Origin of the sequence: Bradyrhizobium sp. OAE829 (assembly GCF_040546575.1) — a bacterium.
Classification (GTDB): Bacteria; Pseudomonadota; Alphaproteobacteria; order Rhizobiales; family Xanthobacteraceae; genus Bradyrhizobium.
This window is the reverse complement of sequence record NZ_JBEPOE010000001.1, coordinates 7,030,305-7,260,990: the sequence shown is the minus strand read 5'-3', so window position 1 is coordinate 7,260,990 and position 230,686 is coordinate 7,030,305. Positions and strand designations below refer to the sequence as shown.

Here is a 230,686-nt window from a genome sequence, read left to right as displayed (position 1 = left end):
GCGGTCACTGGATCTGGCTGCGGGTGCGCTGCGAACTCAGCCAGGCCGCCGCCGACTCCGGCCTGCATCTGATCGGCATCGCGGTCGACATCACCGAACAGAAGAGCCTCGCCGAGAAAACCGTCGAGGCGGATTTGCGGCTGCGCGACGCGATCGAGACCATTCCGGAAGCCTTCGTGCTGTGGGATGCGGAAGACCGCCTGGTGCTCTGCAACTCGCATTTCCAGCGCCTCCACAAACTGCCTGACTCGGCGGTGACATCAGGCACCTCCTATGAAACCGTGATCGAAGTCGGCAGCATGCCGGAGGTCCGCACCCGACTGCAGGAGACCGGCGCGCAAGCGCCGGGAGCGCGCACCTTCGAAGCCCAGCTCGACGACGGCAGCTGGCTGCACATCAGCGAACGCCGCACCAAGGACGGCGGCTACGTCTCTGTCGGCACCGACATTACCCGCATCAAGGAACACGAGCAGAAGCTGGTCGAAAACGACGCCCGGATGCGCGCCAACGTGCTCGACCTAAAGCGCTCGCAATCCGAACTCGCCGACCTCGCCGAAAAATACTCGCAGGAACGAACCCGCGCCCAGGAAGCCAACCAGGCGAAATCAAAGTTCCTCGCCAATATGAGCCACGAACTGCGCACACCTCTGAACGCCATCATCGGTTTCTCCGAGATCATGGGCAGCGGCATGTTCGGCGTGCTCGGCTCCGACAAATACCAGGAGTACTGCCACGACATCCTGACATCGGGAAAATATCTGCTCGAAGTCATCAACGACATCCTCGACATGTCGAAGATCGAGGCCGGCCGCATGAAGCTCGACATGGAGCCGCTCGACCTGTCGAACATTCTGGCGGAGTCGCTGCGCGTGGTGTCCGGGCGCGCCGAGGACAAGCATCTGACGCTGGACGCCGATATCGAAAGCACCATCTCGGTCATGGCCGACCGCCGCGCGGTCAAGCAGATCTTCGTCAACCTGCTGTCGAACGCCGTCAAGTTCACCCCCGACGACGGCCGGGTCACCGTGCGCGGCCAGGTGCTGAACGACTCCATCGTGCTGATGATCGCCGATACCGGGATCGGCATCGCCCCGGACTCGCTGCGCCGGCTGGGCAAGCCGTTCGAGCAGGTCGAGAGCCAACTGACAAAAACCTATCAGGGTTCGGGCCTCGGGCTCGCGATTGCGAGATCGCTGACCAGTCTGCACGGCGGAACGATGCGGCTGCGTTCCAAGCTCGGCGCCGGAACGGTGGTGCGGATCAGGCTGCCGCGCGAGCCGCAACAGCCGAGCGCAAAGCTGTCGGTCGCGGCGTAGCCGGCCTCAAGCCGATTCCAGCGTCGGCGCGACTTCGCGGGCGATCTGCACCAGGGCTGCGATCAGCGGCGTCATCGGATCGCGCTGCGGGACCACCATGCCGATGCTGTAATCGACCACGGGATCGACGATCGGAATGCTGCGGACGGTGTCCGCGAGCCCCAACGTCTCCGCCAACTTCGCCGGCATCACGCTGGCCCAGCGTCCGGTCTTGACGTGGGTATAGAGCACCAGCAGCGAGTTCGACGTCAGCGTCGGCATCGCCTCGGCGCCGACCGACGTCAGCGCGCGGTCGATGATGCGACGGTTCTGCATGTCCGGCGTCAGCAGGCACAGCGGCACCTGGCCGACTTCCTTCCAGGTGACCTGCTTGCGATCGCCGAACATCGCATCCGGCGCCGTCAGCAGGCGGTAGCTCTCGTTGTAGAGCGGAATGGTGCGAACCTTGCCGATCGGCTCGTTCTCGATATAGGTCAGCCCGGCGTCGACCTCGAGATTTTCCAGCAGCCCCAGCACCTCGGCCGAGGTGCATGACCGGATCTGGAAACGCACATCGGGATGGCGCGCGCGGAACGGCGTGGTGAGTTGCGCCACCATGCCGAGCACGGTGGGAATTGCCGCCAGCCTGATCTCGCCGGAGAGCTTGTCCTTGAGACTGTTGATCTCCTGCCGCATGGCCCGGGTGTCGCCGACGATCCGCCGCGCCCAGTCGAGCGTGCGTTCGCCCTCGGGCGTAAAACCCTGAAAGCGCGAGCCACGCTGCACCAGCATGACGCCGAGGATTTCCTCGAGCTGCTTGAGGCTCGTCGACATGGTCGGCTGGGTGACGCCGCACGCCTCGGCGGCGCGTCCGAAATGCCGCTCCTTTGCGAGCGCCAGCAATAGTTCAAGCTTATCGAGCAAGAAGAGCCTCGGTGAATCTGGTCGGTTAACCCCATGGTCCCGCGGTGACAAATACCACGGCCACCGCTGGACCCATACGTCAAAGCCGAGCTCCGATCACGCGGTTTCGGCGCTCATTGGATACTGATATCGCCCGATTTTCAGGGCTTATCGGGCGAGCGGCATGGAACGGGTTCCCTATAATTTGGAACAATTCCAATTCCGATAAGGGCGCGGGGCCGGCCGTCATTTCGCCTGCCCGCGCCCCTTCGGCCGGAGTGCGACCCACGGCCTCAGGTCCGGTACCGGACATTGCCTTGCGCCGCCGGCTGGCCAGAACTATTTATGGTGATCGAATTTCGGCCGACCGACTTGGCCCCGCCCATAGTGCGCGTGACTGACGAGCCTCAGCCCATTCTCGACCAACATCGTCGGGCCCCTCAGCGGGTCTTTAACCGGTGGATGCGATCATCACCCTCGCCCATCAACCGTGAGTCATGCCCGGCAGCGGCCGGCATGCGCCAGGGAGCCAAGTACGCACTTCATGACCGACAAGCCAGACAATGCCGACGCCCAAACCGCCGACGCGCATGACGACATCATGTACCCGTCCGCGCTGCCGTTCATCGTGCTGCACCTCAGCGCCTTTGCCGCGTTCTGGACCGGCATCACCTGGCAGGCGGTCGCGATCTGCCTGACGCTGTACTGGCTGCGCATGTTCGCGATCACGGCGGGATATCACCGCTACTTCTCGCACCGGTCCTATGCGACCAGCCGGCTGTTTCAATTCGTGCTGGCGTTCCTGGCCCAGAGCACCACCCAGAAGAGCGTGTTGTGGTGGGCCGCCAAGCATCGCCACCACCATCTGCATTCCGATACGCAACATGACGTGCATTCGCCGCGCCACAAGGGCTTCTTCTACAGCCATGTGGGGTGGATTTTTTACCGGCAACACGACCTGACCGATCTGGTCAAGGTGGCGGATTTCGCGGCCTTTCCGGAATTGAGGTTCCTGCACCGGTTCGAGCAGCTGCCGAGCGTGATCCTCGCGATCATCTGTTTCCTGATCGGCGGATGGTCCGGCCTCGTGGTCGGTTTTGTCTGGAGCACGGTGCTGCTCTATCACGCGACCTTCTGCATCAACTCGCTGGCGCATGTTCACGGCCGCAAGCGCTACGTCACCGGCGACGATTCCCGCAACAACTGGCTGCTGGCGTTCTTCACCATGGGCGAAGGCTGGCACAACAACCACCACGCCTACCAAAGCAGCGCCCGCCAGGGTTTTCGCTGGTGGGAAATCGACGTCACCTTTTACATGCTGAAGGCGCTGTCTTTCGTTCGCGTCGTCCGGGACCTGAAGACGCCGCCCGCCGAGGTGCTGCGCAACGAGCAGCGGCTCGGTTCGCGCGTCATCAATCGCGCCGCCGACGAACTCGTCGCCTGGTTCAATCCCGAGCGGATTGCGCTCGCCGTTTCATCGGCGCTGCACTCGTCCGAGTTGGTGGCGTTGCAGGAGACGCTGAGCCAGGCCCGGTCGCAAACGGCCGAGATATTGGCGTCCTTCCATCCGAGGATTCCGACGCGCGACGAATTGCTGGCGCAGGCGCAGGCCATGTTTGCGCGCACCCGCTCGCTCGACGAGATCGTCGATCGCGCGCACCAGCTCCTGCTGGGCGCGGTCGGCTCGCAGCTGATTGCGGTGCGGGCTTAGGAAAAAGCGGCGGAATGGATTGGGCTCCATTCCGCCTGCGAGCCGTTCAAACCGTCAAAATCCAATGGGGCCGAGCGCCCTGACTGAATCCATCGTCAGATAGCCGGGAAACGGCTTCCACCAATCCGGCGCACCGGTGCCGGTGCCGCCAGTGGTGGTGGTGGTCGTCGGCAGCTTATCAAACGCCGATTTCAAGCCGCCTCCACTGATCACACCCAATTCGTCGATGCTCAGTTCATGATTGACCTTGGTCATGGCAAGTCTCCATCCGTTGGCGCAAGCGATCATCGCGCGTTGTGATCGCAACGTATGCCGGCTAAGCAAACTCCTCCGTGACTGTCGTCACGTGAGCGCCGCCGCGCGGGCCTAGGACAGGCTCCGGGGCCATCCGCCGACCAGCAAAGCGGCGGAATAGTTTCCGCCTTCCATCTCCGCCCGTCGGGCTATGGCGAGGCAAGTCGCTGTTACGCTCGGCACAAAAGTTCCGACATCCATGGTGCGCGGTCAAAAACATTCTGGCTTGCGTGAGCACTATTGATTGGCACTTTCGCGTAATAGCGCGCATCCTGCCTTATCACCGCCCTGCCCGTGGCACCCTTCGGTGACTGAGAGTTCGGTAACACTCCCGCCTACAGTTCGAGGTCAGTTCATGGATCGATTGATCCGCGAACGAGATCTCGCTCGCAAAGCGCTGTCCGGAATGACCGACCCAGTGAAACGTCAGCGGCATTGACGCTCTGACGGGCAAGTGAACGTCCGCCGCTACCGCGCGATTTGAAACCAGCTTGATGCTCGCAACATCGACTGGCGGGACTGCAAGCGATCAACCCTGTTGGAGGATGTCATGGACACAAGTTTTGGAACAACGTTCCTTGCATGCGGGGGGATATTCGTCCTCTCGTTCGTTGCCATCTGGGCATTCTGGTATGTCGAACGGCTGCGCGGATCGAGCGCGCCTCACGTCTAAAGCCACGGGTCGATCGCTGCGGCGACAATGTTCGAAGTCATTGGCTGTCTCCATGGTTGGTCACAACGGACCATCCGTTGTCGGACCGGCAGCCTCATGTCGGCCGACGATCGCGGCTGTGCGCGCCGTCACGGATAAGCGCTGGTTGCACCAGGTCGCTTCGCTTTCGCCGCCGCTCCGATATGAATTTCAAACAGCCTAACCACGTCATTGCGAGCGAAGCGAAGCAATCCATTCTTTCTTCGTGCGGCGGTATGGATTGCTTCGCTTCGCTCGCAAATGACGGGGAAATAGCTTCGCGTTCTCGCGACACACTGCGCCCGAGGTTTGCAGGTAATCTTCGCCTCCAAAAATTCAGAGGGCGCAGGGAATGCCGGATGCGCGCTGCACCCGCGGTCTCATGTGCGATTGTGCATAAGAATGCTGCACATGAGCATACAGGGCAGCGGAGAACATCCGACATTCCCTGCGCAATGGCTTTACGACTTATAGCGCGCTCTCCCCGGTGAGACGGCCTCTATTGCCACCGTCACCCCTCGGAAGCGTTAGCTTCTTCAGAGCTTGACGCCGTTACGGGCGCCAGGACCACACGCTTTCGCCGTACGCCTTTGCCGCGACCGTCAATCGCAACATCAGCGTCCACCGCATCCCCGCCCCTCGTCGTGACGACGGCCGACGCCCCTCTGAGTGGGACGGGATGGCTATTGATGTGCAGGTGATTTGGGGTGGAAGGGAAGAGAAATATTTTTGATTTACGGAAATTTAGAACTTGACATTATTTCTGTAAATCGGAACTGATTTGCCCGTCGGGTCAGAATGTCGCGCGTGCTATCTTCTAGCGGCTTTCTTCCTATCGTCGCCGACGGTGCTTTTGTTTCGGAGGGTCTGTTCCGGTAATTGCCCGATACCACGCGGCGTCTGACTGCGCGAGCGCTTTGGCGGCGGAAAAATCCGATTGTCTACGGTAGAACTCACTTAGGCCAAGGTAACAATCGGTGCGCGCCGGTCCGCGCGGCATCGCCTCGCAGTTCGCCTGCGCAACGCCAGGAACGCCCGCCAGCAAGATTGCTATGATACGTGCAGTCCAGTTTGCCATGCCGCCTCCAAGCGCTTAGCCGCGTGTGAAGGTTCTGTGTCCGCGTTATCCTTACAGCCCGTACAGGGCGGATTTAAGCCGAAGGCGCAACCGCCGACCAGCAAAAGCGCCGGATTACGCTTGCGCTATTCCGCCCTACAACCTGCGACCCGCTGCCCTACCCGCCACCCACCAACGCCATAAACACCCGTCTCACCTCCGCCTCGGTCTCCCGCACCCTCGCCTGCAGCGTCGAGAAGTCCGGGGTGTCGCCGGCGCGCGCCATCACGCGCTGCAGGTTTTCGCCTGCGGTTTCCGGGTTGAACTTGCCGTTCACGCAGAGCCGCAAAATCTGCGTCAGGTCGTGATAGAGCCGCGTCGCGGAGCGCAGCACTTCGGCTTCGGCTTGCGGCAGCACGCCTGATCGAGCGGCGTTGTCGAGCACCTGCAGCGTCGAGACGCTGAGGATTTCGGGCTTCTGAGCCGCGTAAGCGAGCTGCAGATATTGCGCGATGAAGTCGATATCGACGAGGCCGCCGGCGGCGAGTTTCAAATCCCAGATGTCGTCCTCGCCCTTTTCCAGCGCGATGGCGCGGCGCATGTCGGCGACGTCGGTCGCCGTGCTGGCGGGATCGCGCGGCCGGATCAAGACGCCGCGGATAATGTCCTCGATCTTCTTTCGGAACGCAGGGGATGCCGAGATCACCCTCGCGCGTGTCAGCGCCATGTGCTCCCAGGTCCAGGCTTCGCGTTCCTGATAGTCGGCAAAGGAATCGATCCGCGACGCCACCGGGCCGGCGCGGCCCGAGGGGCGCAGCCGCATGTCGACGTCATAGAGCACGCCGTAATTGGTCCGCGTCGTGAAGGCCGAGATCAGGCGCTGGGTCAGCCGCGCAAAATACTGCGCGCCATGCAGCGACCGTTCGCCGTCGGAATCCGGATGCTCCTCGTCGAAATCATAAAGCAGGATCAGATCGAGATCGGAGGACGCCGTCATCTCGCGGCTGCCGAGGCGGCCCATCGCGAGGATCGCGGTCTCCTGCCCTTTGATGCGGCCATATTGGGTCGCGAACTGGTCGGTGACAAGGCCATGCACGGTGTGCACGATGCCTTCGGCGACGTCGGCAAAGGCGACGCTGGCCTGCTGCGCCGACACGGTACCTGAAAGAATGCGCGTGCCGATCAGGAACAGGCTTTCCTGGCCGAACAACCTGAGACGGTCGAGGAAGTCCTCGTAGGAATCCGCGTCCTTCAATGTCGTCGCGAGGCGCGCCGACAATTCCTTCTGGTCCGGCATCGCGCCGAAGAAGCGCGGGTCGATCAGCCCGTCCATGATCTGCGGCTGGCGCGCCAGCATGTCGCCGAGCCGGGGCGCGGCGCCGAGGATCAGCGCCACCAGTGCGACGAGATCGCGGTTCTGGCTCAATAGCGAAATCAACCGCCCGCCGCGCTGCAGGGCGCCTAGGAAACGGTCGAACGCCGTCACGGCGTCATCGGGGTCTTCGGCGTGCGCGAGGCCGTCGACCAGGCCGGGGATGAATTCGATGAACGCGCTCTTGGTGGCCTCGTTACGCAGCCCGCGATAATCGCCCGCCATCCATTGCTGCAGGTTGCCTGCGACCATGACCGGCTTCTTGAAACCGAGCGAGCCGAGATGGTCGAGCAGCCGCTTGTCTTCCGGACCCGCGCCGTAATTGACGTCGGGCAGTTTTACGGTGCCGGTCGGGTCGCCCTCGAACAGCTTGCTGTAGTGCCCCTGCACGATGTTGAGGTGACCGAGCAGATCCTTCGCGAAGGCGGCGCGGCTTTCATAGCCGAAGAAGTTTGCAAAACGCGCCACGGCATCAGGATCGTCCGGCAGCGCATGGGTCTGCTCGTCGGATATCATCTGCAAGCGGTGTTCGACGCGGCGCAGATACTCGTAAGCGATGGTGAGTTCTTCCAGCGCCTGAAACGTTATCCAGTTGCTGGTCGCCAGCACCTGCAACGCCTGCAGCGTCGGCCGCACCCGCAAATGCGGATGCCGGCCACCCGCGATCAATTGCTGGGTCTGGGCGAAAAATTCGATTTCGCGGATGCCGCCGCGGCCGACCTTGACGTTATGACCTTCGACCGAGATCTCGCTCTGGCCGCGATAGGTCTGCATCTGCCGCTTCATGTCGTGGACGTCGGCAAGCGCGGCGAAGTCGAGATGCTTGCGCCAGACAAACGGCGCCAGTTCGGCAATCAGCGCCTCGCCGGCCCTGGGATCGCCGGCGCAGGGCCGCGCCTTGATCATCGCGGCGCGTTCCCAGGTGCGCCCTTCCCGCTCGTAATAATGCAGCGCCGCGTCGGTCGACATCGCGACCTGCGTCGAGGCGGGATCGGGCCGGAGGCGAAGATCGACGCGGAACACATAGCCGTCGCCGCTGCGCTGCTGCAGAATCCGTGCGAGCGCCTGCGTGACGCGCACGAAGAACGGCGCCGGCTCGATGTCGGCGACGAGCGAGGTCGCGGCGGGATCGAAAAACACGATCAGGTCGATGTCGCTGGAATAGTTCAATTCGCCTGCGCCCATCTTGCCCATCGCGAGCACGATCAGGCCGCAGCCTTCCTCGGGCTTGTCAGGGTTGGCCGCACTCATCCGGCCCCGCACGACCTCCTGTCGGAGCAGGAACCGCAGCGCCGCCTGCACTGAAGCGACCGCGAGATCGGTCAGCGCCGCCGTCACCCGCATCACCGGCCAGACCCCGCCGATATCGCACAGCGCGGTCATCAGCGCGGCTTCCGCCTTCATGCGGCGAAGCAAGAGCATCACGTCGGCTTCGCTGGCCGCATTGAATACGTCGTCGGTGGTTCTCTCGATCAGCGAGGAAAGGTGCGACTCCGGGTCGCACGCCAAGAGGCGGATCAGCCGCGCGGCGTCGGCGCGGATCAGATCGAACAGATAGGGCGAGAATTCCGCAATCCCGAGCAGGATGCGCCTGGCGAACGGCTGCGCCAGCACGGCCTCGAGCGCAGCCGACTGCGCCGGCTCCAGTTCGGTGAGCCAGGCTGAAAATATCTGTTCGGCATTGCTGGAAGCGGAGACATGCGGCCCGTCCACAAAGCGCGCGGCGAGGCCCTGTCCTTCCGCGTTGCCCGGCGCGGATGAGTTCATGCCACCTTCTGTGGCACATCCTGCGTTTGAGCCGCAAGCCTGTCACCGGAGGCTGCGCGCGCCGGAATGGCCAGCGTCGCGATCAGGCCCGGATGCGCATCGCCGAGCCGAAGCTCGCCGCCATGCAGGGTGGCGACCGCCGAGGCTAGGCTGAGGCCGAGCCCGGAACCAGGCAGCGTCCGGCTGGCTTCCAGCCGCACGAACCGTTCCACCGCGTGCTTGCGGTCGCCCTCGGGAATGCCGGGCCCATGATCGGTGACGCTGAGCAGCACGGAATCGCCCTCGCGCCGCGACTCGATCAGGATCTCCCTGGATCGTGCCGCCACGGCGGCGTCCAGCGGCTGCACGGCAGGGTCCGGCTTGCCGTATTTGATTGCGTTCTCGACCAGATTGGCCAGCGCCTGGCTGATCAGCTCGCGGTTGCCGTGCAGCGGCGCCGGCGCGGCCTTGACGCGCAGGGTCAGCCCGTCGTCTTCGGCCAGCGGCTCATAGAGTTCGTGGATGCCCTTGGCGACGTCGGCGGCGTCGAAATCGTCCATGTTGCCGCGCGCCTGCCCGGACTCGGCGCGCGCGATCATCAGCAGCGCGTTGAAGGTGCGGATCAGGCCGTCGGATTCCTCGATGGTACGCTCCAGTGCGGCGCGGTATTCGGCCTCGCTGCCCGAACTTGCCAGCGCCTCCTCGGCGCGGTTGCGCAGCCGCGTCAGCGGCGTCTTCAGATCATGGGCGATGTTGTCGGAGACTTCCTTCAGCCCCGTCATCAGGGCCTCGATCCGCTCCAGCATGGCGTTGAGGTTTTCCGCGAGGCGGTCGAGCTCGTCGCCGCTGCGGCCCACCGGCAGCCGGCCGGTGAGATCGCCGGCCATGATGCGCTGGGTGGTGCCGGTCATGGCGTCGATCCGGTGCAGCACCCGGCGCGCCACGAAGATGCCGCCGCCGAGGCCGAGCACGATGACGACCAGCAGCGACCATTGCGCGGCGTTGGCGACGATGCCGAACATCCGCCTTCGTTCCTCGAGGTCGCGGCCGACCAGCAGCCGAAAACCGTTGTTGAGTTGGGTGACGCGCACCAGCGCGCGATGGTGGGCGGTGTCCTGCTCGTCGAGCCGGCGGTACGCCGTCTCGGACCAGCCTGAGGAAGCCATCACGCCCGGGGACAGCGATTCGACATTGCCGCCGAACGCCGTTCCCGCCGGCGTGGTGACGAGATAGAGGTTGGCGCCGGGCCGCAGCGTGCGGCGGCCGAGCGTAAGGGCAAGGCCCTGCAGGCCGCGGCGTTCGTAGATGGTCTCGATCTCGGCGATCTCGGCATTGACGGTCGCGGTGATCTGCTCGTTGATCATCCGCCGCGTATTCCAGGCGAAGTAGCCCAGGAGCGAGGCGGCAAACAGCGCAAACAGAAACAGATAGACCAGCGTCAGGCGAAACGCCGTGGTGCGGATCAGTTTACCGAATGCCGTCACGGATCATGTACCCGGCGCCACGGATCGTGTGCAGCAAGGGCCGCTCAAAACCCTTGTCGATCTTGGAGCGCAGCCGCGAGATGTGCACGTCGATGACGTTGGTCTGCGGATCGAAGTGATAATCCCAGACGTTTTCCAGGAGCATGGTGCGCGTCACCACCTGTCCTGCATGCTTCATCAGATATTCGAGCAGGCGAAACTCGCGCGGCTGCAGCGTCAGCTCATCCTTGCCGCGGGCGACACGGTGCGACAGCCGGTCGAGTTCGAGATCGCCGACCTTGTAGGTGGTTTCCTCGGCCGGACCGCCATGGCGGCGCGACAGCACTTCGACACGTGCGAGCAGCTCGGCGAATGAATAGGGCTTTGGCAGGTAATCGTCACCGCCGGCGCGCAGGCCCTTGATGCGGTCATCGACCTGGCCGAGCGCGGAGAGAATCAGGACCGGCGTGCGGTTGCCCTTTTCGCGCAAGCTCCCGATCAGCGATAGGCCGTCGCGCTTCGGCAGCATGCGGTCGACCACCAGCACGTCGTAGTCGCCGCTGTCGGCGAGCGACAACCCTTCCTCGCCGTCGCTGGCGAGATCGGCGATGTAACCGACTTCACGGAACGCCTTCACCAGATAGTCGGCGGACTCGCGGTCGTCTTCGATGATCAACAGGCGCATTTGGGAGGCGGTTGCGGTCTGAGAAGCGGTTGTGCTCACGTTGTGGGCCTTTTCTCACCATGGCGCGTGGCGCATGCCGATGCAAGGCAACGGGGAACCCGCGCAACTTTTTGTGTTTGAAGAGCTTCGGTTGCCCGAAGCTCTGGATTCTTGTTTTGACGCGTTTTCTTCACGCAAACCGGTATCCACCCCGCATCAAGTGCGGGGCAGGCATTTGCTCGAAAACGCTCTGGCCAAAAAAAGCGGGCGGCGAGGCTGGGGGACCCCGCCGCCCTTTTCCCTTCCGACAGAGGGGGGCGTATTCCATCGAAAGGTAGCTGGAGGGAGCGAGTTTTGCACCCGCTCCCCGGAAGGAGCCGTCGGCGGGGGCGACTGTTGCCGGCGAAACCCTCCATCTCGTATTTAACCCTTCGCTACCGGCACTGCCACGAACCGCGACGAACCGCCGCTCTTCACGCGCATGAGAACGCTGCTCTTGTTGTCGGTGCGCGCCGCGTTGATCGCATCACGCACTTCGCCAGCGGTAGCGACGCTCTTGCCGGCCACTTCCAGGATCACATCGCCTTCCTTGAAGCCACGCTCGGCCGCCGCGCTCTTCGGGTCGACCTCGGTGACCACGACGCCTTCCTTGCCGGCGCCGGCCACGCTGTTGGCGGGGGCAACCGTCATGCCGAGCTTCGGCACGTCGGTTCCCTTGTTCGGCTTGGCCTTGTCGCCGTCGTCGATGCTGGCCTTGGCCTCAACGGTGTTCGGCAACTGGCCGAGCGTGAGGTTGACGACCTTGTCCGCACCCTTGTGCAGCACGTTGAGCTTAACCGCGGCTCCCGGCGCCAATCCGCCGATGGTGCGGGCGAGTTCGCGCGCATCCTTGACCGTCTCGCCGTTGACAGCGGTGATGACGTCGCCGGATTCGATGCCGGCCTTGGCCGCCGGACCATTGGCCTGCGGTTCCGCCACCAGCGCGCCTTCCGCCTTTTTCAGGCCGAGGCTGTCAGCGATATCCGAAGTCACCGGCTGGATCTGGACGCCGATCCAGCCGCGGGCGACCGATCCCTTGTCCTTGAGCTGGGCGACCACGCTTTTTACCGTGGAAGCGGGAATCGAGAACGCGATGCCGACGCTGCCGCCGGACGGCGAATAGATCGCGGTGTTGACGCCCATCACCTCGCCGGCGGTATCGAATGCCGGTCCACCCGAGTTGCCCTTGTTCACGGGCGCGTCGATCTGGATGAAATCGTCATACGGACCGTTGCCGATGTCGCGGCCGGAAGCCGAGACGATGCCGGCGGTCACGGTGCCGCCGAGGCCGAACGGATTACCGACCGCGAGCACCCAGTCGCCGATCCGCGGCTTGGAGTCGGACAGTTTTGCGAACGGGAAGTCGGTGCGGCCGGCGACCTTGATCAGCGCAAGGTCGGTGCGCGGATCGGTGCCGATCACCTTGGCGGAGTAGCTCTTGCCGTCGTCCATCGTGACTTCGACCTTGTCGGCGCCGTCGACGACGTGATTGTTGGTCACGGCATAACCGTCAGGCGAGATGAAGAAGCCGGAGCCCTGGCCGGTCACCGGGCCACGGCCGCCACGCGGGTTACCGCGCAGACCGGGCGGCAATCCATCCGGTCCACCGAAGCGGCGGAAGAAGCGCTCCATCGGCGAGCCCGGCTGGAACGGCGAGTCGTCGTCCCGGTTGGCGCTGTCGTCCTTGTCCTTGCTGGCGACCTTCTCGGCGATGTTGATCTTGACCGAAATCACCGACGGCTTCACGCGCTCGACGATGTCGGCAAAGCCGATCGGCCGCTCAACCTTGCGGACCTCGTTGTTGACCTGCGCGTGCGCCGCGCTGGTGAACACATCGACCGGGCCCGACGAAGGGCTGAAACCATAAACCGCGGCGCCGAGGCCGGCGACGACGGACGCCATCAGCGCGAACTTGCGCGCCGAGAACAGGGAGCGGCGCGGGGCGCCATAGGACGGAAGCGAGGAAAGATCGACGGGACGTTCAATCATGTTGGGAAATCTCCAGATCCAGAATTCGACGGTGCGGGGGGCTGGGCACCTGACAGGACGGAAGATGGGGTCTGGCGCCTTACCGCGCGCTGGCGAGGGAATTAAACTTTTGTAATGGAGGCGGTTATGGCTGCGGCAGTTTAGCGCAGGCAATCCAACGGCTTAGCGCCGGCCGAAAGAGGCGTTTCGAGGGGCGCTGCGGCCTTTTTCGTTTGCTGCAAATGGCGCCGCTAACCGCCGCCCTTGGATTTAATGGATTTACCGGATTTTCCGGACTTATTCCCGGTTTTGCTGCTCGCGCCATTGGCCAGGATATCCGCCATTTTCTCGATTTCGCCGGCGTCGTCCCATTGCCGGTCGGGGGCGAACACGCACCGCGTCAGGAAATACCCGACATGCAGGCAATGCACGGCACGCGCCAGCACCTCGACATCGACGTCGCTGCGAAGCCTGCCGTCGGCGCGCAGATTCTCCAGGCTTTCGAGCATGGGTTCCCAGATATGCCGCTGCCACAGCTCGGCCATCGCGCCCCTGATGTCGTCGTTCTGAATCATCTCCGCGGTGACGGTGCGGGCGATTCCCGGATTCTTGACCACCATCGCCATCTCCTCGCTGGCGGCCGCGATGAACCAGTCCTTCAGGCTCGGGGCCCTCGCCTTGATCTGCTTTTCGCGCGTCTCCCACTGCCGCGTCAGGCCCCGCTGCAGCATGATCGGAAACAGCACGCGCCGGACCAGATCGTTCTTTGAGGGGAAGTAGCGAAACATCGTCTTCTCGGTGACCCCCGCGCGCCGCGCGATTTCGGCTGTGGTCGCGCCATCGACGCCGCGCTCGCCGATCAGGGCGACCGCGGCATCGATGATGGCCTTCTCCTTGGCCGTGGCCGGTGTGAGGAATTTTTCGGTCTCGCGCTCGAGATCGGCCAGCGACAGGCGGGATTTCCGGGAAGGCTTTTGATCCATGACTTTGAAACTTCTCACTTTTCCCAAGAGTATAGTGATCACTATCTTTTTATATAGTGCTCACTTTACTCCGATGTATAGTACGCACTATACTCTTCGCCGTCGTTACGCAAGCGCGCCGAGGCGCCGCCGCCCGCGATACTTGCCAGCAAACGGAGATCACGATGACCGCATCACGGCAAACGTTGCTTCGCACCAACGCCCTCTTCCTGCTTGCCGCTTCGGCCGGCGGATTTTGCAGCGACGTGCTCGGTATCTTCTTTGGAGTGGGGCCGGTCGCCAAAATCGTCGCGGCCACGCCCTATTCCGGCCTCGGCTTCATCGAAGCGCACGGGCTGGCGTTCCTGATGGGCATCCAGATGTGGCGCGCCGAACCATCGCGCGCCTGGCACCTCACCGCCGTGGCCATCCACGTCCTGCTCGGCACCTCCAATCTGGTGTTCTGGCAACTCTTCGTCGCCGCCGACATGCTGGTCGTCGGCTATGTGACGACGGCGCTGCACGGGCTGTTCGTCGTGCTGCAACTGCTTGCTGCCGGCACCGCGCCAGCCCCGATCACCGGTCCCGCCCGGGCCTGAGCGAGACCATTTCGCATCTGTTTGAAAAACGATGGAGCTAGACTGTGACCCGCGAACAGAAGACCGTTGCGATTGGAGCCGCGAGCGGTGTTTTGACCATGGTGCTGGCGGTTGCCGGCATCTACCGGATATGGCCGGATACCGCAGCCCTCACCGATATTGCCAGCCGATTAGCCTTCACGCTGAAGGCCAATGCGTTTGCGGCGATCCCGCTGCTGGTCGGCATCATCACCGTCGGCAACAACCGGTTTCTCAGCGAAGCCATCGATCCGACGCTGCACAAGGAAGACGCCGCGACCGAGATCAACGGCCGCGTGCTCGACAACACGCTTCAGCAATACGTGTTGTTCCTGGCGGGCACGCTCGCCCTCAGCGTCACCCTGACGGCAGAGCAGACCAAGGTCATTGCCGCCGCCGCCATCGTGTTCTTCGTCATGCGATTTGCGTTCTGGGTCGGATACCGGATCCATCCGCTGTATCGCGCCTTCGGCATGTCGTCGTCGATCTACCTCAACGTCGGCATTCTCGGCACGGCGCTCTGGAAGACCCTGTGGGGATAGGCCAAAGGCCTTTGCGCAGCCCTCAGGCCTTCAACTTCAGCCGGCCCATGAAATCGCGTTTGCCGAGCGGAACGCCGTTGGTGCGCAGGATGTCGTAAGCCGTGGTGGCGTGGAAATAGAAGTTCGGCAGCGAGAACGACATCAGGAATCCTTCCGCCGTGAACGGCAATTTGCGGTCGCCCAGCGCGAAGATGACGTCGCGGCCAGCGAGCGCGTTGACCGCCTCCGGCGTCAGTGCCGACAAGGCGTCGCGGGCCTGCGTCACATGCGCCTGCAATCCGGCGAAGTTGAACGGGGTCTTGAACGACGGCGGATTGAAGAGGCCCTGCTGCACGCCCTCAATGGCGCCGCGGGAATGCTGGACGACGGAAATGATCTGGAAGCGGAACGGCAGCATGTCCGCCGCCAGCCGCGTCTCGACGATCGCTTCCGGATCGATGTTGTTCTCTTCAAAATGGCTCAGCGCGCGGTCGAGGAAGCCGCTGACGGCGCCGAGGGTTTGCAGATAGTTCGCCACGCTGGCGTCGTAGAGCGAAAGAGCCATTGCGAATTCCCCCTTTGGCGATGTTGTTCTTGACGGCCGCAATGTAGCGGCGGAACCGGCCGGCTTGCAATCGGTACAGGCTTCAGGCCGGCTTTTCCGGCGAAGTTTCCTTGGCGATCAGCCGCTCCAGGCGGGCTTCTTCCTCGGCCGTCAGCTTGAGCAAGCCTTGATCTTCCCTGCCCGGGAATTTCGAACGGCGCCGGCTGTAGATCCACAGCGCCAGTCCGCCACCCCCGAGCGCCAGCGGCGGCAACAGCCACAGCACCAGCGTATGCGGGTTGAAGCGCGGCCGCAGCAGCACGAATTCGCCGTAGCGTGCCACCAGGAAATCGATCACCTGCGTATTGCTGTCGCCGGCCGCAATCCGCTCGCGTACGAGCAGCCGCAAGTCGCGCGCCAGCGGCGCCTCGGAATCGTCGATCGACTGGTTCTGACACACCATGCAGCGCAGTTCGCGCGACAGGTCGCGCGCGCGGGCTTCCTTGCCCGGGTCCGCCATGATCTCGTCGGGCTGCACCGCGTAGGCCGCCGGGCATCCGATCAAGAGAAACGCAGCAAATGCGCAGGCCAGGAGCGCTTTCAATGGATCACTCCGCGGCCTGCAACGCACGCGAAGCCTTCGCGGGCTTCGGCGCGCCGACGCGCAAGCGCCGGTCCGACAGCGACAGCAGGCCGCCAAACGCCATCAGCACGGGGCCCCACCAGATCAAGAGCACCAGCGGCTTGTGATAGATGCGCACGGCGACCGCGCCTTCGTTGGTGCTCTCGCCGAGCGAGATGTAGAGCTGGCTGGCGCCGCGCGTCAGCAGCGCGGCCTCGGTGGTCGACGATCCCCGCGTGGTGAAATTGCGCTTCGACGGCGTCATCACGCTGAGCTTCTCGCCGTCGAGACGAACCGTGAACTGCGCGATCATCTCGCGGTAATTCGGTCCCTGCCGCTGCGTGACGCCGTCGAGCTTCAGTTCGTAACCGGCAACCCTGGCAACCTCGTTCGGCTTCAAGGTGCCGATATATTCGCTGTTCCAGGTGGTCTCGCAGACGATCCCGATCAGAGCCACGCCGACGCCGGCATGCGCGAACGCGGTGCCCCAGGTCGCCCGCGGCAAGCCGCGCGCGCGTTGCATCGCGGTCGCCAAGGGGGCGCGGAACAAGGCCGTGCGCTCGGCGAGATCGCACATCGCGCCGGCGATGACGAAGATCGCAAGCCCGATCGCGAGCGGCGCGAAAGTGCTGCCGCCATAGGTCCAGGCATACGCCACGGCAATCGCGACCAGCGCGGCGATGCCCGCCGCCGTCAGCCGCTGCGCCGCGCCGAGCAGGTCGCCGCGCTTCCACGCCAGCAGCGGCCCGAACGACATCGCCATCATCAGCGGCACGAACAGCGGCCCGAAGGTCAGATTGAAGAACGGCGCGCCGACCGAAATCTTGTCGCCGGTCAGAACTTCCAGCGCCAGCGGATACAGCGTTCCGACGAACACCGTCGCGCAGGCCGTGGTCAGGAACAGATTGTTGAGCACCAGCGCGCCTTCGCGCGAGATCGGCGCGAACAACCCGCCCTGCTTCAGCGTCGATGCGCGCCAAGCATACAGCGTCAAGCTGCCGCCGATGAAAAAACAGAGGATCAGCAGGATGAACACGCCGCGCGTCGGATCGGTCGCGAACGCATGCACCGACGTCAGCACGCCCGAGCGCACCAGGAAGGTGCCGAGCAGCGACAGCGAGAAAGTCAGGATCGAAAGAAGGATGGTCCAGACCTTCAGCGCGTTGCGCTTCTCCATCACGACAGCGGAATGCAGCAACGCGGTGCCGGCGAGCCACGGCATCAGCGAGGCATTCTCGACCGGGTCCCAGAACCACCAGCCGCCCCAGCCGAGTTCGTAATAGGCCCAGTACGAGCCCATCGCGATGCCGAGCGTCAGGAATATCCACGCCACCAGCGTCCAGGGCCGCACCCAGCGCGCCCAGGCCGCATCGATCCGGCCCTCCATCAGGGCCGCGACCGCAAACGAGAACGAAATCGAGAAGCCGACATAGCCGAGATAGAGCATCGGCGGATGCACCGCGAGGCCGATGTCCTGCAGCACCGGATTGAGGTCGCGGCCCTCGATCGGCGGCGTGGCGATGCGCAGGAACGGGTTCGAGGTCATCAGGATGAAAAGATAGAACGCCGCCGCGATCCAGCCCTGCACCGCCAGCACATGGGCGCGCAGCGACAGCGGCAGGTTGTTGCCGAAGGCCGCGACGAGGCCGCCGAACAACGCAAGGATCGCCACCCACAGCAGCATCGAACCTTCGTGATTACCCCAGACGCCGGTGATCTTGTAGAGCAGCGGTTTGGTCGAGTGCGAATTCTCGAACACATTGGCGACGGAGAAATCGGAGCTGACATGGAGCATCACCAGCGCCGTGAACGACACCGCCACGAACAGCAGTTGCGCCAGCGCCGTGGAGCGCGCGACGTTCATCAAGGCGACATCGCCCCAGCGCGCGCCGGCGACCGGCACCGTCGACTGGATCAGCGACAACGCCAGCGCCAGCACCAGCGCGTAATGCCCGGATTCGGCGATCACTTCGGCGCCCCCTGTGTCGGCGCCGCCGAAGCGCTGGGCTTGGCGCCGTAATCGTCTTTCCAATGCCCCTGCTTCTTCAGCGCGTCGGCGACGTCCTTGGGCATGTAGGTCTCGTCATGCTTGGCGAGCACAGTGTCGGCCCTGAACACGCCCGATGCGTCGATCGCGCCCTCGGCGACGACGCCCTGCCCTTCACGGAACAGGTCGGGCAGGATTCCCTTATAGGCAACCGGCAGCACGGCACTGCCGTCGGCGACGCTGAAATTCACCGCCAGATTGTCGCCGCGCACCAGCGATCCCGGCTGCACCAGGCCGCCGAGGCGAAAACGCTTGCCGGCCGGAATCTGCTTCTCGGCCGCCATCGAAGGGGTGGAAAAGAACACGATGGAATCGCGCATGGCGTTCAACACCAGCGCCGCCGCCACCGCGAGCACCGCCAGTGAACCGCCAATCATGGTCAAACGCCGCTGCTTGCGCGTCATGATATTCCTCTGTTTCCCAGCTTGATGAGTTCCATCATCCATCAAGCCCGAGATTCTTCAGGCCCTCATTGAGCTGGCGCAAGCGTTCGGCATCGTTGGCAACCGCCTGGCGTGCATCGCCCAGCGCGCTCACCGCCTTGTCGCGCTCGCCCATCACCATATAGGCCCGCACCAGCCGCAGCCATCCCTCAACATCGTCGCCGTTCTCTTTCAGCCTTGTGGCGAGGCGGTCGACCATGCCGCGGATCATGGTGCCGCGGTCGGCTTCGTTCATATCCTTGGCCGCAGCCATCGCATCATTCGACAGCGCGGGTGCTGCCGGACCGCCGACCCGCACCAATGCAGCCTGAACCAGCGGCCGCCACGGCGCATCGGCCGGCGCCTTGGCCAGCATCGCGCGCCAGATCGCGGCGGCGTCGGTGCGACGGCCGTCCTGCTCGGCGGCAAGGCCGAGGAAATAGCCGGCCTTGGGCTCGTCGGCGTTCAGCGCCGCCGCGCGTTCGAACTCGGCCTTGGCCTGCGACGTCACGACGCCGCCTGCCGAACCCGTCAGCGCTTCTCCGAGATCGGACCGGCGCTCGGCGCTGTCGCCATTGTAAGTGATCGAATTGCGCAGCGCGCGGATCGCGTCGTCGTAGCGGCCGAGCCGCACCAATGCGGGGGCCAGCACACTCCAGCCGCGGCCGTCAGTCGGATTTTTGTCCAGATGCGCCTCGACCTGCGCGATCAGATTGTCGATCGGCTGGTTGACGTCGGGGGCGCGGCTGCGGCTGGCGAGCGAGAAATCGCCGAGCTGCGGCGATCCCAACGAAAGGTAGAAAGCAACCGCCGCAACCGGCAGCCCCACCAGCGCCAGAACGGTCGAGGACCGGCGTAGCGCGAGGTTCGCCTGTGCCGGCAGGTCATCCCTGCCATCCGCGGCCGCCAGCAGGCGGCGGCTGATCTCGACGCGTGCGGCTTCCGCTTCCGAGGGCCCAATCAGGCCGGCGGCGACGTCGCGATCGATTTCGGCAAGCTGGTCCCGGTAGACGGCGGCCTCGCTGCCACCAGCCGGCGCCGCCGAACCGCGGCTCAACGGCCAGAGCACGGCAAAGATCGCCGCGACCGTCATCAGCGCGAACACAAACCACAGCGTCATCAAGCGGTTCCCGGGCGGAAACGGCGCCTGCGAAGCAGGCACCGATGCGCCGCTTTACACCACCGGCGGCAAGCCCGGCAATTGACAATTGCGGCAGAAAAACCTGGGAAACCGGACCGATCGCAGGCTCGATCGCGTGAGCGCCGCCGGACCAGCCGGCGCGACGCGCAAACCCACGCGAAACTTCGCGCAGTTCCTGCAAAACCCGGAGGGGACGAGTGAGCAACGCCACCCGGCCCGAGCGCCGGATTCGGCGGACTAATTCAATCAAAAATTGATGACTTATACTTATGCGCGCAAGATGCGCACGTGCCCACCTTTTGATCCTGGCGAACGGAAATCTGGCAAGTGCGATCAACACGTTCCGCCGCCGCTGCAGGGTGCGGCAGCAAGCTATAGCATTTGCACCAAGACGTAGGCGATGCTACATAATGGGGTGAATACGTTAATTCCCAGCCCCTTAGAGGCAAAACCGATGCGATCCTGGAAAGCTCTTCGACGCGACGCCCTTCCCTTTGGCCTTGTTGGAATTCTGGATGGCCCGAAGGTTCGCCGCGGCGCCGCGTTGCTTGCGCTGCCGTTCTTGTTCCCATCGCTTCCGGCGTCGGCACAGGATGGGGTGGACAGAACCGCGATCGCGGCCGCGCTGCTGCCGCGCGATCTGAGCCCCTGGGGCATGTTCATGCAGGCCGACATCGTCGTCAAAGCCGTGATGATCGGTCTGGTTTTTGCGACCCTGGTGACCTGGACGGTATGGCTGTCGAAGACGATCGAGCTGATCAAGGCGCGCCGCAATGCGAAGAACGCTTTGCGCGAACTCGCGAGCGCCAGGAACGTGGAAGACGCCGTGCGGCAGGTGCCCGAGGGGGCCGTTGCGCAATTGCTCGAGGGCGCGATGGCGGAACTGAAACTGAGCACCGATCGAATGGACAAGGAAGGGATCAAGACCCGGGTTGCGTCCCGGCTTCAGCAGATCGAGGCGGCGGCAAGCCGGCGCATCGGGTTCGGCACCGGCGTGCTGGCAACCATCGGATCGACCGGCCCCTTTGTCGGACTGTTCGGGACGGTCTGGGGAATCATGAACAGCTTCATCGGGATCTCGAAGTCGCAAACCACCAATCTCGCGGTGGTCGCGCCGGGGATCGCCGAGGCGCTGCTGGCGACGGCGCTCGGGCTGGTGGCGGCTATACCCGCTGTGATGATCTACAATCTGTTCGCCCGCCAGATCAGCTCGTATCGGGCGCTGCTCGGGGACGGGTCGTCGGAGATCACCCGCCTCGTCGGCCGTGACCTCGACGGCGGCGCCATCCTCGTCCGGCGACATCTCGCAGCGGCGGAGTAGCGGCGATGGCTGTCAGCGTTAACCAGAGCAATGGCGATCTTGCGGAAGTCCATGAGATCAACGTGACACCGTTCATCGATGTCATTCTCGTGCTGCTCATCATCTTCATGGTCGCCGCGCCGCTCGCAACCGTCGACATCGCGGTCGACCTTCCGGCCTCGAATGCGCAGCCGCAGCCGCGGCCCGACAAGCCGGTCTACCTGACGGTCAAACCGGATCTCTCTTTGTCCGTCGGGAACGAGACCGTGGGGCGCGCCGCACTGCCCGGCGTGCTCGATGCGAGCACCAACGGCCATAAGGACAGCCGAATTTTCCTGCGCGCCGACAAGCTCGTCCCGTATGGCGAGGTGATGCAGGTGATGAACATGCTGCGCGCCGCCGGCTATCTGAAAGTCGCCCTGGTCGGACTGGAACAAGCCTCGTCGCCATGATGCAGCTTGCGGCCGAAGATCGTTCCGACCTGCAACGCTGGATGTTGAGCGGCGTTGCGGTGCTGTGCGTCTACGCCGGCGTGACGGCCACTCTAGCGACCTGGCGCTATCCGGACGACACCGTGGCGGCCGAACCATCCGGTGCGATCGTGGTCGACCTCGCACCGTTGCCGGCAGCGCCCTCGACGACACCATCCGATGTCGCGCCGGGGCCCGAACAAGTGATGTCGGAAGCGCAGCCCGTGGCGAAGCCTGAGGTGACTCCGCCAGATGAAACACCTGAGCTGCCCCCCGCACCCAATCCGGATGCGGCCGTGGCGCTGCAGGCCAAACCGCAGCCTGACGTGACGCCGCAGCAGCAGGCGGCGGCCGCCACCACGTCGGCACCTGCAGCGGTCCCGGAGCGCGTCGCGCCGGTTGCGGTGGCGCCGACACAGGGTGCGCCGAGTGCGAAAGATTCGGAAGCCGTGGTGACATGGCGAACCAAAGTCCTCGCCTTGATCGAAAAGAACAAGCGCTATCCGGAAGCCGCGCGGCCGCGGCAAGGGACGGCACGCGTGTCGTTTGCGCTCGATCGCAAGGGAATGGTGGCCAACGCGCGCGTGATTGAAAGTTCGGGCTCCAGTGCGCTCGACGAGGAAGCGGTCGCGCTGCTCAAACGTGCTGAGCCTTTTCCGGCGCCGCCCGCAAATTTTCCGGGCGATTCTGTTGTCGTGAGGCTGCCGATCCGCTTCACCGTGAAATAGCGCAGACAAGAACGGGCCGCAGAATCGCAGACACCCGACGTCCGCAACGGCGGCGTCAGGAAGCTGGCAACGGTTAAGCCGAGTGGGCCGCCTGCCTTGCTCTAAAATTCAGGCGACCCCGCCGACTACATCAATTGTCCTGCCCCACGGCAGAGGCCATAGCCAGCCAAGTTAAATATGAGCAGACGGATTTGAAAGTCTTATGACAGAGGCCGCTAACCAGGCAGCCTCTTTCCATCGCCATTTCCCGCGCGGCCTTGCGCCACAACACCGGATCAATCCGCAATGATCGCCCCGCCGGCGCCGAACTTGTAGTTCACGCCGACCCTGACGCCATCGCTGGTCACCCTCGTGTTCGAGTCGAATGCGACCGCTGTGTTTGCGGCGGTGGCCGGCGTGGAACGCACCGAACCGAAATCCATGTGAAGATATTCGAGCTTGCCGGTCCAGTTGCCCGTCAGGCGAGTCTCCAGGCCGCCGCCGACGGCCCAGCCGAAACGATAGGTGTCGGTATTCAAAGCTGTCGTCGTCGCAGCACCCGCATTATCAAAACCTGTGACAGACGCCGACGTCGTTATCTTGCCGAACGGCACGCCCGCCGTGACATAGGCAAGCAGACCGGGCGAAACGAGCGCGCCGACGCGCCCGCGAACGGAGGCGACCCATCCCAGTTGGTAATCCAGGCTTGCCGTCACGGGCGCGTCGAGCGGAGCCAGCGCCGCGTTGCAGACATTGCCGGGACATGTCGTGGCGTTGCGTCCGCGCTGATTGCGGTATTCGAAATCGCCTTCGATGCCTGCGACCAGCCGGCCCGATATCCAGTTGTATCCAGCCTGCCCGCCAATACTCGCGGTGCCGCGCGTGGAGAACAGGCGGCCTCCGTCAAACGGCAGGCCGGTCGCATCCTCGCTGAACACCGCGCTGGTAACAGCCCTGCCGCCGACATACCCGACATTGGCGCCGGCATAGATGCCTGCCCAATTCCAGGCCGCGTCGAGCATCCGCGGCGATTTGTAGTACATGTCGCCGCCCGGCCCCCGCGCCATCCCGAAAGACGAACCCGGCGCTCCGCTCGGACGGTCGACACCGTATTTGACGTTGAGAAAGAGTTTGAAGCCCCGACCGGGCTGCAGGATCTCGTCCTTGTGGAATTGAACGGCATTGCGGATGTTGGCGTTGAGCAGATTGTCGCCAACGATGCCGGTCGCGACCTCGACCGCGCCCCACGGCGAATCCTTCCAGAACTGCCGGTTCTCCACCTGCACCTTGAGCAGATCGTATCCGCCGGTCGTCGTATCGAACTGCGAAACGTCGTTCTGCGCGAAGGCGTGCAGCAGGCCGACACGGGCAAACCAGCTGTCGTTCCGCCAATAGGCGCCGCCGCCGAGCCGCATCGGCGGGATGCGCGGAACATTGCTGCCGTCGGTGAACGTCGCGCGCACGACATCGAATTGCCCGTCAACGCCGAACGTGCCGCTCGCGAGCGGTGCGACGTCCCATTGCCAGGCCAGCTCGCCGCCACGAAACGTCGCGTCGCGCTGATCGTAATTGACTTGGATGTAATCGGTGCCGGCTCCGCAGGTGGCAAACGTTTCCTGGCAAAGGATGCCGGTGGCGCGCGAGAAGATGAACTTGTCGTACGACGTGTAATAGGCATTGGCGGCGAACCTGAAATCGCCGGCCGTGCGCTTCAAGCCGATTTCCGCCGTCTGCGCGGTCTCGATTCCCAGGTTCGGGTTGCCGATCTTGAAGGTCTTCTCCGAACCGTCGGGACCTTGCGCGAACAATTCAAGCGCGCGCGGCGCGCGTTCGATCCGCTGCAGCGTCAGGCTCGCGACCAGGTAGGACGGAAGATCCTTGATGATTCCGAAGCTGACACTCTTCGGCATGAAGTCGAGCCTGGCCGCGGCCCTGCCCGGTTCATTGGGCGGCGGCAGAAAATTCGGCGGGAAGGTGAACGCCGTGCCGGCGATATCGACGCCCTCGATGCGTCCCGCCAATTGCGTGCGCAGCGTGTCCGTGTGTCGTACTTCATTGAGGAAATACGCCGCCGCGGTTCTGGTCTGGGCGGGAAGCAGGATCGCCTGGCCGGCCGTATCCAGTTGCTGGTAAGCGCCCTGCGCACCGACAATGCTGGTCAGCGCTCCGATCGGCGTGGCGAACGAAGCAGATTCAAGCTCGATCTTGCCCTCGGTCTGCGTGTTCTTGAAGGTGGCCGTGATCCCCTCGTAACCGGGACCGGCGAGCACGGTCTCGTCATGCCTGTACTCCGAATATCCGGTCCAGTACCTGACGGCGGCAAGCGCGGCCGCGTCCGGTCGATACTCGCCCTTGCTGGTAATCTTGGTTTGCTCGAGATCATTGTGCTGGCGTGCATCCGCGGTCGCGATACCCGGAACAAAATAGTCGCTGGTGAAGCGCGAGACGGCGATGCCGGCATAGCCGCCGTCGAACAAATAAGAGCCGCCGACCGCCGCCCCCGCGCTTTGCGAGGCCGAGTTCGGTTGCCTGCCATTGCCGACCGGCGCGGGGTTTGGCGGAACGAGATAGGGATAACTGGGGATGCTGTAATCGCTGGAGGATCGCCCGTAGATGTCGGCGTGAACGGCGGCGTTGCGACCGCCGGCATCCAGCAACAGCCCGCTTTCCCATCCTTTGTTGACGCTCGTCACGGCCGATCTCAGTTCCGCGGCCAGCCCACCCACAGGGGCGGCGGTCGGAATCCGGTTGTTGTTGACGTCGACGACGCCGCCGACGGCCTGCGAGCCGAACCGCAGCGCACCCGGCCCGCGAACGACATCGACCTTCTGGATCGCGAGAGGATCGATCGGTACCGCGTGGTCCTGCGCAATATCAGATACGTCGACCGCACCGACGCCGTTCTCCTGAATGCGGACCTTGGCGTCCGACAAGCCGCGCAGAATGGGGCGGGAAGATTCCGTGGCCAGGCCTGCGGAAGTCGCGCCGGGCATGGTGGAGAACAGGCTGCCGAACCCGCCATTGCTGCTGCCGGTCTGGATTTGATTGCTGCCGATCGTCGACAATGGCGCAAACGGCGGATTGAAGGGCGAGGCAGCCGCGGCCGCCGGGGCGGGACCAGGCAGCGGTGCCGCGACGGCCCGTGAAGGCCGGCCGGGCTCGGCGCGCCCTGCCCGCCGCGCCGGCTTGGGCTGGCGGCCCTCCACGGTCACCTGCGGCATGTCGATTTCCGCCGGGGCGGCGGGCTTGTCTTGCGGTCCGGCAGCGGTTGCCGGTTGCGGCGGTGCCGTCTGAGATTGAGCGGGAGCCGCCGGGGCTTGTCCCGTTGCCGTGGCTGCCGGCGCGGGCGGCTCGGCAGGCGCCTGGGGGGCGGCCGGAGACGCCGATGGCGCAGGAGACGGCGATGGCGCAGGCTCCGCCGTCTGCGAGAGGGCCGCAGCCTGGCTCAAACATACCATTGCAAATGCAGACGTGCCCAGAAGGGCCATTCGTGTCGCGCGCATCTCGTCCCCAACCATCATCGCGCTACAGGAACCGGTCCGGATAAGCTGCGACCTTAAAACGTAGGTAAGGCTACATGTTAATGTTGCCCCGTTAACTGTCAAGACGCCGCGGCCGGTCGTCGCAAGCGCGCGCCGGCCTGTTGCGGATTCGCGACATGTCGCCAACTTGCAATGTGCTCGGCAGCACGCCATGGTCTGCCTCCTCTCGATGGATTCGCCTGGAAAGGAGCCGTGTTGCGCAAGCCCTCGACAGACCGGGCCAAATCGATGCAGCCGCTCCCCACGGAGCAAACGCAGGCGCGCCGCTTTGGAAAGGCGCGCTCGGCGCGCTCGACCGCGGTTCTGGAAGATTATGTCGAACTGATCTCCGATCTGTTAGGCACGACCGGCGAGGCGCGCCCGACCGACATCGCGCGCCGGCTGGGCGTGTCGCACCCGACGGCGATCGACACGATCGCGCGGTTGAAGCGGGAGGATCTCGTGACCGCGCGGCCCTATCGCGGGGTGTTCCTGACCGAGAAGGGTGAGACCCTCGCCAAGCGCGTCCGCGCGCGCCACCGGCTTGTGGTGGATGTCCTGCTGGCGCTGGGCGTTCCGCAGGAAGCTGCCGAGGGCGATGCCGAGGGCATCGAGCATCACGTGTCGGATGTGACGCTGAAGGCGTTCGCCGAATTCCTGCGCGCCAACAAGGATCGCCGCAAGGTGTGAGGGTGCGACGGCCCCGGCCGTCCTATCCGTTGCGGCTGGACTTGCGCTCGGCGGATTTACGCTCGCCGGTGACGGCGTTTTCGGCCGCCCTGCTCATCAGCGACGCATAATCATGGCCGAACAGGACTTCGCAGAAGCGGATCGCCGCCTTGGCCTGCATTTGCCGGTAGGTGCGCGCCTTGGTGTCGCCGCCGCGCAGCGCCTGCACCAGCGCCTCGGTCGAGTGCTCGACATAATGCTGCAGGTCGGAATAGGTCCGCAACGTGACCTCGTTGATCGCAAGCTCGCTGGCATAGGTGCGGCAAACCGCGACGAAATCGATCAGGGCCGCGGTTTCCTCGACATCCGTGGCGTCGATCTTGGGAGCCGACGAAATGTCCTTGTCGGCACGCTGGCGCAGGATGCGCCGGACCCGGCCGGGCACGCTGTCGATTTCCGACTGCAGCGAATTGGAAATGTCGGCGCGGATCGAGGTCAGCTGCTTGCCCCACGTGGAATCGTTGCGCAGGTCGAGTTCGGTGCGCAGGCCGCGCACGCCGTCATGCAGCGTCTTCAGCTGTTCGCTGACATTGTCGAACTGGCCGCGCCTGATGTCGGTGCGCAGGCAGGCCGCGAGAAAGGACAGATCGTGCAGCGCGAGCGTGACGGCGATGCCGTACGGCGTCGCGGCGACACGAATTTCATCGTCGGAAGCCGCCATCTTGATCGCGAGGCGGATGATCTGCCACGGCGCCGCCAGCCGCTGCATGATCAGCGACAGCGCGAACGGCAGCAGTTGCGGCGTCTGCAGCGAGGGAACATTGAGCGCCGAGGTCACCGACGCGATCTGGGATTCCGACAACCCCCGCAACTGGCTGGGAAGCCGGCTGCCCAGCGTGTCCATCGCCTCACGGGCGCGCAAAACCGACCCGATCGACAAGAAGTCCTCGACGACGTTGGGCGGGCCGATACGCGCGAGCGAACGCTGCCTGTCGTCGCCCTGCACCGGCGCCGCGACCTTGGCGATCGCATCCGCGGCGGCAAGCTGGAATTTGCGCGTCTCGGCTTCCAGTCCCGCCGTCGAACCGCTCTGCCTGATCTCGGCCAGCGCGGCTTCGAAGGCCCGCGCCTGCTCCGGCGCGCCGTCCCGGGCCAACCATTGCCAGACCGGCAGCAGCGAGGTGCGGCGGATCTGGCCCTGCCGCATCGGAAAATTGCTTTCGACCAGAAACGGCTCGATGGGGCGAAACAGCAGCCGCGCCGGATCGTCGGTCCGCGGCCGCACTTCTTCGTCTTCCTCGGTGCCGCGCACCACCTTGCGCAGTTGCTCGAGCACGAGGGTGGCGACCGCGACTTCCTCACCGCGCTCGATCGCGCGCTCGAACGAGCGCATCAGCAGCGCCTGCGCCTGAGGCGGGAGCTGGGCGAGATAGTCCCTCAGCCGCTCGGTCGATGTCTGGCTCATGCGCCCGGTGTGGAATGCGTGTGTCGTCCGGACGGCAAAGCGCGTCCAACCGCCATCATAAAAGTGTGCGCGTTAAGAAGTCGTTTAGGAATGATGAAATCCAGGGCGGCATGGCCGCTCCCCCGACCGGATTCAATCGCTTTTCGCGCTCAAACCCCAGGGAGTACCAGTTCGGCCCGCAACCCGCCGATCGGGGCATCGCCGAGCGCAAGGCTGCCGCCATAGAGGGCGGCGAGATCGACCACGATCGAGAGCCCGAGGCCAGAGCCCGGCTTGGATTCGTCCAGCCGCTGTCCGCGCCGCGAGACCTGCGCGCGCTCGTCGGCCGACAGTCCGCGGCCGTCATCATCGACGATGATCCGCAGCCGCGGCCCGGCGCTGGGCTCCGCCGCCGGCTCGACCAGCACCTCGATCAGGACCTGGGTGGCGGCCCATTTGCAGGCGTTGTCGACCAGGTTGCCCGCCATCTCCTCGAGGTCCTGGCGTTCGCCGCGAAACTTCGCGTTGGAATCGGCCTTCAGCTCGATCGCGATGGCGCGATCGCGATGGATCTTTTCCATGGTCCGCCGCAACGCCTCGATCGCGGGCGCGACCTCGGTGACGGTGCCGACCACTGTGACGCGCGCAGCGATGCGCGCGCGCTCCAGGTGATGCGCCACCTGATCGCGCATCACGTCGGCCTGCTCCAGCACCTTGTTGGCAAAGGCATCGACGGGGTGCGCGGCGGCCTCGTTGACGATCACGGAGAGCGGCGTCTTGATGGCGTGGGCGAGATTGCCGACATGGGTGCGGGCGCGCTCGACGATTTCCCGGTTGGCGTCGATCAGCGCATTGGTCTCGCGCGCCAGCGGCGCGATCTCGACCGGAAACTCGCCCTCCAGCCGTTCGGCACGGCCGGAGCGGATATCGGCGATCGATTCGGAAATGCGCTTGAGCGGCGCAAGCCCGAAGCGGACCTGGAAGATCGTGGTCAGCAGCAGCACGATGCCGAGCGCGGCGAAGGTGCCGCCGAGGTAATAGTCGAAGCTGCGCGTCTCGTCGAAGATCTCGCCGGCATCGCCGGCGACGCTGATCAGGAATTTGCCGTCCGCGCCGAGATCGACCGGCCGCTCCACCATCCGCAGAGTCTGTCCCTCGGGGCCGTCGACATAACCGAGACGGATGCCGGCCGCGGTCAGTTCGGCGCCGTGCTCCTCGAGCTTCGGCAGCTTCTTGTCCCACAGCGAACGCGACACCCGCGCTTCGGGCTTGTCACCGTCGGTGCGCACGACCTGCCAGTACCAGCCCGACAGCGGCAGCTCGAACAACGGCTCGCCGAGCGACTGGAACGGGTGGTCGGGCGGCTCGTCCGGGGTTGCGACCTCGGCGATCAGGGTGCGCAGATAGAGATTGAGGCGGCGGTCGAAAGCGCGTTCGGTGGCATCGCGATAGACCGACGACAGCACGAACCCGGTGATGACAAGGATCACCACCACCCACGCGGTCGCCGACAGGAACAACCGTGTGGCGAGCGAGGAGCCGCGCATCAGGACGCGATCCGGAAAAGTGGCGGCCGGTTTTCAGACAAAAACATGCTCAAACAAAGAAGTAAGCGTGTTGCTTCGTCAACGCCTTTAATCAGGGACCGGCAGAGCCCTTTCCGTTCCGATTGCATCGGAACGGGGCTCTAGATTCTTGTTTTGACGCGTTTTCTACCGCAGTCTACGCAATCTGCGTAAACTTGATTGCTATGCGAACCGGGCGCCAATTCGCTGGAAAACGCTCTGGTCACGCGCCCGGGGCCGGCGGCGTCAGGAGATAGCCGAGCCCGCGCACGGTCTGGATGATATCGACGTCGAGCTTCTTGCGGATACGGCCAACGAACACTTCGATGGTGTTGGAATCGCGGTCGAAATCCTGGTCGTAGAGATGCTCGACCAGTTCGGTGCGCGACACCACGCGCCCGGTATGATGCATGAGATAGGCCAGCAACCGGTACTCGTGCGACGTCATCTTGATCGGATTGCCGGATACGCTGACCCGGCCGGTGCGGGTGTCCAGCGAGACCGGACCGCAGGTCAGTTCCGACTGGGCGTGACCCGTCGAACGGCGGAGCAGCGCGCGGATCCGCGCCAGGACTTCCTCGAGGTGAAAGGGCTTTGCGACATAGTCGTCGGCGCCGGCGTCGAAGCCCTGCACCTTGTCGCTCCAGCGGTCGCGGGCGGTGAGGATCAACACCGGCATTGCCCGTCCGTTGCGGCGCCAGGACTCCAGCACCGAGATGCCGTCCATCTTCGGCAGGCCGATGTCGAGAACGACGGCGTCATAGGGTTCACTGTCACCGAGGTAGTGCCCCTCCTCGCCGTCGAACGCGCGATCGACCACATAACCGGCATCCGTCAGCGCCGTCGTCAGCTGACGGTTGAGATCGGGGTCATCCTCGACGACAAGCAGGCGCACGCTGGCCTCCAATGGTGTGCTTCACAAAACCTGCCACAAGATGAGGCTCACCGGCGTGAACGGCCAATGAACGGGGCACTTGGCGCCAGGTTACTTTTTTGTCATGGGGGCCCGCTACGGCGCGGCGGTCCGTCGCAGGCGCACGCGTTTTCTTCACGCGCACCGGTGTCCACTTCACTTGAAAACGCTCTAGCATGCCGAATCGGCCGCCCAAAGCGCCCAAAAGCGCGGCTAACGGCCGTCTGCCCCGCGGACCACGATCAAATCGACAGGGCCGCCCGGCCGGCCATCGTCGAACACCCCAACCGTCAGCCGCCCGGTTTTCCAGGCGGCGGTATCGAGATTGGTGCGGCCCTCGAATAACAGTGGGCCTTCGGGATCATTGTCGTGGCCGTGCACGACGTGGAGCTCGCCGAACCCGCTCGAATCGTCCTTCGGGTAGCGCTTCCACAACAGGGTTTTTTCGCTCTGCTCCTCCAGCGGCGTCCCTGCCTCGACGCCCGCGTGCACATAGAGGCGTTGCGCATCGACATACAGCAGCCGCAATTGATCGAGCCATGCGATATGGGCCTGCGGTACCGCGGCGGGATCGCCGCCATAGGACGCCAGCGCCTTGTCGCCGCCCCGCTCCAGCCAAAACGCCTGCTTCGCGGGATCGCGCAGCCCTTCGACCATCATCGCGTCGTGATTGCCCTTCAGCGCAACAAAACGCCAGCCGCCGCCAATGCCTGCCAGCAGCCGCTCGATCACCTGCCTCGTCTGCGGGCCCTTGTTGACGTAGTCGCCGATGGTGACGATGACGCCGGTTTTGCCGGACGCATGCGCGTCGATCTCCAGGAGCGCGCGGCTCAGCAGATCATCACGGCCGTGAATATCCGGAATGACGTAGGTGAAGCTCATGCGCGTGCGCATTTCCGGCCAGGGGACACCGCGGTGCTATTGCAACCGCACGCCACCGGCAACCGGCGTGCATTGTCCGGCCGGGCTGCCGGCGACTGTCATTTGCAGCGTCCCTTACGTCCGGAAGAACACGAACCAGACCACGCCCAGGATCAGGATAGCCAGTCCAGTCGAGACGGTCAGGAGCGCCAGCACCGACGGGCCGGGTTCGGCCTGACGCGCCTCGGTCGGGGTTTCGATAATCTGGCCATGTCGACGCGTTGCCATGGGGGACCTCATTTGCGTAAGTGCCTGTAATGCCAGCTATTGCTTCGACACCACCTGTCAAAAGCAACGCATGATGACAAACGATGTTCCGGGGCATCTCAGAGGACATTTTGCGGCTCAGACCGTTCAAAAGGTCGCAGCCGAACGGCGGAACATATCGCTCGGTCTCGGTTAACGCCGTTGGCAGATTCCCTTCCCCGCCGTGTTTGAAACCGGGTCTGCCGATGGTACTCTTGACGGTCGTCTGTTGCGTCCTCGGAGTTTTCCCATGGCCCCCCGCGCCAACTGGAAAGGCTTTTTGCGCCTTTCGCTCGTGACCTGCCCGGTCGCCCTTTATCCGGCGACCTCGGACACCGAAAAGGTCTCGTTCAACCAGATCAACCGCAAGACCGGCCATCGCATCAAATATGCAAAGGTCGATGCCGACACCGGCGAGGAAGTCGCCAACGAAGACATCATGAAGGGCTACAAGATCGACACCGACACCTACATCGAGGTGTCGAAGGACGAGCTTGACGATCTCGCGCTGGAATCGACCCGCACCATCGAGATTGATGAGTTCGTACCGCGAGCGGATATCGACAGCCGTTATGTGATCCGTCCCTATTACCTCGTGCCGGACGGCAAGGTCGGCCACGACGCGTTTGCGGTGATCCGCGAAACCATCCGCAGCATGGACAAGGTCGCGATCGGCCGCGTGGTGCTGACCAACCGTGAACACATCATCGCACTGGAGCCGCTCGACAACGGCCTGATGGGAACCCTGCTGCGCTACCCCTATGAGGTCCGCAGCGAGAAGGAATATTTCGACGACATCCAGGACGTGAAGATCACCAAGGATATGCTGGATCTGGCCAAGCATATCGTCGAGCAAAAATCCGGATCGTTCGAACCCGAGCAGTTCGAGGATCGCTACGAGCGGGCGCTGATCGACCTGATCAACCAGAAGCGCAACGGCCTGAAGACATCGCCGAAGGCGGCACCGAAGACCGGTGGCAACGTCATCAATCTGATGGACGCGCTGAAACGCAGCCTCGCCAACGAGAAACAGGCCGCCCCCGCCGCGGCCAAGGAAAGCGGCAAGGAAAACGGCAAAGCCAAAGGCAAGAAGCCGCGCAAGGCAGCCGCCGGTCAGCGCGAAATGCTGCTGCCGATCAGCGGCAGCGGCAAGCGTGCTGCCAAGGAAACGGTCAAGGAAGCGCCGAAGAAGGCCGAGAAGCCGGTTCGTACGTCCGCCCGCACCAAAAAGGCCAGTTGATCGCGGAGGGATTCGGCCGGTAGCACGCGATGCCGTGGTCGACGCCGTTCGATGAGCCGATCCCGCTGCGGGCCGGCCGCACGCTTACGACGCTGCAGCACGCCGCCGACTACGTCATGAAACTGCCAAAAGCCGAACAGCAGGAAGCGCGCTGGCAAACCGCGGTCGAGCATTTGATCAGGGCCGCGGAGACCGGCGGCGGGTGGCTGGTGTTCGCGCGGATCGCGATCATGCAGGCGCTATATACGGATGAAAACAACCGGTAACACGGTCTATGGCGTTAGTCCCCGCCGCCGTCACCATCTCCTCCGGCAAAATCAAATCCGTCGATGCCGTCGCCAGCTGGTCGATTACGGAACATCAGATCCGTGAGCAGGGCTACAACCAGTATGGCGGCGAATACGCGCCATGGATGTTGCAGGCTGTAGGCGATGACCTGCCGGCCGAAACTGGCGATCGGTGGACCCCAGGTCCCGAACAGCAGCTCTTGCATGGCGGGCGCTGCCGGTTCGTCCTATTTGAGCGATGTGCTGACGGTGCCAAACTTGGTGCTGAGCGCACCGCCGACGCCATTGACGGCACCGACGATCACGATGCTGATTCCCATCGCAATGAGGCAATACTCGATCGCGGTCGCGCCGGACTGATCCTGGAAAAAACTCTTCAACAATCGACGCATGAAAAACTCCTGTCGACGCCGCCGGAATTCTTCCCGCGCCACGCTCCAAATGGAACCCTAGATTGGAATGATTGACGGCGTTTTGACGAACAGGATGAACGACTGATTAAGCCGGAGCCCCGACTGCACCGGTATTCCTACGGTACCGAAAATTTACCCTGAATTGTGCCGCGCCCGCCATGGTTCGGCAGATCGGCGGATTCCGGAGCGAGCGCACATGTCCACGCAGAAGCGTGAAACAGGAAAAAACTACATCGGCCTCCTGAACGATGAGTTGGAAGAACAGCGCACCGCCGAGGTGCGATCCGGCAACGATCGCCGTCTGACGGCGTATGTCCTCGGCCTGATGGCGGCGATGTTCAACCATCGCCGCAACGAGGCGAGATAGTAGCCCTCCTCTCGCCCGTAGGACGCGGCAGGCCTCGAGGCCGCCGCAGCGAACAGCACCCGGCACCTTCTGATCGAGTGGGATCTGCTTGACTTCGAACTCATCGGTTTGACGCCGGTATTGGTCTGCAGCAACCGCTCCGGCGGCAAACGCATATCAGCACTTCCCGGAGCAGGCGCCGCCTGCGCTTTACGGTGAGGAAAATTCCTGTTCCAACTGTGAGAAATCGGCCGAACGAACCGGCCTGCACACAAGGGGGAAACCGTCATGAAGCTCGGCGCCGCGATTGCAGAAATCATGAAGCGCGAGGGGATCGATATCCTCTGCGGCTATCCCGTCAATCATCTGATCGAATATGCCGCCAGTGCCGATATCCGCCCCGTGATGGTCCGCCAGGAACGCATCGGCGTCCACATGGCGGATGCGATCTCCCGCGTCACCTCGGGCCATTCGATCGGTGCCTTCTGCATGCAGCACGGCCCCGGCGCCGAAAACGCCATGGGCGGTGTGGCGCAATGTTACGGCGAATCCGTCCCCGTGCTGGTGCTGCCGATGGGCTATGCGCGGCGGCTCGCCAACATCGACCCGAACTTCAATTCGAGCCAGGCGATGAAGGCGTTCTCAAAATCCTCCGAGCCGATCATTCTTGCGGCTGAAGTCTGCAATATTTTCCGGCGGGCGTTCACAAAACTGAAGAACGGCCGCGGCGGGCCTGTCATCGTCGAAATCCCGGCCGACATGTGGAACGAAGACGTGCCGGAGCCGCTGAACTACACGCCGGTGCTGCGCACGCGCTACGGCGCCGATCCCGTCCACATCAAGGAAGCGGCCGCGCTATTGGTCGGCGCCAAGCGGCCTGTGATCTACGCCGGCCAGGGCGTGCACTACGCCAGGGCCTGGCCGCAACTGAAGCGCCTGGCCGAGCGTCTCGCCATCCCCGTCACCACGAGCCTTGGCGGAAAATCGTCGTTTCCCGAGACGCATCCGCTGTCGCTGGGCTCTGGCGGCCTTGCCGTGCCCCGCGCGGTGCCAAAATTCCTCGGCGAGGCCGACGTGATCTTCGGCATCGGTTGCTCCTTTACCGAGACCTCGTTCGGCATCGCGATGCCGAAGGGCAAGACCATCATTCATTCGACGCTGGACCCCAACCATCTCAACAAGGATGTCGAGGCCAGGATCGGCCTGGTCGGCGATGCCGGCCTGGTGCTCGATGCGTTGCTGGAAGAGATCGGCAGAAGCGTCACCAGCGATCGTGACGCATCCTCTGTCGCCGCAGAGATCGCCGCCTCGCACAAGGAATGGCTGGCGAAGTGGATGCCGAAACTCACCCACAACGACGCCCCACTCAATCCCTATCGCGTATTGTGGGACCTGCAGCACACGGTCGACATCAAGAACACCGTCATCACCCATGATGCCGGCAGTCCGCGCGACCAGCTCTCGCCGTTCTGGAAATCGGTCGAGCCGCTGTCCTATATCGGCTGGGGCAAGACCACCCAGCTCGGCTACGGGCTTGGGCTCGCCATGGGCGCCAAGCTCGCAAAGCCCGACAAGCTCTGCATCAATGTCTGGGGCGATGCCGCGATCGGCTTCACCGGCATGGATTTCGAGACCGCCGTGCGCGAGCGGATTCCGATCATGTCGATCCTCTTGAACAATTTTTCCATGGCGATCGAGCTGAAGGTGATGCCGATCTCGACCGAGAAATACCGCTCGACCGACATTTCCGGCGACTACGCCGCGATGGCGCGCGCCTTCGGCGGCTATGGCGAACGGGTGACCAAGCCGGAAGACATCATTCCCGCGATCCAGCGCGGCATCGCCAAGACCAAGGAAGGCATTCCGGTGCTGCTGGAATTCATCACCAGCAAGGAGACCGAGGTCTCCCGGCCCGGAACCTGATCACCGACCCGGCGATAACCGCTTAAGCCTGCTTCACATTTTGACGCCCCGGCCTTAAGAAAAGGCCGGGATGGCGGTGGCTTGCCGCGCCCGGAATGAAATTATCTGCCACATTGGTGCGAGCACTGATGGCTTGGCCCCATCGGCCTGCAAGACTTGCTGTGAAATGACTTGCTGTGAAAAGGCTTGCTCTGAAATGGCTTGCTCTGAAATGACTTGCCGTGAAATGGATTTGAGTGAATGACCGCGCTCCCCCCGGACGCCGTGGCCGATCTCTACAGACTGGTTGCCGAGCTCGAGCAGAGACTCGAATCCAGCTTCGCCGCCCACGACGCTGATATCGCCCGTCAGGCAGCGACGGACGCGGAGAACGGCCGGCTGATCCATGAACTGAGCATCGCCCGGGAGCGCCAGAACGCCAGCGCCGATATCCTGCGAACCATTGCCAGCGTATCGGGCGATGCCGAACACGCACTGTACCAGATCGCCGAAACCAGCGCCCGCCTGTTCGATGCGTCCAGCGCCACCATCCATATTGCCGAGGGCGACGGCTGGGCCAAGACCATCCGTTTCGGTGAAAGCTCGAAGCGCGTCGGCGCCGGCGTTCCGGAAACGCAGCTCAAGATCGGCGGCCGCAATATGCCCGGAACCATCGTGGGCGAGAACCGCCAGGTTCACGTGCCCGATGTCGACAATGTCGATTCCGAAATCGCCGATTGGCCGGGATTGCCATATGTTCGCGAGGCCGGTACGCGCTCGATGTCCGGGTCACCGCTGCGGTGCGAAGGCAAAGCGATCGGCGCGCTGATCGTTTACCGCGATCAGCTTGCGCCGTTCACCGAGGATGAACTCGCGCTTCAGCAGAGCTTTGCGGATCAGGCCGCCATCGCAATCGAGAATTCGCGGCTGTTCAACGAACGACGCCAACGCGCCAACGATCTGAGCGAATCCCTCCGTCAGCAGACCGCGACCGCCGACGTGCTCAGGGTGATCGCATCCTCGCCGGCCGATGTCGAACCGGCGCTCAAGGCAATTGTCGAAAGCGCCTGCGCGCTTTGTGACGCCTATGATGCCAACGTCCTGCTCAAGATTGGCGACCATCTGCATTTCAGCGCCCATCACGGGCCGATACCGACAGGTCAACACAGTCGACCGATCAACAGGGAGTGGGTCACGGGTCGCTCGGTTGTCGACAAGGTGCCTGTGCAGGTGTCTGACTTTTGGGCCCCCGAGGCTGCCGATTTTCCCGAGGGACAACGGCAATCGCGCGAACAGGGACACCGCTGCACCCTCAGCATACCTCTCCTGCGGGAGGGAGAAGCCATTGGTGCGATCGTACTCCGTCGCCTGGAACCGGTAGCCTTCACAGCCAGACAGACAGCGCTGCTGCAGACCTTTGCTGACCAGGCTGTGATCGCCATCGAAAACACGCGGCTGTTTCGCGAGACAAGGGACGCGCTGGAGCGGCAGACCGCCACGGCCGAAATCCTCAAGGTCATTGCCGCCTCTCCCTCCGACGCGCAACCGGTGTTCGAAGCCATCGCTGCCAGCGCCAAGCGACTGCTCGGCGGGTTCTCCGCCACGGTGCTGCGCTTTCTCGGCGACGAACTGCATCTGGTGGCGTACACGCCGACCAGCCCCGCCGCCGATGAAGGCCTGAAGGCCTCGTTTCCAAGATCAATCTCGGAATTCCCGACCTTCGCGCTGGTGCGCAATGGCGAGACCGTTCAGTTTCCCGACAGCGAAGCCGAGCACGTCCCGAAGTTGAACCGGGATCTGGCGCGGCTGCGCGGCTTTCGCAGTGTATTGTTCACGCCCCTGATGAACCAGGGCGTGCCGGTCGGCATGATCAGCGTCACCCGCGCGGAGCCGGGCGCCTTTGCCGCCGACCACGTGCAATTGCTGCAGACATTCGCCGACCAGGCCGTGATCGCGATCGAGAACGCGCGCCTGTTCAACGAAACCAGGCAGGCCCTCGAGCGACAGACCGCGACGGCTGATGTCCTCAAGGTGATCGCCGGCTCGCCGTCGGATGTTCAGCCGGTGTTCGAGGCCATCGTGACCAGCGCGAACCGGCTGATCGGTGGATTTTCCACCGCGATCTTTCGCTACGTCGACGACCAGATCCATTTGTCAGCGTTCACTCCGACGGACCCCGCGGGCGATGCGGTGCTGCAATCCTCGTTCCCGGTGCCGCTTGACCGGTTCCCGCCCTACCAGCTGGTCCGCAACGGTGCGCCGGCGGAACTCGTCGATACCGAACTCGAGCCGGCGGCACGCGACATCGCGCGTGCACGGGGATATCGCAGCATGCTGTTCGCGCCGCTCATGAACGAGGGCAAGGCCGTCGGCATCATCACGGTCACGCGCCGGGCACCCGGCCCGTTCGACGAGCCGCACGTCCGGCTGCTGCAGATGTTCGCCGCGCAGTCGGTGATCGCGATGGAAAATGTGCGGCTGTTCAACGAGACGCGGGAGGCGCTGGAACGGCAAACCGCGACGGCCGATATTTTGAAGGTCATCGCCAGTTCGCCGTCGGACGTGCAGCCGGTGTTCGACGCGATCGTAAAGAGCGCTGCGCGGCTCTTCGAGCCATGCTCGGCCACCATCACAACGCTGAAGGATGGCAAATTGCATTGGAACGCGATCGCGGAGATCGCGTCGAGTTTCGATCACGAAGCTGCCAGGGCCAGGTATCCGATCGCTTTCGACCCGGATCGCTCACCCTCGGCGCGTGCGATGCTGGAGCGCCGAATCATAGAGATTCCCGATGCCAGCGCGCCGGACACACCAGAGTTCACTCGAAAAATCGCAGCCGCGGGTGGCTTCCGGAACATCATTTTCGTGCCACTGATCCATGAGAGCAAAGGCATCGGCACCATCATTCTGACGCACCCTCAGGTCGGGTTCAAGCTTTCGGACAAACAACTCGCACTTGTCCAGACCTTCGCCGACCAGGCCGTGATCGCGATCCAGAATGCGCGGCTGTTCAACGAGACCCGGGAGGCGCTGGAACAGCAAAAAGCGTCGGCGGACATCCTCCGGGTCGTCAGCAGCTCGGTCGCCGACGCCCAGCCCGTATTCGACGAGATCCTGCGCAGCATCGAGCATCTGTTTGGCGGCGATGACCGCTTCATCTACCTTGCGGGCGACGATGGATTACTCCACATCGGCGCGGCGCATGGCACCAACGCCGAGCGCGTGCGCGCGCTGTACCCGGTGCCCCTGGAGGGAACCGCGAGCGAGGTGGCCTTCCGCGAGCGCCGCCTGATCCATTACGCCGACGTGTTCAACGATCCCGACGTGCCTTCGCCACTGCGCGAGATCGCCCGCCGTATCGGCAAAAACTATTCGATGGCGCTTGCGCCCATGCTGTGGGAGGACCGTGCCATCGGCTCGATCTTCGTCGGCCGCACGTCGATGAAGCCGTTCAGCGAAAAGGAGTGCAGCCTGCTGCGCAGCTTCGCCGACCAGGCCGTCATCGCGATCCAGAACGCGCGGCTGTTCAACGAGACCAAGGAGGCGCTGGAGCAACAGAAAGCTTCTGCCGACATCTTGCGCGTGATCAGCAGCTCCGTGGCCGACACCCAGCCGGCGTTCGACAAGATCCTCGATAGTTGTAAGCATCTGTTCGGCAGCGACGAGACTGCCGTGCTGCTGGTCGATGACGAAGGCGTTGTCACGCTCGGCGCCTATGTCGGCAAGCAGCATGACGCGGTGGCCGCCACCTTCCCGGCACCGGTGGACAAGTCGCCGGCAGGTCATGCCATTCGCGAACGACGTGTCGTGCATTACACCGACGCAGCCAACGATACGCGGCTCACGCGCGCGGTACGGCACGTGGCGCAAGTGGCCGGATACGAGGCGATGGCCTACGCTCCGATGATGTGGGACGAGCGCGGCATCGGCGCGATCGGCGTCTCGCGGCTCAAAGGTGCGTTCCGCGACAAGGAATTGGCGCTGTTGCAGACCTTCGCCGACCAGGCGGCGATCGCGATACAGAATGCGCGGCTGTTCAACGAGGTCCAGCAGCGCACCGACGACTTGAGTGAATCCCTGCAGCAGCAGACAGCGGTTGGCGACGTTCTCAAGACCATCAGTCGGTCGACTTTCGACCTGCAACCGGTGCTCGATACGCTGGTGAACACGGCTGCCCTGCTTTGCGACGCCGAGATGGCCTTTATCATGCGGCGCGAAGGCGATGAGTATCGGGCCGGCGCCGCCGTCGGCTACAGCCGCGAATACATTGAATTCCTCGAGACCCACCCTCTCAAGGCCGACAGAGGTTCGATCACCGGGCGCGCCGTACTCGAACGGCGCACGATTCAAATTCTCGATGTCGCTACTGATCCCGAATACACCTTGCGCGAAGCTACCACGATCGGCCGTCAGCACACCAGTTTATGCGTCCCGTTGCTGCGAGAGAATGAGCCGATCGGAACCATCGTGCTGGCGCGACAACGGGTGGCAGAGTTCACGCAGAAGCAGATCGACCTCGTCACCACTTTTGCCGACCAGGCCGTCATTGCGATCGAGAACGTCCGCCTGTTCGATGAAGTTCGCCAGCGCACGGAAGATTTGAGCGAAACCCTGCAGCAGCAGACTGCGACCGCCGAAGTGCTCAAGGTGATCAGCCGCTCGGCATTCGATCTGCAGAAGGTTCTCGACACGCTTTCGGAATCGGCAGCTAGCCTGTGCGAGGCGGATTTTGTCGTCATCCATCGCAGGGTCGGCGAGGGATTTCGAGGCGCGGCGAGCTTTGGCTTGCGCGAAGAGCATCACCTCGCTGTCATGGACATCGACCACAAGCCTGGGCGCGGCTCGCTTGGCGCGCGCGTCCTGCTCGAAAATGCACCGGTACTCATCGACGACGCCGAAAACGACCCGGAGTATGACTTCGCTTTGCAGCAACGGGTTGGCATCCGAAGCATGATGGGTGTCCCGCTGCTGCGCGAGGGCGTCGCGATCGGCCTGCTGTTGTTGTTCCGCAAGAAGGTGCAGCCTTTCACCGAGCGACATGTCGATCTTGCCATGACCTTCGCCGACCAGGCGGTGATCGCGATCGAGAACGTCCGCTTGTTCGACGAGGTTCAGGCACGCACGCGCGATCTTACCGAAGCGCTGACCTACCAGACCGGAAGCGCGAATATCCTGAAGGTCATCGCCTCCTCGCCGACCGACATCAACCCAGTACTCCAGGCGATCGTCGAAAGCGCCTGCGAGGTTTGCGATGCGTATGACGCCATAGTGCGCCTCAAACAAGGCGACAACCTTCGCTTCAGTGCGCACCATGGCCCGCTATCGGTCACCTTGAACGAGCGGCCCATCAGCCGGAACTGGACGGCCGGCCGCGCTGTCATTGAGGGAAAGCCGGTTCAGGTAAAAGACCTCCTGTCTCCCGAGGGCGACGAATTTCCCGAAGCCAAGAAGTTGGGACAGAAAAATGGCCAGCGCACCGTTCTGAGCGTGCCGCTGCTCCGCGACGGCAAAAGCCTCGGAGTGATCACGCTCCGCCGCCTCGAAGTAAACCCCTTCGAAGAGAAGCAGATTGCCTTGCTGCAGACCTTCGCGGACCAGGCCGTGATCGCGATCGGCAATGTCCGTCTGTTCGAGGAAGTGCAGCAGCGCACCCGCGAGCTTTCCGAATCTTTGGAGCAGCAGACCGCGACGTCGGAAGTGCTGAGCGTGATCAGCCGGTCCGCCGGTGATCTGGAGCCGGTGTTCAAGAGCATGCTCGAAAACGCCACGCGCATTTGCGGCGCGCAGTTCGGCCTCATGAACCTGTACGACGGCGACAGTTTTCATACCGTCGGCTTCCACAACGTGCCTCCGGCATTCGAGGCCGCCAGGCAACGGAGTTTTCGGGCGCATCCCGACGGCGACCTCGGACAAATGGTCCTGACAAAAAAGGTTGCACACATTCATGACCTTCGCACGCGGCCGCTTTACATCCAGGGCGATCCGGCGACCGTACAGCTTGCCGAGCTGGCGGGCGCGCGCACGATCCTCATCGTTCCGATGATCAAGGACGACGAGTTCGTCGGCACCATTGGAATTTACCGTCTCGAAGTTTCGCCGTTCAACGACAAGCAGATTGCGCTGTTGAGCAGCTTTGCGAGCCAGGCCGTTATTGCGATCGAGAACACGCGGCTGCTCAAGGAGCTTCGGGAGCGTACCCACGATCTCACGCGGTCGCTCGACGATCTTCGCACCGCGCAGGACCGGCTGGTGCAGACCGAGAAACTCGCTTCGCTCGGCCAGCTCACCGCAGGCATCGCGCATGAGATCAAGAACCCGCTCAACTTCGTCAATAATTTCGCCGCCCTTTCGGCGGAACTGACCGATGAACTGAATGACGTGCTCAAGCTTGCCGAGATCAGCGAGAAGATCCGCGAAGAGGTTGACGAACTGACCGGCCTGCTCAAGGACAATTTGCAAAGGGTGGTCCAGCACGGCCAGCGCGCCGATTCCATCGTCAAGAACATGCTGTTGCATTCGCGCGAGGGAGGCGGTGATCACCGGCCCGCCGACATCAACGCGCTGATCGACGAGAGCCTCAACCTCGCCTATCACGGCGCCCGCGCCGAACGAGCCGACTTTAACGTCACCCTGCAGCGCGACTTCGACGCCAATGCCGGCATGGTCGAGGTGTTTCCGCAGGAAATCACCCGCGTGTTCCTGAACCTGATCTCGAACGGCTTTTATGCCGTGAACCGGCGCAGGATCGAGGCCGGCCAGCCCGGCTTTGATCCCGTGCTGATCGCCGCCACCCGCGATCTCGGCGACGCCGTCGAGATTCGCATCCGCGACAACGGTACCGGCATCCCGTCCGAGGTGAAGGACAAGATGTTCAACCCGTTCTTCACCACAAAACCCGCGGGCGAAGGCACCGGACTCGGTCTGTCGATGAGCCACGACATCATCGTGAAACAGCATGGTGGCACCATCGACGTCGATACCGAGCACGGTCAGTTCACCGAGTTTCGCATTGTCCTGCCGAGGACCAGCAATCCTCTTAACAAGACCCGGGGTTCCACATGAGTGTTCTGGTGCTTGTGGTCGATGACGAGCCCGACGTCGAGGCGCTGTTTCGCCAGCAATTCCGCAAGGATCTGCGCGCGCAACGCTTTGTGATGGATTTCGCCGGCTCGGCGGCCGATGCGCTCGCCCGCATCGGCTCCACCATCGAGCATTCGCTGATCCTGATCCTGTCGGATATCAACATGCCCGGGATGACCGGGATCGAGATGCTGCCCAGGGTCAAGGAGATCCGGCCCGACGTTCCCGTCATCATGATCACCGCCTATGGCGATGCGGAGACCAGGCGCAAGGCGATCGCCGGCGGCGCGATAGGTCTGCTCACCAAGCCGATCGACTTCGCCCTGCTCCGGGACGAAATCGATACGCGGCTGGCACAGGCTAGTTAGAGCGTTTTCCAGCGAAGTGGATACCGGTTCGCGTCCAGAAAACGCGTCAATCAAGAATCCAGAGCCCCGTTCCGATTCAATCGGAACGGAAAAAGGCTAGAGCGCCCTACTCCGCCATCTCGACGGGCGGCGGCGTCCCCGGACCGGCCAGCGGCCGTTCCTCCATCAGGATCATGCAGAGCGTGGCGCCGGCCATCAGCGCGGCCGCGGCGCCGAATACGTAGCGGAACGCCGTGATCATGTCGGCGACGGGGATCGAATTCAGGGGACCGTGGTGTTCGCCGACCAGCGAAATGTCCGACCCCAGCACCATCAGCAGGATCGCGGTGAAGGCTGCGACCGTGAACGACGACATCAGCGCGCGGAAGAAGTTCATCGCGCCCGTGACGGTGCCGATCTGCGGGCGCGCCACCGAATTCTGCAGCGAGACCACGCTGACCGGAAACGTCGTACCGAGCCCGAGCGCGAACACCGACAGCAGCACCAGCAATCCCCACAGCGGCAGCGTGGTGAGCGCCAGCGCGCACCCCGAAACCGCGGCGATCGACGTTCCGATAATCGCGACGCGCTTGTAGTGTTTGGCGCGCGCCATGGTGCGTCCGGCGATCGCGGCGCCACAGGTCGAGATCGCGGCGAGCGGAATAAGAGCAAGCCCCGCCTCGCTGGCGGTGAGGTGATAGACCACCTCGTAATAGAGCGGCAGATTGACCGTCAGTCCGGTGATGGCGCCGAGCGCACAGCCGCCGGCGGCCATCGCATAGGGCACCACCGTTCCGCCCATCAGCGGCAGCGGCAGGAACGGCTCGTCGGCCTTGCGCGCGTGCCAGACGAAGCTGAACGCCAGCGCAGCCGACGCGCCGATCATCGCGATGATGGTCGGCGACAGCCACAGATAACGGTTGCCGCCCCAGGTCAGCACCAGCATGAACACCACGGCTGCCGCCATCAGCAAGACGCCGCCGAGCCAGTCGACCTTGCGCCGGCGGTGGAACACCGGGATCTTGCCCATCTTCGGCAGCAGCAGCGCCAGCGCGCCGAGCGCGAGCGGCACGTTGATCCAGAAGATCATCGACCAGTGCAGATGTTCGGCGAACACCCCTCCGACGACCGGCCCGCCGATCCCGGCGGCGACCCACACGCCGCTGAAATAGGCCTGGTACTGGCCGCGTTCGCGTGGGCTCACCACGTCGGAGATCACGGTCTGCACGACAGGCATGATGCCGCCGCCGCCGAGGCCCTGCAGGCCGCGCGCGAGGATCAGGATCGGCATGTTCGGCGCCAATGCGCACAGGATCGAGCCCGCGATGAACAGGCTGAGCGCGACAATGATCATGACGCGGCGGCCGTAGATGTCGCTCAGCGTGCCGAACACCGGCGCCACCGCAGTCGATGCCAGGAGGTAGGCCGTGATCACCCAGGAGAGATTGGAAACGTCACCGAACTGGCGGCCAATGGTCGGCAACGCGGTTGCGACGATGGTCTGGTCGAGCGCGGCCAGAAACATCGTCAGCATCAGGCTGATCAGGATGGTGCGGACCTCGTCCTGAGTCAGCGGCGCGCGCGGCGCAATCGGCGGCGCATCGCTGACATCGATGACCTCGGTCGTGATGTGCGAGATTTCAGCCGAAATTTCGTCGGTTAACGTATCGTGGTCGGCAGGTTGACCACGCTGCCGTTCGAACTTGTTCATTTGAGACGTAATATTTTTCTTCGCAGCTCAAAGCCGCCGAGATGGAATCGCTATATCGGCTGCACTTTAGAGCGCAAACTGCTCCGGCGGCAGGCACCCGCGCGCATGGGAGCATCCCGCGAGCGCAGCTTCGCAATCACGTGATCGATGGCTTGCGCAAAACGTTACGATTTCGGCCGCTTTTTGAACCCGCCCGCCTCATGCAGCGCCAGCTTCGCAAAGGGCCCTGGGGCATGGGGTTGTTTTCGCGATTTGCTCTGGGCCGCGCTGCGAATTCACGCCGGCCGCTTCTTCAACCGCGCCCGCTTCGGCAACAGCGCCGGCCATTGCACGATGTGATCTTCGAGATCCTCGTCGGCGATCTCGTTCTCCGTTCCCTGCACCCGCCCGCGCACGGAAACGCCGGCTTCATGCACGGTATTGGGATCACCCGATAACAGCGGGTGCCACCAGTAGAGGTCACGGCCCTCGGCGACCAGCTTGTAGCCGCAGCTTGGCGGCAGCCAGTTCAGGGTGCGGACGTTTTCGGGGGTCAGCCGGACGCAGTCGGGAACCTTGGCGGAGCGGTTCGGGTAGTCCTTGCAGGCGCAGGAGCCCGAATCGAGCAGCTTGCAGGAGACGTGGGTGAAATAGATTTTGCCGGTATCCTCGTCTTCGAGCTTTTCCAGGCAGCAGCGCGCACAGCCGTCGCACAGGCTTTCCCATTCGGCGCTGGACATCTCTTCCAACGTCTTGGTTTTCCAGAAGAATCCCTCCTGGCCGGAAGCTCGCTTGGGCGGTGCGGTCATGAATTCAGGGTTTTCCGGATCCGATCGGTCTTGCGCCCTTCTAGGAGGTGCGGTGGCAGCCTTGCAAGCGAGACCGCTCCGGCCGGTACAAAAAAGCCGGGGGCAGCGTTAGTCCTGACCATCAAAATGGTGAGCCAGACCATTGGTTTATGGCCCCCGCTCGGATAGAACAACCGCGAGTCCCCAACGTGCTTGAAGGCCGCCTGGCGAGCCGTAAAAGCGCCTTGGGTTTGCCGCAACATCGAAGCAAGACGTCTCGATAGCGCCAAGCGTGCGCAGAGCGCCTACGAACCGAGCAAGGGCCCCGGTGCGCCAGTTCATTCCAGCGCGATGGAAGACAAAGATCCAGCACGTCATGCTGGACATCGACGCGCGCATCGACTCGACGCTGTTCTCATCCGGCAAGGGCGCGCGCGAACTCTATGAGCGCTTTTCGACCTTCATGGACCGCTTCTATGTCGGCGGCTGGAAGCGCTGGGTGTTCATCGAGCCGGCTTCGGAAGCCGCCACCATCGGTCTCGGCGGCCTGATCCTGATGCTGGCGCTCGCGGTGCCCGCGTTTCGCGAAACCGCCGACGACGACTGGCTGAAAAAATCCGACCTCGCGGTGTCGTTCCTCGACCGCTACGGCAATCCGATCGGCAACCGCGGCATCAAGCACAACGACTCGATCCCGCTGGAGGACTTTCCGGACAATCTGATCAAGGCGACCCTCGCCACCGAGGACCGCCGCTTCTACGACCATTTCGGCATCGACATCGCCGGCACCGCGCGCGCCCTCGTCACCAACGCGCAGGCCGGCGGCGTGCGCCAGGGCGGTTCGTCGATCTCCCAGCAGCTGGCGAAGAACCTGTTCCTGAACAACGAGCGCACCATCGAACGCAAGGTGAAGGAAGCCTTCCTTGCGATATGGCTGGAGACGCGGCTCACGAAGAACGAGATCCTGAAACTGTATCTCGACCGCGCCTATATGGGCGGCGGCACCTTCGGCGTCGACGGTGCGGCGCATTTCTATTTCAACAAGTCGGCGCGCGACGTCACGCTTGCCGAATCCGCGATGCTGGCCGGCCTGTTCAAGGCGCCGACCAAATACGCACCGCACATCAACCTGCCGGCCGCGCGCGCCCGCGCCAACGTAGTGCTGGACAACCTCGTCGATGCCGGCTTCATGACCGAAGGCCAGGTGTTCGGTGCGCGGCGTAATCCGGCCGTCGCCGTCGACCGCCGCGACGAGAATTCGCCGAACTACTATCTCGACTGGGCGTTCGACGAGATGCGCAGGCTGGTCGATACGTTCCCGAAATCCTACACCGAGCGCGTCTTCGTGGTCCGCACCGCGATCGACATGACCGTGCAGCGCGCCGCGGAAGCAACCGTCGAGAACCAGCTCCGGCAGTTCGGCCGCGATTACCATGCGACCCAGGCAGCCCTTGCCGTCGCCGACCTCGATGGCGGCGTGCGCGCCATGGTCGGCGGACGCGACTATGGCGCGAGCCAGTTCAACCGCGCGACCGACGCGATGCGCCAACCCGGTTCGTCGTTCAAACCCTATGTCTACGCCACCGCGCTGATGAACGGCTACAAGCCGTCCTCGATCGTGGTCGACGGCCCGGTCTGCATCGGCAACTGGTGTCCGCAGAACTACAGCCACTCCTATTCGGGACCGATGACGCTGACGCAGGCGATCACGCGTTCGATCAACGTCATTCCGGTGAAGCTCTCGATTGCGCTCGGCGGCAAGTCGCCGAACCCGGCCAAGGCCGGCCGCGTCAAGATTACCGAAGTGGCGCGCAGGTTCGGCATCAAGGCGCCGCTGCCCGATACGCCGTCGATGCCGATCGGCTCCGATGAAGTCAACGTGCTCGAACACGCGGTTGCCTATGCGACCTTCCCGAACAAGGGCAAGGCGCCGATCCCGCATGCGGTGCTGGAAGTGCGCACCGGCGCCGGCGATCTGGTCTGGCGCTTCGATCGCGACGGCAAGAAGCAGATCCAGGCCATTCCCGTCAACGTCGCCGCCGAAATGTCGGAAATGATGAGCCACGTCGTGAGCGAAGGCACCGCACGGCGCGCGATCATCGACGGCATTCCGACCGCCGGCAAGACCGGCACCACCAACGCGTATCGCGACGCCTGGTTCGTCGGCTTCACCGGAAACTTTACCTGCGCGGTCTGGTACGGCAATGACGACTATTCCCCGACCAACCGCATGACCGGCGGTTCGCTGCCGGCACAGACCTGGCGTGAGGTCATGGTGGTCGCTCACCAGGGCGTCGAGATCAAGGAAGTGCCGGGCATCGGCATGGGCACGAAAGTGCCGCAGGCCGCCCAGCCCGCCAACGTCGCCGCCAATGGCGCGCCGAAGATCCTCGACACCAAGCCGGGCCCGCCGCCGGTGCTCACCAAGCGCGGCGCCGACATTCTGGTGCGCGTCGAGAAGCTGCTCGACGAGGCCGGCAAGACCGCGGGCAAGACATCGGCCAGCGAACCGGCCAAGCCGGGCAAGTCGACATCGTCGAGCGCGCTGGCCTTCCCCGACAATTACGTCGCAGCCGCCGGCGACCAGGCTCCGCCGGCGCAGCGGAAGAACTAGTGCGGTGATTTTGCGGAGCACTGGCCTGTGCGGCTGATCTTCATCACGTTGCTCGCGTTGGCGCTCGCCACCGTCGTCGGTCTGGGCTCGACCTATATGACGGCGACGCGCGGCACTGATCTCGGCACGCTCACGATCGGTTCGTGGACGGCGCGGCCCAAGAGCGGCACCGCCGAAGTCGATCCCTATTCCCGCGCCTCGATCGCACGCAGCGGCGAATTGCCGATCGGCACCGGCGACGGCATCGCCTTCTCGGCCACCACAGACGACAAGAAGAAGCCGCTCGACGGACGCTGCGACGTGGTGGTCAGCGGCGTGACGCCGGCGGCGCGGTTCTGGACGCTGACGCTGTTCGACCGCAAGGGACATCTGGTGGCGAATTCATTGCAGCGCTACGGCTTCACCAGCCAGGAAATCATCCGCGGCTCCGACGGCGCGTTCGAGATCCGCATCGCCTCGCGCTCGCGCGCCGGAAACTGGCTGCCGACCGGTGGGATCGAGCGTTACGCGCTGATGCTGCGGTTGTACGATACGCCGGTCGGGGTCGCGACGCGGACGCAGCGCGACGCGCCGATGCCCTCCATCACCACGGTGGGCTGCCCATGATCCGGTTGTTGTTCACGATCATCGCAGGCGTGCTGCTCGGCGGCGTGGTGCATCTCGTCAGCGTGCTGGCGCTGCCGCGCATCGCAACCCAGGACGCCTATTCGCGGCTGACACCGATGACCAGGACCAACGCCGTGACGCCGCTCGCGCTCGCCGATCCCAACAACGCGCCGATGCCGTTCATGGACCCGGCGTTCGCGGTCGCGATCTGCCGCTACGATTTGTCGACTGGCCCGCTCAAGCTCACGGTGCCGGTCAGCCAGGCCTATACGTCGGTGTCGTTCTACACCCGCAACGAGGTTGCCTACTACGCCATCAACGACCGCTCCGCCGGCCGCAAGGTGATCGAACTCGACCTGATGACCGAGGAGCAACATGGCCAGTTGCCGGAGGATGAGGAAGTCACCGCCGCCGACCGGCTGATCATCGACTCCCCGACCATCACCGGATTGATCGTGCTGAAGGCGTTGGCGCCGGAGCCCGGCCTGATGCCGCAGGCCCAGGCTTCGCTGGCGGCCTCGCGCTGCACGCTGCAAACCGAAATTGCGCCGCCCAAGCAGCCGGAACCGCCGCCACCCGCACCGGCGCCCGCGCCCGCGCCCGCGCCGAAGGGCAAGCGATAGAAGCCGCGCACCACGCGGGACGGCAAGCTCAAGTGTGAGGCATTAAAGCGGGATGGGGTTAGGTTGAATCGATTTGGGATTCCCAAATCTGTGGGTTTCTGATTCACCATGATGGCTGGACGGAGGCCAGCATGGATGGGCAAGCCTTATTCTCTGGATCTTCGCAAGCGTGTCGTGTCCGCGATCGAGGGCGGGATGTCCCGCAATCAGGCAGCCAAGCAGTTTGGGGTCGCGATCAGCACAGCGATCGGTTGGATGCAGCGGGTCGAGGATACTGGCAGCGTTGCTCCGGGCCAGATGGGTGGTCATAAGCCGAAGGCAGTTTCGGGAGACCATGCGGTTTGGCTGTCGCAACGGATCAAAGACGGCGATTTCACCATACGAGGGCTCGTTGCCGAGCTTGCCGGACGCGGCCTGAAGGTCGACTACCACTCGGTGTGGGACTTCGTGCATGCCGAGAAGCTCAGCTTCAAAAAAAAGCGTGGCGGCTGACGAACGCGATCGACCCGACGTGGCGCGGCGGCGCCTCCAATGGACAAAGTATCAAGGTCGCGTCGAAGCTGAGCGACTGGTCTTCATCGACGAGACCTGGACGCGGACCGATATGGCTCCCTTGCGGGGATGGGCGCCGCGCGGGCGCAGGCTTCACGCCAAGGTTCCCCACGGCCGCTGGAAGACCATGACCTTCCTGGCGGCCCTGCGCCATGACCGGATCGATGCGCCATGGTTTATCGAGGGGCCGATCGATGGCGTGAGCTTTCGCACCTATGTCGAGAAGGTTCTTCTGCCCATCCTTCGACCCGGCGATATCGTCGTTTTGGATAACCTCGGCAGCCACAAGAGCAAAGCAGTTCGCCAGCTCATCCGTTCGGTCGGCGCCAAACTCTTCTTCCTGCCAAAATACTCGCCTGACCTGAACCCGATCGAGCAGGTCTTTGCCAAGCTCAAGCATCTGGTCCGCAAAGCTGCCGCGCGAACCGTCGACGCGGTCTGCGCCGCAATCGGCTACGCACTCGATGCCTTCACCTCAGAGGAATGTGCCAACTACCTCAAAAATTCAGGCTATCGAACTTAATGCCATCACGCTTTAGCCCTTCACCACGACCGCGCGCCCGATCACGGGGTTGCCGGCGACCGGCGGATTGGCGGTTTGGGCGGCGAGTTCGCCGATCAGGCGGTCGGCATCGGCGGCGATGCCATCAGGGGCATGGATTACCAGCCGCTCCAGCGCCCAGCGATAGGACGAGATCCGCCGCTCCAGGCACTGTTGCACCCACTGCACGATGAGCGTGTTCTCTTCCATGCGGGCGACCGCGTCGGCCCGTTCGCCCGGCGACAGCTCCGACACCATTTTCAGGCTGGCACTGCGCTTGCGGTCGAGTTCGATCACGCGGATGGCGGAGGCAAAGAACGGCTCGAACCGCGTGATGTCGTTGCGCACGTCCTCGATCAATTGCTGATAGCGCGAGGTATGCGCGCGGTGCGGCTCGTCGATCAGGGCACGTCCATAGGTGGTGCGATCGAACACGACCTTCTGCCGCCAGGGCGAGGGCAGCGGCTGGTAATCGCCGAACACGCTCTTCCAGGCTGGCCGCGAAAGCGGCGGCTCGATCAGGGGATAGGCGAGATCGCGAAGCTGGCGTTCGTTTTCGGTGAGCTGGAAATGCGACGGCTTGAGCCCGACGCTGCCGGTGGCCTCGGCGCCCAGCCAACGATGCATATCGTCGTTGCGGAAATCGGCGCGGGTGCGGCCGAAATCGCCGCCGCTGCAGCCGCCGAGGGCCGAGCCAATCAGGATGAGTATAAGAGCCGGGAGTGACCGAAGCCCGGCATTCCGGATCGGATGGCGCAGCTCCGGCATTTCAAATGTCCGTTTGTCAGGGGCGCCGACGGCGACGGCGGCCGGGAGCTGTACCTTCTTCCGGTCCGCGCCCGCCGCTCTCGTCGGTTGGACGTTCGATCCGGACAACCGGAAGGATCAGTACGGTCCCCATGCCCTCGCCCGAAGCGCCATCCGGGGCGGGCCGCCGCGAAGCTGCATCCGCCGGAAATTCAATGATGGTGCCCATGTTCCGTTCTCTCTCATTGCCGCGCGGACATGATTTGGCCGGCGACATGCGATCATTCAGAACAGAACGTGGTTAACGGCATCTTAATCACCGCTTGGGGGCCCGCCGACGGGCCGGCCGCTGTGGTTAATGCAACACCCGCAAAAGTCCGGCATTTTTTCAGGGGTTATTTTCCTTAACCAACTCTTAAAGCGCCCCGCGTAGGCTCAGCCAAGGGATTTCCAAGTCGCGTTTACCTCACATGACCGCAGCACCATTATTTCCGGGCTTCGACGGGCTGATGTCGCTCTCGCGCCGCGAGGGCGTCGACATCCGCCCCACCTTGCTGCGCGTGCTGACCGACCTTTATGTCCAGGCCAGCGCGCATTCCGCCGACGAGGAACGGCAGTTCGTCGAACTCACTTCACGGCTGATCGACCAGGTCGACGACGCTACCCGCGCGGCCGTGCGGGCCCGGCTTGCCATCTATCCGGCAACCCCGCTTGAGATCATGAACAAGCTCGGATTGCGGCGCGCCCATCCCGGCCAGACGGTGCCGCTCGCGCCTTCGATTGCGCCCACCCCGCCCGAAGCGGCCCCCCGGGTGCCGACCGAGGCGGAACTGCGGATGGCCTCAAGCCTGGCGATGCGGCCCAACGATGCCGCCGAAATCAGCGACATGTTCTTTGCGGCCAACGCCAGCGAACGCGCGCAGATCCTGCACAATCTCAACGAGACGCCGCTGAAGGCCTCGGCGCGGATTCCGGCGGCCCGCGCCAAGCGTGCGATCGAGACGCTGGAAATGGCCGCGTTTGCCGTGGACGCCGACAGTTTCGCGCTGGAGATCGGCGAGGCGCTGATCCTGCCGGCGCGGATCGCCACCCAGGTGGTGAATGACCCCGGCGGCGAGCCGCTGGCCTGTGCGGCCCGTGCGCTCGACATGCCGAGCGCGGCATTCCAGCGGATATTGATGTTCCTCAATCCCGAATCCGGCATCTCCGTGCACCATGTCTACCGGCTGTCGCGGCTCTACGACCGGCTCACCGAACGATCCGCGCTGGTGATGCTGGCGGCATGGCGCGGTTCGACCATGGCGGTCACGCGTGCCAAATATCGCGCCGCGCTCTACGACGACGAGCGCAACCGCGCCCGCTCCGCCCCATCCCAGACACGGCCGGCCACACAGCCCGGAAGCGCGCCAATCGTGCGCACCGGCACCGACGGTTCGAAGCGCTAGACGACGGCCTAACGATCTCGTGCCCGGGCACAAAATCTCGAAAACAACCCCATGCAAAGATAGAATAGGCCGGCCTCAGGCCTTCGCCAGCTCGAGAAAATGCCGCCCTGCCCGGTCCTCGGTCTCGACGATCCAGGTGTCGGGATCGAACTTGATTTCCTTGGCGAGACGTTCTTCCACCGACTGCTCAGGCACCGGCTGCGGCGACGCCGGCACGAACAGGCGCTCGGTCGGCCGGCTCTCGTCATAGACGGTCTGCGGCGCCGGCCCGTACAGCATGGCGTTGCCGTCGAGGTGAGCCACCTTGACGAAGACGGCACCGGCTTCTTCAGCGCCGCGCCGGCGCACGGCACCGAAGACGCCTTCGGTTTGGCAACGGCGCAGATAGGCCGCCACCCAGATCGATGATTTTAATCGCATGGGCCGAACGATAGGCCAGCGTCCACGCTGGCACCAGAGGCCTTGGCCAGGCGCCGTTCCCTTGCTCCGGCAAGTCGCGGTTCCCGGCCAGTCATTGGTCCACGCAATCTCGGCCTATGTCACAAGTCCGCGCGCACAAAATTGTGAGCAATCGAACAAGGCCTTGATTCGGTCGGTCGACCGAATTATAATTGGGCGAGGGAGATTTCTATCGTGGCGCGCGCAACGGCCAAGAAAATTGAGAAAAAGGCAGAGACCAGCACCACGCTGCTCGAAGCCGCCAAGAAAGTGTTGCGCCAGAACGGTTACGCGGGCTTGTCGACCCGCGACGTCGCGGCGGCTGCCGGCGTTCCGTTGAGCCAGATCCATTATCATTTCGGATCCAAGCAAGGGATGGTGCTGGCGCTGTTCGAGCACTTGAACGCGCAGCTGTTGGATCGCCAGAACGCCATGTTCGGCGACGCCAGTCTCAAACTGTCGGAGCAATGGGACCGGGCCTGCGATTATCTCGATGACGACATAGCGTCCGGTTATGTGCGCGTGCTGCAGGAACTGATCGCTGCGAGCTGGTCCGACCCGGCGGTCGCGCAGGTCGTTCGCACCGCGATCATGGGATGGGTCGATCTCATCGTCGGCGCGGCACGCAAGGCTGAACGTGAACTCGGCGGCCTCGGCCCGCTGACGCCCGAGGAGGTTGGAGCTTTTGCTGCCAATGCGTTCATCGGCGCAGAAAGCCTCTACCTGCTTGGTTTCGAGAAGAAGGGCTCGCCGATACGCCAGTCCTTGCGGCGGGTCGGTGATCTCGTTCGCAGCGTCGAAGGTGCAGCCAATCGATGAGGTAACGCGATGCGTGCGAAGTTGCCCGACGAAACCGGTTTTATCGATCGCGACGGCGTCAGGATCGCTTACGAGATCTACGGCAACGGCCCGGAAACCATGCTGTTCGTGCCGCCCTGGTGTATCGTCCATTCGCGGATCTACAAGGCGCAATTGCCGTATTTCAGCGAACGCTTCCGCTGCATCACCTATGACGGCCGCGGCAATGGCAAGTCCGACCGTCCTGAGGATGTGAAGAGCTACTCACTGGACAATTACGTGGCGGATCTGCTTGCCGTCATGGACGCTACCGGCGCGGGCAAGGCAATCCTCGTTGGCCTGTCGTTTGGCGGCATGCTCGCCAGCGTGCTGGCCGCACATCACCCTGATCGCGTGAAGGCCGCAATCCTGGTCGGGACGGTAGCGAGCATCGGACCCGCCAACTATCCCCATCTTGCAAACCAGCATTTCGATGCCAAACAGGAACGGTTCGACGGCTGGAATAAATTCAACCGCGCGCACTGGCTGGCGGATTACCCCGACTTCGCCGAGCACTTTATCCGCAACATCCATTCCGAACCGCACTCGACCAAGCAGATCGAGGACGGCATCGGCTGGGCCAGCGACACCACCGGCCCGGTGCTGGTCAACACCGTCGATGCACGGATGATCCCGCCGCGCTTCGATGTCAGCGAAGCGATGTACCGCAAAATCCGCTGTCCGGTGCTGCTCATTCACGGCGACAACGACCAGATCCAGCGCCATGCGCGCGCGAAATCGCTGGCCGAGGTCATGAATGCGGAGCTGGTGACCATTCCGGGCGGCGGTCACAACCCGCTCGGCCGCATTCCCGCAAAGACCAACACCCTGATTGTCGATTTCCTCGCGCGCAGGCTCGCCATCGCCTCCTCTGCGAGCGGATCGAACCGCACGACAAGGAAGGCCAAGCGCGCACTCTATCTCTCCTCGCCGATCGGCCTCGGGCACGGGCGGCGCGATATCGCGATCGCCCGCGAGTTACGCAAGCTGCACCCGGATCTGGAGGTCGATTGGCTGGCACAAGATCCAGTGACCCGCCTGCTGGAGGCGAACGGCGAGCGCGTCCATCCGCTGAGTGCGCGGCTGGCCAGCGAGTCCAGGCATATCGAGATGGAGTCGGGCGAGCACGACCTGCATTGTTTCCAGGCCATCCGCAACATGGATGAGGTGCTGATCGCGAACTTCATGACCTTCCAGGATGCCGTCGACGAGGGAGACTACGATCTCGTCATCGCCGACGAGGCCTGGGACATCGACCATTACTGGCACGAGCACCCCGAGCTGAAGAAAGCCGCACTTGCCTGGTTCACCGACTTCGTCGGCTATGTGCCGATGCCGTCGGGCGGCGAGCATGAGGCGTTCCTGACCACCGACTACAACGCCGAAATGATCGAACACATCGAGCGGCATCCCGGCGTGCGTGACCGCGCCATTTTCGTCGGAAGCCTGGAGGACATCGTTCCGTTATCGTTCGGCAAGGACCAGCCGGCGATCCGCGACTGGGTGCCAAGGCATTTCGACTTCGCCGGCTATATCATCGGCGAACATCCGCATCTTTTCGGCAGCCGCACGGAGCTGCGCGAGCGCCTCGGCTACCGGCCGGACGAGCGCGTCTGCATCGTCACGGTCGGGGGATCCGCCGTCGGCACCCATTTGATCAAACGCATCCTGCAGAGCTATCCGATGGCACGGGCCAGGCTGCCCGAGTTGCGCATGATCGTGGTGGCGGGCCCGCGGATCGATCCGGCCTCACTCGGCGTACCTGATGGCGTCGAGATGCGCGCGTTCGTCCCCGACCTCGACCGTCATCTCGCCGCATGCGATCTCGCCCTCGTGCAGGGCGGCCTTACCACCTGCATGGAGTTGACCGCGGCTGGGACGCCGTTCCTCTATTTCCCGCTCCAGAACCACTTCGAGCAGAATTTCCACGTCGCCCATCGTCTGGATCGCCATGGCGCCGGCACGCGCATGGCATTCGCGACGTCGACGCCGGACATGATCGCTGAAGCGATGGTTGGTGCGATGCGCGCGCCGGCCAAATTCAAATCCGTCGAAGCCGACGGTGCGGTCCGTGCCGCCCGCATGCTGGCGGATCTGTTCTAACCGAAATCAATTGTCAGTGGAGGTAGCTATGTCGAGCGTTAATCAAGCGACCCGGATTGATGAAGGCAAACTCAACGCATTCGTCGGCCAGATGCTGGGCGACCTCGGGGGCGCGTCCAGCGTCGCCATGGTCCGGATGGGCGATGCGCTTGGATTGTACAAGGCGCTGCACACCAATGGGCCGATGACCTCGGCCGAACTCGCCAGCACCGCGAAGGTCGATCCGCGATATCTGCGCGAGTGGCTGTCCAATCAGGCGAGTTCCAACTATTTGTCCTACGACGCTGCCTCGGCGAAATTCGCGCTGCCGCCCGAGCAGGCGATGGTGTTCGCTATTCCCGACAGCCCGGTCTACCTGATGGGCGGCTTCGATCTGATGGCGGCGATGCTCGAGAACCAGCCGAAAGTTCAGGCAGCGTTCAAGTCCGGCGGCGGTGTCGCCTGGGGCGATCAGGCCGGCTGCATGTTCTGTGCGGTGGCCCGTTTCTTCCGGCCCGGCTATCACAACAACATCGTGTCGACGTGGCTTCCTGCTCTCGGAGGTGACGTGATGAAGAAGCTGGAGGCCGGCGCCAATGTCGCGGACGTCGGCTGCGGCCACGGCTGGTCGACGGTCCTGATGGCCAAGGCTTTCCCGAAATCCCGGTTCGTCGGCTTCGACTTCCATCCCGGTTCGATTGCGGATGCAAAGGCGCATGCCGAAACCCACGGCGCTTCCGCCAACACACGCTTCGAGGTCGGCCTCGCCAAGGATTATCCCGGCAAGGACTTTGATCTCGTGACCTGTTTCGACTGCTTGCACGACATGGGCGACCCGGCGGGAGCCGCCGCCCACATCCGCCAATCCCTGAAGGACGACGGAACATGGATGATCTGCGAGCCGATAGCGGGCGATCGTCTCGAGCAGAACCTCAACCCGGTCGGACGCTTGTACTATGCCGCATCGACCATGATCTGCGTGCCGACCTCGCTCTCGCAGGAAGTCGGCACGGCGCTTGGCGCGCAGGCCGGCGAAGCACGGCTCCGCGAGGTCATCCTGAAGGGTGGCTTCAAGAGCGTGCGTCGTGCCACCGAGACGCCGTTCAACATGATCCTCGAGGCAAGGCCTTAGTATCCAGCATAGCGGCTGCAAGCCGGGCAAAGTTCACCGGCCGCGAGAATACTTGCGGCCGGCATACGGCGGGTTGACCGTCGCGCGGACCAACCATATTCTCAATGCTGCGGTGCAAGCCGCGCCCGGGTCCGCGGGAAGGGTCGAACCCACTTGCAGCCTCCAAGCAGCACCTAGAGCCTTTGTGCAGCAGCCGGTATTGCGGACCATCGGCGCTCCATGCACGGAGGTTTCCAATGGAACGATCGCCCGATCGACTGAATCTCGACCACCTCAAGAAGCAAGCCAAGGATCTGATCCGTCTCTACCGGCAACGTGATGGCGACGCTTTTGCCCGCTTTCGCCGCGCCCTTCCGGCAGCCGCGGGGCAGAGCGACGACCAGATCGCATCCTTGAATCTCCGGCTCCATGACGCTCAATCGTGTGTCGCGCGTGACTACGGCTTCGCTTCCTGGCAGGACCTGAGGCGTTATCTGGAAGCGCAATCGGCCAACGGCAGCGAGCGCGAGGAACGTGTCCTGCGCTGGCTCCAACTGGCTTATGCCGGCGACATCAATGGCACGGCAAATCGCGCCAATCCGCGCGTCGCGATCAGGATGCTGGCCGAAAACCCCGACCTCGTCTCGGGCAACCCCTATTTGGCATGTGCAATCGGCGCCGAAGATGCGTTGCGACTGGCCACGCAGCAGGATGCGGCATGGGTCAATCGCCCGGGTGGACCACTGAAACTGCCACCGCTCGTCGCCGTCACGCATTCCAGCCTGTTGTCCGTTCCGGAATTCCGCGCGCGTCTGCATCGCTGTGCCCGTCTGCTGCTGGCGGCAGGCGCCGACCCCAACCAGCGTATCGGCAACCGTTGGCCGCCGGCATCGGTCACTGAACCTGACGACGGCAATCCGTTATCGGCGCTTTACGGCGCGGCCGGAACGAACCATGACGCCGAGCTCACGCACCTGCTGCTCGACGCTGGCGCTGATCCCAATGACGGCGAGTCCCTCTATCACTCGCTGGAGACGTTTGCCTGTACCCGCCTGCTGCTGGAGCGTGGCGCCCGTGTTGCAGGCAGTAACGCGATCTACCATGCACTCGACTTCGACAATGTCGCCGCACTTGAACTGCTGCTCCAGCACGGCGGCGATCCGAATGAACCCGCCCGCAATTCGCCCCTGAACGAATGGGGCTCGCCACTGCTGTGGGCGATCCGGCGGCGGCGATCCCGCCGGTGTATCGAGACGCTCCTGGACGCAGGTGCAAACCCGTTGGCAGCGACGCCTGATGGCGTCAGCGCCTACAGGCTCGCCTTGCAGTTTGGCCTTCGCGAGGTCGCCGATCTCTTGCGCGCGAGCGCTGCACACGAACCCATTCCGGATGAGGAAGCGTTCATTGCGGCCTGCGCCTGCGGCGATGAGGCCGAGGCCCGGCGCATCCGCGCCGGGCGACCCGACCTCCCCGAAACGCTTCCGGCCTCGCAGTTGCGGCTGATGCCCGATCTCGCCGCCGAGGGCAACGATGTGGGGGTAAGGCTGATGGTCAGGCTCGGCTGGCCGATCGCGGTGCGCGGCGGCGACTGGAATGCGTCGGCGCTCAATCTTGCGGTGTTTCGCGGCGATGCCGGATTGACCCGGTTCCTGCTCGAACATGGGGCCAGCTGGACCGAGCAACATGGCTTTGGCGACAATGCCTGCGGCTCGCTTTCCTGGGCCTCTTGCAACGAGCCGGTCGAAGGCGGCGACTGGTCAGGCTGCGCGCGCGCCCTGCTCGACCATGGCATGCCGCGCGCGAAGCCGGATCAGAATGACCCGGAATGGATTTTGATCGACGGGCGGAGAAAACGATTCTCCGACGAGGTCACCGAGATCCTGCTGGACGGGTCGTAAGGCCCGTCCCTACTCGATTGGACGGCCGGTCATCGCGGTGAGCTCTTTCACCAGGCGGTCGGACATCTGTCCGGTCACCGGCAGCTTGCGGTCGCGCTCGAATTTCGAGATCGCCGCCTGCGTGTCCGAACCGACGGCGCCGGTCGGCTTCAACTGGCCGTAGCCGTATTCGGTCAGTGCGCGCTGCACCGACGCGACGCGGCGCGCGCCCGCGGATTGCGCGGAAGCTGGAATCGATGCCGGCGGCCTGATGACATGGGGCGCGGCGGCCGGCGCGGACCCGTTCGGTTTGGCCGCCGGAGTAGCCGTGCTGGAAGCTGCGGCGGCGGGAGCCGAACCGGTCGACCTGACCACCAGATTGGTCATTGGGTCAGAGGCGGCCTTGGGATCAGAGGTCTTGGTGTCAGTCGTTTTGGGATCGGCGTTCTTGCTCTCGACGGGTTTGGGTTCCGGAGACTCGGCGGAACGCACCGCGAGTTCAACCGGGCGAGGACGGGGCAGCGGATTCGCAACCGCGGGCACCGGCAATTTCACGACCGAACCGAACATCGGCGACGGGTGACGACCGGCCTGCAGAAACAAAGCGTTGGTGAGGATGGCGCCGATGGCGGCAACGGCCAGCGCGCCGGCCAGCATGTCCTTCGGACTGTGCAAGAGCATACGCATCACAAATCCGCGCTCTTCTTCCGCTTCGACTGCAACCGCTTTCGCGCCGCGGCGGCGGCGCAGCATCTCGTCGTCCTCGATCGTTCGCTTAGGCACTTTTCTTCACCTGATGGGCTTGGTCTTGTAATCCTGATCGCAGCGCTGGCTTCAGCGTCGCGACATTGCTCGAAGGTGCTTGGCTCGAAGGTACCGGGCTCGAAGGCGAATTCAATTCCACCGCCGACGGCGCGAAGGCAAGCGGCAAGACCACGGTTACCGTGGTTCCCTCATCGACCTTGCTCTGCACGCTGACCTCGCCATGGTGCAATCCGACCAGGCCCTTCACGATCGACAGCCCGAGGCCGGTGCCTTCGTGCTTGCGCTGATAGGTCTTGCCGGCCTGGAAGAACGGATCGCCGATCCGCTTGAGATCGTCGGGCGCGATGCCGACCCCGGTATCGGTAACGCGAAGCATCAGGCGCGAGCCCTCGACCGCAGCCGAGACCGTGACATTGCCACCGCGCTCGGTGAATTTGACGGCGTTGGCGACCAGATTCAGCACGATCTGTTTGAAGGCGCGTGGATCGCCCGTCATCATGGGCAGATCTTCCGGCGCACGGGTGACGAGATCGACGCCGTTTTCGCGCGCTTTCAGGGCCAGCAGGTTGCAGCAATGCAGCAAAGCGGCGCGCGGCGCGAATGGCTCCGGCGAAATCTCGAAATTGCCGGACTCCATCTTCGACATGTCGAGAATGCCGTTGACGACCGACAGCAGGTGCTGCCCGGAATCGTTGATCAGCTGCGCGTATTCCTTGCGCCGCGCCGCGTCGATCATCAGCAGATCTTCCTGAACGATCATCTCGGAGAACCCGATGATGGCGTTGAGCGGCGTACGCAGTTCATGGCTCATGGTGGCGAGGAAGCGCGTCTTGGACGCATCCGCCCGTTCGGCGGCGGTACGCGCCAACTCCAGCGCCTGCTCCTGCACCTTGCGGTCGGTGACGTCGCGCATCACGGCGACGACTTCGGCCTCGGGCGAGGCATTCTCGAGCGGCCGGCAGCGCATCTCGACCCAGATGAAATCGGAGTTGCTCTGGCCGCGGGCGACATCGCGCCGCAGCCGGAACTCGACGCTGCGCGCCTCGCCGCCACGCGCGGCGTCCGACAATGCGGTCAGATAGGCAGGACGATCGGCCACATGGACGCGGTCGAACAGGCCGTGACCTGCAAGCCGCATGACTGAAGCGCCCAGCATGGTTTCCGCGGCGGGCGAAATGAACTGCACGGCGCCGTTGCGGCTGTGGCGTGAAATCACGTCGCTCATGTTAAGCGCCAGCAAGCGGTAGCGGTCTTCCTCGACACTGAGCAGCGCGACGCTGGTACGCGCCAGCGATTCCGAGCCAAAGGCGAGACCGACGGCATATAGCGTCGCCGCTGCGATTCCGACCGCCATCAGGAGGCTATGCAACGCCGCGTTTGGCTCCACTACCGGCAACAGGTCGAAATGCCCGAGGGCGATCAATAGCGCTGCGCAGGACAACGCCAGCGCCGAGGCAAACGCAACGACGCGGCGCGAGGCCGAGAGCGCGGCCTCAAGCGGCACCACGACCAGCCCGACCGCGGCAAAGGACTCAATGCCTCCGGTCGTCGCGGCGACCATCATGACGAGACCGGCCAGCGCCAGCGACGACAGAAAATGCGCGCCGTCGTAACGGCCGGTACGCGACAGGAACCATGACAGCAGGATGGGTGCGATCAGCCAGGCAAAAGCCGCAACCTCGATCGCCGTGGGCGCACCGCGCATCGCCAGGTAGACCGGGAATGCCGCAAAGGCGGCGAGGCTGCCGAGCAGCCGCGGCGCCATAAAGGCGCGATGGCGCGCGCGCGTCAGCGCATATCGTGCGGACGGATGCAGCAGCGCATCGAGACAATCGCGGATGATACTCAAAACACTCACGGCTTTTGCGCTTCGGCTTGTTCGTCTGGCAAATTGGCTTTGCAGACGCGCCGGAACGCCCCCTTATCTTTGGCCCACCGTGTCAGAGCGAACTTAAGCGAACGCTAAGGCACGGCGACCGGGCGGCAAACACCCTGCATTCGCGGAGCTTTAACCGGTTACGGAACGCTCATTCGACGCGGATGGTGAACGACAGGTTTCCGGCGCGATCGATCTATGGTTTCGAAATGGTGGACGTCCCGGCACGCCCACTTTTTTGTGTTCGCGCTTATCAATCGAAAATTTACATCGAATCAAATCATTGGAAATTTCAGCGAATTTTCGGCGAATTTACTTCAATGCAAACACTTGCGATTTATCGACGGCTGATAGTCAGGAGCAAAGCTGCGGACATAACCGCAACAGGACCAAAAGAAACGACCGGGGTCGCGAGATGTTCTTTCTACTTCGCATGGTGTTCTGGCTCGGACTGGTGCTCGTGCTGCTGCCCAGAGAAAAGACGCCTGAATCGGACAAACTGCCGCAGATCGGCGCCTCCGAAGCCGTATCGGCTGCGACCGCGGCCGTCTCCGACATGGGGCAGTTCTGCAAGCGCCAGCCGGCGGCCTGTGAAGTCGGCGGCCAGGCCGCGACCGTGATCGGCCAGCGTGCGCAGGACGGCGCGCGCAAGCTGTATCAGATCATCACCGACAAGCCCGATAAGTCCGACAAGCCCGACAAAAAAGCCCCCGACCACACCGGCTCGATCGACGGCCCGGGCGGCGACGAAGCCACGTTGGCGGCCACGGCGCGGGGCGACACGCTCACGCAAGACGATCTTGCAACCGAGTGGCGCGGCACGTCTGTGCATTGACGGAATAATGGCTGGAAAATAGGCCCGGAACCGGTTCCATTTTCGTCGCTTTCGCTCCACCCGCATCCTATATAGACGGTGGAGCATGGAACACGGGCCACGATGACGATCGACGAGATCAGGGAAAATTTCGAGCTGCTGGACGAGTGGGACGACCGCTACCGGTACGTCATCGAACTCGGCCGCACGCTGGCACCGATGCCGGAAGCCGAGCATTCAGCGGCCAACAAGGTCAACGGCTGCGCCAGCCAGGTCTGGCTCGCCAAGCAGCTCGACCGCAGCGGCAACAGCGAACCGCGCCTGAATTACCTCGGCGACAGCGACGCCCACATCGTGCGCGGCCTGATCGCGATCCTGCTGACGCTCTATTCCGGGCATACGCCGCAGCAGATCCTGTCGATGGATGCGATTGCCCTGTTCGACGAACTCGGATTTCGCGAGCATCTGACGCCGCAGCGCTCCAACGGCCTGCGCTCGATGGTCGAACGCATCCGCTCCGATGCGCGCGAGGCACTTGCCACCGCTTCGTAGCTTCGCTCGCAATGACGGGGGCTATTTCCGCTTCCGCGCCTGCTGGCCGAGGCCCATCTTCTTGGCGAGCTGCGAACGGGCCACCGCATAATTCGGCGCAACCATCGGATAGTCGGGCGGAAGGCCCCATTTGTCGCGATATTGCTCCGGCGTCATGTTGTATTGCGTGCGCAGATGGCGCTTCAGCGACTTGAAGCGCTTGCCGTCCTCGAGACAGATCAGATATTCCGGGGTCATCGATTTCTTGACGGACACGGCAGGCTTTGCCGGTTCGAGCGGCGTCTCGATCCGGCCGGTCGATACCCGGAGCAGCGCGGCGTGAACCTGGCTGATCAGGCTCGGGATTTCAGAAGCCTGCGTCGGATTGTTGCTGAGATAGGCCGATACGATATTGGCGGTCAGTTCGACGGGCGTCTTGCCGGCGGAATCGGTCATGGCTCAACCTTCCTGGGAATCGCAAACGCGATCCTGGGATCGCGAACGCGCGAGCGCGTAGGGTGCTGAAAGTATCCGGCCGCGCCTATACGCAAAGGGAATTTATTACGACTTGGCGAATATGAACGAATTACCGGGAATCTGACAAGAACTACGGCGTTTTATTTTCACGCCGGATGGCTGGCCAAGTATTGCGCCCTTCAGGGCCGCTGATCGAGGTGCGTGCGCAGCTCGTCGATGGACGCAAAGCGCATCATGCCCTCGGGCATCTGGGCCTCGATCGATCCGTCCGAATAGAGCGAATAGGCCATGCCGTCGACGACGCCCGATTTCAGCACCGTTACGGCCGGCTGTTGGTCATTACGTGGCGGGGCGCCGTTTGGTTCGTCGAATGCCGGTGGTGTCCGGCCCGCGCGACGCGGCGGCGGGGTCTCGCCAGGCCGCGATCGCTCCGGCTTCGGCCAGGCATCGTCGAACGATGGCGGTTGCGCTTCGGCGGGGACCGGCGGCGGCGGCGCGGCCGGCGGATTAGGGCGAAGGTCCGGCGACAAAAGATCCGGCGGCAGCGGCTCGCTGGTCCTTGCCTGCGCGCGCTCGCGCTCCTTTCGCGACGTCGAGGAAAACAACAGATTGCGCTTTGGCTTGGGCGCAGCCTCGGCCGGCTCGGATTCCGGCGGCAGATCGCCACGCGGGCGCTCGCGTGTGGCGGCCTCACCCTGCCATGGCGGCGGAGACGGCGACGCGGCGGCCGGTGCGGCGGGTTCGCCGCCGGCACTCTCGGCAGTCTCCAGCTTGAATGGAACAAGGCCGTCGCCTGAACCGGCCTCCGGTGAAATACCCGGTGGAAGCACCGGCCGTACCTTGGCCTCGCCGCGCGCCTGGAATGCGCCGGCGCCGAGCTGCCGCGCGATGTTCCTCAGTTCCCGCACCGCCACCCAGAGCCCGAGCATGATCGCGCCCGTGCAAAACGCGGTCACGCCGGAGAGGATCAGCGTGTTGCCGGTGCTGAATTCGCTGATCGTGATTCCGTAGCCAATCGCCAGCAGGCCCGCCAAAACAAGGCCGGTACCCGCGACCAACATCCCAACCATCATCGAATTAACCCCCCGGCTGCGCCCGAAATGCTCGCAGACCGCCTATGCCACGATACCGTCATAATGTGCGCACCGCCAACCAGCAATTCTGCACAGAGTTCCTCAAAAAACGGTTCCTCAAAAATCCCCTGGATCCCTTGGCAGCGGAAGCCTTCCCTCGGCAAAATTCAGGCGCCGATCGGGCATTCAGCTGCCATTCAGACGCCTCCCGTATATCTACCGCCTACTAATTACCGCCGATTTGTTGCATTGCATCAGGGAATTAGACCACAATTCCCGATTACTTGAAAATGGAACTGCGCTATATGGATGCCGGGGAAAGAGGCTCAAAAGCGCAAACGCTGGGCCAAAGGGGACACCGGGTTAGCCAATAGCCATGTCAGCCATCACGACATCTGCCGTCGATACGCCCGAGCGGCGCTCGATGGAGCGGACTTGGGACGACCTTGCCATGGTCGTGCTGGCCGCTGTCACCCTGGTCGCAGGTTTGACCTTCCGTGATTACGGACTGGGCTGGGACGATTACACCCACGCCGAATATGCCGAGCTGCTGCTCCGTATGTACGGTTCCGGTTTCAAGGATGTCGGCGCGCTGTCGTTCGCCAATCTCTACATGTATGGCGGCGGCTTCGACATGGCGGCGGCACTGCTGCACAAGGTCATCCCGCTCGAACTGTTCGAAACGCGCCGCCTGCTCGGCGCCGTCGTCGGTGTCATCGGACTTGCCGTGACGTGGCGGCTCGCGCGTCGCGTCGGCGGTCCGCTGGCCGGGCTCGCGACGCTGTTGCTGCTGGCGCTGTGCCCGACCTTCTACGGCCACATGTTCATGAACCCGAAGGACGCGCCATTCGCGGTCTCGATGGTGATCCTGATCCTGGGTCTGGTCCGCCTCGCCGAGGAATATCCACAGCCCTCGCCGCGAACCATCCTGATCGTCGGATTTGGTGCCGGCCTTGCCATCGGCTGCCGCATTCTCGGCGGGCTGGCGCTGGTCTACGCCATGGTCGGTTTCGTGCCGTTGCTGATCGAGGAATACCGTACGCAAGGCGCCCGCGAGGCCGCGCATCGCTTCGGTCATGTGGTTTACGTGCTGCTGCCGGGCCTCGTGTTCGGCTACCTGCTGATGGGCCTGGTATGGCCATGGGCGATCATGGAGCCGGACCATCCGTTCAAGGCGCTGACCTATTTCTCGCATTTCTTCGAAAAGCCCTGGAAGGAAATGTTCGACGGCGCGCTGGTGTCGGTGCCGGACATGCCGTGGTCGTATCTGCCGACGCTGTTCGCGCTGCAGCTCCCCGAAGTGCTGCTGGCGCTGTTGTTCACCGGCATCATCGGCACCTTCATGTCGCTGTCGCGCACCGACGTGCCGGCCCGCCGCAAGACCATCATGTTGATGCTCACGATGGCGGCGACGCTGCCGCTGGTGATCGCGATGGTGAAGCGGCCCGCGCTCTACAACGGCATCCGGCATTTCGTGTTCGTGATCCCGCCGATGGCGGTGCTGGCCGGTGTCGCCTTCGGCCGGGGCATGACCTGGCTGAAGGAAAACCGCCGCAGCTGGCAACCCGCAGCCCTTGCGGCGTTCGCGTTCGGTCTGTTGCTGCCGCTCAGCGAAATGATCCGCCTGCATCCTTACGAATACACCCACTTCAACCACATCGCCGGCACGGTCCGCTCCGCCGACAATTTCTTCATGCTGGACTATTGGGGCCTGGCGCTGAAGCAGGCTTCCGACGGCCTGCGCGAGGAACTGGTCGAGCGGCAGGAAGTCGCTCCGAGCGGGCGCAAGTGGAAGGTCGCGGTGTGCGGTCCGCAACGTCCGGCGCAAGTCGCGCTCGGTCCGGATTTCACGATCGGCTGGGACAGCAACGCCGCCGACTTCGCGATGACGCTGGGCGAATTTTATTGCAAGGGCCTCACCGCGCCGGTGATGGTGGAGATCAAGCGCGACGACGTCGTGTTCGCGCGCGTGTACGATATTCGCGGCCGCGCCATTTCCTCCCTGCTGGCCATTCCGGCGCCGTAGCCCCTATCAAGAGCACAAAGACATAACAGCCAGCTCCTGGCCGCGCCTTGCTGTGGTGCGGGCGCAGGGCTAGGCTTGCCTGCGAAAACCAGCATTGCACGGGAGAAACCGGTCATGTCGCCAGCCGAAGCTCGCCTCAAGGAAGTACCGTCCGGCATGACCGATGCCGAGTGGAACCAGCGCGTCGATCTCGCCGCCGCCTATCGGCTGGTCGCGCTCTATGGCTGGGACGATCTCGTCGACACCCACATTTCCGCGCGGGTACCCGGACCGGAGCATCACTTCCTGATCAATCCTTACGGCCTGATGTTCGACGAGATCACAGCTTCCAGCCTGGTGAAGGTCGACCTCAACGGCAACCAGCTCACCCAGAGCGATTACAGCATCAACCCGGCCGGCTTCACCATCCATTCGGCGATCCACGAGGTCCGCGAGGACGCCGGCTGCGTGCTTCATCTGCACACGCCCGACGGCACGGCAGTGGCGAGCTGCATGGAAGGCCTGCTGCCGATGAACCAGACCGCGCAACTGGTCACCCATGACCTCGCCTATCACGACTACGAAGGCATCGCGCTGGACCATGACGAGCGCCCGCGGCTGCAGAAGGACCTCGGCAACAGGAACCACATGCTGCTGCGCAATCACGGCACGCTCACCGTCGGCCGCTCGGTCGCCTCCGCCTTCGAGCGCATGTACCATCTGGAGCGGGCCTGCACGATGCAGGTGCGCACCCGTATGCTCGGGCCGACCGCCTACCCGGTCGAGCAGGCCGTCGTCGACAAGAATGCAGCACTGTTCAGCAATCCTGACCGTGCGGAAATGCGCTCGACCAACCTGGTGTGGCCGCCGCTGCTGCGCAAGCTCGATCGCATCGACCCGAGCTACCGGACCTGACGCCCGCACGCGGGTGAACAGTGCGAAAGGCTTGGCGAAGTGACTATTCTGGTGACCGGCAGTTCCGGCCATCTCGGCGAGGCTCTGGTCCGTACGCTGCAGGCTGAGCGGCGTGAAGTCCTCGGCATCGACGTTCTTCCCGGCGCGTTCACGCAGCGTGTGGGCTCGATCACCGACCGCGGCTTTGTGCGACGATGCATGAAGGGCGTCACGGCCGTGCTGCACGCAGCGACGCTGCACAAGCCGCATGTGGCGACCCACAGCCGTCAGGACTTTGTCGACGTCAACGTCACGGGCACGCTCAATCTGCTCGAGGAAGCCACTGCAGCCGATGTCACGGCGTTCGTCTACACCAGCACCACCAGCGTGTTCGGTGACGCGCTGGTGCCGCCACCTGGCGAGCCCGCCGCCTGGGTGACGGAAGACGTCACCCCGGTGCCGAAAAACATCTACGGCGTCACCAAGGCGGCCGCCGAGGACCTGTGCCAGCTGTTTGCGCGCAACCATTCGCTCGGCGCCATCGTCCTGCGCACCTCACGTTTCTTTCCCGAGGAAGACGACAACCGCGCCGTCCGCGAGGGCTATGCCGACGCCAACGTCAAGGCCAACGAGTTTCTCCATCGCCGCGTCGATCTCGAGGACGTGGTCAGCGCGCATCTGCTCGCCATCCGCCACGCACCATCAGCAGGTTTCGCGAAATACATCGTCAGCGCCACGACGCCGTTCTCGCGCGATGACGCCGCGGAATTGCGCAGCGATTTGCCGCGCGTGCTGCGCCGTTACGTGCCCGCCTTTGAGGCGGCATATGCACGGCGCGGCTGGACGATGGCTTCCGGCATCGACCGGGTTTACGTCAACGCCAGGGCGCGGGCTGAACTCGGCTGGCAACCGCGCCATGATTTCCGCACCCTGCTGGCGCGGCTGCAAACCGATGACGACATCCGCAGCCCGCTCGCGCGTGAGGTCGGCCGCAAGGGCTATCACGACCGCGTCTTCCGCGACGGGCCCTATCCGCGGGAGTAAAGGCCCGCGCCTGCCCAGACTATCGGAATTGAAAATCTTGAGAATTGCGTGTAAGTTGTTTCCCAACGACCTCTGCACTACCGAATCAAAACGCCGCCCAATTCCGGGCGGCGTTTTTATTTGGGGCTGAACGTAGGGTGGGCAAAGCGAAGCGTGCCCACCACTTAAGCCAGTCGTATGGATAGATGGTGGGCACGGCGCGATGCGCCTTTGCCCACCCTACAGGCTACAAAGCTATTTCGGCGTTTCCGCGAACGCTGCCAAAATCCGGGCCCAGGAGCGGATGCCCTTGTGAAAACTCTTGAGGTCGTACTTCTCGTTCGGCGAATGGATGTTGTCGTCGTCGAGGCCGAAGCCGACCAGCACGGTATCGAGGCCGAGCGTGCGCTTGAAGTCCGCGACGATCGGGATCGAGGCGCCGGAACCGATCAGCAGCGCTTCCTTGCCCCATTCGTCAGTCAGCGCGCGCTTGGCGGCGGCCAGCGGCTTCATGTTCCAGTCGAGCGCGATCGCGGGTGCGTTGGAGTGATCGATGAATTCGGCCTTGCAATCGCCGGGCAGCCGCGCCGTCACATAATCGCGGAAGGCCTTGCGGATCTTGTCCGGGTTCTGCCCCTCCACCAGGCGGAACGAAATTTTTGCGGAGGCTTCGGCCGCGATCACCGTCTTGGAGCCCTCGCCGGTGTAGCCGCCGACGATGCCGTTGATGTCGCAGGTCGGGCGCGAGGAGACCTGTTCGATCAGGAGGCGGTCCTTTTCGCCGGCCGGAATCGAAAGCCCGATCGGCTTCAGGAATGATTCCGCCGTCAGGTTGAGATTTTTCCATTGCGCCAGGATATCCGGCGGCAGGTCCTTCACGCCGTCGTAGAAGCCGGGAATGGTGATGCGGCCGTTGTCGTCGAACAGGCCGCCGAGAATTTTGGTCAGCACCCGGATCGGGTTCTGCGCACCGCCGCCGAAGATGCCGGAATGCAGATCGCGGTTGGCGGCCTTGATCTTGACCTCGTCATAAACGAGTCCGCGCAATGACGTCGTGATCGCAGGCGTGTTCTGGTCCCACATGCCGGTGTCGCAGACCAGCGCGAAGTCCGCTTTCAGGTCAGCCTTGTTCTGCTCGAGGAACGGCACGAAGTTTTTCGAGCCGACCTCTTCCTCGCCCTCGATGACGATGGTGACGTCCACCGGCAGCGATCCGGTCACCGATTTCCAGGCGCGGCAGGCTTCGACGAAGGTCATCAGCTGTCCCTTGTCGTCCTCCGCACCACGCGCAACGATGATCTTGCGGCCGTCGGCATGGTCGGTCACGACAGGCTCGAACGGCGGACGATGCCACAGGTTCAAGGGGTCGACCGGCTGTACATCGTAATGCCCGTAGAACAGCACGTGCGGCCGCCCGCCCTTGCTGCCATTCATCTTGGCGACGATCGCAGGATGCCCCGCCGTCGGCCGCACCTCCGCCGCAAAACCGAGCGTCGCGATGTCCTTGGCCAGGTGATCGGCGGCCGCCTTGCAATCGCCGGCAAAGGCGGGATCGGCCGAGATCGACTTGATCCGCAGCAGCGCAAACAGCCGTTCGAGGCTGTTGTCGAAATCGGCATCGATGCGGTCGAGGACCGGCTGAAGCTGTGCGTTGGCCATCACTGATATCCCTTGGCTGTGGGCATTGTTGTTGCGTCGATTTGTAGCCCGCTTGTGGCCTGGGGCAAAGTGGCGGCAGCGTCCGCAGTGGGCGGGTGCAGCATGTGCCAGACCAGCCCCGCCACCAGCAGCGCGGTCGAGGTCAGATTGTTCCCGTAAGCGCTGCAGGTCGTTCGGAAAGATCGGCAGCGACAGGCACAACAGCAAGCCTGCGACGGCCAGAAGCGCCCAGGTGCCGGCCTTCACCGCGGGGCGCGGGTCATAAGCGGCGCGATGGATCAGCACCGTGATCGGGAAGAACAGCCACATGAAATAGTACTGACGGGCGAGTGGTGAGGCGACCGTCATCAGGCAGAACAGGATACCGAGTTCCTCGGCGTCGGACCGTTCCGTCCGGCGCGACGCCGGCGGCATCACCGCGATGTAACCGATCCCGATCGCCAACGAGACCGCCAGCACGATCCAGTTCGCCGTCTTGAAGTCGAGGTTGGCGACATTCATGGTGCGCACCGGCTTGGCCGGATCTTCCTGATTGTAGTTCACCGGCCGCGTCAGGCGGTGCGTCACCGCGATGATGGACTGATTGACCCACGACCAGTTCTGCTCGTCGCGCTGGCCGAACCCCTTTTCCGAAGTGGACCCCACCATGCCCTGATACCAGGTCTTCAATTCGGCAACGTTGTGCTGGAAGCCGCGAAACGGCGCCGGCAGCACGAACAGAAACACCATCAGGAAGACCAGCATGCTCGCGGCAGCCGCCCACTGCCTGCGCCAGACCAGATAGGGGAACACCGCCACCGGAAATACCTTGATCGCGGTGGCGAGCGCGAACATGCTTCCCGCCATCCATCCGCGCTGATCGCGCAGCAGCCAGAATCCGTACATCATCAGTGCCAGCAACACGAGGTTGGGCTGTCCGAGGTCGAACATGTCGAACACGAAGGTGACCGTAACGATCCCCGGCAGCGCTTCCAGCCAGGGACCGGGCTTTTGACCCGAGCCCGCCATCGCGTGCGAATACTGCGCCGTCATCCACCACGCGACGATGTTGAGGAACGACAGGCACAGATAAAATGGGATCTTGCCGAAATAGCTCGGAAGCGCCAGCAGCACCGCCGACAGCGGCGGATAGATGAAGTCGAGGGTCCCTCGCGTCACCCGCAGGTAAAGATCGCCACCGTGAAGCACTTGCTGGCCGGCCCAATACCAGAGCGCGTAATCCTTCGTTTTGCCGTTCCCCCAGATTTCGGGAACCAGAACGTCCGCGGTCAACGCGATGCAGACAACGATAAAGAGGACATCCAGCGGACGTCGCAAAGATGGCCATCTAAGCACGGGGATTACTCACTTTCACGGTGGGTGACGGTGCACGGCTGGGTTCAGTAGCAACCAGGTTCACGTGCGGACCAGTCGATGCGAGGCTTACTTGCACAATCTGGGACGTCAGTTCGGGATAATCATGGCTCTGGCTTACCCCTGATCTCGAAAATCCTGGTAAGCAGCCCCTTGTTCAGTGTGGCATGGGCAATGGCCGCAAAATCGGGCTTTTGGGCGACGATCTCAGCGACCTCTGAACCCCTCAGTATCGCAAAGGCGGGCGGCTTCAGGTTGGCGATATCCATGAGCCCTACCATGCGAATAGGAACGCCAACATACGCCAGCGTGTTCAAATCGGCACTGGTGGTGACATAGAGCGTAGCCTGCATCGCCTCCCTGACCGCGGCTATCGTCTGCGCCGAAGACTTCGACTGACTAAACGCGATCGGAGCGGCCGGGATAACAATCCAGCCGAGAACGATCAAGGCAGTTGATATCCCGGTTACAATCGTGTTGCTGACGGCAATGAGCCAGGGTCGCGACGCCCACCACCGGTCGAACAGGATCCCTCCCACTACGGCGAGCGCCAAATTAGCAGGCATCGCATAGCGCGTCGCGACACCCCCGGGCCAGATCAGCAGCAGCATGGACGCGACCGTCGCATAAAGCACGGCAGCAAGCATGAGATCGCGCTCTCGACCGAAGGCGTTCCGCGCGAGGGCGACGATTGCCGGAAACAGCAACACCGAACCCGGCAACCATTCCACCAGGAAAAGGCTGAGGACAAAATCCAGGTGATCCCTCACCCATTGCATCAGCGTCATTTCCTCGGACAAACGCGAATGGAGGATCCAGCCTTTTACGTCGCCCGGAATCATGACCATCCAGTACCAGGCCGCAACGATCAGCCCGGCCATTGCGTTGGCGAAGACAAAACCCGGAAGATCGCTCCAACGCCGCTTCACCAGCAGATACGTACCGACGCCCAGCGTAAAATAGGCGATGGGCTGGGGACCCTTGGCGAGGCCCGCCGCCGCCAGCAGCAGACCGATTGCGAGCCACCTGAGAATTGACGTGTTGCCGCTGCAAACGCCCTTCCACCACAGGAAGAACCCTCCGAACAGCAGCACCGACAAGGTCACGTCAGGCTCGGCGGTGACAAACTTCTGACTGACCATTGGACACGCAAACCAGCAGAGCGCGCCAAACACCGCCGGCGCCTTGCGGGTGTGCGGCAACACCAGATGGAAGACCATCAACCCGCCGGCGAGCAGAAACAGCAAATGCGGTATGCGGGCCGACCAAAGCGAAACGCCGCCCGAGAGCTTTCCGATTGCCGCGGCAATCCACGACAGCAGAACAGGACGCTCGACATACCGAAGGCCGTACAGATGCGGAGAAAGCCACTGCCCATCCTCGACGGCGCCTCGCGCCAGTCCGATTACCGTGCCCTCTTCGAAATGGGTGCCCCGTAGCGACACCGCTGGAAAGGCCATGAGCGCCCAAAGCAGCACGACCCAAACCCAGCCAGGAATATCGGCGCTGCGGACACGCGCGACCTGATGCAAGAACCACGTCCATACGTATTCCGTGACGGCCGTCGAGCCGTCGGCTTGGTCCGCGTTTCGCTCCATCCAGTCCCCTAACCAGCAATCAATCGCGCCGCCGAATCCTTCAAACGTGGCGACCGTGCAAAATTGCGTTTCGGCGTCCCGTGAGCCCCAGACTTATCGGCGCAGCAATCCGCCAAGTGCGCCGCGCACGATTGAGCGGCCGATCGAACTGCCGAGCGAGCCGCCGACCGATTTGCCGAGATCGGCGACAACACCACCGATCACCTTGTTGGTGACGGAACGCGTAACGTCGCGCGCGATGACCTGGCCGGTCGACAGCCGGCCGCGCTTGTTGTTGGTGCCGAAGATGGTGCCGACGATCCCGCCGATCTGCCCGAGGATGCCGCCGCCACCATCGCCGCCATCCGATCCATCCGCCGGCGCGGCCGTGCCTGCCACGCGCTTCAGCAGCATCTCATAGGCGGAGTCAGCATCTACCGCAGTGTCGTATTTGCCCTTCACCGGGCTCTTGTTCATGAGCGCCTTGCGTTCCTCCGGCGTGATCGGTCCGATCCGTCCCGTCGGCGGCCGGATCATCACCCGCTCGACCATCGTCGGCGTGCCGCCGCCTTCGAGGAACGACACCAGCGCCTCGCCCTTGGCGAGTTCCATGATCACCCGTGCGGTGTCGAGCTTCGGATTGGGCCGGAACGTCTGCGCCGCAGCCGCCACCGCCTTCTGGTCACGCGGTGTGAACGCGCGCAACGCGTGCTGGACGCGGTTGCCCAATTGCGCGAGCACCTTGTCCGGCACGTCGATCGGATTTTGCGTGACGAAATAAACACCGACGCCCTTGGAACGGATCAGCCGTACGACCTGCTCGATCTTATCCATCAGCGCCTTCGGCGCATCGGTGAACAACAGATGCGCCTCGTCGAAGAAGAACACCAGCTTCGGCTTCGGCAGGTCGCCGGCCTCAGGTAATTCCTCGAACAGTTCCGACAGCATCCACAACAGGAAGGTCGAGTAGAGTCGCGGGCTCTGCATCAGCTTGTCCGCGACGAGGATATTGACCATGCCGCGGCCATCGCTGTCGGTCTTCATGAAATCCTTCAGCGTCAGCGCCGGTTCGCCGAAGAATTTCGCGGCGCCCTGGTTCTCCAGCACCAGCAGCTGGCGCTGAATCGTGCCAACCGTCGCCTTTGAGACGTTGCCGAAGCCCTGCGCGGCCTTGCGGATCGGCGCCAGCGGGTCTTCTTCCGCATCGGCAGCCTTCTTGCCGCCGGCCGGCACGATGGCATCGAGCAGCGCGCGGAGATCCTTCATATCGATCAGCGTCAGTCCGTTCTCATCCGCGACACGGAACGCAACATTGAGGACGCCCTCCTGGACGTCGTTCAAATCGAGCATCCGGGAAAGCAGCAACGGTCCCATTTCCGTGACGGTGGCCCGGACCGGATGGCCCTGCTCGCCAAACACGTCCCAGAAGACGGTCGAGAACTGATCGGGCTGGAAGTTGAGCCCCATCTCGCCCGCGCGCTTGAGGATAAAGTCCTTGGGTTCGCCGACTTCGGAGATTCCGGACAGGTCGCCCTTGATATCGGCTGCGAAAACCGGAACGCCGGCCCGAGCAAACCCTTCCGCCATCACCTGCAGCGACACGGTCTTGCCGGTTCCGGTCGCGCCGGTAACGAGGCCGTGCCGATTGGCGAGCGCGAGCGTCAGCCACGCTGTCTGCTCGCCCTTGCCGATAAAAATCTTCTCGTTGGTATCGGCTGTCTTGTTGTCGGGGGTCGCCATCACATCGCCTCTTCGCGCGCATCGGGAAAGTTTGGTCGCCAAGCAACGCCATCATATCGCATCCTGCCGGCCGATTGAAACCGTCCATGGACAAGGACATGACCCGGGCCTTGCACCCTGCCTCATACTTTTCTCTAACTCCGGTAGAAATACGAGGGCCGCAGTGCGGTAACATGGCGTGAATCCCGCATTCACTCTTGCATTGCTGCAACACTCGACGAGCGATCTCGGACGAAATCGCCTTCGCGCGCGCGGATCGCTTGTATTTCAGATCGCAGACGCTCAAGATAAATTCACAAGGTACGACCCGGTAACAAACCGGCTGAGGGCGGGGCAATATGGACGAATTGATTGGACAGCTGGCCAGCAAGGCCGGCATCGATAGCGTTGTCGCTGAAAAAACCATCGGCATCGTTCTGGGTTTTCTCCGTAACGAGGGGCCTTCCGACAAGGTTCAGGCTCTGATCGATCAAATTCCAGGCGCCGAGGCTGCGATCGCGGCCTCGAACAGCAACAGCGGCCTCTCCAGGTTGATGGGCGGCGGGTTGATGGCGCTCGGCACCAAGCTGATAGCGCTTGGTCTGGGCATGAGCGAGATTCAGAACGTGGCGCGTGAACTTTTCAGGTTCGGCCGCGACAAAATCGGAGCGGACAAGATGGGCGAGATCATTTCGGGGACACCGGGGCTAAGCCAGTTCGCTTGAAACACCCCGTTCGGCCGCGCACATTCTTTTTGCATCGAGTATCATGACATATCCCCTCTCCGAGATCGAAGGCTTGACCGCCTACTCTGCCTCGAAACTCAAATCGATTGGCATTCGCACGACCGAAGCGCTGCTTGAAGCTGCCCGCACCGTCAAAGGACGCAAGGCGCTCGCCGCGAAGACCGGGATCAGCGAACAGCAACTGCTCGAATGGGCCAATTTCTCCGACTACATGCGGATTCCCGGGATGGGCAAGGCGAAGGTCGGGCTGGTGCGCGCTGCCGGCGTGCCGACGGTTCGCGAACTCGCGCTGCGTAACCCGGCACGGCTCGCCCAGAACATGAAAGACGTGAATACCAAGCGTAAGCTGGTCCGCGTCATGCCCTCGGAGAAGTCGGTCGAGCAACTGATCGCCCAGGCGCGCAAGCTTCAGCCGAAAATCAGCTACTAAAAGTCGGCCAGCCGACATACGCTGGCGGGGTCTCGCGTCTTGACTCACTGGCGCGGACCGCGCAAAGCGACCGCATGATCGCAACCATGTCCAGACCCGCCACCGCGGCCGGCCCGGCCGGTCATTTTGACCTGACGGCGCTGTTGTCACGGCCCTGCCCGGCCGTGATGGGCGTGCTGAACGTAACCCCCGACTCATTTTCCGATGGCGGACAGTTCGCTGCCCCCGAAAGCGCGCTTGCGCAGGCCCGCCGAATGGTCGGCGAGGGTGCTGACATCATCGACATCGGTGCGGAATCGACGCGGCCCTACGGATCAGAACCGATCTCGGTAGAAGAAGAGTTGAAGCGGTTGCAACCGGTGCTACCGGAGGTTGTTTCACTTGGAGTTCCCGTCTCGATCGACAGCATGAAGTCGGCCGTCGTCGCCTGGGCGCTCGACCATGGCGCCGTCATCGCCAACGATGTCTGGGGGCTGCAGCGCGATGTCGGCATGGCCGGCCTGATCGCGGCACGCCAAGTGCCCGTCATCATCATGCACAACCGCGACAGCGCCGATCCCGCCATCGACATCATGAAGGATATCGCCTCCTTCTTCGCGCGATCGCTCGACATCGCCGCGAAGGCCGGTATTTCGCCCGGCAAGATCGTACTCGACCCCGGTATCGGCTTTGGCAAGACGCCGGAACAGAGCATGACGGCCCTGGCGCGGCTGCATGAACTGCAATCCTTCGGCCTGCCGCTGCTGGTCGGGGCCTCGCGCAAGCGCTTCATCAGCGTGGTGACGCCGTCGGAACCACATCAGCGCCTTGGCGGCTCGATTGCCGCCCATCTGATTGCGGCGAAGGGTGGCGCGCGCATCATCCGCGCCCATGACGTTGCGGAAACCGTTCAAGCGCTGCGCGTCGCAGCCGCCATTGGGGAACTGCAGAGATGACCGATACGATCTTTATCACCGGCGTCGTCATCCACGCCCGCCATGGCGTGATGGAACACGAGACCGAAGTCGGCCAGCGCTTCGTCATCGATCTCGAGCTCTCCGTCGACCTGTCGGAATCCTCGCGCACCGACCGCCTATCCGACACCGTGTCCTATTCCAATGTGGTCGCGACCGCGACGGCGGCGTTCAAGAACACCAATTACAAACTGCTGGAACGTGCGGCCGGCGCCGTGGCCGATGCCATCCTTGCCGCGTTCCCGCGCATCGCTGCGGTCGAGGTCACCGTCCACAAGCCGCACGCGCCGATCGCCGCGATCTTCGACGATGTCGGTGTGGTTTTGATGCGCACACGGCAGTCGCCCTGACATGGCTGACGTGCTGATCGCGCTCGGCGGCAATGTCGGCGACGTACGCGCGACATTCCGCAAAGCCATCTCCAACATCTGCGGCATGACGCAGGCGGCATTGCTGGCGCGGTCGTCGGATTACACCACGCCGCCCTGGGGCAATGAAGCGCAGGCGCCCTTCATCAACGCCTGCATCGAGATCGACACCAGCCTCGATCCGCATGCACTGCTGTTCACGCTGCACAAGATCGAGAAGAAATTCGGCCGCGACCGCGCCGCCGAGCAGCATTGGGGCCCGCGCACCCTCGACCTCGACCTGCTCGCCTATGACGACGTCAGGATCGACAAGCCGGAACTGACACTGCCGCATCCCAGGCTGTTCGAGCGCGCCTTCGTGCTGGTGCCGCTCGCCGAGATCGTGCCCGACCGTATCATTGCGGGACGCAGCGTGAGGGACGCGCTGGCGGCACTTTCGACCGACGGTATTTTGCAGCTACCCGACCTCGACCAGCCCTGACCAGGCCCCGGGTAGCCTAAAACAACCGTTTGGCTTGGCGGCCGCCCCGTGGCAATTTCCGGCCAAATCAAGAGGCGACCAAGGAACCACTGTCCGGATGACGACCACCACCAATGAGTTGCGATTAGCCGCGGATTTTGCCCCCGCGAACTACGAGGACTGGCGCAAGCTGGTCGACGGGGTGCTGAAGGGCGCGCCGTTCGAAAAACTGGTCGGCAAGACATCCGATGGATTGAAGATCGATCCGATCTACCCGCGCGCGCAAGGTGCCGCCCCGGTCGCAGGCCGCCCTGCGGCCGCGCCCTGGCAGATCATGCAGCGGGCCGATCATCCCGACGCCAAAGCGGCCAACGCGCAGGCGCTTCATGACCTCGAAAATGGCGCAACCGGGCTCACGCTGGTGTTCGCCGGGGCCAACGGCGCTTACGGCTTCGGGCTGGATCCCTCGCCGGAAGCGGTGGCGCAAATCCTCGATGGCATCTATCTCGATGCCGGCATCGGCATCGAACTTCAGATCGGCCCGCAATCGCGGATGGCGGCCATCCATGTCGCGGAATATGTCCAGCGCAAGGGGCTAGACCCCGCAGCCTGCGATATCCGTTTCGGGCTCGACCCGCTCGGGGCCGGCGCGGTGTGGGGATCCAGCCCCTATAGCTGGTCCGAGATCGTGCCCGCGGTCACCAGCGCCATCGAAGGCCTTGCCGCGCTCGGCTTCAAAGGCCCGCTCGCGGCCGCCGACGGGCGCGTGATCCACGATGCCGGCGGATCGGAAGTTCAGGAGCTGGCGTTTGTGCTCGCCGCAGGCGTCGCCTATCTGCGCGCGATCGAAACGGCCGGCATCTCGCTCGAAGACGCGCAGGGCATGGTCTATGCGCGGCTTTCCGCCGACGCCGATCAGTTCCTGACGCTGGCGAAATTCCGCGCTATCAGGGTGTTGTGGGCGCGGGTCGAGCAGGCCTGCGGCCTCGTGCCCAAACCGCTGTTCGTCGCGGCGGATACCGCCTGGCGCATGCTGACGCAGCGCGACCCGTACGTGAACATGCTGCGGGCGACGATGGCGACCTTCTCCGCCGGCCTCGGCGGCGCCAACGCCATCACCGTGCTGCCGCATACGCTGGCGCTGGGCTTGCCCGATCCGTTCGCGCGCCGCGCCGCGCGCAACACGCAGCTGGTGCTACTGGAAGAATCCAACCTCGCCAAGGTGTCCGATCCCGCCGCCGGCTCCGGCGGCATCGAAACGCTCACAGGGCAGCTTTGCGAAGCGGCGTGGTCGCTGTTCCAGGACATCGAAAAGGCCGGCGGCCTGTTCGCCGCGCTCGAGCAGAACGTGATCCAGCGCAAGGTCGCAGCGACGCGAGCCGTGCGCGAGACCAACATCGCCAAGCGCCGCGACGTGCTGACCGGCGCCAGCGAATTTCCGAACCTGCACGAGGCCGAGATCGCGGTGCTGGACGCAAAACCGATTGCGCTGGCGCCCTATGGCGAAGCCAGGTTCAAGTTCGACGCGCTGCCGCCGATGCGGCTGGCCGCGCCGTTCGAAGCGTTGCGCGACAAATCGGACGCGAAGCTCAACAGCGCGGGCGCACGGCCAAAAATCTTCCTCGCCAATCTCGGCACCCCGGCCGATTTCACCGCGCGGGCGACATTTGCAAAAAGCTTCTTCGAGACCGGCGGCATCGAGGCGATCGATACGCAGGGCTTTGCCGATCCGGCGGCGCTTGCCGCCGCATTCAAGGCCTCCGGCGCCGACGTCGCGTGCCTTTGTTCCTCCGACAAGGTCTATGCCGCCCAGGCGACGGCGGCCGCCCAGGCCCTTCAAGCCGCTGACGCAAAGCATATCTATCTGGCAGGCCGGCCCGGCGAGCAGGAAGCAGCACTACGGGCCGCCGGCGTCGGTGACTTCATTTTTGCCGGCGGCGATGCGCTCGCAATGTTGCAGGACGCATGGAAGCGGATGGAGTGAACATGGCTTCGGCGAGAAAAGCTGTTCTGACCGGCGGCTGCCAGTGTGGCGCCGTGCGTTTCGCGGCTTATGCGGGCCCAGTGAAGATAGGCTTGTGCCACTGCCGCATGTGCCAGAAAGCGGTGGGCGGCCCTTTCATTTCGCTCGCCGAAGTCAAGCACGAGGATTTTGCGTGGACCCGCGGCAAACCGGCGACCTTTCGCTCGTCGTCGATCGCCGAACGCGACTTCTGCGCGGCGTGTGGGACGCCGCTCAGCTATCGCGTGATCGACGGCAGCGTGATCGAGCTTACCACCGGCAGTTTCGACCGGCCGGACCTCGTGGTTCCGACCTACGCCACGGGAACCGAATCCCATTTGGCCTGGGTCGGCAGGATCGGCGATCTGCCTGGCAGGAGCACGCTTGAGGGTACGGGTAGCGAAAAGCTTAGCCGTATCGTCAGCCACCAACATCCGGACCGGGATTGAGGAAAGGGCAGCGACCCGAATGGCACAGACACCTTCAGCAGGAGATATGGCTGGCGAGGATGAGCTGTCCCAACTCGAAGCCGAGCGCGGTCGACTGCTCTCCATGATCGCTTATCATAACGGACCATTCTATCCGATGCGGTCGCGCTCGCTTCGGCCGGCATCGCCGGAGGACCAGGCGCCGGAATGGTTTACGGCAGCCGGGATTGCCATCGTGTGCGGCATCGGAATTTTGATGGTGGCAGGGTTTTTCGCCGGCCAGGTTCCGGCTTCCTACGTCCTTTTCGTGGTGGTGGGTTTACCGCTATTGGCGTACATTTTTTCGCGAAGAATAACGATGTTCGGTATGACGTTTCGAGCAGGAGAAGTGCTTGCGCTCGGTTCAGAGCAGATCGCCGGGGAGCCTGAGACTCTGAAGCGTCTAGCGGACTGCGAGGCACGGATTGCGAAATTGAAGGAAGGCCGCTCCTCATGAGCAGAATACCCGATTTCACCGCTGTGAAGTTCGAGCCGGTCGAGGCGCCGCCACCGCCTGCCGGCGCCGAGCCGTGGCTGACGCCCGAGGGCATCCTCGTCAAACCCGCCTACAGCGAGGCCGACCTCGAAGGCATCGACTTCCTCGACACCTACCCGGGGATCGCGCCCTATCTGCGCGGCCCCTACCCGACCATGTACGTCAACCAGCCCTGGACGATCAGGCAATATGCCGGGTTCTCCACGGCGGAAGATTCCAACGCGTTCTACCGCCGCAACCTCGCGGCCGGACAAAAGGGCCTTTCGGTCGCATTCGATCTGGCGACGCACCGCGGTTATGACAGCGATCATCCGCGCGTCTCCGGCGACGTCGGCATGGCCGGCGTGGCGATCGATTCCATCTACGACATGCGCACGCTGTTTGCCGGCATCCCGCTCGACCAGATGAGCGTTTCGATGACGATGAACGGCGCGGTGCTGCCGATCCTCGCGCTGTTCGTTGCCGCCGCCGAGGAACAGGGCGTACCGCCGGAGAAACTGTCGGGCACCATTCAGAATGACATTCTGAAAGAGTTCATGGTGCGCAACACCTACATCTATCCGCCTACCCCCTCGATGCGGATCATCTCGGACATCTTTGCCTACACCTCGCAGAAGATGCCGAAGTACAATTCCATTTCGATCTCCGGCTATCACATGCAGGAAGCCGGCGCGACGCAGGACCTCGAGCTCGCCTACACGCTGGCCGACGGCGTCGAATATCTCCGCGCCGGGCTTGCGGCCGGCCTCGACGTCGACCGCTTCGCGCCGCGGCTGTCGTTCTTCTGGGCCATCGGCATGAATTTTTTCATGGAGGTGGCGAAAATGCGCGCGGCGCGGCTGCTGTGGGCCAAGCTGCTGACGCAGTTCAACCCGAAGGACCCCCGCTCGCTGTCGCTGCGCACCCATTGCCAGACCTCGGGCTGGTCGCTGACCGCGCAGGACGTCTTCAACAACGTGATGCGCACCACCATCGAGGCGATGGCGGCGACGCAAGGCCACACACAATCATTGCACACCAACGCGCTCGACGAGGCGCTCGCGCTGCCGACCGATTTCTCGGCGCGCATTGCCCGCAACACGCAACTGTTCCTGCAGCAGGAAAGCGGCACCAACCGCATCATCGATCCCTGGGGCGGCTCCTACTATGTCGAACGGCTGACCCGCGATCTCGCCGCCAAAGCCTGGGGCCATATCCAGGAAGTCGAGGCGCTCGGCGGCATGGCGAAGGCGATCGAGGCCGGCGTGCCGAAGCTAAGAATCGAGGAAGCCTCGGCCAAGACGCAGGCGCGGATCGACGCCGGACGGCAGGCCGTGATCGGTGTCAACAAGTTCAAGCCGGTCAACGAGGCGGCCATCGACGTGCTGAAGGTGGAGAATTCCACCGTGCGTCGGCTGCAGATCGACAAGCTGTCGCGGCTGCGCTCCGAGCGCGACCAGAAGGAAGTCGATGCGGCGCTCGCGGCGTTGACGCGCTCGGCCGGCGAAGGCAACGGCAACCTCTTGGCGCTCGCCATCGACGCGGCGCGCGCCAAGGCCACGGTCGGCGAAATCTCGGACGCGATGGAGAAGGTGTTCGGACGGCATCGCGCGGAAATCAAATCCATCACCGGCGTCTACAAGCGGGAGGCGTCCACCATGTCCAACCGGGTCGAGAAAGTGCAGGCGCTGATCGATGCGTTCGAGGATGCCGAGGGCCGCCGCCCCCGTATCCTGGTCGCCAAGATCGGCCAGGACGGCCACGACCGCGGCCAGAAGGTGATCGCGTCAGCCTTTGCCGACGTCGGCTTCGACGTCGATATCGGACCGCTGTTTGCCACCGCCGACGAAGCCGCGCGGCAGGCGGTCGAGAACGACGTGCATATCCTCGGCGTCTCGTCGCTGGCGGCCGCCCACCTCACCGCGGTGCCGGAATTGAAGGCCGCGCTGAAGAAGCAGGGCCGCGAGGACATCATGATCATCATCGGCGGCGTGGTGCCGCCGCAGGACTACGAGGCGCTCTACAAGGCCGGCGCGGAAGCGATCTTCCCACCGGGCACCGTGATCGCCGACGCCGCCGAAGAGTTGATCCACAAGCTCAATGCAAGGCTGGGGCATAGCGAGGCGGCGGAGTAGCTTACCCAGCGCGGCGCTCCAATGCCCGCTCCAGCGAATGGGTCCAGTCCGGTATCCAGGACTGGAACAGCGTCAGCCAGCGATCGGCATCTTCAGGGGCGGTGTCGAGCGCGACATCCCATTCGATGAAGGTCCGGTCGCCCTCGATGATTCGCATCAGGTGCATGGTGCCCTCGTAGCGCGTCGGGCCCGGTGATTCCGGCAGAATATCTGGTGGAAACGGGAACGGTTCGATGCCGGCATAGGTCAGCGTGTGCTGCGCGTCGGAATGACGAGCCAGGCGCTGCCGGATCCAGGTGCCGAGATAGCAGAAGTGCCTGATGGCGCCGACTTCGTCGCCGCCCTTGTCGTCCTCGATGACGCTTTCGCTCACGCCATCGATATAGACCGGATAATCGTTGAAATCGCGGATCAGCGACCACACGGTAGCAAGCGGATAATCCAGCACGGTGCTGTAATAGGCTGTCGTCATGTTGCCTCCGCAGTCGACCGCGGCTGTCCAGTGACGCCGCGCATGGATACCTATCCGCACCTCCTGATCGCCGCCACCCGATTTCCGGATGTGTCGCGATGTCCCACCGGCGATCATCCAGCATCATCGCGTAACGCCTTGCGAGCGCAGCGCAAAGCCGCCTAGAATGCCGCATCACAAGAGCGCCCGCTGTCAGGGACGCCGCAGGGAGGATTACATGACCAAAATTACGCGCCGCGCATTTGCGGCTTCAACCGCCGCAGCAGCGGCCGTCGCGGGTTTTGGATTCAAGCCGGCGTTGGCGCAGGCTTATCCGGCACGGCCGGTGACCGTGATTGTGCCGTGGGGCGCCGGCGGCGGCACCGATGCGACGGCGCGCATCGTCGCGGCGCTGTTGGAGAAGGACCTCGGCCAGCCGTTCAACGTGGTCAATCGCACCGGCGGCTCCGGCGTGGTCGGCCATTCCGCGATCGCAACCGCGCAACCCGACGGCTACACCATCGGCATGCTGACGGTGGAAATCTCGATGATGCACTGGCAGGGGCTGACCGAACTGGCGCCAAAGAGCTACACGCCGCTGGCCCTGATGAACGAGGACCCGCCCGGCATCCAGGTCCCTTCAGCGTCGCCCTACAAGACCGTGAAGGAGCTCGCCGACGCCATCAAGGCAGCGCCTATCGGCAAGTTCAAAGCCTCGGGCACCGGCCAGGGCGGCATTTGGCATCTGGCGCTGGTCGGCTGGATGCAGGCGCTCGGACTTCCTGCAAATCAGGTGGCCTGGGTACCATCGAACGGTGCGGCACCCGCGATGCAGGATCTCGCGGCTGGTGGTCTCGACCTGACCACCTGCTCGGTGCCGGAAGCGCGCGCCATCATCGAGGCCGGCAAGGCGCGCAGCCTCGCCATCATGGCGCCCAAGCGCAACCCGTCATTCCCTGACGTGCCGACGCTGAAGGAGTCGATGGGGATCGACTATGCGACGGGGGCGTGGCGCGGCATTGCGGGTCCGAAGGGCCTGTCTGCGGACGTCGCGACCAAGCTCACGGCTTCACTGAAGAAGGTCTACGACTCCAAGGACTTCAAGGACTTCATGAGCAATCGCGGTTTCGGAACGGTGTGGGGCGACGCGACGGAATTCGCGACATTCATGGACAAGGGCGACGCCCAAATGGGCGAGGCGATGAAGGCTGCCGGCCTCTCCAAGGCCTGATCGGTCCCACCGGTTCACTTGCTCGGAAATACGTGGGGCTCGTTTTATGCGTCTTCCCGATCAAGTCACGGGATTGTTTCTCGTTGGCCTCGGAGCGGCGGCTGCCTATGGCGGCTGGCTGCTGCCGCCCGTGCCCGGTCAGCCGGTGGGCCCCAATATCTTTCCGCTGGTGATCGGGTCGGGTCTCGCGCTTTGCGGGCTTGCGATTGCTCTCGGCATCGGCCGCACCTTCGAAGAGGAAGAAGAGATTATTCCGCTCGAGGCCGGTCAAGCGCGGCCGCCCACCGGCAAGCTTTACGGCCTGCGCGCACTGTTACCGCCAGCGCTGCTGTTGTTCTACGTGGCGGTCGCAGACCGATTGGGTTTCATCATCACGGCCGCGCTGATCGTGTTCGTGACGTCGAGCGCGCTCGGCGCGCGCTGGAAGCTTTCGCTGCCGCTCGCGGTGATGGCACCGGTTGTCATCCATCTGATTTTCAGCAAGCTACTGCGCGTGCCGCTCCCGGCCGGGCTGTTGCCGATGCCGTGGTGACCCATGCTTAACACCCTGATTGAAGCGTTCGCGCTCATTTCCACCTGGGAAGTCATCATCGCGATGCTGGCGGCATCGGTCTATGGCCTCGTCATAGGATCGCTGCCCGGCCTGTCCGCGACGATGGCGACCGCCCTGCTGGTCCCGGTTACGTTCTATTTGTCACCGATCGCCGCGATTGCGACCATCGTGGCAGCGTCCACGATGGCGATCTTCTCCGGCGACATCCCCGGCGCGTTGCTTCGCATTCCGGGTACCCCCGCCTCGGCAGCTTACGCGGACGAAGCCTATGCCATGACGCGCAAGGGAGAGGCCGAACTGGCGCTTGGCGCCGGCGTATGGTTCTCCGCTGTTGGCGGTATCGCGGGCACGCTCTCGCTGATGATCCTCGCGCCGCCGCTTGCCGAGATCGCGCTGTCGTTCTCGACCTTCGAATACTTCTGGCTCGCGTTCCTGGGCCTGATGTGCGCGACGCTGGTCGCGCGCTCTTCGCCTGTGAAGGCCATCGCGGGCATGTTCATCGGCCTGCTTGTCGCCTGCGTCGGAATTGAGAATCCCGGCGGCGTGCCTCGCTTTACATTTGGAATGACCGATCTGTTCGGCGGCATCGAGCCGATCCCGGCACTGGTCGGTGTATTTGCCGTGGCGCAAGTCATGCGTGCAATGCTGACGCCGGAACCGCCGCCAATCCCAAAGCGCAAGTTCGGAAGCATCATGGCGGGCCAGTGGAGGCTCACCAAGAAGTATCGCTGGCAGATGACACGCGGGAACATCATCGGCATCATCATCGGGGTGCTGCCGGGCGCCGGTGCCGACATGGCCGCGTGGGTCAGCTACGCAATGTCCAAGCGCTTCTCGAAGGAACCCGAGAAGTTCGGAACCGGCCACGTTGAGGGCCTGGTCGAAGCCGGCGCCAGCAACAACGCCAGCATCGCGTCGGGGTGGGTGCCGTCGCTGCTGTTCGGCATTCCCGGCGACACCATCGCGGCCATCGCCATCGGTGTGCTCTACATGAAGGGATTGAACCCCGGCCCGACGCTGTTCACCGAGAAGGCGTCGAGCATGTATGCGATTTATCTCATGTTCATCATCGCCAACATCATCATGATTCCGCTGGGCATCGTCATGATCCGTCTGGCGAGTTATGTGTTGCGCGCCCCCCGTTCCTCCGTCATGCCCTTCATCATGCTGTGCTGCGCGGTCGGTTCGTTCGCCATCGGCAACAACATGTTCGGCGTCGTGACCGTCGCGGCTTTCGGAGTCATTGGTTACGTCATGGAAGCCAACGGTTATCCGGTTGCCGCCATGGTGCTCGGTATCGTGATGGGCACCATGATCGAGCAGAGTTTCGTGACTTCGCTCATCAAGTCCGATGGCAGCGTGTTGCCGTTCTTCGAGCGACCGATTTCCGCGTTCCTCGCCGCCCTGGCGATCGGCGCGTTGATTTGGCCGGTACTGATCTGGGGGTGGCGACGGCTCAAGGCGGCTTCGCCCGCCGCCGCGCCCCGCTAACACGCCACACGATCCCCTCGCCTGCACCGCGCAGCCGTTGTAAACCAAGGCATGAACCGGCCGATTGCTCCCCCCGATATCGACAAGCTCGCCAAGGACCTGCGTTTGGGTCACCGCGCCGCGTTGGCGCGCGCGATCACCCTGATCGAGAGCCGCCGTGGCGACCATCAGGCCGCCGCGCGCGACCTGGTGCAGGCGCTGCTGCCCGACACCGGCAAAGCCGTGCGTGTCGGCATCACCGGTTCCCCGGGGGTCGGCAAGTCAACCACCATCGATGCGCTCGGCATGTTCCTGATCGAAGGCGGCCACAAGGTCGCGGTGCTGGCGGTGGACCCGTCCTCGGCGCGGACCGGCGGCTCCATCCTCGGCGACAAGACGCGGATGGCGCGATTGTCAGCCTCCGACGACGCCTTCATCCGGCCCTCGCCTGCATCAGGCACGCTCGGCGGCGTCGCCGCCAAAACCCGCGAGGCGATGTTGTTGTGCGAGGCGGCCGGCTTTGACGTGGTGCTGGTGGAGACGGTCGGCATCGGCCAGTCCGAGACCGCGGTCTGCGACATGACCGACTTCTTCCTGGCCCTGATGCTGCCCGGCGCCGGCGATGAACTGCAGGGCATCAAGAAGGGGCTCGTCGAACTCGCCGACATGATCGCGGTCAACAAGGCCGATGGCGACAATATCAAGCGCGCCAATCTCGCCGCCGCAGAATATCGCGGCGCCCTGCATATTCTAACGCCCCGTTCGGAGCACTGGCATCCGCCGGTGCTGACCTATTCGGCCCTGACCGGCACCGGCATGGACACGCTGTGGCAGAAGATCCTGGATCACCGTACCGCCATGAATGCCTCGGGTGAATTCGCAGGCCGGCGGCGCGAGCAGCAGGTGAAATGGATGTGGTCGATGCTGGAGCAGCGGATGATGGCGCGGCTGCGCGCCGACCCCACGATCCGCGCCCGGGTTAAAAAGACCGAGGCCGAGGTCGCCGACGGGCGCATCACGCCGGCGGTTGCGGCCGAACAGATCGCGGAGATGCTGCGGTGAGCGACAGGCTTCGCATTCTCGTCACCGGCTTCGGGCCGTTTCCGGGCGCGCCGTATAATCCGACGCAGGCGCTGGTCGAGCGGCTGATGCGGCTGCGCCGCCCGGCCTTCGCCGACGTGGATATCTCGAATCACATCTTTCCCGTGACCTACAAGGCGGTCGACCTCGAATTGCCGCAAGCACTGGCAAAACACCGGCCGCAGGCAATACTGATGTTCGGGCTGGCGGGCCGCACTGCGCATCTCAGGATCGAGACCCGTGCGCGCAACGCCGTCACGCTGCTGTGGCCCGATGCGGCGCAAACCCGCGTCCGCAAGGGATCGATCGGGCTCGGTCCGGACGCGATTCGGTTTGGCCCGCATACGCTGCGGCTGCTGCGCGCCGCGCTGACGACTGGTATCGACGCGCGGCCGTCGCGCGATGCCGGGAGTTATCTTTGCAACTATCTGAGCTGGCGCGCGATCGAGGCTGCTAGCATCGACGATCATCTCCGTCTGGCGTCGTTCGTGCACATCCCACCGCTCGCACGCGGCGGCGCGTTGCGGCGCAAGGGCAACGCACGCATCACGCTCGATGAGCTGGTCGATGCCGGCGAAGCGCTGCTGCTCGAGATGGTGAAACTGGCGCGAAGAGCAAGCATTAGGAAGACTGAAAATACGGGCGCCACATGACCCTCATCGTAGCAGCAGCAACTCCGGATATTGGATTTCTTGTTTCTGACACCTTGGTCACCACGCTCATGCACATCAAGGGTAATCCAACCGGACCCGTTAACGGAGAGTTTCACACACTAAAGGTACAAATTCTCAATCCTCGGACAGCTGTTGCTTTTGCGACGTCAAATGCCGTTGATACTGCGATCAAACTAATTTCAGAAGTTCATGGCGCGCTGCAAGCAGATCCTAGCCTCAGCGCGCCCGATCGTCTCTTTGAAGCGTACAAGCGAGCAATCGAAGCTAGCGGCGGGAAAGATGTTCCAGACTGTGAATTCCTCGTCCTGACTTACAATTCCGCCGTCAGAAAACTAGCACGCGTATCAAGTGAGACCATTACTTATCCGGAACGTGCCTATATTGGCGATGCGAACGAATACAAGAAGATGATGGAGTTACGGCAACCATATGTGCCCCCTGCGATGCAGCAAGTACAGCAACCTGACGGGACGTTTAAGGTGCTGCCTCTTGTCGTCAGTGCCGGCGAAATCGAATTCGAGGAGATCAGCCTTGCATTGGAAACGCTGGTTAATCGGTGCCAAGGTCAATCCGTAGGAGCCATAGCTGGTTGCATTATTCGTGTTGTGGACGCAAAAGCATCAAAAGAGATAGAGTACCTGCAGTTGGGTGAGGCGGGCGTCTCCCCCGAGGAGGGACAAACTGGATTCTCGGTTCTGGCCTCCAACACGGGCAAAAGAGGAATCGGCATCTATTACAAGAGGGGCAAAATTGGATTTGTCATGAACGTTGGTGATTGCGAATATTGCCGGGTCGAGAACGCGCCAACGATCCGAGGCTTCATCGAGGTTGCTAAAGCGAAGTATGGATTAGAACTATCGGGACCAACCTAGGATTCCCGTGTCGCATGGAACAAATTAACCCTACCCCCAACAATCGCCCTGTTCCGCCCTCGCGTTCACCATGCGCCGGTGCATTTTCGCGCTAGCTTTGGCCCTGCGAATGCCATGGCCTGCATTGCGCGAGGATATCGAATCATGGACGCAAAACGCCGCCAGTTCATGGGCGTTTCCGCCGCCGGCATTGCCGGCGCGTTGGCGATGTCGCCGGACGCTGCGCGCGCGGCGCCGCCCGCCTCGACGTTCGGGCGTGACGCCACGCAGTATGGCGTGCGTCCCGGCAGTCCCGACGATCAAACCAAGGCGTTGCAGCGCGCGATCGATGAAGCTGCGCGGGCGCAGGTGCCGCTGTCGCTGCCGCCGGGCGTCTACCGCACCGGGCTGCTCCGCCTGCAAAACGGCTCGCAACTGGTCGGCGTGCGCGGCGCGACCAAATTCGTCTTCAGTGGCGGCGCATCGATGCTGCAGAGCGAGGGGGCCGGCGGCATCGGCCTGTCAGGCATCACGTTCGACGGCGGCGCCGTTCCGCTGCCGACGCGGCGCGGCCTCGTTCATTGCGCGGGTGGGCGCGATGTCCGCATCACCGACTGCGAAATCACCGCCAGCGGCGGCAACGGCATCTGGCTCGAGCAGGTCTCCGGCGACATCAGCGGCAACATCTTCACCAGGATTGCGACCACGGCGGTGGTATCGTTCGATGCAAAGGGCCTGATCGTCTCGCGCAACACCATCATCGACACCAATGACAACGGTATCGAGATCCTGCGCACGGCGATCGGAGATGACGGCACGCTGGTCGTGGACAACCGCATCGAGGACATCAAGGCCGGTCCTGGCGGCTCCGGCCAGTACGGCAACGCCATCAACGCCTTCCGCGCCGGCAACGTGATCGTGCGCGGCAACCGCATCCGCAATTGCGACTATTCGGCGGTGCGCGGCAATTCGGCGTCCAACATCCAGATATCAGGCAACAGCGTCAGCGATGTCCGCGAAGTCGCGCTGTATTCGGAATTCTCGTTCGAAGGTGCCGTGATCGCCAACAACACCGTCGACGGCGCCGCCGTCGGCGTCTCCGTCTGCAATTTCAATGAGGGCGGCCGCATCGCGGTCGTGCAGGGCAACGTCATCCGCAATCTGCTGCCCAAGCGGCCGGTCGGCACCATTCCGGACGATGACGCGGGCGTCGGCATTTATGTCGAGGCGGACAGTTCCGTGACCGGCAATGTGATCGAGAACGCGCCCTCCTTCGGGATCGTAGCCGGCTGGGGCAAATATCTCCGCGACATCGCCATCACGGGCAATGTGATCCGCAAGGCCTTTGTCGGGGTCGGCGTCTCGGTGGTGGCGGGCGCAGGCACCGCGCTGGTCAACAACAACATGATTTCGGAAACCCCGCGCGGCGCCGTGGTCGGCCTCGACCACGCCCGCGCCGTCACGACCGACCTGTCCGCCGAGGGCGCCCAGCGTTACGCCCAGGTGGTGATCGGGACCAACGCGGTGCGGCGGTAGGGCGCGGCTCCTTTACAGCGCGTTGCGCAGCAGCGGGTACCGGTCCCTGATCGCGTCAAGATCCAGCGCCGGAGGCGACAGATCGTCCAGCGCCGGCGCATCGGGCACCGAGGGCGCCTCGGCACTATCGGCGAGTACGCTTTCCAGCGCGATCAGGACATCGCCCGGAACATCGCGTGGCAGCTCGGCGGCGACCGGGGCCAAGCTTAGGGCCAGACTTGGAGCCGACGGAGCGTACTCACGCAGCCGCGCGCTGATTGTCAGCGTCGATTCGCGACGTCCGAGCCAGGACAGATCGACAGCGGTGTTGTCGAGCGATGCCTCGCGCGTCTCCAGCTTGCGCCAGAGTTCGACCGCTTCCTTGGCTTCCCGGATGTTTTCGAGAAATGCGTCTTCGGTGTGAAATCGCCGCCAGCGCCCGGTCTCGAACAGTTCGGTGAGGTAATCCAGCCGCTGCTCCGCAAGATTGCACCAGCGCGCAACGATATCGCGGCCACGTGCCACGTCTGCATGATGTGTCATAAAACTGCCCGTAAGGAGAAGAACGGACGCAGACGCAACAGAGGCGAATCAACTGGACGTGGTGGGGATATTCTGTGGAAAACTTCTTGCTTGTCCAGTACGTGGCATTACGGGACGCCTCCCGGTGCAAGAAACCCGCATGAATGCAGGGTTACTCGCGCTATCGACCGTCAAGCCGTTCAACGGCATGGCCGCGTTGCGTGGACCCGCGGTGATTTCATGACGGCAACGCGGCTCGATCAGCGCGCGCACGCCCGGTTGTGATCCCGATGGCAGAACGGCACTCGCCCCGCATCAATGGGGGCTCTCGCTCAGAAACGGGGCGCTGAAAAGAAAAGACCCGTCCGGGGGGACAACCGGACGGGTCAAGCCATATGGGCGCTTGGGGTGGATGGGCGCTCGCGCCGAATACAGCCGATGGGGAGGGATAACCGCTCCCACATTCATTAGTCGCAGCAGCTTCGCGGGACGTTCAAAAGGCCGATCGATTTTTTTAACTTTCTATTCGGGCGAGCCGGCCCGAAATCACCGCGTAGCGGGGCGATTGACGGTGTTTGCAGCCGATTTCTCGGATGCCATCGCCGGCGCCGAGTCGTTCATCGCTCTGCTCACGGAAGCGTTATCGGCGGGAGCCGGTGCCTTTTGAGAACCCGGAGTTCCCGAAACCGCAGCGAGCGGTACGGCGGGCGCGGCCGTCGAGGCGGTGACGGCTGCGAAAGCATCGACCTCGCCCGCCCCGAACATGTCGTCACGGCCGGGCGCGCCAAGGTCGCGGGCGGTCTTCGTCAGAATCGCGCGTAAATCGTTCGGCTTCAACGCAGGATTGCGCTCCAGCATCAAGGCGGCAACGCCGCTGACAAAGGCGGCGGAAAACGAGGTACCCGAGGTGATCTGGTATTTATCGTCCGGCGCCGGCAGGAAGATATCCGCGCCGGGCGCTGCGATGGCGATATGGACACCGCGGTTCGATGCCGCAAACAGCTTTGCCTGCGAGTCGGTTCCGCTCACCGCAATGACGTTCGGATTGGCTGCGGGATAGAGCGCCGGCGATTTGGCGCCGGCATTGCCTGCGGCGGCCACCATCAGGATCCCCTTGGCAGCGGTTGCGGCAACGCCACGCTCGATCAAGGGATCCTTCGGTCCTGCAAAACTCATGTTGATGATCTGCGCACCGTGCTCGGCCGCATAGTCCAGCCCCTTGAGGATCACATAGGAGGTGCTCTCAGCACCATTTGCGCCGCTGCCGAACGCACGGATCGCCAATAGCCGCGCCTCCGGCGCGCTTCCCATCAGCTTGCCATGCGCCACGATCGCGCCGGCAATGCCGGTGCCGTGGACGTGCGGGCCTTCCTTGCTGCCCAGCGCATCGAAACTATCGGCAACCGAATTGACGAGTTCGGGATGTTTGACGTCAACGCCTGAATCGATCACCGCAATGGTGACGTTCATGCCGCGGACCAGCTTGTGCGCCTGCGGCAGCCGAAGCTGGGCGACCGCGTATTGCGCGGCGTCACCCTCGCTCATCGAGCGCTTCTGGTCTTTCTGGTCTTGCAGCATATAGCGGAAATTGAGCTGTACCGACTTCACGCCGCCGGCGCTGTCAGCGGCGAACTCACGGCGGACGACGTCCACCGGGCGCTGATCGATGATCCGGAACAGGCCGATGGTGCCGCCGATCAGCGGGAATTCCTGCGAGGAGAGCCGCTCAAGGCCGTGACGCCGGGCCAGTTCATCGGCTTGCGCCGGTGATAACGCGCTGTCGATCTCCGCCACCAGTTCGTTCGGGATCGCGCGCGTGTCGATCGCGGCCGCCTGCGGCGGCGCGTTGTTGCGCGAAGCGTTGTTGCCCTTCTTGACGGAGGTGCCGTTGCCGCCGCCATCGACCGAGAGGACCGGGCGGTCGAAACATTCGCCGTCAGGACCGCGATTGGCGTATTGGCAGACCGGATAGAGGTTGGGCGAGAAACGCAGCGGAAGCGTCGGATCCACACCGACACGGGAGATCTCGGGACGCCCGTTCGGTATCCGCCCGACCAACGTCGTGTCGCCACCTCCGCCTCCGCCGTGCGTGGTCGGCGGAACGCGCGCGATGACCCCGGGACCGGGCCGGGTCGTGACGACTGGCCGGTTCGCAATGACAGGGCGATTCGTGATGACGGGCCGGTTCGTGATGACGGGGCGGCTCGTGATGGCCGGATTGACCCGCGCCCCGACGGTGGGATTGATTCTGGACGTTGCGGACGGATTGATTGTCGGCACCCGGGAACTGACGTTCAGGCTCGGCGTGCGCATGATGGCTTGCGCGTCGGCGACCGAACCGCCGAACAGCACGAGCGGCAGCGCCATCGCCGACAATGCACATGCCGCGCGCTGCGCCCTTTTCCGCCAATTCACGCCAACATCGACCATGGGACCTCGGCTTGGTCAGGCGACCGACGCGTTACGGCGTCGGCACCGCAAGACTGACGATCTTCTCACCTTGCAACTTGTTCATCAGGTTCGTGACTTCGTCCTTGCCCAGCGCACGGTTGCCAAACTGCAGCCGGAACATGCCGCCCTTGGCGCCATCAACGATCGAGGCCTGATAATTGTCCAAGAGCGCATTGATGTCGGCGATGCGCGCGTCCGGGTTAAACCGCACCAGCGCGCGCGGCGGCACTGCGGCACCAAGTTCGCGGGTAAGCGGCGCCGACGTCTGATTGAGGCTCAGCGAAGCGGTCTGGAACGAGGCGGCCTGATTCTTCACCAGCACTGCGCCAATCACCCCGGCCTGCAGCAGCAGCGCGACCGCGCCGAGGCTCGCCGACCAGGCCAGCGTCCGGGGCGAAAGTTTCGTGAAGAATTCCGCGATCCGCGCCGAGAGATTGATCGACACCGACGGCTTGCGCTCGGGCTCGCCGTCGATCGCCGCGAACAGCTTCTGCATGGCGCGCGCGGACGGCGCACCCAGGCTTTCGTTGAGATGAATGGTCTCGGCGTATTCTTCCTGGATCACGGCATATTGCCGGGCCAGGTCGGGATCGCCGGCGAGCGCCTCATCGACGCGACGCGCATCGCGCGCGTTCAACGTGCCGGCCGCATGGAATGGCAGCAGCATCTCGATTTCGCCGGGCTCTTGATCCAGCATTTTCTTGCTCATCGCCATCATGGCCAACCTCGCTCAATGCCGGCTGCCTTCAGCAGTTCGGCCAATTTCTTGCGCGCATAAAACAGACGCGTCTTGACGGTGTTTTCGGGAATTCCGACGATTTCGGCCACCTCTTCCACGGACTTCTCGTGGTAGTAGACGAGATCGACGATCTCCCGATGCTCAGGCGAAAGTGATGTCAGGCACTTGCGCAACGCATCACTGGTATCTTTCTTCTGCACCACCACTTCCGGATCATCGGACGTATCCTCGATCGCGTTCGCGGTCTCATCGTCCAGTCCAACATCCTTGCGGCGCCTAAGTGCCGACAGGGCCTTGAACCGCGTAATCGCCAGCAGCCAGGTGGTAACGGCGGATCGGCCTTCGAACTTGCCAGCCTGGCGCCACACATCGAGAAACACCTCACTGATGAGGTCTTCCGCAACCTGTTCGTCCCTGACGAGCCGAAGCCCGAAACGGAACACCCTGACATGGTGCCTTCCGTAGAGCACCTGCATGGCGAGCCGGTCGCCTTGAGCGATCCGAGCGATCAGAATTTCGTCTGAAGCCGCCTGTGTCGCGCTCAATTGCCGTCTCGCAAGGTTGGTCGGGGGGAGATGGCCGAGGGTTCGATTGCCGAGGCAAGATTCTTCACATTACGGCAATGACCGGACTGCATGTGTGATCTACCCCACAGAGGATCGCCGGACGGCCGAGATGCCGGCGAGAACGAACGAAGGCCCGGAATTGGTACCATAATACGGAATTGCTTTCCTAGAGGTTGCGCCACCCGTTGCGACCTTACCAAGGCTTGGTCCGCAAGGCAGCATCTGCGTACAAGTTGAGCTGCCACGCAACGGTCGCAGCCGCCCGAATCCGCCAAATTTCCGTTGCGAAACAGGGTAATGGAGGTGTTTTAACGGACCAGATTCGGTTCCAAAAGATACCAAACCTAAAGGCTTTCCCACTTAGATTTTTGCCGAGTTCCACCAACGGCGAGTCCATGGGCACCGCTGCCTCCTCATTCGTGAATCCGGCCGATCTGGATGGCGTCGGTACCCAGCCGGCGGCGAAGGCGCTTGCCCGGCGTGCCAAGCAGCGCCGCCAGATCCTGATCATGATCGGGGTCAGCTACATCATCGACGCCGGGGTCCTGCTGCTTTATGCGCAGGCCGGCTCGATACCGCCCATGATCGCCCCGGCCTATGCCGCTTCCGGCCTGACGCTGGTGATTTTCAGCCTCATCCTTTCGGAATTCGGGTTCAACGAGCGCTTCAAGGATCATTATCTGGTCGCCCCGCAGGCGACCATCTGCATGCTGATTGCGCTGGCGTTCACCTATATCGCGCCGGAAGTCGGCGGGATGTTCCTGTGCACCCTGTTCATCGTGTTCAGCTTCAGTTCGCTGCGCTCGATCCCTGCGCAGACCATGATGATCTGGACGGCGATGACGATCGGCCTGGCCGGGCTGTTCCTGTTGACCGACAGACCGATCTCGATGCCGCATGGCAGCCACCTCGAGCGCTTTGCCACCTTGCTGGTGTTCGTCCTGAGCATCGGACGCTGCATGTTCCTGGGCATCTTCTCCAGCTCGTTGAAGCAATCGCTGTATCAGAGCGGGCTGAAACTCAAGGAAGCCTACAAGCGGATCGAGGAGCTCGCCGAACTCGACGAACTCACCGGATCGTATAACCGCCGCTGCATCATGCGGATGCTGGACGAAGAGATCGCCCGCGCCGGCCGCAATGACGCACCCTGCTCGATTGCATTGATCGATCTCGACTGGTTCAAGCGCATCAACGACGCCTTTGGTCATCCGACCGGCGACGAGGTGCTGCGGACTTTCGCCATCACCATGTTCGCCAACATCCGCAGCATCGACCGCTTCGGCCGCTACGGCGGCGAGGAATTCCTGCTGGTGCTGCCCGGCATGAGCACCGAGCACGCCGTGCGTGCGCTCGACCGGCTGCGCGGGATCATTGCAGAGCTCGACTGGAGCGCGTTCTCGCCCGACATGAGCGTGACCATTTCCGGAGGCGTCGCGACGCTGAAGCCGGAAGAAACCCCGGACATACTCCTCGCCCGCGCCGATAGCGCGCTTTACGCAGCCAAGGCACAGGGACGCAACCGCATCGCCAGCGCCTGAAAACCGACCATTTCAGTTGTTCCGGCGACGGAGAAGCCGTCGCCGGCTTTTGCTCCAGGATAGAGTCATATGAGTTCGAAGTCCGCTATCGCCCCCATGAACCTGCTCGACGAACTGCAGACCACGCTCGCGCACGGGACGGTCGCCCGCCGGGTCGAGACCTTGCGCCGGGTAACCGACCTCTTCATCAACGGCGCGGTGGATTATTCGGATGAACAGGTCGGCCTGTTCGATGATGTCTTCCAATGCCTGATCGTGCACATCGAAACGTCAGCCAAGACATTGCTGGCCAACCGTCTCGCGCCGATCGACACCGCACCGCCGCTGACGATCCGGGCACTGGCATTCGACGACGTGATCGAGGTCGCCGGGCCGGTGCTGTCGCAATCGGCACGGCTCGACGACAAGACCCTGATCGAGAATGCGCGCAGCAAGAGCCAGGCCCATTTGATGGCGATCTCGACGCGCAAAGTATTGAGCGGCGCGGTCACCGACGTGCTGGTCCAGCGCGGCAACGATGAGGTGATCCAGAGCACCGTCAACAATCCGGGCGCCGAATTCACCGAGCGCGGCTTCACGCGGCTGGTCAACCGCGCCGAAGGAGACGACAACCTCACGACCTGCCTCGGCCTGCGTCCGACCATTCCACGGCATCTGTATTTGAAGCTGCTGGCCAAGGCGTCCGACACGGTGCGGCAGCGGCTGGAGGCGGGCAACCCGCAAATGGCGGCGCAGGTGCCGAACGCGGTCAAGGAGGCGACGCGGCGCGCGCGCTCCGCACCGTCGGCGATCACCAGGAACACCGAGATTGCCCACGCGCTGGTCAAATCGCTTTACCAGGACGGCCGGCTCGACGAATTCCAGGTGGCGTCATTTGCCGAGGCCGGCAAATTCGACGAAGCCAACGCCTCCATCGCAGCGCTGGCCAATGTGCCGGTGGCAATCGCCGAGAACATGATGATCGAAAGCCGCGCCGAAGGCGTGATGATCCTGGCGAAAGTGGCGAGCCTGTCATGGTCCACTGTCCGGGCGATCATCAACATGCGCGACGAGTTGACGGGCGGGGAGCCGACCGACATATCGGCGTGCAAGGATACCTATGAGCGGCTGCGGCCATCGACCGCCCAGCAGGTGCTGCGCTTCCATCGCATGCAGCAAAGCGCGCCCGCGAAGTGAGCCACAAGTTCGCGTCGTCCCGGCCTGGTGCGCAATTGCGCATCAGGCGCCGGGACGGCAAAAGAATCAGAACCTGAGCAGTTTCGATCCGGCGAGCGCGCCGATCGCCGTGACCAGCGCAGTCGAGAGCGTGTACCAGGTCGCCACGAACAGCGGTGAATCATCGGTGCAATGCGACGCGTAGAGCGTCGCGGCCAACCCCGCCGACAGCAATCCGGCGATGGCGCCGGCCAGAGCTGGCCGTGCCGGCGCGCCGTGACGCAGGCCGAGCAGCGCGCCTGCCAGGATCGGCAATGACAGCAGCGGGATCGCCGTCATGCACATCCGCGAATTGTTACCCATCAGCCGCGTCATCATTGGCAGCCGCTGCGGCATCATCATCTCGCCGCCGATGCCTGCGGTCAGAAGCCCGGCCGGGATCAACAGCAGCCAGCCGAAGCCGCGCAGTGACGCTTCCGGCCGCGACAGATGCAGGCTGACGGCAATGGCCGCGATCGCCAGTGCCAGCGTCACGGCGAATTTCAGATCGAAGAACGGATTGCGCATCGCGGTCATTACGTCGGGCCGGATGCCAAGCTCGGTGAAGAACATCAAGAGCGAGACGGGAGCCGCCGCCATCAGCGCCAGCATCAGCGCAAAGCCGACCGGCCGGGCGCGGTGCGCGTTGTCGGCAGCCAGGGTTTTGATGAGCTGATCGGTATCCATTCTCATTGTTCCCGTAACTTCGCCGTCAGGCTGGTCAAGCCCCGATGCAGCGCGACCCGCACCGCGCCCTCGCTCATCGCCAGTTTGGCCGCGGTATCCTTGATCGAAGCACTCTCGACGGCGATCGACTGCAGGACGTCGCGCTGGCGCGCCGGCAGCGACGCCAGCTGGGCAGCGACCTCGCCCGCCGACGCCGTCTCAACCGGGGCCTCGCCCGGGAGCACCTCGGCGAAATCGTCGATATTGACGAACACCCGCCGGCCCCGGCGCCGCAGCGCGTCGATCAGCTTGTTGCGGGCGATCGCAAACAGCCATGGGGCAAACGGGGCGCTGACGTCCCAGGTGTGCCGCTTCAAATGCACCGCCAGCAAAATGTCCTGCACGATGTCCTCGGACTGATCGACCGGTTGCCCTGCACGCGTGAGCCCGCGGCGCGCCGCGGCCCGGAGCACCGGCGTGACGGCCTTGAGCAGGCGATGATACGCCGTACTGTCGCCTGAAATGGCCGACCGCATCAGGCCGGTCCATTCGTCCTCACGTTCGCGCACGCGCGCTCCCACCTTGCAATTCGCTCGTTCTTTCAATTTGTTACATCAGGGCATCCTGATCACGAAGTCGTGATCACAGGTGCATCAGCCGCCCAGGCGTTTGTCTTCGCGCATCCTCATTCGGGAATCGGGACAGTCGGTTCCTTGCCGGCTGGCTCATACCATCGATCGCTCCGGCTCGCACCCGCCGCCGGCCGCTGCAACGCTGTTGCCCTGCTTTTGCCGTTCTTGCCCGAAGATTCCCTTTTTTTGCCCCGCTGTGGACACGGGGCGGGGTCTCATTTCGCTTTCGGGGGCGGGCAAATGGGGAGATTGCCACATGATTGTCAAAGCCAGCGGGCGCTCGGCCTTGATATTAGCGACAGGGCTCTTCGTATGTTTCGCGGGGCCGTCGCCGGCGACGGCAGCCAGCACGGACCGCGCGGCCGCCACGTCGAAGTCGGAAAGCGCGACGCCCGGAAAGTCCGTCCGGCAGAGCACCCGTCACTGGAAGCGCTACACGCGTCGATCGGGCAAAGTCGCGGCGAAACCTGCCGAGACCAGGAAAGCCGTTGAGGTGGCCGACGCCTCGACCGGCGGCGCGCTCACGATTCCGGCGTCGATCGCCAACGCCAATGCGCAACTGGCATCCGCCGATACGGCCCCTGGCAGCGCCCAGGCGATGACGGCAAAGGCCAATATCCTGCTGGCGTCAGCCGATAAGCCGGGGGAAGCGCAGCCCACCAACGAAGCCGTGGTCTCATCTGATCAGCTCAACGATGTCGATCGGGCCCTGCAGCAGAACCCGGCCACGCAGACCGTCGCGATGGTCTCGGCCAAACCCGCCCCCGCGGCGCCGGTCCTGGCTTCCAGCCCTGACAGTTCGACCTGGGATCAGACCTCGTTGATCGGAAAAATCTTCATCGCCTTTGGCGCATTGCTGACGATGGCCTCGGCCGCGCGCATGTTCATGGCGTGAGGTATCGGGCACCGGACGCAGCGACATGCGTCCGGGCCGCCTCTTCAGCCCACTTGAAGCCGAGCCTACTTGAAGCTCTGCCTACTTGAAGCCCTGGCCGCCAGCGGGCACATTGCCCGCCAAATCAGGCACCGGGGTGAACCATGGCTACGTTCGAACACATCATTGTCGAAAGCAAAGGCGCGGTTGGCATTATCACGCTGAACCGCCCGAAAATGCTCAACGCGCTGTCGTTCGGCGTGTTTCGCGAGATCGCCGCCGCCGTCGATGACCTCGAAGCCGACGACGCGATCGGATGCATCTTGGTCACCGGCAGCGAAAAGGCCTTTGCGGCCGGCGCCGACATCAAGGAGATGCAGCCAAAAACCTTCATCGACATGTTCTCCAGCGATTTCGCCGCCATCGGCGGCGACCGCATCGCCACCTGCCGCAAGCCGACGATCGCGGCCGTCAGCGGCTATGCGCTCGGCGGCGGCTGCGAACTTGCGATGATGTGCGACATCATCATTGCCTCCGACACCGCCAAATTCGGCCAGCCGGAAATCACGCTCGGCACCATCCCCGGCATCGGCGGGACCCAGCGGCTGACGCGCGCGATCGGCAAATCCAAGGCGATGGATCTCTGTCTCACGGGACGGATGATGGACGCCGCGGAAGCCGAGCGTTCGGGCCTGGTCAGCCGCGTCGTGCCGGCTTCCAGCCTGATGGACGAAGCGCTGGCGGCGGCGGAAAAGATCGCCTCGATGTCGCGTCCCGCGGCCGCGATGGCGAAGGAAGCCATCAACCGGGCGTTCGAGACGCCACTGTCGGAAGGCATGAATGTCGAGCGCAATCTGTTCCACTCGACCTTCGCGCTGGAAGACCGCTCCGAGGGCATGGCGGCGTTTATCGAGAAGCGCAAGCCGGTGAACAAGAACCGGTAAGAGCGCACACACACTCTATGTCGTCCCGGCGAACGCCGGGACCCATAGCCACCGGCAGCTATTATTATGCACGCTGGTCGTTATCTTCCTTTTCCAGCAAAGCTGGCCGCGGCGTATGGGTCCCGCCGTTCGCCGGGACGACGATGGAGTTACTTCGTCGCCCCGCTCCGCGCCAGCGCCGCATTCACCAGCGCGCGATAGGCCCGCTCGACAAATGTCGTCGGGCGGTCGAGGCCTAGCCGAGCCAGGCATTCGAGACGCGCGGCGTTCGGCGGCTGCGTCATTCCCTGCCACAACAGCCCCGGCAACCGAAGCGGCGTGCGCTGGGCATCCCGCAGCAGCTGCAAAGCCGGGATCAGCCGCTGTTCGGTCTCCGTGAAATCGCTGCCGAACGGGAACGACGGCAGCAGGCCCGCCTCGCGCGCGGGCTTTAACGCTGCCGCGATCGCTTCCGGAAAATTCCGGCGATACGCGCGCGGTATTTCAAAATCCTTCGGCAGCTTGCCGGCATCCTTGGCCACCTTTGCGAGTTCGCCCTGGAAGCGAGAGTCGGATATCGAAAGCATCGCCGCGATGGTCTCGGCGTCGGATTTTCCTCTGACGTCGGCGACGCCATATTCGGTGACGAAAACATCGCGCAGATGCCGCGGAATGGTTTGATGGCCGTAGTTCCAGAGGATGTTGGATTGCGCCTTCGCGCCGGTCTGCCGGGTCGATTCCAAAGCCAGAACGGATCGCGCGCCCTGCAATGCGAACGCCTGCGCCACGAAATTATACTGACCACCAACACCGCTCACGACCTGACCGTTCTCGAGGCCGTCGGAGATCGCAGCGCCCATCAAGGTCGCCATCATCGCATTGTTGACGAAGCGCGCATCGACGCGTGCGCGACGTTTGATGTCCTCGTCGCCATAAAGCTGGTTGGTGAAAGACACCGGCATCATCTGGATGCGCGCGATCTGTTCCGCCGGCAACTCGCGCAGCGTGCGATAGAAGGCTTTCGGCCCGAGGAAAAACGCGCCGTGCAGCGTCACGCCATCGACTTCGCGCTTGAGAATGCCGGCGTCGATCAGGCCGAGAAACGCTTCGAACAGCATTTCACTGACGCCGTACAGCCCCTTCTCGAACGATCCGGCCTGCGGCACCGGTTGTTCCGGCGCGAGCCGCTTCATGACCGCCCGGAATTGCGCATTGTCGCGGTGACGAACGATCAGGCCCTGCGCCAGCGCATCGCCGACCTGCCCGATGCCGATCTGTAGCGTGCCGCCATCGGGCACGAGACCCGCGGCATGCAGGCCGATGGCGTATTTGGTGTCGCTGATCGGCTCGGCCGGCGGCGCGAACAGCGGAAAGTCCGTCTCGGGGCTGTCGAGTACCGCGCTGAATTCGTCGCCCGGCAGATCACCGGCGCCGGGCATGAACGGCAGTTCGGAATTGACCTGGCCCACCAGCCTGAACGAGGCCCGGCCCTCGGCGCGGGCGCGCAAAATGTCGAGCGTGGTGTCGGTGTTGCAGCTCAGGCTGTAGCGCGCGACGCCGCCCTCCACGCGCTTCGCCACCAATTGGGTCACGACATTGAGTCCGCGCGCCAGCAGATAGGACGCGGCATGCGTGTAGTTTGCAGAAATGTAATGCTGCTGCGGATACGGCACGTGCAGCCACTTTCCGGCGAGGAAGAAAAATTCAATCACCTGGATGTTGGGCGGCAGCGCGCCGGCATGCAGCGCGGCGGCGTAGGTCAAATCGGGATAGCCGCCGAACAGCCGGTCGATTACCGGAGCGATGAAGCGCTTTTCAAGCAGGCTGCCCGGCTTCGGCTTTTCCAGGGTCAACGCGGAAAACAAGGTCAGGTTGATCGAGCGATCGGCCGCGGCACGCGCATAGAGCGCATTGATGATGTGGTTGGCCTTGCCGAGCCCAAGCGGCAATCCAACCACGAGGTTGGTTCCGACATCGCGGATGATGTCTTCCGCGATCGCTTCGGGGTCGGAAAACAGTTTCGGCATCAAAATGCGGACCCGGCGTCATGAAACGCCGACCGCCCTGGAATGGACGCCGGCTGCTTCGAGCTATAACGCATTTGTTACCGAACTTCGTCTGTGACGAACCTGCAACAGCCAAGCGCCGAATTCCTGTGATGATCTCGCGCGACCGTTTGCCAGTGGCGGCACCGCCCCCTAAACAGGTAGATGTGACGAGGCCGTCGGCGGGGGCGGACGGGCCTTAGGTAGTTGCGGGATCAAATGGTTGGGCGTGCCGCTAGAGTTGGCCACGTTGCAAGGCGCGTGCTTCGAACAGGCATTTGCCTTGGCGTCGTGATTTGCGTGGCGCTTGCCGCGGCAGGCGCCCAGGCCGAGAACCTCCCGGACGCGCTGGCCAAGGCCTATCAGACCAACCCGCAGCTCAACGCCGAACGCGCGCGCCAGCGTGCCACCGACGAAGGCGTGCCGCAGGCGCTGGCGGGGTACCGGCCGCAGATCGTCGCCAGCCTCACCGCCGGCCTGCAGGCGGTCCGCAACCTCCTGCCTGACAACACCGTGCAGTCGGCGAACCTGAAACCCTGGACCATCGGGGTGACGGTGACCCAGACCCTGTTCAACGGCTTCAAGACCGCCAACAGCGTCCGCGTCGCGGAACTGCAGGTATCGTCCGGCCGCGAGGCCCTGCGCAATGTCGGCCAGGGCGTGCTGCTCGATGCCGTCACCGTCTACACCAACGTGCTGGCCAACCAGTCGCTGGTGTCAGCGCAGCGTTCCAACGTCGCGTTCCTGCGGGAAACGCTGGGCATCACCCAGAAGCGCCTCAATGCCGGTGACGTGACGCCGACCGACACGGCCCAGGCTGAAGCCCGCCTCAACCGTGGCCTCGCCGACCTCAACGCCGCCGAGGTTGCCTTGGCCATCAGCCAGGCCACCTATACCCAGGTGATCGGCAACACGCCGACGCAGTTGGGCCTCGCCGAAACCGTAGACCGTTATCTGCCGCGCAACCGCGATGACGCCATCGGTCTCGCCTTCCAACAACATCCGGCTGTGATGGCGGCCGCCTTTGACGTCGATGTCGCCTCGACCAGCATCCGGGTCGCCGAAAGCAGCCTGTTGCCGACCATCACGATGCAAGGCAGCGTCAGCCGCAGCAAGCAGTCGGATCCCACGCTCGGCACCTTCGGGACCGACCAGGCTTCGATAGCCGGCCAACTCAACCAGCCGATCTACGATGGCGGTATGGCCGCCTCGCAGACCCGGCAGGCCAAGGAAATCTCAGCCCAAAGCCGGCTGGTGCTCGACCAGGTCCGCAACCAGGCGCGCACCGCGGCGGTCGGCGCCTGGGTTGCCAATGAAGGCGCCAAGGTCGCGGTGTCCGCTTCCGAATCCGAAGTGCGGGCTGCAACGGTCGCCTTGCAGGGCGTGCAGCGTGAAGCCGCGGGCGGCCAGCGCACCACCGTCGACGTGCTGAACTCGCAGCAGGATCTGATCCTGGCAAAGGCGCGCTTGATCGGCGCACAACGCGACCGCGTGATCGCCTCCTATACCCTGCTCAGCGCCATCGGCCGGCTCGACGTCAAGACGCTGGGGCTCAACACGCCGGATTACCTGCCGGAAGTGCATTACCATCAGGTGCGCGACGCCTGGCACGGCCTGCGCACGCCGTCGGGGCAGTAATTCGCAACTTTGTCGCCGGTGTTAACTGCCCGCTGTTCATGTCCGCGATTTTTCATCGCCGGGAATCTGCACCAGCTTAAAATTCGATCTGATTTGACTGCACCCGATTTTGATCGATCCATTTCTGCGAGGCCTCGTGATCTCAAACATACTGCGCTGGTCGGGCAAGACGCTGCTGGCGCTCATGATCTTGATCGTGATCGCGATAACGGCGTTCCGGATGGCGGCATCGATCCGCGAAACCCACACCCGCGCCGAACTGGCGCCGCCATCAGGCCGTCTGGTGCCGACCAGCTCCGGTGGCGTGTTCGTGCAGGAAAAAGGCCCGGCGGATGGAATTCCCGTCGTGCTGTTTCACGGCACCCGCGGCGTGGAGCGAACTCTGGCGGCACACGACCGGCGTGCTCGCCGCCGCCGGCTTTCGCGTCATCGCCCTCGACCTGCCGCCGTTTGGATTTTCAGATCGTCCGGGCAGCTACACAAGGAAGGATCAGGCTGCACGCATCAACGATGTTCTCGCCAATCTGAAAGCCAAGCCGGCGATTATCGTCGGCCATTCCTTTGGCGCCGGTGCAGCGACCGAACTGGTGATGCGCTATCCGGACCGGGCGCGAGGCCTCATACTGGTAGATGCGGCGCTGGGACTGACGGTAGCTCCTTCCGAGGCGCCATGGATCATTCAGCCAAAATGGATTCGCGAAATACTGGTATCGCTGACCATCACCAATCCGGTGGCGACGAAGACGCTGCTCGAATCCCTGATCGAGAAGAAGGAACGCGCGCTGCCCGAATTCGTCGCGATCCTGCAACGGCCGACGACGCAGCGCGATACCACCCCTGACATCGCCGACTGGCTATATTACTTCCTCGGCGCCGACCGCAACGCCGTGAGTGCCGATCGCACCGCATATGCACGGGTGAAACTCCCCGTCGCCATCCTGTGGGGCGACAAGGACAACACTACTCCGGTTGAGCAGGCGCTTGATCTGCGAACGCTGTTGCCGCCGGAGACCACCCTCACTTTGCTGCCGGGCCTTGGCCATATTCCGCAAATCGAGGACCCCGCTTTGTTCAATGACGCCCTGCTCAAGGCGCTCGGAAAGCTCTAGACTTAGCGACAGATTCGAAAAGGCCGGAGGCATCATGGATATCATCAGATTGTGCGCCTGGGGCTACGCCGCCCTGCTCGGCTTCGTGATCCTGACCGGATACATCCCGGCCTTCATCGACCAGAACGACATGATCTTCGGCCTTTTCCGCCGCACCTGGTATGCCGACGGGCTGCATCTGGTTTCCGCGCTGTGGGCACTCGCGGCAGCGCTGACCTCTCGCCGCGCCTCGGAACTGTTCTTCCAATTGTTCGGCGCGTTCTACTTTGCCGACGGCTTGCTCGGCCTCTTCACCGGCTCGGGCTATCTCGACTTCGGCATCCTGATCAACGGTATCCGCGACTTGCCGCTGATGACGCGGGTGTTCACCAATGCGCCGCATCTCGCCCTCGGCGGTGTCGCGATCCTGATCGGCTACCTGCTGGCGCCGCGCACGCGGACCGCCGTTCATGCTTAAATGGCTGCGGCGCATTCTTGTCGTCATCGCGATCCTGATCGCGGTATCGGTGCTTGGGCCGCTCGCCTATATCGAGGGCACGTGCCGCCCCTCTTCGTCGGCTTCGGCGTCACCTGCGCCGTCAGTAACGCTGCCTGCGATCAACGAGCCGCGTTACCAGCGCAAGCAGAACAATACCTTCTTCACCTTTCCCGAATGGTACATCGTCTATTCGTTCGAGGATTTCGGCCGCTTCCTCGATCGGTCCAGCGAAAGCCATTTCAACTATCTCGGACACATTTTCGGATTCTGGCGCAGCTTCTGCACCATCAATCAGGCGGTGCCGCCGACCGGTGAATCGCTCACCGAAGTCAAAACCATGATCTACATTATCGGCGTCAGCTACTCGATCGAGTACGCGATCAAGGGATTTTACGAGAACACCATCGGCCGTGTGTTCGAATGGATCCGGGGCGAGGAACGGACCCCGCAAGATCTGTACGCGCGCAAGGTACTGCAGGACTATGCTGCGTTTCTTTACACCGTTCCCTGGTTCAAATTTCCGTTCCGCGAGAAGCTCGATGGCTTGATGGCGATTTCGGCGCGGACCGATAGCCCGCTGCGAACATGGGAACGGTATTTTGCGCTCGGCACCGAGTACTATCTCAAGGTCGGTTATGCCGCGCTGATCCAGAAAGCGCTCGATGCCGGTGGCGACGACGAACCGCGCGACATCATGTTCGCGGTCGCGACGTTGCCGCCGGCAGTGCTGGCGAAGGAGCCGCGTATCAAACTGATCCGCGCGCTGACGCCGCAATGGCAGCTGGTGCAGACGCCGCGCTACAAGGATTTCACCGAAATCCTGCAAAGCCTGCTGGATCAGGGTTTTGGGCTCGCCGAGATCGCCGGCAACCGCGAAATCCTGATCACCGTGATCGCGCCCGACGCCGCCAAGCTTGACGTCAAAGGAACCACGGAACTGTTTTCACTGGAGCTTGACGGCAAACCCGGCTTCCGCAGGGCCGGCCTGAAGGCTAGGATCGACCGTCTCGTCGATATCAACCGCGATCTCAAGGCCAGGGGCGTGAGCATCGAGCATTTCTATGATTACTGAAGCGCCACATCATGGCAGGCTGCGGCCACTACGCCGGATCTCGGGCGCTTTCGCGCTCGTGTTGTGCGGCTGGCTTGTGGTTGTGATCGCTTTGACGTTCGGATCGGCACCGGGCAAGTCGATGGCTATCATCGGCCCGCCGGCGCAGGCGCTGGCAATCATCGCCAGGGCCAACGGCCGCGTGCTTGCAGCCAGCGACTATGTCACCTTCGCGCGCTCCGACGATGCCGGCTTCGTCGCCCGCCTCTATGCAGCGGGCGCGCTCCTGGTGCTGGACGCGGAGCAAGCCGGCGGCTGCAGCGGGCTTCCGCCCAAGCGCATCGCGCAGCTGTGATCGACCGAAAGTCGGGAAGTTCGATTCATCTCTCGTCATGCCCGGCCTTGTGCCGGGCATCCACGTCTTTGACGCACCAAGCAAGGAGACGTGGATGGCCGGGACGAGCCCGGCCATGACGGAGATGAGAGCTCGCCACGCTAGGACGCGTACTTCTGATAGAACGTGTTGGTGAACAGTTCCGCCGGATCATACTTCCGCTTCGCCGCGAAGAAGTCGTTGATCTCTGGATAGGACCGCTGCAACTGATCCCTCGAATAATAAAGCTGGTAGGGCAGGAAAAACCGACCCTTGTGCGCGATCGTGAGATCGATCAGCTCTTCGGTCGCCTTCTTCATCCGCTTGTTGCCCTCATCATCCGTGGTCTGGTTGATGTAGAGCACCAGCGAGAATGCCGGCTCCGGCGAATAGGTCAGGAAGTTGTCTTCCTGATGCACGATGCGCACCGAGGCATTCAGCAAATTGGTCTTGTTGTCGGTCAGCACCTTGCGCATGCCGTCGACAAAGGAGACGAACTGGCTGCGCGGGATGAAATACTCATGCAGAATGTCGGTGTCGTTGGGCAGCGCGTTGCGCAAATACGGCACGGAATCGTGCATCGGGTCGTTGCGGTTGACGAGACAGGCCTCCGCCGAGCCGATCGCCTGCGCCCGCGTCACGGTGCAGGTTTCCATCCGGTGCTCGATGTGCTTCTCGGATAGCCACTTCATTTCCTGGAACAGCGGTCCCTGCTTGGACAGGTTGATCGTCAGCCGCCGCAGCTTGGTGCCCGAGACCTCGCCAAGCGGTTCGCGCTTGAAATCTGATCCGTCGACCTTGGTGTAGGTATAGAGCAGCAATTCCCTGAGGAAGCTGCTCGGCGCGGTCGAGAGGTGGCCGTACATCAGGCCGATATTGGCATCCTTCTCGATCTCTTTGGCGAAGATGTCAGGAAATTGCTTGTAATCCATCATGCGCCGTCCGGTCTGGTAGACCAGATTGTCGGCGACATCGAGTTCGGCCTCGACGATGACGCCGAACAGGCCGTAGCCGCCGACCACGAGGTTGAACAATTCCTTGTTCTCGGTTTCCGACACCGTGCGCAGCGACCCGTCCGCCAGCATCACGCGCATCGACTTGATCGATTTGCGGAGCGCGCCGGCCTGATGGTCCATGCCGTGGGCGTTGACCGAGATCGAACCGCCGACGCTGAAAATATCGGTCGACTGCATCGCGCGCACCGCAAAGCGCGGGTGCAGCAGGTTCTGGATGTCGTGCCAGGTCGCGCCGGGCTGCACGGTGATGGATCGCCGGCTCTCGTTGAGCACGACCTTGTTGAAGCCGCGCATGTCGAGCACGATGCCGCCCTTGCGGAACGCCTGCCCGCCCATGCTGTGGCGTACGCCGGCGGTCGTGACCGAGAGCTTGTTGTCGCGCGCAAACGTCAGCGTTTTGCTGATGTCGTCGACGCTGCGCACCTCGACCACGCCGTAGATTTCGGTCTTGTTGAGACAGCTGGCATCATTGATGCTGCCGCCTAGCTGCGACCATTTCACGTCTTTCAGCGGCGCAATCGCCTTGATCCGCTCCAGATCGATCTTGGCCTGCTCGCCACCCCCCACCGCTGGTCCGCAATCCTTTTCGCCGCTGGGATCGGCGGCAAGCGCCTGCAGTTTGCGGTAGCCGTAGACGCCAAACAGCACCACGACAACAGCGGCGACGGACGCCCCGGTTTTGAACTTCTGTGAAAATTTTCGCATGCATTGATTCCAGATGATGACGGATAGTCCGGGCGGGCCGATAATTAGTCAAATTGGCGCGGCTTATGGTTCGATGGATTGCCGGGCTTACTGAAACGCTAGGCCTTGATATTGCGATGAAAAGCTGCCGCATTCACATCATGGGAGCATCGGGTTCGGGCGTTACCAGCCTCGGCCGAGCTTTGGCCGATTCGCTGGCGATGCCGCATCACGACACCGACGATTATTTCTGGCGACCGACCATCCCGCCCTTCAGGGAAATGCGTGAGGCCGCCGAGCGCCTGAAGTTGATGGGCGAGATGTTCTTGCCGCGGGCGGGTTGGGTGCTGAGCGGATCGCTCAATGGCTGGGGCGATACGTTAGTTCCCGATTTCGATCTGGTGGTCTTCCTCGTCACCCCGCGCGAGATCCGCGTGCAGCGCCTGCGCTCCCGCGAGGCCACGCTTTTCGGCGCCGACGCAGTGGCATCAGGCGGATGGCGGCATACGGCGACCGAGGAATTCATCGAATGGGCTTCCGGCTACGAGGAGGGCAACGCGAGCCGCAATTTGGCGAAGCATCAGGCGTGGCTTGCCGCACTGCCCTGCCCGGTTCTGCGTCTGGACGGATCGCGACCGCTGCCGGAGCTGGTCGCGGAAGTGCGCCGCGCGATTGGCGGCCAAGCCAATCCCACATAGCTATCGCCCTTTCCGCAACGCGTGCAGCTCGATAGTCTCTCGCGCACGACCGCGGCTGATAACGCCCGGCGCAAGAATGGGGAAGCGCTTCCGCAGAGATCGCCGGCCACGCGCCCGGTCGAGATGCGAACAATCAACGACATCAAACGCACAGGGAGAACGCCAATGCTGACGCGACGCAGTATGATGCTTGCCTCCATCGCCGCCGGAGTGACCATGAACAGCCGAACCGTTGTTGCCAAGGCAGCCCAACCGGCAACGCCGGTGAGCTTCGACATTCCTGCAGGCGCCTGCGACTGCCACACCCATATCCATCCGGATCCGGCGAAATTCCCGTTCTTCGCCGGCCGCGTCTACACGCCGGAACTGGCCTCGCCCGAAGAGATGACCGCCTTGCACAAGGCGATCAGGATGGAGCGCGTGGTGATCGTCACGCCGAGCATCTACGGGCCCGATAACTCCGCCACCCTGTTCGGCATGGCAGCGCGCGGCGCGACCGCGCGCGGCGTCGCCGTGATCGACGACAAGACGTCGGAAGCCGATCTCGACGCCATGGGCAAGGCTGGCATCCGCGGCATCCGGCTCAACCTCGCCACCGGCGGCGTCAATGATCCCACCGTCGGCCGGCCGCGGTTCTCCGCCGCCGTCGAGCGCATCAAGGCGCGCGGCTGGCATGTGCAGCTGTTCACGAGTCTTGCCATGATTACCGCGATCAAGGACCTTGTCCTGGCGTCGCCGGTGCCTGTGGTGTTCGACCATTTCGGCGGCGCGCAGGCCGAGCTTGGCGTCGGCCAGCCCGGCTTTGCCGACCTGGTGGAGCTGGTGAAGTCAGGCAAGGCCCATGTGAAGATCTCCGGCGCCTACCGCGCCTCGAAGCTTGGCCCCGACTATGCCGACTGCACCCCGCTTGCGCAGGCGCTGATCGCAGCCAATGCCGACCGCATCATCTGGGGCACCGACTGGCCGCATCCGGATTCGGTGACCCCTGCCGGCAAACAGATCAGCGACGTGACGCCGCTGTTCCAGATCGACGACGGACGGCTGCTCAACCAGCTCGCGGTGTGGACGCCGGACGCTGCCGTGCGCAAGAAGATCCTGGTCGACAATCCGGCGCGGCTGTACGGGTTCTAGACTAGCGCCTGACTTTTGATGGAATCGGTCTGGCCGCGAACTCGCTGCACCTCTCCCGCTTGCGGGGGAGGTCGGATCGCATCGCGAGATGCGATCCGGGTGGGGGCTCTCTCCGCATGATGACTCGCGGCGACACCCCCACCCCGCCCTCCCCCGCAAGCGGGAGAGGGAGAACACTTCCTTCGCGGCGACTATTCGACCTAATCTCATCACACTTCAGCGCGCCCGGCGCGAGAATACCGAGATCAGCACCGGCAGCGTGATCAGGATGACGATTGGCGCCAGCATCATGCCGGTGACGACCACCACCGCCAGCGGCTTTTGCACCTGCGAACCGATCCCCGCCGACAGCGCCGCCGGCAGCAAGCCGACGCCGGCGACGACACAGGTCATCAGCACCGGCCGCAATTGCAATTCGCCGGTGCGGATCACGGCCCTCACCCGCTCGTAACCTTCGTCGATCAATTGATTGTACTGCGACAGGATGATGATGCCGTCCATCACGGCGATGCCGAACAGCGCGATGAAGCCGATCGCCGCCGATACGCTGAACGGAATCCCCGAGATCAACAGCCCGAGCACGCCGCCGAAGATCGCCATCGGGATCACGCTCATCGCCAGTAACGTGTCGACCATCGAACCGAAATTGAAGAACAGCAGCACCGCGATCAGCGCCAGGCTGATCGGCACCACGATCGACAGCCGCTTGATGGCGTCCTGCAGATTGCCGAACTCGCCGACCCACTCGACCCGCGATCCCGGCGGCAGCTGGACCCGGCTTGCGACCTTGTCCTGCGCTTCCTGGATCGCGCTGCCGAGGTCGCGCTCGCGGACCGAGAACTTGATCGGCAGATAGCGCTCCTGGCCTTCGCGGTAGATATAGGCGGCGCCCGAGATCAAATTGATCGAGGCGACCTCGCTGAGTGGGATCTGCGTGATCGCACCGCCCGGTCCGGCGACGCCGATCCGCAAATTGTGGATCGCCTCGGCACTCTTGCGATATTCCGGCGCGAGACGAACGATGATCGGGAAATGCCGGTCGCTGCCGGGTTCATAGATGTCGCCGGCGCTATCGCCGCCGACCGCGACCTTGATGGTGGCGTTGATATCGCCCGGCGACAGGCCGTAGCGCGCCGCCCGCGCGCGATCGACATCGATCTGGACGGTGGGCTGGCCGAGCGAGGTGAATACCGCAAGATCCGTCACGCCCTGCACGGTGGCGAGGACGGACTTGATCTTGTTGGCAGTGTCGGTCAGCGACTGCAGATCGTTGCCGTATAGTTTGATCGAGTTCTCGCCCTTGACGCCCGACACCGCCTCCGAGACGTTGTCCTGCAGATATTGCGAGAAGTTGAATTCGACGCCGGGGAATTTTTCCTGCAACTGCGCCAGCAACTCCGCCGTCAGTACGTCCTTGTCGTGGGTGCCCGGCCACTCGCTGGCCGGCTTCAATGGCGCGAAGAATTCGGCATTGAACAGGCCGGCGGCGTCGGTGCCGTCGTCGGGGCGGCCGTGCTGCGACACCACCGATTCCACTTCGGGACGGCTGCGGATGAGCTTCCGCATCTCGTTGACGTAGGTATTGCCTTCCTGCAGCGAGATGGTCGGCGGCAGCGTCGCTCTGATCCACAAATTGCCCTCTTCCAGCTTGGGCAGGAATTCCAGCCCGAGCAACCGCGCGAACACGATGGTCGTGATCACGAGGACCGCGGCTCCGGCCATCACGATCCTGCGGTTGGCGACCGCCCATTTCAGCACCGGCAGATAGAGCCGGTCGAGCTGCCGCATGATCCAGGTTTCGGTGTGCTCCATATGCGAGGGCAGGATGATGGCACTCAGCGCCGGCGTGACGGTGAAGGTCGCCAGCAAGCCGCCGGCCAGCGCGTAGGCATAGGTCCGCGCCATCGGCCCGAAGATGTTGCCTTCGACGCCACTCAGCGTGAACAGCGGCAGGAAGGCGGCGATGATGATGGCGGCGGCGAAGAAGATCGAGCGCGACACGTCGGCGGAAGCGGAGAGGATGGCGTGGCTCTTCATGCCCATCGTGGTGTCGAAGGAGATCTGGCTGCGCTCGGCCTCCGACAACGCCGTGGTTTGCGACAGCCGGCGGAAGATCGCTTCCACCATGATCACGGTGGCGTCGACGATCAGCCCGAAGTCGATCGCGCCGACCGAGAGCAGATTGGCGGATTCGCCGCGCAGCACCAGGATGATGACGGCGAAGAACAGCGCGAACGGAATTGTCGCGCCGACGATCAGCGCGCTTCGGAGGTCGCCGAGGAACAGCCACTGCAGCAGCACGATCAGGATGATCCCGACCACCATGTTGTGCAGCACGGTGTGGGTCGTGATGTCGATCAGGTCCTTGCGGTCGTAGATCCGCTCGATCTTCACGCCGGGCGGCAGAATGGTGGAGTTGTTGATGGAAGCGACGAGTTGCTCGACGCGGGTGATGGTCGGCGCACTCTGTTCGCCGCGCCGCATCAGCACGATGCCCTGCACGATGTCGTCGTCCTGATCAAGACCGGCGATGCCGAGGCGCGGCTTCTCCCCTATCGTGACATGCGCGATGTCGCTGACCAGCACCGGATTGCCGCCCGATTGCGACACCATGGTATTGTTGAGGTCGTCGATTGAGCGGATCAGTCCGACGCCGCGCACCACGGCGGATTGCGCGCCGATATTGACGGTGTTGCCGCCGACATTGATGTTGGCGTTGCTGACGGCCTGCAGCACCTGCGGCAGCGTCAGCCCGTTGGCGACCAGCTTGTTGAAATCGACCTGCAGCTCATAGGTCTTGGTCTTGCCGCCCCAGCCGGTGACGTCGATCACGCCGGGCACGGCGCGGAAGCGACGCTGCAACACCCAGTCCTGCAGCGTCTTCAGGTCGAGCACGCTGTAATTCGGCGGGCCCTTCAGCCGGTAGCGGTAGATTTCGCCGATCGGGCTGAGCGGCGAAATGCCCGGCTGCACATTGCCCGGCAACGGCGCGAGTTGCGACAGCCGGTTCAATACCTGCTGCTGCGCCTCGTCATAGGTGTAGTCGAACGAGAACTGCAGTTTGACGTCGGACAGGCCGTACAGCGAGATGGTGCGGATGGTGCGCAGGTTCTTGATGCCGGCGACCTGGGTCTCGATCGGGATCGTGATGTAGCGCTCGATCTCCTCCGACGACAGGCCCGGACTTTGCGTCACGATGTCGACCATCGGCGGGGTCGGGTCGGGATAGGCCTCGATGTTGAGCTGCCTGAACGCGATCAGGCCGCCGACCATCACCGCGACGAACATGCCCACCATCAAATAGCGGCGGCTGACGGCAAGGGCGACGAGGCGATCCATCCAGATCGAAGCTTTCAGTGAGTAGAGCGGGAGATCAGCTGCCGGACGCGGCCCGGTCGATGAACAGCGCGCCCTTTGTCACGATCAGCTCGCCGGGCTTCAGATTGCCGACCACCTCGACGAGATCGCCATTGGCGAGGCCCGCCTTGATCTGGCGGAGTTCAATCGAGTGGTCGTCATGCACGACCCAGATCCGGACCTGGTCCCCCTCGTAGATCAACGCCGTCTTCGGCACCCCGACCGCCGGATGATCGCTGGCCGAATAGATCGTCACATTGGCGAACATTTCCGGCTTGAGCACGCCATTGGCGTTGTCGACGGTGGCGCGGACCAGCAGCCGGCGCGTCGCCGGATCGATCGCAGTGGACACGTAGTTGACGCGCGCCGACAGCGCCTGGTTCGGCAACGCCAGCACGTTGAACGTGACGTCCTGCCCGACCGCAACATTGGCGGCGTCGGTCTCGCGCACGAAGGCGACCATCCAGACGGTGGAGAGATCGCCGATGACATAGACCGGATCGCTGGCGCCGGAATTCACATACTGGCCGGGGCCGATCTTGCGCTGGACCACGGTGCCGGCGATCGGCGCGAAGATGGTGGTTTCCGGATTGATGCGGCCCTTTTCCTGGAAGGTCGCGATGTCCTCGTCGGTGAGGCCGAGAATGCGCAGCTTGTTGCGCGCCGCCTCCATCGCCGTCTGCGAGGAGCGCATGTCGTTCTGCGCCTGGATCAGCGTCGCCTGGCTCTGCTGATAGTCCTTGAGCGGAACGGCCTTGCCTTCGAACAGATCCTTGGCGCGCTGGCCCTGCAGTTGCGCCAGATCGAGCGCGGACTTTGCCTTGTTCATGGCGCTCATTGCGCCGATGAAATCGTTCTGCGCCTGCACGTTGTCGGCAGCCTCGATCACGAACAGCGGCTGACCCTTGACGACATTATCGCCGGGCCGGACCAGAAGTCGGGTGACCCGGCCGGCATAGGGCGAGAACACCGGCGTCGAGCGATCCTCGTCGATCGCGATCTTGCCTTCGGTGACGTGCTCGGCCCGGAAGCCCCGCGTGGCAACGGGTTGGATGGTCAGGCTGGCCCATTCGGCCGGCGACAGCTTGTAGCGCTGCTGCCCTCCCTTGCGGGACTGGCTGGACACTTCGGAATGCTTGGGCTGGGTTGCGCTGAACTGCACGAAGCCATAGACGCCCGCGCCGGCGAACGCGAGCAAGGCTATCACCAGCGCCGGTCTCCGGCGGCTAAGCATCTGTAATTGCTTAATCAATTTGCTACGCATGCGGTCTGTTCAACTCAGCAATGGCGACAATTTGCCTCACCCGCTAATAGTGCCTAATCGGAGTTCCAAACAAGCTAAAAAACGAGCACGGCCGTTAATTTTTGGAGAGGTCTCCCTGAACGCCGGCTGAAAATACCTATTCGCGCGCCGGCCATTGCGGTGGGTGGCTGCCAAGCGGCATCGCCGGACGGGCCCAGAAAGCCGGGGTTTTCGACAGCAGCGCCGAGTGCCGGACCGACCGCAGTGCACCAAAGCCGGAAGCCACCTCCTCGATAAAAGGCATCACGGTTTCCCCATTCAAATCCCCGGTCTTGAAGCCATCGGCGACGCGACCGAGATTCCACAGCCACCGGCCGGTCTGCGCCAGCGACACCCGAACGTGCCAGCTGCCGCCTTCGCGCGACTGCCGAGCCTTGGCCATCATGGCGCCGAACGCCATGAGGTAACCGGTGGCGTGGTCCAGCATCTGCGCCGGCAGCTCTTTCGGCCCGTCGACGCCCGCCGCCTGCCCTTCGGCATGGTTGAAGCCCGTGGACGTCTGCACCAGCGAGTCGAAACCGCGGCGCTCCGCCCAGGGACCGGCATGACCATAGGCCGACAGCGTCACATAGACGATCCCCGGACTAATACGGGCCGCCTCTTCCGGCGCGAAGCCGAGGCCGGCGATCGCGCACGGCCGGTAGCCCTGCGAAACAATATCGGCCTGCGCCAGCAGATCGCGAAACACCGCGCGGCCTTGTTCGCTTCTGAGTTCGACAGAGCTCGCCAGCTTGCCGCGCCCGGTATCGATCGTAAGCCAGGGAATCGCCGGCAGATTTGGACCTGAGATCAACAGCACGTCGGCGCCGTGGGCAGCGAGCGTGCGGCCCGCGACGGGACCTGCGATCACGCGCGACAGATCGAGCACGCGAATGCCGGCGAGCGGCCGATCGCCCTTCGGCCACGGTTTTGGTGCGGCGTCGCCAATCTTCTCGATTGTGATCAGCGGCAATCCCGCAAGCGCGCTGGCGTGCGGCGTCGCCGACCATTCGTCGTATGAACGCATCATCGACACCACGCCGCCACCGGCATAGGCCGCGGTCTCGAACGCCTCGCCATCCCATTGCATCAGCGCGGCTTGAACATCGTCGCGCTCCGGCTTGCAGTTCAACACCTTGCAGACGGCGTCGCGGTGATGCGGGAAATTGGTATGCAGCCGCACGAAGCGCGCGTCGCCTGTTTTGTAGACGCCGGCGATCGCGTCCCAGGCCGGCGGCGGCGGCTTGTCGCCGACGCGCAGATAGCGTTCTGAGCGGCATTCGACCACGGCATGGCGCATGTCGACGGTAACGTCCTGCGATTGCCCGCTGCGCAATTTCCAGATCCCGGCGGCGGCGAGCCCCGTTGCCGCGACGCTCGCTTGTGCTGCGGCGGCGACGCGAAACGACGACGGTAGCTGCGGCTCTTCGCCGGTCAGCTTGATGGCGTCGAGCGCGGAAGCCTCGCCGCCGGCCGACGTCCAGATATCGGAGAGGATTTCACGCGGGCTTTGCATCGGCATGTCTCTTCCCTAGTCTTTCCTTGGCATCGCAACGTAGCCCGGATGGAGCGTAGCGCAATCCGGGTAGAGCGATCCGCTTGGCGAAATCCTCCCGGATTTCGCTACGCTCCATCCGGGCTACGCCTTAACTGCACGAAGGAGTTGCAATGGCCGCCGTCGAACCCCTGACCGCCGGTGCGGTCCTGCTCGCAACCGCCGCCACCGACGCGGTCTATGTCATGTTCACCTCGGCCGTGGTGGCGCGCAAGCGCGTGCCGGCGGCGACCTGGAGCAGCATCTGGTATCTGCTCTCGTCCTACGCCGTCATCAGCTACACCGAGAACTGGGTCTATGTGGCGTTTGCGGCGGTCGGCTCCTGGGTCGGCGCCTATGCGACGATTACGTTCCTGCACCGGCCGCCAGGCGGGCCGCCGGTCGGCGCGGCGCCGGAGTAGCCTCGCTGTCGTCCCGGCGAACTCAGATGCGCAATTGCGCATCTGTGCTCAAGGCCGGGACGACGGCGGTGTTTGTCGTTACGCCGTCATTAAAACGCAAGTTCGCATTCTCGCAGCGCATTGCGCCCGAGCTTTGCCAGAAACTTCCGGCCCTCATCAAACTGAGGGCGCAGGGAAGACCGGGTGCGCGCTGCACCCGCGGTCCCGTGTGCGGTTTGCACTAAGTAGGCTGCACACGAGCATACAGGGCAGCGGAGAACACCCGGCCTTCCCTGCGCAATGGCTTTACGGCTTATGCCGTGATCTCCCCGGAGACGAGTTCTTGTTGACTCCGTCGCTGCCGTTCGGCTCTCGCCTACCCGACAGCTTGACACCTGCAACGGGCGCCAGGACCACACGGTTTTGCCGTACGCTTATCCACGCCGTCGTCGAGGCGCAAACCAGCGTCCACCGCAACCCGTCCAACGTCCGTGACGACGGCCGACGCCCTCTGAGTGGGACGGGATGGGCAGGTATATGCACCTGATTTGCCATTCTGGTAAACAGAAATATTTTTTATTCTGGGGCTTGACACGACTTCCGTAAATCAGAACTGATTTGCCCGTCGGGCCGTTTTGTCGCGGTCCGACGACTCCGACAAGGCATGGACGCTGTGAGACATTGCGCCTTGCGTGACGATCGCTTTGCTTGCCCTGCGGTTCTGCTACAGTGCCGATCGCCAACAAAGGAAAAACAAAATGGATCTGGGCTTGAAGGGAAGAAACGCAGTCATCCTCGGCGGCACGCGCGGGATCGGGCGGGCGATTGCCGACACGCTGGCCGGCGAAGGCGGCAATGTCGCGGTTTGCGCGCGTAACGCCGATCAGGTCACGGGAGCCGTTGCGGAGCTGAAAGCGCGGGGCGTCAAGGCCACCGGCGCTTCCGTCGATATCACCGACGCGGCGGCGCTGAAATCATGGATCGGCGGCGCAGCTGCCGAACTCGGCGGCATCGACATGCTGTTCTCCAATGCCGGCGCCATGGCGCAGGGCGGCGATGTCGCATCCTGGGAGCAGAATTTCCGGCTCGACGTGCTGGGCGCCGTCAATGCGTTCGAAGCCGCGCGGCCGTTCCTCGAAGCGAGCGGCGAGAAGAGCGGCGACGCCGCCTTTGTGATCATCTCGTCGGTCTCGGCGGCACAGGCCGACAACGCCAGTTCCTACGGTCCGATCAAGGCGGCGCTGGTCCACATGGCCAAGGGCCTGGCGCGGCAATACGCGTCGAAGAAAATCCGCGTCAACGTGGTGTCCCCCGGCACGGTCTATTTCAAGGGCGGCGTCTGGAACATGATCGAGCAGAACATGCCGAAGCGCTATCAGGACGCGCTGACGCGCAACCCGACCGGCCGCATGGCGACGCCGCAGGAAATCGCCAATGCCGCCGTGTTCCTGGCAAGCCCGGCGTCGTCATTCACCACGGGGGCGAACCTCCTCGTCGATGGCGCGATCTCGAACCGGGTGAACTTCTGATACGTTGCCCGTCGCCAGTTGCCGGGATTGACTCGACAACTGACTCCGCGAGACTTTGGCTTGCTCTGCTTTAGCTTGCTCTCCTGTGCGGAGCGCGTTATTTTGGCGTCACTCAACCGAGAAAGGAGGGCCGCGCGATGACGACGTTTTTCCGGCACTATCGCCAGCGTGGCCCGGTCAACGCCCTGCAGATGCGTTTGCAGGGCTGACCAGAGACTTCTGAACTTCTTCCTGGTCTGCCCTTCGTGGCCATGCGGCGTTGCGCGTTCTTGCGCTCGCGCCGCATTCTCATTCATCGCCGCGCTTTGACACCGACGTCCGACGATGGCTGCGTGCCCCGGATATCGTGATCGCCGGCAAGACCAGAGAACGATCATGACGCTTATTACGATCCGCAATCTCGGCGTGACGCTGAGCGCGCCGCTGTTTTCCCGGCTGAACCTCGTCGTCAATCCCGGCGACCGGATCGGGCTGGTCGCCGCCAACGGTCGCGGAAAATCCACCCTGCTGCGCTGTATGGCGGGCACCATGGATGCGAGCGAGGGCGAGATCACCCGATCGCGCGGGCTGACGGTGGGCTGTGTCGAGCAGAACGTGCCGGAAGCTCTGATGGAGACACCCCTCTATACAGCCGTGCTCGAGGCGCTCTCCGCCGAACAACGCCACAGCGAACGCTGGCGGGTCGATGTTGCCCTGGAATCGCTTGAGGTGCCCGAGCCGCTGCGGCAGAGACCGCTGAGGCAGTTGAGCGGCGGCTGGCAGCGGCTTGCCCTGCTTGCGCGCGTGCTGATGACGGAGGCCGACGTGCTGCTGCTCGACGAGCCGACCAACCATCTCGACCTCACCCGGATCAGCCAGCTTGAAAACTGGCTGAACGCGCTGCCGCGCGAGATGCCCGTCGTCATATCCAGCCACGACCGCGCCTTTCTCGATGCGACCACGAACCGGACGCTGTTTCTTCGGCCGGAGCAGTCGCAGCTGTTTTCATTGCCCTATACACGGGCACGCGCGGCACTCCGCGAGGCGGACGCTTCCGAGGAGCGGCGCTATCAGCATGACCTCAAGACCGCCCAACAGCTGCGCCAGCAAGCTGCGAAGCTGAGCAACATCGGCATCAATTCCGGCAGCGACCTGCTGTTGTCGAAAACCAGGCAGCTGAAGCAGCGGGCCGGGAAACTGGAAGATGCCGCAAAGCCCGCGCATCTCGAACGATCCGCCGGCACAATCAGGCTTGCCAATCGCGGAACCCACGCCAAGGTGATGGTGACGCTCGACGACGCCACGGTCGAGACGCCGGATGGCAGGCTGCTGTTTCGGACCGGCCAGCAGTTCATCTGCAAGGGAGACCGGATCGTGCTGCTCGGCTTGAACGGGGCAGGCAAGACCCGGTTCGTCGCCATGCTGCGCGCGGCAATCGAAGATCGAGACGCGGTGCACGCCGGCATCAAGGCCACGCAGTCGCTGGTTCTCGGCTATTGCGATCAGGCGCTTGCCGGTCTTGCTGATGCCGACACACCGACGCACACGATCATCCGCCGCTTCGATGTCGGCGATCAGCGTGCGCGCACGCTGCTCGCGGGTGCCGGCCTCTCGATCGAGATGCAGAGCCGTCCGATCAGCCAGCTTTCCGGCGGACAGAAGGCGCGTCTGGGCATGCTGTTGCTGCGGCTCGCCCAGCCGAACTTTTATCTGCTCGATGAACCCACCAATCATCTCGATATCGAGGGGCAGGAAGCACTGGAGGCTGAGTTGATGGTTCATCAGGCAAGCTGCCTGCTGGTGTCACATGACCGCAACTTCGTGCGGACGGTGGGCAATCGTTTCTGGCTGATCGAAAAGAAGAAGCTGGTCGAACTGGAGGAACCGGAAGGGCTGTTTGCAGCGGTCAGTTAGAGCGTTTTCCAGCGAAGTGGACACCGGTTGGCGTAAAGAAAACGCGTCAAAACAAGAATCTAGAGCCCCGTTCCGATTCCATCGGAACGGAAAAGGCTCTAGCGCCGCGAGACAGGCCGTTTGCTGTGTGACACGCGTCACGGTGGCGGCCCGGCACGCGTCGTATTCCTGTGATCAGGGATGGCGGGAATGGTCTCGCTGCAGGGAACACGGGAGACGACAATGACCAGGTCCAGGAATTCAGATCGCAACAACCAGTCGGCCCTGATCGACGACGCGCAGCTCGAGATCGTGGTGGGCGGCGCGATGGACTCCAGGCTTGCGAAGATGCTTGCGGAGCGTGCCGTTGGCGGATGGATCATGCAGGACATCTGGACCCGGCCGACGCTCGGCACCTATCGCTAACAGTCCCGGATTTGCGCACGATTTTGGTCTTGGCGGCGACGAGCCGCCATGTTCACCGGTCACGAATGAGGCCGCCTCGCCTGGCGGCCTTTTTCACGCGCGCTTCCGGCACAGTCCTTCGAACTTGTCCGCCTTGTCGCCGAGTTCGCGAAGCGGGACCTGCTGGCGTGAAGGCCCCACCACCATCACCAGCGACTTCGCCTGCCGCAGCGCCGGGAACAGCGGATCGCTGCCCGGAAACGAGCCGTCGAAGCTCGGCGTGCCGGCTTCCTCGTTCACAAGCGTCCGTCCTTGCAGTTTCGCGGTGACGCTCCCGGCGATCAGCGACGCCGACATCGCCTGGCGCGGCTTCACGCCGGCGCCGGTCTCGTTGATGAAGACCTTCACCACGCCCTGGCCCGGTTTGCAGCGGAATGTGATCGGGGTGTCTTCGGCGTTGTCGGTGCCGTAGGACAGCATGGATTGGCCATCCACGGTCCGGAGCCGCCATGTTCGCTTGTCAGCGGGCTGGGCATGCGCGGCCAAGGTGGTGGCGATCAGAACCAGCATGGCCGGCGCGGCCAATCGAGCCATCATGAAAACCCCCATTCGGCTTTTCGCAGGCGGCGTGTGGTCAACGCCTATCGCAGGCGGCTCACCAGCGCAATCAGTTCGCCCTGCCGGTGGGTGTCGGTCTTGCGGAAGATTGCCTTCAAATGCGACCGCGCGGTTTCATGCGCTATTGCCATTTCCTGCGCGACTTCTTCCAGCGACTTGCCGCCGGCCAGACACAGGGTAATGCGCGCTTCCGACGGCGTCAGGCGGAAGGCCTGGCGCAGCATCGTCAACTGTTCGGCCTCGCCTTCGTCGAAGCCGGACAGGATGAGAATGGCGCGGGCTCCGAGAAACGGACTGCGCGCCGCGCCATCGACCGGCAGCACACGGACGACGATCGGCGGCTTGCCGGCACGCCGGACCACGATGGGCGCGACGCCGAGCGCATCGACGTCGGAGGCCGTTCTCAACCGGTCGAGGAAATTATTGAAGGCGGCCTGCGCCCGCCTGTCTGATATGACGAGGCGCTGCCCGATGATCCTTATATCGCCGCCAAGGGCTGCTTCCGCCGACGGATTGATGTCGATGACGGATCCGAACCGGTCGAGCGCGATCGCGGCGCGCTTGATGAAGGCCAAGGCATTGGTGATGCCGGACAGCACGCCCCTTCCGACAGCAGTGGAAAGCGTGGCGGTCTCCGTCAATCGTTGGGACAGGCTGGCAAGCGCCGCCTTTTCGGATTCTTCAAAAGCGCCCTCACCGATCGTGCGTTGGATGGAAAAACCCCACAACGCGGAGCCTGCAAAAAATCCGATAACCGCAAACCAGCGCAGCCCGAAATTGTTCGCATGCGCGTAAAGCGGATCGCGGAGCATTTCGGTTTCGGAGCTAAAGATGTCCTGGTCGCTGACGATCTGACGGCCCGCGAGCAACAACGGCACGCCGCGCGCCGCGCGGATGTCGTTTTCGTGGAAGCAATTGTCGAAATAGGATTTGAAAAATTCCCGACCGGACTCCGTCATCGGCACGTCGGGCGTCCGGACGTCGCTTTGAAGCAGGCATGCCGCCGCTGAGTTGCTGGCGCTGCAAATGTCCTGCATCAAGGCTGGCCACATCGCAGGATCGATCACTGCATCGCCAAGCCGGGTGCTGATCGACTGCAACCGGCCAACGTCCACCTTCGTCCCCATTGGTCAGCCTATGCCACTTCAGCCACGCGCTTCGAAACCGGCGTGCAAGAGGAGTTCTACCGACAACGATTCTGCGCTGCTGCACGTTCCGCCAAGGAACCGTCCAACGCCACCCCCATTTGGGTGAGACCGGCAGGTAACGTTACCTGTGCTTTCGCAGCAGGTCGGCCAGTTTTGACTCGAAGCATCGCATCGCGTCGGCTAAATTAAAGGTCACCGGGGGCTAGAGGATTCTTAAACAATCAATTTTGTTCTTCCCGGGCGGCCGCTGGATTCACTTCCAGCGGCCATTTCATTTTTGCGGCATGCCGTTAAGGCCTGTCGTGGCTCCGCACCTCAATGAAAATCCCGCGACGGTGGCAGGATGCGGACGTTGCGCGGATGGCGGATCTTTTGCGCCGGTGTCTCGGGATGGTCGCGGCGGTCTTCGTTGAGCGGCTCGATCAGTGCAGGGCCCGCCGGCACCGGATGCTTGCGGCTCAGTGCATCGTTGGCCAGACCAATCAGATCGTGCGAGCGGTCGAACAGCCGCTGCGCGACCAGATGCGTCACGTGTTCCGGACTGCTCTGGATGTAGCCCTCGACCAGGATCAGGCGCGCGCCCATCACTTCCTTGCGGTACTTTTCCATCACCGCCGGCCACACCACGATGTTGGCAATCCCGGTTTCATCCTCCAGCGTCATGAAGACGACGCCCTTGGCGCTGCCCGGACGCTGCCGCACCAGCACCACGCCGGCGCAGCGGACATGACGCCGGTCGTTGCGATACGCGATATGTTCGCAAGGCACGATGCGCTCTTTTGAAAACTTCGCGCGCAAAAATTCCATCGGATGGCCCTTCAGCGACAGCCGGATGGTCTGGTAGTCGGCGACCACCTGCTCCGGCAGCGGCATGTCAGGCAGCGGTTTGGCGTTTTCGTCCGGTTGTTCGCGCGCCACCGCTATCTCGAACAGCGGCAGCGGTACGTCGTCCGGCAGCCGGCGCACCGCCCACAGCGCGGCGCGGCGATCGAGCCCGAGCGAACGGAACGCATCGGCGTCCGCCAGCAGGATCAGCGCGCGTTTTGGAAGTGCGGTGTCGCGGGCGAACTCCTCCAGCGAGGTGAAGGGACGGCGCGTTCGGGCGGCGATGATGCGGTCGGCCCAGTCTTCCTTCACCTCTCCCGCTTGCGGGGGAGGGAGCGCAGTCCCTTCGCGGTTGGATTTTGATGTCTCCCGGAATGACGTTTGAATTTTTTTCAACCCCTCCTCATCCGGATCGGCCCATTTGAAACCATCGATCTGCCTGAACCCGAGCCGCACGGCGCAATATTTCCCTTCGCCCTGTTCCAGCGTGTTCTGCGCAAAGCTGTGCGACACGTCGATCCCGCGCACCTCGACGCCGTTCTTGCGGGCGTCGCCGACGATCTGCGCCGGCGCGTAAAAGCCCATCGGCTGCGAGTTCAAGAGCCCGCAGCAGAACGCGTCGGGATGGTAATGCTTGAGCCATGACGAGACATAGACGAGCTGCGCAAAACTCGCGGCATGGCTTTCCGGAAAACCGTAGGAGCCAAAACCCTTGATCTGGTTGAAGCAATTATTGGCGAACTCGGGATCGTAGCCGCGGCGGATCATGTTGCCGACCATTTTGGCTTCGAACTTGCCGATGGTTCCAAGATTGCGGAACGTTGCCATGGCGCGGCGCAATCCGTTGGCTTCCTCGGAGGTAAATTCCGCCGCCTCGATCGCGATACGCATCGCCTGTTCCTGGAACAAGGGAACGCCCAACGTCTTGTGCAGCACGTTGCGCAGCTCATCCTTGTTGCCGCCCTTCGGATAGGGATATTCGATATCCTCAGGCCGCATTTTTCGGCGCTTGAGATAGGGATGCACCATGTCGCCCTGGATCGGGCCGGGCCGCACGATCGCAACCTCGATGACGAGATCGTAGAAGGTCCGCGGTTTCAGGCGCGGCAGCATGTTCATCTGCGCGCGGCTTTCGACCTGGAACACGCCGAGCGATTCACCCCGCTGCAGCATCTGGTAAACTTCGTCGTCGTCCTCCGACTTGATATCGGCCAGCTCGTATCGCTCACCCTTGTGATCGGCGATGAGATCAAAGCATTTGCGGATGCAGGTCAGCATGCCCAGCGCCAACACGTCGACCTTCATCATGTGCAACGCGTCGACGTCGTCCTTGTCCCATTCGATGAAGGTGCGGTCGTCCATCGCGGCGTTGCCGATCGGCACGTAAGTATCGAGCCGGTCCTGCGTCAGCACATAGCCGCCGACATGCTGCGACAAATGCCGGGGAAATTCGATCAGTTCGGTCGCCAGCGCCACCGCAAGCTCGATCATCGTATTTTTGAGGTCGAGCCCGGCCTGCCGGACCTGCATCTCGTTGAGACCCTTGCCCCAGCTTCCCCACACCGTATCGGCCAGCGCCGCGGTGACGTCCTCGGTCAGCCCCAGCGCCTTGCCGACATCGCGGATCGCGCTGCGCGGCCGGTAATGGATGACGGTGGCGATGATCGCGGCGCGGTGACGGCCGTAGCGCCGGTAGACATACTGCATCACCTCTTCGCGCCGCGAGTGCTCGAAGTCGACGTCGATGTCGGGCGGCTCCAGCCGTTCCTTGGAAATGAACCGCTCGAACAGCAGATCGACCTTGGTCGGATCGACCGAGGTGATCCCAAGCACATAGCAGACCGCCGAATTCGCCGCCGATCCCCTGCCCTGGCAAAGGATGTTCTGGCTGCGCGCATAATGGACGATGTCGTGCACGGTGAGAAAATAATGCGCGTAGTTGAGCTCGGCGATCAGCCCCAGCTCCTTGCGCAAGGTGGCGCGGAGCGTGTCATCGATATCGCCGCCGAAATAGCGCTCGACACCCTGCCATGTCAGGTCTTCCAGATGCTGTTGCGCGGTTTTTCCGGGCGGCACCGGCTCGTCCGGATATTGATATTTGAGCTGGTCGAGCGAGAAATTGATACGGCCGGCAAAGCGCATGGTTTCCGCGATCGCGTCCGGCAGATCGCGAAACAGCCGCGCCATTTCGTGCGGCGGCTTGAGATAGCGCTCCGCATTGGCCTCTAACCGCTTGCCGACCGCCTCGATGGTCGTCTTCTCGCGGATGCAGGTCAGCACGTCCTGCAGCGGGCGGCGCGCGGCATCGTGGTACAGCACCTCGTTGGTCGCCAGCAGCGGCACCTTTGATGTCAGCGATACCAGATGCAGCCGCGCCAGCCGGCGGCGGTCGTCGCCGCGGTACAGGAGGCTTGCGGCCAGCCATACGCCATCGGCGCGGCTGTCCTTCAGGCGGTCCAGGATTTTCAAGGCGCCGGCCGAGTCGAAGCGATGCGGCAGCGTCAGCACCAGGAGCTGGCCCTCGGAAAATTCCAGGAGGTCATCCAGCTTTAGATGACACTCGCCCTTGGCGACCCGCTCAATATCGCCGCCGCGCTTGCCGCGGGTAAGCAACTGGCACAGCCGGCCGTAGGCGGCACGGTCGCGCGGATAGACAAAAATATCCGGCGTGCCGTCCATGAAGACGAGGCGCGAACCGATCAGAAGCTTTGGCTTGTGGCGAAGCTCCGGATTTTCGAGCTCCTTCCAGGCGCGGACCACGCCGGCCAACGTGTTGTGATCGGCGACGCCGATCACGGGAATACCAAGCCGGCTCGCCTCATGCACATAGGCGCGCGGATCGGACCCGCCGCGCAGGAAGGAGAAGTTCGTGGTGATGCCGATCTCGGCATAGGCAGGCGTATTCATGCGAACAGCCCATGCACGAACCATTTGGGCAGAACGGGTTCACCCTCCTCGTCGCTTCTAAGTTCGCCTTCATAGAGCCCATCGCGAAAAATCCAGAACCGCAGCCCTTCTGCATCCTCGATCCGGAAATAATCCCGCGTCAGCGCCTCGCCATTCTGCTTCCACCATTCCATCGCGATGCGTTCGGGGCCTTCCACCCGCACCACCGCATGGGTGACGCGGCGCCAGGTGAATTGGTGGGGCGGCCCGTCGGGCACGGATGCAAACGGCACGTTGATGGGCTCAGGTCTTTCGAACAGCCGCAACGGCCGCAGCGGCGGCTCGCTCGCGATACGATCAGGCCAGGCGGCCTCTGTCGCGGCCGCCAGATGATGCTGCGCCGATACCGCCAGCACCGCGCGTTCCGGGATATGGGTGTCCTGCGGCAGATGCACGACGACGCGCTTTCCCCCGATCCGCGCGGCGATGCGGTCGATCAGGGCGGCGAGTTCGTCATTGTCATGGACATTGGCGTCGAGATCGCGCTGCTGCTGCACCATGATTTCGGTGCGGCTGGCGGAGAGGCGTATCAGGTCAAAGCCGAAGCCGGGATCGAGCGGATCGTTCAAGGCGTCCAGCCGCTCGCGAAACAGCCGGTCGATCACCTCAGGCCTGGTCACCGGACGGCCGGTATCGACCGTAATGGTGCGCACCGCGCCGTCGGTGCGGAAGAAACTCGCCTCCAGCCGCCGCGCGCCCTTGCCCTGCTTGTCCATCGCCGTGACCAGCATGCCCGCGAGCGCCGACAGGTTCATCGCGATCACGGTGTCGGTGGCAACAGGCTCGGGAAAGCGTTTTTCGACGATGTAATCCGGCAAGGGTTTTCGCGGGCTGATCGGCGCATCGCCTTGCCCCAGCGCGTGTTCGAGCAAAGTCGTGAAGTTTGCGCCAAATCGCGCCGTGATCTCGTGGCGGGCGCGCGCGGCGACATCGCCGATGGTTTTCAGTCCGGCGCGGCGCAGGCCGCTGGTGATGGCGACATCGGCACCGAGCGCCGAGACCGGCAGCGGGCCGATGGCGTCGGCCTCCTCGCCATCGGCAATGATTTTCCCTGAAACATGCCGCGTCAGGGTGCGCGCGCAGACCGAGGTGCCGGCAATGGCGGCGCTGACGACAAAGCCTCTTCGGGTCAGCGCGCCGCACAGGGTCTGCAGCAGCGCACGCTCGCCGCCGAACAGATGGGCGCAGCCGGTGATGTCGAGATACAGCCCGTGCGGAGGATCGAGCGCCACCAGCGGTGTGAAGCGATCGCACCAGTCGGCGATATCGCCCAGCGTCCTGGCATCCGCAACCGGATCGGCATCGAACACCGTCAATTCCGGGCAGATCGCGCGAGCATTGGCGAGCGGCAGGCCGATCTCGAGGCCGGAGCGCGCCGCGAGATCATCGAGCGCATAGATCTGCAGCGCGTTGTTTTGCTTGGCGACGACGACGGTGGGGGTTGGCTTCACCTCCCCCGCTTGCGGGGGAGGTCGGATCGCATCGCAAGATGCGATCCGGGTGGGGGAAACTCTCTCCGAACGAACAGTCTGACTCGCGGCGACACCCCCACCCCAACCCTCCCCCGCAAGCGGGAGAGGGAGTGCACCGCTCGTGCTGTTACGCTCACGCGCTTCGTCTGAAAACGCTTTGCGCTTGATGCGGTCGATGGGCAGGCGTGGCAGCCACAGGCTGAGAATTCGCCGCCGGTTCGCTGAAAAGGCACTCATCACATTTCCATTCCATGATCCACCGCCCAACCGGGCCATGACGGTTACGAACGAGCTCGGCGTCGAACACCGGCGCGCCCCACGCATGCCAGGGAGCTGAGGGCGGCGAATGCGCCGCGCGCACGATCCATCTTGTTTCCGCGGTCGAGGGCTGCGGCGTTGCCGCCAGCCGCAGCAGCAACGCGGTGACGCCGGAAGCCTGGGCTGCCAAAGTCAGTTTGCGGCTGGCGACGAGATCGAGCTGGCGCGGCTCGCCCCAGACTTCCAGCACCACGGCGCCCAGCGCATCGCAGGCCAGCGCGTCGGCGGCGGTCCGTAGCGCCGCGTCGGCATCGGCGGCGCGCACGGTCACCAGCAGCCGCGGATCGAGGCCGAGTTCGGCGAGCCCACTCATCGACAGCGCGCCGGATTCGATTTCCGAAAAATCCTGCCGCACCCAGACCAGCGGCCGGCGCGACGTCACCCGCCCCGCGAGGCCCGCGATGAATCCCGTCGCCGCCGCGCCCTGATGTCCTTCGGCAAAGACTTCATGCACCGCGGCGCGGGCAAGGCCGCCGCACAGCGTCGCATCGGCCTCGGCATGGCCGAGCGCCACTTTGTGAAGCGCGTGCGTATCCGCGCCCGCCTCGATGCGCTCGATGCGGCCGCGCAAACTTGCAAGCGTGCTCATGCGTGCGCCGGTCATTGCGCCGCTCCCTCAAAGAAATCGTGGCCATTGCTGGTTTTGAAATGAACCCGCTGCTGGCTCATTTGTTCATGATATGTTCTAATATAAAGCTAACAGGCCCGGCAGAGTCAATCGGGATTACTACCCAGGCGATTCATAAATGGAATCAAAGGGATTCAATGATGGACGTGCAACGCAAGCTGGAGATCCTGGCCGATGCCGCCAAATACGACGCTTCCTGCGCCTCCAGCGGCACCGAGAAGCGGGATTCCAGCGACGGCAAGGGCCTCGGCTCGACCTCGCCCGGCATGGGCATCTGCCATTCCTACGCACCGGACGGCCGCTGCATCTCGCTGCTCAAAGTCCTGCTCACCAATGCCTGCAATTTCGATTGCCTTTATTGCGTCAACCGCACTTCTTCGAACGTGCAGCGGGCACGCTTCACCGTCGACGAGGTGGTGAAGCTGACGATCGACTTCTACCGCCGCAATTACATCGAAGGCCTGTTTCTCTCTTCCGGCATCATCCGCAGCGCCGACTACACCATGGAACAGGTGGTTTCCGTCGCGCGAAAACTGCGCGAGGAGCATCACTTCCGCGGCTACATCCATCTGAAGACCATTCCGGAAGCCGATGATGCGCTGATCACCGAGGCCGGAAGATATGCCGACCGGCTCAGCATCAACATCGAAGTGCCCGAGGAAGCCAGCCTCGCCAAACTCGCGCCGGAAAAAGACGTGCGCGCGATCCGCCGCACCATGGGCCGGTTGCGGCTCAAGCTCGATGAGGCGCAAGAAAACAACAACGACAAGACCGTAACGAAGGCAAAGCCGCCGCGCTTCGCGCCCGCCGGCCAGAGCACCCAGATGATCATCGGCGCGGATGCGGCCGACGACAAAACCATTCTCCATACCAGCGCCAATCTCTATGGCTCCTACAAACTCAAGCGCGTCTATTATTCCGCCTTCAGCCCGATCCCGGATGCCAGCCGCGCGTTGCCGCTATCGGCTCCGCCGCTGGTCCGCGAGCATCGGCTCTATCAGGCCGACTGGTTGATGCGGTTTTATGGTTTCGATGTCGGCGAGATCGTCGACGAGAGCGCCGGCATGCTGCCGCTCGATATCGATCCCAAACTCGCCTGGGCATTGCGGCACCGCGAGCGCTTTCCGCTCGATGTGAACCGGGCCAGCCGCGAGGACCTGCTGCGCGTGCCCGGCTTCGGCCGCAAGGCGGTCGACCGCATCATCGCCACGCGCCGCGTCACATCGATCCGTGCGGCCGACCTCGCCCGGCTGCATATCCCAGGGAAAAAGGCGCTCCCGTTCATCGTGCTCAGCGATCACCGCCCGTCGGCGCATCTGCTCGACGGGGCAAAGCTGGCGGAACGATTCAGGCCGAAGGCGACGCAATTGGGATTTGGATTCTAGACACACCGTCATGGCCGGGCTTGTCCCGGCCATCCACGTCTTTGCTCCAAGCCAACGAAGACGTGGATGGCCGGCACAAGGCCGGGCATGACGAAGGAGAGAGGCGGCATCTAATGCACACCATCACCCTCGAGCACGAAACCGATTTTGACGGCTGGCGCAAAGCGGCACGGACGCTGGTGCTGAATGACGTAAGCCCGGCAGATGTAACATGGCGCGTGCAAGGCGACGCGCCTGAATTGTTTGAATCGACCACCCCACTCCCCGACCCGCCAAATGCGACTTTCAACGTCCCGGCCAAATTCGTCGAACTGGCGAAAGCCGCGATCCTGCATCGCAACAGCGAACGCTTTGCCATCCTCTATCGCCTGCTGTGGCGGCTGCGCGGCAACCACGACCTGCTTGTCGTCGCGACCGATCCGGATGTGGCACGCATCAGCGCGATGGCGAAGGCCGTGCATCACGACGAACACAAGATGCACGCCTTCGTCCGCTTTCGTGAAATCGGCCGCGAGCAGAAATCGCATTTCGTCGCCTGGTTCGAGCCGGAGCACCATATCGTCGAACTGGCAGCACCCTTCTTCGCCCGGCGCTTTGCCGACATGCCCTGGTCGATCCTGACGCCCGATGTCTGCGCGCATTGGGACGGCCATGCCGTCTCGATCACGCCGGGGGTAGCCAAAGCCGAGGCGCCGACCGAGGACCGGCTCGAGGAAACCTGGCGGCGTTACTACGCCAGCATCTTCAATCCCGCCCGGCTGAAGGTGAAGGCCATGCAAACCGAAATGCCGAAGCGATATTGGAGGAACCTGCCGGAGGCATCGTTGATTAAGCCTCTAATCGAAAGCGCCGAACGCACCGCCAGCGCGATGATCGCGCGGGCTGCGAGCGAGCCGCATAAATCGCAGAAGCGGCAGGAACCGCCGATGAAACGCAAACAGGATGCCGACGACATTGAAGCCCTGCGGGAAGAGGCCGCCGATTGCCGCGCGTGCCCGCTCTGGAAGGACGCGATACAAACCGTGTTTGGCGAAGGCCCACAGAATGCCCAGGTCATGCTGGTCGGCGAACAGCCCGGCGACAAGGAAGATCTCGCGGGCAAGCCGTTCGTCGGACCGGCCGGCCAGGTGCTGGATCGTGCGCTGGATGAGGCGGGTATCGACCGGTCAAAGGTCTACGTCACCAATGCCGTGAAGCATTTCAAGTTTGTGCCGCGCGGAAAGACCCGCCTGCACCAGAAGCCGAACACAGCTGAGATCAAGGCTTGCCGGCAATGGTACGAACGCGAACGCGCCGCCATCAAGCCTGCCTTGGTGGTGGCGATGGGTACTACGGCAGCGCAGAGCGTGTTCGGAAAAATCACGCCTGTTAACAAAAGCCGCGGGCGCCTGATTGATCTCGAGGACGGCACGACGGCTCTCGTCACCGTGCACCCGTCCTATTTGCTGCGGCTGCCGGACGCCGACGCCAAGGCGCGGGAATATCAGCGCTTCGTTGCCGATCTCAAAATCGCGGCAGCCTTGCTGCGAAAATCGGCACACGCTGCCTGAAGTTCCCGCACATGATGGAACCGCAAATTCCCGTTAACGTCCTCTCGAAGCGCTACAAAAATATGTACAACCTTCAATTGATCGATGATACTATCTCATTCTCTTGGGGAGGGGTTGGGGCGTCCTGTTCACGCCATGACGTTCCCATGGGGTCGGCGCGCTGTGCGGTTTCCTCTAGCCCCGGTGCCGTGCAGCGCGCGACCTGTCTTTGCCATCATCTTGGCCATCATCTTGGCCATCATCCCTTGCGGCGATCGACCCTGGCTTGCAGCTTCTTGCCTTGAGCATTGCCCGGCAGGCGCGGCAACCCCAAACTGCCGCCATGCTTATTCACGCCGCGCATAAATCCGACATACCCGCCATCATGCGCATCGAACGCGCGGAAGGTTATTTGCGTCTGGTCGGCCGATGGGACGCCGAACAGCACGCCGCTGAAATCGAAAACCCGTCTTCCCGATATCTGGTGGCGTGCGGTGGAACGGAGATTGCCGGGTTTGCCATTTTACAAGGCATCGGAAGCGCCAACCAATGCGTTCGGCTCAGGCGCATCGCGGTTGGAACTCCCGGCTGCGCCGTCGGATCGAACCTGCTGCGATCGGTGCTGCAAATCTGTTTCGAATATCTGGCGGCGCATCGCGTCGAACTCTTTGTATTCGTTGAGAATGAACGGGCCTATCGGACTTACCTCAAGACCGGGTTTGTCGAGGAAGGCGTGGTTCGCGACCTGCACCGGGACCCCGACGGCAGCTTCCGATCGATGCGCCTGATGTCCATGCTCAGAGCGGAATGGGTAGCGCGCCCCTGACATGCCGGCGCGCAGCCTGGCGCCGCCCCTGTCATCTAACCTTCAACTCCATCGGTCAAAAGATTAACCGCCGTTAGTATTTCAGGGGGTTTGCCATGACCGATATGACGCTCAATTCTTCGATGGCCGAGGGAGCGCCGATCCAGCCGGCTTCCAGGCCCAATCTCGACAAGGGTTTCAACCCGCTCACGATGATCCTGTTCTTCGGCATTCTCGCGGCCGGGTTCCTGTTCGTGATGTACAGCATCTATGTCGACGTCGAAGCCACCGGCGCCAAGGTGACGACCTACCTGCCCTATATCCTGCTGCTGGTTGCGCTCTTGATCGCGCTCGGTTTCGAGTTCGTCAACGGCTTCCATGATACCGCCAATGCGGTCGCGACCGTGATCTACACCCACTCGCTGCCGGCCGAATTCGCGGTGATGTGGTCGGGCTTCTTCAACTTCCTCGGCGTGCTGCTGTCCTCGGGCGCGGTGGCGTTCGGCATCGTCTCGCTGCTGCCGGTCGAGCTGATCCTGCAGGTTGGGAGCGGCGCCGGCTTTGCGATGGTGTTCGCGCTCCTGATCGCCGCGATCATGTGGAATCTCGGCACCTGGTATCTGGGCCTGCCGGCCTCCTCTTCGCACACCCTGATCGGCTCGATCATCGGCGTCGGCATCGCCAACGCGCTGATGCGCGGCCGCGACGGCACCTCGGGCGTCGATTGGACCAAGGCGACCGAGATCGGTTACGCGCTGCTGCTGTCGCCGCTGTTCGGCTTCTACATGGCCGCCATCCTGCTGCTGGTCCTGAAGTTCGTCGTGCGCAACCCGGCGCTGTACGCAGCGCCCGAAGCCAACAAGCCGCCGCCGTTGTGGATCCGCAGCATCCTGATCGCCACCTGCACCGGCGTCAGCTTCGCGCATGGTTCGAACGACGGCCAGAAGGGCATGGGCCTGATCATGCTGATCCTGATCGGCACCGTGCCGACCGCCTACGCGCTGAACCGCGCGCTGCCGGAATCGCAGATCGCCCAGTTCCAGAAGACCTCCGAGGCGGCTTCCAAGGTGATCGCGGCCAAGGGCGCCGGCCACAGCATCATCGGCGATCCCCGCCCGGCGGTGACGCAATATGTCGCCGCGCGCAAGATCAGCGAAGGCACCTATCCGTCGCTGGCCGTGCTGGTGAAGGACGTCGGCGACCAGGTCCAGAAATACGGCACCCTCAACAAGGTACCGGCTGAAGCCGTCGGCAACACCCGCAACGACATGTACCTGACTTCGGAAGCGATCCGCTTCCTGATGAAGGACAAGGAAAACGAACTGAACAAGGAAGAGGTCGAGACCCTCAAGGCCTACAAGGGCTCGCTCGACAGCGCCACCAAGTTCATTCCGACTTGGGTCAAGATCGCGGTCGCGATCGCGCTCGGCCTCGGCACCATGATCGGCTGGAAGCGCATCGTCATCACCGTCGGCGAAAAGATCGGCAAGACCCACCTGACCTACGCGCAGGGCGCCTCCGCCGAGCTGGTTGCCGCCGGCACCATCGGCGCCGCCGACATCTTCGGCCTGCCGGTCTCGACCACCCACGTGCTGTCATCGGGTGTAGCCGGGACGATGGCGGCCAACGGTTCCGGCCTGCAACTAGCCACCATACGCAACCTCTTGATGGCCTGGGTGCTGACGTTGCCGGCCGCGATCATGCTGTCGGCCAGCCTCTACGTGCTGTTCTCTTACATTTTCTGACGAGACCGCGGCCGTCTCTTCCGCTGCAATGCAACAGAAAGGCCCGCGCCACCGCGCGGGCCGTTTCACGTGTGAGCCAAGCGCCGACTGAATCGCCCTGCGACTAAACCAACATGAAAGGAAATTCGGGCATGATCGGCTCTTGAAGTAGAACCGAAGCTCGCGATTCATACGCATCATTTGTTACGCGAACCAGCATCCGCTTCGCCCCAAACGCCCTCGATCATTTCGCTAAAAACAAAAACGCCTGCATGGACATGCAGGCGTTTTCTCAAGTTCTTGCGAAACTTCATCAAGCCGTTGGGCCGTCACGCCGGCAGCGCGTTCTCCACCAGCTTGATCCAGTACGACGTGCCGTGGACGATCGCCTCGTCGTTGAAATTATATTCGGGGTGATGCAGGCCCGCGGTGTCGCCATTGCCGCAGAAGATGAACGCGCCCGGCCGCGCTTCCAGCATGAAGGAAAAGTCCTCCGCGCCCATCAGCGGCGGGGTCTCGTGCACATTGGCCTCGCCGGCGATCTCCCTGGCGATCCGCGTGGCGAACTCGGTTTGCGAAGCATGGTTGACGGTGACGGGATAACCACGCTTGTAGGTAAGGTCGATCTTGGCGCCCGTGATCTGCGCGACGCCGGAGACCACCTCGTGCACCCGCTTCTCGACCAATGCACGAACTTCCGGAGTCAACGTCCTGATCGTGCCGCGTAATTCGGCGGTTTGCGGAATCACGTTGCGGGCGTGGCCGGCCTGGAATTCGCAGACCGAAATCACCGCCGACTCCAGCGGATCGATGCTGCGCGACACGATCGACTGCAGTGCGGTAACCACCTGTGCGCCGACCAGCACGGAATCGATGCAGATGTGCGGGCGTGCCGCGTGGCCGCCGAGCCCGGTGATCTTGATGTCGAGTTCATCGGTGGCCGCCATGATCGGACCGGTGCGAATGGCGAAGCTGCCGACCGGAATGCCCGGACCATTGTGCATGCCATAGACCTGCTCGATGCCGAAACGGTCCATCAGACCGTCCTTGATCATCGCGTCGGCGCCCGCGCCGCCCTCTTCGGCGGGCTGGAAGATCACGACCGCATCGCCGGCGAAGTTGCGGGTCTCGGCGAGATAGCGGGCGGCCCCTAACAGCATCGCGGTGTGGCCGTCATGGCCGCAGGCATGCATCTTGCCGGGATGCCTGGAGGCGTAAGGCAGGTTGGTCGCCTCCTCGATCGGCAGCGCATCCATGTCGGCGCGCAGCCCGATCACCTTGATGTCGCCCTTGCCGGCCGGCTTCTTGCCCTTGATGACGCCGACCACGCCGGTACGGCCGAGCCCGGTCGCGACCTCGTCGCAGCCGAATTCGCGCAAGCGATCCGCCACGAATGCCGCAGTGCGGTGCACATCGTACAGCAATTCGGGGTGTTGATGGATATCGCGGCGCCAGGCCTGAATATCGGGTTGAAGATCGGCGACGCGGTTGACGATGGGCATTGCAAATTCTCTGCTTCCGGGTTGAACGCTTGCCCTGTCTAGCATGCAAGACGCGCTCCACCCAGCACCCTGCCGCAGAGGCCCTATCCATCCGGAGCGCTTGCCAAGGGGGGTCCGGGGCGGGGCTGCCTACCTTGACGCTTCGCGCGTCGGCGGCCCTCAGGCCGGGCCACCGTTCCTGCGGTGCAGGTTCGGAAACAGGAACACCAGAGGGAGTGCCAGCGGCCCGATAAACGCAGCAGTCCACGCCCAGACCGTGAAGCTGCGTCCGCGACGCTCGGCCAGTCGGCCGGCAAGATAGATCGAAAGGACCGTTCCGATCATCAGCAATACGAAGGTCGCGTTGGCGCTCATTTGCAGGCTCCAATGTGCCTTGCGGAAGGCATAGCATAAAGCTGGCCACGCGGCGACCGGCCGTCAAGCCGACCTCATTGAAATGCCGGTGAACGGCCTCACGCCGCCAGCGTGTTCTCGACCAGCTTGATCCAGTAGGAGGTGCCGAACACGAGGGCCTCGTCGTTGAAATTGTATTCGGGGTGATGCAGCCCCGCGCTGTCGCCGTTGCCGCAGAAGATCAGCGCACCCGGCCGCTGTTCCAGCATGAAGGCGAAATCCTCGCCGGCCATCAGCGGCGGCATCTCGTTCACATTGGCGTCGCCGGCGATTTCCCGGGCGGCCCGGACCGCGACGTCGGTCTGCGGGACATGGTTGACCGTCACCGGGTAGCCGCGGTTGTAGGTCAGGTCGATCTTCGCGCCCGTGATCTGCGCCACCCCGGCGACGACCTCGCGCACGCGCTTTTCCACCAGTTTCCGCACCTCGGCGTCCAGGGTCCGGACGGTGCCCGCCAGTTCAGCGGTTTGCGGGATCACGTTGCGGGCATTGCCGGCGTGAAATTCGCAGATCGAGATGACCGCCGATTCCAGGGGATCGACGCTGCGCGACACGATCGACTGCAGCGCATTGATCAGCTGCGCGCCGACCAGCACGGAGTCGATGCATTTGTGCGGACGCGCGGCATGTCCGCCCTGCCCCTCGATCCGGATGAAGACGGCGTCACCTCCGGCCATGATCGGACCGGGGCGAATGGCGAAACTGCCGACCGGAATGCCCGGACCGTTGTGCATGCCGTAGACCTGCTCGATGCCGAAGCGGTCCATCAGCCCGTCCTCGAGCATCGCAACGGCCCCCGCGCCGCCCTCTTCCGCCGGCTGGAAGATCACGACCGCATCGCCTGCGAAATTGCGCGTTTCGGCGAGATAGCGCGCCGCCCCCAGCAGCATGGCGGTGTGGCCGTCATGGCCGCAGGCGTGCATCAGGCCCGGGTTCTTCGAGGCATAAGGCAGGTTGGTCGCTTCCTCGATCGGCAGCGCATCCATGTCGGCGCGCAGCCCGATCACCTTCACCTCTCCCTTGCCGGCGGGCCTGTTGCCCTTGATGACGCCGACCACGCCGGTGCGGCCAATACCGGTGACCACCTCGTCGCAACCGAATTCCCGCAAACGGTCCGCCACCAGCGCCGCCGTGCGGTGCACCTCGTACAGCAGCTCGGGGTGTTGATGGATATCGCGGCGCCAGGCCTGGATATCGGATTGCAGATCGGCGACGCGGTTGACAATGGGCATGGAACTGATCGTTTTCTGGTTGAACGCTTTGTGCCTCTTTAGCATGCAAGACGCGAACCACCCAACACACTCGGCCGCAGAGCCCCATCCACCCGGAAGCCTGCCAAAGTCGTCATGGCGGGCTTGTCCCGGCCATCCACGTCTGACTAATAAGTCTCAGAAAACGTGGATGGGCGGAAACCAAAGACGATGCCGGGCAGACTTGAAGGTGATTTCGACTATATCGTCGTCGGCGCAGGCACGGCCGGCTGCATCATGGCCAACCGGCTGTCGGCCGATCCCGGCAATCGCGTGCTGATCCTGGAGGCCGGCGGCAACGACAACTGGATCTGGTTTCACATCCCGGTCGGCTACCTCTTCGCGATCGGCAATCCCCGCTCCGACTGGATGTTCAAGACCGAGCCGGAGCCCGGCCTCAACGGCCGCGCGCTGGCCTATCCCCGCGGCAAGGTGATCGGCGGCTCGTCGGCGATCAATGCCATGATCTCGATGCGGGGTCAGGCCGCCGATTACGATCACTGGCGCCAGCTCGGCCTCACCGGCTGGGGCTATGACGACGTGCTGCCGCACTTCTTAGCGCTCGAAGATCATTTCCTCGGGAAGAGCGAACATCATGGCGCCGGCGGCGGCTGGCGGATCGAAGCGCCGCGGCTGTCCTGGGCAGTGCTGGATGCGGTCGGCGACGCCGCCGCGCAGATGGGCATCCGCCGCATCGCCGATTTCAACACCGGCGACAATGAAGGCATCAGCTATTTCCACGTCAACCAGAAGCGCGGCCGCCGCTGGTCCTCCGCGCGGGGCTTCCTCAAGCCGGTATTGAACCGCCAGAATTTGCGGCTGGAAAAGCACGTGCTGGTCGACCGGCTGATTGTCGAGAACGGCCGCGCCGTCGGCGTGCGCTTCTATCAGGGCAATGAGATCATCGAAGCCCGCACCAAGGGCGAAGTCATTCTCTGCGCAGGCTCCATCGGATCGACGCAGGTGCTGCACCGTTCCGGCATTGGTCCGGCCGACTGGTTGTCGCCGCTTGGCATCGACGTCACGCTCGACCGGCAAGGTGTGGGCCGCAACCTTCAGGACCATCTGCAGCAGCGCGCGATCTACAAGGTCGAGGGCGTCCGCACCCTGAACGAGACCTATTACAATCTGTTCCGGCGCGGCATGATGGGGCTCGACTACGCGTTCCGCCGCCGCGGCCCGCTGACCATGGCGCCATCGCAGCTCGGCATCTTCACCCGCTCCGATCCGCATCGCGAGCGCGCCAACATCCAGTTCCACGTGCAGCCGCTGTCGCTCGACAAATTCGGCGATCCCCTGCACCGTTTCCCCGCCATCACGGTCAGCGCCTGCAATCTGCGGCCGACCTCGCGTGGCACCGTGCGCATCCGAACCGCAGAGGCCGACAAGGCGCCCGCGATCGCGCCGAACTATCTATCGACCGATGAGGATCGTCAGGTCGCCGCCGACGCCATCCGCACCACGCGGCGGTTGATGAAGCAGCAGGCACTGGCGCGATTTCACCCGCAGGAATATCTGCCCGGCCCCAGCGTCGGCGACGACGATGCGGCGCTGGCAAAGGCCGCGGGCGATATCGGCACCACGATCTTCCATCCCGTCGGCACCGCGAAGATGGGCACGGCTTCCGATGCCACTTCGGTCGTCGACGAGCGCCTGCGCTTTCACGGCATCGCCGCCTTGCGCGTCGCCGACGCCTCTGTCATGCCGACGATCACGTCAGGCAACACGAATACGCCGACGGCGATGATCGCGGAAAAGGGCGCGACCATGATTTTGGAGGATGCGCGCGCTTGACGAGTTCGCAGCGGATTTCGGTCGGCGATACCAACACACGCATCGCGCTGGCGCGATGGGGTGCGGAGGATCGAGGCAAGCCGCCTGCACTTCTGCTGCACGGCACCGGTTTCGTCGCCGAGGTCTGGGACGACGTCGCCCGCGAACTTGCAAAGGATTATACGGTCTACGCGATCGACCGCCGCGGTCATGGCGACAGCCACAAGCCTGCGGCCAACGGCTATCACTTCCAGGATTTTGCCGAAGATGTGTGCCGGGTCGTCGAGGCGCTCGATCTCGCCGATATCTACGGCATCGGGCACAGCGCCGGCGCGACCGATCTGTTATTGGCGGCGAAACTGATGCCTGCGCGCTTTGCACGGCTGTTCGTGATGGAGCCGACGGTGATGGACCCGCGCGCGGTTCGACCGGATGGCTTGAGTGACTTCGGCAAAAGCGCCGTGCAGGGCGCGCGGCGCCGACAGGCCGAGTTCGAAAATGCGGACGCCGCATTCGCGCGCTACCGGGCCGCGCCGGCCTTTGCAGAATGGACGGAGAATTCGCTGCGGGCCTATATCCGGCACGGCTTCGCACAGCAAGACGATGGCCGTGTGCGGCTGCTTTGCACGCCTGAAATTGAATCAGCCGTGCTGCTTCCGATCATGGAGGCGATGGAACAGGTTTACGCGGGCGACGCGCGCGGCAATCCGTTCATGTGGCTGTCCGAAATCGAATGTCCGGTGCGCGTGGCCACCACGGAAAAATCCTGGTCGATCTACAAAGAGATGGCGTCGCGCGCGGTAGCCCTGCTTCCGGCCGCGAGCCAATGGACCTTCGACGGCGCCGGCCACAGCGTGGCCCAGGAAGCTCCCCACCTTGTGCTCCAGGCGCTGACAGCGTTCGAAGCACAAGCCGGGTAACGGGCGAATCGCGTCGCTGGCTCGCCTCTACGCCTGCGGAGGATATCGCTCGAACGATGGCAGTTCGTGCGCCTTCTCCATCCAGCCAATACGCTCGGCGACCTGAATGTGCGCCATGACCGGAACGACATCGGGATCGTCATAGGTGCCGCTTTGCACGTCGATGATCCCGGGCAGCATGTTCACATTGACGTAGAACAGGCCGGTGCCGCAATTGGCGCAAAAATGCCGCCTGCCGTGTTCGGAAGACGCATAGACCTTCGGTTCGCCCTGCGTCACCTTGACCGCGTCTTCGGCGTACATCGCCCAGCCGACCATCGGTGCTCCGGCGTGCCGCCGGCAATCCGCGCAATGACACAACGCATGCACGATCAGGTCGCCTTCCACCTGATAACGGATCGCGCCGCAATGACAGCCGCCGGAAATGCGCATCGGTCTTCTCCACGTGATTTGTCGGAATGAGAATACTATGGCGCGGATCAGCCGAAAACTGCGGCATAAACGCATGCACGCCGCGCGGAATTGAGAAGCAATCTCTCCGCCTGCTCGATGACAATTATGTGTTGCGCGTTGGTGCTACGCCGACTTCCGCACGGCGTTGTCGACCAGCGTCTTGCCGAGCGACCAGATCGCGCCGGGCACCTTGTGGCTGGAGGCGATGACGGTGTCGAACGCCTTTTCGATCCAGCTGCAGTCTTCTTCAGTAATGACAAGAGGTGGCAGCAGCTTGATGGTGTGGCTGCCATGGCCGGAGACCTGGGTCAGGATCTTGTGATCCTTGAACAGCGGCACCGTGATGAGCTGGCAGAACAGGCCCTTGTTGGCGGTCTCGAGCACGTTCCAGGATGCTTTCAGCCGCAGCGATTTCGGCGGACCGAATTCGATACCGATCATCAGCCCCTTGCCGCGCACTTCCTTCAGCAATTCGTAGCCCGGCACCATGCGCGTCAGCGCGAGCCGAAGTTCGGCGCCGCGCTTGGCGGCCTGCTCGACCAGCTTTTCCGCCTTCATCACTTCGAGCGTGGCGATCCCGGCGGCCATCGCCAGATCGTTCTTTGCAAAGGTCGAGCCGTGCACGACCGCACGGTCCATCTGATTGAATATCTTGTCGAAGATGCTCTTGCGCGTCAGCAGCGCGCCGACCGGCACATGGCCGCCGGACAGCGCTTTTGCCAGCAGCACCATGTCGGGTTCGACGTTCCAGTGCTCGACCGCCAAAAACTTGCCTGTGCGGCCGATCCCGGTCTGGATTTCATCGGCAATGAACAGCGAGCCGTATTTGCGGCACAGCGCAAGCGCGCCCGGCAGAAACTCGTCGGTGGGCAGGTTGACGCCCTTGCCCTGAATCGGCTCGACGATGAACGCGGCGACCTGACGCGACGACAGCGCCTGTTCGAGAGCGGCGAGATCGTTGAACGGGATCTGGGTGCATCCCGGCAGCAGCGGTTCGAAGCCGCTGCGGAAGTTCGAATCATCCATCAGCGACAAGGCGCCGTAGGACAATCCATGAAAGGAGTGGGAACAGGAGACGATGCCGGGCCGCCCGGTGGCGCCACGGGCGAATTTGATCGCGGCTTCGACGGTTTCGGCGCCGGAATTGGCGAAAAACACCTTGTCCAGATATGGCACATGCTCGAACAGGCGTTCCGCCAGCACCCCGGCCAGCGTCGAGACGTCGAGCTGCACCAGATTCGGAAAATCGGCGTCGAGCACGCCTTTCAACGCATGGCGCAACGCCGGATGGTTGCGGCCAATCGCAAAAACGCCAAATCCGCTCAGTAGGTCGAGATAACGGGCCCCGTCACGATCGAAGAGGTATTGACCTTGACCCTTCTGAAAGCCGACATCATAGCCAATGGTCTTGAGCACGCGGACGAGCTGCTCGTTCAAATGGCGCGAGTGCATGGAACTGCGTTGCGCCTGGCGCTCCACAAACATCTCGGAAACGTCTAGATTTGAACTTAGCATTCGTTACATACGTCGGTTGATGGCCATTTCGTCAACTGAAAACGCCCAATGCGGCGTTTTGACCCCTCTCGGATCATCTACATAAGCATAAGCATAGGTTTGAACCATGTTGCACTGCCCAAGAACTGTCGCGCGCAAAATAGTTTTTTCCGGATTCATTTTTGCCACAGGTGTTACTTCCGCACTGGCCGCCGACCCCACCGGCGATTGGAAAGTGGCCGACGGCGTCGCCAACATTCGCGTAGCACAATGTAACGGCAACATGTGGGGTGCCGTCGCCTGGGAGAAGACGCCGGGTGGCCGCGATACGAATAATCCGGATGCCTCAAAGCAGAGCAGGCCTACGCTGGGCATGCCGATCCTGATCAACATGAAGAAGAAACCCGGCGTCGATGCGTGGGAAGGCCAAGTCTACAACGCCAAGGACGGACAGTCTTACAGCTCAACCATCAAGCCAATCGGAACCGACCAGCTCGAGATTCAAGGCTGCGTGCTCGGCTTCCTGTGCGGCGGCGAAACCTGGACCCGCGTCGGGCCGCCTATACCCTCAAGCCCCAGCAACAGCATGGCCAAGGGCGCCGCGCCGAAAAATCAGGCAGGTGCAGCACCGAAGGCCGGCGCCTCGGCGACGGCGCCGGGTCTGACGCCCGCACCCGGCTCGCCGGCGGCAACCGCCGCGCCGAAGACCACCGGTGCGGTGAATCCGGCGCCGGGTCAAAAGCCCGTCGCCGGCCAGAAACAGGCGGCCGCCGATCCCGTCGGCGATATCTGCCTACTCCCCGATATCGCGCGGTTTGCCCATTAGCGCAGGCTGAAACAGCAGCACCGCCGCCAGCGTGGTGATGAGCGACAGCGCCAGCAATTTACCCATGCTGGCGGTGCCGGGATGACTGGACAGCCACAGGCTTCCGAAAGCCGTGGCGGTCGTCAGCGCGCTGAAAAAGATCGCGCGCGTCAGGCTGGTCTGCAGCAGGTTAGTTCTGCCCGATCGCCATGCCGTCACGTAATAGATCTTGAAGGCGACGCCGATGCCAAGCATCAGCGGCCACGCGACGATGTTGGCGAAGTTGAGCGGCAGCCCGATCAGCACGCAGATCTCCATCGTCACCGCGCCGGCCACCAGCAGCGGCACCAGCGTCAGCAGCACGTCGGTGACCCGCCGCAGCGCCAGCCAGAGCAGCACGCTGATCACGATCAGCGCCCAGATGCCGGCGTGGATGAATGCCTTGACGACGGTGTCACCGGATTTGAGAATCGAGACCGGTCCGCCGATCGCAGTCGGCTCGGCGGCGAGAACCGCATCGGCAAACTTGCGCAGGACTTCATTGTCGTTCGGATCACCCTTCGGCAGCGCCTCCACGCGCATCAGGCCGTCCTTGGTCTTCCAGCTGCTCACGAGTTCGTGCGGCAAGGTCTTCAACGTGACCGGCTGGGCCTGCATCGTGTTCTTGAGCTGGTCGAACGTTATCTTGAGCGGGATGACGAAAATACTCTGCGCCTTGTCGCGCACCGCTTGGGTTGATTCGGCAAGCTTCGCCAGCGCATCGGCCAGCCGCCGTGCCGCGGCCGCGCCCGGGCCCTTGCCGTCGCCGGCGGTCTTGCGCAGGTTGTCGACCGAGCTCTTGAGTGCCTCGACGTTCTCGGCATCGGTCGGCGCCGCATCGACGGAATCCGGATTGAGCGCGGGGCCCACCACCTTGGCGGCCTGCGCGATCAGCTTCAGCTTGGCCGGCTGATCCTCCGGCACGAAACTATCGAGCGACATCACGCGAAGCACTTCCGGCACCTTCTCCAGCTTCGCCTCGATCTTCTTGGCGTCGGCGTCCGAATTCGTCATCACGTTGATGGCGTTGGCGCCGGTGTTCGGATCCTTGCGCAGGTCAAGGAAGGTCGCGATCGACTCCACTTGCGAGTTGCGCAGATTGATCGGGTTGAAGTCGAACTTCATGAAATAGAGCAGCGGCAAACCGGCCAGCGCGACCAAAATCGTGCCGGCGATGATGACGACGCGATGCCGCTCGAGAAAGTCATCGACCGGCGCCAGGAAGGCGTAGCCGACCGGCTCGCTTTCGCCGGGCGGGTTGAGCAGCGTCAGCATCGCCGGCAACGTCGTGATGCTGGTGATGAACGCCACCAGCATGCCGGCGCCGGCGATCTTGCCGAGTTCGGAAATGCCCTTGTAATCGGTCGGCAGGAAGCACAGGAAACCGGCGGCGGTCGCCATCGCCGCGAGCGACAGCGGGACCGCCGAGCGGCGGGCCGCGCTCTCCAGCGCGAGCACCAGATCATCGTTCTTGAAGCGCTCCGAACGGTAGCGGACGCTGAACTGGATGCCGAAATCCACGCCGAGGCCGACGAACAGCACGGCGAACGCGACCGACAGCAGATTGAGCGAACCCACCATCATCAGGCCGACCGCGGTGGTGATGGCAAGGCCGACGAACAGGTTCACGAACACGGCGAAGATGATCTTGCCGGAATGCAGCGCCATCCAGAGAATCACGAGCACGATCACGACGGTGCCGATGCCGTTGACGATCGCGCCGTCCTGAACGGTGGCGTATTCCTCATTGGCGATCGGAATCGGTCCGGTCAGCCGCACGCGCGCGCCATACTCGCCCGCGAAATTCAGCTCCTTGGCCGCCTGCCGGATCGCGTCGGTGGCTTCCTTGCCGGGCTCGAGCGCGTTGTAGTCGACCTTCGGCTTGAATTCGATGAAGGCGCGCTTGTCGGAATCGCCGAGCGGCTTGTCGCTGACGAGTTCGCGCCACGAGAACGTCGCCGTTCCCTTGCTCAGGATGTTCTCGACGGTCTGCGAGATCTGGTTGAAGGGCCGTTCCGTATTGTCGAGTTTGACCTGGCCGCGCTTGATGCCGGCAAGGCCGGTTTCCAGCGCGCCGGTCAGACCGCGGATCGACGGATCGCCGGCCATGATTTCGATCAGCGGGGCGGCGGCTTCGAGCTGGCCCGCGACCTTGCCGACCTCCTCCACGGGCAGGAACAACAGCCCGTTCTTCTCGAAGAACTCGCCGGAACCGAGCGGCTGCACCGATTCGAAATTCTTGGTGTCGCCCGCAAGCTTGTCGGCCAGCGCCTTGCCGGCGGCACTGGTGAGCTCGGGGGTCGGGCCCTCGACGACGGCCAAAATCAGCTTTTCGCGATCGAACGCCTTTTCAAACTGGTTGTCGCGCTTGCGCCAATCCAGGTCGGGCGAAATCAGCGTGTTTATGTCGGTATTGATGACGAAGTTGCGGGCCGCATAGAAGCCCGCGCCAATCGCAAGGAGCAGCGAAAAGACGACGATGAGGGTGGCAAACCGCGTGCACGTTCTAACAATTGAGACAACCAGGCTGGTCAGCACATCATTTCTTTCTAAGTCTTAATAGGGAGCTTGCCGAAAACGTCCGCTGTCTAGCGGAGTTCCCGGGAGCGATCTACATCGGGCGATCTATTGTTGTGGTTACTGTCAGAGAGGCCCGCTCAGAGAAGGCAAAACGGGCCGAAATGGCATTGAGAAACCCCATATAGACGTCCAGTGCGGGCGAGAAAGTGACGAAACGGTGAGGAATTGGACGGAATTCAGGTATTATGATACTTCCATCGACCTCACCTGAACACGGCCTTTTGCGTTCCGGCTTTTCTAGACGCTAATTTTTTGACACAAAGCCCTGTGCTTCCATGTGCTTGGGTGGATTACCCCCGGAACGGTGGTGCGGTTATTGCAGTTTGTTCGGCCGGGCCCGGCAGGACTGACTGCGCGAAGGCATTTGTTTGAATTTGGTGCAACTTGGGTAATGAGCGTCCCATGGAAGTATATCTTGCGCAGCCCCGCGGATTTTGCGCGGGCGTCGTGCGCGCCATCGAGATCGTCGAACGGGCGCTGCAGAAATACGGCCCGCCGGTCTATGTGCGTCACGAGATCGTGCACAACAAATACGTGGTCGAAAGCCTGAAAAACAAGGGTGCGATCTTCGTCGAGGACCTGTCGGAAGTTCCCCCGCTCGCCGTTACCGTGTTCAGCGCCCATGGCGTGGCCCGCAGCGTCGAGGAGGAGGCTGCCGCCCGCGGCCTGCCCGTCCTCAATGCCACCTGCCCCCTCGTCACCAAGGTCCACAATCAGGGCAAACGGTACATGTCGAAGGGCCGGGCCTTGATCCTCATCGGCCACGCCGGCCACCCCGAAGTCGAGGGAACCATGGGTCAGGTTCCCGGAACCGTCCTTTTGGTCCAGAACGTAGACGATGTGGCCTCCCTGACGCTCCCGGTCGATACCCCGGTGGCCTATATCACGCAGACAACACTGAGTGTTGACGACACAAAGGACATAATTGCCGCCCTTCAGGCCCGTTTTACAGATATTCAAGGCCCAGACATCCGGGATATCTGCTATGCGACACAGAACCGCCAATCTGCGGTAAGGGACCTGAGCAAACTTGTGGACGTCATTTTGGTGGTGGGGGCCGCCAATAGTTCCAACTCAAACAGGCTTCGCGAAATCGGCACCGAGGTCGGGGTCGCGAGTTATCTCATTGCCGATGGCAGCGAGTTGAACCCTGATTGGCTTAAGGATGCGAAAGCCGTCGGCATCACGGCGGGCGCCTCGGCGCCCGAAGTTTTGGTCGACGACGTGATCGAGGCTTTGAGACGTATCGGACCCGTCAAGGTGTCGGTGCTTCCTGGGAGGGAAGAAAATATCGAATTCCGGCTTCCAGCCGAACTGACTGCGGGCTGATCCATTCACGAGTTACGACGACTAAGGTCCAGAAAGAAATACTGTAATGGCAATACCGTTCTTCAAGGAGTTGCGTATCGGCGGCTATCTGATCAAGCAAAAGCTGCTTGGCCGGAAGCGCTATCCGCTGGTGCTGATGCTCGAACCGTTGTTTCGCTGCAACCTCGCCTGCGTCGGCTGCGGCAAGATCGACTATCCCGATGCGATCCTCAATCGCCGCATGTCGGCGCAGGAGTGCTGGGACGCGGCCGATGAATGCGGCGCACCGATGGTGGCGATCCCCGGCGGCGAGCCGCTGATCCACAAGGAGATCGGCGAAATCGTGCGCGGCCTCGTGGCGCGCAAGAAGTTCGTCTCGCTCTGCACCAACGCGCTGCTGCTGGAAAAGAAGCTCGATCTGTTCGAGCCCTCGCCCTATTTGTTCTTCTCCGTGCATCTGGACGGCCTGAAGGATCACCACGACAAGGCGGTGTCGCAGAAGGGCGTGTTCGACCGCGCGGTTTCGGCGATCAAGGCTGCGAAGGCGCGCGGCTTCACCGTCAACGTCAACGCCACGATCTTCGACGGGCACGCGGCGGAAGAGATCGCCAAGTTCCTCGACTTCACCACCGAACTCGGTGTCGGAGTTTCGATGTCGCCGGGCTACGCCTATGAGCGCGCGCCGGACCAGGAGCACTTCCTCAATCGCACCAAGACCAAGAAGCTGTTCCGCGACGTCTTCGCCCTCGGCAAGGGCAAGAAGTGGAACTTCATGCATTCCGGCCTGTTCCTCGACTTCCTGGCCGGCAACCAGAGCTACGAATGCACCCCGTGGGGCATGCCGGCGCGCAACATTTTCGGCTGGCAGAAGCCCTGCTACCTGCTCGGCGAGGGCTACACCAAGACCTTCAAGGAATTGATGGAGACCACCGACTGGGAGACCTACGGCACCGGCAAGTACGAGAAGTGTGCCGACTGCATGGCGCATTGCGGCTATGAGCCGACCGCCGCCAATGCCGCGCTGGTCAATCCGCTGAAAGCGATGTGGGTGGCACTGCGCGGCGTCCGGACGTCAGGTCCGATGGCGCCGGAGATCAACCTCGATAAACAGCGTCCGGCGCAGTACATCTTCTCATCGGAAGTGCAGAAGCGCCTGTCGGAGATCCGCAAGGACGAGGCGGCTGCCGCAGCCGCCAAGCAGCAGCAGAAAGCCTCCACGGCCGCCTGAGGGCGACCGAGAGCGCAACGCGGCTTGCCCGCGTTGCGTGAAGGCTGAGACTCAAAACAAAGAAGCACAAAACAAAAATGCCGTCGCACATGCGACGGCATTTTTCGTTGAAGCGGACTATTTCAGCAGCGTCAGGCGTTGGCCGCGGCCAGCCCCTCGCCGCCGGAGATGAAGCCGCGGCAGCCGCGCAGCGAACGCAGCGCACGATTGAAATCGATGCCCGTGGAGACCAATGCGCGCAACGTCCTCGGATTGCGCGCGACGCCGCGCAGCACCTTGCGCAGGTCGATATCGCCGTTCGGCTTGATCGCGCTCTTGGCCAAAGCCGGCAGCGCGCGGCTGGCAGGATCGGAGATGACGCGGAGGGCCGCGAACGGAATGCCTGCCTTGGCCGCATAAGCCGCCGCGATATGGCTTTCCATGTCGACCGCCGCCGCCCCCGTCTCCGAATGCAGCGCGGCCTTGCAGGCGGTCGCCGCAATCACCCGCTCCACTCCGGCCAGACCGCCGCGAATCACGCGCCGCCGCCGCAGCGCGGCGCTGGCAATCACTTCCTCGTTGAGCGCCAGACCGGCCAGAAAACGGGTATCGCCGGCCAGAACCTCGGTCGCGACCACGACATCGCCCGACTTCAGCGACGGATCGAGCCCGCCGGCGACGCCGAAAGAGATGACGCCCCTGAAGGTCGATGAATCCAGTGTCGCGAGCAGCGCGCGCAATTGCTGCGGATCGCTACTGCTGCAGATCACGATCATGCCTGGACCGGCCGCGATGCGGGCCTCTTGTACCAAGCCTGTAACGATCAAAACCGGCCGCGGATCAATTTGATTGAGATCACCCGAATTGAGGTCACTCGAATTGTCCACGATCGCGGCGGCCCCCGCCCCCCAAGTCACATCCCGACCCCTACCACCCTGCTGTTGGTGCTTCTCAAATTCCGATACCGCGCCATCGCCCAGAGCGGAAAGAACTTCGAGTAGCCATGATAACGCAAATAAAACACCCGCGGAAACCCCGTAGCCGTGTAGCGCGGCTCATCCCACAGCCCTTTTTCGGTCTGTGTGGTTTTTAGGTACTCCACACCGCGCGCAACTGCCGGGTTCCCGACCTCGCCCGCTGCCATCAGTCCAAGCAAGGCCCATGCCGTTTGCGAGGAGGTCGATGGTGCGGCCTCGAATCCCCTGTAGTCCAACCGGTAGCTGACCGCATCCTCGCCCCAGCCACCGTCCTGATTCTGAATCGATAGCAGCCAATCGACCGCCTTGCGAATCATTGGGTCCTGATGATCGACACCTGCGACATTTAGCGCACAGAGCACCGACCAGGTGCCGTAGACATAATTCAGTCCCCAGCGGCCGTACCACGAGCCTTCGGCAAGCTGGGTGCGGCGCAGATAATCGACGCCGTCGGCAACGGCCTTGCTGGTTGCGGCGGTTTCGCCGAGTTGCGCCAGCATCGAGACGCAGCGCGCGGTGACGTCCTCGGTCGGCGGATCGAGCAGCGCGCCGTGGTCGGAGAACGGGATGTTGTTGAGATAATATTCGAGGTTGTTGACGTCGAAGGCGGCCCAGCCGCCATCGCGGCTCTGCATGCCCTCGATCCACTCGCGGCCGCGCGCGATCGCGGTATCGTACTCGTTGCTTCCGGACTGCTTGCGCGCGCGGTCCATCGCCATGACAACGACGGCGGTGTCGTCGAGATCCGGATAGTAGGCGTTGTTGTACTGGAACGCCCAGCCACCCGGCCGCACATCGGGACGCTTCACCGCCCAGTCGCCCTTGACGTCGAGAACCTGCTTCGGGACCAGCCAGTCCAGCGCCTGCTTGGTCTGCGGCAGCATTTCCGTGCCGCCCACTTCGATCATTGCGTGGCAGGTCAGCCCGGTGTCCCACACCGGTGACACACATGGCTGGCAATAGGCCTCGTGTTCGCCGATCACGAGCAATCTATCGATACCCCGGCGCGTGACGGCGCGCGGCGGATAATCCGCAGGCTTGCCGAACGCCTCATACATCATCACGGTGTTGGCCATCGGCGGATAGATCGCGCCAAGACCATCCTCGCCGTTCAGCCGCTCCTCGATGAAGGCCACGGCGTCGTCGATCGCGCGGGCACGAAGCTTTTTGGGAAACAGCGGTTCGATCGTGCGCAGGACGACATCGAGCGAGCGGAACAGCATGAACCAGCCCCAGCTCTGATGCGGCGCCTTCGCCGTCATGCCCACCGACTTCGGATCCTGCAGGAACAATTCGTCGATGCCGACGCCTTTGGGATTCTTTGCCAGCGGCTTCAGCGCCGCCAGCACCATCAGCGGCACGATCGTGGTGCGCGCCCAGTAGGAGATCTTGTTGATATGGAACGGCGACCACATCGGCAGCAGCATAATCTCGATCGGCAGCACCGGCACCGCGCGCCAGGTCAGCACGCCGTAGAAAGCCAGCAGGAAGCGGGTGAACACGTTGACTTTGGCGGCCCCGCCGCGCGAACGGATCGCCTCGCGCGCCCGCACCATGTGCGGCGCATCGACGGAATCGCCGATCATCTTCAGCGCGAAATAGGACTTCACGCTGGCGCTCATGTCGAACGCACCGTCCTGAACCAGCGGCCAGCCGCCATGCTTGCCTTGCGTGCGCCTGATATAGTTGGCGATCTTGGCTTCGAGTTCGCTATCGACAGGCTCGGCGAGATAGTGGCGCAGCAGCACATATTCCGACGGGATCGTGCTGTCGGCTTCCAGCTCGAATACCCAGTGCCCGTCCGATTGCCGATAGCCGAGCAGCGCCTGCGTCGCCGAGGAGATCGATTTCTCCAGGGCGACGGGATCGACTGCCGCGATGGCATCGGCTGCCGCGACGGGATCGGCGACAACGCTGTGATCGACGGAAGACATTTCGTCAGACATCCCTCTGTTCGCGATCGCGCACCGCAAGGCCGGTCACGCGCTCTTCCAGTCAGGCCATCATGCCCTGGCCAGAACCAGATCGGCCGCACGGTCACCCGACCGCACCGATCCCTCGATGGTTGCCGGCAACCCCGTATCAGTCCAGTCCCCGGCGAGAAACAGGTTCTTGTAAGCGGTGACCGGGCCCGGCCGCAGCGCGTTCTGCTCCGGCGTCGCCTCGAATGTAGCACGGCGTTCGCGCACGATCTGCCAGGGCGGTAACTCGCCCTGCACGCCACCTGCCTTGCAGACATCGCGCCAGATCGCCTGCGCGAGTTCTTCACGCGGCATATCGACCAAACGGTCGCCATTGCTGATGGTGACCGACAGGCGCTGCGGGAATGCAAACAGCCATTCCACCAATCCACCGACGACACCAAGGATCGGCGCCGCATCCCTTGGCGGATCGAAGCGGAAATGCGCATTGACGATGGCGCGGTATTTCGTCGGCGTCTTGAGACCCGGCAGCAACGACGCGGCGGGACGCGGCGGAACGGCGAGCACCACGACATCGTCAGGCGCGAGCGAAATCGCATCATCGCCGAACTTCAGTGCGCCGACATGGCTGCCGTTCATCACGAACTCTCGCAGCTCGTGACCGAGTTGAACGGTGTCGCCCCTGTCCTGCAGCAGCTTGATCGCAGGTTCGATCAAGACCGAACTCAGCCCGTCGCGGGCAATCAGCGGCCGGCAGGCCTGGCCGCCGGCGAGCAGCGTTTCACGGACGATCGCGCCAGCGAGCCCCGCCGAGCCCTCCGGCGGATCGACATTGAGCGCGGCCAGCAGCAACGGCTGCACCAGCCGCTGGTACAGCGTGCCCTCGCAGGGGATCGCCTTGCCGACCAGTTTGTTCGTCCCTGCCCAGATCAGAGGCATCAGTGCGAGATAATCGCGCAAGGACGTGTCGGGCACCCGGCGTGCCTCGTCGAACACCCACAGCGGCAGGCGGCCATCGCCGAGATCGAGCTGCCAGCGTTGGCCGGTGGAGACGTCGCAGAAGGGAAACTGCGCACGCTTCGGTCCGACCAGTCCCGCCTCGGTGCCGATCGAGCGCGCATAGGCCAGCGCGTGGCTGTTGCCCGACAACAAAAGATGATTGCCATTGTCGATCATCAAATTGGTGGCGGCGTCGAAATAGGAGCGGCAACGGCCGCCGGTCGTTTGCGTGGCCTCGTGGACGCACACCCTGTAATTGGCGTTCGCGAGCCGGACGGCGGCGGAGAGGCCGGAAATGCCGGCGCCGATGATGTGAGCGGTTTTTTGCATCAGATGATCGCGTAACGGAGAAGGATGCCAATCTTGGCCATCTTGGTGACGCGGACCGGCGCGCGCGGCGCGGCAAAGCCCCGTTCCAGCAACAGATCGAGGATGGCGCGGTAATATTTCGACATGATCCGGGGCGCACGCACCTTGCGCCGCGAATTGCGCTTCATGATCTCGTCGGCTTTCTCGAAATACGCCTTGGCCCGTTCCGCCAGCGGCTGGCAAACTTTCGGCAAGGCGCGCTCGACAATCACCTTCTGCGGATCATCACTGGTGATCCCGGCATGCAGCAGCGCTTCACGCGGCAGATACAGACGGCCGAGGGTGGCGTCTTCATCGATGTCGCGCAGGATGTTGGTCAATTGCAGCGCGCGGCCGAGATGATGCGCGAGTTCGACGCCGTCGTGCTCGGGCAACCCGAACACCCGCACCGACAGGCGTCCGACGGCGCTCGCGACGCGGTCGCAATAAAGGTCGAGCGTTGCGAAATCCGGCGCACGGATGTCCTGCGGCACGTCCATTTCCATGCCGTCGACGACGGCCAGAAAATCCTCGCGCTTGAGGCCGAAGGTCCGCACCGGGGCGACGTAATCCTGCAGGCGTGCCGGCGGACGGCCCTGATAGAGCGCGTCGATGTCGTCACGCCATTGCTGGAGGCCGGCGAGCCGTTCCGGCCGCGGTTCGTGGGAATCGGCGATATCATCGACCTGCCGGCAAAAACTGTAGATCAGGAACATCGCCTCGCGCTGGTCGCGCGGCAGGATGCGCATCGCGGCATAGAACGAACTGCCCGACGCGGTGGTGCCGTAATTTGCGTCGGCCGCCGCCGTCTCTGATGTCATGCGCCGGCCGCCGGGTTCGACACGGGCCGCCGGCCCACCGCGCGGCGCGCGATCTCGCCGGCGACGCCGCCGAGGCTTTGCGCCAGCAATTCGAGCGGACTGAGATGCACGCGCTCAGCGAGGGGATCGCGCACCTTCAGCATGCCGACGATCTTGTCGGCAAAGGCCTGGATCACCGAGATCTCGAGGCCGAGGCGGAAATCCTTCACTTCGGCCGCCAGCGATTTGCTTTCGTTGAGCACGGTCTCGGTCCGCACCGCGAGCGCCTGCAGGCACTTCAGCAAAGCGGGCGGTGACTTCGCCTCGCCCAGCATCTCGACCGTAGCACCGGCGGCTGCGAGCGCGTCGCGCGGCAGGTAGACGCGGTTGAGGTCGCGAAAATCCTTGGCGCAGTCCTGCAGATGGTTGTTGATCTGCAGGCCGGCGCACAGCGCATCGGAGGCGGCCCAGGTCGAGGTGCTCTCGCCGTGGACGTCGAGCATGAAGCGGCCGACCGGCATCGCCGAGTAGCGGCAATAATGGATCACGTCGTCCCAGTTCTCGTAACGCAGCTTGGTGACGTCCATCCGGAACGCAATCAGCACGTCGAGCGCGTGGCGCGGCGGCATCTCGCGCGCGGCGAGCGCATGGCGCAGGCTAACCGCCTCCTTCTGGGTGTCGCCCTTGCCGAGCAACTCCGCTTCAAAGAGGTCGAGGAGCCTCAGCTTTTCGTCTGGCGGCAGCGTCGCGTGATCGGCGATGTCGTCGGCCGTCCTGACGAAATTGTAGAAGCTGAGAATCAGCGCCCGGTGACGCGGATGAATGATCCACGACGCGACCGGAAAGTTCTCGTCACGGTGGGTTTTTCCGGATCGCAGTTCGCTCGCGCTGGTCATCAAAAGCTGGCTACATTGGTCCAAATGGCGGCACGCGCCGATATCAGGCGCGTGCGACGGATCGCGAGCCCCATATAGGGGAATACGCCGCCAAAACCAATGCTGTCTGGGGCATCAAGCCCATGCCGCCGCTCCCGGCAAATACGCCGGAAACGGGCCTTGTACGACGGTTAACCGGTGCGGACGGGGTTATTGCCCGTGGCTTTTCAGCACCTGGTCGCAGGCCGACGTGATCTTCGGACGATTTTGCTGCAGGCAGGCCAGGATGGTGAAATCGCCCTGATCGATCACCGCGCGGCAAAAGCGCTGCACGTCACGGGAGCAAGCCTTTTGCTCTTCCGGCGTTCCACTGCGCTGTTGCTGGGCGAAGGCATCCGATGACACCGCGATCGACAATAAAGAGAGAGCCAGAAAAAGTTTACGCATCGTATTCCTTCATTTCGGCAGCAAGAAATCCTGTTCCCGAATCGTGTTTCGGCATCGCCGGGACGGACTTGTTTGAAGACGCCGCGTAGCGCAGCAATGAGCCGACGACAAGCGCTGGTAAATGCGGCCAAATTTGCGGCGGCGCCGCCCACCCATTAACCAATTGATATATCAAGCTTATTCACGGCATAACTTTCTTCTTGATTGGCTGTTGCGGACCGGACCCCGCAAAGCTAGATCCTGCCGATGAAGCTCGCCGGGATTTTTCGATTCCAGTGCGTGAAAATGCCGCCTGTCGTGACGCTATCGCCGCAGCTGGCATTTTGTCATTTGAACCTAACATATCGCGGGAACACTAAATCTTCGATGTGGGCGAGACGTGTCTTTGAAAGAGCGTCTATTTTGATGGGAAAATCACAATGAAAATGTTTGGTTCCAGCCTGTTTGGCCAGGCTCTCACGGCCGTCGGCGTTGGCGCCGCGCTGATGTTGTCGGTCTCCGCAGGCTACACGCAGGCGGGAGGCCCGTTTGCCGGTTTTGACGGAAATTGGGCGGGCGCAGGCACGGTCGCGCTGTCCAACGGAACCACGGAAAACATCCGCTGCAAGGCCGACTACAAGGTCAACGCCAACGGGCTCGGCCTGAAGCAGAACCTGAACTGCGCCAGCGACAGCTACAAATTCGTTCTCTCCAGCGACGTCACCAGCCAGGGTGACCGCATCTCCGGCAACTGGAGCGAGAAGAGCCGCAACATCTTCGGCAATCTGCAGGGCACCGCAGGCGGCGGACAGATCGACGTGTTCGTCGAGGCGTCCGGATTTGCGGCCAATTTGAACTTGCGGACCAACGGCACCAAGCAGATCGTCCAGATCAGCTCCAAGGGCGAAATCCGCGGCGTCAACATCACGCTGACGAAGACCTGATCGCACAATCCTCTTTAGTATCAGAGCCAGGTTCTGTTGATCAGAACCTGGCTCTTTTTCGTATAGACGGCTTTTTGCAAAGCTGCCCATCGGTTATTCTGCGGCTATTTTGCCGGCTTGGCGTGAGCGCCGGTGCCGCGGATCCTTTCCGACAGGTTGATCAGGAACATCGACGTCGGCCGCAGGATGAAGAGATCCGCGACCAATGCTGCGACCATCGAGAACGCGCTGAGCCAGCCAAACAGGCGCAGCGACGGCAGGTCCGAAAACACCGTCACGACGAGGCCGCAGGCCAGCACCACCGTGGTCAGGATCAGCGCCGGGCCGACCAGCACGGTGGCGCGTTCCACCGCCAGTTCGGGACTGATGCCGGGCTTCGACTCCAGCCGCAGCCGGTTCAGGAAGTGGATCGTCGCACTGAGGCCGAGGCCGAACGACACCGTCAGCGCCACGACGCTGGCGAATTGCAGCCCCTCCCCCAGCATCCACAGCACGGTGCCCGATGCCACCACCGGGAAAATGCCGGGCAGGATGCAGGAGAACATCACCACCACCGAGCGGAACGCGAGGCCAATGAAGATCGCGACCAGCAGGAATTCGATGGTGAGGCCGTGGTTGAGCTTCTGGATCATGTTGGCGCTGTTGCGCGCGGCGATGGCCGACAGACCCGTCACCGCGATCTCATAGCCGGGATGCTCGGCGCGCACCTTGTTGAGCGCTGCGTCGAGCTTGTCGACCACGGGAAGGATCTCGCTTGAATCGAGATCGGGAACGCGGCCCGACACCACCACGGCGTCCTGATCGGCCGAGATGAAGCGCCGCACCAGATGTTCGGGAATCACGCTGACATATTCCTTCAGCGTCGCGACGTCGCTGCTCCCTGCCTTTTCGGCCAGCCAGCGGCGCAGCGTTTCCAGCGACCAGACGTTGCCGACGCCGGCCGCCGTTTCCACCATGGCGTGGACATCGGCGATCGTCTTCAATGTGTCCGCCGAATAGAGCGAGGCGCCTTTGGGGAATTCGATCAGCACGTCGATCGGGTTGGCTCCGGTGAGCTTGGCATCGAGACGGCTGGACGCCGCCACCGCCTGGCGTTTGTCAGGCACCTGGTCGGCGAGCCGGTAACGCGGCTCCAGCGTGGCGTAGATGTAGCCGAGGCCGGCGACCAGGATCACCGCCAGCAGGCTGAACAGCCCGGGGCGGCTGACCATGCGCACGGCGATCCAGTAGCAGAAATTGCGCAGCGCCTGAACGCCGGCGTCGGCGCCCTGGAATTTCACCGCCATGATCTTTTCGTTGCGCACCAGAAGCACGCCGAAGGCAGGCACCAGCGACAGCACCGCGATCAGCGCGATGATGGTGGCGGCAAGGCCCGCCTCGCCGAACTTGCGGATCAGCTCGGAGTCGGAGAATTGCAGCGCGATGAACGAGATGCCCGCGGTGCCGTGGGTCAGCACGCAGGCCGGCCCCACCACCAGCACGGCGTTCTTGAAGGCGGTGTATTTGTCCTGTCCCGCGATCAGCCGGTCGCGCGCCGCGAAGGTCAGCTGCATCGAATCGGAGAAGCTGATCACCATGATGAGCGGCGTCATCACGTTGAGGAACATGTTGAGATTGAATCCGGCCCAGCCGAGACCGCCGAGCGCGAGCAGGATCGCGATGATCGGCGGGAACGCCGCGATGATCATGAACGAGATCTTGCGGAAGAAGATGATCGCAATGATGCAGCCGGCCAGGATGCCGAGGATGTTGTAGGTCAACCCGTCGCGCTTGACCGCGTTGCGGATCTCGAGCTGCATGACCGGAACGCCGGACAGCTGCGCATTAAGCCCGCTGCCGGCGAGATCGTCGGCCATGATCTTCCGGATATCCGCGATCACCTTGGTGAGGCTTGAACTGCCGACGATCGAAGGTTCGAGCGACAGCACCATCAGCGCCAGCGTGCCGTCCTCGGACAGCAATTTGCCGCGAATGATCTCGTTGGTCTTAACGGTCTCGACGAATTTGTCGTAGGCTGCACCTTCCGGCAGCTCGGAGGGGAACAGCGCCGCCGGCAGCTTGCCGCGCTCCGGCGCCTGACGCGCCGAAAACAGCGACACCAGGCCGCGCACGCCGTCGACCAGTTGCAGGTCCGTGACCATGTCACGGATCTTTTCGAGGTTGGGGCGCGCCATCAGCGTCTTGCCCTCGACCACCACCAGCACGTCGAATTCGGTCGCCGGAAAGCGCTTTGTGACGGCTTCGTACTGCTTGTAGTCCTTGGAATCGGAACGGAACAGCTGGCTCAGCGAATCATCGATCTTGATGCGCTGGATGCCGAAGATCGCCGCGATCATCAGGGCGGCCAGGATGAGGCAGGACAGGATGGGCGCCTTCATCGCGATGAGCCCCATGCGCTCGAGCCCGAAGGCGATGCTCTGCCCGGGCGGCGGTGGCTCCTCGATCTCCTCGACGTGGACCCGACTTTCGGTGTTCTTTTCGAGCATACCCTGTCCAGTTCTCACGTCGGCTTGAATTGTAGCTTGGGTTGCGGGCGCGGATGCGGCTCAGTCAGCCTCATATCTGATTGGCGCTGATCGGCGCTAGCCCTTGAAATCACGCGGTAAATTAACCGCCGCCGTTTTACAGGCCCGGACCGCATACGGCAAGCGCGCGGCGGGGATCAAATCGCCGTGCAGATCACGAAAATAGCCGCTAAGTCTCTGATTTGTCACACTCGAACGTGATGACCGTCCTTCGAACGGTCCTCCCGTTCCATCTTTTTGATTGAAGCATGATCTTTTCGGAAAACCGGTGGCCACTTTTCCGGATCATGCTTTAACCAGCCCCGATCCGCGCAGGTGCCGCGCCGCCGCTTTCATCTTTTAGGGCGACGCCCGTGACTTGCCGGGCCAGCCCCTCGCGCACCAGCCAGGCGATCTTGAAGGCGGCTTCATCGTAGCTCAGGCCCGCGCCGTGGATGTTGGAGACGCAGTTGCGATCAGCGTCGGTGAGGCCGATGCGCGGCGCAAAGGTCAGATAGGCCCCGAGGCTGTCCGGCGCCGACAGGCCCGGCCGCTCGCCGATCAGCATCAGGACCATGCGCGCGCCGAACATGGCGCCGATCTCGTCACCCAGCGCCACGCGCGCGCCGGAGGCGACCGCGGTACCGCCGGGCTGGATACCGGCTTCCTCCAATCGCGGAACCAGATGGCGAACCAGTTCGATCGCATGGACATTGACCGCCGCCGGCGACAGGCCGTCGCCGACCACGATGGCGAACTGGCACGGGCTGTCGTTTCGATCGACCAGCGCGCGTTGCGAGGCCGGATCGAGCATGCGTCCGAGATCGGGGCGGCGCAGATAATCGCGCCGGTTGCGCGCCTGGCTGGAGAGGAGAACCGGCGCCAGTCCAAGACTGGCCAATCCCTCGACGAGACGCGACGTGTCGAAGGCGCCATGAACCGCATCGCGAGCCCGCGCGTGGTCGAGGGTGAAGGCGAGCAGTGCCTCGGTCGGCATGCTGGCGCCGGCCCGGCCAAGCCCGACGCGCGCCGGCGTCAGTTCCCGCAGATCGCTCAGCGAACGGGACGGCGGCGCCGGTGTTTTCATATTGGCGCCTGTTTTGTTAGACGCGTTTCCTACCGCAGATAAGTCTACGCAATCTGCGTAAACTTGATTGCTATGCGAACCGGGACCCCACTTCGCTCGAAAACGCTCTGGTTACTCGGCGGGGACCGAAGCCTCGCGCAGCCGGATCGAATAGTTCGATGCGCTCTGCTGACCGCCAGAGGCTGCACGCGCGAACAGGATCAGATGATGCGCGATCATCGCCGAACCGATCAGGCCCTCGATGTCGCCCTGCCGCAGCCGTCGCAGCGCGAATTTCCAGAACGCCTTCCGGTAATCGCCGAGCACCCCGACTTTCCAGAAAATATTGCGCAGCATGATCAGGCCGCGCCGGATATTGGCCCAGCTACGCATCTCCGGGCTGACAGGCCTTTTGATACGGTTGGCGTAGGTGTATTCGCACTGATACTGATAGCGCGCGAACAGCCGCGCGGGTTCATATGCGAATTCCATGCATTTGCGCCATGAACTGACCACCTGGTCATAGGGCAGCAGGAAATCGACATTGGAGTCGCGGCTTTCGTCTTCCTCAAGCAGCCGACCTTCCTTCTGCAGCCGATCCCACAGCGGCGTCTTCGGCAGCGCCTGCAGCAGATTGATCGTCAGCAGCGGAATCCGGGATTCATCGACAAAGGCCAGCAACGCGTCGGCGGTCTCGGGTTTGTCGGTATCGAGACCCATGATGATGCCGGAGACGACCTCCATGCCATAGGAATTGATGGTGTGGATGCCTTCCAGGATCGGGACCATCATGTTGTGGTCCTTGTGCATCGCCTTAAGCGCGTCGGGATCGGGAGTCTCGATGCCGCAGAACACGGTGACGAAGAAAGCCTCCTGCATCAGCTGGAGAATCTCCGGCCGCTTGGCGATGTTCAGCGTCGCCTCGCACGCGAGCCGCGTGATGTAGCCGGTTCGCTTCTGCCATTCGACAAGATGCGGCAGCAGGTCGAGCGCCGCCTTGCGGTTGCCGATGAAATTGTCATCGACGAAATACACCGTGTCGGTCATTCCGCATTCACGCAGCTTGTCGAGTTCGGCGATGATCTGCTGCGGTGATTTCAGGCGCGGGTTGCGGCCATAGAGGCCGGGGATGTCGCAGAACTCGCACTGATAGGGACAGCCGCTCGAATACTGGATGCTGCCGAGGAGATATTTTCTGGTCTCGGCGAGTTCATACGCCGGAATCGGAAATTCCGTCATCGCGAGGCGATCGGCGGTCTTCAGCACCACCTGCTCATCGGGCCGCGACGGGTCGCGCGCCAGCCGCGCGATCAAATCATTGGTCGCGTCGCCGAGTTCGCCGACATGGAGATAATCGAACGAGGGATAGTAATCCGGGCAGGCGCTCACCGACGGCCCGCCGATCGCAACCGCAAGGTCGAAGGCGTGGGCGCGGCGACAGATGTCGTTCATCTGCTGGCGCTGGATGTGCATGCCGCTGACGAACACCGCTTCCGCCCACTCGAAATCTTCCCTAGTGGCGGGGCGGAGGTTTTCGTCGACGAAGCGGACCGGCCAGTTGGCCGGCAAATAGGCCGCGATCAGCAGCAACCCCTGCGGCGGCATGAAAGCCTGGACGCCGTCGGTCAGAGGATAGGCGTACTCGAACGTGCCAAAAGAAGACGTGTATCGGGGGAAGACACACAGGATGCGCCGTGCCGTCTCAATGCCTTCAGCTCTCATCAAACTTCCTCAGCCAAAGCCCTGTCGCAAAGTTAAGCACGTCATTGAAGGGTGGGCCAGAAATTCTTCAAGATTGTGGCGGCCCCTTATAACCCGCTGGCGGCCAGAAGGTTGCGTGACAGGTTAGTCACGGGACGCATCCGGGCGGTTCAAGCAATCAGCCGTGACGCAAATTCGGGTAGCAGGCCCGCGTCGGCCGCAAGGCGGAAATCGGCGTCGGCAAGCCCGCTGCGCAGCAGCCAGTCGTCGAATTCGGGCGCCCGCTTCAGGCCGAACAGGTCCCGGATGTAGAGCGCGTCGTGGAATGAGGTGGACTGATAGTTCAGCATCACGTCATCCGCGCCCGGCACCCCCATGATGAAGGTAACGCCGGCAGCCGCCAAAAGCGTCAGCAGATTGTCCATGTCGTCCTGGTCGGCCTCGGCATGGTTGGTGTAGCAAACGTCGACGCCAAGGGGCAGGCCGAGCAGCTTGCCGCAGAAATGGTCCTCCAGCCCGGCGCGGATGATCTCCTTGCCGTCATACAGGTATTCCGGGCCGATAAAGCCGACCACGCTGTTGACCAGCAAAGGATCGAAGGCGCGCGCCACGGCATAGGCCCGCGCTTCCAGGGTCTGCTGATCGACATTGTGATGGGCGCTGGCCGACAGCGCCGAGCCCTGCCCGGTCTCGAAATACATCACATTGTCGCCGACGGTACCACGGCGTAGCGATAACCCGGCCTGCTGCGCTTCCCGCAACAGCGCCAGATCGACGCCAAAGCTGCGGTTGGCGGCCTCGGTCCCTGCAATCGACTGGAATACGAGATCGACGGGCGCGCCCTGCCCGATCAGCCCGAGCGTGGTGGTGACATGGGTGAGCACGCAGCCCTGGGTCGGGATCTGCAGCCGCGCGATGACGCCGTCGAGCAGGCGCACGAGTTCGCCGATCACCGCCGGATCGTCGCTCGCCGGGTTGATGCCGATACAGGCATCGCCCGATCCGAGCAGGATGCCGTCGAGGATCGAAGCGGTAATGCCCTTGGCGTCGTCAAAGGGATGGTTGGGCTGCAGGCGGACGCTCATCCGGCCCTTCAGGCCGATGGTGTTGCGAAACGCCGTCGTGACGGCGCATTTTTTCGCAACCAGGATGAGATCCTGGTTACGCATCAATTTGGACACGGCGGCGGCCATTTCCGGCGTGATCCCGCGCGATATCTGCTTCAGCACCGCGGAAGTCGCAGCATCCGAGAGCAGCCAGTCGCGAAAACCGCCCACCGTGAGCGACGAGATGGCGGCAAAGCCTGCCGCATCGTGGCTATCGACGATCAGCCGGGTGACCTCGTCGTCCTCGTAAGGCACCACCGTCTCACTCAGGAACTGCTTGAGCGGGACATTCGAAAGCGCCATCCGCGCCGCAATCATCTGCTGGGCGCTGTCGGCTGCGACGCCGGCCAGGCGATCGCCCGAACGCGGCGGCGTCGCCTTGGCCAGCAGGTCGCGCAAATCGTCGAAGACGTAAGAGGTGGCATCGATGGCTTGGCGATAGACCATGCTGATCTCCAGGCCCCTGCTCTCGCTCCACGCCGTGGCCGCCGCCCGGTGCTAATTCAGTGTACCGTAATAGCGGCCGAAAAAGCTAATCTCATAAGCGATCGCGGCGAACACGAACAGCTTATGGAATCTCGGATTGCGCGTTATCGCACCCACCACGCATAGCAGCACGAATGCACCGATCCGCGGGAGATATTCAGGTCCCAGGGAACGTAGATGTTGCTCGCCCTTTATCAAGGTATCGACCACATCGAGCGCTTCCGTCAGGGCAATCAAGCCAAAGAACCAGCGGCGACGGTCGAGAAAATAGTCCTGATAGCCCTGATAATCATCGAGATCCTGAGGAAAGAGCAGCGCGCTCAGGAAATAGTACATCGACGCGTACACGCAGATGAAGGCGTACAGGCCAAACGTCCATTGCTGCACGAAGCTCAGCCGAAACTCCCACCACCAGAACGTGACCACGTTCAGGAGCGCCCAGGCGACCCAGCCCAGATGAACAGACCAGGTCGGGGTGCGGCCGGGATGCTGGATCAATGTCGCGATGCCGCTGATCAAGCGGGTGACGCTGAGCCCGAGAATGATGGCGACCAGCACGCGAATGTGGAGATAGAGATCGACATTGCCCGTCAGGGCGGCAGTTTGAGCCATAAGCCCTCGTCCTCAATCACAATCGAACCACACGGTGCAGCAGGCGTCCCGCGCACAGGATGGTCCCAGACGATGGCTTCAGGGTCTGCGTTCGCCCGCCCGGGCAAGACGAGCCGTCTCCGTTCCGTCGCTGCATTCGCTGTCTAGCTTGATTCGCGTTCGCCGTGGGTTGCGGGTCACCCTGCGGGATAACACGTCTGCCATTTTGCGGCAGGTTGGCGCGCCCTCACTTCGGTTAGCCGGCCTGCCGCGCGGATTAGCGAGAGCCACGAACGGGCTGGCGGCAGCACGGGACCACATCGAAATTGCACCTCGTCCGTGAGTAACGCTTTGGTAAGAAATGCGTGTTCCGGTCGCAGTGTCGCACCTGGCCGACCACCCGAATAACCATTTGAAATTCTTATATAATAATTCCAAAAGTTGCAGGTCTGCGAATCTCGCGCGTTAAGACATTTTCCATGAAAATTCTGCACAATTTGTCGACGGCCGACGGTGCTCAACCGGCCCCATTTGGAGTGCCGCGATGACCCAATCCATAAAATCCCCTAGCTCTTTTCCTGGTAGATCCATGCTGTCCCGCCTTTCGCTTGCAGCCAAGCTGTACTCAATCTTCGCGTTGTTCGCGGTTCTCGTCGCCGCCATCACGGCCCTCTCCGACTACAACACCCGACAGAACACCGCCCTCACCGAGGCCGTCGCTACGGCAAGCCGGGCAGCGCTCAACGTCGAACGGGTCAATTCGCTGGTCTACGCGGTGGTGATGGAGTCCCGCGGCGTCTACATGTCGACGGAGCCCGCCGTCGTGAAGAGGTACGGCGATGGATTGCTCAAGTTCAACGACAGCATTCTTGGCGTCGTCAAGAACTGGGAAGCACTGGTCCAGGCAGACGATGCCGAGCAGTTCGCCACCTTCAAGAAGCGCATCGAACAATTCATCGACTTCCGCAAGGAACTGGTTCGCCGCGGCGTCGAAATCGGCGCCGCCGCTGGCCGCGAATGGGGCGACAATGACGCCAACCGCCAGGTGCGCTCGGCCCTGAACAAGGATCTCGAAGCGCTTTCCAAGGTCTACGCCGAGCGCAGCAAGAAGCTGGCGCAGCAGTCCGACGCCAACCACACGCTGGCCTTTGTCCTGACCGGTCTCGGCGTGCTGGCGATCATCGTGGTCGTGATCGGCGTGCTGATCATTTCCCGCTCGGTCGCGCGTCCGCTGTCTGTCATCACCGACACCATCAAGCGCGTCGCCGAGGGCGCCGAAGGCGTCGAGGTGCCCCACGCCAATCGCGTCGACGAGATCGGCGCGCTGGCGCGCGCCATCAAGATTTTCCAGGAGGCGATGGACCGCAACCGCAACCTCAACTCGCAGGTGGTGGAGGATTCCAAGGCTCGCGAACAGCGCACCCGGCAGATCGAAGCCTCGGTGGACGCCTTCCGCGAAGCGATCGGCGGCGTATTGCGCGCCGTCACCGACAACGCGACCTCGATGCGCGGCACCGCCGAAACCATCGCCAGCGTGGCGTCGGATGCCAGCGGACGCGCGGTTGCGGCGTCAGGCGCCACCGAGCAGGCTTCCAGCAACGTTTCCGCGGTTGCCAGCGCCGCCGAAGAACTGTCCGCTTCCGTTGAAGAGATCGGCCGCCAGGTTCGCCAGTCCGCCAGCGCGGTCGAACAGGCCGGTTTGCGCACGGAAAAATCCGTCACCGAGATCGAAGGGCTTGCCGCCGCAACGCAACGCATCGACGGCGTGCTCAACCTGATCCAGGCGATCGCCGAGCAGACCAATCTGCTGGCGCTGAACGCGACGATCGAGGCGGCACGCGCCGGTGACGCCGGCCGCGGCTTCGCCGTCGTCGCCCATGAGGTCAAGGCGCTGGCCGAGCAGACCGCCAAGGCGACCGCCGAGATCGGTCAGAATGTCGGCCTGATCCAGACCTCGACCAGGAATTCGGTCGATGCCGTCCGCGAAATCGGCAACGCTGTGCGCGAGATCAACGATGTGACGTCGGCGATTGCCGGCGCCATCGAGCAGCAGGATCTGGCGACCCGCGAAATCTCGCAGAACGCGCAACTGGCGGCGCAAGGCAACGGCACGCTGGTGGTCAATATCGGCTCGCTGAGCGACGCGATGGGCAAGACCAGCACGGCCGCGGCGTCCGTCCTCACCGCCTCTAGCGACCTGACGGCGACGGCAGAAACGCTCTCGCGCGAGGTCGAGACATTCTTCCGGAACCTGCGCGCCGACCCGGTCGACGATTTCAGGCGCACCGGCACCTAGAGCGGGACGAAGTTATCCTGAAGCGATATCGGCTTGCCGAATCGGCGGATATTTGATGCGCTATCCGGCAACGCCAAGAGGTAGCAACCCTCGACCTTCCTTTTCACGTGTGTGCATTAACCATTTGTTAACCATACGCTTGCGATTGTGCCGGCACGGCCCTAGCGAATTGGAGGAGAACCAACCATGGCCCGGGAGAGCAGAGCCACTATCAGGCAGCCAAACGCAATCCGCCGCCCTCACGTCTACAACCTCGTTGTACCGCGGACGGAGGACCAGGGTGATTCGGACTTCAGCTTCGAACTCGAAGAGGTCCTGTCAGCCCCGGCAGTCCCGTCACCCACGGCCCTGCTGAAAGACGCCGATTCTCCGGACCATCTTCAGGCCCTCGAGCTGATCAGTGGCGCCGCCCAGGCGATGCAGATGGTGGAAAGCCACTCGCACAAGATCCAGGCCAAGGCGTTCGAACTGTTGCAGCATTCACGTTCGAAAAGAATTGAGGCTTCACAACAGATTGCCAGCCTCCAGGAAAGATTGATTGCGAGTGAGGCGAAGGTAGAACAACTCACGAAACGACTGGCCGAAGCCGAAGCGCGCGCCAATACGGCCGAGCACTGGCTGCGTCGCTTCCACGACGCCATCAACACAGCCTTCGCAGACAAGCGCGCTTGCCAGCCAGACAAGGTCTCCTCAGTTGCCTAGGGCATGATCGGTTCTGATCGAATCAGAACCGACGCTCAAGTTCTTGTTTTGCGCGTTTTCTATCGCAGATAAGTCTACGCAGTCTGCGTAAACTTGATTGCTATGCGAACCGAAACCGAGCAAGCGCCCGCGCTCGGACTGCGCTGTCTGTCAGCGAGAGACGACCCCGGCCGCCAGGGGCTTGAAGCGATATATCAGGTACGGAGACTTGTTCTCGGCCTTGCCGCCGTGGAACATCGCGGCAGCGGAAACCTGCGACGCCGATACATACATGTAGCCGTCCGGCGAATATGAAATACCGTCGGGCCAGACCATCTCGGCGTCGCTGGCGAGCGTGCGGTATTTGCGATCCGGCGTGATGACGCCGACCGATTTGGTCTCGACCGCCGTCAGATAGATGTTTCCCGCGAAGTCGATGGACAGCCCGCCATTGTTCGGCTTGTCCGAGTAACGCTCCACCTTTGCGCCCAGTTGAGCATTCGAAAGGCTTTCATCGTTCAGATCGGCCACCCGGATCCGATACAGGCTGCGGCCGTTCAGCGGCGCGTAGTAGAGCCATTCGGCTTTCGCATCCATGGTGATCCCGTCGCAACCGACCTTGATGATCACCGGCTTTCCGTCCTTGCCGGGAACAGTCAGGTCATTGCCGTCGACGGTGATCGGAATGTTCTCCGGGATCGTCGACTTGTCACCTTCCAGAACGCGCCGGGCGCGTCCGCTGTCTATGTCGATGACGATGATCGCTGCTTTCGAACCGTCACCGCCCGGCCCGATATCCTCGTCGGCGATGTAGAATTTGCGGTTCTTGTGGTCGATGACGATGTCCTGCGGCTGCGATCCGGGCCGCGTTACAGGTTCGGGCATGTAGTAGATGCGTTCAAGCCTGTTGGCATTTGTATTCCAACCGACGAGTTTCGGCGTGATCTTCGTGCGGAAGCCCATGTCGATCATCCAGACGACACCATTCTCGTCGGACCGCAACCCCAGGACATTGTCCAGATACTGGTCGCTGCCTTTTCGTGGCGTATTCCATTCCGCGTTCGGGAACGGCTCGAAGGTCGTAGCCGAGGTGAGCTTCGCCACGCGCACGTCAGGACTGTAAAAGGGATGATGACTGAAGATCACCTGATTGTCGGGCGTGAATGCGATGTTGCCGACGGATTGCGGCAACCGGGCAACTATCTCTGTGGTCACGGTGTTGGATTGCTGTTGCGAAAAAGCGGGCGTCGCCGCCGCCAGCGCGACCATGAGTGCGGGCACATTGATACGCATTTCGTTTTCCTCGTTGAAGGGTTTCCAAATTTCGACGAGTTAATTCCTTGCCCGCCGCGGTCGTCGCTCCGCCGCGGGCTTGGTCGCAATAAAATCTGAACGCTTGTTGTCCCGAGGCACTCATCGCGAGATTTCGCATGTCGTCTACCGTGCGCGCGTCACGCCGGTCGATCGAGTCCGCCAACAATGAGTGCCGAACTTGCGTAACAGAGATAGCGCGCTAGGGTTATATCCAGCAAGTACGCACAGCGCTGGCACTAGGTACCACGGAGTGAACCATGCAAGACCTGTTCGCCAAGAAGTACGACTGCGCAGCCGGATGTCCCGTGGAAGTGACGCTGGATTTGATCGACGGAAAATGGAAGGCGATCATCCTCTATCATCTCCTGAAGGGCACACTGCGCTTCAATGAATTGAGACGCCGCCTGGCAAAAATCACGCAGCGCATGTTGACCCGGCAGTTACGCGAGCTCGAGGAAGTCGGCCTCGTCAGCCGGACGATCTTTGCGGAAGTGCCACCCCGCGTCGAATATTCGCTGACAGCTCAGGGACAATCGTTGGAGCCGGTCATCCGTGCCTTGTGGATCTGGGGTGACGCGCACCTCGCCCAGCGAAGCCAGCAAACGACAAATCCGGTGCCCGCTATCAAGCGTGAGGAGCCGAAACGTCGAGCTGCTGTCGCTGTCCGGGCGATGCGATAAACCTGGTGCGCGAGCTGGAGACCCTAGCTGGAAGCGTCTGAGCCGCCCCACTGTACCAACTCTACGGTGATGCCCTCGGGACCCTCGAAGAGCCGCAGCTTTCGGCTGATGTAGTCCATCTCGTCACTCAGCACGGTTACGCCGTTGGCCACGAGGTGCGCGGTGGCCGCCTCAATGTCGTCGACGCGGAACGCGAGATGATTGAAGCCCAGTTTTCGCAGATTGGTCGGGTGCGCACCCGGATCGGTCCCCGGGGTCGGGTCAAACTCAAGTAGCTGGATCTCGAAATGAGGATCCGCGCCTTCAAGCACAAGGGTGATGTGCTGCGCTTTCATGCTCGGCATGCCCATGTACCGGGCGGGAAGGCCACCGTCGATCGTCGCGACGTGCCCCTTTTTGAAGCCAAGCAGCGCGAAGAACTCGATCGCCCGGTCGGCGTCTGCCACTGCGATCGTGATATGATCCGGATTGAGTATCATCTGATCACTCCCTGTCATCAACGCCGCGCCCGCCGGCCCCATTCTATCTTTGCATGGGGTTGTTTTCGAGATTTTGATTTCGGACGCACGTTTGGGCCCTAATTGGATTACTCCACCGGCACCACGTCCACGGCCACCGCGAGCTTCTGCTTGCGCGAGCCCACGATGATGCCGTCGACCGGCGAGACATCGGAGAAGTCGCGCCCGACCGCCAGGATGATGTGGTCGTTCTCGACCAGGAGGTCGTTGGTCGGATCGAACCCGATCCAGCCGATCTCGCGGCCACACCACACCGACACCCAGGCGTGGGTGGCGTCGGCGCCCTGAAGGCGCGGCTTCCCCGCCGGCGGATAGGTGCGCAAGTAACCGCTGACATAGGCCGCCGGCAGCCCGAGGCCGCGCAGGCCTGCGATCATCACATGGGCAAAGTCCTGGCAGACGCCGTGGCGTTTCTCAAACACTTCCCTCAGCGGCGTCGAGATCACGGTGGCCTTCGGATCGTATTTGAAGTCGTGGCGGACGCGGTGCATCAGGTCGACCGCGCCTGTGAGAATGCCCTGCCCTTGCGGGAAGCTTGCCGCGGCGTAAGCCGTGACCGGCCCAAGCACCGGCACCAGTGAACTTGCAAAGACGTAGCCGACCGGCGAGGCGGGGCCGAGGCTCGAGGCCTCGAGGGCGACGTCGCGGACGTTTTCCCATGACGGGCTCGGCGCGGTGCGGCCAAGCGCCTGGCGCGATACCTGCACCCGCGACCTGGAATCGATCCGCAAGCTGCGATGCGCGGCTTCGATCAGCACGCTCTCGGTATGGGTTCCGAAAAAGTCCCGCCGTATCGTGCGCTCCGCCGGCTTGGGGCGGATCTCGACGGAATGCGAGACCAGTTGCTGCCCGTCGCCGCTGCGCGGCTCGAGCCGCAGCGAGCAGCGCGCAAAACTCACCGGGCTCTCATAGCTGTAGGTCGTGACGTGACGGATGTCGTAGATCACGCGAGGCCCGTCAGCTTCTCCGGCCGGCTCGCATTGGGTCCGTGCGGGAAGTAATGCAGGCCGATGGCGTCGGCGAGATTGAGCAGATCCTGCTCCAGCGCGAACAGGGCTTTGACATCCAGCGCTGCGGCCTCCGCGGTCGTCAGCATCGCCTGCAGCGCCACGGCCAGACGCTGCGGCCGCTCGATCAAGCCATGCTCCTTGAGGCTCGGAAGGCTCGCAATGTGCTCGTTGAGCGCCGCCACCTGGAACGCGACCGAGCGCGGATTGTAGGGGTCGAGCACCGCCAGATCGCGCACCGGCGCCAGCGCCGGCCCGACCAGATAGCGCGAACGGTAGGTGATCTGGCAATCCACCAGCGTCAGCAGAACGTCGAGGTCCTCATCGCCGGCTTCGTCATAGGCGAACTGACGGGCAAACCGCGCGGTGTTGATGGCGCGCTCGGCGCGGCGGCCCATCTCGAGGAAGCGCCAGCCGGCAGCACGGTTCATGTTCTCCTGCGCGAGCCCCGCAAAACTCGCGAGCTCCTGCAGGCTGAGTTCGGCGGCGCTGACGATGCCGTCATCATCGTCGACCTCCACAGAGAGGCGTTCCACCATTTCGGTGATGACCTGCCAGGCATCGGGCGAAAGCCGCTCCCGCAGCGAAGTCGCGGTGCGCTGCGCCGATCGCAGCAGCGACAGTGCCGAGCCGAATTTTTCGGCGCTTTGCAGCGCCTCGGCGGCGACCTTGGCGGAATTGGCCCGGCTCGCCTGCGAGGTCGCGCCCCAGGTCACCAGAAGCCGCTGGATGCGCTCGACCGAATGCAGCGCGGTCGATGCGCCGGTTGGTGCGCCCTTGGCGGACTCGCGCGTCGGCGTGCCGAGCGCGCGTATCAGCCGCAGCGTCGCCTCGGCGCGTTCGAGATAGCGGCCGAGCCAGAACAGATTGTCGGCGGCGCGGCTCGGCACCACGCCGGCGATACGCCTGATCCGCACCGTGTCGGCCGCCGGCAGCAGCGTCGAAGCCGCTATTGGTTTGTCGGACACCACCCAGACGTCGGCCGACCGCGCTCCGTCGCCCATCGACACCGCACGGGCATCGGGCTGATCGGCGATCCGGCAGAAGCCGCCCGGGAGGATGGTCCAGCCGTTCGGGGTGGCGGCGGCAAACACCCGGAGCACGAACGGACGCGGCGTGATCCGGCCGTTCTCCCAGGTCGGCGTCGTCGACAGCCGCACCAGCTCCTGGCCGACAAAGTCGATGCCACGGTCGGAAATCGCAGCCCTGAGCCGCTCGCGCTCGGGCGGCGACAACTCGCCCGCAAGCACGGGTCCGCTGCCCGGAAAGCCCGGCACGGCACGGCCATAGGCGCCCTCGATCGCAAAATCGTCGAGCCGCGACAGCACTTCCTCGCGCGCCGATTTCTGCCCGCACCACCAGGTCGCGATGTGCGGCATCAGCAAATCCTCGCTGAGCAGGCGGCGGCACAGATTGGGCAGGAAGCCGAGCAGCGCCCGCGCCTCCAGCACGCCGGAGCCGGGCATGTTGGCGACCACGACGCCGCTCTTGCGCAGCACGTCGATCAGGCCGGGGACGCCAAGATGCGACGACGCATCGAGCTCCAGCGGATCGAGGAAATTGGAATCGACCCGGCGCAGCAGCACGTCGAGCCGCTTCAGGCCGGCGACGGTGCGGATATGGATGCGGTCACCGCTGACGGCGAGATCATCGCCCTCGACCAGCAGAAAGCCGAGATAGCGCGCGATCGTCGCATGTTCGAAATAGGTTTCGTTGAAGGCGCCCGGCGTCAGCAATCCGATGCGCGGCTCGTCGCGGTCGGCGCTCGCGCGCAATGAATCGCGGAACGCCTCGAAGAACGGCGCGACGCGTTCGACATTCATCGACTTGTAGAGATTGGAGAAGGCGCGCGACAGCACCAGGCGGTTTTCCAGCGCGTAGCCGGCGCCCGACGGCGCCTGCGTACGGTCGCTGAGCACCCACCAGCGGCCATCGGGGCCGCGGCCGACATCGGCAGCGTAAAGATGCAGATAACGGCCGCCCGGCGGTTTGACGCCGCAGACCGCGCGCAGATATTCGTTGCTGCCGGCGATTGCCGCCGCCGGCACAGCGCCATCAGCGACCAGCCGGCCCTCGCCATAGAGGTCGCGCAGTATCATTTCGAGCAACTGTGCGCGCTGGGCGATGCCCGTGGTCAATTGCCGCCAGTCGGTCTCGTCGATGATCAGCGGCAGATGGCTCAGCGGCCAGAGCCGGTCGGCGGTCTCGCCGGGCGCGCGATAGGTGACGCCGGCTTCCCGCAAATGGCGGTCGGCGGAGGCGAATCGGCGCTCGATGTCGGCGGGCGAAAGCGCGGCAAAGGCGTCGAAGAACCGGGCCCAGGCCGGCCGGGGCGCGCCATCCGGGCCGATATATTCATCGGGAATTCCGGGCAGCCGGGCGTAGTCACGGGTCCATTGCGCCATCCGGCGCTGGCCCGGACGGGCCTTGTTATCCTGACTGCCGGCTTGCCCCGCCATCCGACTCTCCGATCTCAGCGCCTTTAGTGCCGGAGCGGCGTCCTCAAGTCGAGCGTCAAAGGAAATTCTATTGTGCGTTCCTCGGGCGGCAGATCGACCTTGCCCGGGGTGTGGCCGTGGTCCTGAAACCGGGCCAGCCGCCGCGCCTCGGCCTCATAGGAATTGACCGGTTTGGTGTCATAAGAGCGGCCGCCGGGATGGGCGACATGATAGACGCAGCCGCCGAGCGAGCGGCCGTTCCAGGTATCAATTAAATCAAATGTCAGCGGGGCGTGGACCGGAATGGTCGGATGCAGCCCGGACGCCGGCTGCCAGGCCTTGAAACGGACGCCGGCGACCGCTTCGCCGGAGCGGCCGGTGGCCGTCATCGGCATCCGCCGGCCGTTGCAGGTGACGACGTGGCGGCCTTCGACGAAGCCCGACGCCTTGATCTGCAACCGTTCCACCGACGAATCGACATAGCGCACGGTGCCGCCCGCCGAGCCCTCTTCGCCGAGCACGTGCCACGGCTCCAGCGCCTGCCGCAGTTCCAGCGAAACGCCGCCGTGATGGACCCGGCCGAACACCGGAAAACGAAACTCGAGCTGCGCTGAATACCATTCCGGCGAAAATTCGTAGCCGGAGTGCATGAGTTCTTCGAGTACGCCCAAAAAGTCTTCCCAGAGAAAATGCGGCAGCATGAAGCGGTCATGCAGCGTGGTGCCCCAGCGCACGAAATTGCCCTGTTGCGGCTCGCGCCACATTTTTGCGATCAGCGCCCGGATCAAGAGTTGCTGCGCCAGCGACATGCGCGGGTCGGGCGGCATTTCCAGCGCGCGGAACTCGACCAGTCCGAGACGGCCGGTCGGCCCGTCGGGCGAATAGAGCTTGTCGATGCAGATTTCGGCGCGATGGGTGTTGCCGGTTATGTCGACGAGGATATGCCGGAACAGGCGGTCGACCAGCCATAGCGGCGCCTCGAGACCGGGCGGCGGCACATGCGCGAGCGCGATCTCGAGTTCATAGAGGCCGTCATGTCGCGCCTCGTCGATGCGCGGCGCCTGGCTGGTCGGGCCGATGAACATGCCCGAGAACAGATAGGACAGCGACGGATGGCGCTGCCAGTACAGCACGAGACTCTTCAACAGATCCGGCCGGCGCAGGAACGGTGAGTCCTGCGGCGTGCTGCCGCCGACCACGACGTGGTTGCCACCGCCGGTGCCGGTGTGGCGGCCGTCGACGAGGAAACGGTTGGCGCCGAGGCGTGTTTTCGCGGCGTCCTCGTAAAGGCCGAAGGTGATGTCGACCGCCTCGCGCCAGCTCTGCGCCGGCTGGATGTTGATTTCGATGACGCCGGGATCGGGCGTCACCTTGATGACTTCGACGCGCGGATCATACGGCGGCGAATAACCCTCGACATGGACCTGCAGCTGCAGCTCTTCGGCGGTGGCCTCCACCGCCGTGATCAGCTCCAGATAATCTTCCAGTTTCTCGACCGGCGGCATGAAGGCGCACAAAACGCCGTCGCGGATTTCGATCGACATCGCCGTGCGCACGGGCTCGAGCTTTGGCTTCTCTTTTTTCTTTTCGGCTTCCGTCCGATCTTGGCCGGACGTTGGCAGTTCGTCGCGCGGCTCCATCGGATCCTGCTCGACGATGTAAGGATATTCTTCCGGCGGAATGTGTTCGAGCGAAGCGATCGGCAGCCGCAGGCCCAGCGGGGAATCGCCTGGAAACAGGAACAGATGGCCGCGCCGGATCTTCCAGCGTTCGCTGCGCCAGTGGCCAGGCGGGTGCTTGAAGGCCTCGTTCCAGCGCTGGATCGGCAGCACGTAACCCTTCGGCTTGTCGAGGCCGGAATCGAACACCCGCGCCATCCGTGAGCGCTCTTCCGGATCGGCCAATTTGGAGTCGGTCGGATCGACATTCGCCGGCAGCGCCGCTTCCTTCTGCAGCCAATGCGCGGTGTCTTCGAAGGCGGGCAGCACGTAGTCGGTCGTGAGTCCGAGCTTTTGTGCGACGCCTTCGGCAAAATGTTCAGCGTCGGCGATTTCGGCCTTGCGCGGATTTTCGATGCTCGCGATCAGCTCGGCGTTCTTCCAGATCGGCACGCCATCCTTGCGCCAATAGAGCCCGAACGCCCAGCGCGGCAGGCTCTCGCCCGGATACCATTTGCCCTGCCCGTAATGCAGCAGACCGCCGGACGCAAAGCGCGCGCGTAACTTACGAATGAGATCGTCGGCCAGCGTGCGCTTGGTGGGACCGACGGCGGCGATGTTCCATTCCGGCGCTTCCAGATCATCGACCGAAACGAACGTCGGCTCGCCGCCCATCGTCAGCCGCACGTCGTCTTGTTTGAGATCGGCATCGACGGCTTCCCCGAGCCTGTCGAGACGTGACCAGGATTCGTCGGAGAACGGCCGCGTGATCCGCGGCGCCTCGCGGATGCGCTTGACGCTCATCTCGAAGCCGAACTCGACATTGGCAAAGCCGGCACTGCCCGAAATCGGCGCCGCCGAGCGGTAATGCGGCGTAGCCGCGACGGGAATGTGCCCTTCGCCGGTCAGCATGCCCGAGGTGACGTCGAAGCCGATCCACCCCGCCCCCGGCAGGTAAACCTCGGCCCAGGCATGCAGGTCGGTGAAATCGCTTTCGACCTCGCGCGGGCCTTCGACCGGATCGATGTCAGGGCGGAGTTGAATGAGGTAGCCGGAGACAAAACGCGCGGCGAGCCCGAGATGCCTGAAAATCTGGATCAACAGCCAGGCGGAGTCGCGGCAGGAGCCGGAGCCGGAAGCGAGCGTCTCCTCCGGCGTCTGGATGCCCGGCTCCATGCGGATGACGTAACCGATTTTCTTCTGCAGCTGCGCGTTGAGGTCGACCAGGAAATTGACCGTGCTGTCGGCCTCACGCGGGATGTCCTTCAGGTAGGCGCCAAACAGCGGCCCCTCGTCCGATGTCGCGAGATATGGCGCCAGCTCGGTCTTGAGGTCGTCGGTATACTGAAACGGGAAACTGGTGGCATAGGGCTCGACGAAGAAATCGAACGGATTGACCACGGTCATCTGGGTCGAGAAATCGACCTCGATCTTCAGCTCGCTCGCCTTCTCCGGGAAAACGAATCGCGCCAGCCAGTTGCCTTGCGGATCCTGCTGCCAGTTCACGAAATGATTTGTCGGCGTGACCTTGAGCGAATAGCTCAGGATCGGCGTGCGCGTGTGCGGCGCCGGCCGCAAACGTATGGTTTGAGGCCCGATGTCGATCGGTCGGTCGTATTTGTAGTGCGTAACGTGATGTAGTGCGACGAAGATCGACACGGACGGGCTACTCCAGCAGCTTTTTTAAGCAGAACACTGGTTCCGGTCGACATCAAGCACTAACAACGGGCACGGGGTGCCTAGGAACTATCCGCGCGTCGTCCCGGCGAAGGCTCAGATGCGCAATTGCGCATCGGGGGACCCATACCGCGTGATTTTTCAGTGAGGCAAGATCGCAGACGTCTTCCGCCAAACCAAGGCCGGTGGCTATGGGTCCCGGCCTTCGCCGGGACGACAAAAGAGAGCGCGACCCTACATCGTCGCGCCAATCACCCACGGCGCAAACTCGGCGCCGCCGAAATCAAAGCTCTCGCTCTTGGTCGGCTGGCCGGAGGCGGTTTTCAGCATCAGCTCGAAGATGCGCTGGCCGCATTCCTGCACGGTCTCCTGGCCATCGAGGATGGTGCCGCAATTGACGTCCATGTCCTCTTCCATGCGGGTGTACATCGGCGTGTTGGTCGCAAGCTTGATCGAGGGCGCGGGCTTGCAGCCGAACACGCTGCCGCGGCCGGTGGTGAAGCAGACCAGGTTGGCACCTCCAGCCACCTGCCCGGTCGCCGCGACCGGGTCGTAGCCGGGCGTATCCATGAACACAAAACCCTTCTTGGTGACGGGCTCGGCGTAGTTCAGCACGTCGACCAGATTGGTGGTGCCCGCCTTGGCCATCGCGCCCAATGATTTTTCAAGGATCGTGGTGAGGCCGCCGGCCTTGTTTCCGGGGCTCGGATTGGCGTTCATCTCGGCGCCTTCCCGCGCCGTGTATTCATCCCACCAGCGCATCAGGCCGACCAGTTTTTCGCCGACCTCACGGCTGACCGCGCGGCGCGTCAGCAGATGTTCGGCGCCATAGGTCTCCGGCGTTTCCGAAAGAATGACGGTGCCGCCATGGCGCACCAGCAGATCGCTCGCAGCTCCCAGCGCCGGATTGGCGGACACGCCTGAATAGCCGTCGGAGCCGCCGCATTGCAGGGCCACGGTCAGTTCGCTCGCCGGTACCGGCTCGCGCTTCACTTTATTCGCGTCGATCAACGCCTCGCGCACAAAGGCGACGCCGGCTTCCACGGTCTTGCGGGTGCCGCCGACTTCCTGGATGTCCATCGCGCGCAGACGGCCCGCGAGCTTCTGCTCCTGCATCAGCCCGCCGATCTGGTTGACCTCGCAGCCAAGGCCGAGCACCACGACGGCCGAAAAATTCGCATGCCGTGCGTAACCACCGAGCGTCCGCCGCAGCAGCGCCAGCGGCTCGTCCTGTGTCATACCGCAGCCGGTCTTATGCGTCAGCGCCACCACGCCGTCGACATTGGGAAAATCCGCCAGCGGATTGTCGCCGGTGAACGGATTTTTCTTGAACATGTCAGCGACGATACCGGCGACATGCGCGCTGCAATTCACCGAGGTGAGAATGCCGATATAGTTGCGGGTCGCAACCCGCCCGTCGGAACGGCGAATGCCGTCAAAGGTCGCGGGCAGATCGAAATTCGGCGTCGGGATAACGTCTACGCCGAACGCGTAGTCCTTGGCAAAATCGCCCATGCCGCAATTCTGGGTGTGGACGTGCTGGCCCGGCGCGATGGGAATCGTCGCAAAGCCGATGATCTGGCCGTAGCGCCGCACCGGCTCGCCGGCCGCGATCGGCTTGATCGCCACCTTGTGGCCGGCGGGAATCCGCTCGACCGTGGTGACGCCGTCGGCCACGACCATGCCCGCCGGCAGGCTGGAACGTGCAATCAGCACGCCATCATCGGGGTGCAAGCGGATCACGGGGGCTGGGGCCATGACTGGTCTCCTGGCTATCTCAAAACGATCGTGCCCCGGATGCTGGTGATCCGGGGCCCATGTCTTACCACAACAAATCGGTCCCGGCTCTGCGATGCACCGCTAAAGCAACGCTGCACCGCGTCCGGAACACCAGAGCTTACGCCTTGCCGGCTGAATCCTTGCGGGTCTGGTTCACCTGCATCTTGGCGTAGGTCATCATCAGGCCGCTCTCGTTCGACAGCGTCACCAGCTTGAAACCCATGTTGATCGCGCGGACGGCGCCTTCTGCGCCCGAGCAGTGGATGCCAGCGTGCAGACCGCGCTTGCCGCATTCCTTGATGATCTTCTCGTAGATCTTGAGGATTTCCGGCTCCTCGCGGTCGAGCTTCGGCACCAGGCCATAGGAGAAGCCGAGATCGGAGGGGCCGATATAGACGCCGTTGATGCCCTCGACATCGAGGATCGCTTCCATGTTCTCGACCGCGGTCTTGGTCTCCATCATCGGCAGCAGCACGATTTCATCATTGGCGGTCTGCTGATAGGTGCCGGCGGAACCGTACATGCCGGAGCGGATCGGCCCGTTGGAGCGCGTGCCCTTCGGCGGATACTTCGCGTACTGAACCAGGTTCTTCGCTTCCTCAGGTGTATTGATCATAGGGCAGATCACGCCATAGGCGCCGCCGTCGAGCACCTTGCCGATGATGCCGGGCTCGTTCCAGGGAACGCGGACCATCGGCGTCACCGGGTGACCGTTCATCGCCTGGAAACACTGCACCATCGACTGATAGTCCTGCACGCCGTGCTGCATATCCACGGTGACGCTGTCGAAGCCGCATTGCGCGATCACTTCGGCCGAAAACCCTGACGGGATGGCCAGCCAGGCGTTGACGACGGCCTTGCCCGAAGCCCAGACTTTCTTGACGTTGTTTGTAGTCATTGATCGCGTTTCCTTTTGTGATCGTTACAACCGGTTTGGATTTTGATGCCGCCTAGCTCACGGCCTTCTGGATACTGACCTCGCTGACGCCGACCTCGCGGGCGGTATTGACGATCGCTGCCCAGGTATCGTCCGGCAGCGGCACACCGTTCCTGGTGCGGTCGGCACGCATTTTCTTCTCGGGATCGCCGGGGATCAGCACGGCGTCAACGCCTGAGATCGGCTTGGTGGCCCGGATGAAGTCGACATAGCGCGAGATTTCGCCGTCGAAGAAATTGCTGGTGTCGATCACTTTGGGGTCGACATAGATCGCGAGCATGCCGTTGGCGAATTGCCGGTCCCCCGAAGTAGCACCAGTGCCGGTCAATGCGCCGCCGAGCAGTTCGCAGATGAAGGCGAGCCCCGAACCCTTGTGTTCGCCGAACGCCCGGATCGCGCCGGTGCCCTTGGTGTGATCGCGCGGGCCTTCCGCGCTGTGCGGCCCATACAGCACCGCCGGGTCTTCACTCAGCGTGCCGTCGGCATCGACCAACGCACCCTCAGGCAATTTCTTGCCGCCGCGGCTCGCGACCAGCACCTTGCCTTCGGCGACGACCGAGGTCGCAAAATCGAGCACGATCGGATCCTGGCCCTTTCGCGGAATGCCGACGCAATAGGGCGCGGTCGAAAGCCGCTTCTCGACGCCGCCATAGGGCGCAACCAGCAGCGAGCCGGCGGCGTTGACGAAATGCACCGAAACCAGGCCTTCGGCCGCGGCCATCTCCGCCCAGTCGCCGACGCGGCCGATATGGCCGGCGTTGCGCAGCGCGATCGCGGCCAGCCCCGCCTTCTTGCATTTCTCGATGCCGATCCGCACCGCCTGCGGCGTCACGGTCTGTCCGTACCCGAACTTGCCATCGACGACAGCAAGCGAAGGCGTATCAACCATGACTTCGACGGTCTGATCGGGAACCACCCTTCCCGTTTTCTTCCAGCTGACATAGAGCGGCACCCGGATCACGCCGTGGCTGTCATGGCCAGTGAGATTGGCTGTCGTCAGGTAGGTCGCGATGCGCCTTGCTTCTTCGGCGGAGGATTCCGAACGGGAAAAGACCTCGGCAACGAAATCGATCAAATTGCTGACTTGGATCGTGACCATGTCTGGAGTTCAGCCTGTTCTTCGCCTTTCGGTCCAGCCGCATCATCCCGCGACGAAACCGCTAGCTCCCGCGCCGGTTTTCACGACCAGCTTGACTACACTTTGAGCGAAAAATGGCGTGCGTGTCTATGGCCTCAGTCGCATTCGGGCAATGATTGCAATCATTTGCCCGGCCGCTATGCGTGGCGCCGGTAGCATCATGCAAATTTGTGCTCACTCCTCGATCTCGCCGCTTTCCTCGCCTGCCACTTCCATGGCCACGAGGCTGCGTTCCAGCACGCCCAGCATGTCCTGCAGTTCGGCAAGCTTGCGCGCGCCATATCGGCTGGTGATTTCGGCGTAGATCGCTTCCGAGGTCGGCGCCACCGCCTCGATCAGTTTCAATCCCTTGGCTGATATCGACACCACGGCGCGGCGCAGATCGGCCTTGGCTGTGCGGCGCTCGATCAACTGGCGCGCTTCGAGGTCGCGCAGGATGCGCGACAGGCTTGGTCCCAGCAGAAACGCGACACGCGCCAGTTCGGTGACTTCAATGGCATCCACGGTCGTGAGCGCGCGCAGGATCCGCCATTGCTGTTCGGTCAGGCCGTGATTGCGCAAGGAGGGGCGGAACTGTCGCATCACGGCTTCGCGGGCGCGCAGCAGCGACATCGGCAGCGAACGCGAGAAGTCGCGCATCGGCGCGCGCCGCGTCGTCTCGGTCGTTTCCGTGTTGGATTCCGTCTGCGATTTCTTCCGTGCCATTCGCCAATCGTCCGCCATCCGTAATGCTGATCAAAGGGAATAAAGTTTTGCGGTGCAGCAAGCGCTAATTCGGTTTGATCGATTTCACTTAACATGTTAATCATCTGCCGGCACCATCTTTTTGCTGAGAGCATATGGCCCTTTCCAACGACCAGATTCGCGCCGCAGCCGAGCGGCTGGACCATGCGGAAAAGACCCGCACGCAGATCCGGCAGATTTCGCTCGAGCACCCCGGCATCACGATCGCCGACGCCTACGCCATCCAGAAGGCGTGGGTCGACATGAAGATCGCGCAGGGCCACATTGTCAAAGGCCACAAGATCGGCCTGACCTCGAAAGCGATGCAGAGCGCGCTCAATATCAACGAGCCGGATTCCGGCATCCTGCTCGACGACATGTTCTTCGCCGACGGCGGTCTGGTACCGTCGGACCGCTTCATCGCGACCCGCGTCGAGGCCGAACTGGCGTTCGTGATGAAAACGCGGCTTTCGGGCCCTGACTGCACGATGTTCGACGTGCTTAACGCCACCGATTTCGTGGTGCCGGCGCTGGAAATTCTGGACACACGCGTCGAACGGGTCGATCCGCAAACCAAAGCGACGCGAAAGATCTTCGACACCATCGCCGACAACGCTGCAAACGCCGGCATCGTGCTCGGCGGCCGGCCGATCCGCCCGATGGATGCCGATCTGCGCTGGATCGGCGCGCTGTGCTTTCGCAACGGCCAGCTGGAAGAGACCGGACTAGCCGCCGGCGTGCTCAACCATCCCGCAACCTCCGTGGCCTGGCTCGCCAACAAGATCGCGCCCAACGGCCTGGCGCTGGAAGCGGGCCAAGTGGTGCTGGCGGGATCATTCATTCGCCCGATCGAAACCCGCAAAGGCGACACGATCCAGGCCGACTATGGTCCCTACGGCTCGGTGAGCTGCTACTTCGCTTGATACTGAAACGGGAACTGCTGGAGTACAGACATGCCGCATTTCACGATCGAATACTCTGCCAATCTCAATGCACGCGTCGATATGGGTGCGGTGGTGGAACTGGTGCGCAAGGCCGCCGTTGAAACCGGCATCTTCCCGCTCGGCGGCATACGTGTCCGCGCAATCAAATGCGAGCACTACGCGATCGCCGACAACAGGCACAATTACGGCTTTCTCGACATGGTGCTGCGGCTCGGCGAAGGCCGCGACCTCGCCACCCGGAAGAAGGCCGGCGAGCACATCTTCAAGGCGCTCTCCACCTATCTCGATCCGGTATTCACAGAGACAAAATTCGCGTTGTCGTTCGACATGCAGATCAACGACAAGGAAACCAGCTGGAAACGCAACAACATCCACGAAGCTTTGAAGGTGGAGACGGTCAATGGATAAGGTCACCCCGAAAGACGTGTTTCAGGCCAATCGCGACCGCGCAGCTCCCCTGCTCGCGAAACTGAAGGACGAGGGCATCGGCCACATGATCGACGGCAAGGTGGTGCCGTCGATCTCAGGGCAAACGTTCGAGACCAAATCGCCGGTCGATGGCGCGGTGCTGGCCTCCGTTGCGCGTGGCAAGCCTGATGATATCGACCGCGCCGCCACGGCGGCGTCGCAGGCGTTCAAATCCTGGCGCGACATGCCGGCGACGACGCGCAAGAAGCTGCTGCATCGCGTAGCGGACGCCATCGAAGCCCGCGCCGACGATATCGCCGTGCTCGAATGCATCGATACCGGGCAGGCCCATCGCTTCATGGCCAAGGCGGCGATCCGCGCCGCAGAGAATTTCCGCTTCTTTGCCGATAAATGCGCTGAAGCGCGCGACGGGCTCAGCACGCCGAGCGAGGAGCACTGGAACATCTCGACGAGGGTGCCGATCGGCCCGGTCGGCGTCATCACGCCGTGGAACACGCCGTTCATGCTGTCGACCTGGAAGATCGCGCCCGCGCTCGCCGCCGGCTGCACCGTCGTGCACAAGCCCGCGGAATGGTCGCCGGTGACGGCTGACCTCCTTGCAAAGCTTGTAAAACAGGCCGGCGTGCCCGATGGCGTGCTCAACACCGTGCATGGCATCGGCGAGGAGGCCGGCAAGGCGCTGACCGAGCATCCCGCGATCAAGGCGATCGGCTTTGTCGGCGAGAGTTCGACGGGCTCGGCGATCATGGCGCAGGGAGCGCCGACGTTGAAGCGCGTGCACTTCGAGCTCGGCGGCAAGAACCCCGTGATCGTGTTCGACGACGCGGATCTGGACCGCGCGCTCGATGCGGTCGTGTTCATGATCTACTCGCTCAATGGCGAGCGCTGCACCTCGTCGAGCCGGCTCTTGGTCCAGCAAGGCATCGCGGAAAAGTTTATCGAGAAGCTCACGGCTCGGGTGAAAGCGCTGAAGGTCGGCCATCCCCTCGATCCCGTCACCGAGATCGGCCCGCTGATCCACGAGCGGCATCTTGCAAAAGTCTGCAGCTATTTCGAGGTCGCGCAGAAGGATGGCGCGACCATCGCGGTTGGCGGCAAGCCGCATGACGGACCTGGCGGCGGGCATTATGTCCAGCCGACGCTGGTCACAGGTGCGCATTCAAAAATGCGTGTCGCGCAGGAAGAAGTGTTCGGGCCGTTCCTGACCGTGATTCCGTTCAAGGATGAGAAGGACGCGATCGAAATCGCCAACGGCGTACAGTACGGCCTCACCGGCTATGTCTGGACCGGCGACATGGGCCGCGCGCTGCGCGTCGCCGATGCGCTGGAAGCCGGCATGATCTGGCTCAACTCCGAGAACGTGCGCCATCTGCCGACCCCGTTCGGCGGCATGAAATCGTCAGGCATCGGCCGCGACGGCGGCGATTATTCGTTCGACTTCTACATGGAAACCAAACACGTCTCGCTGGCGCGCGGGACGCACAAGATACAGAGACTGGGGATTTAGGGATCACCGTCATTCCGGGGCGATGCGAGGCATCGAACCCGGAATCTCGAGATTCTCAGATGTGCAATTGCACATCATAGTTCGCTTCGCGCCCCGGAATAACGAAGCCAATCAGGGAAACGCCATGCCGGTACCTACACATATCTTCGATCCGCCGTTCAATATCATCCGCTGCAGCCACGCCGTGCTCGACGTGACGGATTTGAACGCCAGCAGCGACTTCTACGAAAAGACCGTCGGCCTCCATGTCGAGGACCGTGACGACAAGGCGGTCTATTTGCGCGGCGCCGAGGAGCATCAGCATCACTCTCTGGTGCTGCGCAAGGCACAGGCGGCGGCCTGCAACCGGCTTGGCTTCAAGGTCGGCAATGACGGCGATCTCGACAAGGCCGCCAGCTTCTTCTCCGAGAACGGCATCACCTATGCCTTCGCCGAGCAGCCGTTCCAGGGCCGCACGCTGCAGTTCACCGACCCCTTCGGCTTCCAGATCGAACTCTATGCGACGATGGAGAAGCGCCCGCATCTGCTGCGGCGCTACGACCTCTACAAGGGGTGTCATCCGCAGCGGCTCGATCACTTCAACGTCTTCGCAGCCGAAGTTCAAGGCACCGTCGATTTCTATGCAAGGCTCGGCTTTCGCCTGACCGAATATGGCGAGGAGGATGGGCCGAACGGCCGCATCGCCGCAGCCTGGATGCACCGCAAGGGCAACGTGCACGATTTTGCGATTACCAACGGCAAGGGCCCTCGCCTGCACCATTTTGCTTACTGGGTGCCGACGGCGATGAACGTGCTGCATCTCTGCGATGTGATGGCGTCCAGCGGCTTCTTGAAGAACATCGAGCGCGGCCCCGGCCGCCACGGCATTTCGAACGCGTTCTTCCTCTATATCCGCGACCCCGACGGCCATCGGCTCGAACTCTACACCAGCGACTATTTTACCGGCGATCACGACCATGAGCCGCTGCGCTGGTCGCTGAAGGACCCGCGCCGGCAAACGCTGTGGGGTGCACCGGCGCCGCGCTCGTGGTTCGAGCAGGGCTCGCCGTTCACGGGGCAGGCGGTGCGCGAACCGGCCTTTGTCGCCGATGTCACGATCGCGGATTAGGACGCCCAGATGACCTCACCTCGCCTCGCGACCTATTCGATCGGCGGCGCCACCAGATACGGCGCCGTCACCGACACCGGCATCGTCGATCTCTCCGCGCGCTTCGGACAAGAATATCCGACGCTGCGTGAAGCCATCGCCGCCGGTGCGCTGATGAAATTGGTCGAGGACGCCGCAAAGTGCTCGCCGGACCATGCGCTCGACGCCATCACATGGCAGCCGCCGATCCCGGCGCCGGAAAAGATCATCTGCATCGGCGTGAACTATCCGGACCGCAACGCCGAATACAAGGACGGCCAGGACGAGCCGAAGTTCCCCAGCATGTTCATGCGCACGCCGCGCTCCTTTGTCGGCCACAACGCGCCGCTGGTGCGTCCGCGCGCGTCGGCGCAGCTAGATTACGAGGGCGAACTGGTGCTGGTGATCGGCAAGGCCGGCCGCCACATCAAAGAGAGCGACGCGCTGGATCACATCGCCGCCGTGACGCTGTGCAATGAAGGCACGATCCGCGACTGGGTGCGGCATGCCAAGTTCAATGTCACGCAGGGCAAGAATTTTGATTCCACCGGCAGTCTCGGCCCATGGCTGGTTCCCTACACCAGTGAAGCACAAATTGCGGATATCCGCCTGACCACAAGGGTCAACGGCGAGACCCGGCAGGACGACCGCACCTCGCGGCTGATCTTCGGCTTCCGCTATCTCCTCAATTATATCTCGACCTTCACGACGCTGGTGCCCGGCGACGTCATCGTGACGGGAACGCCGACGGGGGCCGGTGCACGGTTCGACCCGCCGCGCTACCTCAAGCCCGGCGACGTCATCGAGGTCGAAGCCGAAGGCGTCGGAATCTTGCGCAACGGCGTTGCCGACGAAGCCTGATCAATCCTTGCAATGATGGAACAGTGACATGACTTCAACATCCGGCGGCGAAGCGATCGTCAACGGCCTCGTCGCGCACGGCGTCGATACCGTGTTCGGCCTGCCCGGCGCGCAGATCTACGGACTGTTCGACGCCTTCCATCAGGCACAGTTGAAAGTGATCGGCGCTCGGCACGAGCAGGCCTGCGGCTACATGGCTTTTGGCTATGCACGCGCCAGCGGCCGACCCGGCGTGTTCAGCGTGGTCCCCGGCCCCGGCGTGCTCAACGCCAGTGCGGCGCTGCTCACGGCGTTCGGTTGTAACGAGCCGGTGCTGTGCCTGACCGGTCAGGTGCCGACGGCGTTTCTCGGCAAGGGCCGCGGGCATCTGCACGAGATGCCGGACCAGCTCGCAACGCTGCGCACCTTCGTCAAATGGGCTGACAGAATCGAGTATCCCGACGACGCGCCCGCGAAGGTTTCGCGCGCGTTCCAGGAAATGCAGTCGGGACGCCGCGGCCCGGTGTCGCTCGAAATGCCCTGGGACGTATTTACGCAGCGCGCGCAGGTCGGCAGTTCAGAACCGTTCGATCTCTTCCCGGCCCCGCAGCCTGATCCTGACCGTATCAAAGCGGCGGCGGCGCTGGTATCCGGCAGCAAGCGGCCGATGATCTTTGTCGGCAGCGGCGCGATCCACGCGCGCGAGGAAATCCTCGAACTCGCCGAAATGATCGATGCGCCTGTGGTGGCGTTCCGCAGCGGCCGCGGCATCGTCTCCAACGCGCATGAACTCGGGCTGACGATGGCGGCGGCCTACAAGCTGTGGCCGCAGACCGATTTGATGATCGGAATCGGGACGCGCATGGAATTGCCGGCTTCGGGATTCCGATGGCCATTCCAGCCGGCCGGGCTGAGATCCATCCGTATCGATATCGATCCGTCGGAAATGCGGCGGCTGACACCGGACGCCGCCGTGGTCGCCGACGCCAAGGCCGGCACCGCCGATCTGGTCGCCGCGGTGAAGAAAGCCGGTTACAGCAGGGCCAGCGGAAGGCGTTCCGCTATCCGCGAAGCCACCGCCGCGGCGCATCAGGAGATCCAGAAGGTTCAGCCGCAGATGGCGTATCTGAACATTCTGCGCGAGGTGCTGCCGGCGAATGCCATCGTCACCGACGAGCTGTCGCAGGTCGGCTTCGCCTCCTGGTACGGTTTTCCGATCTACGAGCCGCGTACCTTCATTACCTCGGGCTACCAGGGCACGCTCGGTTCGGGATTCCCGACCGCGCTCGGCGCCAAGGTCGCGCATCCCGACCGCCCGGTGGTCGCGATCACGGGCGACGGCGGCTTCATGTTCGGCGTGCAGGAGCTGTCGACCGCCGTGCAGTTCAAGATCGGCGTGGTGACGCTGGTCTTCAACAACAACGCCTACGGCAATGTACGGCGCGACCAGCGCGAACGCTTCGACGGCCGCGTGGTGGCGTCCGATCTGGTCAATCCGGATTTCGTCAAGCTCGCGGAATCCTTCGGCGTCGGTGCCGCGCGCGTCACCTCGCCCGATCATTTCCGCGCGGCGCTGGAAAAGGCGCTGGCCGATGGCGGGCCTTACGTGATTTCAGTGGAGGTGCCGACGGATTCGGAAGTCAGCCCGTGGACGTTCATCCATCCAGCGAAGCCGTAGTTAAATCTGCCGCTCCTGCATACTGCGCTGTACCCGCGAAGCCGCGATCGCCAACAGGCCCGCTCCCGCGACCGCCCAGCAGGCGACCGGCGCCCAGTGCAACAGTGGCGCGTATTCCGGCAGCTTTTGCAGGCCGCCGGCGACCGCCGCCATCCGCGCAAAGGTCGCCAGTGCGAGCGCTGAAAACATCAGCCCGATCACCTTGCCCTCGGCGCCGGTGTCGCCGATCGCCAGCGCCGCCGATACCGCGCTCATCAGCATGCAACCCCATGCCGCACCCGCCACGAACTGCGCGACAATAAGGATGTTGAGGCTGCCTGACAGCTCGGCGGCGAGCACCGCCAACGCGCCGAACAGGCCGGCCGCGCCCATCACGATCAAACCGCCGCGGTGCTTGACCACGACGCTCGCCGGGAACATCGCGATGTTGAAGCCGATCCAGAACACCGGCAGCAGCCACTGCAACTGATCTTGGGTCGTGAAACGCAGGAAGAACGACGAACTGTTGAGGCTGAAGTGCAGTTGATAGCCGAGCGACAGGATCACCATCGACGCGATGAAGAACATCGGGATCGTGCCGAACGCTTTGGCTGGGACAGCCGTCTCGCTCGGGGCAGGCGCTTGCGCCGCAGCGTCACGCTCGACCTTCGACAGCGCCAGCGTGGTGAGCAGCAGAACCAGCCCGGAGATCAGGAACGGCAGCCGCGGATCATGGTTGCGCAGCACCGTGCCGAGATAGGGCGAGATCGCGCCGGCCAGGCCGTAACCCAGCATCGCCAGCGCCGCCAGCAACGGCACCTGTGACCGCGCGCGATGCTTGCCGAGCAACGTCAGCGGCGGTGCACGCAACGCCGACGACGTCACGACCCAGATCACGATCAGCACGATGAACCAGGCTTGCGCGCCCGGACCTGTCCCGGCCACGAATGGCAACGCCACGAACGCCGCGCAGGAGATCGCGGTCAGGATGCCGACGAAAACACCGAGCCGGCCGATAAAGGGTGCGATCTTGTCGGCCGCAATTCCCATCGCGGTGTCGGTGATCGTGAAGATCGCCTGATCGAGCATCAGGATGAAGATCACCATGCCAGGTGCGATCCCGACCTGGGCTGCGAGCTTCGGCAGATAGATGACGTAAGTGGTCCAGCCCAGCGTGAAAATCAGTTGCAGCACGGCCAGATAGATGCCGGTGCGGCTGGCGCCCGCGCCGCTGCCGGCTTTCGCCTCAATGGTCGTCATATTTCGCTCCCCGCCCGGCGGAGAGCATAGACCATACGAAACTTCGATGGGAAGCCGGCGTCAGCGCGCTTTTCGAAAAGTCAGATTGATGCGCTGGCGGCCCGTGGCGGCGTGTTCGCCGTCGGCCAGCGGCGCCACGCCGTGAAAGAACAGCCGCGACGGCCCGCCCCAGACCACGACGTCGCCATGCGCCAGCCGAAACCGGGCCAGCTTGTCGCTGCGCCTCAACCCGCCGAACAGGAAGATCGCCGGCAACCCCAGCGACACCGAGACGATCGGCGCGGCAAAATCCTGCTCGTCCCTGTCCTGATGCAGCGACATCCGGGCGCCGGGTTCGTAGCGGTTGATCAGGCAGGCATCCGGTGAAAAGTGTTCGAAGCCGCCCTCAGTCGCCGCTTCCGCGGCCAGTTCGCGAAACACCACGGGCATCTTGGGCCATGGCCGCCCGGACTCCGGATCGACGCCGTCATAGCGATAACCGGTGCGATCGGTGACCCATCCGGCATTGCCGCAATTGGTCATCGCCACCGACATCTGATGGCCGCCTGGCGTCGACATATGACGAAACGGCGCCTCTGCCACGATCCCGCGCAGCGCCGGAATCAGATCGGCTTCAAAGCGCAGCGCGAAACCGCGCAGCAACACCGCGCCGTCGGCCATCGCTTCCCGCGACGGCTGCACATCGGCGATGGCGTCGAACAAATCTGCAGTCAATTCGCTTCGCACTCACATGGCGTGGTGAACTACTTGGCGTCGTGAAAGATCACGCCGACGGTATGACGGTGGCCAGACCGGATCTGGCTGACGCCATGGCGCAGATTAACGCGATAGAACCCGCGCGTCCCCTGCACCGGGCGGTGATGCACAGCAAATGCCACCGCGTCGCCTTGTGTGAGCGGCACCACCTCGGGCCGCGACTGCATCCGCGGCCGCTGCTCGGTCAGGACGAATTCGCCGCCGGTGAAATCGCGCCCCGGCTCCGAGAGCAGGATCGCAACCTGCAGCGGGAACACATGCTCGCCATAGAGGTCCTGATGCAGGCAGTTGTAGTCGCCGGGCCCATATTGCAGCAGCAGTGGCGTCGGCCGAATTTGCCCCGCGTCATGGCAGCGTTTCAGGAACGCCTGATGAGCCAGCGGATAGCGGATATCGATGCCCATCGTCTGGTTCCAGCGATTGGCAATGCCGCACAGCCGCGCATATAGCGCCGGACGAAGTTCCGCGATCAGGTCGGGCAGCGGATAGGAAAAATATTTGTATTCGCCGCGTCCAAAACCGTGACGTCCCATCACGATGCGGCTGCGGAATTGGCTGTCGTCAGGATACAGCGCGGCGATCGCCAGGCACTCGTCGGGCGACAGCAGCCCTTTCAGCACGGCGCTGCCCTGCCCGTCGAGATCGGCGGTCACCTGCGTCCAGTCGACGGCCTCGACGCGGGCGGCGACGTCGGGGGAGGCGTGGCGATCGGTGGTTTTTGCGATGGCTTTCATGCCGGGCAGTTTCGCAAGACCGGTAGCGGTGCGCCACCCGATTTCCGTCAAGCGTCGTCCCGGCGAAGGCCGGGACCCATAGCCACCGGCGGGAATGTTGCGAAAGGTCTCTGCCGTCGTGCCTTATCGACAGATCACGCGGTATGGTCCCGGCTCAAGGCCGGGACGACAAATCAGCCCAACACCGGCAACGCAATCACGTCATAGCCGTGGCCGATCTTGCGCTTCAGCACCGGGTCTTCCAGTTCGAACTCGAACCGGCTCGCCGGGCGGATGCCGCCCTTGGCGGCAAAGGTGCCGCCGAACATGGCGCAGCCGTCCGGCAATCCCTTGCCGCCGAAGCCGCGCTTGATCAGGTCGTTCACCGGCAGCATGCCATCGAGCGTGCCTTCCTGGTACAGCACCCGCTCGCCGCCGATGACAGCCCAGGAGCGCAGGATCATCTGGTCCCAGTGGCCGATGACGTCCTCGAGCTCCCACAGCGTGGAGGCCATCGGCTTGTCGCACATCTGTTTGGAAACCGTGACGCTGTAGGCTTCCACCTTGCGATCGGTATGGTCGGAGCCGCAGCCGACAAGGATACGGCCCTGCCAGCCGATCAGCACGAACTCGACTTCGCCGCTGGAATCGCCGCCGCTGACTTCGATGCTGCCAGTGGTGGTGATCCGGCACGCGGAGACACGGTAGTAGATCGGCGTCGAGGCCGGCCGCGCGATGCCGATCGCTTCCAACTCGGCAATGTGCTTGTCGCGCGCCACCGGATCGCGCCCGGTCCAGCCGGCAATCACGGCCTGATCGATCGCCAGCGTCAGCGGCGTCGGCGCGCCCTTGTCTTGAACAGTAAAGGTAAGATCAACCACGGATGACATTCTCCATTCCGGCCGCAAGTTCAAAGATGCAGCGATCTCTTCCGCCCGCTCCCGCGAGCATGAGCCCGACCGGCACCTCGCCTTCGCGATGCGCGGGCAGCGAGATCGCGCAGCCGTCGAGCATGTTGATCAGCGTGCAATTGCGCAGCGCGCGCAGGTTCTGCGTCGCGAATGCCTTGTCATCGGCGAGGTCGGCAATTTTCGGCGGGGTGTTGGCCGTGGTCGGCATGACCAGCGCGTCATACGGCGCGATGCGCGCCTCGGTGTGCGCGATGAACGATTTTCGCGCGCCGAGCAGATCGATATAGTCGGCCGCACTCATGCCCTCACCGCGCAGGATGCGGACGTGAACGCGGGGATCGTAGACATCGCCTTTGCTGACGATCAGATAGCGGTGCCACGCATAGCTTTCGGATGCCGCAAAGCCGCCCTTGGCGTTCATCGCGCCGACGTCGAGGAATTCCGGCACCTCGATCCGTTCGATTAGCGCGCCCTGGCGCGACAGCGTTTCCAATGCGCGCTCGAACGTTGTTGCAACGTCGTCATCGAGGTCATCGAGCGCCACCGTGGTCGGTACCGCAAGCCGCATGCCCCTGACGGGACGCGGCTGCAACACCGGCAGCTCAGCCTCGTCGGCCAGCACGGCGTCCATCGTCGCGCAGCACTGCACCGTGCGCGCCAGCGGCCCAAAACTGTCGAGCGAGGACGACAGCGGCACGCCGCCGTCGAGCGGCACGCGGCGCTGCGTCGGTTTGAAGCCGACGATGCCGTTGAAGGCCGCTGGAATCCGGCAGGAGCCGCCGGTGTCGGTGCCGAGCGCGCCGTGGGCCATGCCGTCCGCGACCGAGACCGCCGCACCGGAGGATGAGCCACCGGGCACGTGGCCAACGCTGCGGTTCCAGGTGCTCTTCGGCGTACCGTAATGCGGATTGATGCCGATGCCGGAATAGGCGAACTCGGTCATGTTGGTGCGGCCGATCACGATGAAGCCGGCCCGGCGCAACCGCGCCACCACGGGCGCGTCAGCCTCCGCCGGCGTGCAGTCTTCCTCGAGCGCCCGCGAGCCGGCGCGGGTCACCTGCCCCTTGACGTCAAAGAGATCCTTGATCGAGACCGGGATGCCGGCAAACGGCGACGGCACCGCGTGCGCCTTGCGCAGCCGGTCCATCGCGTCCGCCGCGCCCAGGGCGCCTTCCTTGTCTACATGGATGAACGCGCGCGATCCCTCACCCGAGGCGTCGGCGATTTTGGCGAGACATTCCTCGACCAGCTTGCGGGCGGAGGTCGCTCCGCTATCGAGATCGGCGGCGAGTGAGGCAAGTGTTGTTATGTTCGGCATGAGTTTCTCTCGCTGCTTCTCTTCGCTTCGCTACTTGTCGTCCGATCCTGGCTCAATGTCGAGATCGAGCAGTGCCGAGCTCAACGATTTTCCGTGGGCATCCAGCGCCAGCGAACGGGTGACGCCGCCGCCGAGCGCCTGCGTCATCACGAAATTCAAGGCCGACAGATTAGGCAGCTCGTAGCGAACCACTTCGCCTTCAACGACCCCAGCGAAATGCGCCTTCACCCGTTCGCTGGTGACCTGCTCGCGCAGCAGCGGATAATGCTTCGCATCATAGGCGATGACGGAAATATTCGACGTATTGCCCTTGTCGCCGGTACGGGAATGGGCGATCTCGCGCAGCTTCACCTTATGCCCCCACGAAACGAACTTGCGGCTTCGCCAGATCGCGCGGCAACAGCACCGACGCCACCGCGACCACATCACGCGCCGATTTCCAGGCGCCGCCCCCGGCAGCCGGGCCGTTGGTATAGAGCGTTTCGACCTCATTGCCGATCCTGACCGCCTCGCGGAGATTTTCCGTGCGCCCCGCGACCCGAACGCGCACTTCATAGGGCTCATTCGCGCGGGTAGAGACTTCCGCGCCGTGCAGGGAATCGACGCCGACCAGTTCGAACCGCAGTTCGCTGGATTCGACGCCGGTCAGTTTCAGCCGTTCGCGCACGATCTCCAGCGCGAGCCGGCCGCGCGCCAGCGCCCCGGGGCCGGCGTAGGAAATCTGCCCTTCACCGATATAGCTGTCGACATAGCCGACCGAGACTTTCAGCGTCTCAGTTCGCTGGTGACCTCGGCCGCCGCGGACGCGCACACGATCGGGCCCGATCTCCTCGACGGTCACTTGCGAAAAATCCGCGACCACGTCCGGCTGGAAATACTGCCGGGGATCGTGCACCTCGTAGAGCAACTGCTCCTTGCAGGTCCGCGCCGTTACGGCGCCACCGGAACCCGCAACCTTGGTGATGACGAGGCTGCCGTCTTCGCCGACTTCGCCGATCGGAAAACCGAGCCGCGCCAGCTCCGGAACATCCTTGTAACCGGGGTCGGCAAAATAGCCGCCGGTGATCTGCCCCGCGCATTCCAGCAGATGCCCGGCGACGGTGCCCTGCCCGAGAAGATTCCAGTCGTCCATCGCCCAGCCGAAGGCATGGATCATCGGCGCCAGGAACAGCGCCGGATCGGAAGCCCGCCCGGTGATGACGATATCTGCGCCTGACGCCAGCGCCTCTGCCATCGGCTCGGCGCCGAGATAGGCATTGGCCGACAGCAAGCGGTTGCCGAGCTGCTTGATGGTGCCATCGAATTCCATGATCGGCAGATCGCCGTCCTTGCAGGCATCGAGCACGTCGTCACCGACGATGGCGGCGATCTTCAGCGAGGACAGCCCAAGCAACTTCGCTATCTCGGCGGTCCGGCGTGCGGCAGCTTCCGGATTGGCCGCGCCCATATTGGTGACGATCTTGATACCTTTGGCCGCACAGGCCGGCAGCACAGCCCGCATCCGCTCTTCGAGCAGCGGATCGTAGCCGCTGTCGGGGTTTTTCATGCGCGCCTGCTGCGCCAATGCTACCGTGCGCTCGCCGAGGCACTCGAACACCAGGTACTGGATGTCGCCCTTTTCGGCGAGTTCGACCGCGGGCTCGATGCGATCGCCCGAATAGCCGGCACCGGATCCTATTCGAATCGTTCGCACATCGTCTCCGTCATCGCGCTCATTCCGTGCGGCGCAATCAGCAACACCCTAGCGCGGGAAATCACTGGCATACAAGCGCCCTCCACGCTCCCTTGGCTTGGGGAATGCGGCCATGCGGCGGCACGGCTGGACCGTTGACGCGGAATGGTCAAATGTCGCATCAAGATTGAAACAGGCGGGCTCGTGCCCGCCCCAGGGAGGAATGCCTGATATGGCAGAGCCAGCGCGCGCCAAACCGAAGCCGACCCCGGAAACCCAGCATTTCTGGGACGGTACAGCGGCCGGCGAATTGCGTCTGCAGCGCTGCGACGCCTGCGCCAACGTCTATTTCCCGCCGCGCCCGTTCTGCCCGTCCTGCGCCTCGCGCAAGGTCAGCGTGTTCAAGGCGAGCGGCAAGGCCAGGCTTTACAGCTACGTCATCAACCATCGCCCCGCCGCGCCCGGCTTTACGCCACCTTACGCGATCGCCGTCGTCGAACTCGACGAAGGTCCGCGCATGATGAGCAACATCATCGATTGTCCGCAGACGCCGGAAGCGCTCGAGCTCGACATGAAGCTCGAGGTCGCTTTCGAAAAACTCGACGACAAGATCACCCTTCCCCAGTTCCGTCCGGCGAAGGGCTAAGCACCATGCGCAGAAACCAGGTCGCCGTCGTCGGCGCTGCCGAGACCACCGAACTCGGCGTCATCCCGAACATGTCGCAGATCCAGCTGCACGCGGATGCGGCGCTCAACGCCATCGCCGATGCCGGACTGAAACTGTCCGACATCGACGGCATCGCCACGGCGGTGGAAACCCCGCAGCAGATCGCCCATTATCTCGGCATCAAGCCGACCTGGGTCGACGGTACTTCCGTCGGCGGCTGTTCATTCATGCTGCATGTACGCCACGCCGCTGCCGCGATCGAGGCGGGCCTTTGCAAGACCGTCCTGATCACGCACGCCGAGAGCGGCAAGTCGATGATCGGCAAACTGCCGCGCTCGACGCCACCGGACAGCCTCAACGGCCAGTTCGAATCGCCGTTCGGCGTGTTCGGCCCGCCCAGCATGTTTCCGATTCCCGTGCTGCGCTACATGAAGACCTACGGCATCACCCATGAGCAGATCGCCATGGTCGCGGTGGTGCAGCGCGAATGGGCCGCGAAGAATCCGCGCGCCACCATGAAGGCGCCGATCACGGTCGAGGACGTGCTGAACTCGAAGATGATCGCTTATCCGTTCCGCATCCTGCAATGCTGCCTCGTGACCGACGGCGGCGGCGCGCTGATCCTCACTTCGGCCGACCGCGCCAAGGATTTTCCGCAGAAGCCCGTCTATATCCTCGGCACCGGCGAGAGCGTTGAAACGCCGATGGTCAGCCAGATGGAGACCTTCAACTCCTCGCGCGCGTTCAAGGTCGCGGGCCCGATGGCGTTCCAGGAGGCCGGCATCGCCCACAAGGACGTCGATCACCTCATGATCTACGACGCCTTCGCGCATCTGCCGCTGTTCGGCCTCGGCGATCTCGGCTTCATGCCGCACGAAGAAACCGGCAAGTTCATCGCCGAGGGCAACACGCGCCCCGGCGGCAAGCTGCCGCTCAACACCAATGGCGGCGGCCTGAGCTACATGCATTCGGGCATGTACGGCATGTACGCGCTGCAGGAGAGCGTGCGGCAAATGCGCGGCATCGCGCCGGCGCAGGTCAAGGACGCCAGGATATCGGTGTGCCACGGCGTCGGCGGCATGTTCGCGGCGTCGGGCACGATCATTTTTACGAACGAGAAGTAACGATCCGTCATTCCGGGGCGCGCAAAGCGCGAACCCGGAATCTCGAGATTCCCCGGTGCGCAATTGCGCACCCGTGGTCTGGCGCTTCGCACCATCCCGGAATGACCGACAACAACAGGAGACTCCAAATGTCAAAATCGCTGCAAGACAAAGTCATCATCGTCACCGGCGCGGGCCGCGGCATCGGCAGGGAAATCGCCCTGCTCTGCGCCGCCGAAGGGGCAAAAGTCGTGGTCAACGATCCCGGCGTTGCCGCCGACGGTGCGGGCAACAGCGCGGCTCCCGCCGAGGAAGTGGTGGAAGAAATCAAGAAGCGCGGCGGCACGGCGGTCGCCAATTTCGAGTCGGTGGCGGAAGCGATCCCCGCGAGCAAGATCGTGAAGACGGCGACCGATCATTTCGGCCGGCTCGACGGCGTGGTCAACAATGCCGGCATCCTGCGCGACATGATTTTCCATAAAATGAGCGTCGAAGCCTTCGAATCCGTCATCAAGGTGCATCTGATGGGCTCGTTCTATGTCAGCCATGCCGCGGCACGGCTGTTCCGCGAACAGGAGAGCGGCTCCTTCGTGCACTTCACCTCGACCTCGGGCCTGATCGGCAATTTCGGCCAGGCCAATTACGCCGCCGCCAAGCTCGGTATCGTCGGACTCTCGAAGTCGATCGCGCTCGACATGGGCCGCTTCAACGTCCGCTCGAACTGCGTCTCGCCGTTCGCCTGGACCCGCATGATCGGCACCATCCCGACCGAGACCGACGCCGAGAAGGCGCGCGTCGAGAAGATCAAGCAGATGGGCCCGGAGAAGATCGCGCCGGTCTGCGCGCATCTGCTCAGCGACGACGCCAAGGACGTGACCGGGCAGATTTTTGGTGTGCGCATGAACGAAATCTTCCTGTTCGGCCAGCATCGTCCGGTGCGCTCGGTTCACCGCAGCGAAGGCTGGACGCCACAGACCATCGCCGAGCATGGCATGCCGGCGCTGAAGGGATCATTCTCCAAGCTCGATCGCTCCGCGGACGTCTTCACCTGGGATCCGATCTGAACCACAACAACCAGGGTGGGCAAAGGCGCTTTGCTCACCCTGCAAAGCTTACCCGGCTCCGAAGGACGCTACTTCCGCGTCATCCTAGGGTTGTTTGACGAAACTCGCCTGCTTTATGCCCAATTGCGGGCACATGATTTCCTTCCAACGAAAAACTGGGAGGAAAAAATGACAACTCCGCTACCCCAACCTCACTTCACCGACGCCAGGACGAACGGACTGAATCGCCGTGCGCTCTTGCGCGGTGCAACCGTGCTGGCCACCACGGCCGTGACCATGACTGCGGCCTCTGCGGCAAGCGTAGCCCCGTTAGGCCAAACGGGGGTCCCAACCCCGTCAACCGGCCCGCTGCCCTTGGGTCCGCTACCCGGGGCCCGCTATCCGGATGCTCGCCTTGAGTCGATGAAAAAGAAGGGGGTCTCGTTCGGGCCTACCGATTTCCCGGCCTTTGCCGGCACCATGGCCGTAGAGCGCGTCGCAACCGGATTCCGCTGGGCCGAGGGGCCGGTTTACTTCCCCGCCGGCCGCTACGTGCTGTTCTCTGACATTCCCAACAACCGCATCATGCGCTTCTCGGAGGACGACGGTCACGTCAGCGTCTACCGCCAGCCATCGATGAATTCGAACGGCAACACCATCGATCGGGAAGGACGCCTGATCACTTGCGAACATAGCGGCCGACGGGTGACCCGGACCGAACTCGACGGCTCGATTACCATCATCGCCGACAAGTACAATGGCAAGAAGCTGAACTCGCCGAACGACGCGGTCGTCGCGGCCGATGGTTCGATCTGGTTCTGCGATCCCGCCTACGGTATCGGCGGCTTTTATGAGGGCATCAAGGCCGATGCCGAGCAGGACAAGAAGAACGTCTACCGGGTCGATCCGAAATCCGGCGACATCAAGATGGTCGTCGATGACTTCGTGCAGCCGAACGGCCTTTGTTTCTCGCCCGACGAGAAGAAGCTGTACATCTGCGATACCGGCTTCACGGACGGGCCGAACAACCCGTCGCATATCCGCGTGTTCGATGTGGATCTCGCGGGCGGAAAACTCTCCAACAGCAAGGTCTTTGCGGAGATGCCCAAGCCCAGCATTACCGACGGGCTTCGCTGCGACACCGCCGGGCGCCTTTGGTGCTCCGTGGGTTGGGGCGACCCGAACGAGGACGGCGTGCGCTGCTACATGCCTGACGGCGATCTGCTCGGCAAGATCCACATCCCGGAGACGGTTGCAAACCTGTGCTTCGGCGGCATGCAGCGCAACCGGCTCTACATCTGCGGCTCGTCATCGCTCTATGCCGTTTACACCAGCGCGCAGGGCGCCATGAAGCCGTGATGCGCTGAGGAGGCTTCCGCGTCATTGCGAGGAGCGAAGCGACGAAGCAATCCATGCATCCGCACACTCGGAGAGATGGATTGCTTCGCTGCGCTCGCAATGACGGCGAGATGAGTCCCCTCACCCGCTATTGCGCAATCCCGCCGAAACGCCGTTGATGGTGATCTGAATCCCGCGCAACACCTGCTCGTCGGGGTTTTGCGCGCGGTGCTCCTTGAGCAGTTCGACCTGCACATGGTTCAGCGGGTCGAGATAGGGAAAGCGGTTGCGGATCGAGCGCTCGAGCAGCGGGTTACTCTGCAGCAATCGCTCCTGCTGCATGATCTTCAGCAACAGACCGATGCAGCTGTGCCATTCCTCGCGGATGCGCCCGAAGATCTTCTCGCGCAGCTCCACGTCGGGCACCAGTTCGGCATAGCGCGAGGCAATCGCGATCGAGCTCTTGGCCAGCACCATGTCCATGTTCGACAGCAGCATCCGGAAGAATGGCCATTCCCGATAGAGTTCCTGCAGGAACGGCATGCCCTGCTCGGGATGATCCGCGATCCAGGTCTCCACCGCGCTGGCAAAGCCGTACCAGCCCGGCAGCATCAGGCGGCATTGCGCCCAGCTGAACACCCATGGAATCGCGCGCAGATCCTCGATCTCACGGGTTTTCTTGCGCGAGGCCGGACGGCTGCCGATGTTGAGCGTGGCGATCTCGTTGATGACGGTGGAGCCCCAGAAGTAGTCGGCGAAGCCCTCGGTCTCATAAACCAGCCCGCGATAAGCCCTGAAGGCCAGCGCGGACAATTCTTCCATCGCCTTCAGATATTCCGGACGCGGCGCGCTGTGCTTCGGCTGCAGCAGACTCGCCTCCAGCGTCGCCGCCGTCAGAATTTCGAGATTGTTGCGGCCGACTTCGGCGTTGGAATACTTGCTGGAGATGATCTCGCCCTGCTCGGTGATGCGAATCTGGCCATTCACCGCGCCGCCGGGCTGCGCGATAATCGCATCATAGCTCGGCCCGCCGCCGCGGCCGACCGATCCGCCGCGGCCGTGGAACAGCCGCAGGCGGACGTGATGGCGTTCGAACACCTCGATCAGGCCGATTTCAGCCTTGTAAAGCTCCCAGCCCGAGGTGACGAAGCCGCCGTCCTTGTTGCTGTCGGAATAGCCGAGCATCACTTCCTGAATCGCGCCGCGACTGTCGACCAGTTTGCGATAATCGTGCAGCGACAAAATGCGGTCCATGATGCCGCTGGAGCCCTGAAGATCCTCGATGGTCTCGAACAGCGGCACGATGTTGATCGCGCAGCGCCCCGAGGGATGAACGAGGCCGGCTTCCTTCAAAAGCAGCGCGACCTCCAGCATGTCGGACACCCCCTTGCACATGGAGATGATGCACTGGGGGATAGCCGCGGAACCGTAACGGGCATGAACCTCGGCGGCCGCATGGAAAAGCGCGAGTTCGCCGACCGTCTCCTCGCTGTATTTCACAAAAGCCGACGTCAGCGGACGCGCATTGCCGAGCTCCTTGACGAGCAAGGCGATCCGCGCCTCCTCATTCAACGCCAGATAGGACATGCCGGGCATCGCCGCGTCGATCAACTCCGCGACGGTGCGTTCGTGCACGGCCGAATTTTGCCTGATATCGAGGCTCGCCAGGTGGAAACCGAAGCAGTCCACGGCCCGGCGCAACAGGCGCAATCGCCCGCGCGCGATCACGCCGGAATTGTTCGAGATCAACGAGCGATAGAGGATATCGAGATCGGCCTTGAACTCCGCAACATCGGCGTAAGCCGCGGCCTCGCCGACCGCCGGGCGTCTGGTCTCCACGTCCAGCCGCGTCGCGGTCGCGGTGAGGCGCGCGTAGATGCCGGATACCGCGAGACGATAGGGCTCGCCGCTTCGGTGCGGCGACTTATCCGGCGAACGCTCCGCAAGGACACGCAAATCCTTGGAAACATCGGCCAGATGCGCCGCCATCGACAGTTCGGCGCCGAGCAGATGCAATTCCTCCAGATAAAACCGCAGCACCCGGCTCGACTGCAATTTCAGTGTCCCGCGCACCACGTCGGCGGTCACGAAGGGATTGCCGTCGCGGTCGCCGCCGATCCAGCTTCCCATCTTGAGAAACGATGCCAGTTCGCCCCTTGAGCTGTCGCCCTCGTTCAGCCGGTCCTCCAGCGCGCAATGCAGCCGCGGCACCTCATGCAGGAACGTGTAGTCGTAGAACGACAGGCCATTGGCGACCTCGTCGAGCACCGTGAGCTTGGTCCGGCGCAAGAGGTTGGTCTTCCACAACGTCAGCACCGCGCGGCGCAATTGCTCGTCGCTCGCCTCGATCTCTTCGGGCGTCAGTTGCACCCGCTCCTTGCGGTCGAGCAGCGCGGCGATCTCCATTTCGCGGTCGATCGTGCTCTTGCGGCGGACTTCGGTGGGATGGGCGGTCAGCACCGGACTGACCTGGGCGCTTTCGAAAAACTTGCGCAGATCGGCCGCGCTGATGCCGGCCGTGCGCGCGTGCGCCAGGGTTTGGACCAGCATGCTGGCGCGCGGCGCCCCGCCGGGGCTGGTCCGCGCCCGCATCTGGCGGATGTTGTTCTGGTCCTCGGCAATGTTGGCCAGATGCGAGAAATAGCTGAAGGCGCGCACGATCCGCACGGTCTGGCTGATCGACATGCTGTCGAGGATCTGTTCGAGTTCGCGCCGCGCCGGCTTGTCGTCGTCGCGGTGGAACCGGATCGAGGTCTGCCGGATGCGCTCCACCAGGTCGAAGACGTCGGCGCCCTCCTGGTCACGCACGGTATCGCCGAGAATGCGCCCGAGCAGCCTGATATCGGTCCGCAGCCGGGCGTCCTCCGCGTCTTCGACGCGGTTGGCACGGATCTCGGTCTCGGAAGGCACAGTCTGGGGTGACATGGTCGGCTACTCCAGAGGCTTGCCCGGCAGGTTCTGGAGTGTGCAAGTTTTTTCCCGCAGTGCAAGATAAAGATGGAGGCGGTGCACACTCGGCGTACCTGGACGCGCTGCCGCAGCTGTTTGGCGGTGCGTCGCAGAAACAGGCCCGCTGGCGGGATCGTAATTTGGTCACTAATCCCGCGCGGTCACAATGGCCGGACGTACCAGACCCCGTTGGCCCAAGCCAGGGAAGGCTTGGCCACTCGCCGGCCATTCCAGTCCATCGACATGCAATTGTTCGGGCCAATTTCGGTTGCTCCCTTGCCCGACAAGACAGCCTCCATCCAACTCCCGAAATTGGCCGGTGCATTGGCCGCGAAAAACGACTTGTACTCGCGTACGAAGGACTCTTGCCCCAGTTTGAGAAGCGTGACGATCAGCGCTGATTTGCTGTCGACGTCGAAGGTAGTATCAGCGCTGCCCCGTAAAATCCGTGCTCGCATTTCGGAAATGACGGCGGGGCTGGCACGGCCGATCCGGCAAATCGCAAGCGTTGGAAACAATCGCCGGTAGCCCCGCGCCGCCACGAAATCCGTCTCGTAGAAGTCAGGCGTCTGTCGTCCGGAAGCGCGCTGGATGCGGCCGATCAATTCTGGAAATTGCTGAAACGATGCGGACATTCCATCGACGAAATACGCATGAAGTGGTGCAGCGACCTTTGCGAAGGCGTCGTCGGGCACAGCGGTCAGGGCTTTCGCCAGCCCCTCGTAGCGATAATTGTATTCCTGTCCGTCGGCATTGGACGGTCTGATGTTGCTCAGTTCGATGAAGCGATTGGCCATGGCTTCGGCAAGAGGCGCAAGGCGCGCAGGGTCTCGCGCGACCGAGAACCCGATGGCCCCGGGTACCCTCGGATAACCGCCCTCGGCGAGTTCCTTCAGCAAAGAGAACATGCGCTCCTGGACGCGCGCTGGCTCATCGACAAGCCAGGCTAACGTCGGCTCGTTCTGGGGATAGCCGCGAAACTCTGCAATTTCGGCGGAGGAATATTTTGGAATCCCGAGCATGACACTTTCGGGGCCATCGAAACGTTCGCGGTCGAGGCCGTCAGGAATGGTATCCAGCGTGACATGCGACCTATTGAAATCAGCGCCGCATCGCGGTGCCATCGGGAAGCATCCGATCATCAGGACCGGGAACGCTGGAAGCCGCCATACCGAGGCCGTCCTGTAAACGCCAATGACTTTGCCATCGAGCGTCAATTCGCTGATCTGCGCGCTGATACCCGCCTTGTGTTTCCAGACCTCTTCATCACCGATCTTGGCCACGGAGACCACCTGATAGGGTGGCCTCTCAGGGAAACGCAGCAAGCAGGCCGTGGTGATCGCCTTATCCCCGAATCTGGCTCCCCATGTCTGAATGCGGTTCTGGCTGTCCCTTTCAATTTTACATTGATCAGTACGGATCAGGCGGTAGGAAAGGTAACCCTCAGGCTCGAAGTTCGCGTTGGACTCATAGGCCGCCGAGACCTTGTGGCTGCTAACGAATGCCTGCGCGTTCGGCGTAACCAGTGAGTGAACCTCGGCATTGAAGTCGAGGACCTTGCCCGAATTGGCCTTTCGCAATTCAGCGGAGACGCGCGCTATATCGATCGTTTGATAAACATAGAGTCCGAAATAGCTTCCATAGGCGACAAGCGGAATTGCGATCAAGGCGCGCGGAATCCGCCGCAGCCAACTCTCGACCGCCAACGCCACAAGGAAAACATGCAGGAGGAGGCCGGCCAGGTACGGCCCGCCGAAGATCAAGATGAAGAGCCCGAGCACCGGGATCACTTGCAGGAAAAGCAGGACCGCAAATGCGATCGCCGAAATTCCGGACACAGTCTTGAACATCAACGCAATACCCGGCACGAGGAATATCGCGGAAGTTGTAATTATGCCCAATTAACGCATCGCTAAACGCGCTGCTTCACCGTTGCGAAGGCGAATACGTAAACTTTGATTCAAACGCGCTGCGGCCAGCTAAATCCGCCGTCCCGCGCGCTCCCAATAGGGATCGCGCAGCCGGCGTTTGAAGATCTTGCCGGAATCTTCCCGCGGCAGGTTGGCCTGGATTTCGACGTGCTTGGGCACCTTGTAGTCGGCCAGTGACTTCTTCAGCTCGGCGCGGACCGCGGCGACATCGAGTGTCACGCCCGGTTGCGGCTCCACCACAGCCATCAACGCTTCGCCGAATTCTTCGTCGGGAATGCCGAACACCGCGCAGTCATGGATGCCAGGCACGGCGTGCAGCGCAGCCTCGATTTCCGCCGGGTAGATGTTGACGCCGCCTGAAATCACCATGTCGCGCTTGCGGTCGCAGATGAAGACGTATCCGTCCTGATCGATATAGCCGACATCGCCCGAGGTAATGAATCCTTCGCGGTCGATCTCGGAGCGCTTCTCCGGCTTGTTGTGATAGGTGAAGTCCGGATTGCCCGATATGCGCGAATAGATTTCGCCGATCTCGCCCGGCGGCAGCACGCGCCCGTCATCGCCGATGAAGCGCAGTTCAGCGCCCGGCGATATCTTGCCGACGGTGCCGGGCTTCTTCAGCGCATCCTCGGAATTGGCAAAGGTGACGGCGCCGGATTCGGTCGAGCCGTAGAATTCGTAGATCACCGGCCCCCACCATTCGATCATCGCTCGCTTGACGTCGGCCGGACAGGGTGCGGCGGCGTGAATGATATGCCGCAGCGACGACACGTCGTATTTCCTGCGCACTTGCTCCGGCAGCTTCATCAGCCGGATGAACATGGTCGGCACCATGAATATCGTGTCGACCCGCTCGGTTTCGATCAGCCGCAAAAATTCCTCGGGCTCGAAGCGCGGCATCAATATCAGCGCGCCACCAAGGCGTCCGGCGCGCAGGCCGAACGAGTTCGGCGCGGAGTGATAAAGCGGCCCCGGCAGGATCGTGCGCGCGCCCGGCTTGAGGCCGTAAATCATCGCCCGCATGGCTTCGGCATTGGCGATCTGCGCCGGCGTCGGCGCAAAACGGCGCACGCCCTTCGGGTGGCCCGTGGTGCCCGAGGTATAGATCATGTTCTGCGGCTGCGGTACCACCGGCCCGTCATAGCGCGATTGTTGCTGGAGCCAGGATTCGAAATCGATCGCGAAATCCGGTGTCGCGAGATGATCAGGGTTGATCTTGTAGTTCGCCAGGATCTCCGGCGGCGTCGGCACGCTGAGCGCGGTGACGCCTGATGGAATCGCATCGCGCAGCTGATGCAGCATGTCGGCATGCGCGATCAGCACCGAAGTGCCGGAATCCTTCAGCACATAATTGATTTCCTCCGGCTTGAAGTGCCAGTTCACGGGCACGCCGTAGGCGCCGAGCCGCATCGCGGCATACGCCGCCTCGATGAAGGCGATGTCGTTGCGCATCAACATGCAGACGCTGTCGCCCGGCTTGACGCCGAGCTTGTGCAATCCGCTGGCGATGCGGTCGGTGCGCTCGGCGACCTCGGTATGCTCGCGCCGGCGCTGGCCGCTGATGATGCCGAGGAAGGGCGATGTTGTCATTGTCTCTTCCGATCTCTCGCCGGGTTTTAGGAAACTGTCATTCCGGGGCGTGCGCAGCACGAACCCGGAATGACGGCAAAAACTATCCCGCGTCCGCAAACTTCGGCGCGCGTTTTTCCAGATTGGCGCGCACGGCTTCCTGCTGGTTGGCACTGCCCATCAGCTTCATCTGCTCGACGGATTCGGCGAGCAATGCCGGGCCGGGATCGACGGACAGATTGTTGAGCATGCGCTTGGCGGCACGGATCGCTTCTGGGCTCTTGCCGGCGATCTCACGCGCAACCTCGAAGGCCGCGGCGCGGGGGTCGTCGCAGATCCGCGTTGCAAGGCCATAGCTCATCGCTTCCTGCGCCGAGAAGATGCGCCCGGTGTAGGTGAGATCGCGCAGGATATCGTCGCGCACGAGGCTGGCGAGGATCGGCGTGCCCGCCATGTCAGGCACCAGGCCCCATTTGATTTCCATGATCGACATCCGTGCATCAGGGGTGAGGAAGCGCATGTCGGCGCCGAGCGCCAGCTGGAACCCGCCGCCGAAGGCAACGCCCTGAATTGCCGCAATCACCGGAACCGGAAGCTGCCGCCAGCCCCACACCGCCTGTTGTGGAAAATTGGCGAGGCCATGGGTGCGCGCGGAAAGGTCGCGCTTTTCGCCGCCGGCGATCCCGTTACCGCCCTGCTCCTTCATCGCGGCGAAACGTCCCATATCGAGCCCCGCGCAGAACGACCGGCCCTCGCCGGACAATACTACCGCCCGGACTCCTTTCTCATGCGCAAGTCGTTCAGTTGCAGCGACAATCGCCTCGAACATCGCGGCATCGAGCGCGTTCATTTTGTCCGCTCGCACCAGCCGGACGTCGGCAATGCCGTCCGAAATCGATATCGAAACGCGCTGCTCCATGAGAATTCTCCTCCACTGCTATTCGTTGTTATCGCTTTACAGAACGGCGTTGTCCGGATTTAGTCAATCGACCAATTAACAGCAATTCCTTTCAGGTGGAAACGATGTTCAACGATCAGCTTCTCGCCGGGCGACGCATTCTCGTGACCGGGGGCGGTACCGGCCTCGGTAAATCCATGGCCGCGCGATTCCTTGAGCTTGGCGCCGAGGTCCATATCTGCGGCCGCCGCAAGAGCGTGTGCGACGAGACCGCGACCGAATTGATGGACCTGCACGGCGGACGTGTGGTCAGCCACGGCGTCGATATCCGCAACGCGCTTGCGGTCGACGAGATGATCGAACAGATCTGGACCGGGGGTCCGCTCACCGATCTCATCAACAACGCCGCCGGCAATTTCGTCTCGCGCACCCAGGACCTGACACCACGCGGCTTCGACGCGATTGCCAATATCGTGATGCACGGCACGTTCTATGTCACCCACGCCATCGGCCGCCGCTGGATTGCCGAGAAGCAGCGCGGCAACGTGGTGTCGATCACCGTGACCTGGGTCCGCAACGGCTCGCCCTATGTGGTGCCGTCGGCGATGAGCAAATCGGCGATCCATGCCATGACCATGTCGCTGGCGATGGAATGGGGCCGCTATGGTATCCGGCTCAACACCATCGCACCCGGTGAAATTCCGACCGAGGGCATGAGCAAGCGTCTCAACCCGGGCGATGAACCCGGCGCACGCACCATCGCACGGAATCCGATGGGCCGCGTCGGCAAGATGGAAGAGTTGCAGAACCTTGCCGTGTTCCTGATCTCGGGCGGCTGCGACTGGATCAACGGTGAAACCATTGCGATGGACGGCGCGCAGGCGCTGGCGACCGGCGGAAACTTCTACGAGCTGCGCGAGTGGTCCGATGCTGACTGGGAGCGCGCGCGGGATTCGATCAAGGCGCAGAACGAAAAGGACCGCGCGTCGCGGGGCTAGGTTGTCGTCCCCGCGAACGCGGGTACCCATAACCACGGTCATTCGTTTTGCGAAGGCAACTAACTCCATCGTCCGACCGCTAGGCCGCGGCGTATGGGTCCCTGCGTTCGCAGGGACGACATGCGGAAACATCGCGACCATCATCGCGTATTGTTTTTGTTGGCGGATACCGCCAAACTCTGTGCAACGAAAATAAGACACGACGGGAGAAACATGTCCGCCACACAAGCGCCGGCAAACCTTGCCGAGATGGTGCGCGAGCGCGCCAGGAGCCGCGGCAATGCGCTGGTCTATGAATTCGAGGGACGTCAGACCAGCTTCGCCGAATTCGACATCAAGACCAACCGCGTCGCCAATGCGCTTGTAGCGCTCGGCGTCAAGCCGGGCGAGCGCATCGCCTATCTCGGCAAGAACAGCGACATCTATTTCGAACTGCTGATGGGCGCGATGAAGGCCAATGTGGTGATGGCACCGGTGAACTGGCGGCTGGCCGGGCCCGAGGTCGCCTTCATCGTCGCCGATTGCCGCGCGCCGGTGCTGTTCGTCGGACCGGAGTTCATCACGCAGGCCCGCAACATCAAGCCGCAGCTGCCTGACCTCCGCACCATCATCACCACCGAAGGCGGCGCGCCGGAATGGCCGGATTTTACGGCGTGGCGCGATGCGCAGAGCGGCGATGACCCCAAGGTGCCGATCAGCCCCAAGGACGTCGCGATCCAGCTCTATACGTCGGGCACGACAGGCAAGCCGAAAGGCGCGATGCTGTCGCACGCCAACTTCCTCAACCTGGTGCAGACCGGCAACGAGGCCGAGAAGCCCGACTGGAACAAATGGTCGACCGACGATGTCTCGCTGGTGGCGATGCCGATCTTTCATATCGGCGGCTCCGGCTGGGGCGTGATGGGGCTCTATCACGGTGCAAAGGGCGTCATCGCACGCGAGTTCGATCCCACCAAGGTGCTGGATTTCTTCGAGCAGTCTGGCATCACCAAATTGTTCATGGTGCCGGCCGCGATGCAGTTCGTGGTCCGGCAGCCGCGCGCCCGGCAGGTGGATTTCTCGCGGCTGAAATACATGCTCTACGGCGCCTCGCCTATTCCGGCGGCGCTGCTGAAGGAATGCATCGAGGTCTTCAAATGCGGCTTCGTGCAGATGTACGGCATGACCGAAACGACAGGCACCATCGTCGCGCTGCCGCCGGAGGACCACATCGAGGGCCTCGACCGCATGCGCTCCGCTGGCAAGGCCCTGCCCGGCATCGAGCTTGCGATCCTCGACGCCGACGGCACCCGGCTGCCGGTCGGTGAAGTCGGCGAGATCGCCACGCGTTCGGGCTCCAACATGGTCGGCTACTGGAACCTGCCGGAAGCCACCGCGAAAACGCTCGACCGCGACGGCTGGCTGCGCACCGGTGACGCCGGCTACATGGACAAGGACGGCTATCTCTACATCCACGACCGCATCAAGGACATGATCATCTCCGGCGGCGAGAACATCTATCCCGCCGAAGTCGAGAGCGCGATCTGCGATCACCCTGACGTCGCCGAAGCCGCTGTCATCGGCATCCCCGACGACAAATGGGGCGAAGCGGTCAAGGCGATCGTGGTGATGAAGCCGGGCAAGCAAGCTACTTCGGCCGACATCATCAACTTCGCCCGCCAACGCATCGCCGGCTTCAAGACGCCGAAGTCGGTGGATTTTCTCGAAGCGCTGCCGCGCAATCCGTCGGGCAAGATTTTGCGGCGGAATTTGCGCGACCCGTATTGGACGGGGAAGGACCGGCAGGTGAATTAGCGCGCTCCTCGAATTGCAGCCTCGATGTCGTCCCGGCCTAGTGCGCAATTGCGCACGGGGCGCCGGGACCCATACGCCGTGACGTCAATAATTGCAGGAAGTATTAGATGCCTCCGCTTAACGAGCGTGCCCCAAACTCCACCCTGTGGTTATGGGTCCCGGCGTTCGCCGGGACGACGTGTTGATGGAGTTGCGTGCGTCCATCAATGCTTCCCCGCGCCCATATACCCGAACAGGAATCCCGCCACTTTCCGCTTCTGGATCTCCTCGCTGCCTTCGGTGATGCGGTAGCGGCGGTGGTGGCGGTAGATGTGTTCGAACGGTTTGTGGCGCGAATAGCCCATGCCACCATGGACCTGCATGGCGCGGTCGGCGGCTTCGCAGCAGAGGCGGTTTGCCCAGAAATTGCACATCGAGACCCGATCCGAGAGCGTGTGCTCGACCTCCGCCTGGGTCAGCTTGTCCATTTCCCACGCGGTCTTGCGGATCAATAGCCGCAGCATCTCGGCTTGTGTAGCGAGTTCCACCAGCGGCCACTGGATCGCCTGGTTCTCGGCTAGCGCCTTGCCGAACGGCTTTCGCTCGCGCGCGTATTTGACGCTTTCGTTGATGCAATAGACGGCGGCGCCGAGCGAACTCGCCGCCTGCCGGATGCGGTTCTCGTGCACGAAGCATTGCGCCAGCGATAGCCCGCGGCCGACCTCGCCGAACAGCGCGTCGTCAGGTACGAACACGTCGGTAAAACTGACGCGGGGGTGATCGGTCGGCATGTTGAAGGTCCACATATACTCCTCGACCTTTACACCTTCAGCTTTGGCCGGCACCAGCAGACAGGTGATGCCGCGCGCGTCGCCGTCATTGCCTGATGTGCGGGCGAACAACGCGCAATGCGTGGCCACATGCATGCCCGTGGTCCACATCTTCTGGCCGTTGACGATCCAGCCCTTGACGTTGTCGCGGGTCGCCGGCACGGCTCGCGTTTCCATGTGCGTGGCATCGGAGCCGTGCTCGGGTTCCGTGAGGCCAAAGGTGATGCGGTATTTGCCGGTGATCGAGCCGTCGATCATCGCCTTCTGTTCGTCGGTGCCGTAGCGGTCGAGCATGGTCACGATCGGCAGGTTGCCGACGATCGAATGCTCGTTCTGCAAATCGTTGTGCAGGCCCAATCCCTGGGACGCGAAATGCTCGCGGATCACGGCCATCCAGAGGTTGGAGCCGTCCTTGCCGCCGTAGCGCTTCGGGATTGCGAAGCGCAGATGTCCGGCGGCGTCAGCGAGGTTTTTGGCCTTGCGCAGCAACGATTCCCCATTCATGCCGCGGCAAACCGCCCTTATCGAAATCCGTGCGGGCCCATTCGCGGCGATGGTCGAAGAAGCGGATGTTGTCGTCGGCCTCTTCCAGCGGCTTGATCTCGCGCGCGATGAAGCGGTCGAGTTCGTCGAGGTAAGCGACGAGGTCGGCGGGCAATGCAAAATCCACTGCGGTCTCTCCCGAAAATGTCGTTTATTGTGTTTAGTGGCTAGCCGGACTAGGCGGCGCATGTTCGATTAAGGTTGGAAGAGCAGCCCCAAGTCAAGCAAGCGAATATCGCTTGTGACGCGCGGCTCGCTTGCGTAATTGAATGGGTTCCGGCGGCTGGCACCGCGCTATTATTCCTCGTCACAGAAAAACAGCGGGAGCGAACATGGATCTCAAATTCTCCAAGGTCACGCGCAAGGGTCCGATCACCATCATCACGTTGAACCGTCCCGAAGTGTACAATGCGCTGCATATCGACGCGCATTTCGAACTCAACAAGGTGTTCGACGATTTCTCTGGTGATCCCGACCAGTGGGTGGCGATCGTCACCGGCGCCGGCGACAAGGCCTTTTGTGCAGGCAACGATCTGAAATGGCAGGCGGCCGGCGGCAAGCGCGGCTGGGACAAGGGCGGCTTTGCCGGCCTCACCTCGCGGTTCGACTGCGACAAGCCGATCATCGCCGCCGTCAACGGCGTCGCAATGGGCGGCGGGTTCGAGATCGCGCTGGCGTGTGACCTCATCATTGCCTCCGAGAATGCCACCTTCGCGCTGCCTGAACCGCGCGTCGGCCTCGCCGCCCTCGCCGGCGGCGTGCACCGGCTGCCGCGCCAGATCGGCATGAAGCGCGCCATGGGCATGATCCTGACCGCGCGCCATGTCTCGGCCAAGGAGGGTCTCGAGCTCGGTTTCGTCAATGAAGTGGTCCCCGCCGGGGAAGCGCTGGCGGCCGCCGAGCGCTGGGCCGAGACCATTGCCAAGAACTCGCCGATGTCGATCCGCGCCTCCAAACAAGCGATCCAGAAGGGCATGGCGGTCTCGCTGGAACAAGCGATCGCCGAACAGCGCGAATACCCGGCGGTGAAGGCGATGGCGGCCTCGCAGGATTACATCGAGGGGCCGAAGGCGTTTTCGGAGAAGCGCGCGCCGAAGTGGCTGGGGAAGTAAATTCACTCTCTCCGTCATGCCCGGGCTTGTCCCGGGCATCCACGTCTTTCGTTGCCGACGCCAAGTCGTGGATGGCCGGGACAAGCCCGGCCATGACGATAGAATGGTGCCCACCCTACTTATTCCCCAACTCCCTTTTGTACGACGCATAATTCGGCTGATCGACGGCGAGCTTGTCCATCGTGGTTTGCCAGAGATGCTCGGCCAGCCCCGGCGTTTGCAGATCGACCTCGCCCTTTGCAATTTTATCCGACAGCGCGCGGTTGAGGTCGAGCAGCGCACCGTCGATGCCGAGCAGTTGCTTGAGCCGCGCGGCCTCTGCGCTATCGCTATCGCCTTCCAGCGCCAGTTGCCGGGTCACCAAATCGAGGCCGTTGATGGCGACGCGGAGCTTGAAGGCGTTGTGGCCCTTGATGGCGGGCGTGATCTCGTTGCGCAGAAAATCGGCGACCGCCTTGATCAGTTCGGTGGGTGTCGGTTCGTCCTGCATGTTATTTCCCCCTCGGGGCCAACAATCTCAGCAAATCGATTTCCGTCTCTGACGAACGGCGCCCGATCATCGCGCGCTCCATCGAATGATCCGGCCCTTGCCGAAACCGCTGCATCATACCGCAGCACATGATGCCCCAGCGCAGCGTGCCCATCACTTCCCAGAACATCACGCGGTGGGGATCGGCTTTCCGCCCGGCGGCTTCATAGCCGGCGAACAGGTCCTCACGCGAACCAAAGCCGCCGACGGGCTTGTCGATCTCGCCAAAGCGCCAGGAGTTGACGCAGATCCATCCCAAATCCTCCATCGGATCGCCGAAATGCGCCAGCTCCCAATCCAGCACCGCGCGGACGCCGTCGGGCCCGATGATGAGGTTGCCGTGGCGGAAATCGCCGTGCACCAGCGTTACTTCCTTGGAAGGACCGGGATCGCGTTCGCGCAGCCAGCGCAGCGCCAGTTCGAACACCGGACGCGGCCGGCCGAAACTGCGATACTCGCGATCGAGATCGGCGATTTCCTTGGTCGCCGTCATCTCGCGCAGCTTTGGCAGTTTTGCCGCCGGCAAGCCGTGGATGCCTGCGACCACCCTGCCGAGCTGGCGCGCCAGCATCGGGCGGGCTTGTGCGAATTTTTCGTCGCGCAGGATTTTTCGCGCGATGGTCTCGCCCTCGATCCGCTGCATGATGAAGCCGGTGCCGAGTTCGTCCTCGGGCTTCAGGACATGCATCACGCGCGGCGACGGCAGGCCGGCGTCGTGCGCGAGTTGCATCAGCGTTGCTTCCGCGTCGAGCCCTGCGGCGCGGCCGGGCGAAGCGCCATAGCCCGGCGGCGCGCGGCGCAGGATCGCGCCGACATTGCCGCTGGGATGCACGATGTCGAACGTCCAGGTCTCCTGGCTGGCGCCGCCGGAGAGCTTTGCCGCGCCAGTGACGCCGGTCGCGCCCGGATACCAGGCGGCGACGCAGCGTCCGAGTTCGGCCTCGATCATTTGCCCTTGAACTTGGCTGGGCGCTTTTCAAGGAACGCGGTGACGCCTTCCTTGAAATCTTCCGCCGAGCCCGCGATGCGCTGCGATTCGAATTCGAGATTGAGCTGCTCCTCGAAGGAGTTTTCCGGGCTGTCCCAATAGAGTTTTCGGATCTGCGACAGCGCGATGGTCGGACCGTTGGCAAGATCATGCGCCAGCTTCATCGCCTCTTCCATCAACACCGCATCGTCATGGACGCGGTTGACGAGGCCCCATTCCAGCGCCTTCTCCGCCGGCAGCCGTTCGCCCATCAGCGACAACTCGACCGAGCGCGCCTTGCCGATCATGCGCGGCAACAACCAGGTCGATCCGCAATCCGGCACCAGGCCGATGCGGCGGAACGCCTGCAGGAAATAGGACGAGCGCGCGCACAGGATCATGTCGCCCATCAGCGCGAAGCTCATGCCGGCGCCGGCGGCGGGGCCGTTGACGGCGGTCACGAGCGGGCAATGAAGCTTGCGGATGCGCCGCAGGAAGGGATGGAAGCCAGTTTCCAGAGAGGCGCCCGCGTTGCTCTTGCCGGGCTTCTGATTGTTGCGACCTTGCAGGTTGGCGCCAGTGCAGAAGGCACGGCCGGCACCGGTCAGCACGACGCAGCGCACTTGCTCCTTCTTGTCCTCGATCTCGTCGAGCGCATCGGCAAGACCGCCCAGCATGTCCATGGAGACCGCATTCATGACCTCCTGATGGTCAAGCCTGAGAACGGCGACCGGGCCATCGAAATCGAGCGTGACGTGCTTGAACTGCATTGTTTCCTCACGAGTTGTGTTTACGCGCTATCGGGCTTGCGCGATGGGTCGAATGTGTTGTTGGCCCCATATTTGATTTTCCTGATGGGCTTGTCCATGGTTGGACCCGAACATCTGCCCGCCACTGCACGCACGACTAACGCGGGCCGAACCAGATGGAAACACCCAAGGGATACATTCATGAGCATTTTCGACCTCTCCGGCCGCGTTGCCGTCGTCACCGGCGGTAATGGCGGCATCGGCCTCGGCATTGCGCAGGCGCTGAACGCCGCGGGCTGCACTGTTTCGATCTGGGGCCGCAACGCCGACAAGAACGCGAGTGCGGCGGCAAGCCTCGCCAAGGGTCCCGGCAAGGTCGACACTCGCATCTGCGACGTCAGCGATCCCGCCTCCGTCAAGGCCGCGATGAAGGCCACGCTGGATGCGCTCGGCCGCGTCGACGGCTGCTTTGCCAATGCCGGCATCGGCGGCGGCGGCCGGCGTGCCTTCATCGACCGCACCGAAGAGGAATGGCGAAAAATGTTCGCGACCAATCTCGACGGCGTCTTCCATGTGTTCCAGGCCGCCGCGCGCCACATGACCGAACGCGCCGAAGCCGGCGACAAGTTCGGCCGGCTGGTCGCGACCTCGAGCCTGGCGTCGCTGTTCGGCACCGCACGCAACGAGCACTACGCCGGCACCAAGGCCGCGCTGAACGCACTGTGTCGCGCGCTCGCCGTCGAACTCGCCCGTCACGGCGTCACAGCGAACGCGATCCTGCCCGGCTGGATCAAGAGCGACATGACGGCCGGCATCATGGCGAACGACAAGTTCGTCGCCAACGTGATGCCGCGCATCCCGGTGCGCCGGTTCGGCGAGCCCAGCGATTTCGGCGGCATCGCGGTGTACATCATGAGCCAGGCGTCGTCGTATCATACGGCGGATTGCTTTGTGATCGACGGCGGGTATACGGCGTTTTGAGTTGAGGCCTCTTCGTCACCACGGACGCATCTGCGTTCCCTCTCCCCTTGCGGGAGAGGGCTAGGGAGAGGGGTGGCGTCATCGGGACTGCCCGTGTGGCTACCCCTCTCCCCCACCCTCCCCCGCAAGGGGAGAGGGAGCGCACCTTTCGTGTCGCATGCATTCCCGATTCAATTTTCAGACAGCAGATATGAGTTCGCATTCTCGCGACGCACAGCGCCCGAGCTTTGCCAGAAACTTCCTTGCCCCACATGAGAGGGCGCAGGGAAGACCGGGTGCGCGCTGCACCCGCGGTCTCGTGTGCGGTTTGCACTAAGTAGGCTGCACACGAGCATACAGGGCAGCGGTGAACACCCGGCCTTCCCTGCGCAATGGCTTTACGGCTTATGCCGTGCTCTCCCCGGAGACGAGTTCTTGGTTGACTCCGTCGCTATCGTTTCCGCTCACGCTTCTCCGACAGCTTGACGCCGGCAACGGGCGCCAGGACCACACGGTTTTGCCGTACGCTTAATCCACGCCGTCGTCAGGCGTGAACCAGCGTCCACCGCATCCCGCCGCGCGTTCGTGACGTGCGCAACGCCCCTCTTGTCGGGCGGGACGCGACGATTCAAACCGCTGATTTGCCCGACGAGGGAAGCGGAATTTTGCCCGTCGGGTTAATTTGTCGCAGCGCGAGCAATCCATCCGCCGTCATTCCCCAATGCGCAGCATCGCGCCCGGAATCCATCGGGCGACAGTCCATGCGGACAAATGGATTCCGGGCCCGCGCCAAGTGGCGCGTCCTCAGATGCGCAATTGCGCATCGGGGAATGACGAGAGTGGGAGACTTACAGCTTCATCCCCAAGGGCCGCGCGAAGCCGAAGTCCGGCCCCACGGACCGCGGCGCGGCGCGTTGCGACCGGCACCAGCGGAAGCCGTGCCGCCCGCGCCCAATTCTGCCGCGAGCTGCTGCAGGGCGGCAATGCGGTTCTCGGTCGAGGGGTGCGTCGTGAACAGGTTGTCGACGCCGTGTCCCGACAGCGGGTTGATGATGAACATGTGCGCCGTCGCCGGATTGCGCTCGGCCTCCATGTTCGGCACCTGGTGCGCCGCGCCGGCAATCTTGGACAGCGCAGACGCAAGCCACATCGGCTGGCCGCAAATGCGCGCGCCGAGATCGTCGGCGGCGTATTCGCGGGTCCGGCTGATCGCCATCTGCACCAGCATGGCGCCGAGCGGGGCCAGGATCATCATCGCGATCGAGCCGATGATGCCGGGGCCGTGGTTGTTGTCGCGGTTGCCGCCGAAGAACGCGCCGAACTGCGCCACCATCGAGATCGCGCCGGCAATGGTCGCCGTGATCGTCATCAACAACGTGTCGTGGTTCTTGATGTGCGCGAGCTCGTGCGCGATCACGCCGGCCAGCTCCTCGCGGCTGAGCGAGTGCATCAGTCCGGTGGTCACCGCGACCGCCGCGTTCTGCGGGTTACGGCCGGTGGCGAACGCATTGGGCTGCGCCTCGTCCATCACGAAGACGCGCGGCATCGGCAGGCCGGCGCGCCCGGCAAGCTCGGCCACGAGGTTGTAGAGGTCAGGCGCGGTTTGCCGGTCGACCTCATGGGCGCCGTACATCGACAGCACCATGCGGTCCGAATTCCAATAGGCGAACAGATTGGTCGCGGCGGCGATCACAAGCGCGATCATGGCGCCGGTAGCCCCGCCGAAGAGATAGCCGACGCCCATGAAGAGGCCGGTAAGACCGGCCAAGAGAATGGCAGTCTTGAAATAGCTCATTGTCGTCTCCCTGCCGCCGCGGCCGCATGCCGTGGCAGACATGACAGGATGTATGGGCCCTACTGGCCTCCCTTCAAGAAGCCATGGTGCGTCGAGGCGCCGCGGATTACCCGGATGTAATCTGGTGGGTGGCACATGGGTTGGTGGGTTAAGCCCAGCGCCGTCCAGCCAAAATTCTGGCGAATTAGTGATCCGGCCGAGGTTCCCCTGGTGGCCGGAACGTGAGAAAATGCACGGGTGAAAATATCGTTCCATCTCGGCCGGCTGCTGGCGATCTTCGTGATCGCAGGGCTCGTGTTCGCCCCGCTTTCCCGACCTGCCAATGCGGGCAAAGGTATGGGCATGGCTGCGCCCATAGCGGCGGAGGTGGCTGCGGAGGTGGCTGCGGAGATGGCGGAAATGGCCGCCGACATGCCATGCTGCCCGGATAAATCCGTGCCCATGGATTGCGACCAGTGCCCGCTGATGGCGCTTTGCATGGTCACCAATTTTCACGCGCCATCGCCGGCCGGAATGATTGAGATCCGGCCCGTCACGGTCCGGTTGCTGGCGCCCGGCAGCGACCCCGAGGCCGACAGCCTCGGCCAACATCCCCCGCCAAGACCTCCCCGCTCCCTGGTCCGTTCGGCTTAACGCCCGACGTCCCGGCGGCGCGTTCGCGCGCCCGCCAAGCATGCCGCCTTCGCGGCTGACCAAGCGAGCTTGAGGGAATTTCGAGGATGAAAACGATGCAGCATTCGCGCGCCCTTTGGGGTGCGCTGATCGGCGTTGGCGCGATCGCAATAGCCGGCATTTCCGCGATCGGCGCGGCCGGCTTTGCCGCGGCTGACATGAAGGACCACAGCGCGCACGGCACGGCCGCGACATCGGCGGCGCCGGCCGAGCGCAAGATCAAATACTACCGCAACCCGATGGGACTGCCGGACACCTCCCCCACCCCCAAGCAGGATTCGATGGGGATGGATTACATCCCGGTCTATGAGGGCGAGGACAGCGATGACGGTTCGGTCAAACTGTCGCCGGGGAAAATCCAGCGCACCGGCGTCAGGTCGGAGCCTGCGGCGCCGCGCACCATCCGCAGCACGATCCACGCGCCAGGCACCATCCAGCTCGACGAGCGCCGCGTCTCCGTCATCTCGATGCGGTCCGAAAGCTATATCCAGAAGGTTGCGAACGTCACCACCGGGAGCCACGTCGCCAAGGGTCAGCCCTTGATGGAAGTCTACAGTCCGGCGATCTCGTCGGCCGCGGCCGAATATATTTCAACCATCAACTCCAAAACCACCAGCGGCGACATTGCTTATGGCCGGGGGTCGCGGCAGCGGGTGATGAATCTCGACGTGCCCGAAGCGGCCATCGCGGCGATGGAGAAGAGCCGGACGGTTCCGATCGGCATCGAATGGACTTCGCCGCGTGACGGCATCGTGCTCGAACGCAACGCCATCGAGGGCGCGCGCGCGCAACCGGGTGAAGTGCTGTTCCGGATCGCCGACCATACGCAGCTCTGGGCCATCATCGACGTGGCCGAGCGCGACATGGGAATGCTCGCGCTCGGGCAACCGGCGACCGTCAAGGCGCGTGGTTTTCCCGGCCGCACCTTCACCGGGACAATCAACGTCATCTATCCGCAGATCAACAAGGAGACGCGTACCGGGCGCCTGCGAATAGAGCTTGCCAATCCCGACCTGGTGCTGATCCACGACATGTATGTCGATGCCGAGATCGATATCGGCAGTTCCGCGCCGGTGCTGACGATCCCGGAGAGCGCCGTAATGGACACCGGCCGGCGCCAGGCGGTGTTCGTCGACAGAGGCGAAGGCCGCTTCGAGCCCCGCGAAGTCAAGCTCGGCCATCGCGGCAACGGTTATGTGGAGGTGCGGGAGGGCGTCAGCGAAGGCGAGCCGGTGGTGGTTTCGGCGAACTTCCTGATCGATGCGGAAAGCAATCTGAAGGCCGCGCTGAAAGGCTTTGCCGACGGAGCGCAGCCATGATCGCCCGCCTGATCGCGTGGTCGGCGCGCAATCTGCTGCTGGTGCTGTTCGGCGCCGGTTTCGCCACCGCCGCCGGCCTCTATGCGCTGGCCCACCTGCCGCTGGATGCCATTCCCGACCTCTCCGACACCCAGGTGATCGTCTATACCGAGTATCCCGGCCAGGCGCCGCAGGTGATCGAGGACCAGGTCACCTACCCCTTGACCACGGCGATGCTGACGGTGCCGCGCTCAAAGGTGGTACGCGGCTTCTCGTTCTTCGGCGTGTCGTTCGTCTACGTGATCTTCGAGGACGGCACCGACATCTACTGGGCGCGCTCGCGTGTGCTGGAATTCCTCAACAGCGCTTCGGCGCGCCTGCCCGCGGGCGTGACGCCGACGATGGGACCGGACGCCACCGGCGTCGGCTGGGTCTACCAATACGCCGTCATGTCGAAAGAGCTGAACCTCGCCGACACTCGCGCGATCCAGGACTGGAATCTGAAGTTCGCGCTGGCCAAGGCGGAAGGCGTCGCCGAGGTCGCCAGCGTCGGCGGCTTCGTCCGGCAATACAACGTGGTGCTCGATCCGCAGCGCATGCGCGACCTCGGCATCACCATGCCCAGGATGCGCGACGCGATCCGCGCCAGCAATGCCGATGTCGGCGGCCGCACCGTCGAATTGTCCGAGTTCGAATACGTCATTCGCGGCAAGGGCTACATCAAGGGCATCAACGACCTCGGCAATATCGTGCTCAAGTCCAGCGGCGGCACGCCGGTGCTGCTGAAAGACGTCGCCCGCGTCGAACTCGGTCCCGACGAGCGGCGCGGCATCACCGAACTCAACGGCGAAGGCGAAGTCGCCAGCGGAATCGTGCTGCAGCGGTTTGGCGTCAATGCGCTGGACGTGATCCAGAACGTCAAAAAGCGGATTGCCGAGATCGCCAGCAGCCTGCCGAAATCGGTCGAGATCGTCGCGGTCTATGACCGCTCGAGTTTGATCAACGCGGCGATCGACACGCTCAAGCGTACGCTGTTCGAGGAAAGCGTCATCGTCGCTCTCGTGTGCATCGTGTTCCTGCTGCATGTCCGCAGCGCCCTGGTCGCGATCCTGATGCTGCCGGTCGGCGTGCTGATGGCGTTCGGCGCCATGAAGCTGCTCGGCCTCGGCTCCAATATCATGAGCCTCGGCGGCATCGCGATTGCGATCGGCGCCATGGTCGACGCGGCCATCGTGATGATCGAAAACGCGCACAAGCATCTGGAGCGCGCCGAGCCCGGGCGATCGCGAATCGACGTGCTGATCGAAGCGGCGTCACAGGTGGGGCCCGCGCTGTTCTTCAGCCTTATGATCATCACCGTGTCGTTCATGCCGATATTTACGCTGGAATCGCAGGAAGGCCGGCTGTTCAGCCCGCTCGCCTTCACCAAGACCTTTGCGATGGCGGCGGCGGCCTTGTTGTCGGTAACATTGGTGCCGGCGTTGATGGTGATCTTCGTGCGCGGCAAGATCATTCCCGAGCACAGGAACCCGATCAACCGTTTCCTGATCTGGGTCTATCGTCCCGTCATCAAGGCCGTGATGCGCGCCAAGGTGCTGGTGATCCTACTGGCGGTCGCAGTGCTCGCCGTGACGATCTGGCCGGCGCGGCAGCTCGGCACCGAATTCATGCCGAACCTCAACGAAGGCACTTTGCTCTACATGCCGACGACGCTGCCCGGCATATCCGTCACCAAGGCCGGCGAGCTGCTGCAGACCCAGGACCGGATCATCCGAAGTTTTCCGGAGGTGGCTTCCGTGTATGGCAAGGCCGGACGCGCCCTGACGGCGACCGATCCCGCCCCCTCCGAAATGTTCGAGACCGTGATCAATCTCAAACCAAAGGCGGAATGGCGGGCCGGCGTCACCGTGGAGAGCCTGACCGCCGAGATGGACAGGGCGCTGCAGTTTCCCGGCGTTTCCAACGCCTGGACCCAGCCGATCAAGGCGCGCATCGACATGCTGTCGACCGGCATCCGGACGCCTGTTGGCGTCAAGGTGATCGGCACTGATCTCAACGAGATCGACCGGCTCGCAAAACAGATCGAGCAGGTGCTCAAAGCGGTGCCCGGCACGTCGTCGGCCTATGCCGAACGCGGCATCGGCGGCTATTACCTCGATATCGTCCCCGACCGCGCGGCAATGGCGCGCTACGGCATCATGGTGCAGGACGTCAACGATGTGATCGCGACCGCGCTCGGCGGCCAGACCGTCACCACGACCGTCGAGGGGCGTCAGCGCTTCGGCGTCAACATGCGCTATCCCCGCGATCTGCGCGGCGACACGCAATCGATCATCCGCGACGTGCTGGTGCCGATGCCGGGCGGCGGCGCGGTGCCGCTCGGCGAAGTCGCCAAGGTCGCACCATCGCGCGGGCCGACCTCGATCCGCACCGAGAACGGGCAGCTCGCGGTCTACATCTATGTCGATATCCGCAACCGCGACATCGGCAGCTACGTTGCCGACGCGCAGGCCGCGGTGAAGGCCAGCATCGAGTTCCCGCCGGGCGCTTACGTGATGTGGAGCGGGAGTTACGAATACCTCGAACGCGCCACCGCGCGGCTGAAGATCGTGGTGCCGGTGACGCTCATGATCATCTTCCTGCTGCTCTATCTCAACTTCCGCTCGCTGACCGAAACCATGATCGTGATGCTGTCGCTGCCGTTCGCGCTGGTCGGCGGGCTCTGGCTGATGTGGTGGCTGGGCTTTAACCTGTCGGTCGCCGTCGTCGTCGGCTTCATCGCGCTTGCCGGCGTCGCCGCCGAGACCGGCGTCGTGATGCTGATCTATCTCAACCAGGCGCTCGACGAGATCAGGGCGCGCCGGGCGGCCGAGGGCCGCGCCCTGACGAAGCAGGACCTTTACGATGCGATCATGGAGGGCGCGGTGGAGCGGGTGCGGCCGAAAATGATGACGGTCGTCGCCATCATGGCGGGGCTATTGCCGATCATGTGGAGCACGGGCACGGGATCCGAGATCATGCAGCGCATCGCGGTGCCGATGATCGGCGGCATGATTTCGTCGACGCTGCTGACCTTGATCGTGATTCCCGCGATCTATGCGCTGGTCAAAGGCGCGCGGCTGCAGCGGATTCTCCACCCGGCGATGAATCTCAATGGCAAGCCAGGCGAGGCCGGAATATGATGTTGGCGCCCCGCAGCGCGGAGGAGGACGCGATGGAAAGCGAAAGCCGCCAGGCGCACTGGGAGAAGGTCTACGCCAGCAAAGGCGAGAACGAGGTCAGCTGGTTTCAGGAAAGCCCTGCCCCGTCGCTGGCGCTGATCGCCGAGGTCGGGGCTGCGCCCCGTCAGGCGATCATCGACATCGGCGGCGGCGCGTCGCGGCTGGTCGATCACCTCATCGATCAGGGATTTTGTGACCTCACCGTGCTCGATCTATCCGCGGCGGCATTGGAGGCCGCCAAAGCCCGTCTCGGCGAACGCGCCTCACGTGCGCACTGGCTTGTGGCCGACGCCACCACATGGCAGCCGTCGCGGGCGTATGACATCTGGCATGACCGCGCGGCGTTTCACTTCCTGACCGAGGAGCGTGACCGCGCGGGCTACATCGCGCGGTTCAAGCAGGGTTTGAAGATCGGCGGCCACGCCATCATCGCGACCTTCGCGCTGGACGGACCCGAGAAATGCAGCGGCCTGCCGGTGATGCGTTACGATGCGGCGCGCCTTGCGCAGACGCTGGGACCGGGGTTCAAGCTGCTGCAAAGCCAGCGCAACGACCATGCCACGCCCTGGGGATCGCAACAGCACTTTCAATTCAGCGTCTTTCAGCGCGTCGAATAATTCTGACGGGACTTTGATGAACGCCCACCGGCGGGACTGTTAAGATCACGACGCACAGCAGGAGAATTTCATGAAAGCCATTGCCACCGCCATCGGTATCCTCGCCCTCGTTTCGACCGCCGCACTGGCGCAGTCGCCCTATGCAGGGATGCAGGGCCGTTCGATCAAGGCGCTGTCCGCGCAGCAGATCGATGATCTCAGAGCCGGCAGGGGTATGGGCTTGGCGCTGGCGGCCGAACTGAACGGCTACCCCGGCCCGATGCACGTGCTGGAATTGTCCGAGAAGCTGGCGCTGTCGGCGGCGCAGAAGCAGCAGATTCAAACACTGTTTGAAACAATGAAAGCGGAAGCGACACCGATCGGACTCAGCCTGATCGAGCAGGAAGGCGCGCTCGACCGGCAATTCGCCAACCGTTCGATCACATCAGCCGCGCTGAGGGAAGCGACGACGAAGATCGGCCAGACGCAGGCGGAACTGCGCAACGCGCATCTGAAATATCACCTCGAAACGGCGCAAATCCTGCTCCCCGATCAGATGAAGCAATATGCCCAGTTGCGGGGATACGCATCCGATTCCCCGGCGCGGCATCACCGCATGCATTAGCGGCAGGGCGCTGCGCGCAGACCCTCACCCCGCTTGTGCAGGGACCGCGCTGGCGTCTAGATTGCGGCCCAACAGGCGCGTTCCGAAGATTATCCGCAGAATGGAAAACGCCGCATGGGAGGACCCTGATGAAACACGCCTACATCCCGCGAACGACGACCTACAACCTCAATCCGGGCGAAGAGCTCAATGATCTCCGGATGTCGGACGAGGTCCGTCCGCTCTACGAGCACGTCAAGAAGTTCATCCGCGAAACCGTCGACCCGATGTCGGTCGAATTCGCAAAGCTTGGCGAGAAGAAGACCGACCGCTGGAGCTTTACGCCGGAACAGCTTGCGTGCCTGCAGAAGGCCAAGGACAAGGCCAAGGAAGTAGGCTTGTGGAACTTCTTCCTGCCCGACGACGAGACCGGCCAGGGCCTCAAGAACCTCGACTACGCCTATATCGCGGTTGAGCTGGCGAAAAATCCGATGGCGTCGGAGACCATGAACTGCTCGGCGCCCGACACCGGCAACATGGAAGTGTTGGAGCGCGTCGGCACCAAGGCGCAGAAGGAGAAGTGGCTGAAGCCGCTGCTGGCCGGTGAAATCCGCTCGGCCTATGCGATGACCGAGCCGAATGTCGCCTCCTCCGACGCCAAGAACATCTCGACCTCGGCAAAGCTCGTCGGCGACGAATGGGTGATCAACGGCGAGAAGTACTACATCTCCGGCGCCGGCGATCCGCGCTGCAAGATCATGATCGTGATGGTGAAGACAAATCCGGACGCACCGCCGAGCAAGCAGCAGTCGCAGATCCTGGTGCCGATCGACACCCCCGGCGTGGAAATCCTCGGCCCGATGCACGTGTTCGGCCACGACCACGCGCCGCGCGGCCACATGCACCTGCGCTTCAACAATTGCCGGGTGCCAAAGGAAAACATGCTGCTCGGCGAAGGCCGCGGCTTTGAGATTTCGCAGGTCCGCCTCGGACCGGGCCGCATCCATCACTGCATGCGCACCATCGGCAAGGCGGAAAAGGCGCTCGACCTGATGGTGTCGCGCGGCCTCACCCGCGAAGCCTTCGGCAAGAAGATCGCCCATCTCGGCGGTAATCTGCAGATCATCGCGCAGGCGCGCTGCGAGATCGAGGCGATGCGTCTGATGGTGCTCAAGGCCGCCAAGGCGATGGACGTGCTCGGCAACAAGGAAGCGCGGATCTGGGTCAGCATGGTGAAAGCCATGGTGCCCGAGCGCACCTGCAAGATCATCGACCAGGCGATCCAGATGCACGGCGCCACAGGCATTTCGCAATGGAGCCAGCTCGGCGAGATGTACCAGGACGTCCGGCATCTGCGCTTCGCCGACGGTCCGGATGAGGTGCACTGGATGGTGGTCGGAAGGCACGAACTGAGCATGCCGTAGGCTTGGTTGGCGGCGCGCTACTGGGAATCCCCGTGGGGCGCCCCCACCCCGCCCTCCCCCGCAAGCGCGGGAGAGGGAGACGAGCGCCGTGCGTGACGGGTAGTGTGCTCAACCTCGACCATTGTTATTCTCGATCGCTTAGCAAACACCGATGCGCCCCCTCTCCCGCCCTTGCGGGGGAGGGTTGGGGTGGGGGTGCCTCCGCAAGTTCGCCCGCAGTGAGTCCCCCTCACCCACGCGTGAAACAGGAATCCCGCCATGGAATACGCGCCTGAAAACCTGCAACCGCGCGAGCGCTACAAGCTGCTCGCCGGATTCGTGCTGCCGCGGCCGATCGCCTGGGTGACGTCGGTGGGTCCGACCGGCGTGGTCAACGCCGCGCCGTTCAGCTTCTTCAACGTGTTCTGCGAGGACCCGCCGCTGTGCATGTTCGCGGTCAATCTGCGGCCCGACGGCCGCGTCAAGGACACGCTGGTCAACATCCAGCGCACCGGCGAATTCGTCGTCAACCTCACCGACGAGCCGCTGCGCGCGGGCCATGCACGATTCCAGCGGCGACTTTCCGCCCGATGTCGGCGAGCCCGGCTATCTCGGCTTGAAGCTCGCGCCCTCGAGCCGGGTCGCGGCACCCCGGCTGGCCGATGCGCCCTGGGCGATGGAGTGCAAGATCTGGAAGACCATCGACGTCAATGGCGACCGCACGCTGATCATGGGCGAAGGCATCAATTTCTACATTCGCGACGAATTGTGGGATACGCAGACCATGCGCGTGCACATGGAGCGCTATCACCCGATCGGCCGCATGTTCGCCGACCGCTATTGCCGCACCGACGACCGCGTCGTGTTCCCGCCGGCGCCGGAACTTCCGGCGAAGTAGCCGGTTGGTGGCATCGGAACAGGAGCGCACATGGCCGACCATTTCCGCGACAACGAAACCAGCAACCGGTTTGAACTGGACGTCGACGGCACTATCGCCTTCGTTACCTACCGCAAATCGCCTGATACGATCACGCTCGAGCACACCGTGGTGCCGCCGGAACTCGGCGGCAAGGGCATCGGCTCAAAACTGGCGCGCGCGACGCTCGAAGCGGTGCGCGCGCAGGGACGCAAGCTCACGGTCGAATGTGAGTTCATCCAGGGCTACATGAAGAAGCATCCGGAAGATAACGATCTGCTGGGCACAGCTTCGTAGGGTGGGCAAAGGCGGGCTTGCGCCGTGCCCACCATGCTCATGCGAGCCGCGGATGGAATGGTGGGCACGCTTCGCTTTGCCCACCCTACAAGCTACGTCACAGGCCGGTGCGCGCGCAGGAAGGAGCGGATCTGGCGTACCGCCAGCGGTATCCGCTCCTTGGGCTCCTTCCACGGGAACATGCTGACTTCGGCGTTCGGCGCCAGCATCGCCGACTCCATCGCGACCGCATAAGGGTGCGCCGGGATATCGTCGGGCAGGATCAGCACCGGTGTCCGGCACTGGCGCACGAAGTCACGCGTCACCGTGAAGACGAAATCGGGATTGGTGCGGTACATCTTGGTCAGGAATTTATCTGTTGTCTCCGCGGTGATGTCGGGCCGCTGCTTCAGGAGCTCCGGCGCCCAGCCTTTGGTATTGTTGTCGTAGAACAAATCGCGCATCTCGGGACGCGAGCCCGACGGTTGCGCCAGCACGGCGGCGACGATGCGGTCCGGCGCGCGCTTCAGGAGATTCCAGATCAGGGGACCGCCGATGCAGAAACCAAGCACCATGAACTTGTCGATGCCGAGATGATCCATCAGGCCGAGATGGTCATCGGTATGGGAATCCCAGGGCCGGTCGATTTCGAGCGGACCGGAAGACTGCCCCGTATTGGCGTTGCGCAAATCGGCTGCGATGCAGCGGTACTCGCCCTTGAACTCCTCGAACGAATCGAACGGCGGGTAACTGCCCGACAGGCCCGCGATCGTCGAGTTCAATCCGCCGCCGGCGATCATCAACAACGGATAGCCGGAGCCGGTTTCCTCATAATGGATACGAACGGCGCCCTTTTCGAAAGTCGGCATGCGGTTTCCCCGGTTCGGATTTTTTTGGTTCGTAGGGTGGGCAAAGCGAAGCGTGCCCACCACTCCAATTATTTGCACGGATAAGAATGGTGGGCACGGCGCAAGTGCGCCTTTGCCCACCCTACGGATTACGTCGGCGCCTTGGCGGGCTCGCCGATCTTGTCCTGCGTGTTGGTGTCGAAATCGCTGGCCTCATGCCGCTCATGCAGTTGGCTGGCCGGATCGCCCGAGATCCGGTTGACCATGCGGCCGCGCTTCACCGCCGGGCGCTTTGCAATCGCGTCGGTCCAGCGCTGCACGTTCTTGTATTCGTGCACCGACAGGAATTCGCCGGCGCCATAGACGAGGCCCTTTGCCAGCGCGCCGTACCATGGCCAGGTGGCCATGTCGGCAATCGTGTATTCGCTGCCGGCGAGATATTCATTGTCGGCCAGACGCCGGTCGAGCACGTCGAGCTGACGCTTCACCTCCATGGCGTAGCGGTCGATGGCGTATTCGATCTTGGTCGGCGCGTAGGCGTAGAAATGGCCGAAGCCGCCGCCGAGAAACGGCGCACTGCCCATCTGCCAGAACAGCCATGACAGGCATTCCGCCCGCGCTTCGCCGCCGGCCGGCAGAAAAGCCCCGAATTTTTCAGCCAGATGCATCAGGATCGCGCCGGACTCGAACAGCCGGATCGGCTTCGGCCCGCTGCGGTCCATCAGCGCCGGAATCTTGGAGTTCGGATTGACGGCGACAAAGCCGCTGCCGAACTGGTTGCCGTCGATCTTGATCAGCCACGCGTCATACTCGGCGCCGCTGTGACCGGCGGCCAGCAGCTCCTCGAACATGACGGTGACCTTGACGCCGTTCGGCGTCGCCAGCGAATAGAGCTGAAACGGATGACGGCCGACCGGCAGTTCCTTGTCATGCGTGGAGCCTGCGATCGGCCGGTTGATGCTGGCGAAGCGGCCGCCGCTTTCCTTATTCCAGGTCCAGACTTTCGGCGGCACATAGGCGGTGGGGTCGGTAACAATTTCGTTCATTCGTGTTGGCTCCGGGCTTCTTGTCGGCCGAGTCACATAGGGGCGATCTGCCGCGCGGCGGAATTACAATGCATCTGTCTGGTATACCTTGGGGCTCTCGCCGCCAACCGCAAGATGCTGCATGGCAGCCCAACAATTCCCGTGGCGGTCCGCGTCGGGTCCATGTTACGGTTTCGCATCGGCACCGCAAGACAACAAAAATGCGGGCCTCTCAGGGGAGGAATGCACCATGCTGCAAGGCAAGTGGTTTTCTGCGCTCTTTGGGATTGTCTTCGCGATCGCCGGTGGCGGTCATGCGCTGGCACAGGGCACCATCAAGGTAGCCTACACCGACCCGCTTTCAGGACCGTTCGCGCAAGTCGGCGACGCCAACCTGAAACAGATGCAATACATCATCGACTACATCAACGCCAAGGGCGGCGCGCTCGGCAAGAAGTTCGAGCTGGTGCCGTTCGACAACAAGTCGCAGCCGTCGGACGCGCTGATCGCGCTGAAGAGCGCGACCGACCAGAACATGCCCTTCATCATGCAGTGCAGCGGCTCCAACATCGCCGCCGCCTTGATCGACGGCGTCAACAAGCACAACGACCGCAACCCGGATAACCGCATCATCTATCTGAACTGCGGCGCAGTGGCCACCGAGCTGACCAATGAGCAATGCAGCTTCTGGCATTTCCGCTTCGACCTGCATGTCGGCATGAAGGCCGAGGTGATGGTTCGCGCGCTGCCCAAGGACGTCACCAAGGTCTACCTGATCAACCAGGACTATCTGTTCGGTCAATCCGTGCAGCGCGAGGTCAAGAACTACCTCACCAAACTGCGGCCCGACGTCCAGGTCGTCGGTGACGAATTGATCCCGCTCGGCAAGATCAAGGATTTTTCGCCTTACCTCACCAAGATCAAGGCTTCGGGCGCACAGGCGCTTTTGACCGGAAATTGGGGGCCGGACATGAACCTCCTGATCAAGGCCGGCGTCGATGCGGGCGCGGACCTGCGCTACTACACCTTCTATGCGCATCTGGCCGGCGGCCCGACCGCGATCGGCGTCGGCGGCGACAACCGCGTGCTGGCCGTGATGTCGTTCGGCGAAAACGTGGCGCCGGAGATCGGCAACAAGGAGGCCGAGGCGTTCACCAAGGGCTTCCGCGACAAGCACAAGTTCGACTTCTCCGCGGCCGGCTTCCGCACCATCTTCGAATATCTGCAGGCCGCGGTGACCAAGGCCAACTCGGTCGACCCGACCAAGATCGCGCTTGCGATGGAAGACCTGCAGGTCAAGGACTTCCTCGGCTTCGACACCAAGATGCGCAAGGAAGACCACCAGATCATCTCTGAGTATTTCGTCGGCATCTTCAAGAAGGGCGTGAAGTACGAGGCCGAAGGCACCGGGCTCGGCTGGGCCACTTCAGCGACGATTCTCGCCAAGGACGTCGACCAGCCCAACACCTGCAAGATGAAGCGTCCGAGCGCCTCCTGACCAACACGTTAGTCGCCTGCTTCCCTCCCCGGGAAGCAGGCGTCGCCCTTGCGGTGGTCGGGTAGCATGGAAGTCTTCGTCGTCTCCCTCCTCAACGGTCTCGTCTACGGCATGCTGCTGTTCATGCTGGCGAGCGGGCTCACGCTCATCCTCAGCATGATGGGCGTGCTCAACTTCGCCCATGCCAGCGCCTACATGCTGGGCGCGTATTTCGCCTACACGATCAGCCAATATATCGGCTTCTGGCCGGCCCTGATCATTGCGCCGGTGCTCTGCGGGCTGATCGGCGCAGGCATTGAAATGTGGGGGCTGCGGCGGGTCCATCAGAACGGCCACATCGCAGAACTGCTGTTCACCTTCGGACTCGCGCTCTTGATCGAAAAGGGCGTGCAGATGACCTGGGGCCTGCTGCCGGTGCCCTATCGGGTGCCGGAGCTGCTCGATTTTCCGCTCTTCAAGATCTACGGCACGCAATTCCCGGCCTACCGCGCCTTCATGCTGTTGATCTCGGCGCTGATGTTCGGTGCGATCTGGCTCGGCCTGACCCGCACGCGCATTGGCCTCGTGATCCAGGCCGCCCTCACCCATCCCGACATGGCCTCCGCGCTCGGCCATAACGTGCCGCGCATCTTCACGCTGGTGTTCGCCGCCGGCACCGCGCTGGCCGGCCTCGCCGGCGTGATCGGCGGCAACTACCAAGTCACCGAGCCTGCGATGGCCTTCACCATGGGACCGATCGTGTTCGTCGTCGTTGTGTTCGGCGGCTTGGGTTCGTTGTCCGGCTGCTTTATTGCATCCATTCTGATGGGGCTGATCCAGACCTTTGCCGTCGTGTTCGACGTCTCGCTGGCGGATCTCCTGGCCAAGTTCGGTTTCGTGGTGACGTCGAGCACGCCGTTTGCCGAAGTCCTCACCGTCACGCTGCCAAGGATCGGCGCGCTGCTGCCGTTCCTGATGATGGTGCTGATCCTGGTGTTCCGTCCCCGTGGCCTGATGGGGACACGCGATACATGAACATGCTTCGCCGCCACTGGCCCTGGCTCCTGGTCCTCGTCATCCTGCTGGCGTTCCCGTTCCTGTTCTACGACTGGAGCAAGGGACGCCATTCCGGATTCGTGCTGACGCTGATGAGCGAGATCGGCGTGATGGCGATCTTCGCGCTGTCCTACAACATGCTGATGGGCCAGGCCGGCCTGCTGTCGTTCGGCCACGCCGTGCTGTTCGGCCTAGGCGCCTACTGCGCCGCGCATGTGATCAACCTGGTCAAGGCCGGCACGATCTGGCTGCCGACCGAACTGGTGCCGCTGGCGGGCGGGCTCGGCGGGCTGTTCTTCGGCTATGTGTTCGGCTGGCTGGTGACCAAGCAGCGCGCCACGGCCTTTGCGATGATCACGATGGGGCTCGGCGAACTGGTCTCGGCCGCTGCCCTGATGTTCATGGCCTTCTTCGGCGGCGAAGGCGGCATCACCATCGACCGCGTGATGGACACCAGCCTGGTCGGCGTCCGCTATACCTCGCCATGGCAGGTGTATTGCCTGGTGCTGGCCTGGGCCTTCATTGCCGCGGCCCTGATGCGGCTGCAAACCCAGACCGCGCTCGGCAAAATGGCCAACGCCACCCGCGACAATTTCGAGCGCGCGCAATTCGTCGGCTACGATCCGCGTATGGTGCGGCTGATGCAATTCACGCTGTCCGGTTTCTTCGCCGGGATCGGCGGCGGGCTCTACGTGCTGATCTACGAGATCGTCACCTTCGACACGGTGTCGGCGGCGAAATCGGCCAACGCCCTGCTTGCCGTTTATATCGGCGGCGCCGGCGGCTTCTTCGGACCGATCCTCGGCACCATCGTCGTGGTGCTGCTGCAGAGCGGCGTCAGCCTGCTCAGCAACGCCTGGCTGCTCTATGTCGGCGTGCTGTTCATCGTCATGGTGATGTATGCGCCGGGCGGGCTGATCGGGCTGATCTTCATGCATCTGCCGATCTGGCGCGCGGGACGGATGCGCGAATTGTTGCTGCCCTATGCGCGGGCGTTTCCGCCGGCGCTATTGGTCCTGCTCGGCTTCGTGTTCATGGTCGAACTGGCGTCCTTCACCACCATCGGCGCTGCCCAGGGAAAGCGATTCACCATCGGCGGCCAACTGATTGACACCACAGCGCCGATGCCGTGGGTGATCGCGATCGCCGCGCTGGTGCTCGGTGCGTTGTGGCTGCGCTATGAGGCGCGTGGCTTCCGCCAGCGTTGGGATGAACTGATGGAAGGCAGCAAGCGCGCTCAGGCGACGGCAGCTCCCAAGCCGCAGGAGGCCGTGGCATGAGCGAGCCCGCCGTCGAACTCGTGGACGTGCGCAAGAATTTCGGGCGCACCGAAATCATCCGCGGCGTCAGCTTAAGCATTCCCCGCGGCGAACGCCACGCCATCATCGGCCCTAACGGCGCCGGCAAGACCACGCTGTTCAACCTGATCTCGGGACGGTTTCCGATCACCTCAGGCTCGATCACCGTCAACGGTCAATCGACCGCCGACCTCGCGCCGCAGGAGATCAACCGGCTCGGGCTGTCGCGCAGTTTCCAGATCACCTCGATCTTCCCGCGCATGACCGTGTTCGAGAATATCCGCTGCGGCCTCCTATGGTCGCAGGGGTATCGCTACTCGTTCTGGCGGCTGCTGGGCACGCAGAAGGCGCTGAATTTGGCGACCGACCAGCTGCTGGAGCGGCTTAAGCTCGCCGACCGGCGCGATCTCCAGGCGGGCCTCCTCTCCTACGCCGAGCAGCGCGCGCTGGAGATCGGCATCACTATTGCCGGCGGCGCCGAGATCATCCTGCTCGACGAGCCGACCGCGGGCATGAGCCACAGCGAGACCGAGAGCGCGGTGGCGCTGATCCGGTCGGTGTCGGAAGGCAAGACGCTGATCATGGTCGAGCACGACATGAGCGTGGTGTTCGGGATCGCCGACCGCATCACCGTGCTTGTTTATGGCGAGGTGATCGCGT

191 protein-coding genes and 3 pseudogenes (2 of these 194 only partly in view) are annotated in these 230,686 nt (G+C 63.3%); 99 read left to right on the top strand and 95 right to left on the bottom strand.

Features of this window, described 5'->3' with window-relative positions; translation table 11 throughout:
* Window positions 1-1,316, top strand: the 3' portion of a protein-coding gene (locus tag ABIE49_RS34610; protein WP_192734321.1) for a sensor histidine kinase. Its footprint begins 985 nt before the window's first position; only the last 1,316 of its 2,301 coding nucleotides appear in the window; its start codon lies beyond the left edge, outside the window; the stop codon is at window positions 1,314-1,316.
* Window positions 1,317-1,322: 6 nt separating this feature from the next.
* On the opposite strand, the gene ABIE49_RS34605 is transcribed toward ABIE49_RS34610, so the two are convergent.
* Window positions 1,323-2,219 (bottom strand): LysR family transcriptional regulator, encoded by an 897-nt coding sequence (locus ABIE49_RS34605; protein WP_192734320.1) that lies wholly within the window; start codon window positions 2,217-2,219, stop codon window positions 1,323-1,325.
* Between the two features lie 523 nt (window positions 2,220-2,742).
* Here ABIE49_RS34605 and ABIE49_RS34600 point away from each other — a divergent pair.
* Window positions 2,743-3,909, top strand: coding sequence for an acyl-CoA desaturase (locus tag ABIE49_RS34600; RefSeq protein ID WP_354067123.1), 1,167 nt, complete (start codon window positions 2,743-2,745; stop codon window positions 3,907-3,909).
* Between the two features lie 54 nt (window positions 3,910-3,963).
* Here the strand turns inward: ABIE49_RS34600 and ABIE49_RS34595 are convergent, their stop codons facing one another.
* The 6 genes from ABIE49_RS34595 to ABIE49_RS34570 form a co-directional block, all read right to left on the bottom strand.
* A complete protein-coding gene (locus ABIE49_RS34595) occupies window positions 3,964-4,164 on the bottom strand; it encodes a hypothetical protein (RefSeq protein WP_192734319.1) in 201 nt (66 codons plus the stop codon).
* Between the two features lie 1,965 nt (window positions 4,165-6,129).
* Window positions 6,130-9,090 carry a bifunctional [glutamine synthetase] adenylyltransferase/[glutamine synthetase]-adenylyl-L-tyrosine phosphorylase gene (locus tag ABIE49_RS34590; protein WP_192734318.1) on the bottom strand — a complete coding sequence of 987 codons (2,961 nt, stop codon included), beginning with the start codon at window positions 9,088-9,090 and terminating at the stop codon, window positions 6,130-6,132.
* Window positions 9,087-10,553 (bottom strand): sensor histidine kinase, encoded by a 1,467-nt coding sequence (locus tag ABIE49_RS34585; protein ID WP_192734317.1) that lies wholly within the window; start codon window positions 10,551-10,553, stop codon window positions 9,087-9,089. The genes ABIE49_RS34590 and ABIE49_RS34585 overlap by 4 nt, the downstream gene beginning before the upstream one ends.
* Window positions 10,537-11,217, bottom strand: a complete 681-nt coding sequence (locus tag ABIE49_RS34580) for a response regulator transcription factor (protein ID WP_192734724.1) — start codon at window positions 11,215-11,217, stop codon at window positions 10,537-10,539. Before ABIE49_RS34580 ends, ABIE49_RS34585 begins: the two co-directional genes overlap by 17 nt.
* A gap of 402 nt (window positions 11,218-11,619) precedes the next feature.
* Window positions 11,620-13,224 (bottom strand): Do family serine endopeptidase, encoded by a 1,605-nt coding sequence (locus ABIE49_RS34575; RefSeq protein ID WP_192734316.1) that lies wholly within the window; start codon window positions 13,222-13,224, stop codon window positions 11,620-11,622.
* 230 nt (window positions 13,225-13,454) lie between these two features.
* Window positions 13,455-14,186 (bottom strand): TetR/AcrR family transcriptional regulator, encoded by a 732-nt coding sequence (locus tag ABIE49_RS34570; protein ID WP_192734315.1) that lies wholly within the window; start codon window positions 14,184-14,186, stop codon window positions 13,455-13,457.
* Between the two features lie 164 nt (window positions 14,187-14,350).
* On the opposite strand from ABIE49_RS34570, the gene ABIE49_RS34565 reads away from it, so the two are divergent.
* On the top strand, window positions 14,351-14,764 hold the full coding sequence (locus ABIE49_RS34565) for a hypothetical protein (protein ID WP_192734314.1): 414 nt from the start codon (window positions 14,351-14,353) through the stop codon (window positions 14,762-14,764).
* 44 nt (window positions 14,765-14,808) lie between these two features.
* On the top strand, window positions 14,809-15,324 hold the full coding sequence (locus tag ABIE49_RS34560) for an MAPEG family protein (protein WP_192734313.1): 516 nt from the start codon (window positions 14,809-14,811) through the stop codon (window positions 15,322-15,324).
* A 22-nt stretch (window positions 15,325-15,346) separates the two neighbouring features.
* Here the strand turns inward: ABIE49_RS34560 and ABIE49_RS34555 are convergent, their stop codons facing one another.
* The 5 genes from ABIE49_RS34555 to ccmI form a co-directional block, all read right to left on the bottom strand.
* Window positions 15,347-15,868: a DUF1993 domain-containing protein gene (locus tag ABIE49_RS34555; protein WP_192734312.1), complete on the bottom strand. Its 522-nt coding sequence runs from the start codon at window positions 15,866-15,868 to the stop codon at window positions 15,347-15,349.
* 82 nt (window positions 15,869-15,950) lie between these two features.
* A complete protein-coding gene (locus tag ABIE49_RS34550) occupies window positions 15,951-16,451 on the bottom strand; it encodes a cytochrome c-type biogenesis protein (protein WP_192734311.1) in 501 nt (166 codons plus the stop codon).
* Window positions 16,452-16,455: 4 nt separating this feature from the next.
* Window positions 16,456-18,438: a heme lyase CcmF/NrfE family subunit gene (locus ABIE49_RS34545; protein ID WP_192734310.1), complete on the bottom strand. Its 1,983-nt coding sequence runs from the start codon at window positions 18,436-18,438 to the stop codon at window positions 16,456-16,458.
* Entirely contained in the window at window positions 18,435-18,920 is a 486-nt protein-coding gene (gene ccmE, locus ABIE49_RS34540; RefSeq protein ID WP_192734309.1) for a cytochrome c maturation protein CcmE, read from the bottom strand. The genes ABIE49_RS34545 and ccmE overlap by 4 nt, the downstream gene beginning before the upstream one ends.
* 34 nt (window positions 18,921-18,954) lie before the next feature.
* Window positions 18,955-20,058, bottom strand: coding sequence for a c-type cytochrome biogenesis protein CcmI (ccmI, locus tag ABIE49_RS34535; protein WP_192734308.1), 1,104 nt, complete (start codon window positions 20,056-20,058; stop codon window positions 18,955-18,957).
* A gap of 619 nt (window positions 20,059-20,677) precedes the next feature.
* On the opposite strand from ccmI, the gene exbB reads away from it, so the two are divergent.
* From exbB to ABIE49_RS34520, 3 genes are read left to right on the top strand one after another with little or no spacing between them, the layout of a single operon-like run.
* Window positions 20,678-21,400 (top strand): tonB-system energizer ExbB, encoded by a 723-nt coding sequence (gene exbB, locus ABIE49_RS34530; RefSeq protein ID WP_354067122.1) that lies wholly within the window; start codon window positions 20,678-20,680, stop codon window positions 21,398-21,400.
* A gap of 5 nt (window positions 21,401-21,405) precedes the next feature.
* A complete protein-coding gene (gene exbD / locus ABIE49_RS34525) occupies window positions 21,406-21,831 on the top strand; it encodes a TonB system transport protein ExbD (RefSeq protein WP_192734306.1) in 426 nt (141 codons plus the stop codon).
* Window positions 21,828-22,577 carry an energy transducer TonB gene (locus ABIE49_RS34520; RefSeq protein WP_192734305.1) on the top strand — a complete coding sequence of 250 codons (750 nt, stop codon included), beginning with the start codon at window positions 21,828-21,830 and terminating at the stop codon, window positions 22,575-22,577. Before exbD ends, ABIE49_RS34520 begins: the two co-directional genes overlap by 4 nt.
* Before the next feature lie 275 nt (window positions 22,578-22,852).
* Here the strand turns inward: ABIE49_RS34520 and ABIE49_RS34515 are convergent, their stop codons facing one another.
* Complete coding sequence (locus ABIE49_RS34515) at window positions 22,853-25,777, bottom strand: TonB-dependent receptor domain-containing protein (RefSeq protein ID WP_192734304.1); 2,925 nt, start codon at window positions 25,775-25,777, stop codon at window positions 22,853-22,855.
* A gap of 513 nt (window positions 25,778-26,290) precedes the next feature.
* Here ABIE49_RS34515 and mntR point away from each other — a divergent pair.
* Window positions 26,291-26,767: a manganese-binding transcriptional regulator MntR gene (gene mntR, locus ABIE49_RS34510; RefSeq protein WP_312010846.1), complete on the top strand. Its 477-nt coding sequence runs from the start codon at window positions 26,291-26,293 to the stop codon at window positions 26,765-26,767.
* Window positions 26,768-26,789: 22 nt separating this feature from the next.
* On the opposite strand, the gene ABIE49_RS34505 is transcribed toward mntR, so the two are convergent.
* The 5 genes from ABIE49_RS34505 to ABIE49_RS34485 all read right to left on the bottom strand — a co-directional run bounded on the left by ABIE49_RS34505 (window position 26,790) and on the right by ABIE49_RS34485 (window position 31,817).
* Complete coding sequence (locus ABIE49_RS34505; protein WP_192734302.1) at window positions 26,790-28,211, bottom strand: hypothetical protein; 1,422 nt, start codon at window positions 28,209-28,211, stop codon at window positions 26,790-26,792.
* 149 nt (window positions 28,212-28,360) lie between these two features.
* The gene (locus tag ABIE49_RS34500) at window positions 28,361-29,737 is read right to left on the bottom strand and encodes an ATP-binding protein (protein ID WP_192734301.1); all 1,377 of its coding nucleotides are present in this window, start codon (window positions 29,735-29,737) and stop codon (window positions 28,361-28,363) included.
* Window positions 29,738-29,978: 241 nt separating this feature from the next.
* A complete protein-coding gene (locus tag ABIE49_RS34495; RefSeq protein WP_192734300.1) occupies window positions 29,979-30,650 on the bottom strand; it encodes a response regulator transcription factor in 672 nt (223 codons plus the stop codon).
* A gap of 231 nt (window positions 30,651-30,881) precedes the next feature.
* Entirely contained in the window at window positions 30,882-31,550 is a 669-nt protein-coding gene (locus tag ABIE49_RS34490) for a metallophosphoesterase (protein ID WP_192734299.1), read from the bottom strand.
* Between the two features lie 114 nt (window positions 31,551-31,664).
* Window positions 31,665-31,817: a hypothetical protein gene (locus ABIE49_RS34485; protein WP_192734298.1), complete on the bottom strand. Its 153-nt coding sequence runs from the start codon at window positions 31,815-31,817 to the stop codon at window positions 31,665-31,667.
* Window positions 31,818-32,085: 268 nt separating this feature from the next.
* Here ABIE49_RS34485 and ku point away from each other — a divergent pair, with 268 nt between their 5' ends.
* Window positions 32,086-33,075 (top strand): non-homologous end joining protein Ku, encoded by a 990-nt coding sequence (gene ku / locus ABIE49_RS34480; protein ID WP_192734297.1) that lies wholly within the window; start codon window positions 32,086-32,088, stop codon window positions 33,073-33,075.
* 29 nt (window positions 33,076-33,104) lie between these two features.
* Window positions 33,105-33,341 (top strand): hypothetical protein, encoded by a 237-nt coding sequence (locus ABIE49_RS34475; protein ID WP_192734296.1) that lies wholly within the window; start codon window positions 33,105-33,107, stop codon window positions 33,339-33,341.
* A 14-nt stretch (window positions 33,342-33,355) separates the two neighbouring features.
* On the opposite strand, the gene ABIE49_RS34470 is transcribed toward ABIE49_RS34475, so the two are convergent.
* Together ABIE49_RS34470 and ABIE49_RS34465 are read right to left on the bottom strand one after the other, a co-directional pair.
* A complete protein-coding gene (locus tag ABIE49_RS34470) occupies window positions 33,356-33,568 on the bottom strand; it encodes a hypothetical protein (protein ID WP_192734295.1) in 213 nt (70 codons plus the stop codon).
* A 21-nt stretch (window positions 33,569-33,589) separates the two neighbouring features.
* Window positions 33,590-33,754 carry a Flp family type IVb pilin gene (locus ABIE49_RS34465; protein WP_192734294.1) on the bottom strand — a complete coding sequence of 55 codons (165 nt, stop codon included), beginning with the start codon at window positions 33,752-33,754 and terminating at the stop codon, window positions 33,590-33,592.
* A gap of 217 nt (window positions 33,755-33,971) precedes the next feature.
* On the opposite strand from ABIE49_RS34465, the gene ABIE49_RS34460 reads away from it, so the two are divergent.
* From ABIE49_RS34460 to ABIE49_RS34445, 4 genes are all read left to right on the top strand, one after another.
* Entirely contained in the window at window positions 33,972-34,142 is a 171-nt protein-coding gene (locus ABIE49_RS34460) for a hypothetical protein (protein ID WP_192734293.1), read from the top strand.
* Between the two features lie 267 nt (window positions 34,143-34,409).
* The gene (locus ABIE49_RS34455) at window positions 34,410-36,044 is read left to right on the top strand and encodes a thiamine pyrophosphate-requiring protein (protein WP_192734292.1); all 1,635 of its coding nucleotides are present in this window, start codon (window positions 34,410-34,412) and stop codon (window positions 36,042-36,044) included.
* A 240-nt stretch (window positions 36,045-36,284) separates the two neighbouring features.
* Complete coding sequence (locus tag ABIE49_RS34450) at window positions 36,285-43,085, top strand: GAF domain-containing protein (protein WP_354067121.1); 6,801 nt, start codon at window positions 36,285-36,287, stop codon at window positions 43,083-43,085.
* Window positions 43,082-43,471 (top strand): response regulator, encoded by a 390-nt coding sequence (locus ABIE49_RS34445; protein ID WP_192734291.1) that lies wholly within the window; start codon window positions 43,082-43,084, stop codon window positions 43,469-43,471. The genes ABIE49_RS34450 and ABIE49_RS34445 overlap by 4 nt, the downstream gene beginning before the upstream one ends.
* A 106-nt stretch (window positions 43,472-43,577) precedes the next feature.
* On the opposite strand, the gene ABIE49_RS34440 is transcribed toward ABIE49_RS34445, so the two are convergent.
* Complete coding sequence (locus ABIE49_RS34440; RefSeq protein WP_192734290.1) at window positions 43,578-45,161, bottom strand: MDR family MFS transporter; 1,584 nt, start codon at window positions 45,159-45,161, stop codon at window positions 43,578-43,580.
* A gap of 275 nt (window positions 45,162-45,436) precedes the next feature.
* Window positions 45,437-45,949, bottom strand: a complete 513-nt coding sequence (locus ABIE49_RS34435) for a YcgN family cysteine cluster protein (protein ID WP_192734289.1) — start codon at window positions 45,947-45,949, stop codon at window positions 45,437-45,439.
* Between the two features lie 307 nt (window positions 45,950-46,256).
* Between ABIE49_RS34435 and ABIE49_RS34430 the strand changes: the two genes are divergently transcribed.
* The 4 genes from ABIE49_RS34430 to ABIE49_RS34415 all read left to right on the top strand — a co-directional run bounded on the left by ABIE49_RS34430 (window position 46,257) and on the right by ABIE49_RS34415 (window position 50,846).
* Entirely contained in the window at window positions 46,257-48,542 is a 2,286-nt protein-coding gene (locus ABIE49_RS34430) for a transglycosylase domain-containing protein (protein ID WP_192734288.1), read from the top strand.
* A gap of 27 nt (window positions 48,543-48,569) precedes the next feature.
* Window positions 48,570-49,148, top strand: coding sequence for a DUF1214 domain-containing protein (locus ABIE49_RS34425; protein WP_192734287.1), 579 nt, complete (start codon window positions 48,570-48,572; stop codon window positions 49,146-49,148).
* Window positions 49,145-49,771 carry a DUF1254 domain-containing protein gene (locus tag ABIE49_RS34420; RefSeq protein WP_192734286.1) on the top strand — a complete coding sequence of 209 codons (627 nt, stop codon included), beginning with the start codon at window positions 49,145-49,147 and terminating at the stop codon, window positions 49,769-49,771. Before ABIE49_RS34425 ends, ABIE49_RS34420 begins: the two co-directional genes overlap by 4 nt.
* A 135-nt stretch (window positions 49,772-49,906) precedes the next feature.
* A protein-coding gene (locus tag ABIE49_RS34415; protein WP_502915856.1) for an IS630 family transposase occupies window positions 49,907-50,846 on the top strand; the annotation gives its coding sequence in 2 pieces (ribosomal slippage) (window positions 49,907-50,242 and window positions 50,244-50,846; 939 coding nt in all).
* A gap of 12 nt (window positions 50,847-50,858) precedes the next feature.
* Here ABIE49_RS34415 and ABIE49_RS34410 read toward each other — a convergent pair.
* Together ABIE49_RS34410 and ABIE49_RS34405 are read right to left on the bottom strand one after the other, a co-directional pair.
* Window positions 50,859-51,632, bottom strand: a complete 774-nt coding sequence (locus ABIE49_RS34410) for a hypothetical protein (protein WP_192737440.1) — start codon at window positions 51,630-51,632, stop codon at window positions 50,859-50,861.
* Window positions 51,633-51,648: 16 nt separating this feature from the next.
* The gene (locus ABIE49_RS34405) at window positions 51,649-51,840 is read right to left on the bottom strand and encodes a hypothetical protein (RefSeq protein WP_249167093.1); all 192 of its coding nucleotides are present in this window, start codon (window positions 51,838-51,840) and stop codon (window positions 51,649-51,651) included.
* Between the two features lie 241 nt (window positions 51,841-52,081).
* Here ABIE49_RS34405 and ABIE49_RS34400 point away from each other — a divergent pair, with 241 nt between their 5' ends.
* Window positions 52,082-53,056 carry a DUF2336 domain-containing protein gene (locus ABIE49_RS34400; RefSeq protein ID WP_192737439.1) on the top strand — a complete coding sequence of 325 codons (975 nt, stop codon included), beginning with the start codon at window positions 52,082-52,084 and terminating at the stop codon, window positions 53,054-53,056.
* Between the two features lie 75 nt (window positions 53,057-53,131).
* On the opposite strand, the gene ABIE49_RS34395 is transcribed toward ABIE49_RS34400, so the two are convergent.
* A complete protein-coding gene (locus ABIE49_RS34395) occupies window positions 53,132-53,476 on the bottom strand; it encodes a DUF1491 family protein (RefSeq protein WP_192737438.1) in 345 nt (114 codons plus the stop codon).
* 213 nt (window positions 53,477-53,689) lie between these two features.
* On the opposite strand from ABIE49_RS34395, the gene ABIE49_RS34390 reads away from it, so the two are divergent.
* From ABIE49_RS34390 to ABIE49_RS34375, 4 genes are all read left to right on the top strand, one after another.
* Window positions 53,690-54,313, top strand: coding sequence for a TetR/AcrR family transcriptional regulator (locus tag ABIE49_RS34390; RefSeq protein ID WP_210337360.1), 624 nt, complete (start codon window positions 53,690-53,692; stop codon window positions 54,311-54,313).
* A 9-nt stretch (window positions 54,314-54,322) separates the two neighbouring features.
* Window positions 54,323-56,434, top strand: coding sequence for an alpha/beta fold hydrolase (locus ABIE49_RS34385; RefSeq protein ID WP_192737437.1), 2,112 nt, complete (start codon window positions 54,323-54,325; stop codon window positions 56,432-56,434).
* Window positions 56,435-56,462: 28 nt separating this feature from the next.
* Window positions 56,463-57,545 (top strand): class I SAM-dependent methyltransferase, encoded by a 1,083-nt coding sequence (locus tag ABIE49_RS34380; RefSeq protein ID WP_192737436.1) that lies wholly within the window; start codon window positions 56,463-56,465, stop codon window positions 57,543-57,545.
* 236 nt (window positions 57,546-57,781) lie between these two features.
* A complete protein-coding gene (locus ABIE49_RS34375; protein WP_192737435.1) occupies window positions 57,782-59,422 on the top strand; it encodes an ankyrin repeat domain-containing protein in 1,641 nt (546 codons plus the stop codon).
* A gap of 9 nt (window positions 59,423-59,431) precedes the next feature.
* On the opposite strand, the gene ABIE49_RS34370 is transcribed toward ABIE49_RS34375, so the two are convergent.
* Window positions 59,432-60,184: a peptidoglycan-binding domain-containing protein gene (locus ABIE49_RS34370; protein WP_192737434.1), complete on the bottom strand. Its 753-nt coding sequence runs from the start codon at window positions 60,182-60,184 to the stop codon at window positions 59,432-59,434.
* The gene (locus ABIE49_RS34365) at window positions 60,177-62,024 is read right to left on the bottom strand and encodes a PAS domain-containing sensor histidine kinase (protein ID WP_192737433.1); all 1,848 of its coding nucleotides are present in this window, start codon (window positions 62,022-62,024) and stop codon (window positions 60,177-60,179) included. Before ABIE49_RS34365 ends, ABIE49_RS34370 begins: the two co-directional genes overlap by 8 nt.
* Before the next feature lie 433 nt (window positions 62,025-62,457).
* Here ABIE49_RS34365 and ABIE49_RS34360 point away from each other — a divergent pair, with 433 nt between their 5' ends.
* Together ABIE49_RS34360 and ABIE49_RS34355 are read left to right on the top strand one after the other, a co-directional pair.
* Complete coding sequence (locus ABIE49_RS34360) at window positions 62,458-62,877, top strand: DUF5330 domain-containing protein (RefSeq protein WP_192737432.1); 420 nt, start codon at window positions 62,458-62,460, stop codon at window positions 62,875-62,877.
* A gap of 102 nt (window positions 62,878-62,979) precedes the next feature.
* The gene (locus ABIE49_RS34355; RefSeq protein WP_192737431.1) at window positions 62,980-63,408 is read left to right on the top strand and encodes a SufE family protein; all 429 of its coding nucleotides are present in this window, start codon (window positions 62,980-62,982) and stop codon (window positions 63,406-63,408) included.
* Window positions 63,409-63,429: 21 nt separating this feature from the next.
* Here ABIE49_RS34355 and ABIE49_RS34350 read toward each other — a convergent pair whose 3' ends face one another.
* Both ABIE49_RS34350 and ABIE49_RS34345 read right to left on the bottom strand, forming a co-directional pair.
* Window positions 63,430-63,843, bottom strand: coding sequence for a Ros/MucR family transcriptional regulator (locus tag ABIE49_RS34350; protein WP_192737430.1), 414 nt, complete (start codon window positions 63,841-63,843; stop codon window positions 63,430-63,432).
* A gap of 200 nt (window positions 63,844-64,043) precedes the next feature.
* Window positions 64,044-64,925 carry a DUF308 domain-containing protein gene (locus tag ABIE49_RS34345; RefSeq protein WP_354067120.1) on the bottom strand — a complete coding sequence of 294 codons (882 nt, stop codon included), beginning with the start codon at window positions 64,923-64,925 and terminating at the stop codon, window positions 64,044-64,046.
* 388 nt (window positions 64,926-65,313) lie between these two features.
* Between ABIE49_RS34345 and ABIE49_RS34340 the strand changes: the two genes are divergently transcribed.
* The 3 genes from ABIE49_RS34340 (at window position 65,314) to ABIE49_RS34330 (ending at window position 68,880) form a co-directional block, all read left to right on the top strand.
* Window positions 65,314-66,963, top strand: coding sequence for a glycosyltransferase family 39 protein (locus ABIE49_RS34340; protein WP_192737428.1), 1,650 nt, complete (start codon window positions 65,314-65,316; stop codon window positions 66,961-66,963).
* Between the two features lie 114 nt (window positions 66,964-67,077).
* Window positions 67,078-67,857: a class II aldolase/adducin family protein gene (locus ABIE49_RS34335; protein WP_192737427.1), complete on the top strand. Its 780-nt coding sequence runs from the start codon at window positions 67,078-67,080 to the stop codon at window positions 67,855-67,857.
* Window positions 67,858-67,896: 39 nt separating this feature from the next.
* The gene (locus ABIE49_RS34330; RefSeq protein ID WP_192737426.1) at window positions 67,897-68,880 is read left to right on the top strand and encodes an NAD-dependent epimerase/dehydratase family protein; all 984 of its coding nucleotides are present in this window, start codon (window positions 67,897-67,899) and stop codon (window positions 68,878-68,880) included.
* 234 nt (window positions 68,881-69,114) lie between these two features.
* Here the strand turns inward: ABIE49_RS34330 and ABIE49_RS34325 are convergent, their stop codons facing one another.
* The 4 genes and pseudogenes from ABIE49_RS34325 to ABIE49_RS34310 all read right to left on the bottom strand — a co-directional run bounded on the left by ABIE49_RS34325 (window position 69,115) and on the right by ABIE49_RS34310 (window position 75,188).
* Window positions 69,115-70,518, bottom strand: coding sequence for a M20/M25/M40 family metallo-hydrolase (locus tag ABIE49_RS34325; RefSeq protein ID WP_192737425.1), 1,404 nt, complete (start codon window positions 70,516-70,518; stop codon window positions 69,115-69,117).
* Window positions 70,518-71,859 (bottom strand): annotated as a pseudogene (locus ABIE49_RS34320) (glycosyltransferase family 87 protein). Before ABIE49_RS34320 ends, ABIE49_RS34325 begins: the two are co-directional and overlap by 1 nt.
* Window positions 71,860-71,975: 116 nt before the next feature.
* Window positions 71,976-73,403, bottom strand: coding sequence for an ArnT family glycosyltransferase (locus ABIE49_RS34315; protein ID WP_192737424.1), 1,428 nt, complete (start codon window positions 73,401-73,403; stop codon window positions 71,976-71,978).
* 159 nt (window positions 73,404-73,562) lie between these two features.
* Window positions 73,563-75,188 carry a helicase HerA-like domain-containing protein gene (locus ABIE49_RS34310; RefSeq protein ID WP_192737423.1) on the bottom strand — a complete coding sequence of 542 codons (1,626 nt, stop codon included), beginning with the start codon at window positions 75,186-75,188 and terminating at the stop codon, window positions 73,563-73,565.
* A gap of 338 nt (window positions 75,189-75,526) precedes the next feature.
* On the opposite strand from ABIE49_RS34310, the gene ABIE49_RS34305 reads away from it, so the two are divergent.
* From ABIE49_RS34305 to scpA, 9 genes are all read left to right on the top strand, one after another.
* On the top strand, window positions 75,527-75,892 hold the full coding sequence (locus tag ABIE49_RS34305) for a DUF2267 domain-containing protein (protein WP_192737422.1): 366 nt from the start codon (window positions 75,527-75,529) through the stop codon (window positions 75,890-75,892).
* Window positions 75,893-75,935: 43 nt separating this feature from the next.
* Entirely contained in the window at window positions 75,936-76,343 is a 408-nt protein-coding gene (locus tag ABIE49_RS34300; protein ID WP_192737421.1) for a DUF4332 domain-containing protein, read from the top strand.
* 74 nt (window positions 76,344-76,417) lie between these two features.
* Window positions 76,418-77,278 (top strand): dihydropteroate synthase, encoded by an 861-nt coding sequence (gene folP, locus ABIE49_RS34295; protein ID WP_192737420.1) that lies wholly within the window; start codon window positions 76,418-76,420, stop codon window positions 77,276-77,278.
* Complete coding sequence (folB, locus tag ABIE49_RS34290) at window positions 77,275-77,646, top strand: dihydroneopterin aldolase (protein WP_192737419.1); 372 nt, start codon at window positions 77,275-77,277, stop codon at window positions 77,644-77,646. Before folP ends, folB begins: the two co-directional genes overlap by 4 nt.
* A gap of 1 nt (window position 77,647) precedes the next feature.
* Window positions 77,648-78,145, top strand: coding sequence for a 2-amino-4-hydroxy-6-hydroxymethyldihydropteridine diphosphokinase (gene folK / locus ABIE49_RS34285; protein ID WP_192737418.1), 498 nt, complete (start codon window positions 77,648-77,650; stop codon window positions 78,143-78,145).
* 97 nt (window positions 78,146-78,242) lie between these two features.
* Window positions 78,243-80,108 (top strand): methylmalonyl-CoA mutase family protein, encoded by a 1,866-nt coding sequence (locus tag ABIE49_RS34280; protein WP_192737417.1) that lies wholly within the window; start codon window positions 78,243-78,245, stop codon window positions 80,106-80,108.
* Between the two features lie 2 nt (window positions 80,109-80,110).
* Complete coding sequence (locus ABIE49_RS34275) at window positions 80,111-80,575, top strand: GFA family protein (protein WP_192737416.1); 465 nt, start codon at window positions 80,111-80,113, stop codon at window positions 80,573-80,575.
* A 19-nt stretch (window positions 80,576-80,594) separates the two neighbouring features.
* Entirely contained in the window at window positions 80,595-81,050 is a 456-nt protein-coding gene (locus ABIE49_RS34270; RefSeq protein WP_192737415.1) for a hypothetical protein, read from the top strand.
* Complete coding sequence (gene scpA, locus ABIE49_RS34265) at window positions 81,047-83,203, top strand: methylmalonyl-CoA mutase (RefSeq protein ID WP_192737414.1); 2,157 nt, start codon at window positions 81,047-81,049, stop codon at window positions 83,201-83,203. The genes ABIE49_RS34270 and scpA overlap by 4 nt, the downstream gene beginning before the upstream one ends.
* A 1-nt stretch (window position 83,204) precedes the next feature.
* Here the strand turns inward: scpA and ABIE49_RS34260 are convergent, their stop codons facing one another.
* Window positions 83,205-83,675, bottom strand: coding sequence for an SRPBCC family protein (locus tag ABIE49_RS34260; RefSeq protein WP_192737413.1), 471 nt, complete (start codon window positions 83,673-83,675; stop codon window positions 83,205-83,207).
* A gap of 217 nt (window positions 83,676-83,892) precedes the next feature.
* On the opposite strand from ABIE49_RS34260, the gene ABIE49_RS34255 reads away from it, so the two are divergent.
* The 7 genes from ABIE49_RS34255 (at window position 83,893) to ABIE49_RS34225 (ending at window position 91,049) form a co-directional block, all read left to right on the top strand.
* Window positions 83,893-84,885 carry a tripartite tricarboxylate transporter substrate binding protein gene (locus ABIE49_RS34255; RefSeq protein ID WP_192737412.1) on the top strand — a complete coding sequence of 331 codons (993 nt, stop codon included), beginning with the start codon at window positions 83,893-83,895 and terminating at the stop codon, window positions 84,883-84,885.
* A gap of 46 nt (window positions 84,886-84,931) precedes the next feature.
* The gene (locus tag ABIE49_RS34250) at window positions 84,932-85,417 is read left to right on the top strand and encodes a tripartite tricarboxylate transporter TctB family protein (RefSeq protein WP_192737411.1); all 486 of its coding nucleotides are present in this window, start codon (window positions 84,932-84,934) and stop codon (window positions 85,415-85,417) included.
* A gap of 3 nt (window positions 85,418-85,420) precedes the next feature.
* Window positions 85,421-86,929: a tripartite tricarboxylate transporter permease gene (locus ABIE49_RS34245; protein ID WP_192737410.1), complete on the top strand. Its 1,509-nt coding sequence runs from the start codon at window positions 85,421-85,423 to the stop codon at window positions 86,927-86,929.
* 51 nt (window positions 86,930-86,980) lie between these two features.
* Complete coding sequence (meaB, locus tag ABIE49_RS34240; protein ID WP_192737409.1) at window positions 86,981-87,970, top strand: methylmalonyl Co-A mutase-associated GTPase MeaB; 990 nt, start codon at window positions 86,981-86,983, stop codon at window positions 87,968-87,970.
* A complete protein-coding gene (locus tag ABIE49_RS34235; protein ID WP_192737408.1) occupies window positions 87,967-88,641 on the top strand; it encodes a pyroglutamyl-peptidase I in 675 nt (224 codons plus the stop codon). The genes meaB and ABIE49_RS34235 overlap by 4 nt, the downstream gene beginning before the upstream one ends.
* Window positions 88,638-89,534, top strand: coding sequence for a hypothetical protein (locus tag ABIE49_RS34230; protein WP_192737407.1), 897 nt, complete (start codon window positions 88,638-88,640; stop codon window positions 89,532-89,534). The genes ABIE49_RS34235 and ABIE49_RS34230 overlap by 4 nt, the downstream gene beginning before the upstream one ends.
* Window positions 89,535-89,678: 144 nt before the next feature.
* Window positions 89,679-91,049, top strand: coding sequence for a TIGR03808 family TAT-translocated repetitive protein (locus ABIE49_RS34225; protein WP_192737406.1), 1,371 nt, complete (start codon window positions 89,679-89,681; stop codon window positions 91,047-91,049).
* A gap of 12 nt (window positions 91,050-91,061) precedes the next feature.
* Here ABIE49_RS34225 and ABIE49_RS34220 read toward each other — a convergent pair whose 3' ends face one another.
* The 4 genes from ABIE49_RS34220 to ABIE49_RS34205 all read right to left on the bottom strand — a co-directional run bounded on the left by ABIE49_RS34220 (window position 91,062) and on the right by ABIE49_RS34205 (window position 95,285).
* Window positions 91,062-91,571, bottom strand: a complete 510-nt coding sequence (locus ABIE49_RS34220; protein ID WP_192737405.1) for a TIGR03809 family protein — start codon at window positions 91,569-91,571, stop codon at window positions 91,062-91,064.
* 525 nt (window positions 91,572-92,096) lie between these two features.
* Complete coding sequence (locus ABIE49_RS34215; RefSeq protein ID WP_502915951.1) at window positions 92,097-93,980, bottom strand: S8 family serine peptidase; 1,884 nt, start codon at window positions 93,978-93,980, stop codon at window positions 92,097-92,099.
* Between the two features lie 31 nt (window positions 93,981-94,011).
* Window positions 94,012-94,719, bottom strand: coding sequence for a hypothetical protein (locus tag ABIE49_RS34210; protein WP_192737404.1), 708 nt, complete (start codon window positions 94,717-94,719; stop codon window positions 94,012-94,014).
* A complete protein-coding gene (locus tag ABIE49_RS34205; RefSeq protein ID WP_192737403.1) occupies window positions 94,716-95,285 on the bottom strand; it encodes a sigma-70 family RNA polymerase sigma factor in 570 nt (189 codons plus the stop codon). The genes ABIE49_RS34210 and ABIE49_RS34205 overlap by 4 nt, the downstream gene beginning before the upstream one ends.
* 416 nt (window positions 95,286-95,701) lie before the next feature.
* Between ABIE49_RS34205 and ABIE49_RS34200 the strand changes: the two genes are divergently transcribed.
* Both ABIE49_RS34200 and ABIE49_RS34195 read left to right on the top strand, forming a co-directional pair.
* Window positions 95,702-96,844: a GGDEF domain-containing protein gene (locus ABIE49_RS34200; RefSeq protein WP_192737402.1), complete on the top strand. Its 1,143-nt coding sequence runs from the start codon at window positions 95,702-95,704 to the stop codon at window positions 96,842-96,844.
* A 69-nt stretch (window positions 96,845-96,913) separates the two neighbouring features.
* Window positions 96,914-98,020, top strand: coding sequence for a DUF2336 domain-containing protein (locus ABIE49_RS34195; protein WP_192737401.1), 1,107 nt, complete (start codon window positions 96,914-96,916; stop codon window positions 98,018-98,020).
* 66 nt (window positions 98,021-98,086) lie between these two features.
* On the opposite strand, the gene ABIE49_RS34190 is transcribed toward ABIE49_RS34195, so the two are convergent.
* Window positions 98,087-98,725, bottom strand: coding sequence for an NrsF family protein (locus ABIE49_RS34190; protein WP_192737400.1), 639 nt, complete (start codon window positions 98,723-98,725; stop codon window positions 98,087-98,089).
* Window positions 98,726-98,727: 2 nt separating this feature from the next.
* The gene (locus ABIE49_RS34185; RefSeq protein WP_192737399.1) at window positions 98,728-99,273 is read right to left on the bottom strand and encodes a sigma-70 family RNA polymerase sigma factor; all 546 of its coding nucleotides are present in this window, start codon (window positions 99,271-99,273) and stop codon (window positions 98,728-98,730) included.
* A 319-nt stretch (window positions 99,274-99,592) separates the two neighbouring features.
* Here ABIE49_RS34185 and ABIE49_RS34180 point away from each other — a divergent pair, with 319 nt between their 5' ends.
* Window positions 99,593-100,231: a hypothetical protein gene (locus ABIE49_RS34180; protein WP_210337358.1), complete on the top strand. Its 639-nt coding sequence runs from the start codon at window positions 99,593-99,595 to the stop codon at window positions 100,229-100,231.
* Window positions 100,232-100,374: 143 nt separating this feature from the next.
* The gene (locus ABIE49_RS34175; RefSeq protein ID WP_192737398.1) at window positions 100,375-101,154 is read left to right on the top strand and encodes an enoyl-CoA hydratase; all 780 of its coding nucleotides are present in this window, start codon (window positions 100,375-100,377) and stop codon (window positions 101,152-101,154) included.
* A gap of 149 nt (window positions 101,155-101,303) precedes the next feature.
* Here the strand turns inward: ABIE49_RS34175 and ABIE49_RS34170 are convergent, their stop codons facing one another.
* Window positions 101,304-103,160, bottom strand: a complete 1,857-nt coding sequence (locus ABIE49_RS34170) for an acetyl-CoA hydrolase/transferase C-terminal domain-containing protein (protein ID WP_192737397.1) — start codon at window positions 103,158-103,160, stop codon at window positions 101,304-101,306.
* Between the two features lie 237 nt (window positions 103,161-103,397).
* Here ABIE49_RS34170 and ABIE49_RS34165 point away from each other — a divergent pair, with 237 nt between their 5' ends.
* From ABIE49_RS34165 to ABIE49_RS34145, 5 genes are all read left to right on the top strand, one after another.
* Window positions 103,398-104,816: a TolC family outer membrane protein gene (locus tag ABIE49_RS34165; protein WP_192737396.1), complete on the top strand. Its 1,419-nt coding sequence runs from the start codon at window positions 103,398-103,400 to the stop codon at window positions 104,814-104,816.
* Between the two features lie 332 nt (window positions 104,817-105,148).
* The gene (locus tag ABIE49_RS34160) at window positions 105,149-105,925 is read left to right on the top strand and encodes an alpha/beta fold hydrolase (protein WP_354067118.1); all 777 of its coding nucleotides are present in this window, start codon (window positions 105,149-105,151) and stop codon (window positions 105,923-105,925) included.
* Window positions 105,926-105,959: 34 nt separating this feature from the next.
* Window positions 105,960-106,382, top strand: a complete 423-nt coding sequence (locus ABIE49_RS34155) for a hypothetical protein (protein WP_192737394.1) — start codon at window positions 105,960-105,962, stop codon at window positions 106,380-106,382.
* On the top strand, window positions 106,375-107,475 hold the full coding sequence (locus ABIE49_RS34150; protein WP_192737393.1) for a hypothetical protein: 1,101 nt from the start codon (window positions 106,375-106,377) through the stop codon (window positions 107,473-107,475). Before ABIE49_RS34155 ends, ABIE49_RS34150 begins: the two co-directional genes overlap by 8 nt.
* A 121-nt stretch (window positions 107,476-107,596) precedes the next feature.
* Window positions 107,597-107,809: a hypothetical protein gene (locus tag ABIE49_RS34145; protein ID WP_210337357.1), complete on the top strand. Its 213-nt coding sequence runs from the start codon at window positions 107,597-107,599 to the stop codon at window positions 107,807-107,809.
* Between the two features lie 140 nt (window positions 107,810-107,949).
* Here the strand turns inward: ABIE49_RS34145 and ABIE49_RS34140 are convergent, their stop codons facing one another.
* Window positions 107,950-109,548: an FAD-binding oxidoreductase gene (locus tag ABIE49_RS34140; protein WP_192737391.1), complete on the bottom strand. Its 1,599-nt coding sequence runs from the start codon at window positions 109,546-109,548 to the stop codon at window positions 107,950-107,952.
* 116 nt (window positions 109,549-109,664) lie between these two features.
* Between ABIE49_RS34140 and ABIE49_RS34135 the strand changes: the two genes are divergently transcribed.
* Together ABIE49_RS34135 and ABIE49_RS34130 are read left to right on the top strand one after the other, a co-directional pair.
* Window positions 109,665-110,225, top strand: a complete 561-nt coding sequence (locus ABIE49_RS34135; RefSeq protein ID WP_192737390.1) for a P-loop NTPase family protein — start codon at window positions 109,665-109,667, stop codon at window positions 110,223-110,225.
* 165 nt (window positions 110,226-110,390) lie between these two features.
* Window positions 110,391-111,356, top strand: coding sequence for an amidohydrolase family protein (locus tag ABIE49_RS34130; protein ID WP_192737389.1), 966 nt, complete (start codon window positions 110,391-110,393; stop codon window positions 111,354-111,356).
* 216 nt (window positions 111,357-111,572) lie between these two features.
* On the opposite strand, the gene ABIE49_RS34125 is transcribed toward ABIE49_RS34130, so the two are convergent.
* From ABIE49_RS34125 to ABIE49_RS34115, 3 genes are all read right to left on the bottom strand, one after another.
* Complete coding sequence (locus ABIE49_RS34125; RefSeq protein ID WP_192737388.1) at window positions 111,573-114,695, bottom strand: efflux RND transporter permease subunit; 3,123 nt, start codon at window positions 114,693-114,695, stop codon at window positions 111,573-111,575.
* A gap of 34 nt (window positions 114,696-114,729) precedes the next feature.
* Window positions 114,730-115,977, bottom strand: coding sequence for an efflux RND transporter periplasmic adaptor subunit (locus ABIE49_RS34120; protein ID WP_192737387.1), 1,248 nt, complete (start codon window positions 115,975-115,977; stop codon window positions 114,730-114,732).
* A gap of 136 nt (window positions 115,978-116,113) precedes the next feature.
* Complete coding sequence (locus ABIE49_RS34115; protein WP_192737450.1) at window positions 116,114-117,511, bottom strand: CoA transferase; 1,398 nt, start codon at window positions 117,509-117,511, stop codon at window positions 116,114-116,116.
* A gap of 152 nt (window positions 117,512-117,663) precedes the next feature.
* On the opposite strand from ABIE49_RS34115, the gene ABIE49_RS34110 reads away from it, so the two are divergent.
* From ABIE49_RS34110 to ABIE49_RS34095, 4 genes are all read left to right on the top strand, one after another.
* A complete protein-coding gene (locus ABIE49_RS34110) occupies window positions 117,664-117,951 on the top strand; it encodes a hypothetical protein (RefSeq protein WP_192737386.1) in 288 nt (95 codons plus the stop codon).
* Between the two features lie 737 nt (window positions 117,952-118,688).
* The gene (locus ABIE49_RS34105; protein WP_192737385.1) at window positions 118,689-119,459 is read left to right on the top strand and encodes an SDR family NAD(P)-dependent oxidoreductase; all 771 of its coding nucleotides are present in this window, start codon (window positions 118,689-118,691) and stop codon (window positions 119,457-119,459) included.
* Window positions 119,460-119,834: 375 nt separating this feature from the next.
* A complete protein-coding gene (locus tag ABIE49_RS34100; RefSeq protein WP_192737384.1) occupies window positions 119,835-121,352 on the top strand; it encodes an ABC-F family ATP-binding cassette domain-containing protein in 1,518 nt (505 codons plus the stop codon).
* 222 nt (window positions 121,353-121,574) lie between these two features.
* Window positions 121,575-121,757 carry a hypothetical protein gene (locus ABIE49_RS34095; protein ID WP_192737383.1) on the top strand — a complete coding sequence of 61 codons (183 nt, stop codon included), beginning with the start codon at window positions 121,575-121,577 and terminating at the stop codon, window positions 121,755-121,757.
* 93 nt (window positions 121,758-121,850) lie between these two features.
* On the opposite strand, the gene ABIE49_RS34090 is transcribed toward ABIE49_RS34095, so the two are convergent.
* From ABIE49_RS34090 to ABIE49_RS34070, 5 genes are all read right to left on the bottom strand, one after another.
* Complete coding sequence (locus tag ABIE49_RS34090; RefSeq protein ID WP_192737382.1) at window positions 121,851-122,333, bottom strand: hypothetical protein; 483 nt, start codon at window positions 122,331-122,333, stop codon at window positions 121,851-121,853.
* A gap of 44 nt (window positions 122,334-122,377) precedes the next feature.
* A complete protein-coding gene (locus tag ABIE49_RS34085) occupies window positions 122,378-123,481 on the bottom strand; it encodes a helix-turn-helix transcriptional regulator (RefSeq protein WP_192737381.1) in 1,104 nt (367 codons plus the stop codon).
* 336 nt (window positions 123,482-123,817) lie between these two features.
* Window positions 123,818-127,234, bottom strand: coding sequence for an error-prone DNA polymerase (locus tag ABIE49_RS34080; RefSeq protein ID WP_192737380.1), 3,417 nt, complete (start codon window positions 127,232-127,234; stop codon window positions 123,818-123,820).
* Complete coding sequence (locus ABIE49_RS34075) at window positions 127,231-128,982, bottom strand: Y-family DNA polymerase (RefSeq protein WP_502915949.1); 1,752 nt, start codon at window positions 128,980-128,982, stop codon at window positions 127,231-127,233. Before ABIE49_RS34075 ends, ABIE49_RS34080 begins: the two co-directional genes overlap by 4 nt.
* The gene (locus ABIE49_RS34070; RefSeq protein ID WP_192737379.1) at window positions 128,879-129,667 is read right to left on the bottom strand and encodes an ImuA family protein; all 789 of its coding nucleotides are present in this window, start codon (window positions 129,665-129,667) and stop codon (window positions 128,879-128,881) included. Before ABIE49_RS34070 ends, ABIE49_RS34075 begins: the two co-directional genes overlap by 104 nt.
* Window positions 129,668-129,831: 164 nt before the next feature.
* Between ABIE49_RS34070 and ABIE49_RS34065 the strand changes: the two genes are divergently transcribed.
* From ABIE49_RS34065 to ABIE49_RS34050, 4 genes are all read left to right on the top strand, one after another.
* A complete protein-coding gene (locus ABIE49_RS34065) occupies window positions 129,832-131,076 on the top strand; it encodes a putative DNA modification/repair radical SAM protein (RefSeq protein WP_192737378.1) in 1,245 nt (414 codons plus the stop codon).
* A 113-nt stretch (window positions 131,077-131,189) separates the two neighbouring features.
* Window positions 131,190-132,626, top strand: coding sequence for a UdgX family uracil-DNA binding protein (locus tag ABIE49_RS34060; protein WP_192737377.1), 1,437 nt, complete (start codon window positions 131,190-131,192; stop codon window positions 132,624-132,626).
* Window positions 132,627-132,891: 265 nt separating this feature from the next.
* Window positions 132,892-133,431: a GNAT family N-acetyltransferase gene (locus ABIE49_RS34055; RefSeq protein ID WP_192737376.1), complete on the top strand. Its 540-nt coding sequence runs from the start codon at window positions 132,892-132,894 to the stop codon at window positions 133,429-133,431.
* 95 nt (window positions 133,432-133,526) lie between these two features.
* On the top strand, window positions 133,527-135,155 hold the full coding sequence (locus ABIE49_RS34050) for an inorganic phosphate transporter (protein WP_192737375.1): 1,629 nt from the start codon (window positions 133,527-133,529) through the stop codon (window positions 135,153-135,155).
* 308 nt (window positions 135,156-135,463) lie between these two features.
* Here ABIE49_RS34050 and ABIE49_RS34045 read toward each other — a convergent pair whose 3' ends face one another.
* The 3 genes from ABIE49_RS34045 to ABIE49_RS34035 form a co-directional block, all read right to left on the bottom strand.
* On the bottom strand, window positions 135,464-136,636 hold the full coding sequence (locus tag ABIE49_RS34045) for a M20 aminoacylase family protein (protein WP_192737374.1): 1,173 nt from the start codon (window positions 136,634-136,636) through the stop codon (window positions 135,464-135,466).
* Between the two features lie 159 nt (window positions 136,637-136,795).
* Window positions 136,796-136,990, bottom strand: coding sequence for a hypothetical protein (locus tag ABIE49_RS34040; RefSeq protein WP_192737373.1), 195 nt, complete (start codon window positions 136,988-136,990; stop codon window positions 136,796-136,798).
* A 98-nt stretch (window positions 136,991-137,088) separates the two neighbouring features.
* Entirely contained in the window at window positions 137,089-138,261 is a 1,173-nt protein-coding gene (locus ABIE49_RS34035) for a M20 aminoacylase family protein (RefSeq protein ID WP_192737372.1), read from the bottom strand.
* 189 nt (window positions 138,262-138,450) lie between these two features.
* Between ABIE49_RS34035 and ABIE49_RS34030 the strand changes: the two genes are divergently transcribed.
* Both ABIE49_RS34030 and ABIE49_RS34025 read left to right on the top strand, forming a co-directional pair.
* Entirely contained in the window at window positions 138,451-140,073 is a 1,623-nt protein-coding gene (locus ABIE49_RS34030) for a GMC family oxidoreductase (RefSeq protein ID WP_192737371.1), read from the top strand.
* On the top strand, window positions 140,070-140,972 hold the full coding sequence (locus ABIE49_RS34025; protein ID WP_192737370.1) for an alpha/beta fold hydrolase: 903 nt from the start codon (window positions 140,070-140,072) through the stop codon (window positions 140,970-140,972). Before ABIE49_RS34030 ends, ABIE49_RS34025 begins: the two co-directional genes overlap by 4 nt.
* Before the next feature lie 27 nt (window positions 140,973-140,999).
* Here the strand turns inward: ABIE49_RS34025 and ABIE49_RS34020 are convergent, their stop codons facing one another.
* The 3 genes from ABIE49_RS34020 to ABIE49_RS34010 form a co-directional block, all read right to left on the bottom strand.
* Window positions 141,000-141,404 (bottom strand): GFA family protein, encoded by a 405-nt coding sequence (locus ABIE49_RS34020; RefSeq protein ID WP_192737369.1) that lies wholly within the window; start codon window positions 141,402-141,404, stop codon window positions 141,000-141,002.
* 144 nt (window positions 141,405-141,548) lie between these two features.
* Window positions 141,549-142,940: an aminobacteriohopanetriol synthase HpnO gene (gene hpnO / locus ABIE49_RS34015; protein ID WP_192737368.1), complete on the bottom strand. Its 1,392-nt coding sequence runs from the start codon at window positions 142,938-142,940 to the stop codon at window positions 141,549-141,551.
* A gap of 3 nt (window positions 142,941-142,943) precedes the next feature.
* Complete coding sequence (locus tag ABIE49_RS34010; protein ID WP_192737455.1) at window positions 142,944-143,108, bottom strand: hypothetical protein; 165 nt, start codon at window positions 143,106-143,108, stop codon at window positions 142,944-142,946.
* Here ABIE49_RS34010 and ABIE49_RS34005 point away from each other — a divergent pair.
* Window positions 143,047-143,745: a DUF2147 domain-containing protein gene (locus ABIE49_RS34005; protein WP_192737367.1), complete on the top strand. Its 699-nt coding sequence runs from the start codon at window positions 143,047-143,049 to the stop codon at window positions 143,743-143,745. The genes ABIE49_RS34010 and ABIE49_RS34005 overlap by 62 nt on opposite strands.
* On the opposite strand, the gene hpnN is transcribed toward ABIE49_RS34005, so the two are convergent.
* Entirely contained in the window at window positions 143,713-146,301 is a 2,589-nt protein-coding gene (gene hpnN / locus ABIE49_RS34000; protein WP_192737366.1) for a hopanoid transporter HpnN, read from the bottom strand. The two genes, ABIE49_RS34005 and hpnN, sit on opposite strands and share 33 nt — an antisense overlap.
* Window positions 146,302-146,745: 444 nt before the next feature.
* Here hpnN and ispH point away from each other — a divergent pair, with 444 nt between their 5' ends.
* Window positions 146,746-147,672 carry a 4-hydroxy-3-methylbut-2-enyl diphosphate reductase gene (gene ispH / locus ABIE49_RS33995; RefSeq protein ID WP_192737365.1) on the top strand — a complete coding sequence of 309 codons (927 nt, stop codon included), beginning with the start codon at window positions 146,746-146,748 and terminating at the stop codon, window positions 147,670-147,672.
* A 46-nt stretch (window positions 147,673-147,718) separates the two neighbouring features.
* Window positions 147,719-148,879, top strand: a complete 1,161-nt coding sequence (gene hpnH, locus ABIE49_RS33990) for an adenosyl-hopene transferase HpnH (protein ID WP_192737364.1) — start codon at window positions 147,719-147,721, stop codon at window positions 148,877-148,879.
* A 131-nt stretch (window positions 148,880-149,010) separates the two neighbouring features.
* Here hpnH and ABIE49_RS33985 read toward each other — a convergent pair whose 3' ends face one another.
* The 6 genes from ABIE49_RS33985 to ABIE49_RS33960 form a co-directional block, all read right to left on the bottom strand.
* Entirely contained in the window at window positions 149,011-149,703 is a 693-nt protein-coding gene (locus tag ABIE49_RS33985; protein ID WP_354067689.1) for a phosphorylase, read from the bottom strand.
* 68 nt (window positions 149,704-149,771) lie between these two features.
* Window positions 149,772-151,769 carry a squalene--hopene cyclase gene (shc, locus tag ABIE49_RS33980; RefSeq protein WP_210337356.1) on the bottom strand — a complete coding sequence of 666 codons (1,998 nt, stop codon included), beginning with the start codon at window positions 151,767-151,769 and terminating at the stop codon, window positions 149,772-149,774.
* A 69-nt stretch (window positions 151,770-151,838) separates the two neighbouring features.
* Window positions 151,839-153,086: a hydroxysqualene dehydroxylase HpnE gene (gene hpnE / locus ABIE49_RS33975; RefSeq protein WP_192737362.1), complete on the bottom strand. Its 1,248-nt coding sequence runs from the start codon at window positions 153,084-153,086 to the stop codon at window positions 151,839-151,841.
* Window positions 153,086-153,925, bottom strand: a complete 840-nt coding sequence (gene hpnD / locus ABIE49_RS33970) for a presqualene diphosphate synthase HpnD (RefSeq protein ID WP_192737361.1) — start codon at window positions 153,923-153,925, stop codon at window positions 153,086-153,088. The genes hpnE and hpnD overlap by 1 nt, the downstream gene beginning before the upstream one ends.
* Entirely contained in the window at window positions 153,922-154,800 is an 879-nt protein-coding gene (gene hpnC, locus ABIE49_RS33965) for a squalene synthase HpnC (RefSeq protein WP_192737360.1), read from the bottom strand. Before hpnC ends, hpnD begins: the two co-directional genes overlap by 4 nt.
* 189 nt (window positions 154,801-154,989) lie before the next feature.
* Window positions 154,990-155,226 carry a hypothetical protein gene (locus ABIE49_RS33960; protein ID WP_192737359.1) on the bottom strand — a complete coding sequence of 79 codons (237 nt, stop codon included), beginning with the start codon at window positions 155,224-155,226 and terminating at the stop codon, window positions 154,990-154,992.
* A 419-nt stretch (window positions 155,227-155,645) separates the two neighbouring features.
* Between ABIE49_RS33960 and ABIE49_RS33955 the strand changes: the two genes are divergently transcribed.
* Window positions 155,646-156,149: a hypothetical protein gene (locus ABIE49_RS33955; RefSeq protein WP_192737358.1), complete on the top strand. Its 504-nt coding sequence runs from the start codon at window positions 155,646-155,648 to the stop codon at window positions 156,147-156,149.
* Between the two features lie 104 nt (window positions 156,150-156,253).
* Here ABIE49_RS33955 and ABIE49_RS33950 read toward each other — a convergent pair whose 3' ends face one another.
* The 5 genes from ABIE49_RS33950 to ABIE49_RS33930 form a co-directional block, all read right to left on the bottom strand.
* Window positions 156,254-158,635 (bottom strand): efflux RND transporter permease subunit, encoded by a 2,382-nt coding sequence (locus ABIE49_RS33950; RefSeq protein WP_192737357.1) that lies wholly within the window; start codon window positions 158,633-158,635, stop codon window positions 156,254-156,256.
* Window positions 158,636-158,966: 331 nt separating this feature from the next.
* Window positions 158,967-159,740: an ethanolamine ammonia-lyase subunit EutC gene (gene eutC / locus ABIE49_RS33945; RefSeq protein WP_192737356.1), complete on the bottom strand. Its 774-nt coding sequence runs from the start codon at window positions 159,738-159,740 to the stop codon at window positions 158,967-158,969.
* A gap of 111 nt (window positions 159,741-159,851) precedes the next feature.
* Complete coding sequence (locus ABIE49_RS33940; protein ID WP_192737355.1) at window positions 159,852-161,441, bottom strand: B12-binding domain-containing radical SAM protein; 1,590 nt, start codon at window positions 161,439-161,441, stop codon at window positions 159,852-159,854.
* A 149-nt stretch (window positions 161,442-161,590) separates the two neighbouring features.
* Complete coding sequence (locus tag ABIE49_RS33935; RefSeq protein ID WP_192737354.1) at window positions 161,591-162,973, bottom strand: ethanolamine ammonia-lyase subunit EutB; 1,383 nt, start codon at window positions 162,971-162,973, stop codon at window positions 161,591-161,593.
* A gap of 51 nt (window positions 162,974-163,024) precedes the next feature.
* Complete coding sequence (locus ABIE49_RS33930; protein WP_192737353.1) at window positions 163,025-163,624, bottom strand: hypothetical protein; 600 nt, start codon at window positions 163,622-163,624, stop codon at window positions 163,025-163,027.
* A 568-nt stretch (window positions 163,625-164,192) separates the two neighbouring features.
* Between ABIE49_RS33930 and ABIE49_RS33925 the strand changes: the two genes are divergently transcribed.
* Entirely contained in the window at window positions 164,193-165,899 is a 1,707-nt protein-coding gene (locus ABIE49_RS33925; protein WP_192737352.1) for a methyl-accepting chemotaxis protein, read from the top strand.
* A 186-nt stretch (window positions 165,900-166,085) separates the two neighbouring features.
* Window positions 166,086-166,601: an ATP synthase subunit B family protein gene (locus tag ABIE49_RS33920; protein WP_192737351.1), complete on the top strand. Its 516-nt coding sequence runs from the start codon at window positions 166,086-166,088 to the stop codon at window positions 166,599-166,601.
* A 150-nt stretch (window positions 166,602-166,751) separates the two neighbouring features.
* On the opposite strand, the gene ABIE49_RS33915 is transcribed toward ABIE49_RS33920, so the two are convergent.
* Entirely contained in the window at window positions 166,752-167,873 is a 1,122-nt protein-coding gene (locus ABIE49_RS33915) for an L-dopachrome tautomerase-related protein (RefSeq protein ID WP_192737350.1), read from the bottom strand.
* A 278-nt stretch (window positions 167,874-168,151) separates the two neighbouring features.
* Here ABIE49_RS33915 and ABIE49_RS33910 point away from each other — a divergent pair, with 278 nt between their 5' ends.
* A complete protein-coding gene (locus tag ABIE49_RS33910) occupies window positions 168,152-168,574 on the top strand; it encodes a winged helix-turn-helix transcriptional regulator (RefSeq protein ID WP_192737349.1) in 423 nt (140 codons plus the stop codon).
* Between the two features lie 23 nt (window positions 168,575-168,597).
* Here ABIE49_RS33910 and ABIE49_RS33905 read toward each other — a convergent pair whose 3' ends face one another.
* From ABIE49_RS33905 to hpaR, 8 genes are all read right to left on the bottom strand, one after another.
* A complete protein-coding gene (locus ABIE49_RS33905; protein WP_192737348.1) occupies window positions 168,598-169,053 on the bottom strand; it encodes a VOC family protein in 456 nt (151 codons plus the stop codon).
* Between the two features lie 107 nt (window positions 169,054-169,160).
* Window positions 169,161-170,039, bottom strand: a complete 879-nt coding sequence (locus tag ABIE49_RS33900; RefSeq protein ID WP_192737347.1) for a transglutaminase family protein — start codon at window positions 170,037-170,039, stop codon at window positions 169,161-169,163.
* Window positions 170,036-172,558: a circularly permuted type 2 ATP-grasp protein gene (locus ABIE49_RS33895; RefSeq protein WP_192737346.1), complete on the bottom strand. Its 2,523-nt coding sequence runs from the start codon at window positions 172,556-172,558 to the stop codon at window positions 170,036-170,038. Before ABIE49_RS33895 ends, ABIE49_RS33900 begins: the two co-directional genes overlap by 4 nt.
* A gap of 23 nt (window positions 172,559-172,581) precedes the next feature.
* Window positions 172,582-175,854 carry a transglutaminase family protein gene (locus ABIE49_RS33890; protein ID WP_192737345.1) on the bottom strand — a complete coding sequence of 1,091 codons (3,273 nt, stop codon included), beginning with the start codon at window positions 175,852-175,854 and terminating at the stop codon, window positions 172,582-172,584.
* A 252-nt stretch (window positions 175,855-176,106) separates the two neighbouring features.
* Window positions 176,107-177,630, bottom strand: a complete 1,524-nt coding sequence (locus ABIE49_RS33885) for a UxaA family hydrolase (protein ID WP_192737344.1) — start codon at window positions 177,628-177,630, stop codon at window positions 176,107-176,109.
* A 139-nt stretch (window positions 177,631-177,769) separates the two neighbouring features.
* Window positions 177,770-178,549, bottom strand: a complete 780-nt coding sequence (locus ABIE49_RS33880; RefSeq protein ID WP_192737343.1) for an HpcH/HpaI aldolase family protein — start codon at window positions 178,547-178,549, stop codon at window positions 177,770-177,772.
* Between the two features lie 52 nt (window positions 178,550-178,601).
* Window positions 178,602-179,687: a malate/lactate/ureidoglycolate dehydrogenase gene (locus ABIE49_RS33875; protein ID WP_192737342.1), complete on the bottom strand. Its 1,086-nt coding sequence runs from the start codon at window positions 179,685-179,687 to the stop codon at window positions 178,602-178,604.
* Between the two features lie 213 nt (window positions 179,688-179,900).
* Window positions 179,901-180,431 carry a homoprotocatechuate degradation operon regulator HpaR gene (hpaR, locus tag ABIE49_RS33870; RefSeq protein WP_192737341.1) on the bottom strand — a complete coding sequence of 177 codons (531 nt, stop codon included), beginning with the start codon at window positions 180,429-180,431 and terminating at the stop codon, window positions 179,901-179,903.
* 134 nt (window positions 180,432-180,565) lie between these two features.
* Here hpaR and hpaH point away from each other — a divergent pair, with 134 nt between their 5' ends.
* The 6 genes from hpaH to ABIE49_RS33840 all read left to right on the top strand — a co-directional run bounded on the left by hpaH (window position 180,566) and on the right by ABIE49_RS33840 (window position 186,973).
* The gene (gene hpaH, locus ABIE49_RS33865; protein ID WP_192737340.1) at window positions 180,566-181,372 is read left to right on the top strand and encodes a 2-oxo-hept-4-ene-1,7-dioate hydratase; all 807 of its coding nucleotides are present in this window, start codon (window positions 180,566-180,568) and stop codon (window positions 181,370-181,372) included.
* Window positions 181,373-181,402: 30 nt separating this feature from the next.
* Window positions 181,403-181,801, top strand: a complete 399-nt coding sequence (locus ABIE49_RS33860) for a 5-carboxymethyl-2-hydroxymuconate Delta-isomerase (RefSeq protein WP_192737339.1) — start codon at window positions 181,403-181,405, stop codon at window positions 181,799-181,801.
* Entirely contained in the window at window positions 181,794-183,329 is a 1,536-nt protein-coding gene (gene hpaE, locus ABIE49_RS33855) for a 5-carboxymethyl-2-hydroxymuconate semialdehyde dehydrogenase (RefSeq protein ID WP_192737338.1), read from the top strand. Before ABIE49_RS33860 ends, hpaE begins: the two co-directional genes overlap by 8 nt.
* A 124-nt stretch (window positions 183,330-183,453) precedes the next feature.
* On the top strand, window positions 183,454-184,437 hold the full coding sequence (gene hpaD, locus ABIE49_RS33850; RefSeq protein WP_192737337.1) for a 3,4-dihydroxyphenylacetate 2,3-dioxygenase: 984 nt from the start codon (window positions 183,454-183,456) through the stop codon (window positions 184,435-184,437).
* 9 nt (window positions 184,438-184,446) lie between these two features.
* A complete protein-coding gene (locus ABIE49_RS33845) occupies window positions 184,447-185,316 on the top strand; it encodes a fumarylacetoacetate hydrolase family protein (protein WP_192737336.1) in 870 nt (289 codons plus the stop codon).
* 28 nt (window positions 185,317-185,344) lie between these two features.
* Complete coding sequence (locus ABIE49_RS33840; RefSeq protein WP_192737335.1) at window positions 185,345-186,973, top strand: thiamine pyrophosphate-dependent enzyme; 1,629 nt, start codon at window positions 185,345-185,347, stop codon at window positions 186,971-186,973.
* On the opposite strand, the gene ABIE49_RS33835 is transcribed toward ABIE49_RS33840, so the two are convergent.
* From ABIE49_RS33835 to ABIE49_RS33805, 7 genes are all read right to left on the bottom strand, one after another.
* Window positions 186,974-188,212 (bottom strand): MFS transporter, encoded by a 1,239-nt coding sequence (locus ABIE49_RS33835; RefSeq protein ID WP_192737334.1) that lies wholly within the window; start codon window positions 188,210-188,212, stop codon window positions 186,974-186,976.
* Window positions 188,213-188,272: 60 nt separating this feature from the next.
* Entirely contained in the window at window positions 188,273-188,926 is a 654-nt protein-coding gene (gene alkB, locus ABIE49_RS33830; RefSeq protein WP_192737333.1) for a DNA oxidative demethylase AlkB, read from the bottom strand.
* A 29-nt stretch (window positions 188,927-188,955) separates the two neighbouring features.
* Window positions 188,956-189,702: a 2OG-Fe(II) oxygenase gene (locus ABIE49_RS33825; RefSeq protein ID WP_192737447.1), complete on the bottom strand. Its 747-nt coding sequence runs from the start codon at window positions 189,700-189,702 to the stop codon at window positions 188,956-188,958.
* A 173-nt stretch (window positions 189,703-189,875) separates the two neighbouring features.
* Window positions 189,876-190,562: a DUF2848 domain-containing protein gene (locus ABIE49_RS33820; RefSeq protein WP_192737446.1), complete on the bottom strand. Its 687-nt coding sequence runs from the start codon at window positions 190,560-190,562 to the stop codon at window positions 189,876-189,878.
* Window positions 190,555-191,910, bottom strand: coding sequence for an amidase (locus ABIE49_RS33815; RefSeq protein ID WP_192737332.1), 1,356 nt, complete (start codon window positions 191,908-191,910; stop codon window positions 190,555-190,557). The genes ABIE49_RS33820 and ABIE49_RS33815 overlap by 8 nt, the downstream gene beginning before the upstream one ends.
* Before the next feature lie 30 nt (window positions 191,911-191,940).
* Complete coding sequence (locus ABIE49_RS33810) at window positions 191,941-192,261, bottom strand: AtuA-related protein (RefSeq protein WP_192737331.1); 321 nt, start codon at window positions 192,259-192,261, stop codon at window positions 191,941-191,943.
* Between the two features lies 1 nt (window position 192,262).
* The gene (locus ABIE49_RS33805; protein ID WP_192737330.1) at window positions 192,263-193,603 is read right to left on the bottom strand and encodes an acyclic terpene utilization AtuA family protein; all 1,341 of its coding nucleotides are present in this window, start codon (window positions 193,601-193,603) and stop codon (window positions 192,263-192,265) included.
* A gap of 211 nt (window positions 193,604-193,814) precedes the next feature.
* Here ABIE49_RS33805 and ABIE49_RS33800 point away from each other — a divergent pair, with 211 nt between their 5' ends.
* The 4 genes from ABIE49_RS33800 (at window position 193,815) to ABIE49_RS33785 (ending at window position 197,754) form a co-directional block, all read left to right on the top strand.
* A complete protein-coding gene (locus ABIE49_RS33800; protein ID WP_192737329.1) occupies window positions 193,815-194,228 on the top strand; it encodes a Zn-ribbon domain-containing OB-fold protein in 414 nt (137 codons plus the stop codon).
* 5 nt (window positions 194,229-194,233) lie between these two features.
* Window positions 194,234-195,373, top strand: coding sequence for a thiolase C-terminal domain-containing protein (locus tag ABIE49_RS33795; RefSeq protein ID WP_192737328.1), 1,140 nt, complete (start codon window positions 194,234-194,236; stop codon window positions 195,371-195,373).
* A 128-nt stretch (window positions 195,374-195,501) separates the two neighbouring features.
* Window positions 195,502-196,416 (top strand): SDR family oxidoreductase, encoded by a 915-nt coding sequence (locus ABIE49_RS33790; RefSeq protein ID WP_192737327.1) that lies wholly within the window; start codon window positions 195,502-195,504, stop codon window positions 196,414-196,416.
* Window positions 196,417-196,818: 402 nt separating this feature from the next.
* Entirely contained in the window at window positions 196,819-197,754 is a 936-nt protein-coding gene (locus ABIE49_RS33785; protein ID WP_210337354.1) for an SMP-30/gluconolactonase/LRE family protein, read from the top strand.
* Between the two features lie 120 nt (window positions 197,755-197,874).
* Here the strand turns inward: ABIE49_RS33785 and ppc are convergent, their stop codons facing one another.
* From ppc to ABIE49_RS33765, 4 genes are all read right to left on the bottom strand, one after another.
* On the bottom strand, window positions 197,875-200,658 hold the full coding sequence (ppc, locus tag ABIE49_RS33780; RefSeq protein ID WP_192737326.1) for a phosphoenolpyruvate carboxylase: 2,784 nt from the start codon (window positions 200,656-200,658) through the stop codon (window positions 197,875-197,877).
* Window positions 200,659-200,843: 185 nt separating this feature from the next.
* On the bottom strand, window positions 200,844-202,532 hold the full coding sequence (locus ABIE49_RS33775) for a hypothetical protein (protein ID WP_192737325.1): 1,689 nt from the start codon (window positions 202,530-202,532) through the stop codon (window positions 200,844-200,846).
* Window positions 202,533-202,661: 129 nt separating this feature from the next.
* Window positions 202,662-204,203 carry an acyl-CoA synthetase gene (locus tag ABIE49_RS33770; RefSeq protein ID WP_192737324.1) on the bottom strand — a complete coding sequence of 514 codons (1,542 nt, stop codon included), beginning with the start codon at window positions 204,201-204,203 and terminating at the stop codon, window positions 202,662-202,664.
* 82 nt (window positions 204,204-204,285) lie between these two features.
* Window positions 204,286-205,101: a crotonase/enoyl-CoA hydratase family protein gene (locus tag ABIE49_RS33765; protein ID WP_192737323.1), complete on the bottom strand. Its 816-nt coding sequence runs from the start codon at window positions 205,099-205,101 to the stop codon at window positions 204,286-204,288.
* 104 nt (window positions 205,102-205,205) lie between these two features.
* Here ABIE49_RS33765 and ABIE49_RS33760 point away from each other — a divergent pair, with 104 nt between their 5' ends.
* A complete protein-coding gene (locus tag ABIE49_RS33760) occupies window positions 205,206-206,078 on the top strand; it encodes an SDR family oxidoreductase (protein ID WP_192737322.1) in 873 nt (290 codons plus the stop codon).
* Between the two features lie 213 nt (window positions 206,079-206,291).
* On the top strand, window positions 206,292-207,872 hold the full coding sequence (locus ABIE49_RS33755) for a fatty acid--CoA ligase (protein ID WP_192737321.1): 1,581 nt from the start codon (window positions 206,292-206,294) through the stop codon (window positions 207,870-207,872).
* 203 nt (window positions 207,873-208,075) lie between these two features.
* Here the strand turns inward: ABIE49_RS33755 and ABIE49_RS33750 are convergent.
* Window positions 208,076-209,351 (bottom strand): annotated as a pseudogene (locus ABIE49_RS33750) (acyl-CoA dehydrogenase family protein).
* 205 nt (window positions 209,352-209,556) lie between these two features.
* On the opposite strand from ABIE49_RS33750, the gene ABIE49_RS33745 reads away from it, so the two are divergent.
* On the top strand, window positions 209,557-210,336 hold the full coding sequence (locus ABIE49_RS33745) for an enoyl-CoA hydratase-related protein (protein ID WP_192737319.1): 780 nt from the start codon (window positions 209,557-209,559) through the stop codon (window positions 210,334-210,336).
* A gap of 115 nt (window positions 210,337-210,451) precedes the next feature.
* On the opposite strand, the gene ABIE49_RS33740 is transcribed toward ABIE49_RS33745, so the two are convergent.
* From ABIE49_RS33740 to ABIE49_RS33730, 3 genes are read right to left on the bottom strand one after another with little or no spacing between them, the layout of a single operon-like run.
* The gene (locus ABIE49_RS33740; RefSeq protein ID WP_192737318.1) at window positions 210,452-210,826 is read right to left on the bottom strand and encodes a DUF6285 domain-containing protein; all 375 of its coding nucleotides are present in this window, start codon (window positions 210,824-210,826) and stop codon (window positions 210,452-210,454) included.
* 1 nt (window position 210,827) lies between these two features.
* Window positions 210,828-211,814, bottom strand: a complete 987-nt coding sequence (locus ABIE49_RS33735; RefSeq protein ID WP_192737317.1) for a phosphotransferase family protein — start codon at window positions 211,812-211,814, stop codon at window positions 210,828-210,830.
* Window positions 211,811-212,602 (bottom strand): enoyl-CoA hydratase/isomerase, encoded by a 792-nt coding sequence (locus ABIE49_RS33730; RefSeq protein WP_192737316.1) that lies wholly within the window; start codon window positions 212,600-212,602, stop codon window positions 211,811-211,813. Before ABIE49_RS33730 ends, ABIE49_RS33735 begins: the two co-directional genes overlap by 4 nt.
* 180 nt (window positions 212,603-212,782) lie before the next feature.
* Here ABIE49_RS33730 and ABIE49_RS33725 point away from each other — a divergent pair, with 180 nt between their 5' ends.
* Window positions 212,783-213,562 (top strand): SDR family NAD(P)-dependent oxidoreductase, encoded by a 780-nt coding sequence (locus ABIE49_RS33725; RefSeq protein WP_192737315.1) that lies wholly within the window; start codon window positions 212,783-212,785, stop codon window positions 213,560-213,562.
* An 835-nt stretch (window positions 213,563-214,397) separates the two neighbouring features.
* Here ABIE49_RS33725 and htpX read toward each other — a convergent pair.
* Window positions 214,398-215,336 carry a zinc metalloprotease HtpX gene (gene htpX / locus ABIE49_RS33720; RefSeq protein ID WP_192737314.1) on the bottom strand — a complete coding sequence of 313 codons (939 nt, stop codon included), beginning with the start codon at window positions 215,334-215,336 and terminating at the stop codon, window positions 214,398-214,400.
* A gap of 237 nt (window positions 215,337-215,573) precedes the next feature.
* On the opposite strand from htpX, the gene ABIE49_RS33715 reads away from it, so the two are divergent.
* The 9 genes and pseudogenes from ABIE49_RS33715 to ABIE49_RS33680 all read left to right on the top strand — a co-directional run bounded on the left by ABIE49_RS33715 (window position 215,574) and on the right by ABIE49_RS33680 (window position 224,343).
* On the top strand, window positions 215,574-215,969 hold the full coding sequence (locus ABIE49_RS33715; protein ID WP_192737313.1) for a hypothetical protein: 396 nt from the start codon (window positions 215,574-215,576) through the stop codon (window positions 215,967-215,969).
* Between the two features lie 86 nt (window positions 215,970-216,055).
* Window positions 216,056-217,327 (top strand): efflux RND transporter periplasmic adaptor subunit, encoded by a 1,272-nt coding sequence (locus tag ABIE49_RS33710; protein ID WP_192737312.1) that lies wholly within the window; start codon window positions 216,056-216,058, stop codon window positions 217,325-217,327.
* Complete coding sequence (locus tag ABIE49_RS33705) at window positions 217,324-220,488, top strand: efflux RND transporter permease subunit (RefSeq protein ID WP_192737311.1); 3,165 nt, start codon at window positions 217,324-217,326, stop codon at window positions 220,486-220,488. The genes ABIE49_RS33710 and ABIE49_RS33705 overlap by 4 nt, the downstream gene beginning before the upstream one ends.
* A 32-nt stretch (window positions 220,489-220,520) precedes the next feature.
* Window positions 220,521-221,144, top strand: a complete 624-nt coding sequence (locus tag ABIE49_RS33700; protein ID WP_192737310.1) for a class I SAM-dependent methyltransferase — start codon at window positions 220,521-220,523, stop codon at window positions 221,142-221,144.
* A gap of 70 nt (window positions 221,145-221,214) precedes the next feature.
* Window positions 221,215-221,748 (top strand): Spy/CpxP family protein refolding chaperone, encoded by a 534-nt coding sequence (locus ABIE49_RS33695; RefSeq protein ID WP_192737309.1) that lies wholly within the window; start codon window positions 221,215-221,217, stop codon window positions 221,746-221,748.
* A 125-nt stretch (window positions 221,749-221,873) separates the two neighbouring features.
* Window positions 221,874-223,151 carry an acyl-CoA dehydrogenase family protein gene (locus ABIE49_RS33690; protein WP_192737444.1) on the top strand — a complete coding sequence of 426 codons (1,278 nt, stop codon included), beginning with the start codon at window positions 221,874-221,876 and terminating at the stop codon, window positions 223,149-223,151.
* 258 nt (window positions 223,152-223,409) lie between these two features.
* Window positions 223,410-223,733: pseudogene (locus ABIE49_RS40130) on the top strand (flavin reductase family protein); the annotation flags it as partial.
* A complete protein-coding gene (locus tag ABIE49_RS40125) occupies window positions 223,690-224,028 on the top strand; it encodes a flavin reductase (protein ID WP_502915947.1) in 339 nt (112 codons plus the stop codon). The pseudogene ABIE49_RS40130 and the gene ABIE49_RS40125, both read left to right, overlap by 44 nt.
* 30 nt (window positions 224,029-224,058) lie before the next feature.
* Complete coding sequence (locus ABIE49_RS33680; protein WP_192737307.1) at window positions 224,059-224,343, top strand: GNAT family N-acetyltransferase; 285 nt, start codon at window positions 224,059-224,061, stop codon at window positions 224,341-224,343.
* A 92-nt stretch (window positions 224,344-224,435) separates the two neighbouring features.
* On the opposite strand, the gene ABIE49_RS33675 is transcribed toward ABIE49_RS33680, so the two are convergent.
* Entirely contained in the window at window positions 224,436-225,191 is a 756-nt protein-coding gene (locus ABIE49_RS33675; RefSeq protein WP_192737306.1) for an alpha/beta fold hydrolase, read from the bottom strand.
* 128 nt (window positions 225,192-225,319) lie between these two features.
* A complete protein-coding gene (gene yghU / locus ABIE49_RS33670; RefSeq protein WP_192737305.1) occupies window positions 225,320-226,216 on the bottom strand; it encodes a glutathione-dependent disulfide-bond oxidoreductase in 897 nt (298 codons plus the stop codon).
* Window positions 226,217-226,445: 229 nt separating this feature from the next.
* Between yghU and ABIE49_RS33665 the strand changes: the two genes are divergently transcribed.
* The 4 genes from ABIE49_RS33665 to ABIE49_RS33650 form a co-directional block, all read left to right on the top strand.
* Window positions 226,446-227,693, top strand: a complete 1,248-nt coding sequence (locus tag ABIE49_RS33665) for a branched-chain amino acid ABC transporter substrate-binding protein (RefSeq protein ID WP_192737304.1) — start codon at window positions 226,446-226,448, stop codon at window positions 227,691-227,693.
* A 66-nt stretch (window positions 227,694-227,759) separates the two neighbouring features.
* Window positions 227,760-228,707 carry a branched-chain amino acid ABC transporter permease gene (locus tag ABIE49_RS33660; RefSeq protein WP_192737303.1) on the top strand — a complete coding sequence of 316 codons (948 nt, stop codon included), beginning with the start codon at window positions 227,760-227,762 and terminating at the stop codon, window positions 228,705-228,707.
* Entirely contained in the window at window positions 228,704-230,008 is a 1,305-nt protein-coding gene (locus tag ABIE49_RS33655) for a branched-chain amino acid ABC transporter permease (RefSeq protein WP_192737302.1), read from the top strand. The genes ABIE49_RS33660 and ABIE49_RS33655 overlap by 4 nt, the downstream gene beginning before the upstream one ends.
* A protein-coding gene (locus tag ABIE49_RS33650; protein ID WP_192737301.1) for an ABC transporter ATP-binding protein crosses the window boundary here: on the top strand, window positions 230,005-230,686 show its 5' portion. The gene runs 71 nt beyond the window's last position; the window shows 682 of its 753 coding nt (coding positions 1-682); it begins with the start codon at window positions 230,005-230,007; the stop codon falls past the right edge of the window. The genes ABIE49_RS33655 and ABIE49_RS33650 overlap by 4 nt, the downstream gene beginning before the upstream one ends.

Coding starts and splice junctions, on each gene's coding strand:
- ABIE49_RS34600 (WP_354067123.1), top strand. CDS start 2,743: ATGACCGACAAGCCAGACAATGCCGACGCCCAAACCGCCGACGCGCAT.
- ABIE49_RS34595 (WP_192734319.1), bottom strand. CDS start 4,164: ATGACCAAGGTCAATCATGAACTGAGCATCGACGAATTGGGTGTGATC.
- ABIE49_RS34590 (WP_192734318.1), bottom strand. CDS start 9,090: ATGAACTCATCCGCGCCGGGCAACGCGGAAGGACAGGGCCTCGCCGCG.
- ABIE49_RS34580 (WP_192734724.1), bottom strand. CDS start 11,217: ATGCGCCTGTTGATCATCGAAGACGACCGCGAGTCCGCCGACTATCTG.
- ABIE49_RS34575 (WP_192734316.1), bottom strand. CDS start 13,224: ATGATTGAACGTCCCGTCGATCTTTCCTCGCTTCCGTCCTATGGCGCC.
- ABIE49_RS34570 (WP_192734315.1), bottom strand. CDS start 14,186: ATGGATCAAAAGCCTTCCCGGAAATCCCGCCTGTCGCTGGCCGATCTC.
- ABIE49_RS34565 (WP_192734314.1), top strand. CDS start 14,351: ATGACCGCATCACGGCAAACGTTGCTTCGCACCAACGCCCTCTTCCTG.
- ABIE49_RS34555 (WP_192734312.1), bottom strand. CDS start 15,868: ATGGCTCTTTCGCTCTACGACGCCAGCGTGGCGAACTATCTGCAAACC.
- ccmE (WP_192734309.1), bottom strand. CDS start 18,920: ATGACGCGCAAGCAGCGGCGTTTGACCATGATTGGCGGTTCACTGGCG.
- ccmI (WP_192734308.1), bottom strand. CDS start 20,058: ATGACGCTGTGGTTTGTGTTCGCGCTGATGACGGTCGCGGCGATCTTT.
- exbD (WP_192734306.1), top strand. CDS start 21,406: ATGGCTGTCAGCGTTAACCAGAGCAATGGCGATCTTGCGGAAGTCCAT.
- ABIE49_RS34520 (WP_192734305.1), top strand. CDS start 21,828: ATGATGCAGCTTGCGGCCGAAGATCGTTCCGACCTGCAACGCTGGATG.
- ABIE49_RS34515 (WP_192734304.1), bottom strand. CDS start 25,777: ATGCCGCAGGTGACCGTGGAGGGCCGCCAGCCCAAGCCGGCGCGGCGG.
- ABIE49_RS34505 (WP_192734302.1), bottom strand. CDS start 28,211: ATGAGCCAGACATCGACCGAGCGGCTGAGGGACTATCTCGCCCAGCTC.
- ABIE49_RS34500 (WP_192734301.1), bottom strand. CDS start 29,737: ATGCGCGGCTCCTCGCTCGCCACACGGTTGTTCCTGTCGGCGACCGCG.
- ABIE49_RS34490 (WP_192734299.1), bottom strand. CDS start 31,550: ATGAGCTTCACCTACGTCATTCCGGATATTCACGGCCGTGATGATCTG.
- ABIE49_RS34485 (WP_192734298.1), bottom strand. CDS start 31,817: ATGGCAACGCGTCGACATGGCCAGATTATCGAAACCCCGACCGAGGCG.
- ku (WP_192734297.1), top strand. CDS start 32,086: ATGGCCCCCCGCGCCAACTGGAAAGGCTTTTTGCGCCTTTCGCTCGTG.
- ABIE49_RS34475 (WP_192734296.1), top strand. CDS start 33,105: ATGCCGTGGTCGACGCCGTTCGATGAGCCGATCCCGCTGCGGGCCGGC.
- ABIE49_RS34470 (WP_192734295.1), bottom strand. CDS start 33,568: ATGCAAGAGCTGCTGTTCGGGACCTGGGGTCCACCGATCGCCAGTTTC.
- ABIE49_RS34465 (WP_192734294.1), bottom strand. CDS start 33,754: ATGCGTCGATTGTTGAAGAGTTTTTTCCAGGATCAGTCCGGCGCGACC.
- ABIE49_RS34460 (WP_192734293.1), top strand. CDS start 33,972: ATGTCCACGCAGAAGCGTGAAACAGGAAAAAACTACATCGGCCTCCTG.
- ABIE49_RS34455 (WP_192734292.1), top strand. CDS start 34,410: ATGAAGCTCGGCGCCGCGATTGCAGAAATCATGAAGCGCGAGGGGATC.
- ABIE49_RS34450 (WP_354067121.1), top strand. CDS start 36,285: ATGACCGCGCTCCCCCCGGACGCCGTGGCCGATCTCTACAGACTGGTT.
- ABIE49_RS34445 (WP_192734291.1), top strand. CDS start 43,082: ATGAGTGTTCTGGTGCTTGTGGTCGATGACGAGCCCGACGTCGAGGCG.
- ABIE49_RS34440 (WP_192734290.1), bottom strand. CDS start 45,161: ATGAACAAGTTCGAACGGCAGCGTGGTCAACCTGCCGACCACGATACG.
- ABIE49_RS34435 (WP_192734289.1), bottom strand. CDS start 45,949: ATGACCGCACCGCCCAAGCGAGCTTCCGGCCAGGAGGGATTCTTCTGG.
- ABIE49_RS34420 (WP_192734286.1), top strand. CDS start 49,145: ATGATCCGGTTGTTGTTCACGATCATCGCAGGCGTGCTGCTCGGCGGC.
- ABIE49_RS34410 (WP_192737440.1), bottom strand. CDS start 51,632: ATGCCGGAGCTGCGCCATCCGATCCGGAATGCCGGGCTTCGGTCACTC.
- ABIE49_RS34405 (WP_249167093.1), bottom strand. CDS start 51,840: ATGGGCACCATCATTGAATTTCCGGCGGATGCAGCTTCGCGGCGGCCC.
- ABIE49_RS34400 (WP_192737439.1), top strand. CDS start 52,082: ATGACCGCAGCACCATTATTTCCGGGCTTCGACGGGCTGATGTCGCTC.
- ABIE49_RS34395 (WP_192737438.1), bottom strand. CDS start 53,476: ATGCGATTAAAATCATCGATCTGGGTGGCGGCCTATCTGCGCCGTTGC.
- ABIE49_RS34385 (WP_192737437.1), top strand. CDS start 54,323: ATGCGTGCGAAGTTGCCCGACGAAACCGGTTTTATCGATCGCGACGGC.
- ABIE49_RS34380 (WP_192737436.1), top strand. CDS start 56,463: ATGTCGAGCGTTAATCAAGCGACCCGGATTGATGAAGGCAAACTCAAC.
- ABIE49_RS34375 (WP_192737435.1), top strand. CDS start 57,782: ATGGAACGATCGCCCGATCGACTGAATCTCGACCACCTCAAGAAGCAA.
- ABIE49_RS34360 (WP_192737432.1), top strand. CDS start 62,458: ATGTTCTTTCTACTTCGCATGGTGTTCTGGCTCGGACTGGTGCTCGTG.
- ABIE49_RS34355 (WP_192737431.1), top strand. CDS start 62,980: ATGACGATCGACGAGATCAGGGAAAATTTCGAGCTGCTGGACGAGTGG.
- ABIE49_RS34350 (WP_192737430.1), bottom strand. CDS start 63,843: ATGACCGATTCCGCCGGCAAGACGCCCGTCGAACTGACCGCCAATATC.
- ABIE49_RS34345 (WP_354067120.1), bottom strand. CDS start 64,925: ATGTTGGTCGCGGGTACCGGCCTTGTTTTGGCGGGCCTGCTGGCGATT.
- ABIE49_RS34340 (WP_192737428.1), top strand. CDS start 65,314: ATGTCAGCCATCACGACATCTGCCGTCGATACGCCCGAGCGGCGCTCG.
- ABIE49_RS34335 (WP_192737427.1), top strand. CDS start 67,078: ATGTCGCCAGCCGAAGCTCGCCTCAAGGAAGTACCGTCCGGCATGACC.
- ABIE49_RS34325 (WP_192737425.1), bottom strand. CDS start 70,518: ATGGCCAACGCACAGCTTCAGCCGGTCCTCGACCGCATCGATGCCGAT.
- ABIE49_RS34310 (WP_192737423.1), bottom strand. CDS start 75,188: ATGGCGACCCCCGACAACAAGACAGCCGATACCAACGAGAAGATTTTT.
- ABIE49_RS34305 (WP_192737422.1), top strand. CDS start 75,527: ATGGACGAATTGATTGGACAGCTGGCCAGCAAGGCCGGCATCGATAGC.
- ABIE49_RS34300 (WP_192737421.1), top strand. CDS start 75,936: ATGACATATCCCCTCTCCGAGATCGAAGGCTTGACCGCCTACTCTGCC.
- folP (WP_192737420.1), top strand. CDS start 76,418: ATGATCGCAACCATGTCCAGACCCGCCACCGCGGCCGGCCCGGCCGGT.
- folB (WP_192737419.1), top strand. CDS start 77,275: ATGACCGATACGATCTTTATCACCGGCGTCGTCATCCACGCCCGCCAT.
- folK (WP_192737418.1), top strand. CDS start 77,648: ATGGCTGACGTGCTGATCGCGCTCGGCGGCAATGTCGGCGACGTACGC.
- ABIE49_RS34280 (WP_192737417.1), top strand. CDS start 78,243: ATGACGACCACCACCAATGAGTTGCGATTAGCCGCGGATTTTGCCCCC.
- ABIE49_RS34275 (WP_192737416.1), top strand. CDS start 80,111: ATGGCTTCGGCGAGAAAAGCTGTTCTGACCGGCGGCTGCCAGTGTGGC.
- ABIE49_RS34270 (WP_192737415.1), top strand. CDS start 80,595: ATGGCACAGACACCTTCAGCAGGAGATATGGCTGGCGAGGATGAGCTG.
- scpA (WP_192737414.1), top strand. CDS start 81,047: ATGAGCAGAATACCCGATTTCACCGCTGTGAAGTTCGAGCCGGTCGAG.
- ABIE49_RS34260 (WP_192737413.1), bottom strand. CDS start 83,675: ATGACGACAGCCTATTACAGCACCGTGCTGGATTATCCGCTTGCTACC.
- ABIE49_RS34255 (WP_192737412.1), top strand. CDS start 83,893: ATGACCAAAATTACGCGCCGCGCATTTGCGGCTTCAACCGCCGCAGCA.
- ABIE49_RS34250 (WP_192737411.1), top strand. CDS start 84,932: ATGCGTCTTCCCGATCAAGTCACGGGATTGTTTCTCGTTGGCCTCGGA.
- ABIE49_RS34245 (WP_192737410.1), top strand. CDS start 85,421: ATGCTTAACACCCTGATTGAAGCGTTCGCGCTCATTTCCACCTGGGAA.
- meaB (WP_192737409.1), top strand. CDS start 86,981: ATGAACCGGCCGATTGCTCCCCCCGATATCGACAAGCTCGCCAAGGAC.
- ABIE49_RS34230 (WP_192737407.1), top strand. CDS start 88,638: ATGACCCTCATCGTAGCAGCAGCAACTCCGGATATTGGATTTCTTGTT.
- ABIE49_RS34225 (WP_192737406.1), top strand. CDS start 89,679: ATGGACGCAAAACGCCGCCAGTTCATGGGCGTTTCCGCCGCCGGCATT.
- ABIE49_RS34220 (WP_192737405.1), bottom strand. CDS start 91,571: ATGACACATCATGCAGACGTGGCACGTGGCCGCGATATCGTTGCGCGC.
- ABIE49_RS34215 (WP_502915951.1), bottom strand. CDS start 93,980: ATGGTCGATGTTGGCGTGAATTGGCGGAAAAGGGCGCAGCGCGCGGCA.
- ABIE49_RS34210 (WP_192737404.1), bottom strand. CDS start 94,719: ATGATGGCGATGAGCAAGAAAATGCTGGATCAAGAGCCCGGCGAAATC.
- ABIE49_RS34200 (WP_192737402.1), top strand. CDS start 95,702: ATGGGCACCGCTGCCTCCTCATTCGTGAATCCGGCCGATCTGGATGGC.
- ABIE49_RS34195 (WP_192737401.1), top strand. CDS start 96,914: ATGAGTTCGAAGTCCGCTATCGCCCCCATGAACCTGCTCGACGAACTG.
- ABIE49_RS34190 (WP_192737400.1), bottom strand. CDS start 98,725: ATGGATACCGATCAGCTCATCAAAACCCTGGCTGCCGACAACGCGCAC.
- ABIE49_RS34180 (WP_210337358.1), top strand. CDS start 99,593: ATGATTGTCAAAGCCAGCGGGCGCTCGGCCTTGATATTAGCGACAGGG.
- ABIE49_RS34175 (WP_192737398.1), top strand. CDS start 100,375: ATGGCTACGTTCGAACACATCATTGTCGAAAGCAAAGGCGCGGTTGGC.
- ABIE49_RS34170 (WP_192737397.1), bottom strand. CDS start 103,160: ATGCCGAAACTGTTTTCCGACCCCGAAGCGATCGCGGAAGACATCATC.
- ABIE49_RS34165 (WP_192737396.1), top strand. CDS start 103,398: ATGGTTGGGCGTGCCGCTAGAGTTGGCCACGTTGCAAGGCGCGTGCTT.
- ABIE49_RS34160 (WP_354067118.1), top strand. CDS start 105,149: ATGGAATTCCCGTCGTGCTGTTTCACGGCACCCGCGGCGTGGAGCGAA.
- ABIE49_RS34155 (WP_192737394.1), top strand. CDS start 105,960: ATGGATATCATCAGATTGTGCGCCTGGGGCTACGCCGCCCTGCTCGGC.
- ABIE49_RS34150 (WP_192737393.1), top strand. CDS start 106,375: ATGCTTAAATGGCTGCGGCGCATTCTTGTCGTCATCGCGATCCTGATC.
- ABIE49_RS34145 (WP_210337357.1), top strand. CDS start 107,597: ATGGCTATCATCGGCCCGCCGGCGCAGGCGCTGGCAATCATCGCCAGG.
- ABIE49_RS34140 (WP_192737391.1), bottom strand. CDS start 109,548: ATGCGAAAATTTTCACAGAAGTTCAAAACCGGGGCGTCCGTCGCCGCT.
- ABIE49_RS34135 (WP_192737390.1), top strand. CDS start 109,665: ATGAAAAGCTGCCGCATTCACATCATGGGAGCATCGGGTTCGGGCGTT.
- ABIE49_RS34130 (WP_192737389.1), top strand. CDS start 110,391: ATGCTGACGCGACGCAGTATGATGCTTGCCTCCATCGCCGCCGGAGTG.
- ABIE49_RS34125 (WP_192737388.1), bottom strand. CDS start 114,695: ATGGATCGCCTCGTCGCCCTTGCCGTCAGCCGCCGCTATTTGATGGTG.
- ABIE49_RS34120 (WP_192737387.1), bottom strand. CDS start 115,977: ATGCGTAGCAAATTGATTAAGCAATTACAGATGCTTAGCCGCCGGAGA.
- ABIE49_RS34115 (WP_192737450.1), bottom strand. CDS start 117,511: ATGCAAAGCCCGCGTGAAATCCTCTCCGATATCTGGACGTCGGCCGGC.
- ABIE49_RS34110 (WP_192737386.1), top strand. CDS start 117,664: ATGGCCGCCGTCGAACCCCTGACCGCCGGTGCGGTCCTGCTCGCAACC.
- ABIE49_RS34105 (WP_192737385.1), top strand. CDS start 118,689: ATGGATCTGGGCTTGAAGGGAAGAAACGCAGTCATCCTCGGCGGCACG.
- ABIE49_RS34100 (WP_192737384.1), top strand. CDS start 119,835: ATGACGCTTATTACGATCCGCAATCTCGGCGTGACGCTGAGCGCGCCG.
- ABIE49_RS34095 (WP_192737383.1), top strand. CDS start 121,575: ATGACCAGGTCCAGGAATTCAGATCGCAACAACCAGTCGGCCCTGATC.
- ABIE49_RS34090 (WP_192737382.1), bottom strand. CDS start 122,333: ATGATGGCTCGATTGGCCGCGCCGGCCATGCTGGTTCTGATCGCCACC.
- ABIE49_RS34085 (WP_192737381.1), bottom strand. CDS start 123,481: ATGGGGACGAAGGTGGACGTTGGCCGGTTGCAGTCGATCAGCACCCGG.
- ABIE49_RS34080 (WP_192737380.1), bottom strand. CDS start 127,234: ATGAATACGCCTGCCTATGCCGAGATCGGCATCACCACGAACTTCTCC.
- ABIE49_RS34075 (WP_502915949.1), bottom strand. CDS start 128,982: ATGAGTGCCTTTTCAGCGAACCGGCGGCGAATTCTCAGCCTGTGGCTG.
- ABIE49_RS34070 (WP_192737379.1), bottom strand. CDS start 129,667: ATGACCGGCGCACGCATGAGCACGCTTGCAAGTTTGCGCGGCCGCATC.
- ABIE49_RS34065 (WP_192737378.1), top strand. CDS start 129,832: ATGGACGTGCAACGCAAGCTGGAGATCCTGGCCGATGCCGCCAAATAC.
- ABIE49_RS34060 (WP_192737377.1), top strand. CDS start 131,190: ATGCACACCATCACCCTCGAGCACGAAACCGATTTTGACGGCTGGCGC.
- ABIE49_RS34050 (WP_192737375.1), top strand. CDS start 133,527: ATGACCGATATGACGCTCAATTCTTCGATGGCCGAGGGAGCGCCGATC.
- ABIE49_RS34045 (WP_192737374.1), bottom strand. CDS start 136,636: ATGCCCATCGTCAACCGCGTCGCCGATCTTCAACCCGATATTCAGGCC.
- ABIE49_RS34040 (WP_192737373.1), bottom strand. CDS start 136,990: ATGAGCGCCAACGCGACCTTCGTATTGCTGATGATCGGAACGGTCCTT.
- ABIE49_RS34035 (WP_192737372.1), bottom strand. CDS start 138,261: ATGCCCATTGTCAACCGCGTCGCCGATCTGCAATCCGATATCCAGGCC.
- ABIE49_RS34030 (WP_192737371.1), top strand. CDS start 138,451: ATGCCGGGCAGACTTGAAGGTGATTTCGACTATATCGTCGTCGGCGCA.
- ABIE49_RS34020 (WP_192737369.1), bottom strand. CDS start 141,404: ATGCGCATTTCCGGCGGCTGTCATTGCGGCGCGATCCGTTATCAGGTG.
- hpnO (WP_192737368.1), bottom strand. CDS start 142,940: ATGCTAAGTTCAAATCTAGACGTTTCCGAGATGTTTGTGGAGCGCCAG.
- ABIE49_RS34005 (WP_192737367.1), top strand. CDS start 143,047: ATGTTGCACTGCCCAAGAACTGTCGCGCGCAAAATAGTTTTTTCCGGA.
- ispH (WP_192737365.1), top strand. CDS start 146,746: ATGGAAGTATATCTTGCGCAGCCCCGCGGATTTTGCGCGGGCGTCGTG.
- hpnH (WP_192737364.1), top strand. CDS start 147,719: ATGGCAATACCGTTCTTCAAGGAGTTGCGTATCGGCGGCTATCTGATC.
- shc (WP_210337356.1), bottom strand. CDS start 151,769: ATGTCTTCCGTCGATCACAGCGTTGTCGCCGATCCCGTCGCGGCAGCC.
- hpnE (WP_192737362.1), bottom strand. CDS start 153,086: ATGCAAAAAACCGCTCACATCATCGGCGCCGGCATTTCCGGCCTCTCC.
- hpnD (WP_192737361.1), bottom strand. CDS start 153,925: ATGACATCAGAGACGGCGGCGGCCGACGCAAATTACGGCACCACCGCG.
- hpnC (WP_192737360.1), bottom strand. CDS start 154,800: ATGACCAGCGCGAGCGAACTGCGATCCGGAAAAACCCACCGTGACGAG.
- ABIE49_RS33960 (WP_192737359.1), bottom strand. CDS start 155,226: ATGCGTAAACTTTTTCTGGCTCTCTCTTTATTGTCGATCGCGGTGTCA.
- ABIE49_RS33955 (WP_192737358.1), top strand. CDS start 155,646: ATGAAAATGTTTGGTTCCAGCCTGTTTGGCCAGGCTCTCACGGCCGTC.
- ABIE49_RS33950 (WP_192737357.1), bottom strand. CDS start 158,635: ATGCTCGAAAAGAACACCGAAAGTCGGGTCCACGTCGAGGAGATCGAG.
- eutC (WP_192737356.1), bottom strand. CDS start 159,740: ATGAAAACACCGGCGCCGCCGTCCCGTTCGCTGAGCGATCTGCGGGAA.
- ABIE49_RS33940 (WP_192737355.1), bottom strand. CDS start 161,441: ATGAGAGCTGAAGGCATTGAGACGGCACGGCGCATCCTGTGTGTCTTC.
- ABIE49_RS33935 (WP_192737354.1), bottom strand. CDS start 162,973: ATGGTCTATCGCCAAGCCATCGATGCCACCTCTTACGTCTTCGACGAT.
- ABIE49_RS33930 (WP_192737353.1), bottom strand. CDS start 163,624: ATGGCTCAAACTGCCGCCCTGACGGGCAATGTCGATCTCTATCTCCAC.
- ABIE49_RS33925 (WP_192737352.1), top strand. CDS start 164,193: ATGCTGTCCCGCCTTTCGCTTGCAGCCAAGCTGTACTCAATCTTCGCG.
- ABIE49_RS33920 (WP_192737351.1), top strand. CDS start 166,086: ATGGCCCGGGAGAGCAGAGCCACTATCAGGCAGCCAAACGCAATCCGC.
- ABIE49_RS33915 (WP_192737350.1), bottom strand. CDS start 167,873: ATGCGTATCAATGTGCCCGCACTCATGGTCGCGCTGGCGGCGGCGACG.
- ABIE49_RS33910 (WP_192737349.1), top strand. CDS start 168,152: ATGCAAGACCTGTTCGCCAAGAAGTACGACTGCGCAGCCGGATGTCCC.
- ABIE49_RS33905 (WP_192737348.1), bottom strand. CDS start 169,053: ATGATACTCAATCCGGATCATATCACGATCGCAGTGGCAGACGCCGAC.
- ABIE49_RS33895 (WP_192737346.1), bottom strand. CDS start 172,558: ATGGCGGGGCAAGCCGGCAGTCAGGATAACAAGGCCCGTCCGGGCCAG.
- ABIE49_RS33885 (WP_192737344.1), bottom strand. CDS start 177,630: ATGGCCCCAGCCCCCGTGATCCGCTTGCACCCCGATGATGGCGTGCTG.
- ABIE49_RS33880 (WP_192737343.1), bottom strand. CDS start 178,549: ATGACTACAAACAACGTCAAGAAAGTCTGGGCTTCGGGCAAGGCCGTC.
- ABIE49_RS33875 (WP_192737342.1), bottom strand. CDS start 179,687: ATGGTCACGATCCAAGTCAGCAATTTGATCGATTTCGTTGCCGAGGTC.
- hpaR (WP_192737341.1), bottom strand. CDS start 180,431: ATGGCACGGAAGAAATCGCAGACGGAATCCAACACGGAAACGACCGAG.
- hpaH (WP_192737340.1), top strand. CDS start 180,566: ATGGCCCTTTCCAACGACCAGATTCGCGCCGCAGCCGAGCGGCTGGAC.
- ABIE49_RS33860 (WP_192737339.1), top strand. CDS start 181,403: ATGCCGCATTTCACGATCGAATACTCTGCCAATCTCAATGCACGCGTC.
- hpaE (WP_192737338.1), top strand. CDS start 181,794: ATGGATAAGGTCACCCCGAAAGACGTGTTTCAGGCCAATCGCGACCGC.
- hpaD (WP_192737337.1), top strand. CDS start 183,454: ATGCCGGTACCTACACATATCTTCGATCCGCCGTTCAATATCATCCGC.
- ABIE49_RS33845 (WP_192737336.1), top strand. CDS start 184,447: ATGACCTCACCTCGCCTCGCGACCTATTCGATCGGCGGCGCCACCAGA.
- ABIE49_RS33840 (WP_192737335.1), top strand. CDS start 185,345: ATGACTTCAACATCCGGCGGCGAAGCGATCGTCAACGGCCTCGTCGCG.
- ABIE49_RS33835 (WP_192737334.1), bottom strand. CDS start 188,212: ATGACGACCATTGAGGCGAAAGCCGGCAGCGGCGCGGGCGCCAGCCGC.
- ABIE49_RS33825 (WP_192737447.1), bottom strand. CDS start 189,702: ATGAAAGCCATCGCAAAAACCACCGATCGCCACGCCTCCCCCGACGTC.
- ABIE49_RS33815 (WP_192737332.1), bottom strand. CDS start 191,910: ATGCCGAACATAACAACACTTGCCTCACTCGCCGCCGATCTCGATAGC.
- ABIE49_RS33800 (WP_192737329.1), top strand. CDS start 193,815: ATGGCAGAGCCAGCGCGCGCCAAACCGAAGCCGACCCCGGAAACCCAG.
- ABIE49_RS33795 (WP_192737328.1), top strand. CDS start 194,234: ATGCGCAGAAACCAGGTCGCCGTCGTCGGCGCTGCCGAGACCACCGAA.
- ABIE49_RS33790 (WP_192737327.1), top strand. CDS start 195,502: ATGTCAAAATCGCTGCAAGACAAAGTCATCATCGTCACCGGCGCGGGC.
- ABIE49_RS33785 (WP_210337354.1), top strand. CDS start 196,819: ATGAAAAAGAAGGGGGTCTCGTTCGGGCCTACCGATTTCCCGGCCTTT.
- ppc (WP_192737326.1), bottom strand. CDS start 200,658: ATGTCACCCCAGACTGTGCCTTCCGAGACCGAGATCCGTGCCAACCGC.
- ABIE49_RS33775 (WP_192737325.1), bottom strand. CDS start 202,532: ATGTTCAAGACTGTGTCCGGAATTTCGGCGATCGCATTTGCGGTCCTG.
- ABIE49_RS33770 (WP_192737324.1), bottom strand. CDS start 204,203: ATGACAACATCGCCCTTCCTCGGCATCATCAGCGGCCAGCGCCGGCGC.
- ABIE49_RS33765 (WP_192737323.1), bottom strand. CDS start 205,101: ATGGAGCAGCGCGTTTCGATATCGATTTCGGACGGCATTGCCGACGTC.
- ABIE49_RS33760 (WP_192737322.1), top strand. CDS start 205,206: ATGTTCAACGATCAGCTTCTCGCCGGGCGACGCATTCTCGTGACCGGG.
- ABIE49_RS33755 (WP_192737321.1), top strand. CDS start 206,292: ATGTCCGCCACACAAGCGCCGGCAAACCTTGCCGAGATGGTGCGCGAG.
- ABIE49_RS33745 (WP_192737319.1), top strand. CDS start 209,557: ATGGATCTCAAATTCTCCAAGGTCACGCGCAAGGGTCCGATCACCATC.
- ABIE49_RS33740 (WP_192737318.1), bottom strand. CDS start 210,826: ATGCAGGACGAACCGACACCCACCGAACTGATCAAGGCGGTCGCCGAT.
- ABIE49_RS33735 (WP_192737317.1), bottom strand. CDS start 211,814: ATGATCGAGGCCGAACTCGGACGCTGCGTCGCCGCCTGGTATCCGGGC.
- ABIE49_RS33730 (WP_192737316.1), bottom strand. CDS start 212,602: ATGCAGTTCAAGCACGTCACGCTCGATTTCGATGGCCCGGTCGCCGTT.
- ABIE49_RS33725 (WP_192737315.1), top strand. CDS start 212,783: ATGAGCATTTTCGACCTCTCCGGCCGCGTTGCCGTCGTCACCGGCGGT.
- htpX (WP_192737314.1), bottom strand. CDS start 215,336: ATGAGCTATTTCAAGACTGCCATTCTCTTGGCCGGTCTTACCGGCCTC.
- ABIE49_RS33710 (WP_192737312.1), top strand. CDS start 216,056: ATGAAAACGATGCAGCATTCGCGCGCCCTTTGGGGTGCGCTGATCGGC.
- ABIE49_RS33705 (WP_192737311.1), top strand. CDS start 217,324: ATGATCGCCCGCCTGATCGCGTGGTCGGCGCGCAATCTGCTGCTGGTG.
- ABIE49_RS33700 (WP_192737310.1), top strand. CDS start 220,521: ATGGAAAGCGAAAGCCGCCAGGCGCACTGGGAGAAGGTCTACGCCAGC.
- ABIE49_RS33695 (WP_192737309.1), top strand. CDS start 221,215: ATGAAAGCCATTGCCACCGCCATCGGTATCCTCGCCCTCGTTTCGACC.
- ABIE49_RS40125 (WP_502915947.1), top strand. CDS start 223,690: ATGCACGATTCCAGCGGCGACTTTCCGCCCGATGTCGGCGAGCCCGGC.
- ABIE49_RS33680 (WP_192737307.1), top strand. CDS start 224,059: ATGGCCGACCATTTCCGCGACAACGAAACCAGCAACCGGTTTGAACTG.
- ABIE49_RS33675 (WP_192737306.1), bottom strand. CDS start 225,191: ATGCCGACTTTCGAAAAGGGCGCCGTTCGTATCCATTATGAGGAAACC.
- yghU (WP_192737305.1), bottom strand. CDS start 226,216: ATGAACGAAATTGTTACCGACCCCACCGCCTATGTGCCGCCGAAAGTC.
- ABIE49_RS33665 (WP_192737304.1), top strand. CDS start 226,446: ATGCTGCAAGGCAAGTGGTTTTCTGCGCTCTTTGGGATTGTCTTCGCG.
- ABIE49_RS33660 (WP_192737303.1), top strand. CDS start 227,760: ATGGAAGTCTTCGTCGTCTCCCTCCTCAACGGTCTCGTCTACGGCATG.
- ABIE49_RS33655 (WP_192737302.1), top strand. CDS start 228,704: ATGAACATGCTTCGCCGCCACTGGCCCTGGCTCCTGGTCCTCGTCATC.